This is a genomic window from Hasllibacter sp. MH4015 (genome assembly GCF_020177575.1).
Taxonomy (GTDB): Bacteria; Pseudomonadota; Alphaproteobacteria; order Rhodobacterales; family Rhodobacteraceae; genus Gymnodinialimonas.
Map to the genome: position 1 here is coordinate 1725273 of NZ_JAHTBK010000001.1, position 222697 is coordinate 1947969.

Here is a 222697-nt window from a genome sequence, read left to right on the forward strand (position 1 = left end):
CTGATCGGCGTCAACCCACGACGGCGCCTGCGCGCGTCATTGCATCGCGGCGCGACACGCCTCGGCGCGCGGGCCGCACAGGAACAGCGCCGCGTCGATCAGGTTGTCGTCGTAGTAGGCGCCATGGGCACTCCCCGTTTCGAAGGAGGCATAGCGCCCCGCCGGAACACCGGGAATATAGGGAAACCCCAGGCGATTGCGGGCGATCATGAGGCGCGAAAAGACCAATTCGTCGGTCTCGAGGTTCAGCGCCAGCGGCTCGGACGTCTCGTATACGCGGACGCTGCGCCGCGCGTGGGACAAAGCGTAGAATCCGTAGGTCCCGATCTCCTCGATCAGCGCGTCGCCGTCCCAATCGGTCAGGCCGTCCAGCACCACGTAATCTATGCGCTCCGGTGTGACCTCGACGGGCGTGGCCTGGGTGGGGAAGGACGACGGCACTCCATCTGGGAAGGTGAAGATGCGCCGCTGCGTGAAGTCGACCCGCGTGGCGTCGCCGGGGATGAAGGCAAGACTGCGATCATAGCCGAAATAGACCGCCTCCGCCCCGCTGTGGTTGAACAGCGCGTAGCACAGGACCGAACAATCGACGGGCGCATAGGGCCCCGACCCCATCACCAGAACCGTCCGCCCCGTCAGGTCGATCGGCGCGGCGTCGACATTCATGTTGCGCGCCGCCGTCAATTGCCGATCCAGGATGCGCTGATCGAACATCGGCGGCACGCTGACCGCCGCCAGCACGAGCACAAGGGCCAAGGCCCCCGCCCACGCGCGCCACCGCCACAACACATAGACCAGCCCCAGAGCCACCCAGAACAACACTGCGGCGAGGTTGACGAAAACGAACAGCACCACGGCGATTGCCGCGAAGATTGCGGCCTGCTTCAGAGGTGACATTCCGGCACCCTCGCGTTCAAAGGTAATCCGACCGGCTCAACCCGTATTTCGCCATCTTCTCGTTAAGCGTCCGGCGCGGCAGGCAAAGCTCATCCATCACGCTGGCGATGGAGCCGCGATGCCGCCGCATCGTGTTGTCGATCAACATCCGCTCGAATGCCTCGACATATTCCTTCAGGGGCTTGCCCTCCCCGATGGCCTGGGGCGCGATCTGGGTGTTGTCGGACATCAGCAGCGACGCGATGGAGCCGGAGCCCCGGCGTTGCTGCAAGATCGCGCGTTCCGCGATGTTGATAAGCTGGCGCACGTTGCCCGGCCACGGCGCTTGCAGCAATTGCGCGGCCTCCTGGGCCGTGACCTGCGGCGCGTCGGTGCCGTATTCCTCCGAAAACTGCTCCCCGAACCGGGTGAAGAGCGTCAGGATATCCTCGCCCCGCGCCCTGAGCGGCGGCAGGTCGATGCGCATCGCGGCCAGGCGGTAGAACAAATCGGGGCGCAGCGCCGCCTCGCAATTCTCGGGCTCGGGCGCGTTGCAGATGGCCACGATCCGCGTCTCCGCCGGCGTCCCCTGATCGTTGATGAAGGTCAGAAGCCGCGCCTGCAACGCCTGGCTCAATGCCTCCACATCCTCCAGCACCAATGTACCGCCGCGGGCCTGTTCCACCAGCGGCTTGTCCTGATCCTCGCCCACCGGCCCGAACAGCTTGGCCGACAGATCCTCCTCCTCGTGGGCCGCACAGCTCAGCACCACGAAATGCTTGCCCGCCCGTGGCCCCACCGCGTGTAGCGCATGCGCCACCAGCGTCTTGCCCGTCCCCGTCTCCCCGGTGATCAGCACGTGGCCGTCGGCCTGGCCGAGGTCGAGGATGTCCTCGCGCAACCGGTCCATCACCGGGCTCGACCCGATCAGCTTGCGCATCAGCACCGTGCCGTCGCTCAATTCCTTGCGAAGCGCCCGGTTGTCCAAGGTCAGGCGGCGCTGCTGCCCCGCCCGCTTGGCCAGATCCGTCATCCGGTCGGGGTTGAACGGCTTTTCAAGGAAATCGTAGGCCCCGATCCGCATCGCCTCCACCGCCATGGGCACGTCGCCATGCCCGGTAATCAGGATCACCGGAATGCCGCTATCGACGCCCATCAGCCGCTTGAGGAACGCCATCCCGTCCATCCCCGGCATCTTCACATCCGTCACCACCACGCCCGGAAAGTCCGAGCCGATGGCCTTCAGCGCATCCTCCGCGCTGGCATAGGTTTCGGTGTCAAACCCCGACAGGGCCAGCCATTGGCTGATCGACTGCCGCATATCCTGCTCATCATCCACAATCGCGATCTTCATGTCGCAGATCCTTTTACCGTCTCATTCCGCGGCTGCCGTCACATCGGCCTGTTCGCCAAGCGCCGGAAGCCGTATTTCGAACACCGCGCCGAAGGCCGCCGAATTGCGTGCCGTCAACCGTCCGCCAAGGTCGCCCACGATCCCGGAGGAGATCGCAAGGCCCAAGCCAACCCCTTCTCCGGGCCGCTTGGTGGTGTAGAATGGCTCGAACAAAGCCTCCAGATCGTCAATCCCCGAACCGGTGTCACGCACAGTCAGGACAACCTCGTCCCCTTGCACGATCATCAGGTCCAGTTCCCGTCGCTCCGCCCCCTTCATCGCGTCCAGCGCGTTGCGCAACAAGTTGATGATCACCTGCTCCAATCTCAACCGGTCCGCCATGACCATCGCGGGCTTGCGCGGTAGCGATTGCGTGATCTCCACCGTGTCGGTCCTCAGCTGTGGCTCCATCATGGTGAGAGCGCCCTTCAGCGCCTCGCGCATATCCACCGGTTCAAGCGCGTCTCCGCCCTTGCGGGCATAGGATTTCAGCTGTCGCGTGATCGCGCCCATCCGCTCGATCAGGTCGTCGATCCGCTGGAAACTCGACGCCGCTTCTTCCGTCCGTTTGCGCTGCAACAACAGCCGCGCCCCGGCGAGGTAGGTTTTCATCGCGGCCAGCGGCTGGTTGAGTTCGTGACTGACCGCCGCCGACATCTCGCCAAGGGCGGCCAGTTTCTGGCTTTGCTGAAGGCTCTGTTCAGCCTCCTCAAGGGTCCGTTCGACCTTCTGACGTTCGGCAATTTCCCGCTGTAGCCTGGAGTTCAGGCGGCGCAGTTCCGCCGATTCCCGTGCCAAAACAGCGCTTTGCATCCGCGCGCGTCGGCTCAATACGTAAAAACCGCCCGCCAGAAGCAGCGCGAATCCCATGATCTGAAGCGCCAGGACGGAATTCACCCGCTCCCTGACCGAGGCATAGGCGGTGTAGCTGACGATCCGCCATCCCCGGAACGGGATGCGCGTCTCCAGCCGGATCGTGGCATTGCCGAAGAAGTTCGGACCCGGATCGCCAAAGGCCCAGTCCCCCGCCCCTTCGAGCGCCCGCTGGATCGCGGAGGGCGGCGCGCGCAGCGCCATGGCCTCCGCCTCCGTCCTGCCGCGCCAGCGCGGTTCCGTGGACAGGATGATCTCGCCCTGGGAATTGGCCAGGAACACCGCCTCCGACGTGCCACGCCACCGGTCCACCAGGCGCGCAAGGTCGATCTCCACCAGGATCACGCCAAGCAGGCCATCGCCATTCTCGATCCGGCGCGAGAAGGTGAAATCGAAGCGCCCCGTCTCCGGCTCGTTGGAGGTGAAGACCGTGTCGGGGGACCGCGTGGCCTCAACAAAGAAAGGCTCCGTGTTGCGGCGTTCGGAAATGCGCGCGCGGTCCGTGGCCGCCACAACCCGCCCCTCGCGGTCCAAAAGCAGGATGGAGGCCGCGCCGATATCCTCCACGTAGGAAATCAGGTATTGCGACGTCGTGCCGTAATCGTTGGCCTCCAGCGACCGGATCAACGACGGGTCACGGCTCAGCAACAGCGGCACGACCTGGTGGCGCTGGATTTCCGAGATGACGGAGCCGGAATAGATCGCCAGCCGCAATTCCGCCCGGTTGCGCGTCGTTTCCGTGAACCGCTCGGTCAGCCAGATGTTGGAAATCCAGATCACCGCCACAGCGCCGCCCAGGAACACGACCATCAGCGCGCGCAGCAGCCAGGGGCGCCGGAACGGGCTGCGCCGGGGGGGAATGGGGCGATCTGCCAAACTCATGGGGTGAAGCCTAGGGCGCACCCGCCTTCCGCTCAAGCCGATTGCATCCGGTAAGCCACGCTCAGGCGGTTACCAGCGCCTCCGCAAGGCCCGCGAAAAGCGCGCTGCCGTCCTGCGTGGCGTGGCTCGGGTCAACCGCACGCTCGGGATGGGGCATCAGGCCGAGGATGCGGCGATTGGCGCTCAGCACGCCCGCGATATCCGCCCGCGACCCGTTGGGATTGTCGCCATAGGTGAACGCGATCCGGTCCTCCCCCCGCAGGGTCGCAAGACCGTCCTCGTCGATCTGGTAATTGCCGTCGTGATGGGCGATCGGGATCGCGATTGATCTACCATTGATATACCCTGACGTGAACGGGCTGTCGGTTGTCGCGACCTCCAGCACCTCCGTCCGGCAAACGAATTTCAGCCCCGCATTGCGCATCAGGACACCGGGCAGAAGCTGCGTTTCGCACAGGACTTGGAAGCCGTTGCAGATGCCCAGGACATGGCCGCCCCGCCCCGCAAACTCCGCCACCGCGCGCATGATCGGCGATTTCGCCGCGATGGCCCCGCAACGCAGGTAATCGCCGTAGGAAAAGCCGCCGGGAATGCCGACCACGTCGATCCCGTCCGGCAGGCCCGTGTCCTTGTGCCAGACCATCGACACCTCGAACCCCGCCGCGCGGAAACCCACGGCCAGGTCGCGGTCGCAGTTTGATCCGGGAAAGACAAGAACGGCGGCTTTCATGGCAAGGATCCTCTATCGGGTAAAATCGGTGATGACGGCCACGCCGGGTGGGGCCGCACGATCGAAAAGCGCAAGCTCCGCACTGGCATCGCCAAGGGCGACACGCCGTGCGATCAGCGGCGACAGGTCCAGTTCCGTCGCCTCCAGGAATGACAGAAGCGAAGGGTAGCGATGGGCGGGCATCCCGCGTGTCCCATAGATCGCGACCTGCCCGGAATAGACGGCATCCCACGGCAATTGCATGTTGGAATGCGCGCCCGCCGGCATACCGATCTGCACCATCCGGCCCATTTTCCGAAGAGATTTCAGGGCGTTGACGACCGTGGGTGCAATCCCCAGCGCCTCCACCGCGAGATCGACGCCGCCGCCCGTGGCCGCCCGCATCGCGCCTGCCGGATCGTCCGTGCTTGCGTCGACCACGACTTCCGCGCCCAACGCGCGCGCCAACTCCAGCTTCTCCGGCACCACATCAGCCAGTGCAACCCGCGCGCCCATCGCGCGGCCGAGCATCAGCGCCGCAAGGCCCACACCACCGCCGCCCCAGATGCCGAGCCATTCGCCGGGCGCCAGGTCCGCGCGCCCCGTCAGCCCATGCCACGCGGTCGTCACGCGACAGCCCAGAGCGGCAGCCAGCGCGGGGTCCATCCCCTCGGGCAGGGCCGTCAGGTTGGCATCGGCATGGGGCACCGCCACGGCCTCCGCATAGGCACCGTCATAGGTGAAGCCGGGCACGGCTTGCGTGGCACAGATCGTGGCATGGCCCGCGCGGCAATCGGCACAGCGCCCGCATGACAGGATGAACGGCGCGATGACACGGTCGCCCTTGCGCCACGTGCGCACGTCCGCGCCCACCTGGCGCACAATGCCGCAGAATTCGTGTCCCGGTATATGGGGCAGGCTCACATCGGGATCCGCGCCGGTCCAGGCATGCCAATCCGACCGGCAAATCCCGCAGGCCAGCACCTCCAGCACCACCCCATCGGACGGGCAAACCGGATCGGGCACCTCCGTCACGTCCAACGGCGCGCGCCAGTTGGTCAGGCGGGCGGCTTTCACCCCGCCATCTCCACCCGATAGCTCTCGATCACCGTGTTGGCGAGCAGCTTTTCGCACATCTCGGTCACGTCGGCCTCCGATGTGCCATCGGCCAGGTCCAGCTCGATCACCTTGCCCTGCCGCACGCCGTCCACGCCGTCGAAGCCCAAAGCGCCCAGTGCCGATTTCACCGCCTCCCCCTGCGGGTCAAGCACACCTTGTTTGAGCATCACGGTGACGGTCGCTTTCATGGCACGCGGCCCCCTCTTTCCTGTTTCAATACACCTAAAGTCCGATCGCCCGACGGGGCGGTGCGGCTTCAGTTGATCAATGTCGGTTTCGATACGCCCGACGGACCCTGCGGCATCACGCCGAGGCGGCGGGCAACTTCCGTATAGGCATCGGCCAGATCGCCGAGGTCGCGGCGGAAGACGTCCTTGTCGAGCTTGCGGTTTGTCTCCATGTCCCACAGGCGGCAGCTATCGGGGCTGATCTCGTCGGCCACGATCAGGCGCATGAAATCGCCGTCCCAGATGCGCCCGATCTCGATCTTGAAATCCACCAGCTTGATGCCGACCCCCAGCATCAGACCGCTGAGGAAATCGTTCACGCGCAGCGCGAGGCTCACCATATCGTCCAGATCCTGCTGCGCAGCCCACCCGAAGGCGATGATGTGTTCCTCGCTGACGATGGGATCTCCCAATTCGTCGTTCTTGAGGTAGAATTCCACGATCGGGCGCGGCATTGGTGTGCCCTCCTCGATCCCCAGCCGCTCGCAGATGGAACCTGCGGCGACGTTGCGCACGACCACTTCCAGCGGAATGATCTCCACCGCGCGGATCAGTTGCTCGCGCATGTTGAGCCGCTTGATGAAATGGTTCGGCACGCCGATGGCGCTCAACCCTTGCATGAAGAACTCGCTCAGGCGGTTGTTCAACACGCCCTTGCCGTCGATCACATCGCGCTTCTCGGCGTTGAACGCGGTCGCGTCGTCCTTGAAATATTGAACGAGCGTGCCCGGTTCGGGGCCTTCATACAGGATCTTGGCCTTGCCTTCATAAACCAGCTTGCGGCGTGCCATATGTGATGTCCCCGAAATTAAATGGGCGGCCACGGCAGCGGCCGCCGGTCGTTTCGCCTTGCCAATAGGCCATAGGGCGTCCTGTCGCAAGCGTAGGGCGGATGTGTCCGCTTGCGGCCCCTTCGCGCAGGGGTCTATGGTTGCGCAGAACACGTCACGACCATCCACGGAGCCGCTCCCATGTCCAGTTTCGACGACCGCGAAAACGCGTTTGAAAACAAGTTCGCCCACGACGCAGAGATGCAGTTCCGGGCCGAAGCCCGCCGCAACAAGCTCATGGGGCTTTGGGTGGCCGAAGCGCTGGGAAAATCCGGGGATGACGCCAACGCCTATGCCGCGGAGGTCGTGAAGGCCGATTTCGAGGAAGCGGGCCACGAGGATGTCATGCGCAAGGTGATGGGCGACCTGGACGGCAAGATCCCCGAAGCCGAGGTCCGCGCGAAATACGCGGAGCTTCTGACCGTGGCGAAGGCGCAGTTGATCGACGAGGTGTGACGCGCGCCCGGGGGGTGTGCCGAACCGGCGCGCCCGCATCCGTTGCAGGGGATGAGCCGCCAACATGAGGCCACCTCATGTAAATGATGCAAGTTTTGCGGCTTGCTCATAATGCCACGCCTTTCTAAGCCTCGCCCATGCGCGACGCCCCCGAAAGGACGCCCCAAGATGCCTGACGCCCTCCGTGATCTTCTGAGCACCCGCGACTGGCTTCTGGCCGACGGCGCGACGGGCACGACGCTGTTCAACATGGGGCTTCAATCGGGCGATGCGCCCGAATTGTGGAATGTCGATCACCCCGACCGCGTTCGCGCGCTTTACCAGGGGCCGGTCGATGCGGGTTCGGACCTGTTCTTGACCAATTCCTTCGGCGGCACCGCCGCGCGTCTCAAACTCCACGATGCCCAGTCGCGCGTGTTCGAGCTGAACCGCGCCGCCGCCGAGATCGGGCGCGAGGTCGCAGATGCGGCGGGCCGCCCTGTGATCGTCGCAGGCTCCGTCGGCCCCACGGGGGAGATCATGGCGCCGATGGGCGCGCTCACCCACGACATCGCGGTCGAGATGTTCCACGAACAGGCCGAGGGTCTGAAAGCGGGCGGCGCGGATGTGCTCTGGGTCGAGACCATCTCCGCGCCCGAGGAATACAGGGCCGCCGCCGAGGCCGCGAAGCTGGCCGACATGCCCTGGTGCGGCACGATGAGCTTCGACACCGCCGGGCGCACGATGATGGGTGTCACCTCCGCCGCGATGTCAACAATGGTGGAAAAGCTGGACCACAAGCCGATGGCGTTCGGGGCCAATTGCGGTGTCGGGGCGTCGGATCTGTTGCGCACGATCCTCGGGTTCCGGGCCTCGGGCACCGAACGGCCGCTGATCGCCAAGGGCAATGCGGGCATCCCGAAATACGTGGACGGCCATATCCACTATGACGGTACGCCCGAGTTGATGGTGCGCTACGCGGTGCTGGCGCGCGATGCGGGGGCAACGATCATCGGTGGCTGCTGCGGGACCACGCCGGAGCACCTGGCACAGATGCGCCGCGCGCTGGAAGGCACGCCGCGCGGTGCAACGCCGAGCCTTGAGCAGATCGCGGAGGCCCTGGGCGGGTTCTCATCCGAGGTGGACGGGACAGAGGCCGATGGCGGTGGCGGACCGGTCCGCGCGCGGCGCGGGCGCAGGCGTGCGCGGGCCTGACGCGGGCCACGCCACCTGCCAGACCGGCGAAGTGGTGACATTCCAGTACGGGCGCTCACGACTGGCGCTCGATCCCGTCCTCCGGCATCGCCATCCGTTCTCAGAACAGCGCCATCTGGTCCCCCTTTGCCAACGGCACTTCGAACAGATCCGTGCGGAGCGGCGGCAGTTTTTGGTCCAGCCCCGCTGCTCGGGCGGCGCGCTTGAAGCGCTGCTGCAAAAGGTTCGCCCAAATTCCCTCCCCCGTCATGCGTTTGCCCCAGGCCGCGTCGTAGGGCTTGCCGCCGTGCATGTCGCGCAGCTTCGACATCACCCGCTCCACCCGGTCGGGATAATGCTCCGCCAACCAGCTTTGCCACAGCTCCGACACTTCCAGCGGCAGGCGCAGGGGGATCATGGTGGCGGCCGCGGCCCCGGCATCGCGCGCCGCCGCGACGATGGCCTCGATCTCGTGATCGCTCAGCCCTGGCACGATGGGCGAGATCATCACCCGCACCGGCACACCCGCCGCCGCAAGCCGCTCCACCGCCCGCAACCGGCGGAGCGGGGTGGGCACCCTCGGCTCCATCTTGCGCGACAGATCCGCGTCAAGCGTCGTGACGGAGATCCCCACCGCCGCAAGCCCATCCCCGGCCATATCCCCCAGAATGTCGATGTCCCGCCCCACCAGCACACCCTTGGTGGCGATGCCCACCGGGTGGCGGAACGCCTGCAAAACCTCGAGGATACCGCGCATGATGCGACGCTCGGCCTCGATCGGCTGATAGGCGTCCGTGTTGGTGCCGATGGCGATGGTCGCACATCGGTAGGACGGGCGGCGCAATTCACGCTCCAACACCGTCGCCGCATCGGGGCGCGCAATCAGCCGGGTCTCGAAATCCAGGCCCGGCGACAGGCCCAGATAGGCATGGGTCGGCCGCGCAAAGCAGTAGATGCAGCCATGCTCACACCCGCGATAGGGGTTGATCGAACGGTCGAAGGGCACATCGGGGGACGTGTTGCGCGTGATGATGCTGCGCGGCACCTCCTCCGTCACTTCGGTGCGCAAGGGCGGCAATTCTTCTGCAAGATCCCAGCCGTCATCCACCGCTTCCCGCGCCACGGCCTCGAACCGGCCCGTCGCATTGGACAAAGCCGCGCGTCCTTTCGCTTTATGATGCCTGTTATCCATTGCACCAGAATGGAACAAAAACGGAACATCCGCAACCGAAGTCGCGCGCCCGCCGCCCCATGTCGCAAATCGCCAATCCGCCCGCGGGCAATTGCCTAGATAGTCTGAAAAAGCCCGGCGTCCCCGCCGGTTAGCAGGAGCATCCATCCATGTCCGACCAAGAAGACGACATCATCCTGTCCGAGCTGAGCGACGAGGACCTTGTCGCGCAGATGTTCGACGACCTCTACGATGGCCTCAAGGAGGAAATCGAGGAAGGCGTGAACATCTTGCTCGAACGCGGGTGGGAGCCCTACCGCATCCTGACCGAAGCGCTGGTGGGCGGCATGACCATCGTGGGCCACGATTTCCGCGACGGAATCCTCTTTGTGCCCGAGGTCCTGATGGCCGCCAACGCAATGAAGGGCGGCATGGCGATCCTAAAGCCGCTCCTGATCGAAACAGGCGCGCCGCGCGTGGGCAAGATGGTGATCGGCACCGTGAAGGGCGACATTCACGACATCGGCAAGAACCTCGTGTCGATGATGATGGAAGGCGCGGGCTTCGAGGTTGTGGACCTCGGCATCAACAACGCCGTGGAAAGCTATCTGGAGGCGCTGGAATCGGAAAAACCCGACATCCTTGGCATGTCCGCCCTTCTGACCACGACCATGCCTTACATGAAGGTCGTCATCGACACGATGAATGAGAAGGGCATCCGCGACGATTACATCGTGCTGGTGGGTGGCGCGCCGCTGAACGAGGAATTCGGCAAGGCCATCGGCGCTGACGCCTATTGCCGGGACGCCGCCGTGGCGGTGGAAACCGCCAAGGAATGGGTCGCGCGCAAGCACAACCAGATGGCCGCTGGCGCCTGAACCCCCGCGCCGCTCGGATTTCGCCCGCCCCCGCACCGTCGGGGCGCGGGCTTTTTCCCGGGCAATTCCATGCAGATCATCCTTACCACGGCGCGAGACGCGGGCCTCTTCGACCGCGTCCATAACGATGTGTGTGACGCATCACAAATGCCGGTCTGCTGACCAGCTTCCTGTCCGACCCGCGCCTTCACATGGTTGTGGCCACCGTCGAGGGACAGGTGATCGGCATGGTCACGGGCGTTCATTTTCACCACCCCGACAAGCCGCCGCAAATGTGGATCAACGAGCTTGGAATGGCCGGGCCGTTCGGACGCCAGGGCATCGCAACTGCGCTTGTCGACGCCCCGTCCGAGCACGCCCGCGATCTGGCCTGTACGGAGATCTGGGTCATCGCCGATCCCACCGACATGGCAGAGGCGTTCTACACGAGTCTTGGGTGGGCGCGGACCGATCAGCGGCTGGCCATGTTCACGCACGCCCTGTGATCCACCGCTCACCCCATTGCGCATCTGCGGATATGCGGCCCATGCTGCGCCCCATGGACCGACCGATCTGCCCTGCCCCATGATGCCGAACCGCGATCTGCTGCTGGTCTTTCTGGTGGTCCTGGCCTGGGGGTCCAACTTCACCGCCATGAAGCTAGTGCTGGAGGAGCTTCCGCCGCTCCTGTTCGTGGGCCTGCGCTTCGCGATCCTGATCCCTCTGATCGCGGTCTTCCCCCGGCCCGCCTCCTGGCGCGCGATCCTTGCCATCGGTGTGCTGGTCAATATGGGGCAATTCGCCTTCCTGTTCTCGGCCATGCGCGCGGATGTCACGGCGGGGCTGGCCTCCCTCATCTTGCAGAGCCAGGCGCCGCTGACGATCGTGCTGGCGGCGATTTTCTTTGGCGAGCGGGTCTCTGCAATCCAAATCGCAGGGGTCGCTCTGGCCTGCCTCGGGCTGGCGGGGTTCGGCGTGGCGGGCGGCGGCAATGTCACGCTGGTCGGGCTGGCGCTGGTCCTGTGCGGGGCGCTGTCCTGGGCGCTTGGCAACCTCGTCTTCCGACGCCTGCCCGGCGTGAACATGCCCGCGCTCTTCATCTGGGCCAGCCTCGTGCCGCCCTTGCCGATGCTTGGCCTGTCGCTGAGGTTCGAGGGGGCCGCGCCGTGGGCAACCATTGCGGATCTCAGCGTCACGGGTTGGATCGGAGTCATCTACGTTGCCGTGATCTCCACAATCATCGGCTACTCGATCTGGGGCGCGCTCTTGTCCCGACACCCGGCGGCGCTGGTCACGCCCTTCGCGCTCCTCATCCCAGTGGTGGGCATCGCCACGGCGGGCCTTGTCCTGGGTGAAGAGGTCAGCACCGCAGAAGCCCTTTCGGGCGGGATCATCTTGGCGGGCATCGCGCTCGCCGTCCTCGGCCCGCGTCTGCTGCGTCCGCGTTGATCCGCCGCGCTTGGCACGGGCGCATTCCGCACCACCTGTGTCAGTGACAGAGAACCGGAGCGGACATGATCGACCTCCGTGCAAAAATCCTGTTGGGCATCTTCGCCTTCGTCATCGTGGCCTCCGCGCTTACGATCTGGGTGGTTCTCGCGCTTGGCGGCGGGACGATCCCGGTCCTCGTGCCGCTGGTGCTGGCGGCGCTTCTGCTGCTCGTCACGCGCCGGATGACGCGCAGATAGCAAACGGGCCGCCCGGGATCGGACGGCCCTTCGTCTTTCGCGCGCCGGATCAGGCCGCCCGGCGTTCCAGGTGAACGATCGTCGCGGCGGCCACGACGCCGTAGATCACGTGGCCGGCCAGTGCGACCCAGGTAATCCGTGTGAAACCCAGGAAGGCCGGGTTGCCCGCCACCCAAGCGATGAAACCGATGGCGAAGACCCACAGGCCCACGCCGTAAAGCGCCGATGCGATACTCCAGTGCAGGCCGGGCATGACTTTCGCAAGGATCGGCCGCGCGATGAACAACCAGCCTACCGGGTAGGCGATGGCGCCCACGAGGAACAGGTGCATGACATTGCCCCATGCGCCCGAATTCGGCAGGCCGAGCGCGCCGAGAAAGCCGCGGGCAAGTCCGACCGGCGCCAGCCCGCCTAGGCCCAGAAGCGGCGCGATGGCCTTGCCCCAGAGATCGAAGGCCAGCGTCCCGGCCGCCCCGGCGATCAGAACCATGAGAACGGTGTTGACGGACAGGCCCGGAAGGGCTGCGGTGGAGGTGGAATTGGTGGATGCGATTGCCATTGTGTCGGGTCCCTTGTCTATGATGTCGGCGGCGGAGGTGCCGTTCGTCCTTGATGGCCCGACACTCGGCGGTGGCACCGCTCCGCTCAAGTGACGGCCCCGTGAGCGCACGGCCCCGTGAAAAGGTGTTTCAATGCACGTTGACGATGAAAACCTAGTCGAACGCGGCATGGATGCACGAAAATCCGGCGATATCCTGCTGCTGGCCTGCGGGGCACTGGCCCATGAAGTCCTTGCTTTAAAACGGATTAATGGCTGGGATCACCTTGATCTGCACTGCCTGCCCGCAAAACTCCACAACACGCCCGACGCGATCCCCGACGCGGTTGAGGCCGCCATTCGCGCACGTCGTGGTGCATATGCGCAGGTCTACGTCCTTTACGCCGATTGCGGCACCGGCGGTTTGTTACAGGCCCGCTGCGCGGAGCTTGGGGTGGAGATGCTCGAAGGCCCCCATTGTTACAGTTTTTTCGAGGGGAATCAGGCGTTCGCGGCACACGAAGAGATGACGGCCTTCTACCTCACCGACTTTCTGGTGAAGCAATTCGACGCCTTCGTGACCAAACCCCTCGGCCTCGACCGCTTTCCGGAATTGCGCGACATTTATTTCGGCAATTACGAAAAGCTCGTCTACCAGGCCCAGGTCGACGACCCCGCCCTGACCGAAAAAGCCCGCGCTCATGCCGAGGCGCTGGGGCTGGCCTTCGAGCGGCGATTCACGGGCTACGGCGATCTGGAGGTGGCGCTCAGGACCCTGTGAGGGGCCGGGCCGAATTGCACAGCGGATGGCGGCCTGGCGGAACGAAGCTGCCATCCGGAACTGCGGCAGTAAGGCGGGTCATTGCTCCTTGAGAACACCGGAGCGAATGACGGGAACAAGAAACGCAACAAGATAGAGCGTGTTCGGGATGAGGTTCAGCGCAAATCCGGTAACCACTGAAAGAATGCTGTCGATTACCATCCACGCCAGCACACCCGCCGTGATCCATAGCCACGTTTTCGCCGCTATCGGTTTGGGGAGGTGCCGCGTCGCTTCGGTTGCTCCGATCAGTGTCAGCGCCCACCCCATCGTCACCGGACCCATAACAGCCAGGGCAAATCTCAGATGCGGTGTCATCTCAACCATGATGCCACCGCTGAGCATCTCGAGAAGGAGAATAGTCGGCGCGCTAGTTGCTTCGATTGCCCCAAGCGTGATGATCAAGCCGAACCCACCGACCGAGATGCACCACAAAATCATCCAAACGCGCCAGATACCGTTCATTGCCTCAATCCTCGAAATTCTTGCCCTCAAGCGGCTTGCTGACCGTGTTCATACGGATTCGCGCCCGTCGGTGGTCGGCCAACAATGGTCCCGTCTATGTCGCGGTGCGGCGGTTCGGAAAAGGCTTTGAGGCCCGCTAGATCCTTTCGGTGCATCTCTCGCGTCCATTTCGTGAGGCCCGCGAACTTCCAGATCGCGTTGAACGGACGTGGCAGCTCATTGACGAAATGGGCCATCACCCGGGTGCGCGCGTCGCCTTCCGGGCAAAGTTCAAATGTCAGTTTCGGCCTATGCGGGGGACCGGGGCCCACAAGCGTCAGGACGATTTCCTCATTCTCCTTGAGATGCACGACTTCCTGATGCCCCACCCGTTTGCCTTTGGTGAAGAACAGTGTTTTGGCCCCAACCTCTCCATCGGGGCCCTCGACGGAGCAACTGGATTTCGTCTGCTTCGGCCAAGCCGACCACCGCATCAGGTGCTCTTGCAGGCGAATGTCATCATAGACGTCCTCAACCGGTGCATCGACCGATATCTCCTCGGTATACGCCACCCGCGTCGGCGCAAGCGCAGACAAAAGGGCCACCAGGGCGGCCAGCCCCAGCACGATGTAAAACGCGATTTCCATTTGGACCTGCACCTTCCTTGCATTCGAATTTCCCTCGGGCGATGATCTATATCAAGTAACTTGATTGTCAAGCTAAATGGAAGACGACCATGTCACCTCCCGATCCAACCACGCCACAAGACCTCGTTCTCGCGTGCCGCAGGCTGTACGCGAGCATCGACAGGCTCGACACGAAGGCGGCCACATCTGTCGGGGTCAGCCGGAACGATCTGCGCTGTCTGAACATGCTGGCGGACGCGCCCGTCAGACCAAGCAAGATCGCGGCGGAGCTTGGCTTGACCACCGGATCTGTCACGACCTTGCTGGACCGTCTGGAAAAGGCGAACCTCGCCCGGCGCGCGCGCGATCCGGATGACAGACGTGGGATCATCGTTCACCCGACACCCTACCTGTTCGAGACGCTCGGGCCGATCTACGCGAGTGTTGCAAAAGAAATTGCGCGGATCGCGGCGGGATATTCGGCTGAAGAACGACGATTGGCGGTCGCGCACCTCAACGATGCGTCGTCTGCATACGAACTCGCTGCATCCGGGGACGGTTCCTGACAGCTACGCACCCCGCGTATCGCATTCCGTAGAGCCCGTGCATTCACCCGATGTCGCGGCCGTAACGCGCGCCAAATCACGAAACACATTGCCGAGCGCCCGACCGCCTGCCCGTTTCGCCCGAAAACCCCGGTTTGCGTGCCACTGGCCGAAGGAGCAGCACCACTATCGCCGGGTTAACAAAACCTCAAAACAATTGCCTTTGTCGAGCGATTACAGCGCTATAACCCACGGTAGCAGGCGCGCTACCCCTCAATGATTGTCCCGCGGCAGGTCCTTTGCGATCCGCTGATAAGCCGTCGCCAGTTCCAGGCAGCCGCCATCGGCCAACTGCCCCACGTGACGCCGGTAAAGTTCCTGCCACGGCGTCTGGTGATGCAGCTCCGGCGGGCTCCAGGCCGCTTTCCGCGCCTCCCATACCGCCTCGTCGACCAGGGCGTTCAGCGTCCCCTCGTTCAGGTCCAGCCGCACCCGGTCCCCGGTTTGCAGATAGGCCAGCCCGCCGCCCACCACCGCCTCGGGGGAGGCGTTCAGGATCGACGGGCTTTCCGACGTACCCGATTGCCGTCCGTCCCCCACCGTCGGCAGGTGCTTGATCCCGTCGCGGATCAGCGCATCGGGCGGCTGCATGTTCACCACCTCCGCCGAGCCGGGATAGCCCACGCAGCCCACGCCCCGGATGAACAGAATGCATTCCTCATCCACAGCGAGGTCCGGATCGTTTACCCTGTCGTGATAATCCTCCGGCCCCTCGAACACGATCGCGCGCCCCTCGAACCTGTTGTCCTTCAGGAACCGCGCGCGGAAATCCTCGGAAATGACCGAGGTTTTCATCAACGCGCTGTCGAATAGGTTGCCGGACAGCACCGCAAACCCCGCCTCCTCCCGCATCGGATCGGCCACCGGCCGGATCACGTCCCGGTCGGCCGACCGTGTCGTGCCAAGCGCCTCGGACAATGGCTTGCCCGACGCCGTCAAGACAGACCCGTCCAGCAGCCCCTCCGCCATCAGCTCTCCCATCACGGCAGGCACACCGCCCGCCCGGAAGAAGCTCTCGCCCAGGTACTCGCCCGCCGGCTGCATGTTCACCAGAAGCGGCAGGGCATGCCCGATCTTCTCCCAATCGGTGACGTGCAGTTCCACACCCGCATGGCGCGCCAATGCCTGCAAATGCGGCGGCGCGTTCGTCGAGCCGCCAATGGCCGTATTGACCTTGATCGCATTCTCAAACGCCGCCCGCGTCAGGATGTCGGACGGCTTGAGGTCCTCTTCCACCATCTCTACCGCGCGGCGCCCCGTCAGATACGCCATCTCCATCCGTTCCCGAAACGGCGCCGGGATCGCGGCCGCACCGGGCAGGGTCATCCCCAGAGCCTCCGCCAAAGCGTTCATGGTCGAGGCTGTGCCCATCGTGTTGCAATGGCCAAGCGACGGCGAGGAGGCGCAGGCCAATTCCATGAACTCCGCGTAGTCGATCTCGCCCTTCGCCAAAAGCCGCCGCCCTTCCCAGATGCTCGTCCCCGACCCCGCGCGCTTGCCCCGGAACCAGCCGTCCAGCATCGGTCCGCCATTCAAGGCAATCGCGGGCAGGTCCACCGTCGCGGCTCCCATCAGCATCGCGGGCGTGGTCTTGTCGCAGCCCGTGGTCAGCACGACCCCGTCAATCGGGTAGCCGTGCAAAACCTCCACCAGCGACAGATATTGCAGGTTCCGATCCAGCGCCGCCGTGGGACGTTTGCCGGTCTCCTGGATCGGATGGACCGGGAACTCCAACGGGATGCCGCCCGCATCGCGGATGCCAGCCTTGATCCGGTCCATCAGAAACACGTGGATCTTGTTGCAGGGCACCAGATCACTGCCGGTCTGCGCGATCCCGATGATCGGCTTCTCCGCCTGCAACTCGCCCTTCGTGAAGGCCTGATTCTGATACCGCTCCAGATACAGCGCCGTCATGCCGGGATTGTTTGGATTATCGAACCATTCCTGGCTGCGATAGCGGCGATTGGCGCGTGTGTTGGACATGGGCTGGTTCCGAATATTGAAACTTGCGGCCGAATATTGAAACCTGTCTACCGCAGCGCCCGATCCGCCTCAAGCGCCCCCCGTCTTCCATGTGCCTCAAATATCCCCGCCGGAGGCATCCGACATCCGCCCCCGTCGACACCGTCGAGGCCCAAGCGCTGCCCGCGCCGACGCGGCCCTTGGGCCGCCCGGCGCGCCACGCCCAAAGGGCGACCGGAGGCTCCGCCTCCGCGTCGTCCGCGGGAGGACCCGGCAGGCGGACCGGGCCGACCAATCAGATCAGGGGGATCGCGTCCCGAACCAGCGGTGACAGATCGCTGTCGTCTTGCGCCGCCTGGGCCTTCAGCGCATCCCGCATCTCGGGCCCCCAGAAATCATTGAGATGCGCGGCCACCCGCTCCACCTGCCCGCCGCCCGGTTGGGTGGCGAAGAAGCTGGCGATCTGGTTGGCCATGCGGGTGAGTTTCTCAGGCTGCATCGGTCTGGCTCCGGTCGATACGGGTCGGGTGAGTGAAGGTCTCAAGCCGTCCGTCGCGGGCGAAGGCGGCAATGGTGAGGTTCGCGGCATCGGCCAGGCGCACGGCGTGGGCGGTCGGCGCGGAGACGGCGATCAGGATAGGACACTTGGCGAGGACGGTTTTCTGGACCATCTCGACCGAGATGCGGGAGGTGAGGATGACAGCGCCGCGGGACATGTCGCGGCCCATGCGCAGGCAGGTGCCGATCAGCTTGTCGAGCGCGTTGTGGCGACCCACGTCTTCGCGGGCGGCCACGATGCCCTGCCCCGGGATCAGGAAACCCGCGGCGTGGACCGCGTGGGTGAGGTCGTGGAGCGGTTGGTGCGCGCGAAGGGCGTCGGGGGCATTTGCCGCTTCGACCAGACCGACAGAGCCACCCTGCCCCAGCACCGGCAGATCGCGCAGCGCCTGTTCCAGCGAGTCGATGCCGCAGAGGCCGCAGCCGACCGGGCCCATCATCGCGCGGCGTCGGTCGCCCAGGGCGTCGGCGATGGCGTCCGGTACCCAGAGGCGCGCTTCGATACCGGCCTCGGTTTCGATGATCTCGACGGACTCTATCTGGCCAAATGTCGCGAAGCCTTCGGTAAAGGCGAAGCCCACGGCGAAGTCCTCAAGGTCGGCGGGCGAGCACATCATGACCGCCTGCGACGTGCCATTGACCGTGACGGCCACGGGCACCTCTTCGGGCAATGACCGCGCCACATCGCGCGCGCCATCGGCCCCAAGGGCCGAGGCGGATATGGAGCGGGTCGGTTTCACTCCGCCGCCGTCTGGATACGTCGCGCCATCGCGGCCTGCTGGTTGTATTCCCGCTGCCATTCGGTCGGCCCGTTCGAGAGGCCCACCTGCACCGCCGTCACCTTGTATTCCGGGCAATTCGTGGCCCAGTCGGAGAAGTCGGTGGTGATGACATTGGCCTGCGTGTCGGGGTGATGGAACGTCGTGTAGACGACCCCGGGAACCACCTTGTCGGTCAGCGTGGCGCGCAGGCTCGTCTCACCGGATCGGGAGGCCAGCTTGACCCAATCGCCTTCCTTCACGCCGCGCACTTCGGCGTCGTGGGGGTGGATTTCCAGCACATCCTCATCGTGCCAGATCGAGTTTTCCGTCCGCCGGGTCTGCGCGCCGACGTTGTATTGCGACAGGATGCGGCCCGTGGTCAGCAGAAGCGGGAAGCGTGGACCGGTGCGCTCGTCGGTGGGAATATATTCCGTCACGATGAAGCGCCCCTTGCCGCGCACGAAGCCATCGACATGCATGATGGGCGAGCCATCGGGGGCGGCGTCGTTACAGGGCCATTGGACGGAGCCGCGCTCCTCCAGCATCGCGTAATCGACATTGGCAAAGCCGGGCGTGGTCTCGGCGATCTCGTCCATGATTTGGCTGGGATGCGTGTAGTGCCAATCGGCCCCCATCGCCTTGGCGAGAAGCTGCGTCACTTCCCAATCAGCGTAACCATTCTTGGGCTTCATCACCTCCCGCACGCGATTGATGCGGCGTTCGGCATTGGTAAACGTCCCGTCCTTTTCCAGAAACGTCGATCCCGGCAGGAAGACATGGGCATAATTCGCCGTCTCGTTCAGGAACAGGTCATGCACAATGACGCATTCCATCGCCGCGAGGCCCGCGGCCACGTGGTGGGTATCGGGGTCGGATTGAAGAATGTCTTCGCCCTGGCAGTAGAGGCCCTTGAACGTGCCACCCACCGCCGCGTCGAGCATGTTCGGTATGCGCAGGCCCGGCTCCGGGTCGATCTCCACGCCCCACTTGCTTTCGAACAGCGCGCGCACCTCGTCGCCCTTCACGTGGCGGTAGCCCGGCAGTTCGTGCGGGAAGGAGCCCATGTCGCACGACCCCTGCACGTTGTTCTGACCGCGCAGCGGGTTCACCCCGACGCCCTCGCGCCCGATATTGCCGGTCATCATGGCAAGGTTGGCGATGCCCATGACGGTGGTGGAGCCTTGGGAATGCTCGGTCACGCCAAGGCCGTAGTAGATGGCCCCGTTGCCACCGGTCGCGTAAAGCCGCGCCGCCTTGCGCAGTTCCCCCGCCGGAACGCCCGTCAGCATCTCCGTCATCTCGGGCGAATGGCGCACGTCGCGGACGAATTCCATGTATTCTTCGAACTCGTCCCAATCACACCGGTCCCGGATGAATTGCTCATCGTAGAGCTTTTCGTCCACGATCACGTGGGCCAAAGCCGTCACAACGGCCACGTTGGTGCCCGGACGCAGCGGCAGGTGATGCGCAGCTTCGATATGGGCGGAGCGGACCACGTCCGTCTTGCGCGGGTCGATCACGATCAGCTTGGCGCCTGCGCGCACACGCTTCTTCAGGCGGCTGCCGAAGACCGGGTGCGCATCGGTGGGGTTGGCCCCGATGATGACGGCCACATCCACCTTCTCGACGCTATCGAAGTTCTGCGTCCCGGCGCTGGTGCCGAAGGTCTGCCCCAACCCATAGCCAGTGGGCGAATGACACACCCGCGCGCAGGTGTCGGTGTTGTTGTTCATGAAGACGCCCCGGGCAAGCTTTTGCACCAGGTAGGTTTCCTCGTTGGTGCAGCGGCTCGAGGTAATCACCCCGATGGACTTGCGCCCGTATTTTTCCTGCAAACCCCGCATACGATCGGCGGCGAAGCCGATGGCCTCCTCCCAGCTTACCTCTTTCCACGGCTCGTCGATGGAGTCGCGGATCATCGGGTTCAGGATACGGTCGGCATGGTTCGCGTAGCCGTAGGCAAATCGCCCCTTCACGCAGGAATGGCCGCGGTTCGCCTCACCATGCTTGTAGGGCGTCATGCGGACGAGTTCATCGCCGCTAAGCTCGGCCTTGAACGAACATCCCACGCCGCAATAGGCGCAGGTGGTCACGACGGAGCGTTCCGGGGTGCCCAATTCGATCACCGATTTTTCCTGGAGCGTCGCCGTCGGACAGGCCTGCACACAGGCACCGCAGGACACGCAATCGGAGGTCAGGAAATCGTTTGCGGGACCACCGGCGGACACACGGCTGTCAAAGCCCCGGCCTTCGATGGTCAGCGCGAAGGTGCCTTGGACCTCCTCGCAGGCACGGACGCAGCGGTTGCAGACGATGCATTTGGAGGGGTCGTAGGTGAAATAGGGATTGGAATCGTCCTTGGCGATCCATTCGGGGTTGGGCTGGTCGCCCTGGCGTTGTTCGAAATGATTGATGAGGCCCGCGCCGTCGGGGGCTTCAAAGCGCACATCCCGCAGTCCCACAGCGCCCGCCATGTCCTGCAATTCGCAATCCCCGTTGGCCGCACAGGTCAGACAGTCAAGCGGGTGGTCGGAGATATAAAGCTCCATCACACCCTTGCGGATCTTCTTCACCTTCTGGCTCTGCGTGCGCACAACCATGCCCTCGGCCACCGGTGTGGTGCAGGAGGCGGGCGTGCCGCGACGGCCTTCGATTTCCACCACACATAGGCGGCAGGAGCCGAACGCTTCGAGGTTGTCGGACGCACAGAGCTTGGGGATCTGCATGCCGATCTCGGCCGCCGCGCGCATGACGGAGGTGCCTTCGGGCACGGTCACTTCGAAGCCATCAACCGTCAGCGTGACAGGCGCGCCTTCGACGGCAGGGGTGCCCATGTCGCGGTCATCGAACATCTTGCGATCATTGGGGATGGTGAAATCCTTCATTGGGGCAGCGCTCCCTGTCTTCCATGTGCCAAAAATATCCCGGGGGGTGCGGGGGGCTGGCCCCCCGCTTTGGTCGACGACGCAGTCGGCGAAACACCGGTGTGATCTCCGCTCATTCCGCTGCCTCCCGCGTGACGGCGAATTCCTCGGGGAACTGCTCCAGCGCGCTCATCACCGGGTACGGCGTGAAGCCGCCCAAAGCGCAGAGCGAGCCGTCTTTCATCGTCTCGCACAGGTCCACCAACAACGGGATCGCCGTGGCGTCGCCCTGCCCGATCCGGTCGATGGTCTCGACCCCGCGCACGGCACCGATGCGGCAGGGCGTGCACTTCCCGCAGCTCTCGATCGCGCAGAACTCCATGGCGAAGCGGGCCATTCCAAGCATGTCGGCGGTGTCGTCGAAAATCACAACGCCCGCATGGCCGATCAGCCCACCTGCCCCGTCGAACGGCTCATAGGCGAAGGGCGTGTCGAATTTCTCGGGCGCGAAATAGGCCCCGAGCGGGCCACCGACCTGCACGGCCTTGACCGGGCGGCCGCTGGCGGTGCCGCCCGCGATGTCGTGGACGAGATCGCCGAGGGGCATGCCGAAAGCCGTCTCGAACAATCCGCCATGTTTGGCGTTGCCCGCGATCTGGATCGGCATCGTGCCCTTGGAGCGGCCAAGGCCGAAGCTGGCATAATGCGCCGCGCCCTTCTCGAAAATCACCGGGACGGTGGCGAGCGAGATGACGTTGTTGACCACGGTCGGGCGGCCCAGGAAGCCTTCGAGGGCCGGAAGCGGCGGCTTGGCCCGGACCACACCGCGCTTACCTTCCAGCGAGTTCAAAAGCGAGGTCTCCTCACCGCAGACATAGGCACCCGCGCCGACGCGGACCTCCATGTCAAACTCATGTGATGAATTAAGAACGCGCCCGAGAACGTTGTTTTGTCGTGCAATTTCGATGGCGGCGTTCATCACCTCGATGGCATCGGGATATTCCGAGCGCAGGTAGACATAGCCCTTCGTTGCGCCGACCCCGAGGCCTGCAATGACCATACCTTCGATCAGGCAGAACGGATCGCCCTCCATGATCATGCGGTCGGCGAAGGTGCCGCTGTCGCCCTCATCCGCATTGCAGACGATGTATTTTTGCGGGCCGTCCGCCTTGCGCACCGTTTCCCACTTGATGCCGGTGGGGAAGCCAGCGCCGCCGCGCCCGCGCAGGCCGGATTCGGTGACTTCGGCCACGATGTCGGCATCCAACATCTCGACGGCCCGGCGCAGGCCCGCGAGGCCGCCATGGGCCTCGTAATCCGCCAGTGAAAGCGGGTCGATCACGCCGCAGCGTTGAAAGGTCAGACGGTTTTGCCTGGCGTAAAACGGGATCTGCTCGACCGGACCAAGGCTCTCGGCGCTCCCATCAAGGATCGCGCCCACCATGCTTGGGTCTGTCGGGCCATAGCCAATCCGCACGCCATCGCGCTCCACCTCCACCAGGGGCTCCAGCCAGATCATGCCCCGGGAACCATTGCGGACAACCTCCGCCCCCGCCGCCTCGAACGCGGCCGCAACCGCATCTGCTCCCATCGCCTTTGCGGCCGCATCGCGGGGGACCCAGACCTTCATGACACCGTCCATGCGCCCTTTCATGGCGACACCTCCGCCACCAAAGCATCGGCCGTGACGCGACCGCGCACCTGGTCGTTGACCATCGCCGCAGGGCCGCAGGCACACAGACCCAGGCAATAGACCGGCTCCACCGTCACCCGCCCATCGGCGGAGGTTTCGTGCCAATCGAGGCCGAGCTTGCCCAGAACATCCTCGCCCACCACGTTTCCGCCGACCGCCTGGCACGCTTCCGCCCGGCAGATCTTCAGCACATGGCGGCCCGCCGGTTCGCGCCGGAAGTCGTGGTAGAACGAGATCACGCCATGCAACTCCGCCTCCGTGATGTTGAGGGCGTCGGCGATCGGCGCGCGCGCGGCATCGGGGATGTAGCCAAACGCCGCCTGCATCCCGTGCAGGATCGGCAGAAGCGGGCCTTCGCGGTGCACGTGAGACTGAATGATCGCGCTGATTTCCGCGGGATCATGCGGGGCGGCTGTGGTCGACATGGCTGGCTCCGGAACGTTCGTGCCGAAACTGCACCGGGATCATTCGAAATTCAATATCGCAATACCGTTGGTCGATTGAGATCTTGAATGAAAGGAATGCGACATCGCGCCGCCCGAACGCGACGCAATGCCTTGTAATTGCAGCAGGTTCACGCGTGGTCCTGCGCCATGAACCGGGTCTGCGCCATCAGCGCGGTCAGGACGGGCGTGTGCGGTTCGCGGTACGGCGCGACGAGGCCTACGATATGGTCCGTCCCGCCACCCGCGATTTCCCGTATGACGAGGTCCGGTTTGCCACCGCACAGGAAGTGCGCGATGTCGTGGGGCAAAACGGTGATCCAATCGCCCGTCTCCACATGGGCGGCAAGCACCAGGGTGGAGTTGCTTTCCACCTGCGCGTCGGGCGTCACGCCCGCCTCCATGAAATTCTCGTTGATGATGCGGCGGTTCTGCATGTTGGCCGTCAGAAGGCACAAACGCTCCCCGGCCAAATCCCCCCAATCCACCTTTTCTTGCAAGGCCAGTGGATGGTCCTTGTGAACCACGAGCGTATAGCGTTCGCGATACAACGGCTCGGTCGTGACACGCCCAAGCGGCTCATTGTCGAGGTAGGAAAGGCCGGCATCGGCCTCCAGATTTTCCAGCATCGACAGGATCTCCGTCGACGTGCGGCTGAGAATGGAGAAGCGGACATTGGGATGGGCTCGGGTGAAGCGCGCCGACAAATGCGCGGCCCAGGTGAGCGCCGTGGGGATCACCGCCAGCCGCACGATCCCGCTGAGCCCGTGGCGCGCGGTGCGCATTTCCTGCCGGAATGCGCGCGTGTCGCTGACCAGTTGCCGGGCCCAGACGAGGGCGCGCTGCCCTTCCGGCGTCAATCCCCCGAAGCGGGAGCCGCGGAAGATCAGCTGGACGCCCAACATCTCCTCCAACTGCTTGATCCCGGTGGACAATGTTGGCTGCGTCAGGCCAAGACTTTCGGCGGCCCGGCCGAAATGACCCTCCCGCGCGACGGCGATGAACATTTCCAGTTTGTTGATCATGGACCGGGTGTGCCGATGAAGCGGATGCATATCAATCGAAATTTTCAATCGTGCGGTGCCGCGGCACCCACAGCGATCCCGAAGCCATGCCCCATCGTAAGGGCGCATTCGTGCTATTTTATTCGTCTCTTCATCCTCCCATGCTATCTGCCCCCCACCGGCCACGGGTCAGAGCCCGCCGGATGATGCAGAAAGACGGGCAGGCATGACGCAGGCAGATATGGACCGCGCACGGGGCGGGATCGGACGATGGGCCATGGCCGTCCTCGCGCTTCTGGTGACGCTTCTGGCAGGCTACGGCGCACGCGATCTGCATGTGGATGCCGATGTCGTGGGCGCATTGGCGGGCAATTCCGAAGGATATCTGGCCTATGAGGCGTTTCAGGAGCGTTTTGCCCTGGGCCGCGCGGACGAGGCGGTGCTGATCCGCGCCGATGACCTGGCCGATCCCGCCGCGTTCGAGGCGTTGGAAAACCTGATCCTCGATTTGCAATTCGCACCGCCCGTGGCGGAGGTGGTGAGCCTGTTCACGCTGCCCGCAGAGGGCAGCACGACGCCGATGATCCTCGCCAACCCCGATGCGCCGCTGGTGGAGCGGTTCGCCGCGCTGCAACAGGCAGGGCCGGCGGCGGGTGCCTTGGTGTCGGAAGATCGGACGGCGGCCCTCCTCCACGTGATCGCGCGCAATGATGCGGCACCGGGCGACATTTATACAGAGTTGGAAGCGTTGAACGATCCGTCCTCCCCGATCTCCGCCATGGCCGTGGGTCAGGCGGCGGTGGAGCGGCAGATTTCCTTCGCGCTGATCCGCGATCAGGTTGTGGTGACACCGCTTGCCATCCTGATCTGCATGCTTGTGGGTGCATTGATCCTGCGCTCGATCCCCGCCGTGCTGGTCTGCGCCATCCCGTCGATCTGCGGCGTCGTGTGGTTCATGGGGATCCTGGGATGGAGCGGACAGGCGCTTGACCCATGGCTGGCCACCCTGCCGACGCTCGTGATGGTACTGGCCTTCGCCGACACGCTGCACCTTTTCTATGCCAGTCGCGACGCCGGCGGCGTACGGGCCGCGATACGGGAGGTTCTGCCCGCCGCCGCGATGACCACGTTGACCTCCGCGCTGGCGCTGGCGAGCTTTGCCATCGGCGGGACGGACGCGCTGATGGGGCTCGCGATCTGGGGGCCGGTATCCATGGTCTGTGCCTTCGCGGCAGTGGCGATCCTGTTCCCGCTTCTGGCTCGCCTGCTGATCCGGGAACGGACAACGCGGCCCGCGCAATTCACCGCGCTGCTTGGCCCCGCCCACGGCGCGCTGCGCCGGTATCGCCTTGTGGCGACGCTTGCCGCAATCAGCCTTGTCGCGCTCTTGCCCACGATCAACCAGGCGGAGCCGTCATTTTCGCTCTCCGAGCATATCCGCGACACCAGCCCCCTGGGTCAGGACATGGCGTTCATGGAAGCGGAGGGACTTGGCAGCGCCAGTCTGTTCGTGGAGATCGCCGATGCCGACGCCGAGCCGGGGTTGAGCGAAGCAGACGGCGCGCGGATCAACGCCGTGGCCGATGTCGTGTTGAGCGGAACCGGCAACGCAGGCACCGATGGGCCACCGCAGATCCCCGACCGGTTCCGCGCCGCCGATGGCCTGTCGATCGCCCTGCCCGTCCTGCTGCCGCTGGGGGCCGCGCCGGAGCAATTCGGGGCGGAGATCGACCGGCTGCGCGCCGAGCTTGACGCCGCCGACCTGACGGAGGTGACGCGCCTGTCGGGCCAATCCCTGCTGGCCCACGAGGTCGTGCCGGAAACCGTCGCGGCCATGCGGGCCTCCTTCTACCTCGCGCTGATCGCCATCGCGATCGTCGTGGCGATCTCCCAGCGTTCCGCGCTGCTGGCCGCACTCGCCACATTGATAAGCGCGATGCCGATGCTGGCGATCGAGGCCGTGCTGGTCCTGACGGGGCAAGGCATGACAATGACCGCCGCCTTCGCCCTGACCGTGGCGTTCGGGATCGCTGTGGACGACACAATCCACTACCTCAACCGCTGGCGACACAGCGACGGGGACGCGGCCACGCGATTGAACGCGGCCCTGGTGCAGGCCGGGCCGCCGATGATCGCCTCGACCCTCATCATGACGCTTGGTTTCGGGGCGACGATCTTCTCGGCCACGGCGAGCCTGCCGATCTTTGGCGCATTCGTGATCCTCGCCCTCTGGATGGCATTGCTGGCCGACCTAGGTTTCCTGCCATCCCTGATCCGCATGGTGACACGATGACCCGACCCACAATTCTTGCACTTGCCGCAATCCTTGCCTCGGCCCTGCCCGCGTCGGCGGATGTTCCGGATTGGCTTTCGGGGGAGTGGCGCACCGCCGCGCGCCTGACGGCACCGGACGGCGCGCGAATCCGCATCCGCTGCACCCTGGATGCTGCGTCGGCAAGCAGCGATTGGTCCGGCACCTTGGGATGCGCCACGGTACAGGGCCGGTTCGAGGGGCGCTGGCAGATCGCGACATCGGGGCCGTCCGCCACCGGGCGCGTGGTCTTTTCCGGGACCGAGGCGGCGGATTTGAGCGTTTCCGGCAGTGTCGGCGCTGACGCCATGTCCCTGCAATCGCCCGACGGTCAGGGCGTGAGCTTCCGTCCCGGCGCGGATGGCGCCCTTATCGTGGAGATGGACCGCCTTGGCCCGCAACGGCTGACCGGTGCGCTCACGTTCGAGACGCGCTAGCCCCGGTTTGCACGCCCGTGAACCGGCGCGTTAACCTTTGATTTCTTGCACCAATCCCCCCGGGGCATTACCGTCCGCGCCATCGGACCGCGCGTGGCAGGACCAATGCCGACGCGCCGCTCCACTGACCCGTGCGAGGGGATGATTATGGAAGATATACCGGCCCAGGACGGGACCGAAACGCTGTTCTTCGTGGGGATCGGCGCCTCCGCCGGCGGACTGGAGGCCGCGTCCTCCCTTGTCCAGAACCTGCCGACCGACGCCAATGCCGTCAATATCCTCGCGCAGCACATGTCGCCCACCCACAAGAGCCTTCTGACCTCCCTGATTGCGCGGGAAACGCCGCTTCCGGTGGAAGAACTGACGGACAAGACGAAACCGGTCCGCAACACGATCTTCATCACACCCCCCAATTCCGACGTCATCCTGGAGGATGGATTGCTGCGGCTGGTGGAGCCATCGGGCCATCCCGCCACACCCAAACCGTCCGCCGACCGGCTGTTCAAATCCTTGGCCGCGGAACAGGGGGAATATTGCGTGGGGATCGTGCTGTCGGGGACCGGCAGCGACGGAAGCTACGGCGTCCAAGCGATCCGCGAGGCCGGGGGGATCACCATCGCGGAGGATGCGGCGACGGCAAAATACGACGGTATGCCGGCCTCCGCCGCGGAGACGGGGTGCATCGACCTCACGCTTTCGCCCGAGCAGATCGGGCAACACCTGGAAAAGATCCTCGCGCGACCGCGGGATTTCGGCCAGCTGCGCCACCTGAACGAAAAGCCGACCAAACTGTCGAACCTGTTTCAGATCATCCTGGCGCGCACCGGGGTCGATTTCCGAGATTACAAGGACAACACCGTGACGCGGCGTATCAACCGCCGGATGGCCGCGCTCGATATCGAGGATTACGACGATTACGTCACCCATTGCCGGTCCTCCGCCGACGAGGTGGACGCGCTGTTTCGCGACCTGCTGATCTCCGTCACGCGCTTCTTCCGCGATCGCAACCAGTTCGAACAGCTGCGCCTGCAATTCGACCGCATGGTCAAGGGGCGCGATACCAACCAAATGCGCCTTTGGGTGGCGGGATGCGCGACGGGGGAGGAGGTCTATTCCGTCGCGATCCTGCTGGCAGAGGCGATGGGCGGGCTTGACCAGCTCAGCAAGTCGCGGGTGCAAATTTTCGCCACCGATATCGACGACCGCGCCATGGAAGTCGCGCGGCGCGGCACCTATCCGATCACGGCGGCCTCCGACATCCCATCGGCCTATCTGGACAAGTATTTCACCGTCCGCGGCGATCACATCGCCGTCGCCCCGGAATTGCGGGCCGTGACGCTCTTTTCGGTCCACAACATGTTCCAGGACCCGCCGTTCCTGAACCTCGACTTCGTTTCGCTGCGCAATGTCCTGATTTATTTCAACACGGCGCTGCAAAACCGGGTGCTGCACCGCATCCACTACGCGCTCAACCCCAACGGACTTCTGTTCATCGGCACGTCGGAATCCGTCGGAAACATGGAAAGCCTGTTTGAAAGCCGGTCAGGCACCGACAAGATATATGCCAAGCGCCGCATGGGCATGTCCAACGTGATCCGCCCCCAGATCACGACCCACGGGTCCGGGCGCTGGGGCGGGCACGGCAATCCGCGCCGTGCGGAAGAGGTGCAGACGCCGTCGGCCGAACGGGTGGACGATCTGCAATTTTCCGCGCTGGCCCGTGCGGTCGCCCCCAACGGCTTCATCCTGACCCGGGGCGGAGAGATCGTGCGTGTCTTCGGCGACATCTCCTCCTTCACGCAACTGACCGAGAACGCGCCACTCTGGGTGAGCATCCCCAACCTGCGCTCACCGCTGCGCGACGAGATCACGGGGCTTTTCACGACCGCGCTCAAGACGAAGAAGCGCCGCACGGGACGGTGGCATGACATGACGGGGCCGGACTTCGATCAGGCCCGTTCCGTCTGCTATCCGGTGGCCGCGCCCGACAAGGGCGAAGATCACGTGCTCGTCGCGCTGGAGACCCGGGTGAAGGAGAAGCCGACCGAGGCGTTGGAAACCATGAGCGAGGGGGATCGCAACGCCTATATCCGCCAGATGGAGCTTGAGGTTGCCCAGACGCGGGAAGCTCTGCAACAGACGGTGGAGGAGCTTCAGACCTCCAACGAGGAGCTGCAATCCATCAACGAAGAGATGCAGTCGACGAATGAGGAACTTCAGGCCACGAATGAGGAGCTGGAGACCTCGAACGAGGAACTGCAATCGACGAATGAGGAACTGATAACCGTCAACGAGGAATTGCAGGTCAATTCCATGGAACTTCAGCGGGTATCGGCGGAATTGTCGGCGACGCTCGATTCCGTACCCTTCCCGGTTCTCGTCATCGACCCGTCCCTGACCGTGCGCCGCGCGTCCAATGCCGCCCTTTCGGCCTTCCGGATCGGCGATCTGCCCGGCGCGGGCCTGCACCTGTCGGCCTGCAAGCTGCCCGAACGGATCGCCTCTCTTCCGCAATTGTGCAACGAGGTTTTCCGCTTTCGCGATGTCCGCACGATGACGGTCAGTGTCGGCGACAAGATCCACCGCCTGTCCGTCGCGCCCTTCCAGAACCAGGTCCACGATGTCACCGGCGTTGTCGTCACGATGGTGGAGGATTTCTCCTCCTCCGAAGCGATGGATTTCCTGCAACGGTTCGGCAATGTGGGCCATTGGCAGATCGACCTGAACACGGAGAAACTGTTCTGGTCCGACGAGGTTTTCCGCATCCATGGCATCGACCCCTCCGTCGGGGCGCCCGACATGGAGGGCGGGGTCGAATTCTACCACCCCGACGACCGACCCAAGGTTATCGAGGCGGTCCAGAAATGTGTTGATACCGGCGAGCCGTTCCGCTTCACCCTGAGGCTCGACCGCGCCGACGGCCGCCGGATCATGGTGGAGGCCGTGGGCAAGCGCATCGCCGATGAGGATGGCACGCCCCAGCGCGTGGTCGGCGTGTTCCGAAACGTGACGGACCTGATGACCACGCAATTGATCCTGCGCCAGATGGAGGAGTTGCAGGACGACCTTGGCCTCGCCTTCTACTCCATCGACATAAAGAACAACCTCCCCTACTGGAGCCCGAGCCTGTTCCGTCTGCTTGGCTATGACCCGCGTCTGAACGTGCCGTCCGTGCAGAACGCCATCGATATGTTTCACCACGACGATCAGCAGCGCGTGCAGGACATCCTTGACGGGGCGATGGGCTCCGGCGAGGCCTTCACGTTCGAAGCCCGCCTCGTGCGCCGGGACCGCACCATCGTCCATTGTCGCAGCAAGGGCCAGACAGCGCGCGATGACAACGGCGAAGCGACACATATTTTCGGGAGTTTCCAATTGCTTGACGATTGATCCTCAACTTTCGCGCCGCCATTAACCTCTTCTTAACGTCGGCGCGGATAAATTGAGACAAATCGACCACAGGAGTTTTGCTAATGGTGCCCCAGGCGCAGCAGAACCACGGGCTTTCGATCACCCTTGCAAAGACGGATGAAGATGGGCCCTGGGTGCCGCTGTCGGTCGCGATCGTCAGCCGGGATCTCCGTCATCGCATCACGTTTCGCCACGGACGCCCGATGGAAGAGGTGTTTCGCCCGGAATTGATCGACATGCTGGTGCCGGTCCTGTCGCGCTTCGACACGGACGCGGCCGTGTTCGCCAATCCCGAGGCGCAGATCCTGCTCCCCGGTCTGCGTCTGGAGCAATTGCGCGTCATCCACACGCCTGCGGAGGAGGGGCCGGCCCAGGCGCAGGTGCGTTTCGCGCGCGTCGCCGGCAATCCGCACCGCGCGCTCCGGATCGACGATGGCTGCGGCTATCCGGTCGATGGTATGGCGGCCCATGTCTATCAGGACGCTCTGAACTGGGTGCTGATGCCCGCCCTGAACCTCGCGACCCTTGCCGACGGACATGTCAGAACGGAAGATCAGAGGATCGCGGCGGAGGATAGCCTGGCGCGGCTGCGCGCATCGCGCGATCAGCTTCTGTTCCAGATCGAATTGGTCAAACGGGAATTGGGGCGGCTGGAACGGCGGGACTATGCCAACCTGCACAACGCCGCCTACGTGCAATCCGGCCAAACGCGGCCCCTTCTTGCGGCGGAGCCACCGCAGGAGAATTTTGCCACCACAAGGGTTCTGCGCGCATTGGAATGACGATCTTTCGGTCCGATCTCAGCCCGCGTCGTTCAGCAAGGCGCCGTGGTGCTGGATCACCTCCTCCGCCAGTTGGCTGGCGGCGGCCACGGCCTCAGCCGGGCTGTGGCCAGAAATCAGATGTCCGAGGAAGCCCGCATTGAAACTGTCGCCCGCGGCGGTGGTGTCGATGATCTGCGCCACCGTTCCGGGCTGGTGGGTTCCGGCGGTATCCGACACCGAGTAATGGATTGGACCGGCACCATTCTTCACCACGACGCTCTGGGCACCCGCCGACAGGTACCGCGCCATGGTGGCCTTCGGCTCCGCATCCCCGAACAGGCGCGCTTCCTCCGCGAAACTCGGCAAGATGATGTCGGAGCTGAGCGCGGCCTCCATGATCGCGCCGCGCATCTCGTCCGTGTCGGACCACAGCGCCTCGCGGATATTGGGGTCGAAGGCGACGATCGCACCCTCCGCCTGCACCTCTCCCATCACGTCGAACAGCAATTCGCGGTGGTCTTCGGGCAAGATCGCCAGGGTGATGCCGCTGAAATAGACGATATCGGCCCCGCGTAACCCGTCGAGCAGGCGCGCCTCGTCACTGGCCAACATGCGCGCGGCGGACGTTTCGCGCGCATATTCAAACGACCGCTCCCCATCCGTGACCTCGATCACGTATTGGCCCATTTCGCGGGACGGGTGGCGGGCGATGTGCCCCGTTCCGATCCCTGACGCCAGCGCGAAATCAAGAAAGGCGTCCGATGTCGCGTCCTCGCCCACTTGCGTGAGGTAGTCGATCTGCCAGTCGGGTTGTGCGCGGGCCAGGTACCAGGCCGTGTTGAACGTATCGCCGGAGAAACGGATGGCGGCGTCCGGCCCGTCGCCGCCCGGCCCACGCTCCACCATCGCTTCTCCGATGGATACAAGCCGCGTCATCGGGCGGGGCCCTGCCCTGGATCGCGGACCTTGGCCTCCGGATCATGCCGCATCTTCAACCGCCCCCCTGCAATCGTTGCGAAATCGCCTTTGGACGAAACTCGCCAAGATCACGCCGGACCGCAAGCCCACAAATCCCGATCGCTCAGACCAGCTCCGCGTCGGTCATGATTTCCACAAGCGCGGGGCCATCTACTGCCAGCGCCTCCGCTAGGGCGTGGTCCAGATCTGCGCTTTCGGTGACCTTGGTGCCATGCGCCCCGCACAGCCGGGCGAAGGCGGCGAAGGATGGATTGACGAGGGACGTTTCCCACACCGGCCATTCCCCCGCGCGCTGCTCCTTCGAGATCTTGCCAAGCTCATGGTTGTGCAGAAGAATATGGGTGATATCCATTCCGTACTTCACCGCCGTCGTCATCTCCATCGCGTATTGGCCGAAGCCGCCGTCGCCGGAGATGGAGATCACCTTGCGCCCGGCGAATTCCGCGAAATCCTGCGTCGCCGACCACGCGCCAAGGGCGGCGGGCAGGGAAAACCCAATGGAGCCGAGATAGCCCGACATCATCACGCGCTGCCCCTTCGTTTCGAAATAGCGGCCGAAGGAATAGGTGTTGTTGCCCACGTCCACACAGATCAGCGCATCTTCCGGGGCCAGCCGGGACAGGGCATCGAAGATGGCGACGGAATGGATACCGTTCGCGCCTTCCTCCCTCAGGCGGTTGGCCTTTTCCGTGCGCCACATGCTCCATCGCTCCGCTAAATCCGTGATCTGGTCCTCGGCATCCTCGGGGCGCGCGAGGTTGGGCGCAACGGCTTCGCAGAACGCCCCGATCTCGCCCCAGACGGGCAGCGTGACGGGGTGGAATTTCCCAAGCTGCATCCGTTCGAAATCCACCTGGATCGTGGGTTTTCCCCGGTCGATCCCGGTGTGGTTGGAGAACGACGCACCCAGCACGATCTGCAGATCGCATTCATTCATGAACCAACTGGCAATCGGCGTTCCGGACCGGCCCAGGACCCCCGCCGCGTTGGGATGGCTGTCGGGGATCAGGCCCTTGCCCTTGAAGGTCGTAACGACCGGCGCGCCAAGCGCCTCTGCCAAGGCGATGATCTGATCGCGCGCATCCCACGCACCGTGACCCATGATGATCATGGGCCGCTTTGCGCCCGCTATCAGGTCGAGCGCCGCGGCCACATCCGCGTCTGCGGGCTTGACCACCGGCCCGCCCATCCGGCCATCGGGTCCTCCGGCGGGTGCATCGCTTGGCATGGTCTGCACATCGTCCGGGAAGATCAGGTTCGCCACGTCCCGTTCGATCAGGGCGGTCTTCATGGCCAGCGAGACCAATTCGCTATGGTTGGACGTGGGCAGAACCGGCTGCGAAAAGCGGCTGACGGCCTGGAACGCGGATTTGAGGTCGATGTCCTGAAATGCGCCCGGCCCGAAAACCTGCGTCTGGACTTGTCCGGTCAGCGCCAGCACCGGGGCGCGGTCCACCTTGGCGTCCCACATGCCTGTCAGAAGGTTCGTGGCCCCCGGCCCCGCGATGGCAAGACACGCCGCCGGCTTACCCGTCAGCTTGCCATAGGCCGACGCCGCGAAGGCCGCCGCCCCTTCGTGCCGTATCCCGATATAGGACATCTCGCCGTCCGCCATGCGCCGCCGGATCGCGTCGGCAAGGCCGAGGTTGGAATGCCCCACCATCCCGAAGACGCGCTTGATGCCCCAATTGACCATCGTCTCCGCTATGGCGTCGGTGACGGTACGGGTGTGCTCGGGTTCCGGCTCCAGCCCAACGAAGACCTCTCCATCGCGGACCTCCACGGGATAGGTCTTCTGTCCCGTATCCTCGTGCCCGCCCGGGGGCGCGCCGGTCAGCGGGTCGAAATCCCAGCCATGCCACGGGCAGCGAATCCAGCATTTGTCATCGACGCCCCGCTCGATCGTACCTTCCCCAAGGGGACCGCCCTGGTGCGGGCAATGGTTGTCCATGGCGGCGAATTGGCCATCGAAATGCGACAGGCAAAGGTACGTCGTCCGCGCGGTGACGGTCTTCACCCGCCCCTCCGGCAAGTCGGCGACCTGACCCACGGAAATCCAGTCGAGCGTTTCGTCAGTCATGGTCATCATCCTTGGGTTGAGGGGTGAGGAGGTCGAAGATCTTCTGCAAGAGGGTCAGGCTCAGAAACAGGGCGACGACCCAGATTAGAAGCTCGAACGGGGCCGCATCGGTGCCCCTGAGCCAGCGGGCCAGAAGACCGCCCTGCGGTCGCAAAGCCTCGATCCCGAACAGCCCGTCACGGTCCCACCATCGGAAATTCCAGAAGCGCGAGATGTAGAAGAATACCAGCGCGACAAGGGCGGTCAGTGCAAGGAACAGAACCCGCCGGATCATTGGGCCAGAACCACATTTTCGGTGTCCACCGTGAAGACCAGGATGTCCCCGTGGCGTGCGACCTCGCCCTCCAACGTTACGTACAGACCGACATAATCCAGAAGCGCGGGGGGCAGCGTGTCGTCCCCTTCCCCGGCGATCAGGAGAAAGTCCTCCCCCTCCACCGGTTGCGTGGTCACGAAGACGGGCGGTACGCCGCCCAGAAGACAAAGGTTCGCGCAGGCCCGGTGGGCGATGCCACGCCCGGGATTCATCGCGCCAGCCTCACACTTTCCGTCACAGATTTCGCCCGTGATCTGCCACCGACCCAGCGGTTCCGGCGTGGGGATGTCGGGGATCACGCTCTGGTCGTCCGCGGCCCGGAAATTGTTTCCGCCATTGAGTTGCATCATGTCCAGATCGCCCCGTTCGATCAGGATACCGGTGGCCTGCACCAACTGCCCCTCCAACGCCGCGGCGCGGTCCACCGCCCCGTTCTTGCCCTGCCCCGACAGCATCAGCGTGTGGCCCACCGGGATCGCATCGGTGCCTTGGGTGACGTGCAGGATGGGCGACGGCGTCAGCTCCAGAACGCCCTGAACGGTCTGGGGGCCGTAGTCGAACCGGAACCGCCCGTCACCGGGATCATCCTGGGTCGACGCGATGGCAAAGCTAAGGAAGGCCGCCCCCGCGATCAGGATCAAGCAGGCCGCAAGAAAGAACATCCGCAAGCCCGGCGGCACCGGCAGATATCCCACGAAGAACGGATCACGGTCGCTCATGGCATCGCCTCCTGCTGCGGGACCGGGACGGGATCGGCGGGCGTTCCGGGCGGATTGGCGCGGGGATCGACAAGGACACGTCCGCCATCGACGCGCAGGTTGTAGGTCGGCACCTTTTCGGTGAACGGCGCGGGGGATCGGCCCGTGCGCACATCGTACTGGAACCCATGCCACGGACAGGTCACGAGGCAATCGAGGATCCGCCCCTCCCCCAAGGGTCCGTTCTGGTGGGCGCAAGCGTTGGAAATCGCGCTCAATTGTCCTTCGTGCCGGAACACGGCCACCCTGTCGCCCGATGGCAGGATCGCGATCCGCGCGCGCCCCTCCGCAATCTCGGACGCGGCGCAGACCGCCACCCAATCCACGCCATCGGCTACCGGGTCGCGCCCGCGCTCCTTCATGGCAGCGGCAAGGTGCAGGGCAACGACCACCAAGGCACCGGCGCTGAATATCAGCGCCATTGTGTCATTGTCCCGCGATTGGAACGCACCCAGCGCGACGTGGCCTACAACCGCCGCATAGGCCGGGTAGATCAGGAAATGCACCGCCTTCCACACCGGCGCGGTGAGGAATTTCAGCCAGAAATCATGGCTTGTCGCCGCAAGGATCAAGAGGCAGATCAGGGCGAATATCCCCAACGCCTCGAACGGGAAGCCAAGGATCTGGGCATAACTCGTGTTGGCGAACAGCACCGTTTCCCACCGGCTTGCGCCCTGGAAGAACGCAAAATACCAACCCAGGACGAAATAGGCGTGGGTCAGCGCCACCGCCGCCGTCATCACGCCAAAATGGCGCCGATTGTAGAGCAGGCCGAGGAAGCGTGCGTCCAGCCGTGCGAGCGGACCGATGCACAAGATGATGGTCAGCATCACGAAGGCGCAGGCCCCGAAGGCGCGGGCGTTGCGGATCGGCGGATTGATCGGGCGTTCGTGGTTCAGCGCGTCCGGCGCGACGTAGAGGAAGATCCACAGGAACACGACAATGCCCACCATGAGCGCCGCGTCATATCCCCATTTCGCACGGTTCCATTGGACGGGGACGTATTTGACGCTCACGGCTCAGCCCCCTGCGGCGCGTCAAGGCGCACGGGCACTGCGTCTGCGGGCCAAGTCTGGCGGATGGTGAAGCTGACGGCCAGGGTCAGCGCAATTACCAGACCCAACAACAGGGCCGCAACGCCGTGGGCGCGGCGCGGTGGGCTGTGCCGCGCTTCCGCATGGGCCATCCCCGTCTCCTCCCGCCACCAGCGCCACAGGACCAGCGGCCAGATCAGAAGGATCGCGGGGATCAGCAGGGGGCGAAAGGCGTATGCGCCGCGTGCGTCCTCATCAATCCGGTCCATGCCGATTGTGAGGAACAGCGCGGCCACAATTCCGCCGATCATGGCATAGGCCTGCACCAGCCAGATCAGCGTCGCCGCCACGCTCATGCTGCGCCGCCATAGGCGACACCGGACAGGTCGGCCATCTCGCGCTTCCACGTGGTCAGATCGCCCGCGTTGAATCCGCTCAGATGGTCATGGCCGCAGGCCCGCGCCATCACCTGCATCAGGGAAACGGAGGCGTCGAAGAAATTCGCCAGACGGTCCGCCGATTTCTCCACCACGATGCGACTGGCAAGGCTCGGGCGCTGGGTCGCGATGCCCACGGGGCAATTGTTGGTGTGGCAGGCGCGCATGGCGATGCAACCGATCGCCTGCATGGCGGAATTCGATACCGCGACCGCGTCCGCCCCCAATGCCATCGCCTTGATAAAATCCGCCGGCTTGCGCAGGCCCCCGGTGATGACGAGGCTGACATCGCGCCGCCCCAGCGTGTCGAGGTGCCGCCGCGCCCTGGCCAGGGCCGGGATCGTCGGGACGGAGATGTTGTCGCGAAACAGGACCGGCGCCGCACCCGTGCCGCCCCCGCGCCCGTCGAGGATGATGTAATCCACCCCGACCTCCAGGGCTGCGTCGATATCCTTCTCGATATGTTGCGCGCTCAGCTTGTAGCCGATGGGTATGCCGCCGGTCCGGTCGCGCACCTCCTCGGCGAAGGTCCGGATCTGCGCCGGTTCGGTCCATTCCGGAAAGCGCGCGGGCGAGATTGCGTCGTGCCCGGCCTCGATCCCGCGCACCTCGGCGATCTTGTCCTTGTTCTTCGCGCCCGGCAAATGGCCGCCGGTGCCGGTCTTGGCCCCTTGCCCGCCCTTGAAATGGAAGGCCTGCACGTCCGACAACTTGTCCCAATCAAACCCGAAGCGGGCGGAGGCGAGTTCATAGAAATAGCGCGAATTCGCGGCCTGCTCCTCCGGCAACATGCCGCCTTCGCCCGAACAGATGCCCGTCCCCGCCCGTTCGGCCCCCAGCGCCAGCGCGATCTTCGCGGGCTCCGACAGCGCCCCGAACGACATGTCGGAGACGAATAGCGGGATCTTCAGGCGCAGCGGTTTTCGGGCATTCGGCCCGATCACCACCTCCGTACCAACCGGATGGTTGTCCAGAAGGGGCGGCCTGTGCAATTGCGCCGTCAGGATCTGGATGTCATCCCATGTCGGCAGATCGTCGCGCGGCACACCCATGGAATCGAGCACGCCGTGATGGCCGACTTGCGACAGGCCCTCTCTCGCGTATCGCTGGATCAGGCCGTTATGGGGCTCTTCCGGCGTTCCGTGGGACGTGTCGGCGTAAAGGCCCAGATAGGCATCGCGGTCGAAGGGTTGCGGATTGTCCCGGGCCCAGGCCGCGATTTGGTCCTCATCAACCAGCACCTCATCGCCGTCGGTCCATGCGCCGAATTTCGGAAGTTTCTCCTCGTTGGCGTATTCCGACACCCCGGTATCAAGGCGGTAATCCCAATCATGCACCCCGCAGATCAGGTTCTTGCCGCGCACGAAACCGTCGGACATCAGCGCGCCGCGGTGCAGGCACCGTCCATAGAAGACGGAGATTTCGTCGTCGAAGCGCACCACAACCAGATCGACATCCGCGACAAGCGCGTATTGCGGCGTCCGGTCCGGCAAAGTGCTGAGCGTCGCCACCTTTATGGGTGTCATGGTCCTGTCCCTCCCTTGCACCTGCCCTGGATCGGCGGGCGCTGGAGCTTCATGGTGCACAACCCTGACGTGCAGGTCCACGCTTATCCGGGATCGGGCCTATCACCTTTTTGTCGGCGGCTGTGAGGATGCGGCATCGGATTGGCACGCCCGCCGGGATCCGGACGGCCACCGGGCGTGGTTGCCGCGTTGGCGCAAGCCACCTACCAGTCGATCCGCGCGCCGTCGCGGAAGAACCCGCCGGTTGGTCCATCATCGGGCAATGTCGCGGCCCAGACGACCCCGCGCGCGCCCTCGGGGATCGGTCGACCGCCGCCGCCCATATCCGTGGCGACCCAACCGGGGCAAACCGCGTTGACCAATACTTCGTCAGAGGCCAATTCAGCGGCAAGTTTCAGGGTCAACGCGTTAAGCGCCGCCTTCGACGTGCCGTACCCGGCAATTCCGCCATCCATGCCCGACAGCGCCCCCGCGCCGGAAGAGACATTGACGATCCGGCCCGAGGGGCTGGCCCGCAGAAGCGGGATCGCGTGCAGTGCGACGTCCCATGCCCCGAAGAAGTTGGTGTCAAAGGCCCGCCGTACCCTGGACAGGTCGGCGCGGCTGGCGGGCTGGTCGGTGTCGTAATCGACGCCCGCATTGTTCACCAGCACATCCAGTCCACCGCCCTGATCGCCGATCTCCGCCAGTGCGGCGCGGACGGAAGTGGGGTCCGACACGTCAAGCTGCACGGCACGCACCTGCCCCGCGATCCGGTCGGCGGCGGCACGCCCCGCACCCACATCGCGCGCGCCGAGCCAGATTTTCATGCCGTGATCTTCGGCCAGTTGCCGCGCCACCTCGGACCCGATGCCGCGATTGGCACCGGTCACGAGGGCTGTGGCGTTCTGTTTCATCTTCGCTCTCCCACTTCGCTTTTCAGGCGGCCTCGGCCGCATCATTCAGCATCACACTGCGCAAGGATGGCCCATTTCGCCATCTTCGCAAGGAGCGGCTGGTTACGGTCGCGGTCCGTCCGCCAAATATGTCCGCGACGAAATTAGGCGCGCCGCCCAAAATTGCCCATTCTCCCCGGTCGCAGTGAGTTCAAACCTCCGCACCGACGCGCCGCATCTGCGCGCCAACCGCCCGGGCAACGTGACACCATGCCCGGCGGAACTGATGCGGTCGCCATGGAAGCGCCGCAACCATGGCCTCTGGCAGCCTAAAGGCCGCTAATTCACGGGAAAACGGTACTGGCGAGCGTAGACAGAGCACCCGCACCATCGCGTTCAAGTAGCCCGAAGGGCGGTAGGCCAAACAAAAAATGGTGCCCCCACACGGCACCATACTATGGGTAAGGAAATCATCCCATCTAGTCTCAAACGATATCAGATATTCAACAAATATTGACCCTTTGTTGGTGTGGATCATTCCAATGAGTAGCACCTCATTGCACTTGGGTTCAGCCCATCGCATAAGATTTGGTAACCAAATGGCCGCATTGGTCACCATAGGAGACTACTTCAATGTCCAAGCTGACGCATGCCAGACTGAAGGCACTCGGAGAAGGTAAGCATGCTGACGGGAACGGGCTCTACTTTCGCCGTAGAACTGGCGCTCAAGACACTTGGTTGCTGCGCTATACCGATCCAGAAAAGGGTCGTCGCGCAGAGTTTGTGATCGGTCCAGCAGCGCACTTCACCTTGGCAGCGGCCCGGGTGGAAGCCGTAAAATTGAAGAAGTTGATCGCCGATGGTGTATCGCCTCAAAGCGAACGCGCTTCAAAAAAGGCTGCTCTGCAACGGGGAGTGCCCACGTTATCCCAAATCGCACCACTGGCATTTGAAGCTCGCAAGGCACAATTGCACAAGGATGGCGTTGCAGGGCGCTGGTATTCCCCTGTGCGAGACCATGTTCTACCCCGGCTCGGTCATCTTCGGGTCGATCAGCTTCATCAAACTGATATCCGGGATGCAATAGCGCCGATCTGGTCCGCCATGCCGACAACGGCGCGCAAGGCCATCGGACGGCTAAAGATCATTTTGGAACACGCGGCAGCAGAGGGCTATGACGTAAATCTGAACGCCGTTCCACTAGCAAAAATACTGTTGGGAAAGCAGAACATCCGCCCGAAAAGCCACGCCTCGTTACCGTGGCAGGAAATGCCGATGCTGTATCAGAGTTATGACGACGGCGTGGTCGACACCGCATTCAAATTCCTGGTCGTGACCGTTGTGCGCGTCAGCAATGTTACTCAAGCGCGCTGGGACGAAATCCAAGGCGATTTATGGGTTATCCCTGCGGAAAAAATGAAAGTGAAAGACAGGGGCGATCACATCGTGCCGCTTTCGCCAGAGGCTCAGGCTTTGCTGACACGCGCAAAGGATTTCGAGAACGGGTCGGGCTTTATCTTTCCGTCACCCGCAAACAAGAAACGGCCATATCTCAGCGAGAACACATTCGGTGCGTCGCTGAGGCGTAGGGGATTAAGGGTTACAGCACATGGGGCTCGCGCAACTTTTCGCGGCTGGGTCGTCGATAACGATGTTTGCTCAGAGCGGATTGCGGAAACGATTCTGCACCACAAAGTTGGGGACACGGCATCGAACGCGTACGTTCGCGGTACCTTTGTCGACAAACGGCGAAGTGTCATGGACCGATGGAGTTCGTTTCTGTCTCAAGACACAGATGCGGATGTCGTGCAGTTTGCGAGCAGGGCGTGATCGATACCCAACGAAAAATCGGAACAATCATTGGCGATGCTTTGGTTCGCCAATGCGTTAGCGATGGGCACGAGAAGAAGGCGAAAAAGCTCAGTCGCCTTCTGGACGAAGCGCAAGTAGCCGCCCTAGGCGATTGGATACAGCGCTGCCATCGTCGTGAAGCAGACTTTGCACTCGCGACCATGCAGCAGAAGGCCGAGCAACGCGTTAAGGCGCTGAAAGCGATTGACGCGATCCTCGCGGAGAACCCCGAGGTACTTGCCGACATCAATGAGCGGCACACTGAAAACCTAGCCGATACGATTGGAAGTGATCTGCGGGTGCAGGAGATGGTCGCATCGCACGCAAAGCTATTGCTGGACACGATGAAACCGTGGCGTCAGAACGCGCCAGCAATTGGGGTAGCAAACCAGATTGCACACCTATTTCGACAACTTGGCCTCAAGCCAAGCGCCGCGAAGCGCGGTCCAGACCCTTCATCGATCTTCGGTCAGTGCGTCAGCGACGTCTTTCTCGCGCTAGGCGAAAAGGCAAACTGGCGCCGTGCTGCGGAAGCCGCCGTGGAAACGGGCGAACAACACATGCGCGACCTGGATGAACTGATGTCGGTGTTTGCTTTCCTAAAGGCGTATTCCGCTGAAAACCAATGAACCCCAACTCGCTGCGGTCACTTTGATCGGGTTGGGGGTTAGATAGGCAAGCCGCTCCGCAATAGTTCTCAAACCGTCTCAAACGACGGAGGGAACAATGGATATTCAGCTCATTACCATCAGCGAGCTTTCGCAGAAGCTGGGTGGCCGCAGCAAGGCAAGCATCTATCGCGATGTGAACACGGGCAACCTGCCCCGCCCTGTGAAGTTGTCTGGCAGCGTCTATTGGGACCAGTCCCAAGTCGATGCGCACCTGAAATCCCTCATGGAGGCGCAGGCCACCAAGTAGGCCAATCTGTGACCCCGCGCACTAACTGCACGCGGGGCCGCTCTGGTGGACGGTACTGACAAGACGGTGGCACCAGCAGCGGAAGGCGTACCACGGGGCGGAACCCCACGCCAAGGGCAGTCCGAAAGGCCGAAGCCCGGTTCCCGGCACGCGATCCAGTGTCGAAAGTAGCGGCCAACTCCGAAGCACGGATCGTGTGACTTCGGGGGCCCTGTAGCGGCATCCTGGCTCCAACGAGCAAGTGCAAGATGAAAGGGCACGGGAACGACAGCCTAAGGCGCAAGCCAAGGGCTTGTCGTCCTATGCCTTCACAGCAAGCCTTCACCAAGGAGCAAACACTGGCACAACGTTAACCAAGTGCTCACAGGCACCACGTCAGCTACTTAGTACTAGGGATTGCCCTGCGCTTAAGTTGATCGCGCCCAGCGCCCATCCTATACCGAAAAAAAATTGGGACGATTTGCGCATGTTTGAGAACGCCTTCAACAACATCGACAAGGAAATGCGCAACGAACAGGGTTTGGCGTCCGAACTCGACTACGCTGAACAGACATCGTGGATTTTGTTTCTGAAATACCTCGATGACCTCGAGCAAACCCGTCAGGACGAAGCGGAACTGGAAGGCCGTGATTACACGCCCATCCTTTCTGCAGATTATCGTTGGCAGGTATGGGCCGCGCCCAAAGACGCAAACGGCAAACCGGACCATGACAGCGCCCTGACTGGCGACGATTTGATCGAATACGTCAATGGAACCCTGTTCCCTTACCTCAAGGCGTTCAGGGCATCCGCGCCCAGCGCTGACACTCTCGAATACAAGATCGGTGAGATCTTCTCGGAGATCATCAACAAATTCCGTTCCGGCTACACGCTGCGCGATGTTCTGGAGATTGTGGACAGCCTGTCCTTCAACACCCAAGCGCAAAAGCACGAATTGTCTGACCTCTATGAAAGCCGCATCAAGCGGATGGGCAATGCAGGGCGCAACGGCGGGGAATACTACACCCCTCGCCCGCTTATCCGCGCCATGATCAAAGTGGTCGGCCCCAAGATAGGAGAAACCATCTACGACGGCGCTGTGGGCTCTGCTGGCTTCCTGTGTGAAGCCTACGACTACCTGAACCACCCCGACATCACCGCCGCCGATTTTCGCACCCTGCAGGAACGCACCTTCTACGGGCAGGAAAAGAAATCCCTCGCCTACATCATCGGTATCATGAACATGATCCTGCACGGGATCGACACGCCCAACCTGATCCACGCCAACACGCTGAATGAGAACGTGATGGATATTCAGGAAAAGGACCGTCACGACGTGATCCTTGCTAACCCGCCCTTTGGCGGCGGCGAGCGCAAAGAGGTCCAGCAGAACTTCCCCATCAAGTCAGGGGAAACCGCCTATCTGTTCATGCAGCACTTCATCCGCAAGTTAAAGGCGGGTGGACGCGCGGCAGTGGTCATTAAGAACACGTTTCTGAGCAACACCGACAACGCGAGTGTTGAGCTGCGCCGTGAACTGATGGCGACCTGCAAACTGCACACGATCCTTGATTGCCCGCAGGGGACCTTTCAGGGCGCGGGTGTGAAAACCGTTGTCCTATTCTTTGAGAAAGGCAGCGCCACGCGGAACATTTGGTACTACCAGCTTGATCCGGGCCGCAGCCTTGGCAAGACGAACCCGCTGATTGACGCGGACCTTGCGGATTTTCTGGGCCAACAGGCCAGCTTTGCCGACAGCCTCCAAAGCTGGACCATTGCGCGGGACGATCTGGACGAGGACAACTGTGACCTCTCCGTCAAAAACCCCAACGCCCCAGAGGCCGCCCCCCTGCGCAGCCCGGAAGAGATCATCGCGGATATGCTGGAACGGGATTCGGAAACGGCGAAAATCTTGACGGATATTCGGGGGATGTTGTGAAGGACGCCAACGAGAACCAATGGAACCTGGAAAAGCTAGGCAATGTTTGCGCGCTAATCAAAAGGGGAATTGCACCAAAATACCTGGAAAGCGGCGGCGTCCAGGTGATAAATCAGAAGTGTATCCGAAATCACCAAATCGACTACGGCTTGGCGCGAAGAAACGACCCCAAGATCAAGCGAGTACCGCCTGAAAGGCTTATCCAAGTGGGTGATGTTTTGGTCAACTCCACTGGAACAGGGACTCTCGGAAGGGTTGCCCAGGTTCGGGAACAACCACCGGAACCAACGACCGTGGACACGCACGTGACTATTGTTCGCCCAGCGCGCGGCAGGTTTTTTCCAGAGTTCTTTGGATACATGATGATCGCTATCGAGGATGAGTTGATCGCTGGCGGACACGGTACAAGCGGTCAAACTGAACTCCCTCGCACGGACTTGGAGAGAAAGTACTCAGTCAGATTTCCGACGTCGCTCGAAGAACAACAGCGGATTGTTGCGGTTCTGGATGAGGCCTTGGAGGGTCTGGCCTGCGCCCGCGCCCACGCCGAAGCCAACCTCCAAAACGCACGGGAATTCTTCGATAACGCTCTGTTGGTTATGATGGCTGAGATCGACCAAGAGTCACCGCGTCTATCCCTTTCAGATGCTGCAAGAGATTTCGGACGAGGTCGTTCCCGTCACCGTCCCCGCAACGCCCCTTTTCTTTACGGTGGGCCTTATCCGTTTATTCAAACCGGCGATATTCGAAACGCTTCGGGAAGGTTGACGGAGTTTTCGCAGACATATTCCGATGAAGGGTTGTCTCAGAGCAAACTCTGGCCCGCAGGAACCGTTTGCATCACCATCGCAGCGAATATCGCGGAGACTGCTGTGATGAGTTTTGAAGGGTGTTTCCCTGATAGTGTCATAGGCATGGTGCCCGACCATCAAGTGACTTTCCCCGAATACGTCGAATACATGCTCAGGTTTTTTGCCGCTGATCTGAAGGCACAAGGCAAAGGAAGCGCTCAGGACAACATTAATCTTGCGACGTTCGAAAAGGCGACATTCCCTTTCCCGCCCATCGATCGACAGAGGAAGATAGTTTCAAAGCTCGATGGGCTGTGGTCTTCAAGTTCTGATCTCGTAACAGCATATTCGAACAAGATCGCCTATATCGACGACCTCCGCCAATCCCTGCTCCAAAAGGCCTTCGCAGGCGAACTCACCTAACCTCTTTACGCTTCAGGGAAATTCACTACCGTTGCGTAAATGGGCATCGAAAACGAAACCGAAGAAGACACCCGCGCCAATCGGATTGATCCCGAATTGATGAAAGCGGGTTGGTATGGCCCCGACGCCATCCCCGGTGCCCGCATCAATCGCGAAGAAATGCTCTGGCCCGGTCGCATCAATGTCGGCCAAACCCGCTCTGCCCCCAAACCCGCCGATTACGTGCTGCGCATGAACGACCACGTCATGGCGGTGATCGAGGCCAAGAAAGCCGCCAAAGGCCCCACCAGCGGGCGCGGACAGGCCGTGGACTACGCCAAACGCATCGACGCCCCCCTCGCTTATTCCACCAACGGCATCGGTTGGCACGAAGTCGATATGCGCACCGGAACGGAACGAGAAATCGAACCGTTCCCGACACCCCAAGACCTCTGGTCCCGCATCTTTCCCACCCAAAACCCGTGGCGCGAAACCTTCGGTCGCATCCCGTTCGAAACGGGTGGTGGCAAGTGGGAACCCCGCTACTACCAGGCTCGCGCCGTCAACGCCGCCCTCGACGCCATCGCCAATCGCCAGGACCGCATCCTGCTGACCCTTGCCACAGGCACCGGTAAAACCTCCATCGCATTCCAGATCGCATGGAAGCTGTTCGAAGCCCGCTGGAACCTCTCTTACGAGCCCACACGCCGCCCCAGAGTGCTGTTCCTCGCCGACCGTAACATCCTTGCCGATCAGGCCTACAACTCGTTCTCAGCCTTCCCTGCGGACGCCCTGTCGCGCATCTCGCCTGACGAAATCCGCAAGAAAGGCAAGATGCCCAAGAACGCGAGCATCTTCTTCACGATTTTCCAAACCTTCATGACCGAAGGCAAAGACGGCAAGGGCGAAGCCAACTTCTACGACTACGATCCCGATTTCTTCGACCTGATCATTGTCGATGAATGTCACAGAGGTGGTGCTAAGGACGAAAGCACATGGCGCGGCATATTGGAGTATTTCAAACCCGCCGTGCAGCTTGGCCTAACAGCGACACCCAAACGCAAACAGAATGCCGACACCTACTCCTACTTCGGGGAACCCGTTTACAGCTATTCTCTCAAGAACGGCATCGAGGACGGCTTCCTCACGCCGTTCAAGGTGCGCCAGATGGCAAGCACTCTCGATACCTACACCTACGACCGCACCGACGACGTGCTATCCGGCGAGATTGACGCCGAGAAGGAATACAAAGAAGGCGACTTCAACACGACGATCATCATCCCGGAACGCGAACGAAGCCGGATCGAAGAATTCATGGATCAAATCGATCAGCGGCAGAAGACGCTCGTATTCTGCGCGACCCAGCCGCATGCCGCCTTCGTTCGGGATTACATCAACCAGATCAAAACGAGCGACGACCCGCACTATTGCGAACGCGTAACCGCCGAAGATGGTGATTTGGGCGAACAACATCTACGTGAGTTTCAGGATAACGAGAAATCGGTCCCGACAATTCTGACCACGTCACGAAAGCTATCAACTGGCGTGGATGCAAGAAACGTCCGCAACATCGTGCTGATGCGCCCAGTAAAGTCCATGATCGAGTTTAAGCAGATCGTAGGACGCGGTACGCGCACCTTTGAAGGCAAAGACTTCTTCACGATCTATGATTTCGTGAAGGCCTACGAACACTTCAATGATCCAGAATGGGACGGTGATCCAATCGCCCCGGAAGATCCAAGCAAGCCAAAGCCGCCGCCAGAAGCGGAGGATACGCCTCCCAGCGACGATGAACCCTCACCGAACAATCCTTCTCCGGAGAAGGTCGTCGTTCGGTTGGCCGACGGGAAAGAGCGGCAGATAGCCTACATCGGAACAACGACATACTGGTCTCACGATGGCAAACCGATTTCAGAACAAGAGTTCATGGAACAACTGTTTGGTGATCTGGAGGGTCTAGTCGCCGATGAAGATGAGCTCAGAGCTGTGTGGAGCGACCCCGATACGCGCACTCGGTTCATGGGCCAACTGCGGGATCAAGGCTATGACACAGAGAAGTTGGATGAAATGCGGAGGCTTATTGACGCGCCAAACAGCGATGTTTTTGACGTCCTCGCTTACGTTCGTTTCTCTCTTGCACCATTGACGCGGTTCGATCGGGCCGAGCATGCCAAGCAAGACGGCATGGCCGGCTACGAACCTGAAATGAGAGACTTCCTAGAACATGTTTTAAGTTCATATGCGTCAAAGGGCGTTGAGGAACTGAACCTCAACAAAATCAGCGATTTCTTACGTTTGAAATATGGTGGAACGAGCGACGCCAAACAAATCCTAGGTACAGTGCCCGAAATTCGAGCAGCCTTTATTGGCATTCAAAGCCACCTCTATTCACAGTGACAGAACACCGCCCTGCGCAAATTTTCTTAATTTCGGAAGAATTCGCGTGTGAAGGTGCAACCGGTGTGTGCTGGGCAAACTTCGAAGATCGACCCACCCCCCCTTCGTACCGCGATGATCTAAGGTCGGCTCAGTCTTTCCGCGTATGGCAAGCGACGTAACACGTTTTTGGTGGCCAAATTGGTGACCAAAATTCACGAGGCCAACCCTAACCTATTGATTTTAATTGATTTGCAGCGAAGAAATGGTGCCCCCACACGGACTCGAACCGCCGACCTACTGATTACAAACCGACCCCAGCCCGTTACGCCACCTTACCCCACGCTACGCTAAATTACTGTATTTGCTGCGTTAATATTGACGCGCGCAACGCCACAGCCCTACCCCTTGCTCCACGATTTCCTATCGCTTGTGGCCACTATGCTTCCACACACAGGCGCACTCGGCGAGGTCTGGAGAATGCCAAAACTCACGAAACGCACCATTGATGCCCTCAAACCTGATGCGTTTTCCTACTTCGTATGGGACTCCGTTGTCGTCGGATTTGGCGTCCGTGTCATGCCATCCGGGACCAAGACGTTTCAGGTGCAATACAGAAAGGGACGGCGCACCCGGCGGTCTTCATTGGGACGGGTGGGCGTCGTCGCGTTGGACCAAGCCCGAGACCATGCACGCGAAATGCTCGGTCAAGTCGCGGGCGGTTACGATCCCGTTGAAGAGATCGCCCTGGCCCGCCTCGCCCCAACGGTTACCGACCTCTGCGACCGTTTCTTACAGGTGCATGTTGCAGTCCATGTGAAACCTTCCACCGCCCGCGATTACCGGTCCACCATTCGTCGAATGATCCGCCCGGCGATTGGTACATTTAAAGTGTCAGAGGTCATGCGCAAAGACATTGCCGATCTGCACTTCCGTCACCGGGCCACGCCGATCCAAGCCAACCGGATGCTCTCGGTCTTATCAAAGATGTTCAACATGGCCGAGATGTGGGGCCTGCGCCCCGACGGCACGAACCCTTGCAGACATGTGCCGAAGTACAAAGAGAACCGGCGCGAGAGGTTCCTGACCCAACAAGCACTTCAGACTCTTGGGGATGTGCTGACCCGTTGTGAACAAGAACAAATTGAAACGCCGCATGTCGTTGCAGCGTTCCGATTGCTTCTCTTGACCGGGTGCCGCTTGTCCGAAATACAGACCGCGCGTTGGGAGCATATCACCGACCGAGGCCTCGAGCTTCCCGACAGCAAAGTCGGTAAACGCTGCGTCCCCCTGCCCTACGCCGCCCGTGAGGTCTTAGCTTCCTTGCCCCGCACCAAAGGCCACCCATTCATTGTCGAAGGCAAGTGCGCAAATGCCCATATCACCGACTTGCAACACCCTTGGCGGCGCATTTGGAAGCTGGCAGACTTCGATGGCGTCCGGATACACGATCTGCGCCATACCTATGCCTCAATAGCGGTTTCTGGTGGGATGCCGATCCAGATGGTCGGACGGTTGCTGGGACACACACAAATGCAAACGACACTTCGCTACGCCCATCTTGCTGATGATCCGGTTCGGGCAGCGGCAGAAGAAAATGGCGCGGCAATAATCGCAAGTCTCGGAACTGTCGGGCGCCCGAAGATCGGGCACCTGAGGGTAGTCAAATGATCCTTAAACAGGTCAGCGATAAGTCTGCGTTTCTCCAGCTAGTCGGAATCTTGGCAGAGAAGGGTGTTGATGCCGAGAAACCAATCTGCGCGGAAACGTTCGAGACAATCGCGGTGAGATATGGCTTTTCTGAAGAACATCTTGAGGAAGCAAGGCTGGCAATTAATGTGGCGATCGCGTTTGCGGAAGTTGATGTCCGTATAGCTGCAATCAGCCTTACAAGGACAAGGGCAAAATTCGAAGCGGTGTGCAAGCACTCCCAAGCTTTGCAAGAAGCTTTAGACGACCTCAACGAAGAAGACTTGTTCTTGGCCGACCACGCGGCAGATTGCCAGGTTCTAGCAGCGGACGAGGAAATTGCACATTTCGCCGATAGTGCCCCTCTAAAGCCGGTAACTGCGCTTTCTGATGGAGAAGAAGGCTTCGTGTTACTTCGACCTGACGGCCAATCTCTACCACTGGAAGAGTTGTCAGCCGGTCTCAAAGACCTCCGTCAAGCAATGGAGATTTCGCTGAAGGTCGCTGGAAAGGGACGCAGGGGACGTACGAGAGACGCGAGTCTCGAAGGCCCTCTTATGGCAGCCTACCAGATTTACGTGAACCTCACAGACAAGCCATTTACCTTGCAGTGGCACTCTGACAACGCGCCCATTAGTGACGCTGCTTGCTTTTGCGTAGATATCGTGCGCGCGTTCGACACGTCGTCACCGGCAAGTAAGATTGTGTCTATGGCTGACGAAGTTCGGAAAAAGTCAATCAAAGTAAGCAACTCGCAAGAATTCGAAAAATTCCTAGCCCATTTTTCCAAGCGTTCTCGCTAGGCCCAATTGCGAAAGGCGTCGTAGCCAATCCTCATCGGACGCACCGGAGAGGACAAGATGGCGAAGATCGACACTACACAACCTGCCCCGCTTTTCCTGACTGAAGCTCAGGTTGCAGAACTAATCTGCCAATCAGTTCGCACGGTTCAGAAGTGGCGCGCCACGGGCCGTGGCCCCGACTTCTATAAGTTCGGCCAATCCGTGCGCTACAGCGTCGATGATGTCCGCGCTTGGATCGCAACGCAACGCGTCTCCAATCCAGAATCGCAACCCAACCGGCCTCGGTGAACCAGCCCGGGGCCGCGCGCCCCGCCGCTGTCAAGTGGCGGGCGGGGCGTGTGGCACCGGGCGGGCGCAGCCCGCCGAGGGGGGTCACTGTAGCACCCCCCTCTAGAAATACATGGAGAAGAAAATGAATAGAGTAGAAGACGAATTGATCGTCGTGCACGCAGGCTTTGATGGGTTGGACCTTGCGATAAGGACGAACACTCCCGAAAGCTTGGTCACCTTCCTCGAAGAGGGTAAAGCGGTGGCCCAGGAAATGCTGTCCGACATCTGGAGCACCTTCAATGGACGGATGATCCAAGTCGGCCAATCCGGCAAACGCGGTGGCTACGCGTACACCTTTAAGGTTGATGGGTTTGGTGCCACCTGGTTCGCAAAACGTCCGAAGGCGACTGACCCATGGGGCCTTTTTGTTTCTTTGGGGTCACGCGAACTCGCATTGCATGGCCTCGTAAAGACGCAGGCTCGTTTAGAGGAGATCTGTGCGGAACTCGGCTTTCGATCCCACCCAGATGGGGTCAGCATCAACCGTGCCGATTTTGCGGTCGATATCCTCGCTCCATCCTTCGAACCCAATCCCGACCACTTTGTTTTTCACTCCAGAATGAACCGAAAGGACCGAGCTCAATTTGAGGATCTAGAAACCAACGGGCATTCGGGTCGCATCACGTCGGTGACCATTGGCAAAATGCCAGGTCGTCAAGTGATACTGTACGACAAGCGCGAAGAGGTAATGAAGCGCCGTAAGAATGAATGGCCTGTGATCTGGAACGCAGCACTACGGGCCCAAGGCCTATCGCCCATTTCCTTGGCTGATCGTGAAAGCTCACAGGTCTGGCGCGCAGAATTCCGCCTCGGGAAGGAAGGCCTTCGACGCCGGCGCAACATCAGAAATTGGTCAGCATTCTACATGCATCTTCAGGAGGAAATGGATCGTTTAGCAACCGACATCCAACTTACCCGACCAACAACGGACTCGAATAGATCGAGGTGGCCCGCCCATGCATTTTGGGCAAGAGCGCAGCGAACACTGGCGAAGCAGCTGTTTGACCATGATGCAGAAGTACCGGCTCAGACGATTGCGGCGCTCGATCACGACCAGAAATGCACAGACCTTCTGAAAATGATCGCGGCGCTTTCAGTGACGCTGGCCTATCACGAGGGCAAATGCCCGGACACATTTCCACTCTTTTGTGCAGGTCTTACGCAGCGCATCCAAAGATTTATCGCGAACCACCCTCGCAGCTTAGTCAAACGGTTTGCGGAGGCCGCTAAGAAGCACGGAAGCCTGGCACACTAATCACAAATCCAAAATGCTGAAATGGCAAGATGCACAAGCGCTGTATACTGTATGTTGTGATATCCGATTTCTCCAGCACAACCTCTATTGGATGTCTTCACTACCTCTGCTATCAAAGGACTTCCGCAGTACTTTCTTGAGAACCGGACTTGAACCAAGACGACAGAAGACAAAGGTTTCCGGGTTCTTGGAGGCTGCACACAGATGACGCTCGGTTTGTCCGTTCGATCAGAGTGCAAGCATCGTCAATCAGACGTAGGATCGCCAAAAAGCCAATCAAAAAATCCATTGGTCTCAAAGGAAGTCGGCGAAAGGCGCAGAATCAAAAGATATTTGATCGGCAATCTAGGCTGCGCCATGCGCGAAAAGTTGCGAGAGCATATCTCAAGAAAAAAAGAGGCAACCGGGTCTTAACTCGTGATGAGGAGTCCATCACTTTCGTTGCTAGATCGTCGACTATTCTTGATCACCTGTCTCCTGGGAGGTCAGCAGCTTTCGAAACGTCAGCCATTCGGCGCAAGCGGAGGGTGGGCGACATTGCGGTCCAGCTCAAAGACATGTCGTTCACACACAATCCAAGAGAAACGATGAACCGCATCGGTCAACTTGTTGACAGGGAGCGTGACGCCTTTGGAATTTTCTTGGACTTCCACGACACTTATTGCTTGGACGTCGGCCCATACCTGCTTCTATCGCTGGTCAAGAAAGCCATGCCTCCAATGTTCCTGGGCGGCGAAATCTCTCGATCAATGAGCAAGGTGCTCAATGCGCTCGAACTTGACCAGGAGTTAGGCATCGCTGTTCCTGTAGGTGAGGAAATGCACAAGGACGTGTTCCCGTTCCCGGTGCATAGGCGGCGTACAGCTGGTACCTCAGATTCTGACACAAGGTATCTTGATGCTCAATCACATGAAAAAGTGGCACGAAACCTTCAAGCCGCCATCGATGAGTGGCTTGGCGTTACAGCTGGGCAGCAGTTGAATGCACGTGGGCGACGCAACGTCCTCAGACTGGTCACAGAGACGCTTGATAACGCCGAGAGGCACGGGGATCTCAGCGAGAATCCAGATGATGGCGACTGGATCGTGGCGGGTTTCATGGCTCGTCGGCAAGAAGATGATGGTCCGGAATACTATCGTTGCCATCTTGCGTTTCTCAGCGCAGGTACAACGATCAGCGAAACAATTAGCACAACTCCTGAGCCGACTCGGTCCAAGATGGCAGAGTATGTTCGCAAACACAGGCGAGCAGTTGGCAGCAAAAGTCTTTCAGCGGAGCACCTAAACACTGTGTTCGCACTTCAAGACGGAGTTACTCGTAGCGAGGTAGCTGCTCGGGAGAAACGCAACGGCACTGGTCTCCAGGACATCCTTGAGTTCTATAGCGATTTGGCCGCCGGGGGGGCAGAGCAAGCAGATGCGTCTTTGGCTATCGTCTCTGGCAGGACTTGCGTTCTGTGCAACAGCCCTTATATGCACGGAGTTAGGCAGGGTGGAGATGACTCCGAGCGAGAGTTGTGGTTTAATCCAGATAATTCGCAGGAACTTCCGCCGAGCAATCGGAATGTGATCGAGCTGGACCGATGCCTTAAGGGAACCTTAATCTCTATGGCGTTTACTCTTGACCTTGACTACCTGGAGAGGACTGTTGACCGTGCAAATTGATCTTTCCGAGATTGTCGGCAAAGGTGGCGTGGTGCTGGCCGGTATGGAGCGTGGCACCGCAGCCCGCGACCTTTTCACGTTGGACGCTCACGATGCGTCTGGCGAAGAAATTGTGGTGACCGCTCCAGAGAGCCTCGAGGCCATCTCTCCTTCCTTTGTTCAAGGATTCCTGGCTGGATCTCTTTCCAAGCTAGGAGAAGGTCGTCTACGCGAGAAGTACCGCTTCGAGTTAAACGAACTCCTTCAGGAGGATATTTCTGAAGGAATTCGGCGCCTGCTTATGAAACGAAAAATAGCCGGTCTAGACTGAGGTTGGGCACAGCTGAGTCACCCAGCGTTTGGGCCGATCCCGCGCTATATGTGGCAGTGGCTGCTCTGCTTGTTTCCGGTATTCAAGCGTTCCGCTCGGCACGAAGTGACACAAAAAACCGGCGCTCGGTGCAATTCATTGAAGTGATCTCCGTTCAGTTTGCCGACTGCGAAGCGTCTTTGGACTTGTTGGAGGCGAAACTTCGCAAGTCATTGGTACATCCAGAGATTTCAAGTGCCGAGATTTTGGAGTTTGCACTTCCTGCTGGTCGGAAAGCAAGTCGTGCTATGCGTTCGGTTTCCGAGATGCCTGCAGTTCAGCTCGACCTAATCGCTCAAACGCGCGTGGATGAGCTTGATGCTATTTGGCAAATGGCATCGGAAGACGAATTCTCAGAATCTACCCGCGCGCTCGCAATAAAAACGGCACTAAACATCGTAACGCGTGTTTCGGCCAACCTTTCTTCAGCCAAGAGTACGATCTTAGCGAAACATCTTTAGATCCGCATAAACTGTCGGTTCGCAGCAGCCGTGACATACAAGCAACAAAAAGGACACGTGGTCGTGCTTCCAAACCGCTTCCACGAGTCTCCAATTCCATGGAAATAGCCAGCTGGGATTTACGCAAACTACTGTTTTCAAAAGAAAAATGGTGCCCCCACACGGACTCGAACCGCGGACCTACTGATTACAAATCAGTTGCTCTACCAGCTGAGCTATAGGGGCGTCCGGCGGCGCTATACCAAGGAAGGACCCGTCGGGGCAACGGGAAAGCGGCGCGGATTTCGCATTATCTGCGGCGGCTCTCTGCCGGGTGCCCCTGCGCGGGGTTTGCACCGGTGCAGCGGCGCGGTATACGTCGCGCTGAACGGGGCAATGGGCAGAAATCCGGACATGCAGGTTGTCTTTCATCTCGGCGCGCCCTGCACCGATGGGGATCAACTGATCCAGTCGCTTCTCAAGAACCGTCTGCGCCTGGCACAGGCCGGGATCGCCGTACCGCCACCGAGCCGCTACCGGGCCGTCATCCGCGACACCGCCCGCGCGCTCAAGGGTCGCCCGGCGACGGAAGAGGTTCAGGACGCGCTTCTCGATGCCATCTTGGACGATGAGGAGGCCGACCGCCTGATCCTGTCGGACCCGCGCTTTGTCTGCATCAATCGCCTCGTCGTGCAGGGCGCGCAGATCTGGCCGATGATCGACCGCGCCACCACGCAATTGCGCGCCCTGTTCCCCGAGGCGGAGGTCGAATTCTGCATCGGCATGCGCGATCCCGCCTCGCTCATCCCCGCGCTTTTCAAGGCCTCCCGCTTCTCGGATTTCCGCGAATTCACCGACAACATGCAGCCCCATGCGGTGGCGTGGTCCGAGATGCTGCGCCGCCTGCAGGCCATTCACCCCGACGCGCGGATCGTTGTCTGGTGCAACGAGGATACGCCGCTCTTGTGGGGTGAGGTGATGCGGGAACTGGCGGGCGTCGGGCCGCAGGCCACGCTCGACGGCATCGACGACCTGGTCGAAGGCATCATGGAGAAGGAGGGTTTTGCCCGGATGCGCGCCTGGTTGATCCAGCACCCTCCGGAAACCGAAGGCCAGCGCCGCCGCGTCCTGGCCGCATTCCTCGAACGCTACGCGCTGGATGCGGAGATCGAGGAAGTGCTGAACCTGCCCGGCTGGGACGAGGGCCTGATCGCGGAGATGTCGCAAAGCTACGATGAGGATATGGACGTCATCGCCCGCATCCCCGGCGTCACCCTCCTATCGCCCTGACCCAAAACCGGGCCAGCCGCGCTCAATGCATGCCGAGCGCTTCCTTGTACATCTCCAGCACGGCCTCTTCCTCGGCGATATCGTCGGGCTCGCGCTTGCGCAGGGCGATGACCTTGCGGATCACCTTGGTGTCGTAGCCGCGTGATTTCGCCTCCGCCATGACCTCCTTCTGCTGGTCGGCGAGGTCCTTCTTCTCCACCTCCAACCGCTCGAAACGCTCGATGAATTGGCGCAGCTCGTCAGCGGTCACGCGATAGCTGTCGGGGCGGTCCTGGTTGTCGTCCATCACTTGGGCCTCATGCTCGAAAAATCCGGGTCAATTGGCCCCTGCGATACCGGGGCCACGCGCGGCCTGCAAGCCTTGCGCCACGGCGCGCGCCCGCTATGGTCGCGGCGCAGGCAGATGGGGAACGCTATGGGTTGGCTGGTTTGGACGGGGACGGCACTCGCGGGCATCGGGATCGCGATCCTGTGCTACTGCATCTACGCCGCGATGGCAGCGAAACGCGCGGGCCTCGACGATGCGGAGATCCGCGAGCGCCTGCAAAAGATCGTCGCGATCAACATGGGCGGACTTCTGGTGGCGGTGCTCGGCCTGATGTGCGTGATCCTTGGCGTGTTCCTCGGCTGATCCCGGCTGATTTGCCGCCTGCCGCCAAGGCCCGCTTTACTTTGCGTCTCCGTCGGCCATCGTGATCGGGGTCTGCCCCTGATCGCCGGAGTTCTCCCCATGCGCGCTGCCCTACCCCTTCTTCTTGCGGCCCTGTTCGTGCCGCTGCACGCCCTTGCCCAACAAACCGCGGATACCGTCGCGCCCGAAGCCGCAACCGCGACCGGCACGCTCGTCCTGTCGGACCGCGCCCAAGCGGCGCTCGATGCGCGCAATGCGGGCGACCCCGTCGTCGCACAGGACTGGATGGTCGTCGCCGCAAATCCCTTGGCGGTGGAGGCTGGTGCAGATGTGCTGGCCGCCGGTGGCACCGCCGCGGACGCCATGGTCGCGGTCCAGGCCGTGCTGGGTCTGGTGGAGCCGCAAAGCTCGGGCCTGGGCGGTGGAGCCTTCCTCGTCTGGTTTGATGCCGAAACCGGCGCGCTCACCACGCTCGACGGCCGTGAAACCGCGCCTCTTGCCGTCACGCCGACCCTGTTCCAGAACGATAGCGGTGAACCGCTTGGCTTCTGGGATGCGGTGGTTGGTGGGCTCTCCGTCGGCACGCCCGGCACGCCACGCCTGATGGAGGAGGCGCATCGCCGCTGGGGACAGGCCAATTGGGGCGATCTGCTGGATCCCGCCATCACGCTGGCCGAAGACGGCTTCAACGTCTCTCCCCGCCTTGCAGGGGCCATCGCCAACGACGCTGACCGGCTCGGCACCTTCCCGGCCACCGCCGCCTACTTCCTGCCCGACGGCGCGCCCCTGTCGGAAGGGGCGCTTTTGCAAAACGTGGCCTATGCCGAAACCCTGCGGGAGATGCAGCGCCGCGGCGCGGATGCCATCTACCATGGCCCCATCGCGGAAGGCATCGTCGCAACCGTGCGTGATGCGGAGGGCAATCCCGGCCTGCTCAGCCTGCGCGATCTCGCCGTCTACGAGGTGATCGAGCGTCCCGCCGTTTGCGCCGTCTATCGCGGCATGGATGTCTGCGGCATGGGCCCGCCCTCTTCCGGCGCGCTCACCGTGGGCCAAATCCTGGGCATCGTGGACAATTTCGCCCTCGACGATCCGACCAACGCCGATGAATGGCGCCTGATCGGCGATGCGTCCCGTCTCGCCTTCGCGGATCGTGGCCGCTATATGGCCGACAGCGATTACGTGCCCATGCCCACCGAAGGTCTGGTCGACCCGTCCTACCTGGAAGAACGCGCACAGCTCATCGAAGGCGACCGCCTCGATCCCGGCATGGCCCTGCCCGAGGTCGCCCCCGGCAATCCCGCCTGGGACCACGCGCAGCTTTGGGGCGACGATCAAAGCCTCGAATTCCCTTCAACCTCCCACATCTCCATCGTCGACAGCTACGGCAACGTGCTGAGCATGACGACGACAATCGAAAACGGCTTCGGTTCGCGCCTGATGGCGCCGGGTGGTTTCCTGCTCAACAACGAGCTGACCGATTTCAGCTTCCGCACCCATTCCGACGGCTTGCCCATCGCAAATAGGGTGGAGCCGGGCAAACGCCCCCGGTCGTCGATGTCGCCCACCATCGTGATGCAGGACGGCGCGCCGATCATGGCCATCGGATCACCGGGCGGCAGCCGCATCATCGGCTACGTCGCCACAACGCTCATCGCCCATTACGATTGGGGCCTCGACATCCAAGATGCCATCGCCCTGCCCCATGCGGTCAACCGCTTCGGCACCTACGACCTGGAAGAAGGCACCGAGGCGGAGGCGCTGGCCCCCGAGCTGGAGGCGATGGGATACGAGGTCAATATCCGCGGCCTGAATTCCGGCCTGCACGCCATTGCGATCACGCCTGACGGGTTGATGGGGGGCGCCGATCCCCGCCGCGAAGGCATCGCGCTGGGGCAATAGATCCCGCCCTCTTTGCTTCGAAAATACCTCGGGGGGGCGTGTGGCCCCCTCGGGGGCCACATGCGGGGGCAGCGCCCCCCGAAATACCAATGAGAATGCGGCGCAAGCTGCTCCGCTCGATCAGGGCGCGGGTGGCGTCTTCGTGCCGTCGTCATAGGCTTCCCAGCCTTCGCCCGCGAACACGTCCACCCCCAGTTGCGCCAGCACGTCCGGGAAATCGACCATCACGTAATTGTCGACGATCTTACCATCCACGACCTTCCAGAAATCCATGTAGCGGATGGTCACCCGCTTGCCGGTGGGGGCCACGCCCATGAAGGCGCCGGAATGCGTCGCCTCCTGCCGCCCGAAGGCCGCCGCCCATTCGCCCATGTAAAGCCGCGCCTCGTCCACGCAGGTCTTGTCGGAAAACGCGGCCTGGAACGGCTTTTGCCAATTGTCCTGAAACGCCCGCAGCCCGTCCTTGGTGCCGCACCCGCGATTGCCCATCCAGCGGAACCCTTCGGCGAAGAACTCCCCGATATCCGCGATGCGGTGGTCGTTGAGGCCATCGACCATCCCCTCGATCACGGCGCGGGTGGCGTCGGTCTTGCTCATGTCGGTGTCGCGCGTCAGCACGGCCTGTTCGGGGCGGCTTCCCTTCATCGCGGCTCTCCTCTCCTGTTTGGGTTCACGAAAAAGGACGCGCCCCGGTCAAGGTGACGCGCCCGTTTGGATGTCCTTCGACCCGGATCAGGCGATCCGCTGGCCCGTTTCGGCATCGAACAGATGGGTGATCCCGTCCGGCAGCGCGATGCCCACCGGCTCACCGATCTTGGCGCGGTAATCCTTGGGGGCCTTCACGGCCACCAGCGCACCACCGGCGCGCAGCGTGACCATGGTTGCGTCGCCCAGAAGTTCCATCGAATAGACCGGCGCGTTGATCGCACCCTGCCCGGCCCCCGTGACGGATGCATCCTCCGCCCGGAAGCCCAGTGTCACCTTACCCGCCGCCGCCGACAGGCCGCTCACCTCGACATTGTCGCCGCGGAACGTGCCGTCGGTCACTTCGCCTTCCATCAGGTTCATCGCGGGGGAACCGATGAAGCCCGCCACGAACGTATTTGCGGGATTGTCGTAGATATCCGTGGGGGTGCCCACCTGCTGCACGATGCCCGCCTTCATCACGACGACGCGGTCGGCCAGGGTCATCGCCTCGATCTGGTCGTGGGTCACGTAGATCGTCGTGACCTTCAACTCATGGCTGAGGTTCTTGATCTGCGCCCGGGTGCTGACCCGCAGCTTCGCATCAAGATTGGACAGCGGCTCGTCCATCAGGAACACCTGCGGCTCCCGCACAATCGCGCGGGCCAGTGCCACGCGCTGGCGTTGACCGCCCGACAGGGCAGCGGGCTTGCGGTGCATGAAGTCTTCCAACTCCACCATCGCGGCCGCACGGGCCACCCGCTCCTCGTGTTCGCTCTCGGGGACTTTGCGCACTTTGAGGGGGAAGCGGATGTTCTCCCATACCGTCATGTTCGGGTAGAGGCCGTAGCTCTGGAACACCATCGCCACGTCGCGGTCCTTGGGGTCAAGCGTCGTGACCTCCCGGTCGCCGATCCAGATTTCCCCGTCGGTGGGATCTTCCAGCCCCGCGATCATCCGCATGGTCGTGGTCTTGCCGCAGCCCGAAGGCCCAAGCAGCACCAAGAATTCCTGATCCGCGATATCGAGGTGGAAATCATCCACGCCGATGAAATTTCCCCAGCGCTTCGTGACGTGGTTCAACTTGATCTGTGCCATGGCGCGCGCCCCTTCCCCCGTGAGTGTCCTTGCGCCATCTAGACAGCCGCCCCGTCTTGACGCAAGGGTTTTGCATAGGATTGCAAAAATACCGGAAGACGGAGGTCCCATGCGGGATTTGCAGCAAGACGGCGCGATGGTGCGGGCGCACCTGGATGCGCTGGCCAAGGGTGCCCCGGTCGCGGATGCCTTCGCCCCGGACGCACAGGCGTGGTTGCCGCATCCCTGGCACGGGGCGCGCGGCCACGCGGCGTTGAGCGCCTTTTACGCCGCCCTGACCGACGCCCTGCCCGATGCCGAATGGCGGCCCGAGATCGTGCTCGCGGGCGAAAACCATCCCGATGCACGCACGCAAGAGACGCGCTACTCCCCCCTCGTGGGTGCGCTCGGCCATTGGCAGGGCACGTTCACCCGCCCGCTTCTGGGCATTCCGCCCACCGGCGGGGTCGTCCATCTTCGGATATGCGAGGTGCATCACCTCAACTCTGACGGGTGTATCGCGCACAGCTGGATTCTGCCCGACCTCATCGACCTGATGGACCAGGCCGGCTGCTATCCCCTGCCGCCCATGAAGGGGGCGCGCGGCATGTGGCCGGGCCCCAGGGGCGGGGGCGGCATCCGCAGCGGGCCCGTCGATGCGGCGGGCGGCGCGCGCGCCATGGCGCAGGTCCTCGACATGCACCAGGCGCTGGGGATCGGCGCCGACATCTCGAACGTCCCCATGCACCATTGGCATCCCGATTTCATGTATTACGCGGCCGCCGGTATCGGCATGTGCCGGGGCGTGGAAGGGTTTCGCCGCAACCATCAGGCGCCGTTCCGCTCCGCCCTGCCCGACCGCCGCTCCCGCGGGCATTTCGTACGCATCGCCGACGGGGATTTCGCCCTGACCGGCGGGCTGCTCTATGCGACCCATACCGGCGAATACCTGGGCATTCCCGCCACCGGGCGGGCCGTGTCGTTCATGGTGATGGATTTCTACCATTTCGACAGCGACGGCCTCATCGCGGAGAATTGGTTGCCCTTCGACATCCTCGGCCTCGCCCACCAATTGGGGGTCGACCTGTTGCCCGGCCCGTAACGCGCCCTTCCCCTCCGCCCGCGTTTGGGGCAGTTTGCCGCCAGTCCCGTCCCGCCAATCCGGAGCCCTCGCCCCATGGACCTTCGCCAGATCACCGACACCTATTCCGTCACCCCGCAAATCGCGCCCTCCGACGTGGCCGCGCTTGCCGCGATGGGTGTGAAGACCCTGATCTGCAACCGGCCCGACATGGAAAACCCGCCCGAATTGCAGGCCGCCGCGATCCAGGCCCAGGCGGAGGCCCATGGCATCGCGTATGTCTACAACCCGTTCCAGGGCCACACGATGACCCAGGACCACGTGGACGAACAGGCCGATGCAATCGAAGGCTCCGAAGGGCCGGTGGTGGCCTATTGCGCGTCGGGCAACCGGTCCACCGTGGTCTGGGGCTTCGGAGTCGCGGGCCAGGTCCCGGTGGACGAGATCGTGGCCATCGGCACCTCCCACGGCTATCCGTTCGATCAGCTGCGCCCGGCGCTGGAAGCCGCCGCCGCGCGCAACACCGCGTGACCGCAACATACCCGCGACACCCGCTCCGATGACGCGGTTTTCCCCGACCATGCAGGGCATCGTCCTGATGATCACCGCGATCTTCCTGTTCTCGGCGATGGATGCGATTGCCAAGGCCCTCATGGCGCGGTTCGACGTGATCCAGGTCGTCTGGGCGCGCTATGCGGGGCAGATGGTCGTGGTGGCGATCCTGCTTCTGCCACGCCTGCCCACCCTGATCCGGACGCGGCATATCGGGTTGCAGCTTCTGCGCTCGGCCTTCCTGTTCTCGGCCACGTGGTGCTTTTTCACGTCGCTTTCGTTCATCGACCTCGCGGCAGCCACGGCGGTGATGAATATCCACCCGGTGATCCTCACCCTCGGTGCGGCGCTGATCCTGCGCGAACGCCTTGGCCCGCGCCGCATCATCGCGATCCTCGTGGCGCTCCTCGGGGCGCTGATCATCATCCGCCCCGGGGCCGACGTGGTGTCTTGGTCGTCCCTCCTGCCGCTTCTGGCGGGGTTCTTTTATGCGTCCTACAGCCTGACCACCCGGTTCTTGGGGCGGGACGAGCCGATCCTGACCTCGTTCCTCTATACCGCCCTGATCGGCACCTGCGCGGCGACATTCCTGACCCTGCCCGCCTGGCAGGCCCCCGCCGCATCCGATTGGGCGGTCTTCCTTGGCCTCGGCATCGTGGGGGCGGCGGGGCAGTTCTGCCTGATCCGCGCGCTGACCGTGGCGGAGGCGGGCGCAGTGGCGCCCTTCGGTTATTCCGGGGTGATCTTTTCCACCTTCTGGGGACTGGTCGCATTCGGCGAGGTTCCCGATGCCACCATGCTGCTCGGCGCGCTTGTGATCGTGGGGGCCGGTGTCTATGTCTGGCACCGCGAAACCCGCCTCGACCCGTCCCCTGCCAGCGGAGCCTGAGCCATGTCACAGAACGGCAGACGCCCTTCCGACTGGATGGTGGACCGTCTGTGGCGCGCCCTGATCTGGCTGGCCCTGCGCCTGCCGCATCGGACCCGCGTTCGGGCCATGGGTTGGGTTTTCGCCCGTATCGTCGGCCCGCTTTCCGGTCGCAAGGCACAGGCATTGCAGAACCTCGCACTGGTCTGGCCCGACATGCCGCAGGCGGAAATGCAACGCATCACCGTGGCCGTCCTCGACAATGTGGGGCGCGTCGTGATGGAGAATTACGCGACCGAGGACCAGATGGCGCGCGCCGCCGATTGGACGCCGAGTGGCCCCGGTTGGGCGGCGGCGGAAGAAGCGCGCGCGGCCGGGCGCCCCGTCCTCTTCATTTCGGGCCATTACGGGAATTACCAGGCCGGGCGCGCGGCACTCAATACCCGCGGCTACCGGATGGGCGGCCTCTATCGTCCGCTCAACAACGACTATCTCAACGACCATTACATCGCCACGATCGAGAATGTGGGCGGCGGGGCCTTTACCAAGGACCGGCGCGGCATGTCGGGCTTCGTCCGGCACCTGAAATCAGGCGCGCAGGGCGCGATCCTGATCGACCAATACGTGTTCGAGGGGACGTTGATGGAGTTTCTCGGCCACCCCGCGCCAACCTCGCTGGCGGCGGCGGAAATGGCCCTGAAATTCGATGCGCTCCTGATCCCGATCTATTCCACGCGACTTGAAAACGGCCTTGATTTCGCGGTGGAGTTGGAGGAGCCGATCCCCCACACCGATGCCCGGACCATGACGCAGGCCCTTAACGACAGCCTTGCCGCGCGGATCCGCGCAAAGCCCGAGCAATGGTTCTGGGTCCACAACCGGTGGAAACCGGAGCAGGCGGCGTATTTCGCGCATCTGGCCGAGGGCACCGACCGCGCGACGCTCTGATCGTCAGTCGAGCCTTGCCGCGCCCAGGATCGCGCCGTGGCCATCGGCCTGCACGATCACCACGTGGGGCATGTCGCCGGTGGGCATCACCTGCGCCTCGAAGGGGGTGGCCCCGGACCAATCCGACACGACCTGCCAACTGCGCACGATATTGTGGTAATCGACCGTCAGCCCCGCATTCTCGCCGCGCGTGATCTCCACCACCTCGTGGGGTGAATAGGTGACGACCTGCACGACCATCTGTGGCGCGGTGCCGTCGCCGACCCAGACCGCCTGCACCTGCCACCCGTCGCCGGTGGGGGTCGCGTCGACGTCAACCGGGTCGGGCTGCGCCATATGGGCGGCGATCAGGTCCGCCACCTCCATCGCGCGCGTGCCGATCACGTGGTCGACGCCACCAATGACCATCTGTGGGGTGTAGACGACCGTCGATCCGGCCGCGTGGCCGTAATAATGCTGCCGCTCGGTCAGTTGCGGGGTGGCAAACGTGTCTTCCCAGCCGATGTAGTCCCAGTAATTCACGTGCAGCGCCAGGGCGATCACGTCCTCCCGTTCGGCCAACTGCCCCAGCAGATCATCGGCGGGCGGGCAGGACGAACAGCCCTGCGACGTGAACAGCTCCAACACCACCGGACCATCGGCCAGGGCCGGCGCGCCCACCCCAAGGCCCGCCCCGAAAGCGGCGATCAAAGCCAGTCTATTGCGCATGTGCCATCGTCCAAACATGTGTCCCTCGGGTGCCAGACCTAGTGCATCGTGCGGGCCAAGGCCAATCAAGCGTTTGCGAGGGGATGTGACAAGCCGACGGCATCGGCACGGGCAAATCCCCCCCTCACAACCAGCGGCGCGTCTCGGCCAGGTATCTCTGCGCCTCCGCCCCAAAGGCCGCGCGCAGGGCCGCTTCCTCGGGGCGCGCGAAGCGCCGCGTCAGGATCAACAGGAGCGCCGGCGGCAACAGGATCGGGCTCAACGCGCCCATCCACAGGACCTGCCCCGTCAGGATAAACACCATGCCAAGGTAGATCGGATTGCGGCTGACGGTGTAGGGGCCTTCCACGATCAGGGTGCCCGGGGTGTGATGGGGCTCGATCGTGGTCTTCTTCTTCCAGAACCAATAGGCGGCCCAGAAAATCAGGACGACACCCACCACGCCCATCGCCATACCCAGAACACTGACCAGCGCATCGCGCGCCTCGTAGAGCGGTACGAACCGGGCAAGGACCCAGGCCAACGCCATGAAGCCCACAAGCCATATCGGCGGAAGATCCGGAAACCCCTTCATCGCCCGCACTCTGGCCACAGGGGCCGCCTGCGCGCAACCCCGCTGGACGGACCAACGTGCCGCGTGATACCGCCCGGCCATGATCGCCCTGCCCCCCTTCTCCGCCGCGAAAACCTTGCGCCATTACTGGCTGGCCGATCACGGATTGCTGCGCACGGTCTGGACCAATTTCCACAAGCTCGATGACGACGTCTGGCGCCACAACCATCCCAGCCCCGCGCGGCTTGCGCAGTTACAGGCAATGGGCGCGCGATCCGTTCTGTCGCTGCGCGGCCACCATTCCCTGCCCGCCAAGATTGAGGCTGCCGCCTGCGCCGAGTTGGGGCTTGAGCTGCGCAGTGTGGAGATGCAGGCGACGCGCTTGTCCATCCCTTCGGTGTTCCTCGACATGCTCGACGCAATGCGCGAGCTGCCCAGACCCATGGTGATCCATTGCAAATCTGGGTCCGACCGGACGGGGCTGGCCTCTGCCATATACCTGCACGTCTTCCGTGACGTGCCGATGGATCAGGCCCGCGCACAACTGGCCCCGCGCTATGCCCACAATCCCTTTGGCCGGGCGCGCATCCTTTACCGCCTGCTCGATGCCTATAGCGCGGCCCATGACGCGACCGGGATCGGCTTCGAGGAATGGGTGCGCACGCAATACGACCCCGCCGCCCTCTCCGCCTGAACGAAAACGGGGCGCCCGAAGGCGCCCCGCGTCAGCGCATAAGTCCGATTATTCCGCCGCGATCGGCTGGTCTTCCCGGGCAAGATTGCGCAACACATAATGGAGCACGCCGCCGTTCTCGATATATTCGATCTCAACGCCCGTATCGATCCGGCATTTCAGCGTGATCTCCTTGGTGGAGCCGTCGCCCATCGTGATCGTGCAAGGTACTTCGGCCAAGGGCGTCACGCTGTCGAGCCCGTGGATCGACACCGTCTCATCCCCCTTCAGACCCAACGTCTTGCGTGTATCGCCATTGGTGAACTCGAAGGGGATCACGCCCATACCCACAAGGTTGCTCCGGTGAATGCGCTCGAAGCTCTCGGCGATCACCGCCTTCACGCCCAGAAGGTTCGTGCCCTTTGCCGCCCAGTCGCGGCTGGAGCCTGCGCCATACTGCTCGCCCCCGAAAATCACGAGCGGCGTGCCGTTTTCCATATGGGCCATGGCCGCGTCGAAGATCGACGTCTGCTCGCCGTCCGGTCCGAGCGTGTAGCCGCCCTCGGCCCCGTCCAGCATCTCGTTCTTGATGCGGATATTGGCGAAAGTCCCGCGCATCATCACCTCGTGGTTGCCCCGGCGGGAGCCGTAGGAGTTGAACTCCCGCACCGGCACCTGACGCTCCACCAGATACTGCCCGGCGGGATGCGATTCCTTGAACGATCCGGCCGGCGAGATGTGGTCGGTGGTAATCATGTCCCCCAGCAGGGCCAGCACCTTGGCCCCTTCGATATTCTCGATCTGCTTGGTGTCCATCGTCATGCCCTGGAAATAGGGCGGGTTCTGGATGTAGGTCGAGGTTGCGGGCCAGTCATAGGTCTCCTGCTGCGGTACCTCCACGCCCTGCCACTTCTCGTCGCCCTCGAAGACGGAGGCGTATTTCTCCTGGAAACTCTCGCGCGTGACCGTCTCTTCCACCAATTCCGCGATTTCCTGCGTGGTGGGCCAGATATCCTTCAGGAAGACGTCGTTGCCGTCCTTGTCCTGCCCCAGCGGATCTTTCGTGATATCGATATTCATGTCACCGGCCAGCGCATAGGCCACGACAAGCGGCGGCGAGGCGAGGTAGTTGGCGCGCACGTCGGGCGAAATGCGCCCCTCGAAGTTGCGGTTGCCCGACAGGACGGAGGTGGCGATGATGTCGCCTTTGTTGATCGCCTCTGACAGTTCCTTCTGGATCGGGCCGGAATTGCCGATGCAGGTCGTGCAGCCATAACCCACAAGGTTGAAGCCGATGGCGTCCAGATCGTCCTGCAACTCGGCGGCTTCCAGATAGGCCGACACCACCTGGGACCCCGGTGCCAGCGACGTCTTGACCCAGGGCTTCCGGGTCAGGCCCAGCGCGCGGGCTTTGCGGGCCACAAGACCCGCGCCGATCATCACGTAGGGGTTGGACGTATTGGTGCACGATGTGATCGAGGCGATGACGATCGTGCCGTCGTGGATCGTGTAATCCTCCCCCTCGACCTTCGCACGCTTGTGCTTGCCGATATCGCCGGGGATGTCGCGCGGGGCCTGGGCGCCGCCTTCCCCGTACCACTCGGCCTTCTCCTCCTGATCCGCCGACCATTCGGGACGCTGGCCGGAGATGTATTCACCGAACACCTTGGCCGCATCGGTCAGCGCCACGTAATCCTGTGGCCGCTTGGGGCCGGAGATTGCGGGCACGATGGTCCCCATGTCCAGGTGCAGCGTGTCGGTATAAACGGGCGCGTAGTCCGCGTCGCGCCAGAAGCCGTTTTCCTTGGCGTAGGCCTCGACCAGCGCGATGCGGTCCTCGTCGCGGCCCGTGGTGCGCAGGTAGCGAAGGGTCTCGCCATCGATGGGGAAGAAACCACAGGTCGCGCCGTATTCCGGCGCCATGTTGGCGATGGTCGCGCGGTCGGCCAGCGGCAGCGTGTCGAGGCCCTTGCCGTAGAATTCCACGAATTTGCCCACCACGCCACGCTCGCGCAGCATCTCCACGACCTTCAGCACAAGGTCCGTACCGGTCGTTCCTTCCATCATCTGGCCCGTCAGCTCGAAGCCGACGACTTCCGGGATCAGCATGGAGATCGGCTGGCCCAGCATCGCGGCCTCGGCCTCGATACCGCCCACGCCCCAGCCAAGAACCGCCGCGCCGTTGACCATCGTCGTGTGGCTGTCCGTGCCCACAAGCGTGTCGGGATACGCCACGTCTTCGCCATTCTGGTCCGTATCGGTCCAGACGGTCTGCGCCAGGTATTCCAGGTTCACCTGGTGGCAGATGCCGGTGCCGGGGGGGACGACGCGGAAATTGTTGAACGCGGTCTGGCCCCATTTCAGGAACGTGTACCGCTCCATGTTCCGCTCATATTCGCGGTCCACGTTCATCTGGAACGCGCGCGGGTTGCCGAACTCGTCGATCATGACGGAATGGTCGATGACCAGATCCACCGGGTTCAGCGGGTTGATCTTCTGCGGGTCGCCCCCCAGAGCCTTGATCCCGTCGCGCATCGCGGCGAGGTCCACCACCGCCGGTACGCCGGTGAAATCCTGCATCAGCACACGCGCCGGGCGATAGGCGATCTCGCGCGGGTTCTTGCCGCCCTGGGTCGCCCATTCGCTGAACGCCTTGATGTCATCCACCGAAACGGTCTTGCCGTCTTCGAACCGCAGCATGTTCTCCAGCACAACCTTCAGTGCCGCGGGCAGTTTGGAGAAATCCCCCAACCCCGCCTCTTCTGCGGCGGCAATGGAATAATAGGCGACCGACTGGTCCCCCACTTTCAGGGTCTTGCGGGTTTTCGAGGAATCGTGGCCAACGGTGATGGGCATGAAATGCGCCTCCTGCTCCGGGTCTAGCTGCGGAATGGGTCTGTCCGTATCTGACGTGCCATCCAATCGGCGGCCCATCAATGGAACAAAACGTCTCGCGGCTTCTGTATGCCATTGCATACCGATTTGGCAAGCCCTCCCCGTATCCCCGCGCCCGCCCCTTCCATGTGCCGAAAATATCCCGGGGGGCGTCGCCCTAGGGCGACGGGGGGCAGCGCCCCCTGCCCGGCCTGCGCCCGGTGCACGTTCGCCGGACGGTCACACGCGACGCGGGTCGCGCCATGCCGCCCCTTCCCCAACCAGGCCAAACCCGCTACCGCTTTGTGCCATGGCGCTCCGTGTCACTGATCTCGCCTGCGCGCGCGGGCCTGCGCAAGTCCTTGCGAATGTGTCCTTTTCCGTCGCGCCGGGGGAGGCTTTGATCCTGCGCGGCCCCAACGGTGCGGGCAAGACCACGCTCCTGCGCACGCTGGCGGGCCTGACCCCGCCGCTGTCGGGCAGCATCGAGCTTGCCGACAACGCCATCGCCTACGCCGCCCATGCGGACGGGTTGAAGGCGCAGTTGAGCGTGGTGGAGAACCTGCGCTTCTGGGCCGGTGTCTTCGGAACACGCGATATCGCCCCTGCCCTCACCGCCTTCGCCCTTGCCCCCCTCTCCGACCGGCCTGCGGGCGAGCTTTCGGCGGGGCAGAAGCGCCGGTTGTCGCTCGCGCGGCTCCTCGTCACCGGCCGCCCGATCTGGGCCCTGGATGAGCCGACCGTGTCGCTCGACGCCGAGAACACCGCCCGTTTCGCGCGCGCGGTCGACGCGCATCTCTCGGGCGGCGGCTCGGCCATCATCGCCACCCATATCGACCTCGGCCTGTCCGCGTCGCGCAGCCTCGACATCTCGCCCTTCGTGGCCAAGGGTCTCCCCGCCTCCGACCCGTTCGGGGAGGCGCTGTCGTGATCGGCCTCCTCAAACGCGACCTGGCGCTCGCCTTCCGCGCGGGCGGCGGGTTCGGCCTGTCGCTCGCCTTCTTCCTGATCTTCGCGGCGCTCGTCCCCTTCGGGATCGGCCCGGAAACGGGGCGCCTGGCGGAGATCGCGGCGGGCATCCTGTGGCTCGGCGCGCTGCTCGCGTGCCTTCTGTCGCTCGACCGGATCTTCCAGCTCGACTGGGAGGACGGCACCCTCGACCTGCTGGCGACATCCCCGTTGCCCTTGGAAGGCGTGGCCGCGCTCAAGGCCGCCGCCCATTGGATCACGACCGGTTTACCGCTGGTGGTCGCGGCACCCGCGCTCGGGCTTTTGCTCAACCTGCCTGCGCCCGCCTATCCCTGGCTCATCGCGTCCCTCCTTCTCGGCACGCCCGCGCTCAGCGCCATCGGGACGTTCGGCGCGGCCCTGACGGTGGGGGTGAAACGTGGCGGATTGCTGCTTTCCCTATTGGTTCTGCCCCTTTACGTCCCGACGCTCATCCTCGGCGCGCTGGCCGCCACGCGTGGGGCGCAGGGGCTCGATGCCTGGGCGCCGCTCCTGCTCGGTGCGGGGATCACGCTGGCCTGCATCGCGCTTCTGCCCTTTGCCGCCGCCGCCGCGCTCCGCGTCAATCTGCGCTAGCTTTGCGCCAGATCGTCCCATTGTGAGCCCCAATTTCCATGCCTAAGGTCCGCGCCATGTCGTCCTTCTGGGAATACGCGAACCCGCGCCGGTTCATGGCCACGTCCGCCGCGCTTCTGCCGTGGATCGCGGGCGTGGCCGCCCTGTGCCTGTCGGTCGGACTGATCTGGGGCTTTTTCTTCACCCCCAACGATTTCCGCCAGGGCTCTACCGTCAAGATCATCTATATCCACGTCCCCGCCGCCATCATGGCGATCAATGCGTGGCTGATGATGCTGGTGGCCTCGCTTATCTGGGTCATCCGCCGCCACCATGTCTCGGCCCTCGCGGCGAAAGCGGCGGCACCGGTGGGCATGGTGTTCACGCTGATCGCGCTTTTCACCGGGGCGGTCTGGGGGCAGCCGATGTGGGGCACGTGGTGGGAATGGGATCCGCGCCTGACATCGTTCCTGATCCTGTTCCTGTTCTACCTCGGCTATATGGCGCTGTGGGAGGCGATCGAAAATCCCGACCAGGCCGCCGACCTGACCTCCGTTCTTTGCCTCGTGGGGTCGGTCTTCGCCATCCTGTCCCGCTACGCGCTGTTGTTCTGGAACCAGGGCCTACACCAGGGCACGACGGTCAGCACCGTGGGCATCGGGGTGGAGGCGCAGGAAGGCGTGGCGGATGTCTTCGCCTACCCGCTTTTGGTGTCGCTGACGGGGTTCGGGTTCCTTTTCCTCGCGCTCGTCCTCTACCGCACCCGGACGGAGATCCGGGCGCGGCGGGTCAAGGCGCTGATCGCGCAGGAGCGGATGGCATGAACGTCGATCTGGGCCAATACGCGGCTGAAGTCCTGTCGGCCTATGCCGGTACGCTGGCACTTCTGGCACTCCTGCTGATCGGGTCGATCTGGAAAGCGCGCCGCGTCGCCAGACACCTGGCCGACGTGGAAGCACGCCGCGAACGCCCCGTCGTGGGTGCCGAGGATGCCCCGCGCAGCGCCGATCTGGCCATCGATGGCGGAGGGCGCAATCCATGAAGATCAATTGGCTCATGGTCCTGCCGCTGGCGATCACCGCGGGGTTCTTCGGGCTTGCCGGGTGGCAATTGTCGCTCAACCAGGACGGGCTGAGCACGGGCGTCGACACGCAATCCCTGCCCTCGGCCCAGCAGGGCAGCCCGGCCCCGCCCCTCGACCTGGCCCAGTTGCCCGGCACCCCGCTCCTCACCCGAGAGGCGCTGGAGGGCCAGGATCTCGTGATCCTAAATTTCTTCGCGTCGTGGTGCCCGCCTTGCAGGGCTGAACACCCGACTTTGACCGCCTTGGCGGAGGCCGGCGTGCCGCTTTACGGCGTGAATTACCGCGATCAGGAGGGGCAGGCCCTGTCCTTCCTTGAAGAGCTTGGCAATCCCTATGACCTGATCGGCACAGATGTCGCCGCCCGCAATGGCCGCGACTGGGGCGTCGTCGCCATGCCCGAAACCTTCTTCATCGACGGCGACGGCGTGGTGGTCTTGCATTTCCGCGGACCCATCGTGCGCCGATCCCTCGAAAATCAGGTTCGCCCGGCTCTGGAAGAAGCGGGCTATGCGCTTCCCGATCTGCCACCGTTGGACGCTGTGGAAACCAACTGAGCCGTCTTGGGCCGGTCGGTGTCGTTGCAACGCCCGAGACGTACGTTACCAATGTAGAAGGCATGGTAGTCCTGCACGTCCGCAGCCCCATCCTGCGCCGATCCCTCGACAATCAGGTTCGCCCGGCGATGGAGGCGGCAAACTATGCGCGTCCCGACCTTCCGCAATTGGATGCCTTGGAAATAAACCGAGCCCACTGGCTCCTGCCCCGATGGCCGCAGACCTGTCCGCAAATGGCGCAATACGACCCAACGCAGAACGATAACCCGAACAGCCGAATGCCCCGCCCTTATCCATCAAGTATCTTGGAGGAAGCTGTCAGCTCTTGGCCGCCGCCCTGAGCAAGCCATCCAATTGGTTCAGCCGTCCGGGTCCACGCCCGTCCCGCCATGGGGAAGCTGCATCCTTAACCGGTCTCACCACGCCACGCACCCGCCGCGTCTTGTTGCGTGTCAGGCCCAGCCAGGTCCGCGTTTCGTCGGCCCAAGTGCCGCGCCTCACGCCTTCCGCCTCAGTAGATATATCTGATCTGATCCGACCAGAACCGTTCGATCCGCTTCAGGGAATGGTTCAGGCGGTCCATGCCATCCGCGTTCAACACGCCCTGTTTCTCCAGCCCGTCCGCGTGGCGCTCGAACAGCTTTTCGACCGTATCGCGCACATCACGTCCCTTCTCCGTCAGGCGAACCCGGACGGAGCGGCGGTCGATCTCGCAGCGTTGGTGGTGCATGTAGCCCATGTCGACCAGCTTCTTGAGGTTGTAGCTGACATTGGAGCCTTGGTAGTAGCCGCGGGATTTCAGCTCCCCCGCCGTCACCTCGTTGTCGCCGATATTGAACAGGAGCAGCGCCTGGACCGCGTTGATATCCAGCACCCCCAGCCGTTCGAATTCGTCCTTGATGACATCCAGAAGCAGCCGATGCAGGCGCTCCACCATGGCAAGGGAATCGAGGTAACTCGCCTGGAACCCTGTCAGGGTGGTCGAGGCAAGGGGCGCATGCATACTCATGATTTAAGGCTCCGCAATCACTGCTTTGGGCAGAGATTCGGAGAAAAAGGGAAAAATTCCGTTAAACCCGGACTGGCCAGTGAAATCAGGCGCCGCGCCCCAGGGTGGGCGTCATGTCGGCGGCGATGCGCTCGATCATGGGGGCGAGGTTTTCGGGGGCCTGCCCCTGCCCGGACACCCATTGGTAAAGGTCGTGATCGGCCTCCGCCAGAACCGCCTCGAACGCGTCCAGGGTGGCATCGTCCGCCGCGTCCATGTTGCGGTCGGCCCACCCGCCCAGGATCAGGTCCATCTCCTTGATGCCCCGGTGCCAGGCCCGCATCCGCAGCCGTTTCAGCCGGATATCGCGCGGCTCGCTCATGCGTCGGTCATCACGCTGCGCAGGCGCTTTTCCAGCCGTCCCATCCGTTCGGCCAGCTGAGCCTGCTCCTGCCGCATCTGTCGCAAGTCGATCAGCACCTTCTCCAAATCCTCGTCGAGTGGCTCCTGCGCCTCGGGACCGTCAAGCCCTTCGCCCTGCCCGCTCAGCAGCCACATCATCGACACCCCCAGGATACCGGCCAGCTTGCCCAGCTTGTTGGCCCGTGGCTCCGCCTGGTCGTTCTCCCAGGCCCGGATCGTCTTGATCTTCACGCCCAGCCGTTTGGCCAGTTCCGCCTGCCCAAGCGACGCCGCCTCACGCGCGCCGGTCACGCGGTCGCCGAAGGTCGTGGTTTCGGCGTCGAACCAGCTGCTATCGGAACGCGACAGATCGCCCATGATGAATACTCCCGGATAAGGTTGAATGCGTGCGGCCGCCCCCGTAAGCAGACCGTGTTGAGCTATATATGCCCCGAATGGCGGGCGCCCACCACCCAAGGACGCGACACGATGCCCTTCCTTTCCGACACGCTTGCGCGCGTGAAGCCCTCTCCGACCATCGCCGTGTCGAACCTGGCGGCCGAGTTGAAGCGTCAGGGCAAGGATGTCATCGGCCTCGGCGCGGGGGAGCCGGACTTCGACACGCCCGACAACATCAAGGCCGCGGGCAAGGCCGCAATCGACGCGGGCCGCACGAAATACACCGCCGTCGATGGCATCCCGGAGCTGAAGGAGGCGATCACCGCGAAGTTCGCCCGCGACAACGGGCTCGATTACACCCCCGCGCAGGTCACGGTCGGCACCGGCGGCAAGCAGATCCTCTACAACGCCCTCATGGCCACCCTGAACCCGGGCGATGAGGTCATCATCCCCGCGCCCTACTGGGTCTCCTACCCCGACATGGTCCTGCTGGCGGGTGGGGCGCCTGTCTTCATCGAAGCCTCGCCCGAGGCCGCCTACAAGATTACGCCGGCGCAGTTGGACGCCGCGATCACGCCCAACACCAAGTGGTTCATCTTCAACTCGCCCTCCAACCCCACCGGCGCGGGCTATACGGCTGAGGAACTCAAGGGCCTGACCGATGTGTTGATGAAGCATCCCCACGTCTGGGTGATGACCGACGACATGTACGAACACCTCGTCTACGACGATTTCGAATTCGCGACCCCCGCGCAGGTCGAACCGGGCCTCTATGACCGCACGCTCACCTGCAACGGCGTCTCCAAGGCCTATGCCATGACTGGCTGGCGCATCGGCTACGCAGCGGGCCCCGAAGACCTCATCAAGGCCATGCGCAAGGTGCAGTCGCAATCCACGTCCAACCCCTGCTCCATCTCCCAATGGGCGGCGGTGGAGGCGCTGAACGGCCCGCAGGACTTTCTCGCGCCCAACAACGAGACATTCAAGCGCCGCCGCGATCTGGTTGTGTCAATGCTGTCGGAAATCGAGGGCATCACCTGCCCCGTCCCGGAAGGCGCATTCTACGTCTACCCGACCATCGAGGGCCTGATCGGCAAGACCTCCGCCGGGGGCACAAAGATCGACACGGACGAGACCTTCGCCACCGCGCTTCTGGAGGAAAAGGGCGTTGCCGTCGTCTTCGGCGGCGCCTTCGGGTTGAGCCCCGCCTTCCGGGTCAGCTACGCGACGAGCGACGAGAACCTAAAGGAAGCCTGCACCCGCATCCAGGATTTCTGCGCGTCCCTTACCTAAGCTCCGAATTCCCGCCCGGACCGGGGGGCGGGGTTCACCCTGCCGCCTAGGACACTTGCGCCTCGGTCCCGCACAACCGCTCCGCCGTGCCCTGCCCGCCATCGCGCAATGCGGCCCAGATGCCGGGCGCGCCGTCCAGCCAGACGCCGTCGACAATCGCCGTCCCTTCGTCGTTCACCTGCGCCAGATACCGCGACGTCACGATGCTCGCGCCGCCCGATATCTCGACGCCCTGCAGCGCCAAGGACCCGTCCGCGTCAAGCGTCCCGTGGAACCATTCACGCCCTGTATGTCCTCCGGAACTGCGCCAGTCGAAATAGCCCGACAGACCCATCCCCGTCTCGGTCGCGGACTGGTCGAGGAACACAAGCCTCGTGTCATGCCAGGTATATGCACCGTCATATCCGCAGACCGACCAGACCGCGCCGGTCAGATCCTGCGCAGCGGCCGGAAGCGCTCCGAAAAAAAGCACCGCCGCCGCTAGAAACACGTCTCTGAAAGCACTCAAGCGCGCCATATCCGTCCCTCCCGGCCTGGCCCGAGCCTCCCAAGTCAGGCGCGCAAGATCAAGCCTTCGTCGCCGGGCGCCCCCTATTCCACACGCGGGCGCGATCCACGCGCAGCCCCCAGATCATCACGCCCGAGATCACGCCGAACAGCACCCATTGCGGCATCGGCCAGATCGTTCCCAGGGCAACGATCCCGATGGCAAGAAACAGCGCAATGAACGCGGCGTTGACCGCAAGCAGCGTAACCACCAAGGCACGTCCGCCATTCCACGCGGTCCAGATCATCGCGCCGCCAAACACCACGAACAACGCCGTCAGCGCGTGCCACACCACGGCGGACACTGCACGTACCAGCGGGTCCAGCGCGCTGTCCTGCACCGGTGCGTTGACCTCCGGCCCGCCCACCAGCGCGTGGATCGCCGCCGTCGCCACGAACAATCCGCCCGCCACAAGGTACCCGATATTCGTCTTGTTGCGCTCCATGTCACACCCTCCGATTGATTCCATACGCTACCGTATGCAAGATTCCGTTGCGCCGAACAATACGGCAGCGTATGGTCTGCCGATGTCAAATCGCCTCACCCCCGAAGACTGGATCGCCGCGGGCTTTCGCGCCCTGTCCGAGACCGGGCCCCAGGCGTTGAAGGCCGAAGCCCTGGCCCGTCGCCTCAAGACGACCAAGGGCAGCTTCTACCATCATTTCAAGGACGTGCCCGCTTACCACGCCGCCATGCTGGCGCTCTGGCAGGACAAGGCTTTCACCGGCATCGTCGACGGATTGGCCGATATTCCGACGCCGCAGGCGCGGCTCCGGGCGCTTGCCCGTCTTGCCAATGACGGCGCACCGGATCGTTTCGGCGGCCTGCTGATCGAACCGGCCATCCGCGCCTGGTCCCTGCATGACGCAAATGTCGCCGACGCGGTGGCGGGCATCGACGCGAAGCGGATCGCCTATGTCGGGGATTTGCTGGAGGCGTGCGGACAGCCGCGCAGGCTGGCGATCCTGTTCTACGGGGCCTTCATCGGTCTCGACGACCTCCAGGCGCGGGGATGTGTGGGCACGGCCGGGGCGCTGACGGCACTTGTCGAACACATCCTGGCATCGCCTTCAAACCGTTAAGATACCCTTAAGAAAAATGTCATTTGCACAAATTTTCAATGATTTAACCTACCTTATCACGCGTGATAAGTTCGCCTCTCCCCGCTCTTCCCTTGCCGAGCCCCGCGGCACCCGATAGGCCGCTTTCATGCCCCGCGCGCGCCTGACCGACCATCTGATCCTAATCTTCGGCTGCACCGTGATGCTGGCACCGCTGGCGCTTCTGCTGTCGGTCGCGTTCGGCAACGGTCTCGGTCCCCTCCTGTCGCTCCTGTCGACGGAGGCCACCGGCAGCCGCCCGCCCTTGGGCGACATGTTGCGGACCACATTCGTGATCGCCGCGGGCGTAGCGCTTGTGAAAACCTTCGTCTCGATCCTCGCGGCCTACGCCCTCGTCTTCTTCCGCCCGCCGTTTGCGCGCGCCATCATGCCCCTGATCCTGCTGCCGCTCTTCCTGCCGATCGAATCCCGCATCATGCCCACGATCCTCGTGACCGATGCGCTGGGTGTTCTGAACACCTATACCGGGTTGATCCTGCCGGTCGTCGCCACCGGCCTCGGCACCCTGATCCTGCGCGCCCAGATGATGCAAATCCCCGCCGAGGTGATCGAGGCCGCCCGCCTCGACGGCGCGGGACCGGGGCGCGTGTTCCTCGATTTCGTGGTCCCGCTCAGCCTGCCGGTGATCGCGGCCCTCATGGCGTTCTTCTTCGTCCTAGGATGGAACCAGTATCTCTGGCCGCTCATCGCCTCCCCCTCGGCGCCGGAACGGGCCACCGTGGTCAGCGGCATCGCGCAATTGCGCATCGGCTCTCCGGCCTCCTTCGCGCTGGCCGCAATCGCGATGCTTCCGCCGCTCGTCGTGTTCATCATCGCGCAACGCTGGATCGTTCAGGGGCTGGCCCCGATGCGGGCCTGACGGGTCAACTCCTCTACGAGGATGTCCCAGACCACGCGAATCCTGCGCGATGTGCGTAACTCGCGATGGGTGACCAGCCACATATCGACCGGCAGCGTCGGCTCCTCCTGCAAGACCGGCACGATCCCGTCCGTGCGCCGCGCCACCTCGTCGGACATGATCCCGATGCCAAGGCCCGCGCGCACCATCTCCCACGCGGCGAAGATCGCACCGGAATAGAGCTTCACCGATCCCGGCGGCAGGGCGATGCCGCGCTTGGCCATCTCGTCGACCATCACTTGCGGCGCGCCGAACCCGATGAACGGCATATCGCGCGCCTCCGACATTCGGGTGGGCGCACCGTGGCGCGCAACGAAGCTTTCGCTGGCGTAGAACCGCGCGAAGCCATGGTTGATCTTGCGCGAAATCAGGTCCGGCTCGGGCGAGCTGACATGCCGGATCGCGATGTCGGCCTCACGCCTCAGCAGGTCCGAGATGTCGTTGGTCACGATCAGCTCCACCTCGATCTCCGGCACGTTGTCGGACAGCACCGCAAGGATATCGGGCATGATGTTGATCGCCATCATGTCCGACACGCTGATCGCCACGCGGCCCGCAACCTCCTCCGACCGGCTGGCGGCAATCAGGGAGATCCGCGCCGCCGCCTCCCCCATGGCGCGCACATCGGCCAGCATGTCCGCGCCCGACGGTGTCAGGACCAGGCCGCGCCCCGTCCGCTCGAACAGCGACACACCCAATGCGCGTTCCAGCGCCGTCACCTGCCGCCCGATCGTGGGTTGAGTGGTGCCAAGCGCGCGGGCGGCACCCGACAGGTTGCCCTCCTCCGCCGTCGCAAGGAAGGCGCGCACCTGGTTCCAGTCGAAGTCGATGGCGGACCAATTCAAAGCCATGCACAAATGCATATCATCTATTCCAAACTATGCAATTTTGTTTGCACGCCCGCCGCCGTAACGTGAGCCAATGCAGACCGGAGCCCAACGATGACCACCATGACTAGATCCAATGCCGCAAGCTTCTGGAACAAGGCCGCGCAGAAATACGCCAAGAGCAAGATCGGCGATGTTCCCGCCTATGAAGCCACGCTGGACCGGGTCCGCGCCCATCTGCGGCCCGAGGATCGGGTGCTGGAGATGGGGTGCGGCACCGCGTCGACCGCGATCCTGCTGGCACCCCATGCGGGCCATATCACCGCCTCCGATATCTCCACCGAAATGGTGGAGATCGGGCGCGCCAAGCTGTGGGAAGCGTCGATCCACAACGTCATGCCGGTTGCGGGCCGGATCGGGGAAGATGGACTTGACGGGATGTTCGATACGATCCTCGCCTTCAATCTCCTGCACCTGATCGAGGATCTGGACGGAGAACTGTCAAAGGTCGCGGCGCAATTACCCAAGGGCGGGCTTTTCATCAGCAAGACCCCGTGCCTTGGCAACGGGCGCACCTGGCTCAAGCCCGTGATCGCCGTGATGCAGGCGTTCGGCAAGGCGCCCTTCGTGCGCTTCATCACCACCGCAGAGGTTGAGCGCCGGATCCTCGCCGCCGGGTTCGAGATCGTGGAGACGGGGGATTATCCCGCCAAACCGCCCTCCCATTTCGTCGTGGCCCGTCGGATCTGAGCCCGCCGCTTGACGCCTGCCCCGTTTGACCGGATTGTCACCGACAAGCAGGCAGGTGTGGGCAATCCATGACGGAACTTCCCGAATATTACTTCCGGATCAGGGAAAACGGCGCCGCCGTCTTTCGTGTTTCGACGGAGAACCGGCAGCGCCGGATCGAGATGGACGAGATCGCGGTCGTCAACATTCGCAACGGCAACGTTAAACCCCATGGCGACCACATCCTGACCGAAGACGAGTCCGCCGTCATAGCGGATTGGATGGAGGAACGTCAGGCCGTCCTGGCCGACCGCGACATCGACGATATTCACCGCGCGGTCGATTACCTGAACCTTACGACCCACTGGGCGCAAAGCCGCGCCTCCGACGAGGATCTGGAGGACGTGACGGATCGCCTGCTGCTGGCGATGCATGACCTGCGCAGCGTGCTGGTGCGCAAGAAAGCCGACCGGATCATGGCCGCGGCCAAATCGGCGGAAGACGCCGCAGAGTGAAAGTGATGCTTTAACGTCGCCTTACAAGCTGTTGAAAATCAATTTGGAACCGTAAGTCTATATTCTGACTGTCCCGCCGTAGGCTGCACCATTTCGCGGCAATTTCCGGGGCCGTCCGTGGCCATCCAGACATGGCCCGGATCGGTCTGAAAACTGGTGCTTTCCCCGGCGGCGACGGCCCCCACATCGACGGCCTGGCCCGCAGGATCGAACCAGATCAACCCGCGATACGCATTGGTTTCATTAACGAAGGTCAGCACCATAGGCGCGCCGGTGTCGCGGGAACTGACACGCCCGAAATTGTCGCACGCCAGATATCCCGGCTGCGCATCTACGGGCGCGCTGGGACGGGTGCCGCTTTCGACCTCCAGCAGCCCGATATTGGCACAATCCGCCAGAAACGGCCCGATCGTGTTCGGCCCGTTGCCTGTCAGGGTGAAGCCGCCGCGCCCGCCCACGCGTTCCAGCGTCAGGGTCGCGTCGCCCGCAAGGGTCAGCCACGGCAGATCGGACGTCCCAAGCGCCAATTCGATGCCCGAGATGCCGACCTCCGCAAACGTGCCGATCACCGTGCCGTTGATATCCACGCTGCGCCCGTCGGGGATCGTGGCGCGCAAGGTGGCGGTGTCGCCGTCTGCCAGACCTTCGATATCCGCCGCGACCTGGACCACGACATAGGGGTCCTGAGCGCCGATCGCGCACTGGGCGCGGATCAGGATGTCATCGGTTTCCGGCACGCCGTAGGTCAGCTCAAGGATCGTGTCGAAGACATTTTCGTTCACCTCCGTATAGCGCGTCCAGACATGGCCGGAGATATCGGGGCCGACATCTTGCGCGGAGATGGATGTGGCACCGAAGGCGATGAGGCTCAGGGAGAGGACGGGAAGACGCATCGGGCAACGCTCCGGCAAATCGGGATGATGGGCGAGAACCGTCCCCCGCGCGGCGCGCCATTGCAAGGATTTCGTCAGACCCGCGCGAAGGTGGAGGTCAGGACCATGTTCTTGCGCGGCCCGGTCACGCGCCAACACGTGTCGAAACCCGCCCCGCGAAAGCGGTACGTGACGCGGTAGATGTCGGGCGGGCAATCATGCACTGCCTCCGCGCCATCTTGAGGCACCACATGAAACGGGCGGCCATCGTCGAAGAACACGTGCAGCGCGCCGTCAATCTCGGCCCAATGGTAGCGGCGCGTGGCCTTCATCGGTGCAGCCCCGCCATAGGTCAGGATGCCGTCCTCCGATTGCAGCAGGCCGTCACGTTCGGGCGTCCAGACCGAAACCCCCTCGAACCGCCCCGTCAGCCCCGCACGCTCATCCTCGATCACACGATTGACCCGCCAGCGCCCCTCCAGATCCGACAGGTTTATCATGGCTCCGAGAGGGTTCCGGGGAAGTCGTTGCCCCAATCATCCATGAAATTCACCGCGTCCCCATCGGCGGAGACGTCGTAGCAATCCCAGTCCGGGGCGGGCGGCCAGAGGCTGCAATAGCGATCCGCCTCCACCCGCCATTCGCCCCAGGACGGCTCCCCATGGGTGTAGAGCGTCCGGCCCGACGGGTAGAAACGTTGGGTGGCGCCGTTCTCGTAGGTCACGATGCGGTCGGTCAACAGCGCCGTGATACCCGCGCCGTCCAGGGTTTGCGCGCCGACCGCCCCCGCCACAAGCATCGCGATCCCCAGTGTCGCCCGTCCCCGCATCTGCTTGTCCCTCCGCGATCCGCGCCTTAACAGACACCCGACACGTCAGCGAAAGGCAAGCCCATGATCCCCCGCTATTCCCGTCCCGACATGGTCCAGATCTGGGAGCCGGCCACCAAGTTCCGCATCTGGTACGAGATCGAGGCCCATGCCTGCGACGCCATGGCCGATCTGGGCGTGATCCCGCGGGAGAATGCGGAGGCTGTGTGGAAAGCGAAGGATGTCACCTTCGACGTCGCCCGCATTGATGAGATCGAGGCTGTGACAAAGCACGATGTCATCGCCTTCCTGACCCACCTGGCGGAACATGTCGGCAGCGACGAGGCGCGGTTTGTGCACCAGGGTATGACATCCTCGGACGTGCTCGACACCTGCCTGAACGTGCAGTTGGTGCGTGCCGCCGACATTCTGATCGCCGATTTGGGGGAGCTTCTGGCCGCGCTCAAGCGCCGCGCGATGGAGCACAAGATGACCGTGCGCGTGGGCCGGTCCCACGGCATCCATGCCGAACCCACCACCATGGGACTGACCTTCGCGCGCTTTTACGCGGAGATGGACCGCAACCTCGCCCGCATGAAACTGGCGCGGGATGAAGTGGCGACCGGCGCGATTTCCGGCGCCGTGGGGACCTTCGCCAATATCGACCCTCGGGTGGAAGAGCATGTTTGCGCGCAACTGGGCCTGTCGCCGGAGCCGATTTCCACCCAAGTGATCCCCCGCGACCGCCACGCGATGTTCTTTGCCACCCTGGGCGTGATCGCCAGCAGTATTGAAAACGTCGCCACGGAAATCCGCCACATGCAGCGGACGGAGGTGCTGGAAGGGGCGGAATTCTTCTCCATCGGGCAAAAAGGTTCCTCCGCGATGCCCCACAAGAAAAACCCGGTTTTGACCGAAAACCTGACCGGTCTTGCCCGGCTGGTGCGCATGGCCGTCGTGCCGGCGATGGAGAATGTGGCGCTCTGGCATGAACGCGATATCTCTCACTCGTCCGTGGAACGCGCCATTGCGCCGGATGCGACCGTGACACTCGATTTCGCGCTGGCCCGGCTTACCGGTGTGATCGACAAGATGCTGATTTTTCCCGACAACATGCTCGACAACATGAACAAGTTCCCCGGCCTCGTGATGTCGCAAAGGGTTTTGCTTGCGCTCACGCAGGCCGGTGTCAGCCGAGAGGACGCCTACGCCATGGTGCAGCGCAATGCGCTCAAGGTGTGGGAGGAGCGGACCGATTTCCGCCAAGAGCTTCTGGACGATCCGGAGGTCGTCGCGGCCCTCGGCCAAGACGGGATCGAGGAGAAATTCGACCTCGGCTATCACACCAAGCATGTCGACACGATCTTCAAACGGGTCTTCGGCGAAGGTTAGGCGCGCCGCGCGATTTTGAGTTTACCGGAGATTGCGCTACCCTTGCACCTGCAACGAGGCCATTTCGGAGAAGACCATGACGATCAAGACCGTATTGACCGCCCTCGTCCTTATCTCGGCACCCGCGCTTGCATCGGCGCAGTGCATGTGGGGCGAGCATTCGACGCAGGAAGCCGCGATCAGCTGTGCCGAGGGCACGATCTGGGATGCGACCGCCATGGCCTGCGTGGCGACCGCGTCCAGTTGATCCCGGCCCGCTTTCGCGATCGCTAAAACTCTAGGCACTATTCGCGTTTACCCGGCGCGCGCCCTTACCTCCCCTTAACCCCGCGCGGGCATACCTGCCTGCGGGGAAAGGATTGGGTGAAGATGGGTGTGCGACAGGACATATTTTCCGATGGTGACGCGGTAACGCTGGAAGGGCGCGTGGCCCGTGACGCGCGCGTCACGGCGCGGGACGTGACACCGGCCCGCCTGACGTCCCGACAAAAGGCGGCGGTGATTGTGCGCCTCTTGCTGGGGCAAGGCGTCTCTCCCGGCGTGCGGAAACTGCCCGCGGATCACCAGATGCGGCTTGCCCGCGCAATCTCCGACCTCAAACATATCGACCGCGCCACTTTGTCGGAGGTTGTGCGCGACTTCACGCGGCAGATTGACAACCTCGCCCTCAGCTTCCCCGACACCCTGTCCGAGACGGTGGACCTCTTGGCTCCGCATCTTGCCGACGGGCCGCTCGACACCTTGCGGATGGAGGCGGAGATGGGCGATGACCCGTGGTCTCGCGTCTCGCGACAGGACATCGACCGCCTGCGACCCCTGTTGGAAAGCGAAAGCGCGGAGGTTTGCGCGGTACTTCTGTCCAAGCTCTCGGTCGCCAAGGCCGCCGCGCTGCTGGCCGATCTGCCGGAGGAACGGGCGCAGGTGCTGGCCCATACCGTTGCGCTGACCGAAACCGTCACGCCCGATTTGGTGGCGCGCATCGGCGGGCATCTGGCCCAGGTGCTCGACGCGCTGCCCGTCACGGCCTTCCAGGCCAGCGCCGCAGAACGGGTGGGCGCGATCCTCAATTCGACGCCCCAGGCCGCCCGCGACAAGATGCTGGAGGGGTTGGAGGGCCGCGATACCGTCTTCGCGGGCGAAGTGCGCAAATCCATCTTCGCCTTCATCCACATCCCGGCACGGGTTGATCCGGCAGACGTGCCCTTGGTCATCCGCAAGGTGGATGGCGACACGATGTCCCTTGCGCTGGCTGCGGGGCTGGTTGCCGCACCGATGAGCGTGGAGTTCATATTGGAGAATATCTCCAAGCGCCTTGCGGAACAGCTTCGCGATGAGGCGGAGACGCGCGGCACACCCAAGCCGGAGGATGGCGAAGTCGCCATGGCAGAGGTTGTAAGCGCCATCCGCGCCCTTGAGGCGGAGGGGGAAATCAAACTGCTCGCGCCCGAAGACTAACCTTTCCTCGCCGCGCCGCATCCAAGGCCCTATATTCCGGTCATGGTACTGGAATTCACCCCAAGCGGCATCTATTGCCCTGCCGCGGACGCCTATATCGACCCGTGGCGCCCGGTGCCGCGCGCGCTCATCACCCATGGCCATTCCGACCACGCCCGCCCGGGCCACGGCGCCTATCTGGCGACGGACGCGTCTGCCCCGGTGATGCGCCACCGCCTGGGCGATATCCGCATGGAGACGACCGGATACGGCGTGACACACCGGATTGGCGATGCGAATATCAGCTTCCACCCCGCGGGTCACGTGCCGGGCTCCGCCCAGATCCGGGTGGAAGTCGCGGGCGAGGTCTGGGTCGCGTCGGGCGATTACAAGACCATCAACGATGGCCTGTCGGAGCCGTTCGAGCCCATAAAGTGCCATGCGTTCATTACGGAAAGCACGTTCGGCCTGCCGATCTACGACTGGCCGGACCAGGCGGATCTGGCGCGCGACCTCAACGCTTGGTGGGCGGGTTGCGTGGCCGATGGCAAGCGTGCGGTGCTTGGCGTCTACGCCCTTGGCAAGGCGCAACGGATCATGCGGCTGCTCGACCCCTCCATCGGCCCGATCCTGACCCACGGCGCGGTGGAGGCGACGAACCGCGTGTTGCGCGCGCAGGGGATCGCCCTGCCCGACACGGTGCCGGTGGTCGAGGGTGTGGACGGAAAATCCCACCCCGACGCCATCGTCCTCGCCCCGCCCTCCGCGCTTGGCACGACATGGATGAAACGTTTCGGCACCGTGTCCACCGGATTTGCGTCGGGCTGGATGCGCCTGAGGGGCGTGCGCCGCCGCCGGGCCGCTGACCGCGGATTTGTCGTCAGCGACCACGCCGACTGGAAGGGCCTGAACTGGGCCATCGCACAGACCGGGGCGGAGCGGGTCTTCGTCACCCACGGCTATACCGCGCAATTCTCCCAATGGCTGCGTGAGCAGGGCTATGACGCGGGCATCGTGGAAACGGAATTCGGCGGAGAGGACCTCGATGAGGCGGAAGAGGTCGTGGCATGAATGACCTGACCGCGATCGACCGGTTCTTCGTATTCCAGGCGCGCACGCTGGAGCGGGCTGTCCTGCGCTTCGTCGCGCCCCAACGGGTTCTGCGTGTCCTTTTCGCGATCAGCACGCGGCTTGGCGGTAAACTGCCGCGCGGGATGATCCCGATCCGCGACCGCCACGATGGCCTGTGGTTCCGCCCGGACGGTGTCGACCGGAACGCGCCGGTCATTCTTTATATCCACGGAGGCGGCTTCACCATCGGCTCGCCCCGCACCCATGCGCCCCTGGTCGGCGCGCTGGCGAAGGCGACGGGCCTGCGCGCCTACGCGCCGCGCTACCGACTTGCCCCCGAACATCCCTTCCCCGCCGCGCGGGAGGATGTCATCGCCGCCTACGCGCGTCTGGTGGAGGATGGAACACCGCCGGTCGCCATCGCGGGCGACAGTGCCGGTGGCTGCCTTGCGCTGTCCGTGCTGCAGCATGCGCGCGACGCGGGCCTGCCGCTGCCCAAGGCGTGCTGCCTGATCGGCCCGGTCGCCGACCTGTCGGGTGATATCGAGGAGCGGTTTGCGGGGGCGACGAATGAGCTTCTTATCCCGCCGGAATGGCCGGCCCGGATCGAGAGCGTTTACCTTCCCGGTACTGATCCGACCGATCCCGATGTCTCCCCCTTGCACGGTGATCTGACCGGCTTGCCCCCAACCCTCATCCACGCGGCGGAGGGTGAGGCGCTGGCTCAGGACAGCGCCCGCATCGCGGAGGCGATGGATGACGCGACCCTCGACCTCTGGCCCGGCCTGATGCATGTCTGGCACCTCCATGCCGGTCTGATGCCCGCCGCGGACCGGGCCATCGCGCAGCTTGGCGACTTCATCGCGTCGCACAGATGAAGGATTTCGCCGCCCTCTTCACCGCGCTGGACCAGACCACCAAGACCAGCGTCAAGACCGCCGCGCTTGCCGAATATTTCGCGGCCGCGCCGGAAGACGACAAGATATGGACCATCGCGCTTCTGTCGGGCCGCCGCCCGCGCCGCGCGATCACCACGACAAAACTGCGCGAGTGGGCGGCGGAACGCGCCGGCATCCCGTTATGGCTGTTCGAAGCGTGCTACCCCGTGGTGGGCGATCTGTCGGAAACCATTGCGTTGGTCCTTCCCGCCCCCACGACCCGGATCGAGAAATCTCTGTCGGACTGGATCGCAACCCTGCGCGGGCTCGACAATGCGGAGGAGGAGACGCGCAAGGCGGCGATCCTGGACGCTTGGGATGGCCTGCCGCCCATCGAACGGTTCGTCTTCAACAAGCTCATCACCGGCGGATGGCGCATGGGGGTCAGCCAGAAGCTGATGACCCGCGCGCTTGCCAAGGCCACCGGCATCGAGGAGGCGGAGCTGACCCACCGGCTGATGGGCGATTGGTCGCCCGACAACGTGACGTGGGACAGCCTGATCGAGGCGCCCGACCCGACCGCCGACCTGTCCCGACCCTACCCGTTCTACCTCGCCTACCAGCTGGAAGGCGCGACCGAGGATCAGGGCGATGTCGCCGACTGGCTGGCGGAGCGGAAATGGGACGGCATCCGCGGCCAGCTGATCTTGCGAGGCGGCGAACGGTTCCTGTGGTCTCGGGGCGAAGACCTGATGACCGACCGCTTCCCGGAATTCGCGCAACTGATCGACTTCCTGCCCCCCGGCACCGTGATCGACGGAGAGGTTCTGGCCTATGACCGGGACGCGGAGGCGCCGTTGTCGTTCAACAAGCTGCAACCGCGGATCGGGCGCAAGACCGTGCCGAAAAAGCTGCTGGCAGACGCGCCATGCATCCTGATGGCCTATGACCTTCTGGAATGGCACGGCGTCGATATCCGCCAGACCCCCTTGATCGACCGCCGCACGATCCTTGCCGATGCTCTGTCCGATCTGTCCCCCGACCTTCCGATCCGCCTTTCCCCTCGGGTAGAGGGCGAGAGTTGGGAGGATCTGGCCGAGGCCCGCGCCATCAGTCGGGAGATCGGGGCGGAAGGGCTGATGCTGAAGCGCCTGTCTGCGCCCTATCTGGCGGGGCGCAAGAAGGGCGATTGGTGGAAATGGAAGGTCGATCCCCTGACCATCGACGCCGTGATGATCTATGCCCAAGCGGGATCAGGCCGTCGCGCAACGCTTTACACCGATTTCACCTTCGCTGTGTGGAACGGCAACGATCTGGTGCCCTTCACCAAGGCCTATTCCGGCCTGACCGATGCCGAGTTCCGCGAGATCACGGCCTGGGTCCGCAAGAACACAACCGACCGCTTCGGCCCCGTGCGCGCGGTCAAACCCCACCACGTCTTCGAGATCGCGTTCGAGGGCATCCAGGCCTCCCCCCGCCACAAATCCGGCGTCGCGCTGCGGTTTCCCCGCATGGCCCGCTGGCGCAAGGACAAACCCTTGCAGGAGGCGAACACGCTCGACGATCTGAACGCGATGCTGGCGGAGTACGGCTAGGTCCAGGAAAATTGCCGCGCGAGGGGATTCTCGCACGGCAGATGCTGCTGAAATTCATTGGCGTGGGATCAGCGGAAGCTGAAGGACGCGCTCCACGGGCCATATTGCTGGGAGGCGACGCCGTTGCGGAATGCGCCGGTATAGCTCTGCCGCCCGCCGCTCACGTCAATCGACACACGACCGCCGGAGCTTGCGGTGATCCGGCCCGCATGGACCGCCGCCGCGCAAATCGCGCTATCGGAGGTGTAGACGCCGTCGCCCCAGATCGTCGTCGTGACGCTACCGAGGGGCGGGCAGATGAAGGAATGGACCGAGCCCGCCTGCCCTGCGATCCCGAGGTCGATCAGGTTCGTATCCGCACCGATGACGCGGGCGGGTTGGACGAATTGCGCCCCCAGCACGCGGAAACTGCGCGGCCAGGACCCATAGCTGTGGGACGTGACGCCATTCCAGGTGGCCCCGGCGAAGGATGACAAACCCTGATTGATCTGGATCGTGACGCGCCCTCCATTGGCGAAATTGATGTGACCGGCATGGACGGCGGCGGTGCAGATGGAGCTGTCGGAGGTGTAATCCCCCGCGCCCCAGATCGTGTGGGCCGAGCCGCCCGGCGGGCAGACATGTGTGCGGGTTCCGCCGTGCGAATTCAGGTTCAGGCTGTCGGGTGAGACGGCCCAGGCACCGGTGGATTGGGCATGGCCACTGGGTTGCAACACGAGGCCGGTGGTTGCAAGACCAGCGGCCGTGCCGAAGGCAAGGCTGGCAAGGGTGACGGCGGACAGAAGAAGGGGCTTGAACATGGTTTTGGCTTTCAATGGGTGGCGTCCGGTCAGGACTGGATCAGAAGGGGTTTGGATTTCGAAGCACCGCGATCTCATGCGGAATATCCACGGACCCTACCCTCGCGTCCGGCACCCGCCACTGGGGGAGTTTCCCCATATTGCTGCGCCCTCCCGGCCCATGGCCCTGGACCTGCAATTCCGGTGGAAAAGATGCTATACTGCCGGTCCCCGAACCCCTGACACGGAGGATCCGGAAGATGCAGCACGCCGAGATGACGCAATACGCCCACGCGCTCTATCGCGCCCGTGGTGACAAGGCAGAGGTGGAGGCCGCGCAAAAAGCCCGTGACGCCAAGACCGAGACCGACGCCCGCAAATGGGAGCGGATACGCCTGCATATCAAGGAGCTACGGGGCGCGCGCCAGACCTGAGGCCGCGCCCGTTGAAAGGACCATCCGCACCCTGCCGGATGCGGATGGTCGAATGTGTCGCGCGCTTACTGGAACGTGTAGCTGCGCGGCCAGGTTGGGAAGTCGCTTGAGGTGATGCCGTTCCGGCTCGACCCCGAAAACGCCGCCTGCTCGCCCAGGATCAGAACGGTCACCGGCCCGCCCGTCGCCGACGAGATCAGGCCGCGATGCTGTGCGGCCACGCAGATCGGGCTGTCGGAGGAATAGAGGTCCGTACCCCAGATCGTGCCGAAACCGCCCGAATTCGGCGGACAGACGAAGCGATGCGTCGACCCGGGCGAGGTCGCGATGCCCAGGGAATCCGCGTTGGCCGACCAGTCGATTGCGGTGCCACCGGGGGCGCCGCCGCCAAGCAAAGTGGCCCCGGTGATCTGGAAGCTCAGGCCCCAAGAGCCGTAATCATTCGTCGTGATGCCGTTCTGGCTCGACCCCTGGTAGGATTGCTGACCGGGAACCGTGCGGTAGGTGACGACCGCGCCGGAGCCTTGCGGCAACCATCCGAAATGCTGCGCCGCGCCGCAGATGGAGCTGTCGGACGTGTAGGTGCCGGTGCCCCAGATCGGCCCCGGCGTGCCGCCCGGTTCACATTGCACCTGGCCGGTCTGTCCCACGGCACCCTGGCCGTCGGTATCGACACGCGCCGACCAATCCGCCGATGCAGGTCCCGCGAAGACCGCCGTCACGGCGAGTGCGGCGCTGAAAAGTCTCGAAAACATGAAATCGCCTTCCGTTAAACTAAGCACCCGATCCGACCGTGCGCCGACTGATCTTTGGTGGGCGACGGTCCCGATTTTGCCTCGGGCGCAGGTGTGTATTTCCCCGTACACAGCACATTGGCAGGCCGCGCGCGGTCAAGGCAAGGAAATTAACCTAAGGGAAACCGGGTGGTTGAGGGGCGACGTTCACGCAACGTCGCTGATCTGCACCGGGCGTCTGCCCGCGGACCATGCGGCCGCGGCCTCCCCGAAGGCCGCGAACAGGGGGCGGGAGACCGGGTCTTCCGCGGCGCGATATTCCGGGTGCCATTGCACCGACAGGGTGAAACCGGGCGCCTCGGCGATATAGGCGGCCTCCGCCGTGCCATCGGGCGCGTGACCGTCGATCACCACCCGCGCCCCCGCCCGCTTGATCCCCTGGCCGTGGAGCGTGTTGGTCATCACCTCCCGCGCGCCCATCAGCCGGTGAAACGGGCCGCCGTCGGAAAACGTCACCTTGTGGCGCAGGGCGAACTTCTCCTCGATCGTGCCATCGGGCGGCATCCGGTGGTTCATCCGCCCCGGCAGATCGCGGATTTCGGGGTAGAGCGATCCACCCATCGCCACGTTCACCTCCTGAAAGCCCCGACAAACCGCGAAAAAGGGCTGGCCGCGATCCACACAGGCGCGGATCAGGGGAAGGGCCACACCGTCGCGGTCCCTGTCCATCCCGCCATGGGCTTCGCTGTATGGTTCGCCGTATTCCTCCGGATGCACGTTGGGCCGTCCGCCGGTGAACAGAAACCCGTCACAAACCTCCAGCAGGTCGGCAAGATCCACGAAACGCGGATTGGACGGGATAATCATCGGCACCCCGTCGCAGACCTCCGCCACGGCTTCGCAATTCATCGTGCCAGCGGCCTGCGTCTCGTACTGATCGTTGATCAGGTGGTGATTGCCGATAATGCCGATAACAGGTCGCGCCATGGGAGTTCCAATATTGCAGATGAAACCTTATCTAACGGTCAAGGCGCTCAAGGAAAAGCCGCCTGCCCGCGCATTCGGCCCTTCATTTGCGCACATGGACAAGGATTGAGGCCGCTTTGATGATCTACACCTTCTCCGATCCCGCGTTTCTCGACGATCCGTCGGCGCAGCTTGCGCGGATGCGTGCGGACGGACCCGTGGTGAAGGTCCGGATACCGATTGTTGGCGCGATCTGGATGACCACAACCGATGAGGCCGCGCGCAAACTCCTGAAATCGCCCGAGATTTTTCGCCGCGATCCGGAGCCGATCACCGGCAAATCCCTCGCCCGCCAATTCTGGTGGATGCCATCCTCCATCAAGCCGATGCTGAACACGATGATCGTGCAGGACGACCCCGCCCACAAACGCCAGCGCCGCCTTGTCGAACTTGCCTTTGCCCGCGCCACGATCGAGGATCTGCGCCCCCGGATCGAGGGCATGGCCGACCGCCTGCTGGACGATTTGAGCGGCGATCCGGTCGATATCGTGCGCCAGTACACGCGCCGCCTGCCCTTTCTGGCGATCTGCGCGCTGCTCGGCATTCCCGACGCGGCCCATGACAGCCTGACCCGACGCATCGCCCCGCTCAGCCACGTGACCAACCCGCTCTCGGCGATCCGCGCCGTTCTCAGCTTGCGCGGCGTACACCGCGATTTTCGCGCGCTTTTCGCGGAGGCGCGGGCCGAACCGCCCGGCCCCGGCCTCATCTCCGCCCTCGTCCATACGGAGGAAGACGGCGACAGCCTGTCGGAAGATGAAATCCTGTCCCTGACCCTTTTGCTGTTCCTTGCGGGGCATGAGACGAGCGTTCACCTCATCAACAATGCGATCGTGGCGCTTTGCGAAGCGTCCGACCTGCGCGCGCATTTCAAGGCCCATCCCGAAACGCGCAACCTCATGATCGAGGAATTCGTGCGCCATGCCAGCCCGGTCATGGTGACGAAAGCGATGTTCGCAGCAGAAGACACCGACATCCTCGGCGCGCCCATCAAGAAGGGAGAGATGGTCACCGCCGGTCTGATCGCCGCCAATCACGACCCCGCCCGCGTCGACAACCCCGGCGCGTTCCAGCCGGAGCGGCGGCCCAACGCCCATCTGGGCTTCGGCTTCGGCCCCCATGTATGCCTCGGGATGCAACTGGCTCGGATCGAGACGGAGGTGGCGTTGGATCGCCTTGTGGCGCGCCATCCCGACCTGGCGCTGGCGCGGCCCGTCACATGGATGAAGCGCCCCGGCCTGCGCGGCCCCGCGTCGGTTCATCTGAACCTGGCGGGCTGACGATCAAAGCAGCTTGGCCGTCACCTCGATCTCGATCTTCATGCGCGGGTCCTGCAAACCGGCGACCAGCATCGTCGCGGCGGGTCGGGCCGATCCCAGCCAGGCGCGTGTCACCGGCCAGCACGGCTCCCACAGATCGGCATCGGGCAGGATATAGGTCACGCGCACCACGTCATCCATCCGCGCGCCCGCCTGCGACAGGGCCTTGTCGATGTTGCGGAAGGTCTGCTCCGCCTGGGCCGCCACATCCTCCGCAATCTCCATCGTCGCGTAGTCGAAGCCGGTGGTTCCGGCCACGAAAACCCAGCCGTCGGTGATCACGGCGCGCGAATACCCGATCTTTTCCTCGAATTCGGAGCCGGAGGAGATGTGCCGCCTCATGCCGCACCCTCGAACCCGGCCGCCTCAATGCCCGCCAGCGCGACCTCAGCATCGTTTTCCGATGTGTCCCCCGTCACGCCCATCGCACCGATCACGGCCCCGTCGTGTTTGACCAGAACGCCACCCGGCACGGGGATAAGCTGCCCGCCATAGGCCCCGTTGGCGGCAGCCATGAAATAGGCCTGCTCCTCCGCCCTTGTGCGCTGCGCGGTGCCGGGCATCCCCAACATGACCGCGCCGTGGGCCTTGCCGTGGGCGATCTGGAACCGGCCCGGCGGTGCGCCATCCTCCCGCTCGAAGGCGAGGACATGGCCACCCGCATCGACAACCACGACGGAAAGCGGTTTCAACCCCATCTCGCGGCCCTTTTCGCGGGCGGTGGCGATCATCAGACGGGCTTGGTCGAGGGTGATCATCGACGTCTCCTTGCATGTGGGGCTTCACCGGAAGCTTCCCCGCAAACCGCCCCACACGCAAGAACGGGGTGAAACTTTCCCCCCGCCCGCCCCGTGGCTACACTGCGCCTGACCCGAAGCAAGAACCGACACATCCACCCCATGACCGATGCCACCGCCCTGCCCCTTCGCCTGCCGCGCCCGCGCCTGCCCGCACGACGCACGATGCTCAAGGCGCTGCATTGGGGGATCGTGCCGTTTTTCATCTGGTTCATGTTCGCCGATCCCGATGTCCTGCGCCGGATGGGGCGGGGATGGTTTCAACTCCATTCGATCAACGGGCTGATCTTCGTCACACTCGCGCTGATCTGGACCGGGGATCATTTGCGCCGCGGCCTTGCCTCTCGCCCCGGTCCAAAACTGCCGCCCTGGGCGCGGCGGGTGCATCCGATCCTGCACAAGACCTTGATCTGGGGCCTGTTTCTCGTGGCGCTGACGGGGTTCGGGCTTGGCGCGACCTCTGCCGTACTCCTGCGCGCGGGGGGCTTTTTGCCGATCGCGCCGCCCCTCGACCTGCCGCAGGCCCACGCGATGGTGTCCTTCGTACATGTCTACCAGTTCTACGCACTGGCGGGCATCGTCGCGCTGCACGCCACGTTCCACATCTGGCGCCACGTCCATCTGCGCGACAACGCCCTGCGGATCATGGTGCCGCGCCTCCTTCACCGCTTTTTGTAGGGTTTTCCTTGCTTGCAGCCGCCGCCCGCTCGCGTTTGAGTGAGGACACCCCCTTCACCGCGCCCCGGCGGCGCATTCGCTTTTCCGGAAGACCCACCATGTCCGACACGTTTGACGCCCGCACCGAAACCGCCCGCCCCGAAGACGAACATCGCTTTCCCTGCTCCAATTGCGGATCGGACATGCGCTATGCCCCAAGCGAGGGGAAGCTGATCTGCGACCATTGCGGCAACGAGGAAGCGATCACGATCGAGGATGGCCCCTGGGGCGGCGGCGCGGAGCTGGTGGAGAACGATTTCGAGGCGGCCCTTCGCGGCCAGCTCGACAGTGCCGAGATCGAGGAGACGCGCGTCTCCCAATGCCCGTCCTGCGGCGCCCAAGTGCAGTTCGACGCCGACACCCATTCCCAGGATTGCCCGTTCTGCGCCACGCCCGTCGTGACCGATACCGGCACCCATCGCCACATCAAGCCCAAGGGCGTCCTGCCCTTCCAACTGGCCGAGCGGGAGGCCCATTCCGCCATGAACAAGTGGCTTGGCAGTTTGTGGTTCGCACCCAACGGCCTGAAGGAATACGCCCGCCAAGGGCGCACCCTCGATGGCATTTACGTGCCCTACTGGACCTATGACGCGGACACCAAGACCAGCTATCGCGGTCAGCGCGGGACGGCCTATTACGTCACCGTCAACGGCCCCGATGGCAAGCCGCGCCAGGAACGGCGCATCCGCTGGACCCGCACCCAGGGCCGTGTGGCGCGCTTCTTCGACGACATCCTGGTGCTCGCGTCCAAATCGCTGCCCAAGCGGTATACCGACGCGCTTGCCCCGTGGGACCTTTCCGCGCTTGCGCCCTACACGCCGGAATTCCTGTCGGGGTTCCGGGCCGAAGGTTATACCGTCGATCTGGAGGAAGGCATGGTGGAGGCGCGCCAGATCATGCACGCCCAGATCCAGCGCGACATCCGCCGCGACATCGGCGGCGACGCCCAGAAGATCGACCGGATGGACACCCATGTGGACGACGTGACCTTCAAGCATGTCCTGCTGCCGGTCTGGATCGCCGCCTACAAGTACCGGGGCAAATCCTACCGCTTCGTCGTCAATGCCCAGACCGGCAAGGTGCAGGGCGAACGCCCGTGGAGCGCGGGCAAGATCGCCCTTGCCGTCATCGCCGCCATCGTCGTGGGCGTCGCCGTCTTCTACGGCCTGGAAGTCATGGATCGCTGAGCCACCCGCGCCGCATATCGGGCTTCCCCCACCCCCGCGTTAACGCTAACAAAGGCGCGGACAGATAAGGGAGGTCCCCATGATCCTGTGCGCCGGCGAAGCCCTGATCGACATGCTGCCCCGCCAGACGGAGGGACACGAGGCCGCCTTCGCCCCATATCCCGGCGGCTCGGTCTTCAACACCGCCGTGGCGCTGTCGCGGCTGGGGACGCGGACCGAGTTCTTCACCGGCCTGTCCACCGATCTGTTCGGAGAACGCCTTTCCGGTGTGTTGATGGCCAATGGCGTTGGCCACGGCCTCGCCCATCGCTGCGACCGCCCCACAACGCTGGCCTTCGTTACGCTGACAGACGGACAGGCGAGCTATGCGTTCTACGACGAGAATACCGCCGGGCGGATGCTGACGGAAGCCGACCTGCCCGACATACCCGACGAAACGAAGGCGTGCTTTTTCGGTGGCATCTCCCTGGCGGTGGAGCCCTGCGCGGACGCCTACGCCACGCTCGCCGCCCGCGCCCATGCCCGCCATGTCACCATGCTCGACCCCAATATCCGCCCCTCCTTCATCGCGGATGAGGATCGGTTCCGGGCGCGGATGGATCACATGCTGGCCCATTCGGATATCGTGAAGGCCTCGGACGAGGATCTGCGCTGGCTCATGGGCGACGACGCGCTGCCAACGCTGGCGGAGGCTCTGCTGGACAAGGGCCCGTCGCTCATTTTCGTGACCCAGGGGGCCGATGGCGTGACGGCATTCCACCGGGGCGGATCGCTCCATATCGAAGCGCAGATGGTGCAGGTCGTCGATACCGTCGGCGCGGGCGACACCTTCAACGCGGGCGTTCTGGCGGGCCTGTCCGATGCCGGGGCCCTCGACAAGGACCTGCTCGCCCGGGGCCTGACCGACGACACGCTGCGCGACGCCATGACGCTTGGCGTCAAGGCCGCCGCGATCACCGTCACCCGCGCGGGCGCCAACCCGCCCCGCCGGGACGAGCTTGAATGAGGGCGCTCCTCCAGCGGGTCGCCCATGCCCATGTGGACGTGGACGGCGCCCGCATCGGGGCCTGTGGACCCGGACTCTTGATCCTTGTCTGTGCCATGCAGGGGGATACGGCGGACATTGCCGACCGGCTGGTGGCCAAGATCACCAAGCTGCGCATCTTCAAGGATGAGGCAGGCAAGATGAACCGCTCGCTTCTGGATGTGGGGGGCGCGGCGCTGGTCGTCAGCCAATTCACCCTGGCCGCCGACACAAGTCGCGGCAACCGCCCGGGCTTTTCCACTGCTGCCGCCCCCGCCGAGGGAGAGGCGCTTTACCTCCAGGTGGTGGAGCGTCTGCGGGAGGCGGGGGTGACGACCGCGACCGGCCAATTCGGCGCGGACATGCAGGTCGGCCTTGTGAATGACGGTCCCGTGACGATCTGGCTGGACACCGATACATAACGCTCAAAAAATGGGCATCCCTCCCCCAAACCCCTGAAAAAATGTATGAAAGGGCTGGCCCTTTCGCTCAAGCGTTCATCTGATAGGGTCATGCACTTGGAGGAGACATGACCGACGACACGCGATTTTTCGATGAGATGACGGGCGGGTCCGCCACCGCACGCGATCCCTATGCGCCCTATTCCGGCTGGTTCGAGGGTGAGGATCTTGGCGATCTGCGCCAGAAGTCGGCCCAGGCGGAGGCGTTTTTTCGCCGCACCGGCATCACCTTCAACGTCTATGGCCAGTCCGAGGCCGATGAACGGCTGATCCCATTCGACATCGTGCCGCGCATCATTTCCGGGCGTGAATGGGCCAAGCTGACGCGCGGCATCGAACAACGGGTCCGCGCGATCAACGCCTTTCTCTACGACATCTACCACCGGCAGGAGATCCTGCGCGCGGGCCGCGTGCCGCGCGAGCTGATCGACCGGAACGAGGCGTTCCTGCCCCAGATGATCGGGGTGGAACCCCCCGGCGGCGTCTACACCCATATCGTCGGCACCGATCTGGTGCGCACCGGCGAGGACGAGTTCTTCGTGTTGGAGGACAATGCCCGTACCCCGTCCGGCGTCAGTTACATGCTGGAAAACCGTGAAACCATGCTCCAGATGTTCCCGGAGCTGTTCAGCCGCGTCAAGGTCCAGCCGGTGCAGAATTACCCCGCCGACCTGCGCCGGTCGCTGGCCGCCTGCGCGCCACGCGCCTGCACGGGGTCGTGTACCGTCGCCGTGCTGACCCCCGGCATCCACAACTCCGCCTATTTCGAACATGCGTTTCTCGCCGAGCAGATGGGCGTGGAACTGGTGGAGGGGCACGACCTGCGCGTCGTGGATGGCCGCATCGCCATGCGCACGACGCGCGGCTACACACCGATCGACGTGCTCTACCGCCGGGTGGACGATGATTTCCTCGACCCGCTGAACTTCAACGCCGCATCCATGCTCGGCGTGCCGGGCATCATGGACATCTACCGCGCGGGCGGGATCACGATCGCCAATGCGCCGGGCACCGGCATCTCCGACGACAAGGCGATCTACAGCTACATGCCCGATATCGTGGAGTTCTACACCGGCGAGAAGGCGATCCTGCAAAACGTGCCGACCTGGCGCTGTTCGGAGCCGGACTCGCTCAAATACGTGCTCGACAACCTGTCCGACCTGGTGGTGAAGGAGGTCCATGGCTCCGGCGGCTACGGCATGCTGGTTGGCCCCGCCGCCTCCAAGAAGGAGGTGGAGGCGTTCCGCAAAAAGCTGGAGGCGCGCCCCTCCAACTACATCGCGCAGCCCACGCTGGCGCTCTCGACCTGTCCGATCCTGACGGCCAAGGGCCTTGCGCCACGCCATGTCGACCTGCGCCCCTTCGCGCTCATGTCGCCCGAGAAGATCACGCTGACGCCCGGCGGACTGACCCGCGTGGCGCTCAAGGAAGGGTCGCTGGTGGTGAACTCGTCACAGGGCGGCGGCACCAAGGACACTTGGGTGTTGGAGGAGTAGGGAGATGCTAGGCAAAACCGCAGGTGGCCTCTTTTGGCTGTTCCGTTACCTTGAACGCTCCGAAAACGCGGCGCGGCTGGTGGAAACCGGCTTTCGCATCGGGCTGACCCGGCCCGCGGGGGCGGACAACGAATGGCAGTCGGTGCTGCAAACCGCCGCCGTGGCCCAGGCCTATGCCGACCGCCACGGGGATGTGGTGGAGGCCAAGGCCATCGACTTCCTGCTGCGCGATCCGGACAACACGTCCTCCGTCCTCTCCTCGATCTCGGCCGCGCGGCAAAACGCGCGCCTGACCCGCACCCACCTGACCCGCGAAGTGTGGGAGGCGCTGAACGACGCCTACATGGCCCTGAAGGAGGTGCTGTCGCGCCCCGTGACACCCAAGCAGCTGCCGGAGGTGCTGGCCTCCATCCGACAGCATTGCGCCCAGGTGCGCGGAGCTATGCACGGCACGATGCTGCGCAACGATGCGTTCGATTTCTGCCGTCTTGGGACGTTTCTGGAACGCGCCGACAACACCGCGCGCATTCTCGACGTGAAATATTACGTCCTGCTGCCTTCCGTGACCCAGATCGGATCGTCGCTCGACAATGTCCAGTGGGAGACGATCCTGCGCTCCGTCGCGGGCCAACGTTCCTATCGCTGGCTGACCCAGGGCGAGGTGACGCCGAAGGGCATCGCGGAATTCCTGATCTTCGACCGCCGGATGCCGCGGTCGTTGGCCTTTTGCGTGATGAAGATCGCCTCCAACCTCTCGTATCTAGAGACCGCCTACGGCGCGCGGACCCCGGCCCATGACCATATCGACATGATGGCCGCCAAGCTCAGCCACCTGACGATCGAGGATGTGTTCGAAGACGGGTTGCACGAATTCCTGACATCGGTTCTGGGCGATCTCGGCACGCTCGGCGCACAGATCGACGCCGATTACCGGTTTCTGGGATAGGGGTGGCGCGATGCGTTTGAAGATCAACCACACAACGACCTACCGCTTCGATGCGCCGGTCACTTACGGGTTGCAGCAGTTGCGCCTGACACCCAAATCGCGGCGCGGGCAATCCATCTTGTCGTGGTCCATGCAGGTCGATGGCGGGCAGGTGCAGACGGAGTTTCAGGATCACAACCAGAACCACGCCTCCCTTGTCTCCTTCGATCCCAGCGCGTCGGAGATCCGGGTGATGTGTGCGGGCGAGGTCGAGACGGCGGACAATGCCGGGATACTCGGCAAGCATTCGGGCTTTGCGCCCCTGTGGTATTTCCAGCGCATGACCGATCTGACCCAGCCGGGCGACCGGGTGGCAGCGCTGATCGACGGGCTGCAAGAAGAGGTGTCTGACGATATCCCTCGCCTCCATGCGCTGTCGGGCCGGATCATCGGCGCCGTCCGCTATGAGATCGGCGCAACCGAAGCCGCCACGACCGCCGAGGATGCGATCGCGGGCGGTGCGGGCGTGTGCCAGGACCACGCCCATATCTTCATCGCCGCCGCCCGCGCGATGGGCCATCCCGCGCGCTATGTCTCGGGCTACCTGATGATGAACGACCGGGTGCACCAGGATGCGACCCATGCCTGGGCGGAGGCCCATGTGGACGGCGTGGGCTGGGTCGGCTTCGACGTCTCCAACGGCATCTCGCCGGACCCGCGTTACGTGCGTGTGGCCACCGGCCTCGATTACCGCGAAGCGGCCCCGATCGCGGGCCTGCATTACGGTGCGTCCGGAGAGGCGATGTCCGTCGACATCCAGGTCGCACAGCAGTAGACATCCCTTAACCGACCGGCGCTACATCTGGACCACGACCGGCGGATCCTGGGGATGAGAGACCATGACCTATTGCGTGGGAATGAAACTGAGCCGGGGCCTCGTGTTCATGTCGGACACGCGGACCAATGCCGGCGTCGACAACATTTCCGTTTTCAAGAAGATGTTCCTGTGGGAGGCCGAGGGCGAGCGGTCGATCACCCTGATGACCGCCGGGAACCTCGCCACGACCCAGGCCGTCGTCAGCCTGCTCAACGAACGCGCCCTGCCCGCCGACGAACGCGGCGCGCTGTCGATCATGGAAGCGCCGTCGATGTTCCAGGTCGCCAAGCTGGTGGGGGAAACCCTGCGCGAGGTGATCGCCGATCAAAGCGGTGTCGCGGGGCCCCAAGCCGATTCCCCCTTCGGGGCCAGCATCATCCTGGGCGGCCAGATCAAGGGCGGGGAGCCGCGGCTGTTCCTGATCTATCCCGAGGGCAATTTCGTCGAAGCCTGCGACGACACCCCGTTCTTCCAGATCGGGGAGACGAAATACGGCAAGCCGATCCTGGTGCGCGCGTATAATCCCGAGATGACGTTCGAGGCGGCGGTGAAGCTTCTGATGGTCAGCTTCGATTCGACCCTGAAGGCGAATTTGAGCGTGGGCATGCCGCTTGACCTGCACCTCTACCGGGCGGACACGCTGCGCCACGGCCCAAGACGCAGGATCGAGAGCGAGGATCCCTATTTCTCCCAGATCTCGTCGGGTTGGGGGGACAAGCTGCGCGACGCCTTCGACGCCTTGCCCGATTACACGCTGGAATGAGGGATTGCGCCGGGCGTGACGCCCGTCGCCGGGGGCCTCGCGCCCCTGCGGGGCGCTCGGCGTCGCGTGAAACGCCGATGTGAGTGGTGATAGGGTGAGTGCGGAGGGGGCGCTGCCCCCGCTCCTGCGGAGCCCCCCGAGGTATTTTTGAAGCAAAGAGGGCAGGCCCGTTGGGCGGTCAGCGCGTCACGTCGTGGTGGTAGAGCCAGTTGAAGCGGTTCGTTACGGCATGGGGCGCGAAGCGGGCGGCAAGGCGCAAGGCGGAATGGGCGGCAAACCGGTACGGGCCGGGGCGCAGGTGGTAATTGGCCGCGTTGTCGTTGGCTGCCTCCACGATGCGGGCGGTGCGCGGTTTGCGGATGGCCTGGTACCGGGTGAAAGCGGCCTCGATCGTGTCGTGATCGTTCAGGCAGCGCGCGAGGACAAAGGCGTCCTCCAGCGCCATATTGGCGCCTTGGGCGAGGAAGGGCAGCGTCGGATGGGCCGCATCGCCCAGAAGCGCGAGCGCCCCCCCGTGCCAGTGTTTCGCCACCGGATGGCGGGACAGGCCCCAGATGTTGGTCACCTCAACGTCGCCGAGCAAAGCCTTGATCTCCTGACAGAAATCCGTGAACGCGGCGCGCAGGTTCGCGGGATCGTCTGCGTGGTGCCACCCTTCGGCGGCGAAGCTGTCCCGCTCCTCCACCGCGACGATATTGGTGAGGGTTCCGTCGCGCAGGGGGTAGCGGACGAGGTGGCGACCGGGGCCCATGAAGACGTGGGCTTCCGGTGGAAGGTCGCGCGACGGGGCCAGGGCGCGCCACGCCACCTGTCCGGTGAAGAAGGGCCGCGACCTGGGATTGAGGGCGGCGCGGGCGGCGGAATGAAGGCCATCGGCGGCAAGGGTCAGGCCGTGATCTTCCCGGGCGCCATCGGCCAGGCGCAGGCGGGTGACATCGGCGTCGGGCGTGACCTCCTTGACCGCCGTACCCAGCCGGATACGCACGCCCGCCCCTTCACAGGCCGCGCGCAGGGTCTCAATCAGGTCGGCGCGGTGGACGAAATGGAACGGGCGGGACAAATCCATGGTGAAGACATCCGCGCCCTTGCGGAAATCGCGCAAGCGGACCCGCGTGGCGCGTGTGGCGCGCAGATCCTCGGCCACGCCCAAAGCCTGCAGCACCACGTAACCATTGGGGGAGATCTGCAGCCCCGCCCCCACTTCCGCGATCTCTTGCGCCTGTTCCAGCACGGTCACGGCGGCGCCGCGCCGGGCGCAGGCCAGGGCCGCCGCCAGCCCGCCGATCCCGCCGCCGATCACCGTAATCTCCTTGCCGATCAGCATCTTGCCTTACCTCGAACGAAAAAGGGCACCCGTCCCGGATGCCCCTGTTGCGCGCCATATGCAAAGCGATCAGTCGTCGCGGTGCACCTTTTCGCGGCGCTCGTGGCGTTCCTGCGCCTCAAGGCTCATCGTGGCGATGGGGCGGGCATCCAGCCGCTTGAGGCTGATCGGCTCCCCGGTCACTTCGCAATAGCCAAACTCGCCCTCTTCCACGCGGCGCAGGGCCTGGTCGATCTTGGCGATCAGCTTGCGCTGGCGGTCACGGGTGCGCAGTTCCAGCGCGCGGTCGGTTTCCTCGGAGGCCCGGTCCGCGACGTCGGGAATATTACGCGTGCCGTCTTGCAGCGTGGAGACGGTGGATCGGCTTTCGTCGAGAAGATCGTTCCGCCAGGCCAACAACTTGCGGCGGAAATACTCGACCTGTTTTTCGTTCATAAACGGTTCATCTTCGGCCGGACGGTAATCCTCAGCCAGAAAAATCTCTGCTTTCATATCGCTCCCCTCAGCGGGGCTGGTGTCGTTCATGGTGTCGTGCCCGTGCAAGTCCATGCAGCCCCATTGGCGGTCGATTACAACCTCCGCGGTGGCTTGTCACCTAGATACTGCGTGAGGTAGCTAGATTTCAAACGCAAAGATACGCTGCACTGCGGAGAAATGGTGAAAATGAGATTTGACGGCACCGCCGATTACGTGGCGACCGAGGATTTGACCGTGGCCGTGAACGCCGCCGTCACGCTGGAACGCCCGCTTCTGGTCAAGGGGGAACCCGGCACCGGCAAGACGGAACTGGCCCGCCAGGTCGCCGGTGCCCTGGGTCTGCCGATCATCGAGTGGCACATCAAATCCACCACCCGCGCGCAGCAAGGCCTGTACGAATACGATGCCGTCTCCCGCCTGCGCGACAGCCAGCTTGGCGAAGAACGCGTCCACGATGTCGCGAATTACATCCGCAAGGGAAAACTCTGGCAAGCCTTTGAACGCGAAGACAAATGTGTGCTCCTGATTGATGAGATCGACAAGGCCGATATCGAGTTTCCCAACGACCTTCTGCAAGAACTCGACCGGATGGAATTCTACGTCTACGAGACCGGGGAAACGGTGAAGGCCACGACGCGGCCCATCGTCATCATCACATCGAACAACGAAAAGGAGCTGCCCGACGCCTTCCTGCGGCGCTGCTTCTTCCACTATATCCGCTTCCCCGACATCGACACGATGCGCCGAATCGTCGATGTGCACCACCCCGGCATCAAGCCCGCCCTCCTGACCACCGCGCTGACCCAATTCTACGAGATCCGAGACCAGCAGGGGCTCAAGAAGAAGCCCTCCACGTCCGAGGTTCTGGACTGGCTCAAGCTGCTCCTGGCCGAGGATCTGGAGGCGGAGGATCTGCGCCGCGACGGGGCGAATGCCCTGCCGAAACTTCACGGTGCGCTCCTGAAGAACGAGCAGGATGTGGCGCTTTTCGAACGGTTGGCCTTCATGGCCAGGGCGCAACGGTAACCGGAATTCCGCGCACGACCCCTAGGCCGCTGCCCGAATCCTGCCATAATCTGTGGCGATGATCGGGGTGTGCGACCCCGGATTTGATTCAAGGCCAGTGTTACGTGTCACAACCCTTTGACATTCGCCCCCTCGGGCGGCGGGATCGTGCCGAATGGGGCGGGCTCTGGCGTGATTATCTGGCCTTCTACGGGGCGGAACGGCCAGATGCGCTCTATGATCTTACCTTCTCCCGATATCTTGATCCGGACCGTGCCGATATGGCCGCCTGGATGGCGTGGGAGGGCGAGCGTGCCCTGGGTCTTGTCCACACGATCGCCCATGCCCATGGCTGGCAGGAGGCGCCCGTGACCTACCTGCAAGACCTCTTCACGATCCCCGCCGCACGCGGCAAGGGGGTCGCCCGGGCGCTGATCGAAACGGTCTATGCCGACGCGGATGCCGCCGGGCGACCCTCCGTCTACTGGTTGACCCAGACCGGAAACACGACCGCGCGCGCCCTGTACGACCGGATTGCGCAACCCACTGACTTCATGAAATATTCCCGAGCCTGAGGCATTTGACTTGATCCGAATCCCCACCTTCGCGGCCCCTGCCCTCGCCCTGATCCTGGCGGCCTGTGCGCCCACAACCGGCACCGATGCGGTAGCCGAACGCGCCTCCGTGGTCGTGCCCAGTGATCTGCCCGCGATGAACACATTCGGTGCGGCCCGCGTCGCGGCGGCCTCCCGGTCGAACACGACCGTCGCGGCGGATTTCCTCGATCTCAGCTTCCAGATGGAATCGGGCCGCGTGATCGAGCGGTTGTCGCGGTTCGAGGGGCCGGTGACGGTGACCGTCGCCTCCGGCGCGCCCGCCTCGCTCAGCAATGACCTCGATATCCTCGTGCGAAGACTGCGCAACGAGGCCGGGATCGACATCACCCGCGTCAGCTCCGGCCCCGCCTCCATCACGATCGAAACGATGCCGCGCGCCCGCATGCAGCGCGTCGTGCCGCAAGCCGCCTGTTTCGTGGTGCCGCGTGTCAGTTCCTGGTCGGAATTCCGCCGCAACCGCGCCGGGCGCACGCTCGACTGGACCACGCTGGAGACCCGCGAACGGGTCGCGGTCTTCATCCCCTCCGACGTGGCACCCCAGGAAATCCGCGACTGCCTGCACGAGGAGATCGCGCAAGCCCTCGGCCCCCTCAACGACCTCTACCGCTTGCCCGATTCCGTCTTCAACGACGACAATTTCAACGCCGTTCTGACCGGCTTCGACATGCTGATCCTGCGCACCTATTACGATGACGCGCTGCGCTCGGGCATGACGCGGGCCGAAGTGGGGGCCGCCCTGCCCGCGATCCTCGCCCGCCTCAACCCAAGGGGTGGACAAGCGGCCGGCGCGCGAGGATCGGCGACGCCGCGCGCCTGGATCAGCGCCATTGAGACCGCGCTCGGCCCCGGCAGCGGCGATGCGGCGCGCATCACGGCCGCCGAACGTGCGGTGCGCATGGCGCGCAACAATGGCTGGAACGATTCACGGCTCGCCTTCGCCTATTTCGCGCTCGGCCGCCTGACGCTCAGCCGCGACGTCGAAACCTCGATCGAGGCATTCCAGGCGTCTGCCGGGATCTTCGAGCGGGTGGCCCCGGGCGGCATCCAGGCCGCCCACGTGGACATGCAACTGGCCGCTTTCGCCCTGTCCGCTGGCCGCGCGGAGGAGGCGTTGCGCCTGACCACGCGCGCACTTCCGGCGGCCACGGCGGCGCAAAACGCCTCCCTCCTGTCGACGCTCCTGATGATCCGGGCCGAGGCGCTGGAAGATACCGGGCGCGCGTCCGAGGCCCGATCCGTCCGGCTCGACAGCCTCGCCTGGGGGCGTTATGGCTTCGGCTCCAATGCCGCCGTCGGCGCGCGCCTGACCGAAGTGGCGGCGTTGTCGCCGGGGCGCTGACGCAACGCCGGATCGGGTCACCACATGCTGAATTTCATCGGGGCGGGTCTTGGCCTTTTCGTCGGTGCCGCCTTGGCGTGGCGGCGCGGCGGCAACCGGCTCGACATCGCGCAATGGGCAGCCGTTTTCACGCTGATCGGGTTCCTTGTGGGCACCATCGTGATGCTGATCGTCCCCGCCCCGGTCTGACGCGGCCCGCGTCTGCACCCGCGCTGAGGCCCATTTTGTCGCGCGGTTTCAACGCCTTGGTCCGACCACCCGACCCAGAACATCGCCCCCAAAACCCGTTCGACGCACGCGCCCATCCACGCTAGAACAGGCCCCATGTTCCTGCCGTTTTTCGAGACCCTCCGCGCCGCGCGCATCCCCGTCTCCCTCCGCGAATACCTCGCGTTTCTTGAAGGGGTGTCGGCGGGCCTCGTGACCTATGACGTGGACGGCTTCTACTACCTCGCGCGCACCGCGATGGTGAAGGACGAGCGCCACCTCGACCGCTTCGATCAGGCCTTCGCCCACGCGTTCGGCGGGTTGGAGGCGATCAGCGCCGAGGATGTGTTGGAGGCCACCGAAATCCCCCGCGAATGGCTCGAAAAACTGGCCGAAAAGCACCTGTCCGAGGAAGAACGGGCGGAGATCGAGGCGATGGGCGGGTTCGACAAGCTGATGGAAACCCTCCGCAAACGCCTCGCTGAACAGGAAAAACGCCACCAGGGCGGCAGCAAATGGATCGGCACGGCGGGAACATCCCCCTTCGGCGCCTATGGCTACAACCCCGAAGGCGTGCGGATCGGCCAACACGAAAGCCGCCACCGCCGCGCCGTGAAGGTCTGGGACAAGCGAGAGTTCAAGAACCTTGATGGCGATGTCGAATTGGGCACGCGCAACATCAAGGTGGCGCTGAAACGCCTGCGCCAATGGGCCCGCGACGGCGCGGCGGAAGAACTGGACCTCGACGGCACCATTCGCGCCACCGCGGAGCAGGGCTGGCTCGACGTGAAGACCCGGCCCGAACGGCGCAACGCGGTGAAGGTGATCCTGTTTCTCGACGTGGGCGGGTCCATGGACGATCACGTGAAGGTCGTCGAAGAACTCTTCTCCGCCGCCAAGGCCGAATTCAAGCACCTGGAATACTACTACTTCCACAATTGCCTGTATGAGGCCGTCTGGCGCGACAATCGCAGGCGCTGGTCCGAACAGATTCCGACCTTCGAGGTGATGAACACCTACGGCCCCGACTACAAATGCATCTTCGTGGGAGACGCGGCCATGTCGCCCTATGAGGTCGCCTTTCCCGGCGGCGCGAACGAGCATTGGAACGAGGAGGCGGGCAGCACCTGGCTGCAACGCGCCCGCACCCAATGGCCCGATCACCTGTGGATCAATCCCACCCCGGAAAAACACTGGCGCTATACCCAATCCACCCAGATGATTGCCGAGATTTTCGAAGGCCGCATGGTGCCGATGACGCTCGAAGGGCTGGATCGCGGCATGCGGGAGCTTGGCAAGTAACGCGCATACGCGGAGGGACAAGATGTCTGATGCCCCGATTGTGGAGATCGACCCCAAGGCGTTTTGGGCCGACCCCTACCCCACCTTCGCCCGGATGCGCGCGGAGACGCCCGTGGCCCATGTCCCGCAACTGGGCGCCACGCTCCTGACCCGGCGCGATGATGTCTTCCGGGAGGAGAAGCGGATCGACGTCTTCTCCTCCCACCAACCCGGCGGGCTGTTGCAGCAGGTCATGGGCGCCAACATGATGCGCAAGGACGGCGACGCCCATATGGCGGAACGGCGGGCGCTCTTCCCGGCGCTGTCACCCCGCACCGTGCGCGACGTGCTGGCCCCGCAATTTCGCGACATCGTGGCGGGCCACCTGGACCGGCTGCGCCCCCTTGGCCGCGCCGATCTGGTGCACGAATTCGCCATGCCGGTTGCCGCAGACGCGCTGCGAGTGATGACGGGGCTGACCAACATGGACTTCGCGGATGTCGACACGGCCAGCCAGGCGATGCTCGACGCCGCCGCCAATTACCAGGGCGATGCAGAGGTCGACGCCAAGGGTCACGCTTGGGCCGCGACGGTGTTGGAGAAGATCACGGAGCGTCTGCCGCAATTGCGCGCGCGGCCCGACCATTCCATCATCTCCGTCCTCGACCAGGCGGGCCTGTCGCTCGACGCCATCGCGGGCAATGTGCGCGTCATCATCGGCGGCGGCCAGAACGAGCCGCGCGATGCGATTGCGGGCGCGGTCTGGGCGCTTCTGACCCATCCGGACCAGCACGCGCTCATCTCCGACGGCCACGCCACCTATGCCGATGCCTTCGCGGAATATACCCGGCTCGTCGCCCCCATCGGGATGAGCCCGCGCCGCGTGGCAAAGCGCGACACGACCTGCGGCGTAACGTTCGAGGAAGGCGACCTGGTCTTCCTGATGTTCAGCTCCGCCTGCCGCGACGCCGCCCATTTCGACGCGCCCGATGCCTTCGATCTGACCCGCGACACCGGCCCCGCCATCCCCTTCGGCGCGGGTCCGCATTTCTGCGCGGGGGCCGCCGCCTCGAAAAGCCTGATCGCCGACCACGCCCTGCCGATGCTCTTCGCGGCCCTGCCCGGCCTGCGCCTGGACGGGGACGTGCCCTTCGGCGGATGGGCCTTTCGCGGCCCCCTCACCGTTCCCGTCGCCTGGGACGTTTGACGCATTGCCGGGACCGGGACGCGGCCCCATATAAAGTCCATGTTGAAACTGACCCCGATCCTTCTGGCGGTGGGCTACGGCCTCGTGATGTATCTCTTTTCGGCCTGGCGCACGAAACGGGACCTCGACGCACGCTCCACCGAATTGGCCGATCGCGACCTCAAGCGCATCACCGACCGCTTCGCCGAGGTGCTGGATGTGGAGCGGATCCGCGTCAACATCTACGAGGTCGACGCGGTCAATGGCCTGGCGGCGCCGGACGGGCGCATCTTCATCACACGCGGCTTCTACAACCGCTACCGGCAGGGTGAGGTCAGCGCGGAGGAATTGGCCAGCGTCATCGCCCACGAACTGGGCCATGTCGCGCTCGGCCATACGCGTCGGCGGATGATCGACTTTTCCGGTCAGAACGCCGTGCGCGCGGTTCTGGCGGGCGTGTTGGGGCGGATCATTCCCGGCATCGGCCCCTGGATCGGCGGCCTCGTCGCTTCGCTCCTCGCAGCGCGGCTGAGCCGGCAGGATGAATATGAGGCCGATGCCTATGCCTCGGCCCTGATGGTGTCGGCGGGCTTCGGTACGGCGGCGCAGAAATCGCTCTTCACCAAGCTGGAGAAGCTGGTGGGCCTGCCCGGCGGCGGGATGCCCGCCTGGCTGATGAGCCACCCCAAGACCGCCGACCGGATTTCGGCCATCGAGGCGATGGAAGCCCGCTGGCAGCGCGAATTGCCGCCGAGCTGAGCGTCAAGGGGGGCGCTGCCCCCACTTGCGCCCCAAGGGCCGCAAGCTCCCCCGAGGTATTTTCGAAGCAAAGAGGGGCGGGATCAGGTGCCGAGCGCCTTGCCCAGTCGCGGAAGCCGCGCGCGTTTGAGAAGCCCGCGCAGGGGCAGGCGTTCGCCCGACAGCCGCTCCGCCTCCACATGGGTCTGCCGAACCGCTTCCTCGACCGGAACGGGATCCGCCAGCCATGCCTCCATCAGGAACGCATCGGGATGGACCGCGCGGATGCTATGGGCGGAGACCTCGCCCGCCGGGAAATCACGCAGGTTCATCGTCACGATCACCTCCGCCTGCGCCGCGATGGCGGTGGCCAGCACATGGATATCCGCCGGGTCCGGCAGCCAGAGTGGCGCTTCCGCCCCGGGTGCGATCCTGGCCGACGGAAAGCGCGCCCCGACGGCGGCGGCCTCGGCCCGGGCGATCTGCGCATCCGCCGCCCCGCCATTCCGCGCGGCGGCACGGACCCATTCCTCCAACAGGCGCTCGGACCAGACGGGCGTGAAGACGCCGCGCGCGGCAGCGCCCAAAAGGATCTCCCGCATCACGGTGGGATAAAGGACGCAGGCGTCCAGCACCGCGATCATAGGCGGAAGACCAGCGCTTTGAGGTAGCCCGTGTCGCTCAGCGCCGGGTGAACCGGGTGGTCCGGCCCCGCAAATCCGGTGTGGATCAACCGCGGCTCTCGCCCCGCGCGCCCCAGGCCGCGCAGACACGCCATGCGGAATTTCGACAGGTCGGCGGCGTGGGAACAGGAGCAGAGGACCATATATCCCCCCTCCGCCACCAGGGGCGCGGCCAGCCGCGCGACCCGTTCATAGGCGCGCAACCCCTTGTCGAGCGCGGGTTTGGAGGGGGCAAAGGCGGGCGGATCGGCGATCACCAGGTCAAAGAGTGCCCCCTCGCCTGCCAGATCCTCCATCGCCGCGAAGGCGTCGCCCTGCCGCGTCGTGAACCGCGCCCCCGCGCCCATGGCCTCCGCCCCCTGCGCCGCGAGGTCCAAGGCGGGGCTGGAGGCATCAACGGCCAGGGCCGAGCGCGCGCCCCTTGCCAAGGCCGCCAGGGCGAAGCCGCCCACATGGGAGAACACGTCCAACACGCGGGCGTTTCTGGCCAGCCCCGCGGCGAAGGCGTGGTTCGGGCGCTGGTCGTAGAACAGCCCCGTCTTCTGCCCGCCCATCACGTCAGCCATGTAGGTGGCGCCGTTCATCGGAACCGGGATCGGGCCAACCGGGGCGGTGCCTTTCAGCACCGCCATCTCCTCGGGCAACTCCTCCAGCGCGCGGGCGCGCGATGTGCCGTTCTTGATCACGGTGGTGCAGCCGGTCAGGTCGGTCAGGATCGCGGTCAGATCGTCCAGCCGTTCCTCCAGCCAGATCGCATTGGGTTGCATCACCAGCGTCTCGCCGAACCGGTCGACGATCAGGCCGGGCAGGCCATCGCCCTCCGCATGGACAAGGCGATAGAACGGCGCGTCGTAAAGCGCCTCGCGCAGCGCAAAGGCACGGGACAGGCGCGCGCTCAGCCAGTCGGTGTCGATGCGCGTCGCCGGGTCGCGGTCCAGCAGGCGCAGGCCGATCCGTGCCGCCGGGGTCGCCACGCCCAGGCCAAGGGGCGCACGGTCCGCATCTTCCAGAACCGCCAGCGCGCCCGCCGGGATCGCGCGGGACCGGCGGTCCAGCACAAGGTCATCGGCCCAGGCCCAGGGATGGCCATGGCGGATGCGGCGGGCATCGGCCTTGGGTTTCAGGCGGAGAACGGGAAAAGGGGGCGCTGTCATGGCGCCCCCTCTACTGGGTTCGGGATCGGGTTGGAAGGCTTAGCGCGCCAGCGCCAGAAGCTCCGGGTTGGCGGCCGGGACGACCGGGCCGATGAACTCCGCCTGGACCCAATCGCGCAGGCGCTGGGTGATGCGCACCCGCTGGGTTTCGCCGCGCGCGTCGGCGGCCAGCGCCTCTTCGTTGTTGTAGGCATCGAATGTCACGTCGATGGCGCGCGGACCGGACAGGATCTGGCCCGTCTCAGCATGGGTGATCAACAGCTCGAACTCCACCTCGTGCTCACTGGGCAGGCGGCTGTAGCGCACGCGCTGGGTCTGGGCGTGGAAGCGGGTGACGGTCAGGGTCACGATCACGGGCGTGCCGCCCTGCACGGCCTCGAAGGCCGGTGCCAGGGCCTCGGTCATCAGGATATCGACCTGCTCGTGGCGGTCCCCAAGGGGATCTTCGCGCCACACGATGTCGGCGCGCGGCTTGATCGTGTTGGCCTCGGACACGGTCAGGGTGCGGGGCACGTCGACCTCGAAGGCGACCACGTCCCAATCCATGAACGCGACGTTCTCGATCACGGGGATGTCGTCGATGGACAGGTCACGGGACACGTCGGACGTGCCGACGCAGCCCGATACGGCCAGGGCGGCGCCAAGGACAAGGGCGGGGATGAAACGGGACGTCCGCATGTGATGTCTCCTCAATGCATGGACCGGGTCGGTCCGAATGGGTTTGCCAATTTTTTTATCGTTACGCGCCACGGTTCTGGGACCGCGACAGGGGAAATATGCTGGCAAAGGGGGGCGGAAAAACGCTCCATCCGCGCCCATTCCACGGTCATTGAAAGGAAAGATCGCGCCGGAAATGCGGCGCAATTGAGACGATGTTTACGGATCTGCCGGGCCGCGCGCGGCGTTAGTCGATGGCGCGAATGCCCGCGACCTGCGCCCGTGCGCCTTGCAGGATCCAGGCATGTTCCGAGGCGATGAAGAACGCGCCGAACCCGTATTGGCGCAGCTCCGCCGCCCGCTCCGCATGGGCCACGAAGGTCATGTAGGCCTTGCCGTGGCGCGATGCGGCCTTGCCCACATCGGCCATGGCCTGCATCAGCTCGTCGCTGGTCTGGTGGTCCTTGCCATAGGCCACCGACAGATCGGCAGGCCCCAGGAACAGCGCGTCGATCCCGTCGGTCGCGGCAATCGCATCCGCCGCCTCCACCGCTTCGGGATCTTCGATCTGGGCGATCACCAGCGTCTCCTCCCGGCTTTGCTGCAACAATTCCGGCATCGTGCGCGTGCCGAACCCCGCCCACCGGGTCGATCCGGCATAGCCGCGCCCGCCATGGCCGAACCGCGCCCACCGCGCCACGTCCGCGGCCACATCCGCGCCGGTGACATGGGGCACGACGATCCCGCAGGCGCCAAGGTCGAGGATATGGCCGATCAGGTCCGGCGCGGCCTTGGGCACCCGGGCCAGCACCGGGAAATCGGCGGCCCGCGCCACGGCCAGGCAGGCATTCACGTTGCCCATGTCAAACGGCGCGTGCTCGCAATCCAGGCACACGAAATCGAGGCCGGAGAGGATCAGCACCTCCAGCATGTCGACCGAAGGTGTCTTCATGAAGGTTCCCGCAAGCGGGGCATTGCTGGCGACACGGGCGCGGAAGGCGGCGATGGACATGGGGCGACGGGCCTTGTGCAGGGGAGTATCGGCCCGACCCTGCCGAGGCCGCGCGCGATTTGCAATGGCCCCGGCGCGCAGGGGCGGGCGGGCGCGCAGGCCCCGCCGCCCGCCTCAGCCCTGCGCGGCGGGCAGGGCTGCCCCGTCTGCGGCGACGCCGGGCCCCAGCATCTCCGGCAGCCCATTGTCCGGGGCGTCGATCCGCGTGGCGGGCAGATGCGCCTCCGCCGCTCCGGCCAGGCCGCTGATGTCAGAGGGCAGACCTTCATGCGCGGCAAGGTCGGGCGCGGCCAGGCTCTGCGGCGCGGGGATCTTCGCCTCCACCTTTCGCGGCTGCTTCACCACGGGACGCACGGCGCGGCGTCCGCCCCATTGCCCCAGCGCGCCGGTCACGAAGACATGGCCCCCCGGCCCTTCCAGCGACACCGCGGCAAGGTCGGATGCATCGAAGGGGATCAGGTCGCCCACCGCCATCCCGTCCACCTGTTTCAGGGGCAGGGTCGTGCGCATCAGGATCGCGTCCATGACCAGCGGCGCGGGGCGCAGGATATCGAGCATCCGGTCCCCCCAATCCCTTGGCTTCGCCGCCCGGGCGGAGGAATGTTGCGGCGTTCCGGCCCGGGCGATGGCCGGGTCCGCTGGCAGCAGCAGGAACAGCTTCCCCTTGCGCCCCTTGCCCATTGCCAGGTCCATCGACAGGCGGTGATAGGCCCGCTCGGGCAGCAACAGGTTCAACTGCGCGGGATCGGCGATACGGCTGCCATAGGCGATCCGCTCGGGCCAGTCCCGTCCGGCCACATCCCGGGTCTCCCGCGCGAAGGCGGCCAGCAGAAGGTCGATGAAATCGCGGCTCAACACCTCGTCGATCCGGGTGACGGGGCGGGCGGGATGGTCCGCCTCCTCCACCTTGCCGGTGGTCTGCACCTCGATCAGGGCATCGACCAGCCCGTGCGACAGCGCCACCAGCCCGCGCCGCCCCTCCGCATCCTCGCAGGCCGCCAGCAGCCCGGTTTCGGGCAGATGCTCCACCGCGGCGCTCAGGCCCGCATCCACGTCGACCGAGACCTCGCCCGGCTGCGCCTGCAACCCCTCGAACGGGATTGCCGCGCGCCGCACCGCGCGGGTCAGCGCCGTCTGCAAATCCGCGCTGGGATCGGCGCGGCCATGGCCCACGCCGCTATGGGCCGCGACAATGCGGGCCAGAACGGAAGGGGCTTTGGTCTCGGGCATCGGGTGGGCCTTCGGGCGCGTGGTCAGGGGAATCCTGCGCGTGTGATCGCACGAAAGCCCTTAACGTTCCCTTACGCCGCGCGCAGGGCACGGGCGGGCAGACGCACCCGGAACCGCGTCCCCTCACCGCCCCGCAGGTAACTCAGATCACCGTCAAGACGCGCCATCACCTCCCGGCTGATCGCCAGGCCAAGCCCCGCCCCCGGCGCCCCTTTCGCGGTGTCCAGCCGGGCGAATTTCTCGAAGATCAGCGTTTCCTGCCGGGCGGGAATGCCCTTGCCGTTATCGGCGAATTCCACCTCAATCCCCCCGTCGCCCGACGCGACGCGGATCGTCAGTTCGGGCATGGGCGCATCGCAATATTTCTGCGCGTTGGAGATCAGGTTGATGAAGACCTGCGCCAGGCGGTCGGCATCGGTCCACAGCACCACGTCCTCGGCTGCCGGGTCGCGGTTGATCGTGATCCCGCCGTCACTCTGCGCGCCCGCCGCATGGACCGCGCGGTCCAGCACATCGCCCAGGCGCACTTCGGTCATGTTCAGGGTCACGCGCCCGTTTTCCAGCACGCTGAGATCCAGCAGATCGTCCAGCAACCGGGTCAGGCGCAGGGATTCGTCGTGGATGATCCGGCTGAACCTGGCGCGTGCCGCGTCGTCCATCGGATCGGTCTGCATCAGGATTTCCGAGAACGACCGGATCGACGTCATCGGCGTGCGCAATTCGTGACTGATCTGGCTGAGGAAGGCGTCTTTCTGCACCGACAACTCCGTCAGTTTCCCGTTCGCCTCCCGCAAACGGCGGGCGGTCTGGGACAGCTCTTCCGACTTGGCCTCCAACTGGCTGGAATATTCCATGATCTGCGCCGTCTCGTCGGCCACGGCCAGCAGGTCGCGGACCGATACGCTGGCTGCGCCGGTGATCTGGGCCACCATCGCATGGGCCGTCGCCGCCCCGACGGAGCCTGCCAGTTCCCGCTCCAGCGTCTCAAGGAAATCAGCCGTCGCCTCCGGCAGGTCGCCGTCGCGGCCCTGCGCGCGGGCGGCGTTCTGGAACAGGCGTCCGGCACGCCCCGTGCCCATGATCCTTTGCGCCATGATAAGAAGATCATCCGCCGTCCCCGCCGTGCCGCGCCATCCCATTACGGCGCGCGAATGGTCGAACACGTTGACGAATTGCGCCCCCTGCAAGCGTTCCAGCGGGCTGGGAAAGCTGAACAGCGAGCCCAGGATGAACAAAAGCGTGTTGGCCCCGAGGCTCAGCACCATCGCCGTCAGAAGCGGGTCGGTCGCCTGCAATCCAAGCGGCGTCTCGGGGCTCAGCCAGGCCAGCCCGAACAGGCCATCGGACAGGACGCTCGGCATCAGCCCCCCGGTCTCCGCCACGTTGGGGATCAGCAACAGCCACGCCCAGATCATGAAGCCCGCCCCGATGCCAAGTGCCGCGCCCACCCGCGTCGCCCCGCGCCAGAAAATGCCGCCGACCAGCGCGGGCAGCACCTGTGCCACCCCGAGGAACGAGATCAGGCCGATGGAGGCCAAGGCCTCCGCCCCGCCCGAGGCGCGGTAATAGATCAGCCCCAGGAACAGGACGCCCGCGATGGACAGACGCCGCGCCGTCAGCGCCACGCGCCGCACATCGCCCGTCATCGGATCGTCATGGCGCGTCGCGCGCAGCCATAGCGGCATGACGATGTGGTTCGACACCATCGTCGACAGCGCCAGGGCCGCGACGATCACCATCGACGTGGCCGCGGAAAACCCGCCCAGAAAGACCAGCATCGCCAATCCCCCCTGCCCCTGGCTCAGCGGCACGGTCAGCACGTAGAGGTCCGGGTTGTCCCCCGCCCCCGCGTCGGCCAGCCCAAGGCCCGTCACGGCAATCGGCACCACGAACAGCGAGATCAGCATCATGTAGAGCGGGAAGGCCCACCCCGCCGTGGCCAGGTGCCGCTCGTCGGAGTTTTCCACCACCAGCACCTGGAACATGCGCGGCAGGCACAGGATCGCGGCACCCGCCAGCATCGTGACGCCAAGCCACCGCGCCCCGTTGAGCGGTTGGCGCGCAATCGCGCTTTCCTCGATCCGGGCCAGCATGTCCACGGGGCCATCGGCCAGCCCCCAGACCACGTAGACCCCCACCGCCAGGATCGCGGCCAGCTTCACGATGGCCTCGAACGCGATCGCGCTCACCAGACCCGGATGCCGCTCGTTGAGGTCGAGGGAGCGGGTGCCGAACACGATGGTGAAAAGCGCCATCCCCCCCGCGACCCAGATCGCGGTCTGCTCCGTGTCCGGCGCCCCCAAGGCGCCCGGCCGCGCGAAGACGGAAAACGACAGGCTGACCGATTGCAATTGCAGCGCGATATAGGGCGTCGTGCCCAGCACGCACAGGACCGTGACCAGCACCGCCAACCCGCCCGATTTCCCGTAGCGGCTGGAGATCATGTCGGCAATCGACGTGATCCTCTGCGCCCGCCCGATCCGCACCATCTTGCGCAACAGCCAGAACCAGCCGATGAACACCAGCGTCGGGCCCAGGTAGATCGTCATGTATTCCAACCCCGACCGCGCCGCCGATCCCACCGCGCCGTAAAAGGTCCACGCTGTGGCATAGATCGACAGGCTCAGCGTGTAGGTCAGCGGCGAATTCAGCCATTTCACCCCGCCCTGCCGCGCCGATTTCTCCACCAGGAAGGCGATGCCGAACAGGCCCATGACATACAGGACGCAGACCGCGACAAGGCCGTCGAAGCTCAGCATCTCACCTGGCCTCCGGCGGGGGTTCGGGGCCTTGTCCTTCCGTCTCTTCCGGGGCGGCACCGACAAGGGCGCGCGCCACAAGCGCCGTCAGGACGATCAGCACCAGCCAGATCGCGAAGTAATAGACGAGGCCATCGGCCATGTCGGGACCGGTCACGCCCGGCTCCGCCTCCGCCGCCGTGTCGCCGCCGCGGATGAAGATCGGCCCGAAGATCAGGATCAGCCCCAGGACCGGCAGCAACCTCGCCGCATCCTGCAAGCGGTTCTGCCGGTAGGTGCGGCGTTCCAGGAACAGGCGGCGGGCCACGGGCGGGCTAGCTCCCCTGCCCGCCGACCGCGCGTGGGCCAAGGCTCCGGGGCATCAAATCCCCCGCGATGCTCAACAATTCGGCGTTGGAGAACGGCTTGGTCAGAAACGCATCCGCCCCCAGCGCCATCGCCACTTCGCGGTCCTTGGCCTGCCCCTTCGCGGTCAGCATCAGCACCGGCAAATCCGCCGTGTCCCCGTCGCCGCGCAGGTCGCGCAGGATGTCGAGGCCGGACCGCCCGGGCAGCATCACGTCGAGGACCACCATGTCGGGGCGCACGCGGGCAATCTCTGCCACCGCATCCTCGCCCTTGCCGTGGCCCCGCACCTCCCACCCCTCTCGGCTGAGAATGAAACTGATCGCTTCGAGGATATTGCTCTCGTCCTCGATAATCAGGATGCAGCCCCGACGCGCCACGGCGTCGGTCTTGCGGATCTCGTTCATGGCCAGTCCTCCCCTCGGATGGCGCCTCCCATGCGCCCCAAGCCTGGTTTCTCGACGTTTGCACGGGCCACCCCATCCGCGCAATGGCTTCAACTGCAAAGGTCGGCGGCCGCGGCCCTATCTTCGCGCCGCGCAGTCCGTCCTCGGGCAGGTGCCGCATCCGGGGCCGATGGCGATGGGGGCCGGGCCCGGCTCTCCGGCCCCTTGCGGCATCACCAGCATCGTCGCCTCCATCAGCGGGGCGGCACCGAAGCCGACCTGCCCCACCGGCTGCGCCACCGCCCAGGCCCGGAACCGTGCGCCGCGCGGCGTCTCCAACGTCGTGGCCTCCGCCTGTCCCGGACGGCCCAGCGCGCGATAAAGCGGCCAGAGCGGACAGCCCGGCACCACCCGCGGGATCTGGAATCCGGCCAGCCGACGCCGCATCGTCACCGCGCCCGACGCATCGCAGATCACCAGCCCCCGCTCCGGCACGCCGCCCGCCCGGGGCAGGCTCGCCAGGCGGCGCAGGATCAGGGCGACATCCCCGCCGCCCCGCGCCACCAACGCCGCCGGATCGTAATCGGCCTGCCGCGCGGCGCGCGCGAAATCCTCCAGCGGCAGGCGGGCGGCATCCTCCGCATACCGTGTCAGCCGCACCTCCCCCAGGGCGCGGGCGGCGGACCGATCCATGCCGGCGGTTCGGTCCAGCACGCCCGCAATCGCCAGCGCCCCTTTCGCCTCCAGCTCCGGGAAATGGAAATCGGCGGCCTCGAACATCGCCTCGACCGTCTCGTCGGGGGCGCCCTCCCCCTTGGCCTGTCCCGGCGTCTCGAAGGTCGCCAGCAACCCCGTGGCCTGCACCGAAAGCCGCTCCGCCTCCTCGTGCAGGTTGCGGTGAAACCGTCCGCGCCAGGCCGGGTCCAGATCGCTTTCGCGCACCAGGATATCGGCGGTGGACCGGATCGCGGCGACGGACGACAGCACCTCGTGCATCGCCTCGGCCAGATCCGGGTCATGGCCAAGACGGTCGCGCAACGCCTCCACCTGCGCCTCCAGGTCCTGCGCCCTTCGTTCTTGCGCCGCGATCAGGTTGGTCCAGCCGGGAAAGCGCGCCGCCAATTCGTCGATTCGGTCCGTTTCCGCCCGCGCGCCCCCCTCCGCACGGGCCGCCGCGTCAAGGGTTTCGCTCACCGCCGCCGTGGCCCCCTCGCTCAGCACCGAGGGCGCGACGCCCAGCGCCTCGGCCAGCGCCAGAAGCAGCTTGCCGCCGATCTTGCGGTGATTGTGTTCGATCAGGTTGAGGTAGGAGGGCGATACACCCACGGCCTCGGCCAACGCGCCCTGTTTCAGGCCGCGGGCCAGGCGCCGCTCCCGGATGCGGCTGCCGGTCAGGTCGGATCGCGTGTTCTGTGCCATCTTTACTGACTTTTCCATGGCAAACAGGCGCTTGCAAGCCTGGCGTTGTCGCCGTCGCGTCCCGCTTGACCCACGCCATTCATTATATAACCATATGGTTATGATTCGTTCCGCCCCAACGGCCGACCCGACGCTCGACGCCGTGTTTCACGCGCTCGCCGATCCGACGCGCCGGGCAATCCTTGCGCGGCTGACGGCGGGGGAGGCCTCCGTGACCGACCTCGCGCAGCCCTTTGCCATCAGCCAGCCCGCCATCTCCAAACATCTGAAAGTGTTGGAGAATGCGGGCCTCATCGACCGCGCGGTGGACCGGCGACGCCGCCCCGCCCGGCTCAACGCCACACGCCTCAGCGCGGCTGTCGAATGGCTCATCACCTTCCGCGCCCATTGGGACACGCGGCTCGATACGCTCGACGATCTTCTGGTCGAGCTGCAATCCAACCCCGCTGAAAGGGACCCAGATGACTGATCTGCCCACCTATACTCTCACCCGCGCCTTCAAGGCCCCGCGCGATCTGGTTTGGCGCTGCTGGACCGATCCCGAATTGCTGGGGCGCTGGTACGGACCGGGGGTGGAGACGGTGATCCACCAACTCGCGCCCGAGGTCGGCGGGCTCTGGCTGCACGAGATGAAGATGGGGCCGAACTCCATGTATCAGCGCATGGAATATACCGAAGTCACCCCGCCGGAGCGGTTGGCGATGCTGATGTCCACGGCGGATGCCAATTGGGCCGCCGCGCCCCATCCGATGATGGAAAACTGGCCCCGGACGCTCCTGACGATCGTGACCTTCACCGAGGTTGCGGGCGGCACCGAGATGGTTTTGACCTGGACGCCCCACGGGGCGAGCGCGGCCGAAATTGCGGCCTTCGCCGCTGCCATGGACGGGCTCGATTCCGGCTGGGGCGCGGGGATGGAGATCATGGAGCAGATCCTGGCCGAGCTGACGGCCTAGGGGCGCATTCGCTACATTTGTCGGTATCTCGCCTGCGCAGATTCACCTGTCTGTAAGGAATTGCTGCAAATCTGACCGGTGATTTGGGGCCTCACACATGCTTCGTGTTCTGAGGAGAGCGAGAAATGGATATCACCACCACACCGCCGCGCGTGGAATTGGCGGTCCAGCCGACACAGGCGGAAACGCGCCTTGCCGCGCATGCCGTCACCGGACGTCCGGAAACGGCGAATCCCGTCACCGCACCGGACCGGCCAAGCCATCCCGCACCGATCAAGGGGCTGGGGATACCGCCGCTGGACATGTACCAGGTCGGCGACAACGACGACATTCCCCTGCCGCCCGAACCGCCGCGTCAATCCGTGGCCATGGTCCGGGTCGACCCGCCCGCGGGCGATGCCCGACCCGACGCGCCCGAGGCGGCGCCCGACAGGTCGGACAACAGGGCCGATCCATCGCCCAGGCCCTACGCATCCGCCGTGGCGGAGCCGGAAAATCCCACCGTGGACATCCGCCGCTAGCGCCTGCGCCCCCGAAGCCAGCGCCCCCGCCCACGAAACGAGCATCCGCGCCCACGAAAAAGGCCCCGCACGTTCACCGCACGGGGCCCATCCTCTCGCGCGGCCGGGCTTACTCCGCCAGCGCCGCGTCGGTGATGGCGTGGGTGAACGCCCCCTCCGGCGCGGCGGAGATCACGGGGTCCGACCCACCGGCCAGCAACGTGTCGACCGTGCGCTGATACGCCTCTTCATCCAGGCGGCCGTCGCCCCCTTCGACCAGCAGCGCAATTTCGCCCATCATCCGGGTCTGATGCTCCTCGGTCTGGGCGCCCGTCTCGTCGTAATCCAGCACGATCATCGCCGCCTCGTCGGGGTTCTCGACCGCCCATTGCCAACCGCGCATCGACGCGCGCACGAACCGTGCCATGCGATCGACGAAGTCCGGATCTTCCAGGTTCTCCTCCAGCGCCCAGATACCGTCCTCCAGCGTGGAGACGCCGTAATCCTCGTAGCGGAACGTCACCAGCTCTTCCGGCGTCACGCCCGCGTCGATCACCTGCCAATATTCGTTGTAGGTCATCGTCGACATGCAATCGGCCTGGCGCTGGATCAGCGGGTCCACGTTGAACCCGGCCTGGAGCAGCGTCACGCCGTCGTCTCCGCCTTCCACGCCGATGCCAAGCTGGCTCATCCAGCTCAGGAACGGGTATTCGTTGCCGAAGAACCAATGCGCGACCGTCGCGCCCGCCAGATCTTCCGGCGCCGTGATGCCGCTATCGGCCCAGCAGGTCAGCATCAGGCCCGACCGCACGAAGGGCTGCGCGATGTTGACGACCGGCAGGCCGCTTTCCCGCGCCGCCAGCGCGCTCGGCATCCAGTTCAGCATCACGTCCGCGCCGCCGCCTGCCAGGACCTGCGGCGGGGCGATGTCCGGCCCGCCGGGGATGATGTTCACGGCCAGGCCTTCCTCGTCGTAATAGCCGTTCTCAAGCGCCACGTAATAGCCCGCGAATTGCGCCTGCGTGACCCATTGCAGTTGCAGGTTCACCTCGTCCGCATGGCCATCCGCAGCGGCCACGCCGCCCGTCGCCAACAGCGCCGCCGCGCCCAATGTCAGTTTTCTCATTGATCTTCCCTCCAGGTTGGTTTTCGTTTTTCCCTTGGCCCCTCCGCCGCTTCTCGGGCGGGTCACGCCTTGCGTTGCGACGGGTGCCAGAATGTCAGTTGCTTCTCCAACAGGGCCATCAGACCATAGAAGCCCGATCCGGCCAAGGCGGCCACCGTAATCTCGGCCCAGACCACGTCCATGGCCAGCCGCCCCACCTCGATCTTGATGCGAAAGCCCATGCCCACGGTGGGGGAGCCGAAGAATTCAGCCACGATGGCCCCGATCAGCGCAAGGGTTGTGCAGATTTTCAACCCGTTGAACAGGAATGGCAGGGCCGTGGGCAGGCGCAGCTTCAAAAGGCTCTGCCAGTAACTCGCGGCATAGGTGTGCATCAGGTCGCGCTGCATCTGGTCGCTGGCCTTCAACCCCTGCACGGCGTTCACCAGCATCGGGAAGAACACCATCGCCACGACCACCGCCGCCTTGCTGGCCGGCCCGAAGCCGAACCACATCACGAAGATCGGGGCGGTGCCGACAATCGGCAGGGCGGCGATGAAATTGCCCACCGGCAGCATGCCTTTTTGCAAGAACACGGACCGGTCGATGGCCAATGCCGCCAGCACCGCCGCCCCGCACCCGATCACGTAGCCCACGAGCGCGCCTTTCAGGATCGTCTGCACGAAGTCGGCCCACAGGATATCGGTATTCGCCGCAAACGCCGCCGCGATGGCTGACGGCGCGGGCAGGATCACGGGGCTGATCCCGTAAAGCCGCACCGCCATTTCCCAAAGCGTTAACAGCGTTAACCCGAAGATCAGCGGCACCAGCAAGCGCGCGCCCGACGCCCCCGACCGCGAGAGAGCGACGTTGAGCAGCCAGGCCCCGAGCCAGACCCCGACCATCGCGGCCAGCCGCCAATCAAGCGCCGCAAGGATCACCACCACAAGCACGCCAAGGCCCGCACCAAGCCCGACGCGACGCATCATTATGGGCGCCGCCCCGCTCATGCGCTCAATCCCATCCGGCGCAGTGTCGCCCGCTCGATCAGTCCCAGCAACGCCACAAGGCAAGCCGCGCAGATCGCCGCCATAAACAGCGCCGACCAGATCTGGATCGTCTGGCCGTAATAGCTCCCCGTCAGCAACCTCGCCCCAAGCCCGAACCGTGCGCCCGTGGGCAATTCCGCCACGATGGTGCCCACCAATGCCGCCGCGATGGCGACCTTGAGCGACGCGAACAGGAACGGCACGGATGCCGGCAGGCGCAGCTTGAAAAGCGTCTCCGCGCGGCTTGCGGAATAGGTGCGCAGCAGGTCCAGATCCATCGCCCCGGGGCTGCGCAACCCCTTCACCATGCCCACCACGACCGGGAAGAACGACAGATAGGCCGAGATCAGGGATTTCGGCACAACACCGGTCAGCCCGACCGCGTTCAGCACCACAATGACAATAGGCGCGACCGCAAGGATCGGGATGGTCTGCGAGGCAATCGCCCAGGGCATCACGCTCAGATCCATCGCCCGGTTATGCACGATCCCGATGGCCAGAAGCAGCCCCGCCAAGGAGCCGATCACAAACCCCAGAAGCGTCGGCGCGAGCGTCTGATAGGCGTGGAAGAAAAGGCTCCGCGGGTTCGGCCGCATCTCGCCGCGCCGCTCGCGGAACATCTCTTCGCCCGCCGTGGTGTTCCACAACTCCACCGCCACCTGGTGCGGCGCGGGCAGTCGCGGGCGCTCCTGCGCCATCGTATCGGCAAAGACCTCCGAGGCTGACATCTCCACCCCCCGCCGTTCCGCCGTATCCAGCGTGATCGACCGGTTCATCAGGTAGGCGCCCGCATACCAGATCAGCACGATCACCCCCACGACCGTCAGCACCGGCAACACCGCCATGCTGATCCGCCGCATCGCCATGCAGAAGGCACAGGGCGGGGCCGCATCCTGTGTGGGGTCGACCGCCATACTCATGCCGCCGCCCACCGCATCAACACATCCGGTAGGCCCTCTTCATTGTCGCCGTCGGTGCGCGACACTTCCCGAAGCCCTTCACGCAGGTAGAAATCCCAGGCTCGCCGATTGGCCTGCATCACGTAAAGCACGAAGGTGCCGTGGGTCGCCTTGGCATGATCCAGCAGCGCCTTTCCAACGCCCCGGCCCGGCCGCCGCGCCATCAATGCCGTGACCTCGCGCGCATCGGCATCCCACGAATAGAACCCATCGACCGATGCACCGAACACCCATGTTTCGCGCGTCTCGAAAACGGGTCCGGTGTAGAACGCCAGCACAGCCTCCCGCGTGTGAAGATCGCGCGCCCAATCGCGGCTTGCGATCCAGTCGGCGGTCATTTCGGCACATACCACCATGTCCCCGGCCTCAGCGCGGCGGATGACGGGCGCGTCATTCATCATAGGCGTGCCCCTCGCGCAGCCCTTCGCGCACCCGGTGTGCCAGCGCCAGGAATTCCGGCGTGTCGCGGATATCCAAGGGTCGCTCGCGCGGCAGATCGCTCTCGATCACATCCGTGATCCGCCCCGGTCGCGGGCTCATCACGACGATCTTGGTGCTGAGGTAAACGGCTTCGGGGATCGAGTGCGTCACGAACCCGATCGTCTTCTCCGTCCGCGCCCAAAGCTTCAGCAATTCCTCGTTCAGCCGGTCCCGCACGATCTCATCCAACGCCCCGAACGGCTCGTCCATCAGCAGCAGATCGGCATCGAACGCCAGCGCCCGCGCGATGGAGGCGCGCTGCTGCATGCCCCCCGAAAGCTGCCATGGAAATTTCTTGCCAAATCCCTCCAAATCAACGAGTTGCAGGACGTGGCTCACGCGCTTTTCCTGATCGGCGGCTGAGAACCCCATGATCTCCAGCGGCAGCTTGATGTTCTTCTCAATCGTCCGCCACGGATAAAGCCCCGCCGCTTGAAACACATACCCATAAGCCCGCGCGCGGCGGGCCTCGTCGGGTGTCATTCCATTGACGGTGACCTGGCCGCCCGTGGGCTGCTCCAACGCTGCGATGACCCTCAAAAACGTCGTCTTCCCGCAGCCCGACGGCCCGATGAACGAAACGAAATCGCCCTTGTTGATGGTCAGATCCACGTCCTTCAGCGCATGGACCGGGCCGTCATTCGTCTGGAACGTGAGGTTCAGGGATTGGGCGGAGATGACCGGCGTGGCCACGCCTGGATTATGCTGCACGTTCAACACGTTACTCATAGGGCGGCCCCCGGCCGCGGGTGGGGGTAAAGCCCCCGCCCGGGGGGGCGGTCGGGGGCTGCCCGACGTGCCGCCGGGCTCACGTTCGAACCGAAAATCATGTCCCCTCCTCCGAATGTTTTACGGGCCGGTACTTCAGCAATACGAGCCAGCAAAACAGAACCGAGAAAGCGATCAACGGTAACGCGGAATATTGCCAGACATAGGAAAAAGAAAAGAAATCAGGAACATCTGGCGCGCCCAATTCCTCAAGGTCTGAGACCTCCAGCCGCCATGCAAACGAATGAATAATCAAAAAGCCTACGAGGCTCGCCGTTAAGGCCAAGAAAACCACTCCGACATTCTGCAGATGTCGTGATTTTTGGGTCGCCAGAGCAAGGGGATACCAGACAAGAAATGTCACGAGAGCTGTCACAACGATCAACGGGACCGCTCCGAAAATGACCGCAAAACCAATGGTCTGCACCAAGCTCCGCCATTCACGAACAGTCCAGTAATCCCACCGATAGTCGATGTGTGCGTGTGTCGCCGCTATCATCGTGGTGCAAACTCCGACCAAGGCCACATACGCAAACACCCGGCCAAAACTCACCCAATCCTCCACTCAAACCCCCGCCGGAATGTTCAGCGGATCGCGCTCAATCTTCCTCGGCGTGTTCAGCGCCTTCCACTTGCTCAGCGCCTGCGACGGGCTCGCCGCCGGGGGCCGCTTCACGAACCGCCCGCGCCCGGGCTGGGGCTGCGAGTTCTGCCCTGCCGCCCAGACCACATCCCCGCGGCTCAGCGTATAGCGGGGCGAGGCACTCACCTCCATCCCCTCGAACACATTGTAATCAAGGATACTTTTCGCCGTCGACGTCGAGATCGTCCGGCCAAGTTTCGGGTCCCAGACCACCACATCGGCGTCGCCGCCCACGTTGATCCCTCCCTTCATCGGGTAGATGTTCAGGATCTTCGCGATGTTGGACGACGTCACCGCCACGAATTCCTCCGGCGTCAGGCGGCCCGTCTCAACCCCGCGCGTCCAGAGCATCGCCATCCGCTCCTCGAGGCCTCCGGTCCCGTTCGGGATCATCGCAAAGTTATCGACACCCATGCGTTTCTGCTCATCGGTGAAGGCCGCGTGGTCTGTCGCGACCACCTGCAGCGACCCGGCGGCGAGGCCGTTCCACAGCCCATCCTGATGGTCCTTCGAGCGGAACGGCGGCGACATCACCCGGCGCGCGGCGTATTGCCAATCCTTGTTGAAATACTCGCTCTCATCCAGCGTCAGGTGCTGGATCAACGGCTCGCCGTAAACGCGCATCCCTTTCTGGCGGGCACGCCGGATCGCTTCGTGGGCCTGCTCGCAAGAGACATGCACAATATACAAAGGCGTTCCGGCTGCATCGGCGATCATGATCGCGCGGTTCGCGGCTTCGCCCTCGACCTCCGGGGGCCGCGAATAGGCATGCCCCTCCGGCCCAAAGACCCCTTCCTCAAGGTATTTCTGCTGAAGCTCCGCCACGATGTCCCCGTTCTCCGCATGGACCAGCGGCAGTGCACCAAGTTCGGCGCAGCGCTTGAAGGAGGCGAACATCTCGTCATCCTCGATCATCAGCGCGCCTTTATAGGCCATGAAGTGCTTGAACGTGTTGATGCCGCGTTCTTTAACGACGGCCTCCATCTCATTGAAAATGCTCTCGTTCCAGCCGGTGATCGCCATGTGGTACGAGATGTCGACGCAGATCTGGTCCTTCGACTTGCGGTCCCATTCGTCGATGGCGTTCAGGAGCGAGCCGTCCTCCCCGGGCAGGCAAAAATCGACGAGCATGGTGGTCCCGCCCGCCGCCGCGGCGAAAGTGCCGGTCTCGAACGTCTCCGCCGCGGTGGTACCCATGAAGGGCATCTCAAGGTGGGTGTGGGGGTCGATGCCCCCGGGGATCACATAGGCGTCGGAGGCGTCGATGACCTCGTCGCCGTTCAGGTTCTCGCCGATCTCGGCGATCTTTTCGCCTTTGATCAGCACATCCGCCTTCCATTGACGGTCCGCGGTCACGATCGTGCCGCCCTTGATCACCTTGCTCATGATATCCCCCAAATTTGCTCCGTTACGACTGCGCCACCACGCAGATCATGCGTTGCTCCCGCGTCAGAAGCGGGATGTACGTGCTTTCGACAGGGCCGCGATGCAGGTACCAGTAGCAGCCGTCGGGCTCCAACCGGGCGCTTGACGGGTCCTGACCCGGCGCGACGAGTGCCAGCACCTCATCGGGCAGTTCCTCCACCTGGCCCTCAGGCGTCGGCGTCACACAGCCCGCCAGGGCGAGCGACGCGCAGGCGGCCAGCCATACCTTTGAATTCATTCTACAATCTCCGCCGTTTCCACGACCGCATGGAACAGAACATCCGTGCCGGCCGTCGCCCATTCGGGGCTGATTTCCTCGGCCTCGTTATGGCTCAACCCGTCCACGCAGGGACACATCACCATCGCCGTCGGGGCCACATCATTGATCCAGCACGCATCGTGCCCTGCCCCCGATACGATATCCATGTGAGAATATCCAAGCCTCTCAGCCGCTTGGCGAATGGCCGTGACACATTTGTCATCGAAGGCGGGCGGGTCGAATTGGCCCACGATCTCGGCCTCGAAGCCCACACCGATGTCTTCACACAGCGCCGGCGCACGCTCCATCAGCTCGTCCACCATCGCGTTCAGCTTGTCGAGAAGGTGGGTCCGCATGTCGACAGTGAAGACGACCTTGCCCGGAATGATGTTGCGGGAATTGGGATAGACGTCGATATGCCCGATAGCACCCACCGCATTGGGCTGGTTCTTCATCGCGATCTCGTGGACAAGCTCGGTGATCAGCGCGAGGCCGCGGCCCGCATTCTTGCGCATATGCATCGGGGTGGAGCCGGTGTGGCTTTCCTTGCCCGTCACCGTGCATTCGATCCAGCGCAGGCCCTGCCCGTGGGTGACGACGCCGATATCCACGCCTTCCGCCTCCAGAATGGGGCCTTGCTCGATATGGAGCTCGAAGAAGGCGTGCATCTTGCGATCGCCGACCTTTTCCTCGCCTTTCCAGCCGATCCGTTCGAGTTCATCGCCGAACCGCTTTCCCTCCGCGTCGACGCGGTCATAGGCCCAGTCGAGCGCGTGTTTCCCTGCGAAAACCCCGCTGGCGAGCATTGCGGGCGCGTAGCGGGTGCCTTCCTCGTTCGTCCAGTTCGTGACCACGATGGGATGCTTTGTCCTGATGTCGAGGTCGTTCATCGTGCGGATGATCTCCAACCCGCCAAGCACGCCCAGAACGCCGTCGTATTTCCCGCCCGTGGGCTGGGTATCGAGATGGCTGCCCACGTAAACCGGCAGCGCATCCGGGTCCGTCCCCTCGCGCCGGGCGAACATGTTGCCAATCTCGTCGACCCCCATGGTGCAGCCCGCATCCTCGCACCAGCGCTGGAACAGGTGCCGGCCCTCGCTATCCTCATCGGTCAGCGTCTGGCGGTTGTTCCCGCCCGCGATGCCGGGGCCGATCTTGGCCATCTCCATCAGCGAGTCCCACAAACGCTCGCCGTTGATCTTCATGTTTTCGCCGGGGGCTGGCATGGGCTCGCTCCTATTTCAGTTCGGTCTCGATGAAGGCCATCGGCGCATCGCCGCCATTGATCACGTTATGCTCAACGCCCTGATCCCGGCGATAGACGCTGCCTGCGGGGATCGTGACCTCGCGGGTCTCCCCACCGGGCTCCTCCAGCCGCATCTGGCAATCGGTCAGCGTGGTGATCACGTAATCCATGCCGTGGACGTGCCAGCCGGTCTCATCCCCGGGCGCGAAATCGAACCGGGTGACGCGCACGCGGGCATCGTCGATCAGGGTTTCCGCCTTTGCTTCAGGCATCGGCTGGCCTCCGAGAAAATCTCTGTATCTTTGCGGCAGGCGCGTTCACAGCGGCCCAAGGGCCGCCGCGCCATCGACGGGCCGTCCCGCGGCCTGTCGATTTGGCTGATCTCGGTGACACGCATGGGCGTTGCCCGCACTTGGCCGGCATAAAGTGCGCTGAACCAACGTCGGGTCGACAGACCCCGGCCCGTCGACGGCAAGCCGCTCGTAACATCACTTCAACCCCTGCAACACGTCACGCAAGGTGCCATACAGCTGATCTATCTCGCCCTTCGAGATGATCAGCGGCGGCGACATGGCGATGATGTCGCCGGTCGTGCGGATCAGGACGCCCTTCTCGTAGCAATCGAGGAACGCCTGGAAGGCGCGCTTTGTGGGCTCCCCTGCAATCGGTTCCAACTCCACCGCGCCGATCAGGCCCATGTTGCGGATGTCGATCACATGGGGCAGGCCGCGCAGGGAATGCAGCCCCTCTTCCCAATAGGGCGCGAGGTCCGCCGCACGTTCGAACAACCCGTCTTCGCGATAGGTCTCCAGCGTCGCGAGACCGGCGGCCGACGCAATGGGATTGCCCGAATAGGTGTAGCCGTGGAACAGCTCGATCAGGTGCTCGGGCCCTTGCATGAAGGCATCGTGGATGCCTTTCGTGGCCAAGACCGCGCCCATCGGGATCACGCCGTTGGTCAGCCCCTTGGCGGTGGTGATGAGGTCCGGCATGACATTGAAATGCTCCGCCGCGAAACTGCTGCCAAGCCGCCCGAAGCCGGTAATCACCTCGTCGAAAATCAGCAAGATGCCGTGCTTCGTGCAGATCTCGCGCAGCCGTTCGAGGTACCCTTTGGGCGGCATCAGAACGCCGGTGGACCCGGCCATGGGCTCCACGATACAGGCCGCAATCGTCTCCGCCCCGTGGAGCGCCACGATCCGTTCCAGATCCTCGGCCAGATGCGCGCCGTGTTCGGGCTGGCCTCTGGTGAAGGCGTTCTCCGGCAGATGGGTGTGCGGCAGGTGATCCACCCCGGTCAGGAGCGAGCCGAAGACCTTGCGGTTGTTCACGATGCCACCGACGGAGATGCCGCCGAAATTCACCCCGTGATAGCCCCGCTCGCGCCCGATCAGGCGGGTCCGCGACCCCTGCCCGATGGCGCGCTGGTACGCGATAGCGATCTTGAGCGCCGTTTCCACCGACTCGCTGCCGGAATTGGTGTAAAAGACGTGCTCGAATGGCTCCGGCGCCATGTCGCGCAGCCGGTTGGCCAGCTCGAACGCCTTGGGATGGCCCATCTGGAAGGCGGGCGCATAGTCCAGCTCCGCCGCCTGTTTCTGGATCGCCTCCACGATCCGCGGCTGGTTGTGGCCGGCGTTGCAGCACCACAATCCGGCGGTACCGTCCAGCACGTCGCGGCCATCGGCGGTCTTGTAATGCATCTTGTCGGCGCCCACGAACATGCGCGGGGTCTGCTTGAATTGCCGGTTCGCGGTGAACGGCATCCAGAAGGCGCTCAAGTCATTGGGAACCGGGTTGCTGCGGTCAAGTGCCATGGCTCATCTCCCCCCGTCGCGTGGCGCGACGCAAAATCTTTTGACCAAATGGTCAAGGACACGCTAGCAAATGCCCTGTGCCAGTCAACGTAAACGATACCGCAGATTGCCCCTTTCGAATGCATCTGCCAAGGAAAGCCGCGAATGTGCCGCGACTTTGGGCAAGGAGAACGTGATGGCCGTGCCCAAACCCCGCACCCGCATCCAGGAAAAGAACCGCGCCCGCGTGTTGGAGGCGGCGTTGGAGGTGTTTTCCCGCCACGGTTTTCGCGGCGCAACCCTGGATGAGATCGCGCGGGAGGCGGGGCTGTCGAAGCCCAACCTGCTCTATTATTTCGCCTCGAAGGAGGAGATCCACGTCACGCTGCTTGAGGGGTTGGTGGATACCTGGCTCGACCCGCTGCGCGCGCTGGATGCCGATGGTGATCCGCAGGCGGAATTGCTGGCCTATGTACGACGCAAGTTGCAGATGAGCCGGGACCTGCCGCGCGAGTCGCGCCTGTTCGCGCAGGAAATCGTGCAGGGCGCGCCCCGGATGAAAGACGGGCTGTCGACGGATTTGAAGGCGTTGGTCGATGAAAAGGCCGAGGTGCTGCGTGGCTGGTCCAGCGCGGGGAAGCTGGCCCCGGTCGATCCGCATCACCTGATCTTCTCGATCTGGTCGCTGACCCAGCATTACGCTGATTTCGACGTGCAGGTCCGCGCGGTTCTGGGAGAGGGCCGGGAACCTATCGACGAGGCGGAGGTGTTCCTTGAGGCTTTGTTCCGGCGGGTTCTGGCGCCCTAGACGGCCCGTCGCCGATCCGCACCCGCCGGGACGGCGATGGCCTTACGCGCACTTCAAGCCTCGATCTTCGACACCGTGAAGGCTTCCAGATCCAACCCCTCGGCCTCCGCCCCATCGAAATCAATGTGAAGATGGTTGCCGTCCGGGTCCCAGACATTGACCTGGACCAGCGGCATGTCGGGCACTTGGACCACGCGGTGCGGTTCCCCGCCATCAGCCAACCGCTCCAGAAACCCGCGCAGACCTCTCGCCCGGAACGCCGCGTGTTCCAGTGCCAGGTCATCCGCCTTGGGCGACGCGGTCGCGACCTCCACCAGATGCACGACCGGGTGATCGCCCGCGTAAAGCCATGCCCCGGCAAAGGGAAAGGGCGGGCGATGTCCGTTCCGAAGCTTCAAATACTGGCCGTACCAAGCGATCATCGCTTCCATCTGGACGGTCTGAAGGTTCACGTGGTCGAGGCGCTCGATCATCTATCCGCCGCTCACTCCGCCGCTTCGACCCGGCCCGGATTATTGGGATGGGTGGTCCAGTTGGCATAATCCGGCTCCACCGGCTTGCCGGTGCGGGGGTCGACCTCTCCGGCGTCCATCTCGACCATCGTGATGCAATCCTCCACCGGGCAGACATTGACGCAGAGGTTGCAGGCCACGCATTCGGCGTCGATCACCTCGAACACGCGGTCGGCGGACATGGAAATCGCCTGATGCGACGTGTCTTCGCAGGCCGCATAGCAGCGCCCGCACTTGATGCAGGCATCCTGGTCGATCCGCGCCTTGGAGACGTAGTTGAGGTTCAGGTACTGCCAATCCGTCACGTTCGGCACCGCGCGGCCCACCAGGTCGTCGAGGCTCATCCCCTTCTCATCGAGATATTGCGACAGGCCCGAGATCATCTCCGACACGATTTTGAAGCCGTAGGTCATCGCCGCCGTGCAGACCTGCACGTTGCCCGCGCCGAGCGCCATGAATTCGGCCGCATCACGCCACGTCGTGATGCCCCCGATGCCGGAGATCGGCAGGCCGTGCGTCTCGGGATTGCGCGCGATTTCCGACACCATCGACATGGCAATCGGCTTCACCGCCGGGCCGCAATAGCCGCCATGGGAGCCTTTGCCGTCGATGGACGGCTCGGGTGACATCGTGTCGAGGTTCACGGATGTGATGGAATTGATCGTGTTGATGAGGCTGACCGCATCCGCCCCGCCACGATGCGCGGCTTCCGCCGGTTTGCGGATGTCGGTGATGTTGGGCGTCAGCTTCACGATGACGGGTTTGGAGTAGTATTGCTTGCACCAGCGAGTTACCATTTCGATGTATTCCGGCACCTGCCCCACGGCGGCGCCCATGCCACGCTCCGACATGCCGTGGGGGCAGCCGAAGTTCAGCTCGATCCCGTCCGCGCCGGTATCCTCCACCAGGGGCAGGATGGCTTTCCACGCCTCCTCCTCGCAAGGCACCATGATGGAGACGATCATCGCGCGGTCAGGATAATCCGCTTTCACACGCTTGATCTCTTCAAGGTTGGTGTAGAGGTCGCGGTCGGTAATCAGTTCGATATTGTTGAGGCCCAGAAGCCGCCGGTCCGCGCCGTAGATCGCGCCGTAGCGGGGTCCGTTCACGTTCACCACGGGCGGGCCTTCCGCGCCGAGGGTTTTCCACACGACCCCGCCCCACCCGGCCTCGAACGCGCGGCGGACGTTGTATTCCTTGTCCGTCGGCGGCGCGGAGGCGAGCCAGAAGGGGTTTGGCGAATGGATGCCGAGGAAGTTGGAGGTCAGGTCAGCCATGGTTTGTCTCCTCAGAATGCGCTCTGGTGGTCGGGGCAGAAATAGGACGTGCGCCCCCCCACGGTTTTCTTCGTGATGGTGCCGTCGCAGCGGGTGCAATCGTCGCCTGCCGCGCGGTGGTGGATCAGCCAGTCGCCCGGCAGCTTGGAATAATCCGCGCCGGTGTCGACCACGGCTTGCAGGATATCACGACTCGCCCGGTGCATGTCCGTGACTTTGCCGGTGGGCAGATCGCAGGCCCGCGTTTCGGGGTCGATACCGGTGCGGTAGAGCGTCTCGTCCGCCCAGAGATTGCCGATCCCGGCCAGCTTTTTCTGGCTCAGCAGGGCGGATTTCACCGCGCCCCGCGTCCCGCCCACGGCGCGCGCGAAGGCATTGTCGCCGATGGTCAGGGCGTCGGGGCCGAGGCCCTTGGCCGTGATGAAGGCCTCCACGTCCTCCACCAGTTCCACGTGGCCGAATTTGCGCGGATCGCGGAAATGCAGGCGGTGATTGCCTTCGAAGACGATCGTGAAGCGGATGTATTTGGCCTCCGCCTGCCCCGCCGTCATCACGCGGACGGAGCCGGCCATACCAAGATGGATATGGAGCCATGGCCCGTCGACGGAGCCCACGAAAATGTATTTCCCGTGTCGGTGGGTCCGGGTGAATTGCGTCCCGATCAGACGGTCCCGGTCGGGCTTGGAGGGCATGTCCATATGGCGCACCTCCCCCAACCGGATGTCGGTGATGGTGCGATGAAGCGCCCCGTCCTCGATCCGCTGGCGGGCGGCTTCTGCCTCGGGAAGCTCAGGCATCGCCGGACAGAGCCGCGTGGATATCCTCCGCCGCGTCGCGCCCCTCGGCCACGGCGGTCACGGTCAGGTCTTCGCCTCCGCTGGCGCAATCGCCGCCCGCCCAGACACCTTCCGCGCTGGTCCGGCCCGCGCCGGTCACGGCGATCTTGCCCCCGTCGAGGGTGAGCGCATCGGGTGCGCCGTTGAGCGTCTGGCCGATGGCCTTCAGCACCTGGTCGGCGGGAATATCGAACGTCTCTCCCGTACCGGTCAGGCTGCTTCCCTCGGCGCGGGTATATTCACACCGAAGCGCCTGTGCCGCGCCGTTGCCGAGCACTTCCACCGGCATGGCGTTGAAGATGAAGCGCACGCCCTTGGAGGCGGCAAGGTCCTGTTCGAACCGGCTGGCGGGCATGGAATCGCGACCCCGGCGATAGACCAGGGTGACGTTCTCCGCCCCCAGCAGCTTCGATTGCACGGCGGCGTCGATGGCCGTCATGCCACCGCCGATCACGACGATGTTTCGGCCCACGGGCAGCGCCGCCAGGTCATCGGCCTGGCGCAGGTTGGCGATGAAATCGACGGCGTCGACCACACCTTCGCGCCCTTCCCCCTCCGCCCGCAAAGCGTTCACGCCCGCCAGACCCATGCCAAGGAAAACAGCGTCGTAATCTGCGCGCAGCGTGTCGAGCGACAATTCCCGCCCGAGGGCCTTGTTGTAATGCACTTCGATGCCGCCGATTTTCAGCAGCCAATTCACCTCCGCCTCCGCGAAGCCATCGGTCGTCTTGTAATAGGCGATACCGTATTCGTTCAGGCCGCCCGCCTTGGGCCGCGCATCGAACAGGTCCACGCCGTGGCCATGCATTGCCAAACGGTGTGCGCAGGCCAGCCCGGCGGGGCCCGCACCGATCACGGCGATCCGTTTCCCCGTCGCCGGTGCCCGTTCGAACGGATGCACGCCGGAGGCCATCACCGTGTCGGTCGCATACCGCTGCAACTGGCCGATCAGCACCGGCTTGCCCTCGGCCGCCTCGCGCACGCAGGCCTCCTCGCACAGTGTCTCGGTCGGGCAAACCCGCGCGCACATGCCGCCAAGGATGTTCTGGTCGAAGATCGTCTGGGCCGCCGCCTCGGGCGTGCCGGTGGCGATCTGGCGGATGAAAAGCGGGATGTCGATGTCGGTCGGGCAGGCCGTGATGCAGGGTGCGTCGTGGCAGAAATAGCACCGGTCGGCGGCCACCAGCGCCTCATGCGCGTCCAGTGGTGCGTGCAGGTCGCTGAAATTCTCGGACAGGGCATCCGGCGCCAGACGTGCGGGCGCGATGCCGGGGGTGAAGGGGCTGTTGGTCAAGGCGGCCTCCCTTGCGAATGCTGGGGTCTTCGGTTGGGTTCAGGCTGGCACGGGTTCAAAAATTTATCAAATGGTAAAATTTCTGCCGGACCGGGTGGGCCGAAAGCCTTGCGGATGAAAGCATGTTTGCCGAAAATTTGGGCGATTGCGGGCTGCAATCGCGCAGACCAGCGCCCATATCGGGATGAACAGAGCGGCTTTTCCCCGGCGGAACCCTGCGGTATAGCGGCTCAACACGACCGTCCCGCAGGCGGGGCCAAGGACAACGATGGGGAGCATTATGGCTGAGAAACCGCATGATCAGGACGTGGCCTTCATCAAGGCTTTGGCGGAGGTGCTTCGGGAAAACGATTTGACCGAGTTGCACGTCAAGCGTGAATACGGCGAAAGCGATTGGTTGAATGTCCGCGTGGCCAAGCAGCAGCCCATGGCCGCGCAGCCCATGATGATGCAGGCCCCCGCGGCACCGGCCACGCCCGCACCGGCCGCTGCGCCCGCGGCCCCCACCTCCTCCCCCGCCGCGCAAGCCCCAGCCGTTAGCGAAGATCCGGCCCAGGCCCCGGGTGCCGTGACCTCGCCCATGGTCGGCACCGTCTATTTGCAGCCCGAACCCTCCGCGCCCGCCTTCGTCAGCGTGGGGGACAAGGTGGTTGAAGGTCAGACGCTTCTGATCGTCGAGGCGATGAAGACCATGAACCAGATCCCCGCCCCGCGCGCAGGCACGGTCAAGCGCATCGTCGTGGAAGACAAGGCACCCGTCGAATTCGGCGCGCCGTTGATGATCATCGAATAAGCAGCTTTTCCCGGGGGGCCCTGCCCATGTTCCGCAAGATCCTGATCGCCAATCGCGGCGAGATCGCGCTTCGTGTCATCCGCGCCGCCCGCGAGATGGGGGTGGAGACGGTGGCCGTGCATTCCACCGCCGACACCGATGCGATGCATGTGCGCATGGCTGACGAGTCGGTCTGCATCGGCCCGCCGCCCGGCACCGACAGCTATCTGTCGATGTCCGCGATCCTGTCGGCGTGCGAGATTTCCGGGGCCGAAGCCATCCACCCGGGATACGGGTTCCTGTCCGAGAACGCGAATTTCGTCCAGGCCGTGGAAGATCACGGGATCAAGTTCATCGGCCCGTCCGCCGAACATATCCGCACCATGGGCGACAAGATTACCGCCAAGGAGACGATGATAAAGCTTGGCGTGCCCTGCGTGCCGGGGTCGGAGGGCGGCGTGCCGGACCTCGCCGCCGCGCGCAAGATTGGGGAAGATTTCGGCTATCCCGTCATCGTCAAGGCCACCGCAGGCGGCGGCGGGCGCGGAATGAAACTGGCGAAATCGGCGGCGGAGATCGACACCGCGTTCGGCGCGGCCCGGTCCGAGGCCAAGGCCGCCTTCGGCAATGACGAGGTCTATATCGAAAAATACCTCGGCACGCCGCGCCATATCGAGGTGCAGGTGTTCGGCGACGGCAAGGGCAACGCCGTCCATCTGGGTGAGCGCGACTGTTCCCTGCAACGCCGCCACCAGAAGGTGTTCGAGGAGGCCCCCGGCCCCTCCATCACACCCGAATTGCGCGCGCAGATCGGGGAGACCTGCGCCAAGGCCGTGGCTGATCTGGGCTATGAGGGCGCGGGCACCATCGAGTTCTTGTACGAGAACGGCGAATTCTACTTCATCGAGATGAACACGCGCCTTCAGGTCGAACATCCGGTGACGGAGGCGATCATGGGCGTGGACCTCGTCCGCGAGCAAATCCGCGTGGCCGCCGGCCTGCCGATGTCGTTCAAGCAAGATGAGCTACAGGTCAACGGCCACGCCATCGAGGTGCGGATCAATGCGGAGAAGCTGCCCAACTTTTCCCCCTGCCCCGGCACGATCAGCCAGTATCACGCGCCCGGCGGGTTGGGTGTGCGGATGGACAGCGCGCTTTACGACGGCTACCGCATTCCGCCCTACTACGACTCGCTGATCGCCAAGCTGATCGTCCATGGCCGCGACCGGCCCGAGGCATTGGCGCGTCTGAACCGCGCGTTGGGGGAGCTGATCGTGGACGGTATCGATACCACCGTGCCGCTCTTCCGGGAACTGTTGCAGGCGGACGCGGTGCAGACCGGCGATTACACGATCCACTGGCTGGAAGGCTGGTTGGAAGAGAACCTGCAATAGCCCCATCGCGGGCGGCTCAGGCCGGTTGCCATAGTTCGATCGGATTGCCCTCGGGATCGTCGAGCCAGGCGAAGGTCCCGTTGGGATAGACCTCCGGGTCGCGCTTGACGGTGATCCCCGCGCTTTCCAACTGTGCGATCATCGCCTCCAGATCCGACACGCGGAAATTGACCATGAAGGGGCGCGGTGCGTCGGTCATCGGGCTGGTGAGCGTCGTGAAAGGCGCGAAAACCGTTTCACCCGCCTCTTGTGTCCAGGGCGGCGTGTCGTAATCGCCGGGGACAAGGTCGATGCCCAGGTGGTCGCGATACCATTTCGCGAGGGCGTCGGCGTCCTTGGCGACGAAGAACAGGCCCCCTATTCCGTCCACTTTTTGCATGGCGCATCCTCCCCCCCGTGCTGGTGGCCAATCGTGAAAGCTGCGCACAGGATGACAGGCGACTTGCGTTCGGAAAAGGGGCGCGGCGCGCATGGGATCGGGCCGGGGCCCTGCTTGGGCCCGGTGATCGTGCAGCGCATCTCGGGAGGGGAAGGTCGTCCGCCAGGGTCGGACGCGGATGCGGAACGGGTCCGCGCATCGTAAAGGTGGACGGCGCCGCCCGAAGGCGGACCGGCGCTGCTGCCCGCAGGGCGGACAGGCTGGGACATGTGCATGCGGTGCCCAGACATCCGGCGGTCCCGAAATCGGGGCCTTGCGGGGTGCAAGGCTGACATCCACCGGACCGGAAAGCCGATCACATCGAGGTCCGGACCAGAGCGGCCCGGGTTGGAATTCCAAGCGGGGACAAGACCATAGCGCCCCTAACATCCCGTTAACGCCGCCCGCCACGCGCGAAATAATTCCGCAAACGCCAAGTTTTCATGGGCTTTTCGATCCATCGGCCCTAACTGTCGCCCATGGCCCACGATATGCACCCTTCCCCGCGGCCCGCGCTCAGCCCAGAGTTGATGGTGCGGGCCTATGCGGCGGGCATCTTCCCGATGTCCGAGGGGGCCGAGGATACGGAGGTGTTCTGGGTCGACCCGCAACGCCGCGGCATCTTTCCGATCGACGGGTTCCACATATCCCGCTCGCTGCGCCGCAGGGTCCGGCGCGGGGGCTATAGCGTGCGCGTCAACTACGATTTTCCGGGCGTGATCGACGGCTGCGCGGACCGCGCGCCGACCTGGATCAATTCCACCCTGACCGAATGCTACATGGCGCTCTATTCCAGGGGCCTCGCCCATTCCGTGGAGATATGGGATGACGAGGGGCTGGCGGGCGGCGTGTTCGGCGTGGCGTTGGGTGCCGCATTTTTCGGCGAGAGCATGTTCTCACGCAGGACCGACGCCTCGAAGCTGGCGCTGGCGCATCTTGTGCAGCGGCTGCGCCTTGGTGGATTCGTCCTCTTCGACACTCAATTCGTGACCGACCATCTGCAAAGCCTGGGCGCCATCGAGGTTGCGCGGGCCGATTACCGGGCGAAACTGGCGACCGCTTTGATGTTGCCCGCCGATTTCCTGTCCCTGCCCGAGGATGCGCCGCTGGAGGTCTGACCCCTCAGGCCGCCGCGCAGCCCAGAACCCAGACATCGTAGCGCGCATGTTCCAACGCGTTGAGCGCGGGGGAGGAGGCGATCATCCAGCCCAGGAACAGTTGCTGCCCTTCAAGGTCCAGAACCTCCAGATGCGCATAGGCATCGCCGTCCGGATCGCCCGCCGGGAACCGGCATTCCGTCACCCGCACCGCGATGCGCCCGAACACCACCGTCTGACCGATGGCCAGTTCGATATCCGTGGGCTGCCCAAGCAACCGGTCGAGCGCGCGCAGCGACACGACGCTGCCTTGCTGCGTCGGGGGCTGGCTGATGGAGGTGACGGGGCCGGTGACGCCGGGAAAGCTCTCGAACGAGCCCTGGCTGCCACCATCGCCGAGGTTGAGCGTGATATCCCCGCCGCCGGTATCGGCAATCAGACCGCCATCTTCCGAGATCGTCAGCTCCGTGCTGCCATCGCCGGAATCGAGCTGGAAATCCTCGAACGTGTTGTCACCATCGAAATTATCGAATTGCTGCGCCGCGACGGGCGCGCAGATGGCCAGACACGCGGCCAGGCATATCGACCCGAGACGGCGCATCAGCTGCCTTCACTGCCGCCGAAGAACCGCAGCAAGAGCGTGATGAGGCTGACGGAGGATTGGGTGTCGAGGATCTCTCCCCCCTCCTCCAGATCGAACGGAGAGCCGCCGGGGATCACTTCGACGAACGAGCCGCCCAGAAGCCCTTCGGACGAGATCGCGATGGCGCTGTCATCGGGAAGGACCACGTCATTGGCCACGGCAAAGGTCGTCTCCGCCAGGAAGGTCGTCGGGTTCAGTTCCATCCCCGTCACGGTGCCGATGCGCACGCCCGCAAGGCGCACTTCGGTGCCAACTGCGATCCCCTCGGCGGAGCGGAACGCGGCGGTCAATTCGTAGCTGCCCGCCTCGGACGGGCCACCGGGGCCGGAGGCATAGACGAAAAAGCCGATCGCGGCGGCCAGGACAACGGCACCGGTGGCAATCTCGGGAAGGGAATAGTCAGTCTCGGCCATGGGAGTGCATAGCGTGGGCGTGACGGCGCGCCAAGGGGGGTGCTGCGCGCCCGCCCGTTTGCGGCACGATCACTCCGGGCTCCACGCCTCGTAATCGCGCCGATCCGCCGGTTCCGCCCGGCGCAGCGAGCCTGCGGGGGCATAGGCGGCCTGGGTGCCGGTCAGGTTCGGCAGATGCGGCTTTTCCCACGTCTTGTGAGGCAACGGCGTCTCCGACGGCGGCGTGTCCCAGGTGTGGTGCAGCCAGCCGTGCCAATCGGGATCGACGCGGGACGCCTCCGCCTCACCGTTGAAGATCACCCAGCGCTTCGTGTCGTCGGCATTGCGGTAGAATATGTTTCCGGCGGCATCCTCGCCCACCTTGTTGCCCTTGCGCGCGGTGAAGAGCTGGGTGCCGATGGTCTGTCCATCCCACCAGGTGAAGAGGCGTTTGAAGAAGCTGGCCATGGTTCGATCCGGGTCCGGTACTGGTCCCGCGTCTTGTGCCCGTTTGACCCGCCAAGGTCCAGTGCCATGCCGTCGCGCTTCGGGTGATTGTCGGCCCGGGGACAAGCCGCTTACGGCCCGCCGACATATCCGGGCCGACGTGACGGAACGGGTGTTCTTCAACGGTGGCGGGCGGCAGGACAGGTGGCCCTTGATGTGGCGGGGCGATTGCAGGGGGGCGGCGGCCTGTTCTATCAAGCGCGCAACCAATATCACGGGAGAGACCCTAAATGACCGATGGCCCCAGCTACGGCTTCGACACGCTCCAAATCCACGCAGGCGCGCGGCCCGACCCCGCAACCGGCGCGCGGCAGACGCCGATCTACCAGACCACGGCCTATGTGTTCCGCGATGCCAAACACGCGGCGGCTTTGTTCAACCTGCAAGAGGTGGGCTACATCTATTCCCGCCTGACCAACCCAACGGTCGCGGTGTTGCAGGAGCGGATTGCTACCCTGGAAGGCGGCGCGGGGGCGGTCTGCTGCTCCTCCGGTCACGCGGCGCAGATCATGGCGCTCTTCCCGATCATGGCGCCGGGGCGGAATGTGGTTGTCTCCACAAGGCTTTACGGCGGCACGGTCACGCAATTCTCCCAAACCATCAAGCGCTTTGGGTGGGAGGCGAAATTCGTCGATTTCGACGATCTGGACGCGGTGAAAGCGGCCATCGACGACGATACGCGCGCGATCTTCGGTGAAGCCATCGCCAACCCCGGCGGCTACATCATGGACGTGCGCGCGGTGGCCGATATTGCCGACGGGGCGGGCATTCCGCTGATTATCGACAATACAACCGCCACGCCCTACCTGCACCGCCCGATCGAGCATGGGGCCACGCTGGTCGTGCATTCCACCACCAAGTACCTGACCGGCAACGGCACCGTGACCGGCGGCTGCGTGGTCGATTCGGGCAAGTTCGATTGGGCCGCGTCGGACAAGTTCCCGTCGCTCAGCCAGCCCGAGCCCGCCTACCACGGCCTGAAATTTGCCGAGACCTTCGGCCCGCTGGCCTACACCTTCCACGGCATCGCCATCGGCCTGCGCGATCTGGGCATGACGATGAACCCGCAGGCTGCCCACTACACGCTGATGGGGATCGAGACGCTGAGCCTGCGGATGGAGCGGCACGTGGAGAACGCGGTGAAGATCGCCAAGTGGCTGGAAGCCGATGACCGCGTGGATTTCGTAACCTACGCGGGACTTGAATCGTCACCCTATTTCGAGCGTGTGAAGACGGTCTGCCCCAAGGGCGCGGGCGCCTTGTTCACCTTCGCGGTCAAGGGCGGGTACGAGGCCTGCGTGAAGCTGGTCGATTCGCTGGAGATTTTCAGCCACGTGGCCAATCTGGGCGACACACGCTCGCTGATCATCCATTCGGCCTCCACCACCCACCGGCAATTGACGCCGGAGCAGCAGGAAGCCGCCGGGGCCGCGCCGAACGTGGTGCGGGTCTCCATCGGGACGGAGGATGCCGACGATCTGATCGCCGATCTGGACCGGGCGCTGGCGGCGGCCACGGCCTGAGAACCGAATATTAACGCTGTTTGGGCCAGATTGGCCCCGGTGGCGGCCAAGGCGCATGGGGGGCGCGGTGGGACATGCCACCGCGCCCCTTCGCGTCGCCCCCTTTTGTGAGGCGTCCAAAAGATTTAGACTAAATCCTGCCGATGGGGCGCATCGGGCGTGCAGACTGGTTTGCCCTCCGGAAAAAGCCCTGTAAGAGGGGGCGATTGTGGCGCGACTGCCACGCCTTTGGACGAATGATCGAGGCCTGACTTGACGGTGAATATCGCACTCTTCCTGTCCGCGGACGGTATCGCGCTGGCGCATCGCCAGCCGGCCGGCCATTGGGCGATGATCGCGGAGGCGGATCTGTCCGGCGGCGACATCGGCGCGGCCCTGTCGACCCTGCGTGAAGCCGCGGTGGAGCGGGAAGGCGAGGAGTTCGAGGCGCTTCTGGTGCTGCCCGACGACCAGATCCTCTATACCTCCCTGACGGTGCCCACGGCGGACCCGGAACTGACGGTGTTCCGGATCGAGGACGGATTGGACGGCCTGACACCCTATTCCGTGACCGAGCTGCAATACGATTGGCGCGTGCTGGAGGAGGACCGCGTGAAGATCGCGGTTGTCGCGCGGGAGACGCTGGACGAGGCGCGCGGCTTCGCGGCGCAATACGGGTTCGTCGGTGCGGGCTTTGCCGCGATGCCGCCCACGGAACGCTTTCCCGGCGTGCCGCTCTTTGAGTTGAGCGACGCGGCGAAGGGCATGGATTTCTCCGCCGAGGGGATCGCGTTTGGTCCCGACACCTACGGGCAGCCCGAAGCGGAGGCGGCCGAACAGGTCGCGCCGGAGCCGGAGGAGCAATCAGACGCGCCGGACGGTGGCCTGAACGCCGAAGCGCCTGGGGTGATCCCGCCCGCCGTCGAGACCGAAAGCCTGCCGGACGAGGTTGCGCCGGAGGACGCCGCGCCTGAGGCGGAGGTGGAGCCCGCCGCTCCCGCCGACGCGCCCGGTGTTGTCGTTCCGCCGGTGGAGGAGCCGTCGGTAGAGGAGCCACCGCTGGAGCCGTTGCCCGCGGACGAGCCTTCCCTCTCCGAAGAGGTTTCACCCGACCCGGTTGATGCACCCGAAGAGCCGCCCTTCTCCGCCATGGAGGGGGAGAACCCGGCGCTGGCCGAGGCACTCAACATGGCCGCCGCAGCCGAAAGCGCGCCGGTGCAGCCGATTGCCGATCCGACCCAGGCCGGGCCGATCGAGCCGTTGCGGACGGAACCGGAAGCCGAGACGCCGCCGGACCCGATCGGCGATGCTGGCGATGACGATCCGGCCCTGCCGCCCGCCCCGTCCCCCGCCGCGCGGGAGGCCCGCCAGCGGGCCCGCGTGATCCGGGGGGAAGCCCCCGCCGCGAAGCCCGACAGCACCGCCGCCCCGGGCGGTCAATTCACCGCCCGCAAGAGCCGCGTCGACTCGCCCGCCGCCCCGCGCGGCAGCCTCGTTGGCCAACGGGAGGGTCGCCTTGGTCTGACCGGCGCATCTGTCAGTCCGGCAGGCGACACGCCGGACACACCGGAGGTGACGGAGGGTGCGGCGGCACAGATGCCCCGGCTTGCAGAACAGTTGCAGCGGGTGCGCGATGCCTCCAAGACACGGCCCAAACCCGCGAAAGTGGCCGATGCGCCGACCCGCCCGCGGGTGGAGATCGACCCGACGGCCGGTGGCAATCCCACCGGGTTGAGCGCAAGCCCCCGTCCCTCCCCCTTCGACACTCCACCCCCGGCGGCGGACACGCCGGATGCCGCCCCCAAACGCGGCCTTCTGGGCGGATTGCGCCGCTCGAAGCCGGAGGATCGGAAGGCCGACGCCGCCGCCCTGACGGCCCCGGCCCCCAGCGCAGATGTCCCCCTTGCGGCGCCGACGCAGCCGGAGGCGCGCGGCGGCCTTCTGCGCCGACGCCAGGCCGCACCTGTCACCGATGCGCCGGATGCGACCGATGGCGGAGACGGGGCGGCAGTCGAGGATGAGACCTTCACCTCGGGCCTTCTGGCCCGCAAGGCCACGCCCTCGGCCGGGCCGTCGTTCCGCACCGGGCTGATCCTGACCGTGATCCTGCTGCTGCTTTTGGCGATGGTGGCGATCTGGTCGGCGGTGTTCCTGCCCGACAGCCCGCTGGCGCGGCTTCTGAACGGTGGCGCGTCGGACGATCGGGTCGCCAGCGCGCCGGTCAATGGCGGGCAAGCGCCCGACGTCGTCACCTCCGCGCCCGTGATCGGAACGGCGGGGGGCGGGCAGCCGTCGCTCGCCGATGAAGCGGCGGCGGACGGCGTAGACCTCGACCTCGCCGCGCTCGACCCCGACGGGGCGGCCCCGCCCGGTGGAGACACGGGCGCCGCGGATGACAGCGCCCTGCCCGATATCGACGCGGATCTGGACCTGCCGCCCCTGCCCCCGATTGATCCGGGGCTAAACCCGTCCGTCGAGGAGGCAGAGGCGCTTTACGCGGAAGACGGGATCTGGGCCCGGTCCCCCGAGCGCCCGGACCTGCGGCCCTTCGATCTGCTTGACCAGACCTACACCGCCTCCATCGACCCGGAGGTGTCGGCGTTTGATGCCGTCGCCTTGCCCGATCCCGGCGTGAACCCGGGCGAATTGCTGCGCCGGTTCCCGCCGCCGCCGCCCTTCGGCACCGAGTTCGACCTGACCGCCGATGGTCAGGTGGCCCCGACCCCGGAGGGGGTCGTGACGCCCGAGGGCGCTTTTGTCATTTTGGGGACCCCGCCCGTGGTCGCCAGCCAGCGCCCGCGCGAAGTGGTGTCGGAGGCACCCGCCATCGACGTGGACGATGCGGTTCTGGCCGCCTTCCGCCCCGCCGCACGGCCCGCTGACCTGTCGGAGACACGGGAACGGCAGGTGCTCGGCGGCCTGACGGAGGAGGAATTGAGCGCCGTGCGCCCCTCCGCCCGCCCGCAATCACCCCAGGAAGCGGCGGCGGCGGCCTCTCTGTTTCCCGGCGACGGGCCGACCAATGCCGACGACCCGGACGCGGTCGACCCGGTGATCGCGGCGCTGTCGCAGGGCACCGATCTGGCCACGGCACGCTCGCTTCTGCCCGCGCAGCGCCCGTCCAACATCGCGCAGATCGTGGCAAGCGCCGACCGCAGCCCGCCCGAAGTGACCGAGGTGGCCGCCGTCGCCCCCTCCGCCGTGGCGCCCGGCCCGGACATCCCGTCCAACGCCGATGTCAGCCGCGCCGCGACCGAGCGCAACGCGATCCGCCTGCGCAATGTGAACCTGATCGGTGTGACCGGCACCGCGTCGGACCGGAGGGCGCTGGTGCGCCTGTCCTCTGGCCGGTTCGTGCGGGTGACGGTGGGCGACCGGCTCGACGGGGGCCGCGTGGCCGCCATCGGTGAGACGACGCTGCAATATACTCGCAATGGCCGGACCGTGACGCTCGAAATCCCCGGCTGAGGCCGACACGCACTCCATTCCCGATTTTTCCCGATCCGATCCCGATGCGCTCCCGTGCAGGTCCGAAGGCCAAGGCCTTCGATCTGCGCTTTGGGCGTGGCGCAGCGGGCGCGGCCAGGGCCGCGCGGCGCTGCGGAAGCGCCCGGGATGGAGAGGATCGCGCGGGTGGCGAACCGACCCTCCGGGGGAGGTATTTTCCGAAGCAAAGAAAGCGGGGTCAGAGCAGGAGTATCACCGCAAGGCCCAGGAAGGAGAAGAAGCCAACCACATCCGTCACCGTCGTCACGAACGCGCCCGAGGCGAGGGCCGGGTCGATGCGCAAACGGTCGAGGATGACCGGCACCAGGATGCCCGCAAGTCCCGCCACAAGCAGGTTGATGATCATCGCGGCCCCGATCACGACGCCCAAGAGCGGGGTTCCGAACCAGACAACGCCGACAATGCCCATCACGATGGCAAAGACCACGCCGTTGATGAGGCCCACCCCGGCCTCCCGCGTGATGACGCGGATCAAGTTGGAACTGGTGAGGTCCTTGGTGGCGATGGCGCGGACGGCCACGGTCAGGCTTTGGGTGCCCGCATTGCCGCCCATCGACGCCACGATGGGCATCAGGACCGCCAGCGCCACGATCTGCGCGATCGCCGCCTCGAACTGGGCAATGACGAGCGAGGCGAGGATCGAGGTGATGAGGTTCACGAAGAGCCAAGGGAAACGGCGCTTGGTGGTTTCCACCACGCTGTCCGACAGGCTCGATTCGTCGCCCACACCGGCGAGGCGGAGGATGTCTTCCTCGTGCTCCTCATCCAGAACGATCATGGCGTCGTCGATGGTGATGACCCCCACAAGCCGCCCGTCATCGTCCACGACGGGGGCGGAGATCAGGTGGTACTGGTTGAACGCATAGGCGACCTGATCCTCGGGCTGGCTGGCGGGGATGGGGCGAAAGCTGTCCTCGGTGATGTCGCTCAGCTTGACCTTGCGCACGGAGGACAAGAGCCGCCCCAGGGTCACGTAACCCGTTGGTTTCATGCGCGGGTCGGTCAGGATGATATGGTAGAATTCTTCGGGCAGATGGCCCGCCTGCCCGCGGATATGGTCGATCGTCTCGCCCACGCTCCAATGCTCGGGCACGGCCACGATCTCACGCTGCATGAGACGGCCGGCGGTTTCCTCGGGATAGGAGAGGGCCGCTTCGACGGCGGCGCGGTCGGCGGGTTCCAGCGCGTCGAGGATGGCTTCTTGCTGGTCTTCCTCCAGATCTTCCACGATGTCGACGACATCATCGCTGTCGAGTTCGCGCACCGCCTCCGCGATCACCTCATCGGGCAGGAGCGCCAGTACGTCTTCGCGCAGACCTTCGGAGAGTTCCGACAGAACCTCCCCGTCGATGCCCGAGGACCAGAGCGTCAGCCAGCCTTCGCGTTCCGGGGCGGAGACCTGTTCCAGAAGGTCGGCGATGTCGGCGGGGTGGAGCGGTTCCATCAACGCGTCGATGGTCTCCACATCCTGCGCTTCGACCGCCTGGCGGAGGGAGGCGCGCAGGGAATTGTCGAGCGCGTAGCTGTCACGCGCGTCGTCGCGGATGTCATCGGCGATCTGTTGTGGATCCACGACCATGGTACCCTCCCCGTCGGCGCGTGCCTTGCCCTCTAACATGGGGCGCGCCGAAGGGCTATCAATCGGGAAAGCATCGCGGGGGGGCGCCATGGCGGAACGACTGATTCTTGGGCAGGTCCTGGCGTTCGAAGGCGATCCGGGGGCGCTCGGGCTGGGGGCGGCACGCCACTGGACCCGTGGGGGTGTGCTGGTCCGGGACGGGCGGATCGCCGCCTTTGGCGACGGGGCGGATTTGCGTGGGCGCCATCCGGGGGCGGAGGTGACGGACCACAGGGATTGCCTGATCGTGCCGGGCTTCATCGACGCCCATGCCCATTATCCGCAGACCGGCATCATCGCGTCTTGGGGCAAGCGGCTGATCGACTGGCTGAACACCTATACGTTCCCCGAGGAGGCACGGTTCGGCGACGCGCATTACGCCGCGGAGGTTGCCGGGCGCTATCTGGACCTGATCCTGGCCAATGGCACCACCAGCGTGGCGAGTTTCGCCACGATCCATCCCGAAAGCGTGGACGCGTTTTTCGAGGCAGCGCGAGAGCGGGGGATGCGGGTCTTTGCGGGCAAGACCTGCATGGATCGCAACGCCCCGGAGGACCTGCGCGACACGGCGCAATCGGCCTATGACGACAGCCGCGCGCTGTTGGAAACGTGGCACGGGGTGGACCGCCTGTCCTACGTCATCACACCGCGCTTTTCGCCGACCTCCACGCCGGAGCAATTGCAGGCCCTTGGCGCGTTATGGGCGGAGCATCCCGATTGCCTGATGCAGACCCATCTGAGCGAACAGGTCGATGAGATCGCGTGGGTGAAGGACCTCTATCCCGCGGCGCGCGATTACCTTGATACTTACGAGGCGCACGGCTTGTTGGGGGCGAACGGGCTTTATGGCCACGCGATCCACCTGGAGCCGAGAGAGGTGGATCGTCTGGCGGAGGTTGGTGCGGCAGTGGTGCATTGCCCGACCTCCAACACGTTCATCGGGTCGGGCCTGTTCGACATGGGGCTGGCGGAGCGGATGCGCGTGGGTCTGGCGACGGATACCGGCGGCGGGTCGAGCTTTTCGATGTTGCGGTCGATGGCGGCGGCCTACGAGATCGGGCAATTGCGGGGGCGCGTACTTCATCCGGCGGAGCTGCTGTGGCGGGCCACCGGAGGGTCGGCGGAGGCGTTGGGGATGGCGGACCGGATCGGGCGGATCGCGGAGGGGATGGAGGCCGATCTCTGCGTGCTCGATCTCTGCTCCACCCCCGCCATCGCGCAGCGCGCGGCGCGCGCGGAGGATGTGTGGGAGGCGCTGTTCCCCACGATCATGATGGGCGATGACCGCGCGGTGGCGCAGGTTTACGTGGCGGGTCAGGCCGTCTGAGGCGCGAGGTTCATTGCCGCCTCCGGGACCACGCCCTTGACCCGCGTGATCGTGCCCTGGGCGACGCAGCACAACGTCTCCTCCCCGTCGCGGAAGGATGAGATGCGGGCCTGGACCACGGCCTGCCGCGCGCTCATCCCCAGGACCTTGCCATCGACCAGAAGGCGCGTGCCCCTGGCGGGCGCCACGAAATTGATCTTGAATTCCGATGTCACCACGTCCGATCCCATCGCCATACCGCCCGCAAAAGCCAGCGCCATATCCGCCAGCGCGCTGAGCACACCGCCATGGACGATGCCGTGCTGCTGCAAATGCGCCTGCGTCACGTCGAGGGCGAAGACCACGCCGTCGGAGGACGCTTCGAGCAATTCCGTTCCCAATTGCCTGGAGAACGGTTGAAGCGACAGGACGTGTTGAGCGAAATCATGGGGGGTCATCGGCGCACCTGCATGTCGGACGGGATCAGCCTGCCTGCAAGCGGACCCGCGCCCAAAGGGAAACGTTGCGTCACTTTGGCAGACCGATGCGGGCGCAAGCGCGCTATCGTGACCGGGACAACATTTGAGCCGAAACGGAGGACGCTGCATTGGCCCATTCCCCGACGATCATTCCCTATCTGAGCTACGCGGACGGCGTGGCGGGCATCGAATTCCTGGAACGCGCGTTCGGGTTCCGTCGCAATTTCGCGCAGATGGCCGACGACGGCACTTTGCTCCATGCGGAAATGGCATTTGGCGACGGGGTGATCCTGGTCGGCACGGCAGATCTGCCCAAGGGCTCGCCCGGGATCTACGTGGTGGTGGAAGACGTCGCCGCCCACCACGCCCGCGCGATGGAGGCGGGCGCGACGCTGGTGTTCGGGCCGGAGACGACGGAATGGGGGACGGAGCGGTACCGCGTCACAGATCCCGAGGGGCACGAATGGAGTTTCGGCACCTATGCCCCGTCGACGGAGCCGCCGGCCTGGGGCTGAGCGCGCGGGTCAGACGGCGCTTTCGACGGCGCCCACGATGTCGTCCACGACATCTTTCATCAGCGCTTCATCCTCCGCCTCGGCCATGACGCGGATCAGCGGTTCCGTCCCCGATTTGCGGATCAGGAGGCGGCCGGTGCCGTCGAGCCGCGCCTCCCCCTCCTTGATGGCGGCCTGCACTTCGGGCGTCTCCAACGGGGTGGAGCCGTCGCCGTAGCGCACGTTCTTGAGGAGTTGCGGCACCTTCTCGAAATTCTGGGACAGGGCGCTGGCGCGTTTGCCGGTGCGCACCATTTCGGCCAGGAATTGCAGGCCCGCGATCAGCCCGTCGCCGGTGGTGGCGTAATCCGTCATCACGATATGGCCCGACTGCTCCCCGCCCAGGTTCAGCCCGTGCTCTCGCATCGCCTCCACCACGTTGCGATCACCGACGGCGGTGCGGTGCAGCACGATCTGGCGGTCGGCGAGGTAGCGTTCGAGGCCGAGGTTGGACATCACGGTGGCAGCGAGCGTGTGGCCCTTCAGCCGCCCTTCCTCCGCCCACCTGTTCGCGAAGAGCGCCATGATCTGATCGCCGTCGGCCACCTGCCCGCGTTCGTCGATCAGGATCACGCGGTCCGCGTCGCCATCAAGGCAGATGCCCACATCCGCGCCCATGTCCCGGATCAGCTTCGCCGCAGCCTCGGGCTTGGTGGAGCCGCATCCATCGTTGATATTCAGGCCGTTGGGCTCCACGCCCATGGGAATGACATCGGCGCCAAGTTCCCAAAGCACCTCCGGTGCGGCGCGATACGCGGCCCCGTTGGCGCAGTCGATCACGACCTTCAAGCCGTCGAGGCGCAGATCGGAGGGGAAGGTGGATTTCACCCGCTCCAGATACCGCGCGCGGCCATCGTCGATGCGCTTGGCCCGCCCGATGCGGTCGGGGCGCGCGGGCTCCACGCCGTTGAGCGCCATCTCCTCGATCGCGGCCTCGGCCGCGTCATCGAGCTTGAAGCCATCGGGACCGAACAGTTTGATCCCGTTGTCCACGGCCGGGTTGTGGCTGGCGGAGATCATCACCCCCAGATCGGCGCGCATCGACGGTGTCAGCAGGCCCACGGCGGGGGTCGGCACCGGCCCCAGAAGCAGCACGTTCATGCCCGTGGATGTCAGCCCGGCAGTCAGCGCGTTTTCGATCATGTAGCCGGAAAGCCGCGTGTCCTTTCCGATCACCACCCGGTGCCCGGCGGAGCCGTCGCGGCGGAAATGCCGCCCCGCCGCAGCACCCAGGCGCAAAGCCATATCGGCGGTCATCGGATACGTGTTCGCGGTGCCTCGCACGCCATCGGTGCCGAAGAGTTTGCGGGTCATGCTCGGGTCGTCCTCATCACGTCGGGGCCGCGCCATTTCGGCTGGCGGTCCACAGGTCCAGCGCCTGCTTGTGCATCTCTATATCATGAACGCGCAGAATCTGAATGCCCTGCCCTGCCGCCCATAGGCCAACACCCGCCGATCCCGGCCCGCGCCGATCCGCCCGCGCCTCGCCCGAGATCTGGCCGATGAACCCTTTGCGCGAGACACCCAGAAGCACCGGACAGCCAAGCCCGTGAAACAGGGAAAGGCGTTGGATCAAGGCAAGGTTCTGCGCCTGTGTCTTGCCGAAGCCGATGCCGGGATCGACCACGATGCGGTCCCGAGACACCCCGGCGTCGGTCGCCTTGGCAACGGCGCGCGCGAGCCCGTCGAACACGTCCAGCAGGACATCTCCGTAGGCAGTGTCCGCCTGCGCCTGCATCGTCTGGGGCGTGGCGATGGAATGCATGAGGACAAGCGGCGCGCCCCGGTCGGCAGCCAATGCCGCAAGGTCGGGATCGAAGCGCAGGCCCGAGACGTCGTTGATAATCGCTGCCCCGGCCTCCAATCCCGCGCGGGCCACGGCGGATTTCCGGGTGTCGAGGCTGATTATCGGCGGCGCGCTGCGCGCCATCAGGGCGGCGATGACCGGGACGATTCGGGCGATTTCTTCTTCGACGGCCACATCTTCCGCGCCCGGACGGGTCGATTCGCCGCCAATGTCGATCAGGTCGGCCCCGGCCGCGCGCATCGCGTCGGCGCGCGCCACGGCCTCGTCGACATCCGCGTGAACACCGCCATCCGAAAAGCTGTCCGGGGTCACGTTCAGGATCCCCATCAGGCGCATCCGGTCCATCGACATCCCGCAAATCGGCGCGCGGGGCGCGGTCAGGGCCGTGCACCAGTCATCGGGTACGTCCGCCGCGGGCACAATTTTCGCATTCCCGTCGCGCGTGATCCGTTCCGCATGGGTGAACCACGCCGTCCCCCCGGCCAGGGGGCAGGCCCCGTCCGGGCGCACCGGGTCGATCTGGGGAATGGGGCGGTAGTAGATGGTCATGGCGCCGCGTAGCGCGGCTTGGGTCGGTGACGCAAGGCTTGCGCATCACGTCGCACTTTGTCCTCGCATTGGTCCGGTTCCGGGTTATCTCAGTCCCATGGATGACGCGCAGACCTTCCAGACCATGCGCTTGAGCGGCGTACCGCCCCGCCCCGGGGCGCTGCCGATTTACGACGCCCTGTTCGACGGTGCGGGGGAAAGCAACCTCGACCGGGATATCCAGGATTGGCGCCGGCATCAGATCGCGCCGTGGACGCTGCGCCATGCGGGGCAATGCGTGGGGGTCGGCGGCTTCCGGCTCGGCTTCGGGGAGGATGGGCTTGAAATCGTGTTCCGCTTCCTGCCCGCCTTCTGGGGGCAGGGCCTGGCGAGCGAATTCCTCACCTCCGCGCTCGATCACGCGCGACGGCACCTGAAAGAGGATCGCTTCTTCGGCTACGTTCCGGCCGGGCAGATCGCGGCGCGGCGTGTGCTGGAAAAGGCGGGGTTCAAGGATGCCGGTGCGCGTGCGGACGACAGCGTGTTGATGCGCTGCTAGTCCAGCTCTGCCGCGGCGGGCATGGCATCGGCGGCAAAGGTGTGGGGCGCATCGGGCGACCCATCACCGAACCGGATCAGCCTTAGCGCCTCGAACCCGTCGGCGAGCCAGCGGGCCAGTGCAACCGGATCGGTTACGGATGCGTCCGGGCCATCGACGGCATCCAGCACCAGCTTTGAGGGCGCCCAGACGCTGATCTGGCCGTTCTTCATGGCCCAATCAAGTTCCGTCCGGCTGTCGACCACGACGCAGCGCGGATCACGTGCGGCCAGAACCCAGGCCGATTGCTCGATCGCCAGGAGCGCGATACGTCGCTGCGGCATCGGGTGGACGGCCTGCGGGATCGGCAGATCGGGCGGCCCGACGCACAGGATCAGCGGTGCCTTCATCCCCTCCAACCGGTCGAGCAGGTCGGAGAGGTCGGGGCGCGCGATGGCGTCGTTGGACAGGTAGACGACGACGGGATGGGGGGCGGCCTCAGCCAGCAGGCGCAGGCGTCGACGGCCCTTGGGCGGCTCGCGAACGATCTCCACCCCCAACGTGAAGGGGCCGCGATCCAGCTTGCCGATCCGCACGAAAACACGGGCGGCCAGCGGATGTTCGATGATCGCGTCGGCGATACGGGCGGCCAGCGTTTCCAACAGGTCCATGCGTTCAGCGGCGAGGGCGGCGTCGATCGCCTCCACGATGGTGTCATAGCTGAGGATCTGGTCCACATCGTCCACCGCGCTCTCGGCGCGGGTCTCCACCTCCACCACCACGTCGAAGCGGATTTTCTGCGTCACCCCACGCTCGGCCTGGAATGCCCCGATCTCCACCTCCCGCACATGGTCGGTCATGGAAATCCGGTCGCGCGGCGCGCCGTCGGCGGTCGCCTTTGCGCGTTCCGCGGGATGGGCGAAGGCGTTGGAAATGTCATCACTCATCGGCGTGGCCCCTGTTGCGTCACGACTGGACGTAGCACGGGCAGCGCAGGGCCGCAGGGGTTCGTCGCGTCCTTCGTCAGGTCAATTGCGACAGGCTCAATATTGCTGGCGGTAGAATGCGTGGATGCCGATGGAGGCGGTCCGCGGATAGATGCGCGACCAGTTCGGGCTGACCCAATCGGCGTGATAGTGGGTGGCCCCCGCCGTCAGATCGCGCGGGCCGCCATCCATCATGATCCGCGCGATATGGCCCAGGCGGTGCCACGCGCCGGTATCTGCAATCTCCTCCGGACGGCCATCGCAGGTATAGGTAAACTGGCAAGCGAATTGCCGACCCGTCCCCTGGTTGATGACCCCGCAGATCGTGTCGGGGTAATTGGCATGGTCGACGCGGTTCAGGATCACCTCCGCCACCGCATATTGCCCCTCGATCGGTTCGCCGCGCGCCTCGAAGTAAAGCGCCTCGGTCAGGCAGCGCCACTGGGCATTGCCGCGCGGCGGGTTTAGGGCGTCCAACGCCGCGCCCGAAAGGATGCGGGGGTCGTCGGCGTTTCGGGCCGCGGGCGCGAAAGGCGACGCGATGCGCCGGATGCGCCGCTCGCTCAACCCCGAAAGCGACGCGGCCTCCATCCCCATCAACTGATCCAGCACGCCCGACAGGCCCGAGGCCGATGCCGACGTGCTGAGCGTCACATCCAGTTCCGAAATGTTCTGTGCCGATGCGCCTGCCCCGGCGCACAAAGCAATTAGGCCCGCGCCAAGCGCGGCCCAGAGGCGGTCCATCATCTGCGTCACCCTTCCAGGGATTATGGCCGAACCCATTCTGCTCGTGGATTCTGGCCCCTTGTTGTTGGCGGCGGTGTTAACGCAGTTCGTGAAATCGGCAAAATCTGCCCTTAATCTTGCGGAAAGTGGTTAACACCCAACAAGATTTTGCGACGGATACCGTTAAAGTGATGGATCAGCGTCCTCGGGCAACGCTTTGTCTTTGATGGATATTTGCGCAGCGGCCAGTTTGGCGACCGGCACCCGGAACGGCGAGACGGAGACGTAGTTGAAGCCCGCCTTGCGGCAAAACGCGATGGCATCGGGATGCCCGCCATGCTCCCCGCAGAGCGCGAGTGTCAGGTCCGGGCGCACCGCGCGGCCGCGTTCGGCCCCAAGAAGCAGCAATTCCCCCACCCCGTCTATATCCATTTCCCGGAACGGGTCCTCTGCGAAGACACCCTGTTGCACATAAGCCGACATGAAGCGCCCGGCATCGTCGCGGCTGAGCCCGTAGGTCATCTGGGTCAAGTCGTTGGTTCCAAAGGACAAAAACGCAGAGCTTTCAGCGATTTCCCCGGCCCGCAGGGCGGCGCGTGGCGTCTCCACCATCACGCCGAGGCGGTAGGTGAAGTCCTGCCCGGACTTGGCCGCGACCTCCGCCGCGATGGCGTCGACGCGCGCCTTGACCAGCTCCACCTCCTTCTTGGCGGAGACGAGGGGGATCATGATCTCGGGCTCGATCGGGGCGCCCTTCTTGGTCACCTTGATCGTCGCCTCGAAGATCGCGCGGGCCTGCATTTCGTAGATCTCGGGGATCGTCACGCCAAGCCGAACCCCGCGCAGACCCAGCATGGGGTTGTATTCCTGAAGGCTCTCGACCCGCGAGGCCACGCGACTGACCGGCAGATCCAGTGCATCGGCCAGCGCGCGAATACCTTCGCGGTCGGTGGGCAGGAATTCGTGCAAGGGCGGATCAAACAGGCGGATGGTGACCGTCTGACCCTTCATCAGCTTGAATAACTCAATGAAATCAGCGCGCTGCATGGGCAGCAGGCGATCCAGGGCGGCCTGCCGATCCGGCGCGTTCTCGGCAAAGATCATCTCTCGCATCACCGTCATGCGGTTCGCGTCAAAGAACATATGCTCCGTCCGGCACAGGCCGATGCCATCCACGCCAAAGCGCTGCGCCATGGCGGCATCCTCGGGCGTGTCGGCATTGGCGCGGATGCCGATATCGCGCGCCTCGTCGGACCAATCCATCAAGGTGGCAAAGGCACCGCCAAGCGCCGGTTCCACCATCTCGGTGCGGCCGGCCAGAACTTCCCCCAACGTGCCGTCGATGGTGATGACATCGCCTTCGTGGAACACCTTGCGGCCCGGCACGGTCAGGGTTTTCTTGCGCATATCCAGTTGCAGGCGGGTCGCCCCGGCCACGCAGGGCAGACCGAGGCCGCGCGCGATGACGGCGGCGTGGGAGGTCGCCCCACCGCGTTCGGTCAGGATCGCCTGGGCCGCGTGCATTCCGCGAATATCCTCGGGGCTGGTTTCGCGGCGCACGAGGATGCACGGCTCCCCCTGGGCGGCCATGGCCTGGGCGGTGGCGGCGGTGAAGGCGATGCGCCCCGATGCGGCACCGGGGGCCGCGGGCACGCCGGAGGTCAGCACGTCACGTTCCGCATCGGCGCTGATCTGGCGGTGCAGAAGGCCGTTGAGCGTGAAGGGCGGGATGCGTGTCAGCGCCTCTTCGCGGGGGATCACCTTGTCCTCGGCCAGCGCCACGGCAATCGCGACTTCCGCCCGGGCAGAGCGGGGCGCGCGTACAGCGTCGAGAATGAATAACTCACCGTCCATCAAGGTAAATTCCGTCTGCATCTCCTCCCGCAGGCGGGTGCGCATGAGGGCCGCGGCGTCGCGCAGGGCCTGCACGACCTCGGGCGCGGCATCCTCCAGGGCGGGGCCGCGATCGTCCGTCTCGATGTATTGCGCCGCCCCTTCGGTCAGCGCCTGCCGTCCCTGGCCGCGCGGCAGGTACCGGCCCGTGACCTGCGCCTCCCCGGTTTCGGAGGAGACGAATTGAACCACGCCCGCGCCGGACACCCCGCGGGCCGGACCAAGCGCCATTTTCTGCACCACGAGGCCGAGGCCCGCGTCGGCAGGCGCGCCCTGGGCCTGGCGGAGAAGGCGTGCCGTCGTCCCCTCCCACGCGCGGGCCATGGCGCGCAGAACTTCGGCCAGTTGCGTCGCGCTGTCCTGGGGAAACGGCTCATCCATCTCGGATTCGTAGGCGTCCTTGGCCAGGCGGGGTGTGATCGGCCCCTCGAAAGCGTCCGCGTCGAGGCGATGCACCTCCACGGCGTAGGTCCGGATGAAGGCGGTGTAGGCGGCGTTGGCCACGTCCGGCCCGTGGGTTTCGGACAGATGTTCGGCCACGTTGTCCGACATGCCGATATTCAGGATCGTCCCCGGCCCGCCCCAATCCGGCGTTTCCGAGGAGGACCGGACGGACAGAAGCGTGTTTTCCCCGAAAAGACCGACCAGAGCCTCCAGATCCGGCATCCGGCCATCGGCAATCGCGCGCACCGTATCGAAGCTGAGCGCGGCGGTCTGCGGCACGGGCAGATCGAGGCGGATCAACCGTTGCAGGCATTTCGCACGGTTGCCATGCCGCGTCTTGCGGACATCGGCATTGGCCGTGATCTCGGTGAAATCGGGCGTGGTGAGCATCGGCTCGCCTCCGGTTGGAACGTGGGCACACGATACATCCCAATGGCGATGTGTCTACATGTGCAGACGGCGTGCCTGTCCAAACGGGTGATTTTCGCCGCAACTGCAAAGAAAAGTGATCGCTGCAGCGCGGCGAGAATGGTTAACGACGCTAATTGTCGATTCGCGACAGGTCCGCGACGGACCCGCAGGTCTGGGTGATGTCGTGGAGCAGGTTGAGGCGATTGCGCCGCAGGATATCGCTGTCGGCGTTGACCTGAACGGCCTCGAAAAACGCGTCGATGGGCGCGCGCAGCTTAGCCATTTCGGACATGGCAGAGGTGAAATCCTCCGCCTCCAGCGCCGGTTGGATGGCGGCATTGGCATTGTCGAGCGCGGCGAAGAGCGCCTGTTCCTCGGGCGTCTCAGCGAATTTTACGTCCGCGCCGTAGCGGTATTCGACGCCGTCCTTCGCTTCGGCCTGGGAGAGGATATTGGCGGAGCGCTTGTAGCCTTGGATCAGGTTCTCGCCATCGGGCGTGTCGAGGAAGGCCTGGAGCGCGCGGGCGCGTTTGACCAAGAGGTCCAGTACGTCATCGCTGGCTCCGCCCAGGCAAGCATCGATCACATCGTGCCGAACGCCCTCAGCACGCAAGAGAACCTTCAGGCGATCGTGGATGAATGCGATCAGATCACAGGTCAGATCGACCGTTGTTTGATGATCTTTGCCGTGGCCCTTGGAAACAGCGGCAATCGCAACGGACTGGAGTGGGAATTGGTGCCCATTCTCCACGATAAGGCGAATAACCCCCAACGCCGCCCTCCGCAGCGCAAACGGGTCCTTCGACCCCGTCGGCTTTTCGTCAATCGCCCAGAACCCCGTCAGCAGGTCCAGCTTGTCGGCCAGTGCCACCGCGACCGACAAAGGCGCGGTGGGGACGTCGTCGGTGGGTCCCAGGGGCGCGTAATGCTCCTCTGCCACGGCGGCGATGGCGGGGTCGAGGCCCGCTTCCAACGCGTAGTACTTGCCCATAACCCCTTGAAGTTCGGGGAATTCGAAGACCATCTCGGACGACAGATCGGCCTTGGCGATCCGCGCTGCCGTCTCGGCCGCTATGGGGTCCGCGCCGACCATGGGGGCGATCTCGCGGGCGAGGGCGGCGATGCGGTCCACCCGCTCGGCCTGGCTGCCCAAGCGCCGCTCGAAGGTCACGCTTTTCAGCGCCTCCTGCCAGTCGCCCATACCAGCGCGCGCAATGCGCAGATCGTTGTCCCAGAAGAACTTCGCATCCGCCAGACGGGCGGACAGCACCTTGGCGTTGCCCGCGATGATCGTGGCGCCCTGATCGGCGGTCTCCCGATTGGCGACGGTGATGAAGCGTTCGATCCGGCCCGTGGCGGGGTTGCGGACGGAAAAGAACTTCTGGTGCTCCCGCATGGAGGTTTGCAAGACTTCCGCAGGCAGGCCCAGAAAATCCTCCCCGATCTCCCCCATCAGGACGACGGGCCATTCGACCAGCCCCGCGACCTCGGCCAGAAGTCCTTTGTCTTCAACGACTTCGAGCCCTGCGGCGAAGGCCATGTTGGTGGCGTCGTGCCAGATCGCCTCGGCACGCGCCTCAGCTGACAAGACGACCTTCGCGGCGCGCAGCTTGGCCTCGTAATCCTCGAACGACGACACGGCGAAGCGGCCCGGGGCCATGAAGCGATGCCCCTCGGTCGTGTTGCCGGACGCGATGCCGTCCACATCGAAGGGGACAACCTCGGCCCCGTCCTCACGGGTCAAGATGCACAGGATGGAGTGGAGCGGACGCACCCAACGCAAGCTGCCCGCGCCCCAGCGCATTGATTTGGGCCAAGGGAAATTGCGGATCACGCCGGGGATGAGATCGGCAATGATGTCGGCAGCGGGGCGGCCTTCGGTCGTCACCTTGGCGTAGTAAAACGTGCCTTTCTTGTCCTCCCGCTCCTCCAGATCCTCACGCGCCACCCCTGCCCCACGCAGGAACCCGTCCAACGCCTTGTCTGGCGCGCCAACCTTGGGGCCGCGACGCTCCTCCGTCGTGGTGGGGGAGGCCTCGTTCAGGCCTTCGACGGTCAGGGTAAGGCGGCGGGGCGTGGCGAAGGCCCCGGCGGAGGCGTAGGTCAGTCCGGCTTCCACCAACCCATCGGTGACAAGCCGCTTGAGGTCGTCGGCGGCCTTTCCCTGCATCCGGGCGGGGATTTCTTCGGAGAACAGCTCAAGAAGAAGGTCGGGCATCGGCTCAGATCCAGTCGAGGTTTACGCGTGTGGGGGGATAGGCCGCACTGAGGGTGCCGCGCAAGGCGGCAAATCGGGGGCGGAGTGCGGGAAATTTCTTTTCGTGGGTCTCGGCCACGGTCAGGCGGATGTGATCGAACAGCGATCGGGCGTGGAGATGTTCCAGTAGGTCCAGCTCCGCCCCCTCGATATCGAGCTTGAGAAAGGCGATCTGGCCGTGGGTGTCGATCAGGTCATCCAGGATGTCCGGCAGGGAGAGGACGGGAACGTCGATGCCTGTCTCCTCGTCGATGTTGAACCCGCCGGGGATCAGCGTGCTCTTGACCGATGCGTTGCCGGGATTGTCGTCGAAATTCGCCGCCCGCATCAGGCGCGCCGTTCCGGCGGTCACACCAACGGCGGCGTGGTGCAGCGTGACATTCGGGTGATCCCCCAAGCGGTCGGTCAGGCGGGCGAAAGCGTAAGGGTCGGGTTCAAAGCAAAGGACAGTGGCCCCGGTCCTGGCCAGCGGCTCGGCCACCGCACCCACATTGGCCCCGCAATCCAGCACGATGTCGCCGGGGCGCAGCAGGGCCAGGATGCCGTCCATCACGCCACGCGCGTATTGTTTCTTGAGGCGGCGCCAGTGGCGGCGCTGGAAGGCGGTGTAATCCTGTTGCAGCGCGTCGAATTCGGCCTGATTGACCATCTATTCCAGCGTCTCATTCAACTGGTGCCACGCAAAACCCCGGCCATCGGGAAAAATCGCCACCACGCGGTCCACGCCGCGTTCGATATTGCGCTGACCAAGGAGGGCGGTGGCATCGCCTGCCTCGATCGCCGCCCCGATGAAGGTGGCATCGAAGCAATCGAACCAGGCGGGCGTGGTGAGCGGTGTGGCATCCTCATACGGCATGGCTTCGGCGATCAGGGCCGCCACCCGCTCAGGCTCCACCCGGAAACAGGCCCGGAACCGCAGGGGGGAGCTGTCGGCGTCGATCCCCTCCGCCCCCGCGATTTCCAGGGCTGTCAGGGTGCCATCGGGGCGTTGCAGCTCGATCGTCACCTCATCGAGCGGGACGTAATAGGCGCGCGTGTTGGCGTACCACATGCCGATCCCGAAGAGGATCGTGACCACGAGGATCACCAGAACCGTGGCGCGCCCGGAGGTCATGCGGCATCCGCCCCGCCGGCCCCTGTCTGCACGAAGGCATCGGCGCACATCTTGGTGAGCGCCCGGACCCGCCCGATATAGGCCTGCCGTTCGGTGACGGAGATCACGCCGCGCGCATCCAGAAGGTTGAACAGGTGCGAGGCCTTGATCGCCTGGTCATAGGCCGGATGCACCATGATGATGTGCTTGCCGGTCTTGGGGTCGATCGCGGGTCGGTCCAGCAATTGCTTGCACTCCGCCTCCGCATCTTCGAAATGCCTGAGGAGGGTTTCGGTGGTTGCAGCATCGAAGTTGTGGCGGGAATATTCCTCCTCCGTCTGGCGGAAGACATCGCCGTAACTGAGCGCGATGGGCGCGTCGGGGTCGTTGTAGGGCATGTCCATGACATGGTCGATTTCGAGCACGTACATGGCCAGCCGTTCGAGGCCATAGGTCAGCTCCCCCGAGACCGGGTGGCAATCATGGCCGCCAACCTGCTGGAAGTAGGTGAATTGGCTGACTTCCATGCCGTCGCACCAGACCTCCCACCCCAGTCCCCAGGCGCCGAGGGTGGGGCTTTCCCAATCATCCTCTACGAAGCGGATATCGTGGATGTCGGTGTCGATGCCGATGGCCCTCAGGGAGCCGAGATAGAGGTCCTGAAGGTCCGGCGGGGAGGGTTTGATGATGACCTGGTATTGGTAGTAGTGCTGCAAGCGGTTCGGGTTCTCGCCGTAGCGCCCGTCGGTTGGGCGGCGCGAGGGCTGCACGTAGGCCGCGGCCCACGGGTTGGAGCCGAGGGAGCGCAGGGTCGTGGCCGGGTGAAACGTGCCCGCGCCGACCTCCATATCGTAGGGTTGCATCACCGCGCAGCCCTTTTCGGCCCAGTAGGCCTGAAGACGCAGGATAATCTCCTGGAAGGAACGGGGTTTGATCAGGTCGGCCATGGCGGGCCCTCCGGGGTCGAGCGCGTTTCGCGCCTGAGTAGACGGGGGCGCGGCAAGGGTCAACGCGGGCGCGCGCCATTGGATTTGGCACATCTGCGCCACGGATGGCGAAAATCGATACGCAAACGGGGTGCAATCGAACGAATCCAAGGGTAAACCCGCCCGTGGAGCGCCGGTTTCCCGCAATTTCGGGCGGTCAAGGCGCAATCGAAGATTAGCGAACGACAGGGTTTTGTGAACATCATGGTGATGCAGTATTTGCGCAGCGCGCTTGCGCTTGCTTTCCTTGCGGTGGCGACACTGGGGATTACGGGAACCGCCGAGGCGCAGGAGCGTGTGTGGGTCCAGATCGAGGCGCATCCGAACCTCGCCACCGCCGAGGCCCGCGTGCGCGCCTATTCGCAACTGGTGCAAAACGTGAACGGCTTCCGCGCGACGACGGGTCTTTATGCTGTGGCCCTTGGTCCCTACGACCCGGCGACCGGTCAACAGGTGCTGCGCGAGCTTCTGGGTCAGGGCCTGATCCCGCGCGACAGTTTCCTTGAGGACGGCGACCTTTACGCCACGCAATTCTTCCCCGTCGGCACCAACACGCTGCAAGGCGGCGGCGTGGCCGAGGTCGATGAAACGGCATCGGAAACCGCAACGGAAGTGGCGGAGGAAGCACCGCAGCTCGTGGAAATCCCCGACGAGACGGTGCAGCAGGCCCGCCAGTCTGAAGCGCAGCTGACGCGCGAGGAACGCGACGCGCTGCAAATCGCGCTGCAATGGTTCGGGTTCTATACCGGCGGCATCGACGGCGCGTTCGGCCCCGGCACGCGCGGGTCCATGCAGGCCTACCAGGAAAGCCGCGGGATGGAGCCCACGGGCATCCTGACCACGCGCCAGCGCGCGCAATTGCTGAGCGAGTATCAGGGCGAATTGGCCGCGTTGGGGATGCAGAACGTGCTGGACCAGCGGGCGGGCATCCAGATCGACCTGCCGATGGCGATGGTCGAATTCGGGTCCTACAACTTCCCCTTCGCGCAATATGAAGAGCGCAACGACAGCGGTGTGCGGGTGATGCTGATCAGCCAGCCCGGCGATCGCGCGACACTCTTCGGTCTGTACGAGATCATGCAGACGCTCGACATCGTGCCCTTGGAAGGCGCCCGCGAGCGCGGGAGTGACAGCTTCGTTCTGACCGGGCAATCGGCCAGCCTGCGTTCCCACACCGAGGCGCGCCTCGTGGGTGGGGCCGTGAAGGGATTCACCTTGATCTGGGAGCCGTCGGCGGATGAGCAGATGGCCCGCGTGCTGCCGATGATGCAGGCAAGCTTCGCGGCCGTGGACGGAACGCTCGATCCGGCCGCCGTGCCGGAGGGGCTGGACGAGTCGGTCGACATGGTGTCGGGGCTGACCGTGCGCCGTCCCGATCTGGTCCGCACAGGCTTCTTCCTCGATGGGCAGGGTACGGTTCTGACCACGACGGAAGTGGTGGGTCAGTGCGAACAGATCCTGATCGACAATGCCTATGAGGCGGAGGTCGCGTTCCGCGATGACGCGCTTGGCGTGGCCGTCCTGCGCCCGTCCCAGGCGCTTGCTCCGCTTGGCTTTGCCCGCCTCTCCGCCAATCCCGGTCGCCTGCGCTCCGACATCGCAGTTGCCGGGTATCCGTTCGGCGGAGCCCTTTCCGCGGCATCGACCACCTTCGGCAGCCTCGCGGATCTGCGCGGAGTGAACGGCGAGGAAAGCGTGCAGCGCCTGGATGTGGCCACGGCCGAGACCGAGGCCGGCGGCCCGGTCATGGACCTGACGGGCAATGTGATCGGCATGGTTCTGCCCGGCACGGTCGAGGGGCGGCAATTGCCGAACGAAGTGACACTGGCACTGCGCGCGGACCAATTGATCGCGATCCTTGAAGGTGCGGGCGTTGTCGTCACCCAGGCGGAGCCTGCGGGCGCATTGAATCGCGAGAACCTGAGCCGGGAAGCCGCCGACATGACGGTTCGGATCAGCTGCTGGAACTAAACCCCGTTCAGGGGACGCTAGGAAAAGGCCGGGCAGCGACTCCCGGCCTTTTCGCGGTTTCAGGGGACCCGATCCGGGGACGGACCGACGACGAGGACAAGCGATCGCCGATCGGGATCAGGCCCGGCAGGAAGGTATTGGGACAGGATTTCGGCGGTGGGACGGAGCGGCCAAGCACCCCTTCCCCCACCCGGGCGTGCGACCCGCCTCCCTGACCGGGTCGCCGACCGTTTGCGGATCACATTGCGGGCAGAAGAACGGCGTCGATCACGTGGATCACGCCGTTCGATTGGTCCACATCGGCCACCGTGACGGTCGCGACGCGGCCCTGTTCATCGGTCAGGGTGATCATCTCGCCATCCATTTCAGCCGTCAGGGTGCAGCCGCCCAGGGTCTCCACCGGATGCGCACCGCCGTCGTCGGCGATCATGCCACCGATGGCGTCCGAAAACGCCTCTGCGCCGACAACATGGCAGGTCAGGATCGTGGTCAGTTGGTCGAGGTTTTCCTCCATCAGGAGCGTATCGACGGTGCCATCGGGCAGGGCCGCGAACGCCTCATCGGTGGGCGCGAAGACGGTGAACGGACCCTCGCCGGACAGGGTCTCCACAAGACCGGCAGCCGACACGGCGGCGACGAGCGTGGTGTGGATCGGGGAGTTCATCGCATTCTCGACGATGTTAAGCTCTGCCAGCATATCCGCGCCGCCGACCTGCGGGTTGGCGTGGCCATCGGCAAAGGCAGCCCCGGCCAGAAGCGTGGCGGCGGCAAGGGTCGTGGTGAAACGTGTGGTCGTCATGTGATGACATCCTCTTGGTTGATGAACCGGGTCTGACCCGGAGACAAGAGAAGCCACGGCGGCGACGCGCCCAGGGTTTCAACAAATTCGGATTTTCTTGCGCGTTCTTGGCCAAAGCCGTGAAACAGCGGGGCGTTTGCGAGCTACAGTGACACCACGCCGCCCGCGGCCAGAACCGCGCCCGTGGGTGCGCCGGTGGGGGAGCCGCCGGGCGGCTCGTCACTGACGGCGATGACCAGATCGGCGATCAGCGGGCGCAACGCTTCGGGCAGGACCAGATCCGCACGTCCGTCGGGCCCCAGAAGGCCGAGGGAGACCGGCGCATTGTCCCCGAGAATGGCCCAGACTTCCTGCGCCCGACCCTCCGCCGCGATGCCGTCCACGCGGTTGATGGTCAAGGTGGTGAGGTCCGGCCCCACGAGGGCAAGGAAGCTCTGCTCACTGTCGGCGGGCAGGAGTTGGACGGCGAAGCGGTCCGGCTGGGTCGGTGCAGTGGGGACCAGAAGCAGCAGCGCGAGCACGGCGGACGCCGCGATACCGGCCAGGCCAAGGCCGCGCCAGAAGGCGATCCGGTGCCACAACCCGCCGGGCTGCGCGCCCTGGCCCGTCGCCCCGAAAAGTGCGGCGTCAATCCGTGCCTTGGCGCGGACGGGGGGCGGAACCGGCGTCACTTCAGTCTCGGCCATGGCGGCGAAATGCGCCTCCCAGGCCGTGACCTCGGCACGCAGGGCGGGGTCTGCCGCCAACCGGGTCTCGAACGCGGCGCGCGCCTCGGGCTCCAGCAGGCCAAGCGCGTATTCCGCCGCCTCCGCATCCCGGTCCGGGTCGATATCCGCGCCGCCGCTCATCGCGCCAAACACTCCTTGAGACTGATCAGGCTGCGCCGCAGCCAGGTTTTCATTGTATTGAGCGGCACTGAATGACGCTCCGCCAGATCCTGGTAGGACTGGCCGTCAAGGTAGACACCGCGCACCGCATCGGCGCGGTCGGGCGCCAGCTCCTCCAGGCAGGCCACGATCCGGCGCGCCTCATCCCCCGCGACCGCCGATTGCTCCGGCGTCGGGCCGGGGGCCGCGAGGTCGTAGATCCTGTCCACATCCTGTGTCACCGGCCCGCGGGCACGCAATCGGTCAATGGCGCTGTTGCGCGCAATGGTGATCAGCCATGACATCGGGCTGTGCCCCGTCACGGCATATCGGTCCGCCTTGTTCCAGATCTTCACATAGACCTCTTGCAACACCTCTTCCGCCGCCGCCCTGTCCTTCAGAACACGGCAAATCACCCCGAATAGTTTCGCCGAGGTCGCGGCATAGAGTGCGGAAAACGCGGCCCGGTCGCGCACCTGCACGCGGGCCATCAGGTCTTCAAGCTCTGCCAAGGGGTCCATCGTGGCACAAGATCATGGGCGACGGCCGGTTTCCAGTCACATTTCCGCCGGTCGCCAAGCCCCCTTTCCCTTGCAGCGCACCGAGATATGTTGCATCCCGACGCGACGCGAATTTCCGACGAATTTGAGGGCACCATGGCCGACGGCAGCTTGAACCACGACGCAAAGCCAACCGAGGAATTTTCGGTCCGTGATGTCTTCGGCATCGACACGGACATGAAGATCAAGGGCTTTGCCGAGCCGACCGACCGCGTGCCCGAGATTGACCCGACCTACAAATTCGACCCCGACACGACCCTCGCGATCCTGGCGGGCTTCGGCCATAACCGCCGTGTGATGGTGCAGGGTTATCACGGCACCGGCAAGTCGACCCATATCGAACAGGTCGGTGCACGGCTGAACTGGCCGACGGTGCGCGTGAACCTCGACAGCCATATCTCCCGGATCGACCTGATCGGCAAGGACGCGATCAAGCTGCGCGACGGCAAACAGGTCACGGAATTCCACGAAGGTATCCTGCCCTGGGCGCTGCGCAACCCCGTGGCCATCGTCTTCGACGAATACGATGCGGGCCGCGCGGATGTGATGTTCGTGATCCAGCGCGTGCTGGAACATGACGGCAAGCTGACCCTGATGGATCAAAACGAGATCATCACCCCGAACCCGAATTTCCGCCTGTTCGCCACCGCCAACACTGTTGGTCTGGGGGATACGACCGGCCTTTACCACGGCACCCAGCAGATCAACCAGGCGCAGATGGACCGGTGGAGCCTTGTGGCGACGCTGAACTACCTGTCCCACGATGCCGAGGTGAACATCGTTCTAGCCAAGAACCCGCATTACAATACCGAAGGCGGCCGCAGGACGATGAACCAGATGGTCACCGTGGCCGACCTGACCCGGACTGCCTTCATGAACGGCGAGCTGTCGACCGTCATGTCGCCACGGACCGTCATCAACTGGGCGCAGAACGCGGAAATCTTCCGCGACGTCGGCTATGCGTTCCGGGTGTCGTTCCTCAACAAATGCGACGAGTTGGAGCGGCAGACCGTGGCAGAATTCTACCAGCGCTGCTTTGACGAGGAATTGCCCGAAAGTGCCGCCTCGATGAGCCTTGGCTGAGGGCAGCACACCGCCGCCCCTTCCGGGGGAGCGGACGCCAGCGGGCAAAGCGCCGCGCGGGCGGGTGGGCCTTTGGCCGCTGGCCGCTTTGGTCGTGATCGGGGGGCTGGCCGGCCTGCCCCTCCTGACCGCCGATTTCCAAGTCGATCCGGCCTATGCGCTTGGCTATGTGGTGGGGACGATCGCGACCGCGATGCTGTTCGGGCTGCTGGGGTTGCTGGTCCGGCGGCGACCGGGCCTGTGGTTCTTCATCATCTCCGTTGGCGTCTATCTTCTATCGCAGCTCGGGCAATACACGGCATCGCTGGTATGATCGGACGGGGGAAAAGCGCGCGCTTGCTTGCCGTCACCGTTTTCCTTTGCCTGCCTGCCACGACGACCTTTGCACAACCCTATGAGCGCCCCGCCGAAAGCCTGGAAGAATTGCGCATCGACATCGCCTGGTACGGGGCGGCGTGTTTGCTTCGCGGAGAGGTGGAGGAGACGATGGACGGCCCCGTCACACGCGAAAGCCTCGCGGAGGAGACGGGCGTCGACCTGGACCTGATCACCGGATGGATCGAGGCACGCGCGCCGGAAAACAGCATTGCCGTGGACGTTCTTTTGCGTGGGGGAGAGCCGCTTCGCGATCCGCCTGAGCCGTTCCTGACGATCCTGCGCCAGAGGCAAGCGGATTGTCAGAACCTGATCCGCAGCCGGCGCGTTCTGGAGGCGGCGATCGACCGGGGCGCTCTGCCGGAGCGCTCGGCCTCTTCTGCGCCGACGCCCTTGCGCGCGGAACTCGACCCCCACCCGTTCGACGCAGAGCGCAGGCAGCGTTTGGAGCGCGCCATCCTTTCCGTGGAAGACGTTTTGGCGGCCGGTGATTACGCCGATGATATCGAGGCGCTTTTGCGCGCAATCGCGGGGCGACCCGACCTGATGCTCGGCGATCTTCGCGGCATAGACGACCCCGATGGGGCAAGGCGGATCGCAACCGGTCTGCTTCTGCCCAATCCGCAACACGTGACGGACCTCTCGGTCGCAGAGGTGCAGGACGTGATTACCAGGCTGGAGGCCGCGCCCCAGGGACCCTTCGCCGCCTATTACGCGGGCCTTGTGATGAGCAACCTGGAGGTTTTGGGACAAGGAACGCCCTATTCCGGGGAGCGGATCGAAGGATCGGACATCTTTGTTTTTCGCAACGAGAACAGCACGTTGACCTGCCGTCCCATCGACGGCAGCGTTGCGATCATCTGTGACCCGGCGGATTGACCGGCCCATGGGGGTGCGTCGGTGCCGTTTTCCCCTCGACTGCCGGGGCTGTCATCTGGCCTAATGGGAACGCCATGAGATATGCCGCCGTCGCCCTGCCCCTTCTTGCGCTCTGCGCCTGTCAGCCAAGCTATTCCCCCGGCCAGACCGTCACCCTTGCGGGCGGAGAGGTCTGCCGCGTCGTGGGGGCGGAGGCCGATGGCACATTGCTGGATTGCCCGATGCGTGGGCAGATCGTGGCCGACATCCGGGCACCGGATCTGAACGCGCAATTGAACCAGGAAATCGCGCCCGGCGTCGCGCTGAGTGATCTTCCCGGGGTGCCGAACATCCCCACGATTCCGCAGACGGCGGCAGAGGCGGAGTGCCGCGCCGGTCAGTACGCCGAGAGCCGCGTCCGCGGGGCCGCGGAAGGGGCGGTGCTGGGGGCCGTGGGCTTGCCCGGCAACACGCTTGGCATCTGGCGCCGCAGCCAGGAGATCGCGCGCCGGATCGAAGGCCGCCCGGCCCCGGAAGCGCCCCCCGATCCCTGCGCCGGGCTGTAGCGCGCCGGAGCCGCACATTGACCCGCCCCGCGGCCCGGTCCATCGTCGCGCCATGACGCATCCCACGCCCGACCCGACGCCAGACGCAATCGCCGCCGCCGCCCCCCTGATCGCGCCGCATATCCGCGCCACGCCGATCCTGTCCTTGCCAAAGGACACGATGGGGGCCGCGCCCGTCACGCTGAAACTGGAACACACGCAAGTCACTGGCTCCTTCAAAGTGCGCGGCGCGTTCTTCAACATGCTGACCCGCGAAGTTCCCGATGTGGGCGTCGTCGCGGCATCGGGCGGGAACCATGGCGCGGCAGTTGCCCATGCGGCCAGCACGTTGGGCCATGCCAGCCGCATCTTCGTGCCCAGGCTGATCGCCAAGGACGAAAAGCTGCGCCGGATGCGGGATTTCGGTGCGGAGGTGGTGCTGACCGATGGCTCCGTCGCCGATTGCATGGCCGAATATGCCGCCTTCGCCGAGAAAACCGGCGCCTTGTCCGTGCATCCCTACGACACGATCCCGACGCTGACGGGCCAAGGCACCCTGGCGCGCGAGATCGAGGCGCAGATGGACGGCGTAGATACGATCATCGTGTCCACTGGCGGCGGCGGGCTGATCGGCGGCGTCGCGGCCTGGTGCCGGGATCGGATCAAGGTCGTCTCGGTGGAGACGGAGACGACAAACACGCTCGAACGCTCCCTGCGCGAGGGGCCGGAGATCGACGCAAGCCCAAGCGGAATCGCCGCGGGATCGCTCGGCGGGCCACGGCTGGGTGTGCAATCCTACGAGGTGATCCGTCATTTCGTGGATGAAGCGATTCTCGTGGACGATGACGCCACCTTCGCCGCGGCCCGGATGTTGTGGGAGACAACGCGCCTGATCGGGGAGCCGGGCGCCGCCGTGGCCATGGCCGCCCTGACGTCTGGCGCCTATGTGCCCGCGCCGGACGAACGGGTCTGCGTCGTGATTTGCGGCGGCAACGAAGTGCCGGGATGGTTCGCACCATGAGGGGGATCTTCGCCGCGCTCCTCCTGCTGTCCGTGCCCGCAACGGCGCAGACCGAGGCATTGGACGCCGATCTTCTACCGGTTTTCGATGCCGTCGATCACGTCGACAACCTGCCGGACCTGCTGAACTGCGCGGGGCTTTACAGGTCGCTGGCCTTCGTTCTGGAGACGGACGAGACGAGCGAACTCGCGCAGGGCTTCCGGGACCGTGAAGGCTACATGGCGGGTGTCGGCGGCATGTTATGGGTCGCCGCCGAAGTCCCGGAGGGCGGCGATACGGAGGGCGTGTTCGACGTGTTGCTGCCGCCTATCGACGCTGCGACGGAAATCTATCTCCTCCACATGGACGCGACAGCCGCGGCCACGGATGCGCCGTTTGACGAGGCGATATTCGGGCGGCTCGATTTCTGCAATGCGATCTTCGAGGCGTTGCAGGAACCCGCGGGCTGACACGATTTTTCAACAATCGTGATTTGGGTGCGCCGGAACCCGGTGCTACCCTTTCCGAGCGAGGGCCGGGCGCATCCATGATCCAGCCCCAGACACGTCTTGAAGGGGAATATCATGCGACACGACCGGCTTCTGGCCGCGGCGTTTGCCGTGGCCGTCTCGACCCCCATGGCGGGGGCCTCTCCACTCAATTGGCCCGATGACGGCGGGCAGGACCTGGCGCTCCATTGCGGGGCGGTCTTGCAGGCTTACGGACATGCCTACGAATTCGCGGCGGACCTTGCGGGGCGCGACGATGCCCTGCCCATTGCGGGACTGCCCGTCCCGTTGATCCTGGAAGCGGGCGGCGACGCGCGTCTGCCCGACATCGCCGCGCGGGCTGAGGGGTTCTTGCCCCACGCCGAAAGCGTGGCACGGACCAGCTTCTATCCGCATCTGGTGGGCGACGGCACGCCATATCTTGCCGATGACGGGCGGGAATTGGTGATGGCCGTTCAGGTCTGCGCGGACCGCTTCGGGTTGGGCTGAAGAACTGGATCGGGGCGGGCCTCTGGAGGAGACTTCGCTTCTTTATTGAAGGGATTGTGCTGATGCTGCTGCGCGCCGTCACGTTCTGTCTGGGCCTCCTCGTCCCATCGCTTTCGGGCCCCGCCCTCGCCCAGGAGCTGAGCGAGGGCGAAGCGTCGGTGTTGCCCCGTGTCATCGACACGTTATGCGTCGACCTCGTGGAAGCGCTGAACGGGTGCGAGACCGCCTTGCTTCTGACATCGGAGGTGGAGCCCGATACCGCCGATCTCATCATCATCTCCGACCGGCGCGCCTTCGATGAGCAACGGGTTCTGGCGGTCGTGCGCGACGTGGCTTTCAACGGGCCGATGTTCGGCATGTCGCCGTCCTTGGAAGGGGCCGCAAACGGCGCGCTTCGCCTGTTGGAAGAACAGATCGGCGTGGGGCGCAGCCCGTGGACACAGGCGCTCACTATCCTCCATGACGGCGATGGCTTCATCGTCGCCGGGCGCAGCTTTTCCACCTATGACCGCGCGATGGGGGGCGGGTTCGGGTGCAACGTCGATTTCCGCACCGGGGAATGGAACATCCTGGCCGACCGGCCCGATCCCGAAACCGATCAGACGATCTACGAGGCCGATGAAAGCGGGCGGATCGCGCCGCAGCACATCGCCCTTGCGGATTGGACATGGACGATGGCCTTGCCGCAACCCTGCACGGACGCGGCTGAGGCGTGGTGGGCCGCCGAACCGCAATAGGCGCGCGCTCCCCTTGCCCTCCCCCGCCGGTCGGTCCACATAGATTGCCATGAGCAAGTTCAATCCGTCAGACAATCCTGCCGATCCGTTCAAGAAGGCGCTGGCCGAAGCGACCCGCGTGATGGCCGACGATCCGGACCTGGCCGTCACCTATACCGTCGATCCGCCGGGTCTGTCGGGCGACAGCGTGCGCCTGCCACAGGTCAGCCGTCGCATGACCCGTGACGAGGTTCTGCTTGCGCGCGGCACCGCAGATGCGCTGGCCCTGCGTCACAAGTACCACGATACCGGCACGGCCGCGCGCTACGCGCCGCAAGGTGCCATGGCCCGCGACCTGATGGACGCGATGGAAACCGCCCGGTGCGAGGCGATGGGCGCGCGCGACATGCCGGGCACGGCGGGCAACATAGACGCCAAGATCGGGCATGAGGCCCGGCGCAAGGGCTATGGCGAAGTGCGCGACCGAGCCGATGTGGCGCTGGCTACGGCGGCGGGCTACCTGATCCGTCATCTGGCAACCGGCCGGGATATGCCGGCTGAGGCGGGCAATGTCATGGAGCTGTGGCGCGGCTTCATCGAAGATCGCTGCGACGGCACGCTGGAAGACTTGCAGAATGTCCTGAACGACCAGACCCGGTTCGCCAAGTTCGCGCGCCAGCTGATCGACGATCTGGGTTACGGCGACCAACTGGGCGACGACCCCGACGATATCGACGATCAGGCCGATGAGGATGCGGGCGAGGATCAGGAAGAGGATCAGCCCGACAGCACCGGCGAGGACGACAACGACGAGGAGGAGGCCGAGGCCTCCCCCGAGCGGTCGCAGGAGGAGCAGCAAGATGCCTCCCAGGCGCAGGTCGAGATGGACGACAACGGCGACATGGAGGAGGCCGAAGAGCAGGAGCTGCCCGACGGCGAAGCCCCCCTTGAGCCGCCGCCCCCCGCCCCGCATTCCGAGGCCGATCCCGACTATGTCGTCTTCTCCACCGAGAATGACGAGGAGATCCTGGCCGAGGACTTGGCTGAGGCGCAGGAACTTGAACGCCTGCGCGCCTATCTCGATCAGCAATTGGAGCCCCTGAAAGGGGCCGTGTCGCGGCTGGCCAACAAGTTGCAGCGCCGCTTGCAGGCGCAGCAGAACCGGTCATGGGAATTCGACCGGGAGGAGGGCATCCTCGACGCCGGACGCCTGGCGCGCGTGGTGGCCAACCCGACCACGCCGCTGAGCTTCAAGGTCGAGCATGACACCGAGTTCCGGGACACGGTCGTGACACTGCTGCTGGACAATTCCGGTTCCATGCGCGGGCGGCCAATCTCCATTGCCGCGATCTGCGCCGATGTTCTGGCGCGCACGCTGGAACGCTGCGGTGTAAAGGTGGAAATCCTGGGCTTCACCACGCGGGCCTGGAAAGGCGGCAAGGCGCGGGAGGAATGGCTGGGACAAGGTCGCCCGCAACAGCCCGGGCGCCTGAACGATCTGCGCCACATCGTCTACAAACCCGCCGACGCGCCGTGGCGACGGGTGCGCGACAATCTGGGCCTGATGATGAAAGAGGGCCTTCTGAAGGAAAACATCGACGGCGAGGCGCTGGAATGGGCGCATCGGCGGATGGTGAACCGGCACGAGGCGCGCAAGATCCTGATGGTGATCTCCGACGGTGCGCCGGTGGACGACAGCACGCTGAGCGTGAACCCGGCCAATTACCTTGAAAAACACCTGCGTGATGTGATCGCAATGGTGGAGAAGCGCCGTGCGGTCGAGCTGTTGGCCATCGGGATCGGCCACGACGTGACCCGTTACTACGAGCGCGCGGTCACGATCACGGATGCGGAGCAGCTTGCCGGTGCGATCACCGAGCAATTGGCGAGCCTGTTCGACACCGACCCAAGGGCACGGGCGCGCGTGATGGGTATGAAACGCGCCAGCTGAGGGATTGCGCCGTGCAGGAGCACGTCGCCGGGCGCGAATTTCCCTGAAGTGAAATTCGCGCATCCGTAGCTTGTGGCGGCGCAGACCATGGGCGTTGTCCGGGCAGTCGGTGTCGGGCAGCCTTCGGCGAAGGTATTTTGAAAGCAAAGATGGCCCGAGGCGCGCCAGGGGACCAGGCAATATGGGGAAGACGATGTTCCAGACATTCACGGCAAGCACACGGCCCGAAGATGGAATAGGGCGGCTGGCGGCATTGCGCGATCACCTGGGTGCCGAAGGTCTGTCCGGCTTCCTCGTGCCGCGCGCGGATGCGCATCAGGGGGAATACGTGGCCCCGTGCGATGCGCGGCTGGCCTGGCTGACGGGGTTCACCGGATCGGCTGGATTCGCGGCGATCCTGCCGGAGGTGGCGGGGGTGTTCGTGGACGGGCGCTACCGCGTGCAGGTCAAGGCGCAGATCGCGGATGTGTTCACCCCGGTGGATTGGCCGGAGGTCAAGCTTGAGGATTGGCTGATCGAAGCGCTGCCTGGCGGTGGCGTGGTCGGATTCGATCCGTGGTTGCATACCGGCGCAGAGGTGGCGCGGCTGGAGGCGGCACTGGGTCCCCACCAGATCACCCTGCGCCCGGTCGACAATGCCGTGGACGCGATCTGGACCGACCGGCCCGGGCGGCCCGACGCGCCCGCCCTGTCCTATCCGGAGGCGCGCGCGGGCCGGTCGAGTGCCGAAAAACGCGCCGATGTGGCGGATTTGTTGCAAAAGGACGGTCAGGCGGCGGCGGTGCTGAGCCTGCCGGATTCGATCAATTGGCTCCTGAACATTCGCGGCGGTGATCTGTCCCATCTGCCAGTCGTGCAGGCCTTCGCAATCATCGGTGCCGACGCGTCGGTGCAAGTCTTCTCCGACCCCGCGAAATTCGCCGATTTAGACCTCGATGACGGGGTAAGTGTACGCAATTGGGCGGAGTTTGCTGCAGCGCTCGCCACCCTATCCGGTCCAGTGCGTGTGGATGCCACGACGGCCCCTGTGGCGGTGTCGCACATCCTGTCAGACGCGGGGATCGAAATCGACAAGGCCCCCGATCCCTGCTTGTTGCCCAAGGCGCGGAAATCGGCGGAAGAGATCGCGGGCACGACGGAAGCGCATCTGCGCGACGGCGTGGCCATGGCGCGCTTCCTGCATTGGTTCGAGGAGGCCGCACCCGGGGGCAATCTGACGGAAATCGACGTGGCCAGGCGATTGGAGGCGTTCCGGGCCGAAACCGGCGCGCTCAAGGATATCTCCTTCGACACGATCGCGGGCGCGGGGCCGAACGGGGCGATCGTGCATTACCGTGTGACGGAGGACACGAATGCGCGCGTCGAGCCGGGGCAATTGTTCCTGATCGACAGCGGCGCGCAATACGAGGACGGGACGACGGATATCACGCGGACCCTGCCCGTGGGCGATGTCGGCGCGGAGGAGCGGGAATGCTTCACCCTTGTGCTCAAGGGCATGATCGCCATCCACCGCGCGCGTTTCCCCCGTGGTGTTGCGGGCGCGCATCTGGATGCGCTGGCGCGCGCGCCCCTGTGGGCCACCGGACGCGACTATGATCACGGCACGGGCCACGGCGTGGGCGTTTATCTCAGCGTGCATGAGGGGCCGCAACGTCTGGCGCGGAGCGGGACCGTGCCACTGGAACCGGGCATGATCCTGTCCAATGAGCCCGGCTATTACCGGGAAGGTGCCTTCGGCATCCGGATCGAGAACCTGGTTCACGTGGTGGAGGCCCCGGAGGGTGCCGATCCGCACCGCGATATGCTGGCTTTCGAGACCCTGACATTCGCGCCCATCGACCGCCGTTTGATTGCGCCCGAAATGCTGGGGCCGGAGGAGCGGGCATGGCTCAACGCCTATCACGGGGAGGTGCGATCCAAGATCGAACCGCGCCTGCGCGCGCAGGGCCACGGGGCGACGGCCGATTGGCTGAACGCCGCGTGTACCGAGATCTGAGCACGGTCCCGCGCGCAAGACATCTGACATCAACCTGACACATCCCTTGTGCACATCAGGGCCAAGGGGATACACAACGCATTCACCGGAAATGGGGGAACAAGCACATGGCCGACCATATCAAGATCCGCAAGGCATCCGGGACCTGGGTGGTTCGCGCAAGCGGTGCGGTTCTGGGCGAAAGTACCAATGCGCTGGAACTGGCCGAAGGGTCCTATCCCCCCGTTATCTATTTCCCCCGCGACGATATCGCCATGTCGTTCCTTGAGCGGACCGACAGCACGACGCGCTGCCCCCACAAGGGCACGGCAACCTATTTCACGGTCTCCGGCCCCGATGGGGACATCGTCGACGCGGCCTGGAGCTACGAGGAGCCGTTCGATCAGGTGTCAGAGATCGCGGGGCATCTGGCATTCTATGCCGACCGTGTCGCGGTGGAGAAGCTCTGATCCGGCGCTTCAACCGCCCATCGCGGGGTGATTGCGCAACAGGTGCGTGAGCCGCCCGCCATTCAGCACGTCCTGTAGCCAGAGATAGGCCTGATTGGCGGCGGCTCCATCCTCCCCCCAATCGCTGCGGAGGGATATGGTGATGGACCCGGCGCCCGCGCTGAATTCCGGATCGCTGGGTGGTTCGTTGAGCGCGAGGATCGGCCAGGCGTCCGACAGGCTTGCGGCCACGGCCTCCACGTCTGTCCGTTCGGGGAGGTGCAGGACCAACGCGGCCCCTTCGCTTTCACGGTTGGCGTAATCGGCCAATGCAAATCCTTCGATCGGTCCACGCTCCGCCCCCGGGATCGGCAGATCCGCCCCGTTGCGCAGCCAGCACCGCACTGAGACGAGCCCGCCGAGATTGCCCACGCGGCGAAGCCCGTTGATTACCGATTGCGCATCGGCGCGGGAGGACAGGCGATCACCGGATGGCGACAGGACAAGATCAAGCGCATCCCAGCCGGTCGCCCAGATCGCGCGGTCGCCCAGGAACGTCATGCGCATGGGCAGCCCGTCCTCTCCGCCGAAGGGGTTGGCGGGATCGACGCGGGCCGGATCGCCGCGCAAGTCCGCCTCCCCCTGCCACATCACGGGCGCGCCGCCGCGTTCCTCCTCGGTGAAGCCGCGCACGAAAAGCGCGCCGCGCAGGCGCATTTCGCTGTCGGGGAAGATGTCCATCGCGCCGATGCGAACATCACCTTGCGCGACCTCCCACGTATTCACCCAATCGCCGGGGTTCAGGCCCACGGCGGCCCGGATGGCCTCGTCCGGGGTGGCGGCAATCACGGCCTGCTGCAAGGGCGGGGCGGAGCGGAGGGCTGCAAACCGGTTGGGCGTGTTCGGGTTCACCCCGGCCTGCGCCCCGCGCACCGCGATCCAGCGCACGGCGTCGCCGTTGCCGAAGCCCGCGATAATGGCCCCCTCCCCGCCGTCCAGCGCGGCAACCGGCACATTCGAGAGGATCGTCTGCAACCGATCGGCGGCCCCTTGGGCCATAGAGGGACCGGCCATCAGGCCCAGGCACACGCTCAGGAGAAGTCCACGAAACATCATGTCTTAACCATGCGCGATGGCGGGCGGCGGGCGCAAAGAAAAACTCTGTTTCGGGTGCGGGAACATGGCCGCGCTCTTGCAGGCTTCAGGAATGTTCTTCCGCCGCCGTCGCCGCAAGTGCCCGGTTATAGGCCTTGAGCGCGTCGACGTGGAACAGCGCCCCTTCCAGCGCCGGTGGTCCGCCACGGGGCGAAAGCTGCACCACCGGCACGTAGTCGAGGCCCGTGCGCTCGAAGATCGGCAGGGCGCTTTCCAGCGTGGCTTGGGTATCGGTGAAAATCCCCTGCTCGATCAGCGTCAGCATGACCTCTTCGGGGGCGGAATTCTCGTGGCTCATGGGGCGCATGACCTTGCCGACCCGGAACATCGACAACAGGTATGCCTGCGGCCCGGCGGCAAGGTGGATGTTGCGCCGCTCCAGCTGGGTCAGGAAGAACGAGCGGTCCACCAGTTTGGAGGACACGGCGGTGGACATCGACACCGCAACCATCACCGCCAACCCGGTCTGCCAATCCCCGGTCAATTCGAACACGATCAGCGTGGTGGAAATCGGGGCGCCCAGAACCGCCGCTGCGACGGCGCCCATACCCGCCAGCGCGTAAAGCGTCTCAGATCCCGAGACATCGGGGAATATGCCCGTCGCCACCAGCCCGAAGGCCAGGCCTAAAATCGCGCCGATCATCAGCGACGGGGAGAAGACACCGCCGCCCATCCGCCCCGCAATCGTGATCGCCGCCGCGATGGCCTTGAGGATGGCAAGAACCACTGCCTCCCACAGCAGCATTTCCCCCGTCAGGGCGGCTGACGTCGTCTCATACCCGACCCCGATGATATGGGGGAACCAGATCGCGATGCCGCCGAGCATCAGCCCGGCCACCGCAGGGCGCAGCCAGCGCGGCAGGTTGATCCGTTTCTGGATCGCGGTGCCCACATCCTCGGCCCAGAACGTGCCACGCATGAACAGGACCGCGATCAACCCGCTGAGGATGCCAAGGATCAGGAAGGCGGGCAGTTCGACATAGAAGCGCAGCATCCCTTCATCACCCAACATGAACTCCGTCACGCCGCCGAATTCCAGTCGGTTGATGACGGTCCCCGCCGCCGACGCGATCACGATGGGCGCGAAGGCATGGACCGCGAAGTGGCGCAGCACGACCTCCAGCGCGAAGATCGCCCCGGCGATGGGGGCATTGAACGAGGCGCTGACGGCAGCGGCCACGGCACAGCCCAGAAGGTCGCGCCCGGTGATCCCGTCCGCCTTGATCCAGTTGGAGATGCGGGTGGAAATCACGGCGGCTAGGTGGACGACCGGCCCCTCCCGGCCCGAAGATCCACCCGAACCGAGGGTGATCAGCGATGCGGCGGCGGAGGCCAAGCCCTCCCGCTCCTCCACCCGGCCTTCGTTGAGCGCCGCGCCCTCGATCACATCGGCCACGGACCGCACCCGCGCATCGGGCGTGAAGTGATGCAAGATCGCGCCCACGACAAGGCCCCCGCCCACGGGAATGATCAGGATCACCCACCACGGCAGGCTTTCGGCGAAGGAATGCAGCATCCGCACATCCTCCACCCCATAGAGCGTTTCCTGCAGCCAGGAGATCCCCTTGCGGAACAGCAGGGCCGTGAACCCGGCGGCGATCCCGATGAAAAGCGCAATGAGCCAGAATTGAAACTGGCTCGGCCCTTTTTCGAGGAGGAGAGACCAGATCCCGCGCGCGCCCATATGGGCGCGATGCGCCTGGGCTTTGAGGTATCCACGGGGGGTCTCGGCCACGATGGGCTCACTTTCCTGCGCGGGTCAGCGGATCAATGGCGGAAGAGAATGTACCGCGCCGTCCCTCTTCCCCTGACACGTTGACTGAAATTGGTAGAGAAACGCCAAGGCTTTGGAAACCCTGGGAGAGTTCAATTCAGTGTTTCCAAGGGTTTCAGCGGACGCGGGTGGCGTGATGGCCGCAATGTCAGGCGACGGGAACCGCGCCTTTCAGCAATTCACGCGCCGCGTCGCGGGCCGCATCGGTGATCGTATCGCCCGCCACCATGCGCGCGACCTCGTCCACGCGCTCCTCCGCCGAAAGCGGCATGACCCGGCTGAAGGTCGCGCCCTTCTCCACCGATTTCGCCACGCGCCAATGGTGCGCGCCAAGGGCCGCGACTTGGGGCGAATGGGTGACGACGAGGACCTGCCCCCCTTCGGCCAGCCGCTGCAAGCGCCTTCCGACCGCATCTGCCGTGGCCCCGCCGACGCCCCGGTCGATCTCATCGAAGATCATCGTCAGCCCCGCCGCGTCGGCGGTCAGGCAGACCTTGAGCGCCAGGAGAAACCGGCTGAGTTCCCCGCCCGAGGCGATGCGGTTGAGCGGCCCGGCAGGCGCGCCGGGGTTCGTGGCCACGGTGAAGGTAATCGCGTCCAACCCGTCGGGGCCCGCGGCGGCCTCCTCCCGCCGGGTCTCGAACACGGCGCGCTCCATCTTCAGGGGGGCCAGTTCCGCAGCCATGGCGCGGTCCAGCTTCGCGGCGGCTTTGATGCGCGCCTCGGTCAGCTTGGCGGCCACCGCATCATAGGCCGCCTGCGCCCGGTCACGGTCCGCCCGCAGATCGGCGATCTCCGCTTCTCCGCCATCCAGCGCCGCCAACCGCGTGCCGAGCTTTTCGGACAGATCCGCGAGGTCGTCGGCGAGGATATTGTGCTTCCGGGCCAAGCCACGCAAGGCGAACAGGCGTTCTTCGACCATCTCCAGCTCTGCGGGGTTGAATTCCAGCCGTTCCGCGAAGCTGGCGACACCGGCCTGCGCTTCTCCCAATTCCACCATGGCGCGTTCCAAAGCGGCGAGCGGGCGTTCCAGCCGCCCCTCCGCATGTTCCACCACCCCGTCGAGCCACCGGCTGGCATCGGACATCGCGCCTTCGGCCCCGTTGAGACCGAGGGCCGCGATGGCCTGCGCCACATCCTCGCGCATCTTCTCCGCGCCCTGCATCAGGCGGCGCTTGGCGTCCAGTTCGGCCTCTTCACCCGCCTGGGGGGCGAGCTTGTCCAATTCCGCCACTGCGTGCCTGAGGAAATCCTCCTCCTCCCGCATCTCCGCCAGTCGCGCTTCGGCGGCGTCCAGCGCCTTGATTGCCGCCGCGCGGTCCTTCCACGCCGCTTGCACCTTGGCCCGCTGGCCGTGCAATCCGCCGAAATCGTCGAGCATCGCGCGGTGGTTCTTCGGGTCAAGAAGCCCGCGATCATCCTGCTGCCCGTGCAGCTCCACCAGCACGTCCGACAGCGCGCGCAGCACCTCACCCGAGACGCGCCGATCATTGATCCACGCGGTCTTGCGCCCTTCGGTCGTGTTGATGCGGCGCAGGATCAATTCACCGTCGAAGGGAATTCCGGCGCCTTCCAGAACGGCAATTGCGGGATGGTCGCCGGACAGATCGAATTCCGCGACCACCTCGCCCTGCTCCGCCCCCGCGCGGACCAGATCGGCCCGTCCGCGCCATCCAAGGACGAAGCCGAGGGAATCCAGCAAGATGCTCTTGCCCGCCCCCGTCTCTCCGGTCAGCACGTTGAGGCCGGGCTGGAACGCCAATTCCAGCCGGTCGATGATAAGCATGTCGCGGATATCTAGGTGGCGCAGCATGGATCAGCCCGTCGGGTGGGGGGACCCCACCGCTTGCACATTACAGCCAGTCGCCCCGGACCGTCTGCTGCCAGACCTCACGCAACCAATTCTCGCCACGGGCCTCTAGCGACAGGCCCTGCCCGGTCAATTGCCGGAAGGCATCGTCATAGAAGGGTGAGGACTGGAAGTTGTATCCGAGGATCGCGCCCGCCGTCTGCGCCTCATCTGTCAGGCCGAGGGCGAGATACGCCTCCACCAGACGCAAAAGCGCCTCCGGCGTGTGGGAGGTTGTCTGAAACTCCTCCACGACGACGCGGAAACGGTTGATGGCGGAGGTGTAATGCTCGCGGCGCAGATAATAGCGACCCACTTCCATTTCCTTGCCCGCCAGATGGTCGAAGGCCAGGTCGAAGCGCAGGATCGCATCCTGGGTATATTCGCTGTCGGGGTAGCGTTCGATCACCACGCGCAGGGCCTGCAACGCCTGATAGGTTACACCCTGGTCGCGGCCGACCTGGTCGATCTGGTCATAGTAGCTGAGCGCCAGAAGGTATTGGGCATAGGCCGCATCTTCATTGCCGGGATAGAAATCGAGGTAGCGTTGCGCGGCCACCCGCGCAGCCTCGTAATCGCCATCCTCGTGGTAGGAGAATGCGGCCATGATAAGCGCGCGTTCGGCCCATGCGGAATAGGGGTGCAGGCGCTCGACCTCGATGAACAATTCGGCGGCGTCGTCGGCCTCCCCACGTTCCAGCGCCGCTTCGGCCTGCTGATAGATCGTTTCCGCGTCCAGCTGTTCAAGAGGGATGTTGTTGCCGCGCCCGGCAAAAAAGCCGCCGCCACCGAACAAACCACCACCGCCGCCGCCTCCGAACAGGCCCCCGCCACCACCGCATCCCGCCAGGACAAGCGTAAGTGCCAGCGCGGCACCGGTGATACGGAAACGGGGATGCGTCATTCGAATGGCCTCAAACCCAGACTGTTCGGCCCCTTCGGGCCTGTGCTCATCCCGGGTCTAGCACATTCCTTTTGCGGGCAAAATCCCTCAACCGCCCATTGGGTGCGATGGGGTGAATTAACGCAGATCACGGATGTGTCAGGCCACGTGAGCCAGATCGGCGGATTTCACGCCGACACCGGGCAGGCGCGCGGCCTGATCGTCGGTGCATTCCACCAGGCGCACCGCGCCCGGCGTCGCGAACAGCGCCCGCAGAAGCTGGTTCGTGACCATGTGGCCCGCGCGATATCCCGTGTAGAGGCCGAGGATCGGCGCACCGGCCAGGGCCAGGTCCCCGAGTGCATCCAGCATCTTGTGGCGCACGGCCTCATCGGCGTGGCGAAAGCCGCCGGGGCTCAACACATCGTCGCCATCCACCACGACCGCGTTGTCATAGGTGCCGCCCAAGGCGAGGCCCGCTTCGTGCATCATTTCGACGTCGGAGCGGCGGCAGAAGGTGCGGCTGTCGCACAATTCGCGCACGAAATGTCCGTTGGCCAGCCGTTCGACCCGGCGCTGACGGCCAATCGCGGCGTCGTCGAAGTCGATCGTGTAATCCATTTCCAGACCCGCGGCGGGGCTCAACTCTGCCCAGGCATCGCCATCTTCCACGCGGACTGTTTCAAGGATTTCAAAGGCATGGATCGGGGCCGATTGCCGTTGGATGCCCGCGTCCACGATGCCACGCACAAAGGGTGCGGCGGAGCCATCGAGGATCGGAAGCTCCGGCCCGTCCACTTCCACCAGGGCATTGTGGATACCGCAGCCGACAAGGGCTGCCATGATATGTTCGACGGTCGACACTTGGGTGCCGTCTTCAGCCACCAACTTGGTGCAGAGGCGGCTTTGCGGGACCAGATCGTAGCGGGCGGGGATCATCGCGGCATCGTCCAGATCCGAGCGGCGGAACCAGATCCCGACATTGGCCGATTGTGGAAGCAGGCTGACGCGCACCGGGCGGCCCGAATGCAGGCCCACGCCTACGAAATCAACCTGTTTTCGGATCGTTGCCTGCATCTGCTTGCCCGTATTCCTGTCCACTGTCCCGCGTCACCCATTGAGAAAGGACGATCTGCCGGGGTCCGCGCATCCCGCACCCGAACTGGGTTAAGGAAGATTTACCGCGTGATATGGGGGTACCGGGGCGGGCCGCTAGGGGCAACTCAACCTTTATGACGTGCTGCAACAATGGCTTGTGGGGTCGGCGGGAAGTTGCCGAAATGTTGTGGATAAGCCTGTAACACGCTGGGAACGCAAAGAAAAAGGCCGGTCCAAGACCGGCCCTTTCCGCAATATCGTGACCTGGATTCAGTTGGCCTGACGGCGCAGGAAGGCGGGAATTTCAATCCGCTCCTGGTCCGGATCGACAATGCCGTCATCCATGGATTGCGGCGCGGGCGCCGGTGCAGCACCCATCGTCGGCTGACGACGCTCGACCGGGGCCGGGCCGTCCTCGGCGCTGCCGGTCATGCGGTTGATCAGGGAATTGATGCCAAAGCCGCGCTTGGGCTGCCCTTGATCCGCTCCACCACCCAGGGGCGCCGCGGCGCGCGGGGCCTGGGGCTGCGGGGCGGCTTGCGGGGCATCGCGCTGGATCGCTGCGCGCAGGCGGGCAAGCGCCTCGGGCGTGGGCGATCCGGTCGCGGCGGGTTTCGGCGCGACATAGCCCTGTTGCACATCCGGGCCGCCCACGATTTGCGCACGGGTCGGGGCCGGCGCGGCTTCAACGGACGGGGCAGGCGCGGGGGCCGGTTGATAGGCCGGCGCCGGAACCTCGTCCTCGGCGCTCTGATCCTCGGCCACCTCGGGTGTCGGGTCGAACGTCTCGAACAACGACGGCTCGGGCGCGGCTTCGGCGGCAACCTCTTCGGTTGCTTCCGCTTCGGTCGCGGCGTCCGCGTCCTGGGCCGCTACGATGGCGGCGGAGGCGTGGAACTGGCGCGCGGGCTGCGGCGTCTCAGCCTGCTCGACCGCGTCGATCCCGGTAGCCACGACGCTGACACGCATCATGCCTTCCATGTTGGTGTCGAGCGTGGAGCCGACAATGATATTGGCTTCCGGGTCCACTTCCTCGCGGATGCGGTTGGCCGCTTCGTCCAGCTCGAAGAGGGTCAGATCGTAACCGCCGGTCACGTTGATCAGAACGCCACGCGCGCCTTTGAGGCTGATTTCGTCCAGAAGCGGGTTGGCGATGGCCTTCTCGGCTGCGGCAAGGGCGCGGTTTTCGCCCTCTCCCTCGCCGGTGCCCATCATGGCTTTGCCCATCTCGTTCATCACGGCGCGAACATCCGCGAAGTCGAGGTTGATGAGGCCCGGACGCACCATCAGGTCGGTCACACCCTTCACGCCCTGATACAGAACGTCATCAGCCATGGAGAAGGCCTCGGTGAAGGTCGTCTTCTCGTTGGCCAGCCGGAACAGGTTCTGGTTGGGGATGATGATGAGCGTATCGACGACCTTTTGCAGGGCTTCGATCCCCTCATCGGCCTGGCGCATCCGCTTGGCGCCCTCGAACTGGAAGGGTTTGGTGACGACACCGACCGTCAGAACACCCAATTCGCGGGCGGCCTGCGCGATGATCGGGGCCGCGCCGGTGCCGGTGCCGCCGCCCATACCGGCGGTGATGAACGCCATATGCGCACCCGCCAGGTGATCAACGATGTCTTCAATGGATTCTTCGGCCGCCGAGGCGCCAACTGCGGGCCGGGCCCCTGCGCCGAGACCTTCGGTCACGCGCGCGCCCATCTGGATGCGGCTGTGGGCGGTGGACTGGGCCAGCGCCTGGGCGTCGGTATTGGCCACAACGAACTCGCAGCCATCAAGCTGCTGGTCGATCATGTTGTTGACGGCATTGCCGCCCGCGCCGCCGACGCCGAATACGGTGATGCGCGGCTTCAGCTCGGGCTGCGCTTCGGGCATGGTAAGATTGAGAGTCATGGATACTGTCCGCCTGTTTCTGTCCTGGCCCCCAATCTTGTGCGTCGGGTCGCCGTTCTGCCTCATTTATTGGGGGGCAGACTACCGACTCGTCCCCCCGGCGTCACGCAGAAAATCCCGCGGATGCGCGAAATGTGGCCACTTTGTGGCAAAAACACCGGCGATGTAGCGGGGAAACCCCAGATGAAGGGGTTACCAGTTGTCCTTGAACCATTTCGCGGCCCGGCGAAGGGACCGCGCAGGCAGACGGTCGGCGGGCAAATCGAAGTCCCACCATTCGTCCTGCGGGCTGGCCGCGAACAGCGCGAGGCCCACACAGGCCGAGAATGCGGAGCCATAGGCCGTCTGCGGCAGGCCCGCGACCCGCATGGGCCGCCCAAGGCGCACCTGGTTGCCGAGAATGCGGCTCGCCAACCCGTCAAGGCCCGGAATCTGTGATCCGCCACCGGTCAGGACGATGCGCTGGGAGGGCAGATGCTCGAACCCGGCCGCGTCCAGACGTGCGCGCACTTCCTCAAGGATTTCCTCGACCCGGGGGCGCATGACCCCGATCAACTCCGCCCGGCTGACGGTGCGGCGGTCGTGGTGCCAATCGCCGGTATCGCCTTCCAGCTCGATAATCTCCCGATCATCAAGACCCGTGGCCATCAAGCCACCGAATTTCGTCTTGATCCGCTCCGCATTGTCCATGGGGATCTGCAAGCCCTGGCTGATGTCGCGTGTCACATGGGCGCCGCCCATCCGCACGGTATCGGCAAAGATCATGTGCTTCTTCATGAAGATCGACAGCGATGTGGCCCCGGCCCCCATGTCGATACAGGCCGCCCCGAGTTCCTGTTCGTCTTCGACAAGGCTCGACATGCCCGCGACATACGGCGCACAGGCAAGGCCGGCCAGTTCCAGATCACACCGCTTAACGCAATGCAGCAGGGTCTCGATCGCGCGGCCATCGGCCGTCAGAAGGTGCATGTCCACCGACAGGCGGTTGCCCACATGCCCCCTGGGGTCGGCAAGCCCGGTGCGATTGTCGAGCGAGAAGTTCACCGGCTGCGCGTGCAGCACCTCGCGGCCTGGCCCGATATCGGGCATGTCGCAGACCGACAGGACGCGACCGATATCGTGATCCTCCACATTGCCCGTCTGCAACTCCACATCACCTGTCAGGCCATAGGACCGGGGCCGCGCGCCGGACAGGGACACGATGACGTGGTCGACGCGGGCATTGGCCATCTTCTGGGCGGCCTGCACGGCGGTGCGGATCGCGCGCTCGGTTTCCTGGACGGTGTCGATCTCTCCGAATTTCACACCGCGCGAGCGCGTCGTGGCGGCGCCGATCACGCGGAAGGCGGATTGACCGGCCATGCCGCCGATCCCTTCATCCTCAACCTGCGCGCCGTCGAACCGCAGCACGAGGCACGCCACCTTGAACGTGCCGATATCCAGAACCGCGATCACACCACGGCGCATCGCCTCTTGCCGCTTGGCCCGCATGGCCCTCTGAGATTGGTAAAGCAACGTCATCCGCGCCGATCCCCATTCGTCCCTTCGGCTGCGATCGTTCTGATGCGCCGCAGCTCCGTCATTGCCCCATCCGTCAACCGCACGGTCAAGCGACCGGGGTTGCGCATGTCCACGATTGTCACGTCCCGCTCTAGGATCTCGCCCACGTCATGGAGCGCGAGGATCCGGTCAAGCGCCGCACGCGATCCCGCCTCGGGAAGCTGAATGCGGGTGCCGTTGGTCAATACCACGTCCCACCGCCGTTCACCCACGCGGACCAGCCCATGCACCCGGTCGCCCAGGGGCTCCGCCGCGTCGATCAGCGCCAGCGCCTCAGGCACGGCAAGGTTTGCGCCCTCGCCGCCAAGAAGCGGCAGGGGACCGGGCAGATCGCGGGTGCCGAAGCCCGCGATGAAGATACCGTCGTGATCCACGATGCTCAGCCCCTCATGGGTCAGCCAAAGGGCGGCGGGCAGGCGTTCGTCGATGCGCACCGCAAGATAGCCGCCCGATTGCACACGCAAATCGGCGGACCGGACGGAGGGCAATGCCTCCAACCGCCCGCGCAATTCGTCGAGGTCCAGATCGAAGGAGGAGATCGGCAAATCCAGCGCCAGCGCCGCGCGGACCTCTTCCGTCACCTGTTCCCCTGCCCCGTCGATGCCAAGCACGTTGACGCGGAATTCCGGACGGTTCTCGATCTCGCGCCTAATTTCGTAGGCGGCCTCGAACAGGCCGTCGATCCGGTCCTCGTCGCTGAGGTACCAGGACACGGCAGCGAACAGGACGAAAAGCGGAATGCCGATATTGAGTGCCTTGCGGAAGATCGGTGTCAGCCACAGGCGCTGCACCCGGTAGCTGAGCCGCGACGGCGCGGGATCGGCGCGCACGGCCTGCGGCTGCGGGTTGGTCGGGCGGCGGGCGACTAGCGATCGCATGAGGCATCCTCCACAAGCCAGCGGCACAGCTTGCCGAACGGCATCCCCGTCGCTTCGGCCTGTTCGGGCGTCAGCGAAGTCGGCGTCATGCCGGGTTGGGTGTTGGTTTCCAGAATGACCAGGCCGTCCATGCCGCGCCCCTCGTCCCAGCGGAAATCGGTGCGGCTGACGCCCTTGCAGCCAAGCGCGGTATGGGCGCGCATCGCCATGTCCATGCAGGCATCGAAGATGTCCTGCGGCACGTCGGCGGGCACGACATGGCGCGATCCGCCGGGCTTGTACTTGGCGTCGTAATCATACCAGCCGTCCGTCAGGATATCGGTCACGGTCAGCGCGCCGGGATCATCCGGGCCATCGCCCAGAACCGTCGTCGTCAACTCGCGGCCCGGCGCGTAGGTCTCAACCATCACCTCGTCGGGCATGTCGTCGGACAATTTGGGCGGGCCGTTCGCGGCCTCGTTGACCAGGTAGACACCGACCGATGAGCCTTCGTTGTTGGGCTTGACCACGTAGGGCGGCTGCATCACGTGCTCGGCGCGCACCCGGTCGCGCGGGGCCAGAACGCTTTCAACCACGGGAAGGCCCGCGCGGCGGAACACATCCTTGGATCGCGCCTTGTCCATCGCGAGTGCAGAGGCGAGCACACCGGAATGGGTGTAGGGCAGACGCATCCATTCCAGTATGCCCTGCACACAGCCGTCTTCACCCCAGCGTCCGTGGAGCGCGTTGAAGACAACGTCGGGTTGGATGTCGGACAGGCGCGCGTACAGATCGGAGGCCGCATCGACCTCGATCACATCAAAACCTTCTCCGCGCAACGCCTCGGCGCACTCTCTGCCAGTGCTCAGTGACACCTCGCGTTCGGCCGAGGGGCCACCCATCAAGACGACAACACGGGATGGGAGGCTGCTCAACCCTGCCACCGATACTGTCCTCAACCTGTCCTGCGGATACGTGCCCGCCGGATCGATTTTGCCGGAAATTTGCCCCGGCCCTTGCTTTTATGGGATGCGGTCGGGCGCACCCACCCGCATGATTTCCCACTGTAATTCTATGCCTTGGGTTTCGTACACCCTTTTTCTGACCTCTTCCCCCAATCCCTCCAAATCTGCGGCAGATGCGCCACCCTTGTTAATGAGGAAGTTGGAATGCATTTCGGACATCTGCGCGCCGCCGCGCGTGGCCCCGCGCATGCCCGCGGCGTCGATCACCTTCCACGCCTTGAGGTCGTGGACATCATCCGCCCGCCCGGTGGAACTGTAGCCCGCCGGATTGCGGAAGGTGGACCCGGCGGTCAGCTCTTTCGTGGGTTGGGTCGCGTCGCGTTTGGCCAGTTGTTCCTCCATCCGCGCGTGCAGATCGTCGGGTGCGCCGGGGCGACCGTCCAAATGCGCGGCGACCACCACGCATCCGTCAGGAAGGTCCGTCTGACGGTATCCGAAGCCGACCTGCGACGCATCGAACGTCTCGCGGATACCATCGCGGAGCACGACCTCGATCTCCACGACATAGTCGGCCATGTAACTGCCATAACACCCGGCATTCATCCGCACCGCGCCGCCGATCGAGCCGGGGATCGTCCGCAGAAACGTCAGGTCCACGCCCGCATCCGCGGCTTTCACCGCGACATGCTTGTCCAAGGCCGCGGCCCCGGCGGAGACATGGGTGCCGTCGATGATGATCTCCCGAAATCCGCGCCCGAGCTTGATCACGACGCCGGGCAGACCCCCGTCGCGCACGATCAGGTTGGACCCGACGCCAAGCGGGAAGACCGGAATGGCGGGGTCCAGCGCGGAAAGAAACTCGGAAAGGTCCTCCACATCCGCCGGCTCGAACAACCACTCCGCCGGGCCGCCCACACGCAGCCATGTCAGGCCGGACAGGTCGCGGTTCGCAGTCAGGCGACCGCGCGGTTTGGGCAATTCGTCGATCACGTCGCACCCCGCCGGGACAGGAAGACGCGCACACCGGCGCCGATCACGCTGGAGACGACGACACACATCGAGAATGGAATGAGAATTCCGTAAAGCACCAACGGCGATTGCAAGGCCCCGCGCCCCGTGTCGGTATCAAGAAACATCGCGTACCCCATCGTCGCACCGGCGCATGCCACCCAAAGCGCGAAGATCGTCCAGGCCGGCCCCACGCGCGCCGTCACGTAGCCCGCGAGGATGCCGCCGATCGCGGCGAAGGCAACGATCACGATCAACAGGTTCACGGCTGGCCCTCGTTCTCACCCGCGTCGACCGACATCGCCCGGCGCATCCTTTGGCCCGCTCGGATCAGCGGCCAACGCAGCAGCGACATACCGCCAAGCAAGATGACAATGCCCCAAAACGGCCCCGCCTGATACGTGACCCACCCCAGAAGCGGTATGCCCGTGGCAATCAGGGTCCAGGCGGCAGGGATGTGGAAGCGGCGCGGCCCCATGGCAATAAGGCAGGCCAGAAGCGCCCAGACACAGGCAAGGATCAGCGAGCCGGGCATCAGGACGCCCTCCCCATTGCGCGGTTCCAGAAATACCTCAGCGGGTTGCGGAACATGGAGCCTATGGCGAACACGATGACGGCGATCCAGAACCAGCCATGGGAATAGCCCACGAAGATCGTCAGGGGGACTGACGCGACCAGCAACGCGATCCCCGGCGGGAATTGCATCCGGTAGGGCAGCATGGCCGTGATTGCGGACGCAAGCACCCAAAGGCAGGCGAGGGTCAGGGCAAGGCTCATCCGCCCACCACCTTCTTGTCGAGATCGGCTAGGCGCGCGGGCAATCCGTTGGCCCAGGCGGAAATCGTACCGGCGCCAAGGCACACGACCATATCACCCGGACGCGCCTGTTCGCGGACCAGTCGTTCCAGATCATCCTCGTCCAGCAGCGCGCGCGCGTGGCGATGACCGTGGCGGATCATACCCGCGACCAGATCGTCGCGTGATGCGCCCTCTATCGGATCTTCTCCGGCGGCATAGACATCGCCGATGGCCACCACGTCCGCCTCGTTGAAGCAGGCGCAGAAATCTTCGAACAGGCTGGCAAGGCGCGAATAACGGTGCGGCTGATGCACGGCGATCACGCGGCCCTCGCTGGCCTGGCGCGCGGCCTTCAGCACGGCGGCGATTTCAACGGGATGGTGGCCGTAATCGTCGATGATCGTGATGCCACCCACTTCGCCCACCTTGGTGAATCGGCGGTTGACCCCCTTGAAGCCATCCAGCGCCTCCCGGATCTCCTCACCCTTCATGCCCAGATGCCGCGCCACGGCGACGGCGGCCAAGGCGTTGGAGACGTTGTGGTCCCCGGGCATCGGCAAATGGCAGCCCTCGATCACCATCTCGTCGGCGGCCAGCGCGATATCGAAATGTGCGGCCCCGCCCTTGTAATGCAGGTTGATCGCACGGACGTCAGCTTGCGCGTTGAAGCCATATGTCACCACGCGGCGATCCGTGATCCGGCCCACCAGCGCCTGGACTTCGGGGTGATCGGTGCAACAGACGGCCAGGCCGTAGAACGGAATGTTCGACACGAAATCGAGGAAGCCCTGGCGCAAATTCTCGATGCTGCCCCAATGCTCCATATGCTCCGGGTCGATATTGGTGACGATGGCGATGGTCGCGGGCAGACGGTTGAAGGTGCCGTCGCTTTCATCGGCCTCCACCACCATCCATTCGCCCTTGCCCATCCGCGCGTTGGATCCGTAGGCGTGGATGATCCCGCCATTGATGACCGTGGGGTCAAGCCCGCCATGGTCCAGCAAGGTTGCCACCATCGTGGTCGTCGTGGTCTTTCCGTGGGTCCCGCCGATGGCGACGTTGGAGCGCATGCGCATCAGCTCCGCCAGCATCTCCGCCCGGCGCACGACCGGCAGGCCCCTCAGCCGTGCCGCGTCCAGTTCCGGATTGCCCGGCTTGATGGCCGAAGAGATGACGACCACGTCTGCGCCTTCCAGATTCTCCGCCTTTTGACCGATGAAAATCCGCGCGCCAAGGGAGGCGAGCCGTTCGGTGATCTTGGAGGGCTTCAGGTCAGACCCCTGCACCTGGTAGCCGTGATTCAACAGCACCTCGGCAATGCCGGACATGCCGATGCCGCCGATCCCGACGAAGTGGATGGGGCCCAGTTGGGTCGGCAATTTGGTGACGGCGGCGGCATTCATGGGATCATTCGGCTCCTGCTAGGGTTTCGACCAGCGCCACCAGACGCTCCGTCGCGTCGGGCACGGCGACCGACAGCATGGCTTGCGACATGCGGGTGGCGGCTTCGGGTTGGGTCAGAACGGTTTCGATACAGGTGGCAAGGCTTTGCGGAGTGAGCTGACTTTCCGGCATCATGATCGCACCGCCCGCATCCACGGGGCCGCGCGCATTGGCCGTCTGCTCGTCCCGGACGGCCGCGGCCAACGGCACGATGATCATGGGCCGCCCGATCACGGCACCGTCGGCGACGGAGGACGCCCCGCCCCGCGCGATAACCAGCTGCGCCTCCGCCAGCTTTTCCGGCATGTCGTTGATGAAGGGCGTGACCTCAGCCCGTAGGCCCATCTCGTCGTAGGCCTGCGTCACCCGTTCCACGTCCTCCTTGCGGGCCTGTTGCGTGACGCGCAGCCGGTCGCGCAACGGCTCCGGCAACAGGGCGATGGCGGCAGGCACGTTATCCGACAGGATGCGCGCCCCTTGGGAGCCGCCGAAAACCACAAGGCTCATCGGCCAATCGCCCGGCGGCGTGTAGGTTGCGGCCGCCCGCTCAAGGATGGCGGCGCGGACCGGGTTGCCCGTGTGCTGTCCTTTCACGCCTGCCGGCAATTCCGTGGGCCACGTGCCGCAGGCCACCGCGTCGACACGCTTGGCGAAGGCGCGGTTTACCCGGCCCAGAACCCCGTTTTGTTCGTGCAGCATCCGCGGACGGCGCAAAATCCACGCCGCCGCCATGGCCGGGATCGTCGGGTATCCGCCGAACCCCACGACGATATCGGGCTTTTCGCGCATCATGCGCGTGGTGGCGGTGAAGACCCCGCCCAGGATGCGGAACGGCACGGCCAGTCTTGCCAGCAGGCCGCCGCGTGTGAACGTCGCGCTGCTCACCTGCCGGATCTCGACCGCGTGGGAGAACCCGCCGGTGTAGCGCGCGCCCCTTGGATCGGTCGACAGCGTCACGCGCCAGCCCTTGCGCAACATCGCCTCGCTCAGCGCCTGGGCGGGGAACATGTGCCCGCCCGTGCCGCCTGCCGCGATGATGATGTGGGGCTGCGTCATGTCCTACCTTTGACGGCTCAACAAATGGTCCGCGATGTCGCCCTGCGGGCGGGTGCGGGTGAACACCAAAAGCATACCGACCGCAATCCCCGTCGCAATGAGCGAGGAGCCACCGTAGCTCACGAATGGCAACGTCATGCCCTTGGCGGGCAGAAGCCGCACGGCCACGCCCATGTTGATGAAGGCCTGCAACGCCAGAAGACTGACCAGCCCCGTCCCCGCCAACCGCGCGAACGGATCGCGCTCCTTCATCAGGCGGAAATAGCTGCGCAAGGCAATGGTCAGGTAAAGCGCGATGATCGTGGCCACCAGGACCAGCCCGTATTCCTCTGCCGCGACGGCGATGATGAAGTCGGTATGGGCGTCCGGCAGCGTCCATTTGACGGAGCCTTCGCCGAGCCCGGTGCCGAACAGCCCGCCTTCGCGGATCGCGTCGGTGGCATAGCCAAGCTGGGTGTTGGGCGCGACCTCGTCACTCAGGAACCCGTCGATACGGCGCGCGAAGTGCTCGGACCCGTTGTAGGCCAGCACCCCGCCGAACGCGACGACGGCCAGAAGGACCATCAGGATCAGCATGGGCGCACCGGCCACGAAATAGATGACCGACCACGCGAAGATCACCAGCGCCGCCTGCCCGAAATCCGGCTGCATTGCGAGGAAACCCACGATCACCAGCGTCACGAACAGCGACACCGATTTGCCCGGCGGCCCCGCCACTTCTTGGCTGGCGGCCATCATCCAGGCGGTGAAAACAACGAAGACGGGTTTGAGAAATTCCGACGGCTGCAAGGACGCGAAGCCCAGCGAATACCAACGCGTCGCCCCCTGCCCGTAATCCGTGCCGAAAAACGGCAAGAGCGCCACGGCGGCCACGGCAACGAAGAAGCCCAAGACCCCCCAGCGCCGCACCGATGTCGGCGTCATCATCGACACCAGCACCATCACGCTCAACGCGATGCCCCCGAAAAAGGCTTGCCGGATCACGTAGTGGAAGGGTTCGTGCCCATTGCGTTCCGCCAGCGGTGGGGAGGCCGCGAAACCCAGAAGGATGCCGATGGCGAACAGCGCCAGAATGCACCCCAACGTCACCCGATCGACCGAACTCCACCACCGCGGGATCACCGCGTCGCCCGAATGCACTACGACCGTGCCGTGCGCCATTTCCGTCATGAATACGCCTGCCTTGCCCGAACGACGGTTGCCCGCCGCGTCTCTGCTCATGCCCGGATTGTCCCGGGTCTATCACGCAAGGATAGCGCGAAAAAGCGCACGCGGCTAGGGAAAAGGGGCAAGCTGACCGGCCGCGACGCCCGGTTCCCCGGGCGCATTCAAGGCAGGACGCATCCCGATCCTAACCGCCCAGGTAGGCGTAGTAGTGGAATTGGCATGTTCCGGGGGCACCGGGCGTGCAGGAAATCGCGTTCACCGTCTGCACGTATTGCACCACGATCGTGGCCGCGCCGTTGTAGGTATAACCTTCGATATGGTGGCGCGTGATCAGGCCCGGCGCGTCGTGAAAGACGCGCACCTCACCGTCGGGCATGACGGCTTCGAAACAGGTCCCTTGCGTGGCCCAGGTGCCAGCATGCTCCGCGCATGGCCCGGCGCGGTCGGTCACGTGCAACACGATCTGCTCGACGGAGAGGACGGTTTCCACGTTCGGGATGCTCATCATCGGTATCTGCGCCGGGGTCGGCGGATCTTCCGCGTGGACTTGGGTGGTCAGGGCCAGCGACAGGGCAAGAAGCGAAAAGAACTTGGTCATCTGTGGTCTCCTTTCAGGAGGAAAATGAATTGCCCGGGCTGGAAAAGGGGAAGCAAGGCGCCCGGTATGGCATTGAAATGTCACGGGGCGGGGGCGCTTCGCTATGGGGAAGTATCCCCATTATCGACGGCTCGAGTTCGCCGACAGGAACGACAGCGGCGCGCAACCGGCGCGGCACCGAATGACAACGCGATTGGTCGCCCCTCCGGAACCCGCGACCCCGCGCCATCACTCCTCGATCTGGAAGTAATCGGTCATGCGGCAGGCTTCGCCGAGGCCAAGGCAGCTGACGGTGTTGATCGCACTCCGCACCTCGATCTCGACCATGGGGGCCGTTGCGAAGGAGAATCCGTGGACGCTGTCATCCTCCAGCCCGAGCGGCCCGACAAACCCGTCAGGGAAGAGGTAGTGCAGACAATCCACCTCCTCGCGTCGCCCATCCCCGCGCGAGATATGGCGGCAGGTGTGGATCTGTGGCGAGGCACCAAGCGTGACCCGTTCGACGATCTGGTCACGACCATACCGCGCCGGGCTGTAAGTACCCGGTTGCAGCGCCATCTGGAATTCGCGGCCCGTGAGCGCGGACGCCTCGCCCGGACCATAGAGGGTCGGCTGCGCCACCGCACGCTCGGCCGCGCGCGACAGCAAATCCTCGAACGGCGTCTGCGCCTGGAGGGACGTGGTGGCGAAAAGGGGGATGGCCGCGGCAACGGCGAGGGCGACAAGCTTCTTGGTCATAATGGGCCTCCTTTATGGAGGATTGAAACGGCACCATGCAGCCGAGGATGGAAGGGGAGGCGCTTGGATTGCCACTCTCATGACCGGTTTCAGGCGTCCCTGACATGAGGGCAAACCCCCATATTGCGGCTTGCCCCATTTGCCCCTCCGAAACGGCGAATTGACCTCCCCGCGCCGCCCGCATGGCCTTGCACAACGCAATCCGGCCCGGCACCTTGCCGCCCATGACGCAGACGTCCTCCTTGCCCCGTGCCTTGCGCGCCAATGCCCTGGCCTCTCTCGTGACGGGGCTTGCGGGCCTGCTCATGGCCGCGCCGCTTGCACAAACCATCGGCCTGATGCCGGGGACGAGCTACCAAGTCATCGGCGGCGCCTTGGTCCTGCACACACTGGGTCTGCTGTGGGTCACGGGCCGCAGGACCATTATCTGGTGGACACGCCTCAACATCGCGGGCCTTGTCGCCTATGTGCTTCTACTGATCGCCCTGCTGGTCTTCGGCCCCGTCGCAACGCCGCTTGGCTACACGCTTCTGGCCGCCGATGCATTGCTGGTTGCCACTCTCGGCCTCTGGCAATTCCGCTCGCTTAGCGTCTAAGCGCTTCCACTTGGGCTATGAAATCCGCGCCGCGGGCCTCGAAACTGTCATATTGGTCGAAGCTGGCCGCCGCCGGTGCAAGCAGAACCGTATCGCCCGGCTCCGCCTCCGCGGCGGCGCGGGCCACGGCGGTTTCCATGTTGCCGCAGATTTCCACCGGGACGTCCCCTAGGTGCAGCGCGAACGCCTCCGCCTCCCTCCCGATAACGTAGGCCTTGAGGACGCCCCCGGCCGCGTCTTGCAGACCACCGAAACCGCCATCCTTCTCCAAGCCGCCGCAGATCCAGCGGATGCGCTTGAACGCCCCGAGCGCCTTGATCGCGGCATCCACGTTGGTGGCCTTGCTGTCATTGACATAGGCCACCCCCCCGATTTCCGCCACGCGCTGCGAACGGTGGGGCAAACCCTCGAAGGTATGAAACGCCGCCTCGATCACCCGGGGCGCAAGCCCCAGCGCCCGGCACGCCCCATAGGCGCAGGCCGCGTTCTGGTGGTTGTGGGCCCCGGGCAAACCGGGAATGTCGCGCAGGTCGATCGAGGCCACCTGCCGCGTCTTGCGCATTTCGCTAAGCCAGCCCTTCCGGGTGACAAGGTCCCATCCCGGCCCGCTCAGCTTGTGGGATGCCACGCGGATCAGGCGTCCGTCACCCGGCCCCTCGATCATCTGCCCGGCCAGGTATTGCCCCTCCACCTCGTCCACGCCGATCACCGCCCGCTCCGGCCCGCCTTCGGAGAAGAGCCGCCGCTTGGCCGCGAAATATCCGCCCATCCCGCCATGTCGGTCCAGATGATCCGGCGACAGGTTCGTGAAGACCGCGATATCGGGGGTCAGGGCGCGGGCCAGTTCCGTCTGGTAGGATGACAGTTCCAGCACCACCACCTCGCCATCCACCGGCGGCTCAATATCCAGAACCCCGCGCCCGATATTGCCCGCCAATTGGCACGGCACCCCCGCCTGCCTCAGGATATGGGCAATCAGCGCGGCACTCGTCGACTTGCCGTTCGAGCCGGTCACGGCCACCACGCGGGGCGGCGTGTCGTGCAAGGCCCAATCCCCCTGCCCCAGCGAGCGGAAGAACAATCCGATATCGTTGTCCACCGGCACGCCGGCCGCGTAAGCCGCCGCGATCGCGCGATGCGGCGTGGGGTAGAGATGCGGGATACCCGGCGATGTCACGAGGCAGGCAATCCCCTCGAACCCATCGGCGCGCATCGGGTCGTGCAGCGCAAAGCCTTCTGCCTGCGCCCGCGCCCGCGCGCCCTCCCCGTCGTCCCAGCACAGGGGCTCGGCTCCCCCCGCCTTCAACGCGCGGGCCGCCGCCAGCCCGGATCGCCCCAGACCCAGCACCAATACCTTCTGTCCCTCGAAACCCATAACCGGGATCATCGCGCGCGCCCTGCCTTCTTTGCTTCAAAAATACCTAAACCCGACCCGGCCCCAAGCGCCAGAGCCCGAAGAACGGGCGCGCCATCCGCCCCACGCGCCAAATCATGTATCGAATGACGCCAAGGGCGTCTCCATTCAACAACCGGCGCGGCGCTCAGCGCAATTTCAGCGTCGCCAATCCGATGAGCGCGAGGATCAGGGAGATGATCCAGAAGCGGATCACGATCTGTGGCTCCGCCCATCCCTGCTTTTCGAAATGGTGGTGGATCGGTGCCATCAGGAACACGCGCTTGCCGGTCGCCTTGAAATAGAGGACCTGCACGATCACGCTGACCGCTTCGGCCACGAACAACCCGCCCACGATCGCAAGAACGATCTCGTGCTTGGTGGAGACCGCGATCGCCCCCAGCGCCCCGCCCAGCGCCAGCGATCCGGTATCGCCCATGAACACGGCCGCAGGTGGCGCGTTGTACCACAGGAAGCCCAGGCCCCCTCCGATCAGGCCCGCGCAGAAGATCAGCAATTCCCCCGTTCCCGGCACGTAATGGACGTCAAGGTAATCGGTGAAATCGACCCGGCCCACCGCGTAGGCGATCGCCCCCAGCGTGCCCGCCGCGATCATCACCGGCATGATCGCCAGGCCGTCCAGCCCATCGGTCAGGTTCACGGCATTGGCGGAGCCGACGATCACGATCATCACGAAGGGAATATAGACCCAGCCGAAATTCAGCAAAACGTCCTTGAAGACCGGCACCGCCAGCTGGTTCGACAGCTCCTCGGGGTGCAACTCCGCGGCGATCAAGGCGGCCCCCAGCGCGATGGCGAACCCCGCCGCCAGCCGCACCTTTCCCGAGACGCCCGCGCTCGTGTTACGGCTCACCTTTGCCCAGTCATCTGCAAACCCGATCAACCCGAAACAGACGGTCACGCCAAGCACCAGCCAGACATAGCCATTGTCCAGCCGCGCCCACATCACCGTCGAGAGGGTCAGCGCGGCAAGGATCAAGAGACCGCCCATCGTGGGTGTGCCCGCCTTGGTTTCCAGGTGATGCTCCGGCCCGTCTTCGCGGATCGGCTGGCCATTGGCGTATTTGCGGCGCAGCGCGTTGATCAGCGGGCGGCCGAAGATGAAGCCGAAGATCAGCGCCGTGAAAAAGGCCCCGCCGGCCCGGAACGTGATGTAGCGAAACAGATTGAAGACATCGCCACCGTCCGACAGCTCACTCAGCCAATACAACATATAGCGGTATCCTCACGCTTTATCCTCAACGGATTGCCCCAGTTTCCGCAGAGCGTCAACCACAAGGGAAATGCGGGAGCCCTTGGAGCCTTTGATGAGCACCACGTCGCCGGGGCGCAGGGTTCGGGGCAGCTCCTTGCACATCTGCGCCGCCGTCTCGGTATGGAGGCCGCGTTTCGCGCCCGGCAGGGCCAGGTGCAAGTGTTCCATCAACGTGCCGCTGGTATGAACCAGGTCGATAGCCGCCACAGTCTCCAGATCGGCCACATCGGCATGCATCGCCTCCGCCTCATGCCCCAGTTCCAGCATGTCGCCCAGAACCGCGATACGCCGCCCGCCGCGAACGGGCTTTATGGCGGCCAGAACCTCCAACCCCGCGCTGAGCGACGCCGGGTTTGCGTTGAAGGCGTCGTCGATGATCTCGATGGCGATATCGTCGGTGCGGCTGAGTTGAATGCGCTCCCTCTGGCCGCGTCCTTCGACCGGCTGCCATTGCGACAGGGCCATGGACGCCATCGTCGGATCGGCGCCCGCGGCCGCCACGGCGCACAGGATCGCCACGGCATTGCTGGCGTAATGGCGCCCCGCGACCGATAGCTTGGCAAGCCGCGCGCCGTCTGCGGTGGCGATGCGCATCACGGTGCTGTCTTCGGTCAGAAGAACATCGGCAAGGCGCAGATCGGCCTCCCCATCCTCCCCGAAGGTCACGACCTCCTGCGCGTGTTTCCGCGCGGCCTCCAGAAGGATGTCCTTTGTTTCCACATCCATCGGCACGACGGCCACGCCCCCCGGCTCCAACCCCTCGAAGATGGAGGCTTTTTCCGCCGCGATCCCCTCGATCACGCCGAAGGCTTCCAGATGGGCGGGCGCGATGGTGGTGATCAGCGCCACATGGGGCCGGGCCATGCGGGTCAGGGGTGCGATTTCCCCGGGATTGCTCATCGCGATCTCGATCACGGCGTAGTCGGTATCCGGGGGCATCCGCGCCAGGGTCAGCGGCACGCCCCAATGGTTGTTGTAGGAGGCGACGGCGGCGTGGATCTTGCCCTGCCCCCGCAACGCGCTTTTCAGCATCTCCTTCGCGGTGGTCTTGCCCACCGAGCCGGTGATCGCGATCACGTGCGCATCGGTGCGCGCACGGGCGGCCTTGCCGAGATCTTCCAGGGCGACCAGCACGTCCTTTACCACGAGGCATTTCTCCGCCTCCACGCCATCGGGCACGCGGGCCACAAGCGCCGCCGCCGCGCCCTTTGCGAAGGCCTGGGCCACGAAGTCGTGTCCGTCCCGCTCCGCTGCCAGCGCGACGAACAGATCACCCGGTTGCAGCGTGCGGGTGTCAATGGACACCCCGTCGGCCAGCCATGTGCCCGTGACGCCGCCGGTCGCGGCCGTCGCATCTTCTGAGGTCCACAAGTTCATATGGCCCCCTCCAGCGCCGCCACCGCGACGGAGGCCTGCTCGACATCGTCGAACGGATAGACGACATCGCCCACTTCCTGCCCGGTCTCGTGTCCCTTGCCCGCGATCAGCAGTGCGTCACCGGGTTCCAGCATATCGACGCCGCGCAAAATCGCCTCCGCCCGGTCGCCGATCTCCGTCGCCTCGGGACATCCCTCCAAAACGGCCCGGCGGATGGTCGCCGGGTCCTCGGATCGAGGATTATCGTCTGTCACTATTGCAACATCACTCCACAGTTTTGCCGCTTCCCCCATCAATGGACGCTTTCCCGTGTCCCTGTCGCCACCTGCCCCGAAAACAACGATCAAACGGCCCAATACATGCGGCCGCAGCGCCTTCAGGGCCACTTCGAGGCTGTCCGGCGTATGTGAATAATCAACATAAATGGGTGCGCCGTGGTGTCGCCGTGCAGCCAGCTGCATCCGTCCCCGGACACCCTGCATCCTGGGCAGAACCGCGAACACCGCGTCGGGATCTTCCCCCCCCGCGATCGCCAAGCCTGCCGCCGTCAGGACATTCATCGCCTGGAAGCCACCGATCAGGTCCAGCCGCGCCTGCCGTGCCGCGCCTTGCCAGCGGAACAGCACGTCCTGGCCCGTCTCGTCGATCCGTCGCCCCGTGATCTTGAGCGCGGCCTCGGTGTATTGCGCGACACCCAAGACCTCGATCCCGCGCCCGTCGCAAGCGTCCGCGACGCGCGGGCCGTGGGGGTCGTCCAGGTTCACGACGGCCACGCCGTCCTCCGGCAACAGCCCCGTGAAAAGCCGCAGCTTGGCGTCGAAATACGCCTCCATCGTGCCGTGATAATCAAGGTGATCCTGGGTGAGGTTGGTGAACGCCGCCGCAGCCAACCGCACCCCAACCATGCGTTTCTGGTCCAACCCGTGGGACGACGCCTCCATCGCGGCATGGGTCACGCCCGCCGCTTCCATGTCTGCAAGCACGCGGTGCAATGTCACGGCGTCCGGCGTGGTATGCAGGCCGGGCGCTTCAAAGGCACCTTCGACCCCGGTTGTACCGACATTGACCGCCGGGCGGCCCAAAGCCTCCCAGATCTGGCGGGTGAAGCTGGCGACCGAGGTTTTGCCATTGGTCCCCGTCACCGCCACCATCGTCTCGGGCTGTGACCCGAAGAACAGGGCCGCAGCATGGGCCAAGGCGTCGGCGGCATCCTCCACCACCACAAGCGCCGCATCCGACGCTGCCAGTTCCTTGGCCGCAATCTCCGCGCCGGTGCGATCGGTCAAGATGGCCACCGCGCCCATGCGCAAGGCATATTGGATGAATTCGCCGCCATGGACCCGGGTGCCGGGCAAGGCCGCAAACAGCGTGCCCTTCTCCACCTTCCGGCTGTCGAGCGCCAGCGCCCTGACCGCAACATCGCCACCCGATTTGGGGGTCAGGCCCAGATCGGAAAGTCGTCTCTCAGCCATCGCGGCACCTCTCAGTTCGAGGAGTTGGATAGCTGCAAACCGAGGGGGTGTTCAACGTCTGGCCGCAGACCCAGAAGCGGTGCGGTGCGGCGGATGATCTCCGCGGCCACGGGCACGGCGGTCCAACCGGCGGTGCGGCGCGGCTGCGGCCCGCTCAATTCGGCCGCCTCCTGCAAGGTCACGATCAGCACATATTGCGGGTCATTCATCGGGAAGGCGCTGGCAAAGGTATTGAGGTTGCGATCCTCGTAATATCCCCCCTGCGGGCGCGGCAGATCGGCGGTGCCGGTCTTGCCACCTATGTAATAGCCGTCAACTTCCCCGAAGGATGCGGTGCCATCCGTCACGACCGAGCGGAGCAAGGCGCGCATCGCGTCGCTTGTCGCCTCGGAAATGATGCGCAGCCCGTCTTGCGGGTCTTCCCGGCGCACCAGCGTCGGCTCGATCTCCGTTCCGCCATTGACCATCGTGGAATAGGCCGAAGCCAGATGCAGCGGCGAGGTGGAGATGCCGTGGCCGTAGGAAATCGTCATCGTGGCCAACTCCCCCCAGCGCGGCGGCAGAAGCGGGCGGCCCGATGCGGCCTCCACCAACTCAACTGGTGTGGGTTCCAGAAGGCCCAATTCCGCCAGGAAGCTGCGCTGCCGCTCACCGCCGATCGTTCGCGCGATCCGGGCGGTGCCGATATTCGACGAGTGGATCAGCACGTCGGCCACCGATTGCTCCGGGCCATAATTGGAGAAGTCGCGGATTGCGAAACCGGCCATGCGCAACGGTCCGGTCGTGTCGATCATGTCATAGACGGAATAAAGGTTCAGTTCCAACGCCTGCGCAATCGTGAAGGTCTTGAAAACGCTTCCCAATTCATAAACGCCCTGCACCGCGCGGTTGAAGAGCGGGCTGTCGGCCTGATCGCCTTCCAGAAGCGGACGCGGACGTGCATTGGGGTCGAAATCCGGCAGGCTCGCCATGGAGATGACTTCACCGGTATGCACATCCATCAAGACCGCCGCTGCACCCCGCGCATTCATCAGCGCCATGCCACCGGCCAGCACTTCCTCCACCGCGGCCTGAACCGACAGATCAAGCGACAGCATCAACGGATCGACGCGGGACGGGTCGCGCAGCTCCGCGTCGAATTGCGCCTCCACCCCCGCGATGCCGATCACTTCGGCCGCGTTCACCGCTTCTTCGCCAAAGCTCGCGCCGCCCAGGATGTGCGACGCGATGGAGCCATTGGGATAAAGGCGCATCTCGCGCGGGCCGAACAGAAGACCGGGGGAGCCGATGTCGTGGACCTGCTGTTCCTGCTCGGGCGAGATATAGCGGCGCAACCAGATGAACCGCGCGCCCGACGTGAACCTGCGATAGAGGTCCTCGGCATCCATTTCCGGGAAGATCTCCGCCAGACCTTCGGCGGCCTGACGCGGGTAGATGATGTCGTGGGGGTGGGCGTAAAGCGCGTTCGTTGCGAAATTCGTGGCTAGGATGCGCCCGTGGCGGTCGGTGATGTCCGCGCGCGTATTCAGGATCGTGGGACCCTGGCTGAGGGTGCGCGGCTCCGTCGGCTCGGACGTGGCAAGGGCCGCCATCCGCGTGCCGACTGCACCGAAGGCCAGAACGAAGCAAAGCGCGACCAACAAAAGCCGGCTTTCGGCGCGCACGCGCATCCGGTCACGCTGTGCCTCGTGGCGCAAGCGCAGGTTTTCTTTCTCGACGTTGTCGGGGTTTTCGCCGCGACGGCGGGCGTCGAGGATGCGGGTCAGCGGGCGAAGCGGAATGCGAAGGCTCATAGGGGCTCGATCTCCTCATCCACAGTGATCTGTCCGACCGAGGAATTGTTTTGCAACATCTCCGGGGCCAGCGGCTCCGGCTCGGGCGCAGGGAATGGGATCTGCGCCACATCTCCGAACTGGTCCGGCGCAAGCGGCAAGAGCCCCAGCCGCTCGAAGTTGAACAACGCCAATTCACGCAAACGGTCGGGACGGTTGAGATACGCCCATTCCGCGCGCAGAACGCTCAGGCGCTCGTGCTCCGCCGCGATCTGGCGTTGCAGTCGGTCGACATCGCGGTCCGCCATCTGGGTCTGGATCGTCTGGTGATAGGCCCAGTACCCAAGGCCAATGACAAGGATTGCGGCGATCAGGGTGGTGAATCGCATCTCAATGCACCTCCACGCGGGGCAGCCCGAGGCGAGCAGTGTCAATGGCCTCCGCCGGGGCATCGGTACGGGTCGCGATGCGCAACTTGGCGGAGCGGGCGCGCGGGTTGCGCGCGATTTCTTCTGCGTCAGGCGCGATGGCCTTGCGTGGGGTCAGCGTGAAGGCGGGCGTCTTTTCCGCCGCCTCCGGTGCATAGCGCGATCCGCCGCCCCCGGTGCTGGACCGTTCGGCCATGAACCGTTTCACGATGCGGTCCTCGGAGGAATGGAACGTGACAACGGCGAGCTTGCCGCCCGGACGCAAGGCGCGCTCAGCGGCCATCAGACCTTCGGCCAGTTGCCCGAATTCATCGTTCACCGCTATGCGGATCGCCTGGAACGACCGTGTCGCGGGGTGGCTTTGGCCGGGCTTCTTGCGCGGCAGGCATCCTTCAATGATACCAGCCAGTTGCAGGGTGGAGTTGATGCGGTTCTTCGCTCGCTCCGCCACGATCGCCTTGGCAATCCGGCGCGCCGCACGCTCTTCCGCGTAATGATAGAGGATGTCCGCCAGAAGCGCCTCGGGCGCGTCGTTCACAAGGTCCTCGGCGCTCACACCGGCCTGCCCCATCCGCATATCCAGCGGCCCGTCGCGCATGAAGGAAAAGCCGCGCTCGGCCAAGTCCAGCTGCATGGAGGACACGCCCAGATCCAGCGTCACACCATCCAGTGGCTGACCGGCCAGAGCATCGAGTTCGGAAAACGTGCCTTCGACCAGCCGCAGCCGGTCGTCATACTCACCGGCCCAGGCAGCGGCCATTTCAAACGCCAAAGGATCGCGATCCACCCCAATCACCAGATCCGCCCCCCTATCCAGCAAGCCACGGGCGTATCCACCAGCGCCGAAGGTCCCGTCCAACCAGACGCCAGAAACCGGCGCGACCTCCGCGAGGATCGAGGTCAAGAGTACGGGGACATGCGGGGCGTCTGTCGCGTCTGTCATTCGGCATCGTCACGCACCGGGGCGGGTTTCGCATTGGCAAGCGAGACCGGATTGAAGAATTCCTTGCCCTTGCCCAATTTGTCGAGCATCGCGGCCAGCTTGTCCTTGGACGCCTCGCTGTCGGCGGGTTTGAGGATATGGAACTTGGTGCCCTTGCCCTGGAACACGGCCTCCCCGTCCAACGCCAGCTTCTCGCGCGCGGGGCCGGGAAGAACGAACCGGCCCGCATCGTCGACAACGATTTCATCGCACAGGGAATAGAACAGGATTTCAAGGACTTCGCGCTCCGCCTCGCCCTCGGGCATGGCCTGGATTTTCGCGTCGAGATTGTCGTATGCGTCGCCCGACAGGCATTCCACGTAATCATAGGCGGGGTTGCCATAGGCGATATAGAGGCGCGGCGCGTCACCGGGGCCGCAGGCGGCATCGGCGGATTGCAACGCGCGACGGAACTTGGCCGGGAGCGACACCCGGCCCTTCCCGTCAACCTTGACGGTGCTTGTTCCTGTAAAGCGCGCATCCACGTGCGTGTTGCCTCATGTCCCGGGCGCGCCTTGGCGCCCTAATGCTCCAGGCGCGTTTCGCGCCACATTTTGGCCAAAGTTCGGCCGTATTTCGCCCCCCTGAAAATGGAAACGGCGGTTGAGGAAGCTGCCACTCCTCAACCGCCGCCCTCGTCCCATTTCTGGGGTGTCCGACTGCGCAAACTACCTGGGGGGATGTCTGCTCGCCTGCGCGCCGGATCTCTGCGTCTCGGCGAATGAGATGCCTGTATGAACCTGCCTTTTTGTTTTTGTTGGTTCAGGTCTTTGCGACCCGTTGTTGTTGTCTCGTTGCCGATGACCTCTTGTCTCATGGGACATTCTCCCAATCAATACCTTTTTTCACCACTTTGCCCCAATACGTTGATTCTGACCCCATGCAAACACAGCATCTTGTGTCTGAGACCGGGCAGATTGAGGCTCATCTAGTGGGGTGGTGGCGGATCGTCCCACAATATGGGGTCCACCGACCGTCAGGGAAGAAAGTGGGGCGCGGTGGAAGATTTTTCCCAAATCCACCCAGCCCTTTCCCCAGGGTCACCTTTTGTTCTGGTTTTTCGGGAACGAATCACCCTGACGGCGCACGATCCCAGCGAAGCGCGATCCCGGATTCAGGCCATTCCACCGTCGATGAATCGCTTGGCGAGGCTCGCATATGCCTCCGCCATCGGGCCGTCGCCTGCGGCAACCGGTGTTCCGGCATCCCCGGCGATGCGCGTCTCAAGGTCGATGGGTAGCGCACCCAGGAACGGCAGGTCCAACCGCTCCGCCTCTGCCCGCACACCGCCTTCCCCGAAGATATGCGCCTCATGGCCGCATTTCGGGCAATGGTAGCTGGCCATGTTCTCGATCAGGCCCAGGATCGGCGTCTTGAGCGTCTCGAACATGTTGAGCGCCTTGCGCGCGTCCAGAAGCGCCACGTCCTGCGGCGTGCTTACCACGATCGCCCCGGTCACTTCGGACCGCTGGCACAAGGTCATCGCCACATCACCCGTGCCCGGCGGCAGATCGACCAGCAGCACGTCCAGCTCGCCCCATTCCACCTGGGTCAGCATCTGCTGCAATGCGCCCATCAGCATCGGGCCGCGCCAGACCACCGCCTTCTCCTCCGGCAGCATGAAGCCGATGGACATCAGCGTCACGCCATGGCCGTGGAGCGGAATGATCGTCTTCCCGTCGGGGGAGGCGGGGCGCTTGTTCACACCCATCATCCGCGGCACGCTTGGGCCATAGATATCGGCGTCCAGCAGCCCCACGCGGCGGCCAAGTCGCGCCAGCGCAACGGCGAGGTTGGTGGAGACGGTGGACTTGCCCACGCCCCCCTTGCCCGAGCCGATCCCGATGATCCGCTGTACGCCCTTGGGGCGCATCGGCCCCTCCTGCTGTTTCATATGGCCGCCCACCTTCAGGCTCGGCGGCTCCTGCGCAGGGGCCGCCTGCGGTGGGACCTTGGCAGGGCCATGGGCCGTCAGGGCCACGGTCGCGCTCGCCACGCCGTCCAACCGCTCGACGAGCGCCTGCGCCGCGTCGCGCACGGGTCCCATGGCTTGCGCGGCCTCGGGCGTCGGAGCTTCCAGGATGAAACTCACGCGGTCGCCCTGGACTTGCACCGCCCGGACCATGTCCCGGCTGACCACGTCGCCGCCATCGGGCAGGGACAGGGCGCGCAAGGCTTGCAGGATCGTCTCGCGGGTCTGGGACATGGGTGGCGGCCTTCGGGTCAGGGGGCGTTTCCCGTCACATAGGACGGTTTTCCGCCCGCTGCACCCCTATTGCGACAGAAACGATGGCCAGCGCGCCCGCGCATCCCGCCCCGATCAGCGCGGGACCGATCCCGGTGATATCCGCCACCAATCCAAGGCCGAAGGCACCGATGGCGACGGTTCCGAAACCCACCATGATCCATAGGCTCATCACGCGGCCCCGCAATTCATCGGGCAGATCGGTCTGGATCGCGGCCTGGAGGCTCACCCCGCACCAGGTGGAGGTTAGGCCAGCCAGGGCCGTTGCCGCCAGCGCAAGGGGCCAGGTCGGCGCCGCCCCCATCGCGATCACCGCCCCCTGCCCGGCCAAGGCCGCGGCCCAGACCGCCAGCGGGATGCGCGCCCCCACCGCGCCCACGCCCGCAGCCTTCAGGACCGCCGAGACAAGCGCCCCGGCGCCTGCCGCCGCCGTCAGGAAGCCCAAGCCCGCCGCCCCGCGTCCGAACCCGCCATCGGCCAGGACCGGCAGCACCTCCAACGCGCCGCGGGTCGAGGTGGCGAAGATCAACGTGATCAGAAGCGCGCGCCGGATCAGCGGCGTCGCGGCGGCATGGGCAAAGCCCTGCACCAGATCCCGCCAGAACGGTGCGGCGTCACGCGGCGGCAGGTTGCGCGGTCGCAGGGCCGGCAAAACTGCCAGCATCGGCAAATAGCACAGCGCCGCGATCCACAGGGCCGTCGACCCGCCCGCCGTGGCGATGATCCAGCCCGCGAAAACCGGGGCCACCAACCGCGCGATATTGAAATTGAGCGCGGTGGCCGAGATGACGTGCTGCACCATCTCCTTGTCCACCAGCCTAGGGCCAAGGGACATGCGCAAGGGATGATGCGCGGCCGAGATCAGGCCGATCACCGCAGCCGCGACGCCAAGCCCAAATGCGCCCACGTCACGGGCGACAAATGCCATGATCGCCAGCGTCAGGGCCATGGACAGGTTCGTCACCAAAGCGCCCCGGCGAATGTCGATCCGGTCGGCCATCACCCCGAATAGCGGGCCGAACAGGATCGTGGGCAACAGGCTCAACCCCGCGACGATGCCCACCACACCCGCCGATCCCGTCCGTTCCCAGGCCAGCCACGACAAGGTGACGCGCTGGATCCAGATCGCCTGGACCGCGAAGAACACGCCGGTGAAAAACAGCCGGAACTGCCGGTCGGCAAAGGCGCCACCGGCGATCAACACATGGTTAACCCAAGGGAATGTAACGGAAATGTGTTATGCGTTCGCTGCATAGCAGCATTTCCGCAATGGCGATTGTGCATGTGCAGCATTCCCCTATCTTCAATGTCAACGGGCCGGCAAGAATGCCAATGCCCAACACAATGGACGGCCGCTTGAACAGGTCAACGCGCTGTCCAAACCGTTCGATGAGGATGATATGGCATACGTAGCAGGCAACCGCACTTCCACCGTTTCTTTCGGCACCCGGATCACCGAGATGGGTGCCCATGCGGTCGAGGCGTACAGGAATTGGCGCGTTTATCGCAACACGCTCAACGAGCTGAGCGACATGAGCGCGCGGGAGATGGCCGATCTGGGCATCAACCCCACCATGATCCGGCGCATCGCGCTGGAAGCGGCTTACGGCAAGACCGCCTGAGCCACATCAGAGATACCGAACCTCACTCCTCCCTTCGAGGTTCGGGTCAGCGGGCTGCACCAAACCCTCCCTTCGGTCGCACCCGCTTCGACATACGGCCGCTCAAGGCCGACCCCATCGGTCCCGTTCCTCCCAATTGGGGCCGTGACGACCGGCGCTCCTCCTTCTCCTCCCTTAGGAGGACGCCACCTGGATGCTCTCTCTCCTCCCATTGGGAGCATCTGATTTTCGGCGGTGATGGTCCTCTCCTCCCTTGGACCGTCACCGCTTTTTTCTTTTCCGGATGTCAGGCGCGCAGGTCTTTGGGCGATCCCATGACCACGAAGGTCGTGATCGTGGCAACCTGCGGCAGCGCGCCCAGAATATCGGTATGAAAGCGTTTATAGGCGATCAGGTCCGCCACCTCGACCCGGAGCAGATATTCCACGGTGCCAGTAATGTTGTGGCACTCGCGCACCTCCTCTGCGGCGGCCACAGCCTGTTCGAACGCCTCCTGCGCGCCCTTGGTGTGCAGTCCGAGGCCCACGGTGATGTAGGCGACGAACCCGATACCCAGCTTGCCCGGGTCAAGCACCGCGCGGTAGCCACGGATCACACCCGTCGCCTCCAGCGCCTGCACACGCCGCAAAGTGGCCGAGGGGGACAAGGCCACCTTCTCCGCCAGGTCGAGGTTCGAGATCCGGCCGTCCCGCGCCAGCACACGCAATATCTGCCGGTCTTTGTCGTCCATATTCGCCATTAGTTGCAAACCTTCGCACGAAACACGGCACTTCGCAATTTCATTGCCTCACATCCCGCCTAATGTTGCGCAATGACCTTCGAACTCCTCTCCGCACTCGTGCTTTTCGCCTTCGCCTCCTCGATCACGCCGGGGCCGAACAACATCATGCTCATGGCGTCGGGTGCGAATTTCGGACTGCGGCGGACGCTGCCGCACATGTTCGGCGTCTCCATCGGCCATTCCGCGATGACCCTGATCCTTGGCCTCGGGCTGGTGCAGGTGTTCGACCTGATCCCGTGGCTGCGAATGGCACTGACCCTGGTATCGGTGGCCTATCTTCTTTGGCTGGCTTGGAAGGTGGCGAATGCCGCGCCACCCGCCGACGCGCCCGAGGATGCGCGGCCCCTGACCTTCCTGCAAGCCGCCTGTTTCCAATGGGTCAATCCCAAGGCGATCTACATGTCGATCTATGCCCAGACCACCTTCGCCCCGCCCGATGGCGGGTGGCTGGGGGCCGTTGCGGTGGCCGTGATCTTCGGCATGGTCAACATCCCCTCTGTCGCGACATGGGCTTGGGGCGGGGTGCAGGTGCGGCGCTGGCTCGACGGGCCGGGGCGCTTGCGCGCATTCAACTGGACCATGGCGGGCCTGCTGGTCCTGTCTCTTTACCCGCTGGTGGCCAGCGGCTTCAGCCCGGATTGATCGACACGCCGCCCGCAAACAGCGGGATCAACGCGATCGGGTCCCGGTCCGCCTGCTCCACCCCGCCATAGAAGACGTGTTGCAGCAATTGGCCCTCGACCAAAGGGTCATAGGTGTACCTGAAACACGCATCGGGAGTGGAGCCTTCGCGGAACGTCTCAACCAGACCCGGCAATTCCGCATCCGGGCGGCTGTTCAAGCCCGACAGGCTGAACGGGAACCGATACCCCTCCGCCTCTCGCGCGGACAATAGACCTTGAGTCTCGTGGTCGATGCACAGCGCGTCGCCGTCCCACTCGATCCGGAATTCCAGTACGGACATCGGCTCGTCCCACGTGGCGCTCGCCGATTGCAGCACCGTGTGATCGTCGTTGAACTCGGTATAGAGCTCCGCCCAAGCACAGGAAAAGCGCGGCGACGGATAATAGCAAAACACCGATTCCCGCATATGCGTCTCCAACTGGTCGCGGGTCAGGAAACCGTCGGATTGGGCAACGGCGGGCCATGCAAGCAACGCAGCGGCGGAATACAGGATGCCAACGTGGCGAAACGGCATGGCGGACCTCTTTGGTTTGGAAAATGCGGACCAGCCCTGACCCTAGGCGATGGTCGGCAAAAGTCGATAGCGGGAATACCCGCGCTTTTCGCCTCCGAAGGCGTGGGTGAGCGCGGTGGGGAGCATCGCGGACCACTGCGCCGTCAGTGTATGAATCCCGGAGATGAGAAGCGCCTAGGGCACCGCCGTGGGACACGAAAAACAGCACACCGCACCGCAGAAGTCGTCACGATATAGGCGACCGGCCTCAAAACGGCACGTCACCGCTTTCACCCGCCGCCACAAGGAACCGGCCCACGACGTGTTTGCTGCCCGCCTTGTCGAACTCGATGGCCAGCTTGTCGCCCTCAACCGACATCACTTCGCCATAGCCGAATTTCTGGTGAAACACCCGGTCGCCGATGGAAAAGGCGCTGACGGCCTCTGCGTCGATGGTCATGGTCTTGGCCTCGGACGGCTGGCGCAGGCTTCGCTGGCCCTGGTTGGCCTGCAAGCGCCGCCAGCCCGGGGAATTGTAGACATCGGCCCGCGCCGCGCGGTCGTGCAGGTTGCTGCCCGCCATGCTCTGCTCGACCGGGCTGGCGCTGGCCGCCATCCCTCCCTGGTGGCCGTAGAGGCCGGGCGGCGTCAGGACCTCCACATGTTCCTCGGGCAATTCGTCGATGAAGCGGCTGGGCATCTGGCTTTGCCATTGGCCGTAGACGCGGCGGTTTCCGGCGAAGGAAATGGTGCAGACCTCTTCCGCCCGCGTGATGCCGACATAAGCCAGCCTCCGTTCTTCTTCGAGGCCGGTCAGGCCGCTCTCGTCCATGCTGCGCTGGGAGGGAAACAAGCCATCCTCCCAGCCCGGTAAGAAGATCGCGGGAAATTCCAGGCCCTTGGCCGCGTGCAGCGTCATCAGGGTGACTTTCGGCTCCGCATCATCGGATTCATTGTCCATGATAAGCGAGACATGTTCGAGAAACCCTTGCAGGTTCTCGAAGCTTTCCAGCGCCTTGACCAGTTCCTTGAGGTTCTCCAGCCGCCCCGGCGCCTCCGGCGTCTTGTCGTTTTGCCAATGGGCGGTGTAGCCGGATTCATCGAGGATAATCTCGGCCAGTTCAATATGGTTAATCCCATCAGGTGCACCCTCGACCAAGTGCTCGAACTCTCCGGCATTTGGCCCGTCGTCCTCTATCAGGTCACCGTCAATTGGGATCCTTTGAAAAGTAGGGCGCATCAATTGCCGCCAGCGCGCGATACCCTCGACCAGCTCACCCAGCGCTTTGCCGCCTTTCCCGCCAATGGCCTGCGCTCGCACGCACAGCCGCGCACCCTCCAGGAGGCTGACCCCGTTGGACCGCGCCATGCGGAAAATCGTCTGCTGCGCCTTGTCGCCGAGGCCCCGCTTGGGCGTATTCACGATCCGCTCGAAGGCCAGATCGTCGTCGGGTGATACGACGATCCGGAAATAGGCCATCGCGTCCCGGATCTCCATCCGCTCGTAAAAGCGCGGGCCGCCGATCACGCGGTAAGGCAGGCCGATGGTCAGGAACCGGTCCTCGAACGCGCGCATCTGGTGCGACGCGCGCACGAGGATCGCGATGGAGTTCGGGCCGATCGGGTCCATGCCTCGCGTGCCCTGGCCCATCGCCTCGATCTCTTCGCCGACCCAGCGGGCCTCCTCGTCCCCGTCCCAATGGCCGATCAGGCGGACCTTTTCGCCGTCTTCCCCGTCGGTCCAAAGCGTTTTTCCCAGTCGGCCCTTGTTGCCTGCGATCACACCGGACGCCGCCGCCAGAATATGCCCGGTGGAGCGGTAATTCTGCTCCAGCCGCACGACCTTCGCGCCGGGAAAATCCTTCTCGAACCGCAGGATGTTGCCCACCTCCGCGCCGCGCCAGCCGTAGATCGACTGGTCATCGTCACCCACACAACAGATGTTCTTGTGGCCCGCCGCCAGAAGCCGCAGCCACAGATATTGGGCGACGTTCGTGTCCTGATACTCATCCACGAGGATGTAGCGGAACCAGCGCTGGTATTGCGCCAGAAGGTCCTCGTTTTCCTGGAAGATGCGGATCATGTGCAGCAACAGATCGCCGAAATCGCACGCGTTCAGCTCCCTCAGGCGCTGCTGGTATTGCGCGTAAAGCTCCACGCCAAGGTGATTGAACGCGCCGTGATCCGCCGACGGCACCTTGTCGGGCAGAAGCGCGCGGTTCTTCCAGCCGTCGATGATCGAGCCCAGCGCGCGGGCGGGCCAGCGTTTTTCGTCAATGTCGGCGGCGATAATGAGTTGCTTGAGCAGCCGGTTCTGATCGTCGGTATCGAGGATGGTGAAGTTCGATTTCAGGTCCACGAGTTCCGCATGACGCCGCAAGAGCTTCACACAGATCGCATGGAACGTACCCAGCCACGGCATCCCTTCGGCCGGTTGGCCCAGCAGCTGGCCGACCCGGTTCTTCATCTCCCGCGCGGCCTTGTTGGTGAAGGTCACGGCCAGGATCTCGTTCGGGCGCGCGGTGCCGGTGGATAGCAGATGCGCGATCCGCGCGGTCAGGGCGCGGGTCTTGCCGGTGCCCGCACCCGCCAGCATCAGGACCGGACCTTCCAATTGCATGACCGCCTCGATCTGCGCGGGGTTCAGGCCATCCATATAGGGGGTCGCCCCACCGGGACGGGCGGCCATGGCGCGGGCGGCAAGCGACGAGGTCGCCGCCGCCTCGAACGCATCGGAATCGTCGTAACTGCTCATGGGCGCAAGAATAGGGTTTGTTGGCGCAAAGGGGAAGGTTTGTTCGCAGATTGTTCCGCTTGCGCGAATTGCGCCGTCGGACCGGGGCGCTGCCCCGGACCCCGAGGTATTTGGGAAGCAAAGAGGGGCGGGCGCAATTATCGTCGAATTTGATTGAGTTGCAGCCCCGGGGGCGGTTTTGTGCCGGGATGGATTTGCATGCACGCTACCCGGCCCTTCAGGACCTCAAGGCGCGCGCCCGGCGGCGCATCCCCCATTTCGTGTGGGAATACCTCGATAGCGCCACGGGGGCCGAAGCGACGGCGCGGCGCAATCGCGCGGCGCTCGACACGGTGCTGATGCGGCCCGCCGCTTTGCGGGGGGAGATTGTGCCGGATCTCGCCACGATCTTGCTCGGGCGCAACTATCCCGTCCCGTTCGGCATCGCACCCGTGGGCATGTCCGGGCTGATCTGGCCCGAGGCAGAGGTGCTCCTTGCCCGCCACGCCGCCGCCGCCGGCATTCCCTATTGCCTTTCGACCGTGGCGACGGTGGTGCCGGAGCGGATCGGCCCTGACGTCGGCGATCAGGGATGGTTCCAGATGTATCCGCCCAAGGCGCCCGAGATACGCGACGACATGCTCGCGCGCGCCAAGGCGGCTGGCTTTCACACGCTCGTGCTGACCGTTGACGTTCCCGCGGCCTCCCGCCGGGAACGCCAGATCCGGGGCGGGCTTGTGCAACCGCCCCGCCTGACCCCGCGCCTGCTGGCCCAGGTTGCGCGCTGCCCGGCCTGGGCCGCGGGCATCAGCGCGGGCGGCATGCCCCGAATGCGCCTGATGGACAGCTATGCCGCAGACCTGGCGAGGGGCCCCCTGCCCTCCACCGCCCATGTCGGCTACCTCCTGCGGGCCGCGCCGGATTGGGACTACGTCGCGACCTTGCGCGATCTCTGGGACGGGGCATTCATCCTCAAGGGCGTGATGGAGCCGGAGGTTGCGGGCCGCGCCGAAAGCCTCGGCGTCGATGCTATCTGGGTGTCGAACCATGCGGGTCGGCAATTCGACGGCGCACCGGGTGCGCTTGCGATCCTGCCCGAGATCCGCACCGCCACGTCCCTTCCGCTGATCTTCGACAGTGGCGTCGAGGGCGGGCTGGACGTGCTGCGCGCTCTGGCGATGGGTGCGGATTTCGTGATGATGGGGCGCGCGTGGCATTACGCGTTGGGCGCGTTGGGGCGCGACGGCCCGGCCCATTGGCACGATATCCTTGTCAAGGACATGGTGGCCAACATGGGCCAGATCGGGGCGCGAAACCTCTCCGACCTTTCCGCGCGCCTTATCCGCCCGCGGACAGGGCCAGCGTCCGATCCCTGAGCATCCGGGAATGTTGGGACATCACCAGCCTGAGCGCCGTGTTCACATGGACCACGCGGAACGCCACGTCTGCACGCGCCGCCGTCACCTCCAGCTCCCACTGATGCGTGTCCTCCACCCCGTCGCGGTCGATCACGATCACCATCGGCTCAAGGCCCCGCAAGACCGCGCCCGACACGGCCTGAACGATGCTGTCGCGCGCGCTGGCGGTATTGTCGAACCCCACTTCGATATAGTGGGTGTCGGTGATGCAATCGGCCCGGATGTAGCCCGCATCATCGACCAGCCGTATATCCGTGCGCACCTCATCCGTACCGCCGAACATGGCGGTGCAGATCGCGGCGGCGAGGAAAGGTTCGGCAAATCCGGTCATGGGCAATCGTTAACAAATCGTTAACGCGGCTGCCAGTGCAGCGTGCCGGACCGGTTAACGGGCGGGTGCGATGTCGGAGATACAAGCGCACCCGTCGCGATCGCAACTTGCCCTTCCGTAACGTGCCGCTTACCAATGCTGCAACTGCGAAAGGACACGCGACCGGTTCTACCGCATCACTGCGTGAGGGTGGTCTTGGCGCCCTACCGCTTCGCTACTTGAGGGCAGTCTTTCCGCCCTACCGCTTCGCTACTTGAGGGACGTGCACCCATGGCCGAATTCCAGAAAATCCTCGTTGCAAACCGTGGCGAGATTGCCATTCGCGTGATGCGCGCCGCCAACGAATTGGGCAAACGCACGGTCGCGGTTTATGCCGAGGAAGACAAACTCTCGCTGCACCGCTTCAAGGCCGATGAAGCCTACAAGATCGGTGAGGGTCTGGGGCCGGTTGCGGCCTATCTGAGCATCGAGGAAATCATCCGCGTCGCCAAGCAATGCGGCGCCGATGCGATCCATCCGGGCTACGGCCTGCTGTCGGAAAATCCCGAATTTGTCGATGCCTGCGCGGCGAACGGCATCACTTTCATCGGCCCCAGGGCCGAGACGATGCGCGCATTGGGCGACAAGGCCTCCGCGCGGCGCGTGGCGATCGAGGCGGGCGTGCCGGTCATCCCCGCCACCGAAGTCCTGGGCGACGACATGGCCGCCATCAAGAAGGAAGCGGCCGAGATCGGCTATCCCCTGATGCTCAAAGCGTCCTGGGGCGGCGGCGGGCGCGGCATGCGGCCCATCGCGTCGGAAGACGAGCTGGAGGAAAAGGTGCTGGAAGGCCGACGCGAGGCCGAAGCGGCCTTCGGCAACGGTGAAGGGTATCTCGAAAAGATGATCCTCCGCGCCCGCCACGTCGAAGTGCAGATCCTCGGCGATAGCCACGGCAATATCTACCACCTCTACGAACGCGATTGCTCCGTCCAGCGCCGCAACCAGAAGGTCGTGGAACGCGCCCCTGCTCCGTACCTAACCGACATGCAGCGCAATGAGATTTGCCTTCTGGGCAAGAAGATCTGCGAGCATGTGAACTACGAATGCGCGGGCACTGTCGAATTCCTGATGGATATGGAGACGGGCAATTTCTATTTCATCGAAGTGAACCCCCGCGTGCAGGTCGAACACACCGTGACCGAGGAAGTCACCGGCATCGACATCGTGCGCGCCCAGATCCTGATTGCAGAGGGCAAGATGCTCGCCGCCGCCACCGGCGTGGCCTCACAATATGACGTCAAGCTCGACGGCCACGCGATCCAGTGCCGCGTCACCACCGAAGACCCCGCCAACAACTTCATTCCCGATTATGGCCGCATCACCGCATATCGTGGGGCCACGGGCATGGGCATCCGCCTCGACGGCGGCACGGCCTATTCTGGTGCTGTCATCACCCGCTACTACGACTCCCTCCTTGAAAAAGTCACAGCCTGGGCCCCCACCCCCGACGCCGCCATCGCCCGTATGGACCGGGCGCTCCGTGAATTCCGTATTCGGGGCGTATCCACCAACATCGCCTTCGTGGAAAACCTGCTCAAGCACCCGACCTTCCTCAACTACCAATACCACACCAAGTTCATTGACGAGACGCCGGAGCTGTTCGATTTCCGCCCCCGCCGCGACCGCGCGACGAAAATCCTGCGCTACGTCGCAGACATCACCGTCAATGGGCACCCGGAAACCCAAGGCCGCCCCATGCCGCCGGCCGACATCAAACCTGCCCGCCCACCAAAGGTCTCCTATGACGCGCCGCCTCCGGGCACGCGCAATCTGCTGGACGACAAGGGGCCGGAGGCCGTCGCCAAGTGGATGAAGGCGCAGAAACAACTGCTGATCACCGACACCACCATGCGCGACGGGCATCAATCGCTTCTCGCCACGCGGATGCGCTCGCTCGACATGATCAAGGTGGCCCCCGCCTACGCCCACAACCTCTCCGGCCTCTTCTCCGTCGAATGCTGGGGCGGGGCCACCTTTGACGTGGCCTACCGCTTCTTGCAGGAATGCCCGTGGCAGCGCCTGCGCGACATTCGCGCGAAGATGCCCAACATCATGACGCAGATGCTGCTGCGCGCGTCCAACGGTGTGGGCTACACCAACTACCCCGACAACGTCGTGCAGGGCTTCGTCAAACAAGCCGCCGAGAGCGGCGTCGACGTCTTCCGCGTCTTCGACAGCCTCAACTGGGTGGAGAACATGCGTGTCGCCATGGACGCGGTGGGTGAGACCGGCAAGATCGTCGAAGGCACGATCTGCTACACCGGCAACATCCTCGACCCCGACCGCGCCAAGTATGACGTGAAATACTACGTCGATATGGCGAAGGAGCTTGAGAAGGCCGGCGCCCACGTCCTCGGCCTCAAGGACATGGCAGGCCTCCTGCGCCCCGCCGCAGCCGAGGTGCTGATCCCCGCTCTGAAAGACGCTGTCGACCTGCCCATCCACTTCCACACCCATGACACGGCCGGGTCCGCCTGCGGCACCATCCTGCGCGCATCCGAGGCGGGCGTGGACGCCGTCGATTGCGCCATGGATGCGCTCAGCGGCAATACATCCCAGGCCACCCTCGGCACCATCGTCGAAAGCCTGCGCTTCACCGAACGCGACACCGGGCTCGACATCGGCGCGATCCGTCAGATCTCCGACTATTGGGAGGCCGTCCGCGCCCATTACGCCGCATTCGAGTCCGGCATGCAGGCCCCAGCATCTGAGGTCTACCTCCATGAAATGCCCGGCGGCCAGTTCACCAACCTCAAGGCGCAGGCCCGCTCCATGGGCCTCGAAGAACGCTGGCACGAAGTGGCGCAGATGTACGCCGATGTGAACCAGATGTTCGGCGATATCGTGAAGGTCACGCCCTCCTCGAAGGTCGTCGGCGACATGGCCCTGATGATGGTGTCCCAGGGCCTCGACCGCGCGCAGGTCGAAGACCCTAACACCGAGGTCTCCTTCCCGGATTCCGTCATCGGAATGCTGCGCGGCGATCTGGGCCAGCCCCCCAACGGCTTCCCCAAGGCCATCGTGAAAAAGGCCCTCAAGGGCGAGAAGCCGAACCTTGAACGCCCCGGCAAACACCTCGACGCGGTCGACATGGAAGCCACCCGCGCACAATTGGCCGAGGAACTGGGGGTTGAGATCGACGACGAGGATCTCAACGGCTACCTCATGTACCCCAAGGTTTTCACCGACTACGCCACCCGCCACGCCGAATACGGCCCCGTCCGCACCCTGCCCACGAAAACCTTCTTCTACGGCATGGACCAGGGCGAAGAGATCGAGGCCGAGATCGACCCCGGCGTCACTCTTGTGATCCGTCTGGTGGCCGTGGGCGAAACCAATGACGAAGGCGAGGTCCGCGTGTTCTTCGAACTCAACGGCCAACCCCGCACCATCCGTGTCCCCAACCGGCTGGTCGCGTCCGCCACTGCCAAACGCCCCAAGGCCGAGGCCGGGAATGCCAACCACATCGGCGCGCCGATGCCCGGTGTCGTGGCTTCCGTCGGCGTGCAACCGGGCCAAAAGGTCGCCGCAGGCACGCTTCTGCTGACCATCGAGGCGATGAAGATGGAGACGGGCCTCCACGCCGAGAAGGATGCCACGATCAAGGCGGTCCACGTCACCCCGGGCGGCCAGATCGACGCGAAGGACCTGCTGGTGGAGTTGGAATAAGCCGATGGAGACCCAAACCTATCTTGCCTTTCTTGCCTTGGTCGCGGTTGTGCTGGTCACGCCCGGCCCGTCCGTCACACTCAGCCTCGTGCATGGCGCAAAATTTGGCGCTGGCCGCGCGGGGCTGACGGCGTTGGGCGACATCTCGGCAAACATGATCCAGATGATTGCCGCCGTCGCAGGACTTGGCCTCATCCTGTCGCAATCGGCGATCCTGTTCTCTATCATCAAGATCGCTGGCGTGGCCTACCTGGCCTGGCTTGGCCTGTCGATGATCCGGCGCTCGTTCAAGAACGCGACGCGCTCCCACAACTTGCCCGCCACGCGCGGCTTGACCCCTCTCGGCCAACTTCGTCAAGGCTTCATCGTGGCTGGCACCTCCCCCAAAGCGATCTTGTTTTACGGGGCCCTTTTCCCCCAATTCATCGACCCTACGATGGATGTCCTGCCGCAATTCCTGCTTCTAGCAGCCACCTGCGCCTTCCTCGATTTCTGCATCATCTGGGCCTATGGCGCACTGGCCGCCCTCGGCGCCGAGCGGATGCAAGGCGACACAGCCACCCGTTGGATCGACCGTCTCGGCGGCACGGCCATGCTCGCCGCAGCCGGACATATCGCACGGATGGAACGCTAGGGGTGTTCTCTACACCCGTCCTCGGCTTCCCGCTTCCCGCAGCTCTAAGCCTCCTCGCGGCCATTCCGCTAGCAGCGCAGACCCTCTGTCAAACCTCACCATCCACCCTATCGCTCTACGACCCCATCCCGGCCCGCGAGAGCTTCCCGATCCTGACCCGCAATACCTTCGCTACAGACGGCACCGCCCCCGAGCATCTCGATGTCGCCGTCCTTCTGCCGGGCCACCTCACCCCCGATTGCCCCACCGGCTCCATCGAGCCGATGCGCGGCGTCCGCGCCCTGGGTGACGGGCGATACGAAGGCACCGTGGTCCACAATTCCATGTCCTTCCACAGTCACCTCTTTGGTGAGACGTTCACTTTCACCACGGATGACGTCTGGGATTGGCAGCTTCTAGCCACAGACGATGGAGGCCGCCTCTACGGCGCCTTTCGCCTGCGCAATTCCGCGCGCCTGGCGGTGGATGGCGGAGCCATATATCTGCAACTTGTGCCTGACATCATGCCGCCCGACTGGAATTGAGATCACGGGCTCAATTTCCTAATATTTCCTTAACGAAAACGTCTTTATGGATTGTTTTCTGATACTTAACCCACCTTATCAACCGTGATAACCTGCCATTCCCGCCCCCTTGCCCCACAGCGCCCCTTGGGCCACCCTCCCCCATATGGGAGAGCATTTCGACAAGGCCCTGATCTTCACTGATCTGCATATCGTGTCCGAGGGCGAGACGATCATCGGCCTCGACCCGCTGGCGCGTTTTTCCGAAGGCCTTGCCCACGCCCTCGACCGCCATCCTGACGCGCAGCACCTGATCCTGCTTGGCGATCTGACACATACCGGGGCGCAGGCGGAATATGACCGGCTGATCCCCGTCCTTGCCGATTGCCCCGTTCCGATCACCGTTACGATGGGCAATCACGACACCCGCGCAATCCTCGGCGCGGCCTTCCCCGGCGCCCTGAATGCGGATGGTTTTGCCCAGACCGCGCTCGACCTTGGTCCGCTGCGCCTCCTGGTCCTCGACACCCACGACGATGACGGGCAGGCCCCGTTGGAGCATGACGGCTGGTTATGCAAGACGCGGCTGGCCTGGCTGGATGCGGAACTGGCCCGCGCGGCACGGGACGGCCGCGACGTGGTGGTCTTCACCCACCATCCCCCCTGCCCCGTCGGCTTCTGGGCGATGGATGCCATCGGTCTGGCCAATGCGGACGCCCTTCTCGACCGCCTGCACGCCGCACCCCATGTGAAGCACCTGATCTGCGGCCATATCCACCGCACGATCCACGCCAGCGCGGGCGGGTTGCCCGTGACGATCCTCAAGAGCCCGTGCCACCAGAACCCCATGATTTTGGGCCAGGGCACCTTCGCGGATTCGGTGGATGAGCCCGGGGCCTATGGCATCCTGTTGGCGCTCGACGACACAATCGTTGTCCATACCGAGGATTTCGCGCTCTCCTCGGGCAAGGTGCAACGCTACAAATGACTTCGGGCAATATGCGCTGTCGCCCGAAGCCACAATCATCGACCCTATTGCAACGGCGCGCCGCCGACCTGGCGATCGTAGAAGAACAACCGATAGTCCCCCGGCGCCCCTGAACCGAGGAAGAAAAGCGTCAGGTCGATGGTCGGTCCCGCCTCGTCCCCGTCCCAATTCGCGGAATTGGAGTAATTGTTACGCAGGCTATCCCCCACGCTGCGCCCGATCGGCAGAAGCGGCAGGCCCTCGGGACCGACCAGACCGAACGCGGTGTTGCGGAAGAAGACCTGGTTTTCGCCCACTTCGTTGTTTTGGCGCAGGTTTGCCGACGGCACGACCTCCACCTCCACGCGCACGATGTTGGTACCCTCCATCGCGGTGATGCGGCCCATGACCTCCTCCCGACTCAACCGATCTTCGGTGGTCAGCTCGGACGTGGTGGAGATCGCGTTGATCTTGATGTCGTAGAAGCTCGCCGCACTGGGCATCTCGCTGAGCGGCTGGTTCAGGTCGATGGGGATCTGGATCGCGGAGGCCCCTTCGCCGATGGTCAGCGTCGCCTCCGTCGCTCCGGCGGGCACGAGGAACATCGCGTCATAATAGGCGCCCGCCGTTTCCTCGGGGAAGTCCCTGGGGCGTCGCGCGCTGAGGGAGGGCGCGCCGCGTTCGATCTCGGGCAGGGAATCGACCCGGCCCCACGCTTGCCGCGCATCGGTTTCGGTGGCCAGTTGCAGGCCGATATCACCGGCTCGGATGCTGACGCGATCCAGATCGTCATTCCACGCGACCGTGAAATCGAGGTTGATGTAGATGAAATCGTGGTCACTGCCGCTTTCGTAGATATGCGTCGCACAGCAGGGGGAGGCCATGTCGGTGTCAATGTTGGGCAATGTATCGAACCGCGTCACGCTCATCGCGGCAAGGGTCAGCGCCTCGGTCTGAGCGAACGCGGGGGCCGACAACACGGCAAGGGTCAGGCCAGTGCCCAGTGTATTCAATAATTTCATAAAACTCGTCTCCAGATGTTGAAGGGGAATGTTGGAACATTGCGGGAGCGCCGGTCAATCCTCGTGCGCATGCATCGTCCGGCCGGCCAAGAATTTAGGGAATAGGCAGAGGACAACGACGAAAATCCTCCTCTTGCAGTGGATGCGCATGGCGCGGCCGAACCCATCTTGGGCGGCGGTGTTCGCACACACTCTGCCGTGAACGAGGGGGACCCGGAAAGGCGGGAATTTCCCCCTTGCGCGGCGCGCGAAGTCTTTATAGATAGCCCGAACATCAGGAACGCGGGTGTAGCTCAGGGGTAGAGCATAACCTTGCCAAGGTTAGGGTCGTGAGTTCGAATCTCATCACCCGCTCCAGATGTCCCGATCGGGAAATGTCAGGGTCGCCATTTCGGCGGCCCTTCGTCGTTTTGCGCCCCGTCCCGCACGGCAACACCTTCGCCCCGTTACAACGCGCGCCCCATTCCGCCCCTTCCCAGCGCCCGACCCGATGCCTATAACCGCCGCCGACGACAGGAGTTTTGCGCATGCGCACCGCCCAGATCACCCGCAAGACCGCGGAAACGGACATCTCGGTCGAGATCAATCTCGACGGGACCGGACGCTATGAAAACGCGACCGGTATCGGCTTTTTCGACCACATGCTGGACCAGTTGGCCCGCCACGGCCTAATCGACATGACTGTATCCTGCGCGGGCGATCTGCACATCGACGACCACCATAGCGTGGAGGATGTGGGCATCGCCCTTGGTCAGGCGCTGACCCAGGCAATAGGCGACAAGCGCGGTATCCGGCGCTATGGGGAATGCCACCTGCCGATGGATGACGCCCTCGTCCGCGCGGCGCTGGATTTGAGCGGCCGTCCCTACCTGGTTTGGGACGTCGAGATGCCTACTGCCAAGATCGGCACATTCGACACCGAATTGGTACGGGAGTTCTTTCAGGCGCTCGCGACCCACGGCGGCATCACGCTGCATGTCACGGCACTCGCCGGCATCAACTCCCACCACATTGCGGAGGCTGCGTTCAAGGCCGTGGCGCGCGCCCTGCGCGATGCATTGGAGACAGATTCGCGCAAGGATGATGCGATCCCGTCGACCAAGGGCAGCCTCTAGGGGCGTCCCCGTTTCCGGCGAAGGGCGGCACCATGACCATCGTTTTGATCGACTACGACGCGGGCAACCTGCACTCCGCCGAAAAGGCGTTGCAGCGCATGGCGGCGGAGGGTGATGCGGGCGATCTGATCGTCACCGCCGACCCCGAAACCGTGGCCCGCGCCGATCGGATCGTGTTGCCCGGCGACGGTGCCTTTCCGGCGTGCCGACGCGGCCTGCAAGCCATCGACGGGCTGGAAGACGCGATCCTGCACGCGGTCGAGGATAAGGGGAGACCGTTCCTCGGCATCTGCGTGGGGATGCAGATGATGGCGCGCCTGGGACTGGAATACGAAGAGGTCGCTGGCTTCGGCTGGATCGACGGCGTGGTGGACCGGATCGCACCCGACGACCCGGCGCTGAAGATCCCGCACATGGGGTGGAACGACCTCAAGATCGACGTGCAGCACCCTGTTCTGGAAGGAATTTCGTCAGGGGACCACGCCTATTTCGTGCATTCCTACGCCATGCGCGTCTCGACCCCCGCGCACCGCCTCGCCCATGTCGCGTATGGCGGCGACGTCACGGCGATCGTGGGGCGCGACACTATGATCGGAACGCAATTCCACCCGGAAAAGAGCCAATCCGCGGGCCTGCGCCTGATCGCGAATTTCCTGGCCTGGCGACCCTGATCCCGGACGGGATGCCGATGCTTAAACCGGCTATTGGCGACCTGTCGTTTTGGGCAGGGCGCTGCCGCCACAGCTCCTCAAAACGACGTACGGGGCCGCTTTTGCGGTTCCAATTTCTCCGCGACCCGGTAGCCTTCACGTATTCGTGAGCACGTATATTCGAAGGAGTTCCACCTTGATCCGTCTGCTTGTCGCCGTTTTCGCCCTGATCGGGCTTGCGGCCTGTACCCCCACCACCACGGTGGTCGGTGCCAACACCTATTCCAGCGCCAGCTGTTTCACCGGCCCCCATGTGCTTGATCTGGACGTGCGCGTTCCCGCCTCCTACGGCCCGGTCAGCGAGCTGCGCCAATTGGCCAACGGTCCGCGTGGACTGGAATTCACCTGCAACCTCGTGGGTTATGGATACCCCGTGCAGGATACCGATTACCCGATTTACCTCGGCGAAGTTTACGGCGGCACGGCTGGCCTGTGCGTGAGTGCCGTGACCACGAACCGGGGCCGCGTTTTGTCTTGCGCCACCGCCGATCAGGTCCGCGCTGCCATCAATGCGCCGCTTGGAAGTCCGGGCGCCACGATCCGCCTGACAAGATGGCAATCCTATCCATCCAGTTGACACGACACGTAAAGGGGCGGCCCACGGGCCGCCCTTTCATTGAGTGGATCGACGGATTTACTGGACCCGTACCCAGGTTTGGCGCGCGCAGATCAGGCCACCGGCAACGCAGCCGCGCAGGGTGATCTGGTTGCCGTTCAGGTTCATGCGACCGATATAGATGCGGTCGTTGGATGGCCGCCAGACGGAGCCCTCATATTCCCCACCGCCGGTCGGAACCATATCGATCACGATCTGACGTCCGATATTCGGGCTCTGATACTGACCCGACGAATCGTAGGTTCGGGTGATCGTGCCGCACACCGCGTTGCCGCAGGGCGAAATCGTCACGTGGGCGTAGGCACCGTCATCCACTTCGGTCTGCCAGACTCCTTCCGCCGGATCGGCGAGGGCCGCACCGGCCATGGCCATCAACGCGGCAGCGGCGGCCAGAATTGTCTTTTTCATGTCCTTGATCTCCCTTGTCTCCTCTGACCGGGATCATTTCGTGCGCACCTTCCTGTGGCAAGCGTGACGTTGCGACCCTATGGTCGCGTGGGCGCGCCGATGTCGGTCAGCATGGAGCCGTCCCGCCCATCGGCGCGCGCCAAGGGCTAGCGCTGGATATTGTCATCCATCCAGGCATTCACATCCGGGCCGCCAACGGCCGCCAATTGCGTTTCTCCACCCCCAAACCACAGGACAACGGGACCGTACGGGGTTTTCTCCAGCGGACCACCCGGCCCGTTATCAAGCGGACCACCGGGCCCGAAATCGTCTTCGTTGATGGGCAGCATGAAGCCGTCGCCATCCGGGCCCTTGCCGGTGAGGCGTCGCCAAAAGCGTTTCAGCCAGCCGACCTTCTTCTGCTCCCCTTCCCCATTTCCCTTGGACCCAGACACGTCTTCCAATGCCGTCGTATCCCCATCGGTACTCGTGGCGTCTTCGGCGTTGGGCAGTTTTCCGTTCTCAAGGTCGTTTAACGCCTTGCGCATGGCCTTTCTGCCTTTGGTCGTCGACATATCGTAGTTCAGGACCACCACGGCAGACTCGTCTGTCCCTGAGTTCACGGAAATGAAAATCTGACCACTCATTTGTGAATCGCCGCCCTCCGTTGTCCAGGTTTTGGCGTGGTAGGAGGTCTCGCCCTTGGTGCCCTCATTGGGCGAATGCCACTGGGTTTGCTTGTCGCCGCCGTCGAGATCAGACGCATCGTGCTCATTCGGCGTCCCGGCCCATTCGCCAGCGCCGGAATTGCTACCGTTTGAGCTGTCAGTCGGGGTGTTCGGAGTATCAGACAAGAATTCTTCCTTTCATAAAATGGATTAACCTCAACATCTTGCGAGTGATCCTGTTACACGCCAAGCGTTTTTTGATGACGTACCGTCTTGCACCCGCACTGCGCATGGGGGAAAAGCCGCGCCGCAGCCAAGCCGACAGGAATGCACAATGATCCTCTACCCCGCCATCGACCTGAAAGACGGCAATGCCGTGCGCCTTGTGCGTGGAGAGATGTCGGAGGCGACGGTCTTCAACACCGATCCCGCCGCACAGGCGCGCGCATTTCAGGATGCGGGATGTGAGTGGCTCCATCTGGTGGACCTGAACGGCGCATTTGCCGGTGCCCCGGTGAATGGCGCGGCGGTGGAGGCGATC

226 protein-coding genes, 2 tRNA genes and 1 pseudogene (1 of these 229 running past the window's edge) are annotated in these 222697 nt (G+C 64.6%); 103 read left to right on the forward strand and 126 right to left on the reverse strand.

Annotated features, from left to right (window positions below; all coding sequences use genetic code 11):
- Positions 1 to 36 precede the first annotated feature (36 nt).
- From KUW62_RS08905 to purC, 7 genes are all read right to left on the reverse strand, one after another.
- On the reverse strand, positions 37 to 897 hold the full coding sequence (locus tag KUW62_RS08905; protein WP_224815131.1) for a hypothetical protein: 861 nt from the start codon (positions 895 to 897) through the stop codon (positions 37 to 39).
- A gap of 16 nt (positions 898 to 913) precedes the next feature.
- Positions 914 to 2230 carry a sigma-54 dependent transcriptional regulator gene (locus KUW62_RS08910; protein ID WP_224815132.1) on the reverse strand — a complete coding sequence of 439 codons (1317 nt, stop codon included), beginning with the start codon at positions 2228 to 2230 and terminating at the stop codon, positions 914 to 916.
- A gap of 21 nt (positions 2231 to 2251) precedes the next feature.
- Positions 2252 to 4024 (reverse strand): ATP-binding protein, encoded by a 1773-nt coding sequence (locus KUW62_RS08915; protein WP_224815133.1) that lies wholly within the window; start codon positions 4022 to 4024, stop codon positions 2252 to 2254.
- Positions 4025 to 4085: 61 nt separating this feature from the next.
- Entirely contained in the window at positions 4086 to 4754 is a 669-nt protein-coding gene (gene purQ / locus KUW62_RS08920) for a phosphoribosylformylglycinamidine synthase subunit PurQ (protein WP_224815134.1), read from the reverse strand.
- Positions 4755 to 4766: 12 nt separating this feature from the next.
- Positions 4767 to 5810, reverse strand: coding sequence for an alcohol dehydrogenase catalytic domain-containing protein (locus KUW62_RS08925; protein WP_224815135.1), 1044 nt, complete (start codon positions 5808 to 5810; stop codon positions 4767 to 4769).
- Positions 5807 to 6040, reverse strand: a complete 234-nt coding sequence (gene purS / locus KUW62_RS08930) for a phosphoribosylformylglycinamidine synthase subunit PurS (protein ID WP_224815136.1) — start codon at positions 6038 to 6040, stop codon at positions 5807 to 5809. The genes KUW62_RS08925 and purS overlap by 4 nt, the downstream gene beginning before the upstream one ends.
- A 68-nt stretch (positions 6041 to 6108) precedes the next feature.
- Positions 6109 to 6870, reverse strand: a complete 762-nt coding sequence (gene purC / locus KUW62_RS08935) for a phosphoribosylaminoimidazolesuccinocarboxamide synthase (RefSeq protein WP_224815137.1) — start codon at positions 6868 to 6870, stop codon at positions 6109 to 6111.
- 180 nt (positions 6871 to 7050) lie between these two features.
- Here purC and KUW62_RS08940 point away from each other — a divergent pair, with 180 nt between their 5' ends.
- Both KUW62_RS08940 and bmt read left to right on the forward strand, forming a co-directional pair.
- Positions 7051 to 7365, forward strand: a complete 315-nt coding sequence (locus tag KUW62_RS08940) for a DUF1476 domain-containing protein (RefSeq protein ID WP_224815138.1) — start codon at positions 7051 to 7053, stop codon at positions 7363 to 7365.
- A 168-nt stretch (positions 7366 to 7533) separates the two neighbouring features.
- Complete coding sequence (gene bmt / locus KUW62_RS08945; protein WP_224815139.1) at positions 7534 to 8559, forward strand: betaine--homocysteine S-methyltransferase; 1026 nt, start codon at positions 7534 to 7536, stop codon at positions 8557 to 8559.
- A gap of 100 nt (positions 8560 to 8659) precedes the next feature.
- On the opposite strand, the gene KUW62_RS08950 is transcribed toward bmt, so the two are convergent.
- The gene (locus tag KUW62_RS08950; RefSeq protein ID WP_224815140.1) at positions 8660 to 9730 is read right to left on the reverse strand and encodes a PA0069 family radical SAM protein; all 1071 of its coding nucleotides are present in this window, start codon (positions 9728 to 9730) and stop codon (positions 8660 to 8662) included.
- 149 nt (positions 9731 to 9879) lie between these two features.
- On the opposite strand from KUW62_RS08950, the gene KUW62_RS08955 reads away from it, so the two are divergent.
- The 4 genes from KUW62_RS08955 to KUW62_RS08970 all read left to right on the forward strand — a co-directional run bounded on the left by KUW62_RS08955 (position 9880) and on the right by KUW62_RS08970 (position 12254).
- Positions 9880 to 10587, forward strand: coding sequence for a B12-binding domain-containing protein (locus KUW62_RS08955; RefSeq protein ID WP_224815141.1), 708 nt, complete (start codon positions 9880 to 9882; stop codon positions 10585 to 10587).
- A gap of 170 nt (positions 10588 to 10757) precedes the next feature.
- On the forward strand, positions 10758 to 11072 hold the full coding sequence (locus tag KUW62_RS08960; protein WP_224817078.1) for a GNAT family N-acetyltransferase: 315 nt from the start codon (positions 10758 to 10760) through the stop codon (positions 11070 to 11072).
- An 82-nt stretch (positions 11073 to 11154) separates the two neighbouring features.
- Positions 11155 to 12015, forward strand: coding sequence for an EamA family transporter (locus KUW62_RS08965; RefSeq protein ID WP_224815142.1), 861 nt, complete (start codon positions 11155 to 11157; stop codon positions 12013 to 12015).
- 65 nt (positions 12016 to 12080) lie between these two features.
- Entirely contained in the window at positions 12081 to 12254 is a 174-nt protein-coding gene (locus tag KUW62_RS08970) for a hypothetical protein (protein WP_224815143.1), read from the forward strand.
- 49 nt (positions 12255 to 12303) lie between these two features.
- On the opposite strand, the gene KUW62_RS08975 is transcribed toward KUW62_RS08970, so the two are convergent.
- Complete coding sequence (locus tag KUW62_RS08975; protein WP_224815144.1) at positions 12304 to 12813, reverse strand: hypothetical protein; 510 nt, start codon at positions 12811 to 12813, stop codon at positions 12304 to 12306.
- 133 nt (positions 12814 to 12946) lie between these two features.
- Between KUW62_RS08975 and KUW62_RS08980 the strand changes: the two genes are divergently transcribed.
- Positions 12947 to 13573 (forward strand): DUF1638 domain-containing protein, encoded by a 627-nt coding sequence (locus KUW62_RS08980; protein WP_224815145.1) that lies wholly within the window; start codon positions 12947 to 12949, stop codon positions 13571 to 13573.
- A 78-nt stretch (positions 13574 to 13651) separates the two neighbouring features.
- On the opposite strand, the gene KUW62_RS08985 is transcribed toward KUW62_RS08980, so the two are convergent.
- Together KUW62_RS08985 and KUW62_RS08990 are read right to left on the reverse strand one after the other, a co-directional pair.
- Positions 13652 to 14077: a hypothetical protein gene (locus tag KUW62_RS08985; RefSeq protein ID WP_224815146.1), complete on the reverse strand. Its 426-nt coding sequence runs from the start codon at positions 14075 to 14077 to the stop codon at positions 13652 to 13654.
- Positions 14078 to 14103: 26 nt separating this feature from the next.
- Entirely contained in the window at positions 14104 to 14703 is a 600-nt protein-coding gene (locus KUW62_RS08990; RefSeq protein WP_224815147.1) for an SRPBCC family protein, read from the reverse strand.
- An 89-nt stretch (positions 14704 to 14792) separates the two neighbouring features.
- Here KUW62_RS08990 and KUW62_RS08995 point away from each other — a divergent pair, with 89 nt between their 5' ends.
- Positions 14793 to 15248, forward strand: coding sequence for a MarR family winged helix-turn-helix transcriptional regulator (locus KUW62_RS08995; protein WP_224815148.1), 456 nt, complete (start codon positions 14793 to 14795; stop codon positions 15246 to 15248).
- A 252-nt stretch (positions 15249 to 15500) separates the two neighbouring features.
- Here KUW62_RS08995 and KUW62_RS09000 read toward each other — a convergent pair whose 3' ends face one another.
- From KUW62_RS09000 to KUW62_RS09030, 7 genes are all read right to left on the reverse strand, one after another.
- Positions 15501 to 17270 carry an IlvD/Edd family dehydratase gene (locus KUW62_RS09000; protein ID WP_224815149.1) on the reverse strand — a complete coding sequence of 590 codons (1770 nt, stop codon included), beginning with the start codon at positions 17268 to 17270 and terminating at the stop codon, positions 15501 to 15503.
- A gap of 274 nt (positions 17271 to 17544) precedes the next feature.
- Complete coding sequence (locus KUW62_RS09005; RefSeq protein WP_224815150.1) at positions 17545 to 17748, reverse strand: formate dehydrogenase subunit delta; 204 nt, start codon at positions 17746 to 17748, stop codon at positions 17545 to 17547.
- A complete protein-coding gene (gene fdhD / locus KUW62_RS09010; protein ID WP_224815151.1) occupies positions 17738 to 18547 on the reverse strand; it encodes a formate dehydrogenase accessory sulfurtransferase FdhD in 810 nt (269 codons plus the stop codon). The genes KUW62_RS09005 and fdhD overlap by 11 nt, the downstream gene beginning before the upstream one ends.
- A complete protein-coding gene (fdhF, locus tag KUW62_RS09015) occupies positions 18544 to 21453 on the reverse strand; it encodes a formate dehydrogenase subunit alpha (RefSeq protein ID WP_224815152.1) in 2910 nt (969 codons plus the stop codon). The genes fdhD and fdhF overlap by 4 nt, the downstream gene beginning before the upstream one ends.
- 112 nt (positions 21454 to 21565) lie before the next feature.
- Positions 21566 to 23062, reverse strand: a complete 1497-nt coding sequence (locus KUW62_RS09020) for an NADH-ubiquinone oxidoreductase-F iron-sulfur binding region domain-containing protein (RefSeq protein WP_224817079.1) — start codon at positions 23060 to 23062, stop codon at positions 21566 to 21568.
- Between the two features lie 20 nt (positions 23063 to 23082).
- Entirely contained in the window at positions 23083 to 23550 is a 468-nt protein-coding gene (locus KUW62_RS09025) for a formate dehydrogenase subunit gamma (RefSeq protein ID WP_224815153.1), read from the reverse strand.
- A gap of 149 nt (positions 23551 to 23699) precedes the next feature.
- The gene (locus KUW62_RS09030; protein WP_224815154.1) at positions 23700 to 24593 is read right to left on the reverse strand and encodes a LysR family transcriptional regulator; all 894 of its coding nucleotides are present in this window, start codon (positions 24591 to 24593) and stop codon (positions 23700 to 23702) included.
- Positions 24594 to 24798: 205 nt separating this feature from the next.
- On the opposite strand from KUW62_RS09030, the gene KUW62_RS09035 reads away from it, so the two are divergent.
- The 4 genes from KUW62_RS09035 (at position 24799) to KUW62_RS09050 (ending at position 31513) form a co-directional block, all read left to right on the forward strand.
- Positions 24799 to 26865, forward strand: coding sequence for an RND family transporter (locus KUW62_RS09035; protein ID WP_224815155.1), 2067 nt, complete (start codon positions 24799 to 24801; stop codon positions 26863 to 26865).
- Entirely contained in the window at positions 26862 to 27320 is a 459-nt protein-coding gene (locus KUW62_RS09040) for a hypothetical protein (protein ID WP_224815156.1), read from the forward strand. The genes KUW62_RS09035 and KUW62_RS09040 overlap by 4 nt, the downstream gene beginning before the upstream one ends.
- A gap of 141 nt (positions 27321 to 27461) precedes the next feature.
- Positions 27462 to 30710: a chemotaxis protein CheB gene (locus KUW62_RS09045; RefSeq protein WP_224815157.1), complete on the forward strand. Its 3249-nt coding sequence runs from the start codon at positions 27462 to 27464 to the stop codon at positions 30708 to 30710.
- Between the two features lie 83 nt (positions 30711 to 30793).
- On the forward strand, positions 30794 to 31513 hold the full coding sequence (locus tag KUW62_RS09050; protein ID WP_224815158.1) for a hypothetical protein: 720 nt from the start codon (positions 30794 to 30796) through the stop codon (positions 31511 to 31513).
- 18 nt (positions 31514 to 31531) lie between these two features.
- Here KUW62_RS09050 and KUW62_RS09055 read toward each other — a convergent pair whose 3' ends face one another.
- The 8 genes from KUW62_RS09055 to KUW62_RS09090 form a co-directional block, all read right to left on the reverse strand.
- Positions 31532 to 32431: a sugar kinase gene (locus tag KUW62_RS09055; protein WP_224815159.1), complete on the reverse strand. Its 900-nt coding sequence runs from the start codon at positions 32429 to 32431 to the stop codon at positions 31532 to 31534.
- A 145-nt stretch (positions 32432 to 32576) separates the two neighbouring features.
- Positions 32577 to 34553: a thiamine pyrophosphate-binding protein gene (locus KUW62_RS09060; RefSeq protein WP_224815160.1), complete on the reverse strand. Its 1977-nt coding sequence runs from the start codon at positions 34551 to 34553 to the stop codon at positions 32577 to 32579.
- Complete coding sequence (locus KUW62_RS09065) at positions 34546 to 34827, reverse strand: hypothetical protein (RefSeq protein WP_224815161.1); 282 nt, start codon at positions 34825 to 34827, stop codon at positions 34546 to 34548. Before KUW62_RS09065 ends, KUW62_RS09060 begins: the two co-directional genes overlap by 8 nt.
- Positions 34824 to 35588 carry a hypothetical protein gene (locus KUW62_RS09070; protein ID WP_224815162.1) on the reverse strand — a complete coding sequence of 255 codons (765 nt, stop codon included), beginning with the start codon at positions 35586 to 35588 and terminating at the stop codon, positions 34824 to 34826. The genes KUW62_RS09065 and KUW62_RS09070 overlap by 4 nt, the downstream gene beginning before the upstream one ends.
- Entirely contained in the window at positions 35585 to 36643 is a 1059-nt protein-coding gene (locus KUW62_RS09075; RefSeq protein ID WP_224815163.1) for a Rieske 2Fe-2S domain-containing protein, read from the reverse strand. Before KUW62_RS09075 ends, KUW62_RS09070 begins: the two co-directional genes overlap by 4 nt.
- The gene (locus tag KUW62_RS09080) at positions 36640 to 37017 is read right to left on the reverse strand and encodes a hypothetical protein (RefSeq protein ID WP_224815164.1); all 378 of its coding nucleotides are present in this window, start codon (positions 37015 to 37017) and stop codon (positions 36640 to 36642) included. Before KUW62_RS09080 ends, KUW62_RS09075 begins: the two co-directional genes overlap by 4 nt.
- The gene (locus KUW62_RS09085; protein WP_224815165.1) at positions 37014 to 38624 is read right to left on the reverse strand and encodes a glutamate synthase-related protein; all 1611 of its coding nucleotides are present in this window, start codon (positions 38622 to 38624) and stop codon (positions 37014 to 37016) included. The genes KUW62_RS09080 and KUW62_RS09085 overlap by 4 nt, the downstream gene beginning before the upstream one ends.
- A 203-nt stretch (positions 38625 to 38827) precedes the next feature.
- Positions 38828 to 39520, reverse strand: a complete 693-nt coding sequence (locus tag KUW62_RS09090; RefSeq protein WP_224815166.1) for an SDR family oxidoreductase — start codon at positions 39518 to 39520, stop codon at positions 38828 to 38830.
- A 612-nt stretch (positions 39521 to 40132) separates the two neighbouring features.
- Between KUW62_RS09090 and KUW62_RS09095 the strand changes: the two genes are divergently transcribed.
- The 13 genes from KUW62_RS09095 to KUW62_RS09155 all read left to right on the forward strand — a co-directional run bounded on the left by KUW62_RS09095 (position 40133) and on the right by KUW62_RS09155 (position 54306).
- The gene (locus KUW62_RS09095; protein ID WP_224815167.1) at positions 40133 to 41329 is read left to right on the forward strand and encodes an integrase arm-type DNA-binding domain-containing protein; all 1197 of its coding nucleotides are present in this window, start codon (positions 40133 to 40135) and stop codon (positions 41327 to 41329) included.
- Positions 41326 to 41979: a hypothetical protein gene (locus KUW62_RS09100; protein ID WP_224815168.1), complete on the forward strand. Its 654-nt coding sequence runs from the start codon at positions 41326 to 41328 to the stop codon at positions 41977 to 41979. The genes KUW62_RS09095 and KUW62_RS09100 overlap by 4 nt, the downstream gene beginning before the upstream one ends.
- Before the next feature lie 97 nt (positions 41980 to 42076).
- Entirely contained in the window at positions 42077 to 42268 is a 192-nt protein-coding gene (locus KUW62_RS09105; protein WP_224815169.1) for an AlpA family transcriptional regulator, read from the forward strand.
- Positions 42269 to 42680: 412 nt separating this feature from the next.
- The gene (locus tag KUW62_RS09110; RefSeq protein WP_224815170.1) at positions 42681 to 44186 is read left to right on the forward strand and encodes an N-6 DNA methylase; all 1506 of its coding nucleotides are present in this window, start codon (positions 42681 to 42683) and stop codon (positions 44184 to 44186) included.
- Entirely contained in the window at positions 44183 to 45400 is a 1218-nt protein-coding gene (locus KUW62_RS19100) for a restriction endonuclease subunit S (RefSeq protein ID WP_224815171.1), read from the forward strand. Before KUW62_RS09110 ends, KUW62_RS19100 begins: the two co-directional genes overlap by 4 nt.
- A 39-nt stretch (positions 45401 to 45439) precedes the next feature.
- Positions 45440 to 47776, forward strand: a complete 2337-nt coding sequence (gene hsdR, locus KUW62_RS09120; RefSeq protein WP_224815172.1) for an EcoAI/FtnUII family type I restriction enzme subunit R — start codon at positions 45440 to 45442, stop codon at positions 47774 to 47776.
- A 459-nt stretch (positions 47777 to 48235) separates the two neighbouring features.
- Complete coding sequence (locus KUW62_RS09125; protein ID WP_224815173.1) at positions 48236 to 49426, forward strand: site-specific integrase; 1191 nt, start codon at positions 48236 to 48238, stop codon at positions 49424 to 49426.
- Positions 49423 to 50247, forward strand: coding sequence for a hypothetical protein (locus tag KUW62_RS09130; protein ID WP_224815174.1), 825 nt, complete (start codon positions 49423 to 49425; stop codon positions 50245 to 50247). The genes KUW62_RS09125 and KUW62_RS09130 overlap by 4 nt, the downstream gene beginning before the upstream one ends.
- A 57-nt stretch (positions 50248 to 50304) precedes the next feature.
- On the forward strand, positions 50305 to 50535 hold the full coding sequence (locus tag KUW62_RS09135) for an AlpA family transcriptional regulator (protein ID WP_224815175.1): 231 nt from the start codon (positions 50305 to 50307) through the stop codon (positions 50533 to 50535).
- Between the two features lie 124 nt (positions 50536 to 50659).
- Positions 50660 to 51832, forward strand: a complete 1173-nt coding sequence (locus KUW62_RS09140; RefSeq protein WP_224815176.1) for a hypothetical protein — start codon at positions 50660 to 50662, stop codon at positions 51830 to 51832.
- Between the two features lie 557 nt (positions 51833 to 52389).
- Positions 52390 to 53496, forward strand: a complete 1107-nt coding sequence (locus tag KUW62_RS09145) for a hypothetical protein (protein ID WP_224815177.1) — start codon at positions 52390 to 52392, stop codon at positions 53494 to 53496.
- Positions 53486 to 53806 (forward strand): hypothetical protein, encoded by a 321-nt coding sequence (locus KUW62_RS09150; protein ID WP_224815178.1) that lies wholly within the window; start codon positions 53486 to 53488, stop codon positions 53804 to 53806. The genes KUW62_RS09145 and KUW62_RS09150 overlap by 11 nt, the downstream gene beginning before the upstream one ends.
- A gap of 56 nt (positions 53807 to 53862) precedes the next feature.
- On the forward strand, positions 53863 to 54306 hold the full coding sequence (locus KUW62_RS09155) for a hypothetical protein (RefSeq protein WP_224815179.1): 444 nt from the start codon (positions 53863 to 53865) through the stop codon (positions 54304 to 54306).
- 149 nt (positions 54307 to 54455) lie between these two features.
- Here KUW62_RS09155 and KUW62_RS09160 read toward each other — a convergent pair.
- Positions 54456 to 54531, reverse strand: a tRNA-Thr gene (locus KUW62_RS09160).
- Positions 54532 to 54699: 168 nt separating this feature from the next.
- Here KUW62_RS09160 and KUW62_RS09165 point away from each other — a divergent pair.
- Entirely contained in the window at positions 54700 to 55575 is an 876-nt protein-coding gene (locus tag KUW62_RS09165; RefSeq protein ID WP_224815180.1) for a hypothetical protein, read from the forward strand.
- A gap of 22 nt (positions 55576 to 55597) precedes the next feature.
- On the opposite strand, the gene KUW62_RS09170 is transcribed toward KUW62_RS09165, so the two are convergent.
- The gene (locus KUW62_RS09170) at positions 55598 to 55861 is read right to left on the reverse strand and encodes a DUF2312 domain-containing protein (RefSeq protein ID WP_224815181.1); all 264 of its coding nucleotides are present in this window, start codon (positions 55859 to 55861) and stop codon (positions 55598 to 55600) included.
- A 129-nt stretch (positions 55862 to 55990) separates the two neighbouring features.
- On the opposite strand from KUW62_RS09170, the gene KUW62_RS09175 reads away from it, so the two are divergent.
- Together KUW62_RS09175 and ggt are read left to right on the forward strand one after the other, a co-directional pair.
- Positions 55991 to 56206 carry a hypothetical protein gene (locus tag KUW62_RS09175; RefSeq protein WP_224815182.1) on the forward strand — a complete coding sequence of 72 codons (216 nt, stop codon included), beginning with the start codon at positions 55991 to 55993 and terminating at the stop codon, positions 56204 to 56206.
- Positions 56207 to 56305: 99 nt separating this feature from the next.
- Positions 56306 to 58108: a gamma-glutamyltransferase gene (gene ggt, locus KUW62_RS09180; protein ID WP_224815183.1), complete on the forward strand. Its 1803-nt coding sequence runs from the start codon at positions 56306 to 56308 to the stop codon at positions 58106 to 58108.
- Positions 58109 to 58228: 120 nt separating this feature from the next.
- On the opposite strand, the gene KUW62_RS09185 is transcribed toward ggt, so the two are convergent.
- Both KUW62_RS09185 and KUW62_RS09190 read right to left on the reverse strand, forming a co-directional pair.
- Positions 58229 to 58753: an ester cyclase gene (locus KUW62_RS09185; RefSeq protein ID WP_224815184.1), complete on the reverse strand. Its 525-nt coding sequence runs from the start codon at positions 58751 to 58753 to the stop codon at positions 58229 to 58231.
- A gap of 87 nt (positions 58754 to 58840) precedes the next feature.
- Positions 58841 to 59890 carry an ABC transporter ATP-binding protein gene (locus KUW62_RS09190; RefSeq protein ID WP_224815185.1) on the reverse strand — a complete coding sequence of 350 codons (1050 nt, stop codon included), beginning with the start codon at positions 59888 to 59890 and terminating at the stop codon, positions 58841 to 58843.
- Positions 59891 to 59999: 109 nt separating this feature from the next.
- Here KUW62_RS09190 and KUW62_RS09195 point away from each other — a divergent pair, with 109 nt between their 5' ends.
- From KUW62_RS09195 to KUW62_RS09210, 4 genes are all read left to right on the forward strand, one after another.
- A complete protein-coding gene (locus tag KUW62_RS09195; protein WP_224815186.1) occupies positions 60000 to 60971 on the forward strand; it encodes an ester cyclase in 972 nt (323 codons plus the stop codon).
- A gap of 75 nt (positions 60972 to 61046) precedes the next feature.
- On the forward strand, positions 61047 to 61481 hold the full coding sequence (locus KUW62_RS09200; protein ID WP_224815187.1) for a TIGR01244 family sulfur transferase: 435 nt from the start codon (positions 61047 to 61049) through the stop codon (positions 61479 to 61481).
- A 28-nt stretch (positions 61482 to 61509) separates the two neighbouring features.
- A complete protein-coding gene (locus tag KUW62_RS09205) occupies positions 61510 to 62391 on the forward strand; it encodes a DMT family transporter (protein WP_224815188.1) in 882 nt (293 codons plus the stop codon).
- A 3-nt stretch (positions 62392 to 62394) separates the two neighbouring features.
- On the forward strand, positions 62395 to 63318 hold the full coding sequence (locus tag KUW62_RS09210; RefSeq protein WP_224815189.1) for a lysophospholipid acyltransferase family protein: 924 nt from the start codon (positions 62395 to 62397) through the stop codon (positions 63316 to 63318).
- 3 nt (positions 63319 to 63321) lie between these two features.
- On the opposite strand, the gene KUW62_RS09215 is transcribed toward KUW62_RS09210, so the two are convergent.
- A complete protein-coding gene (locus tag KUW62_RS09215) occupies positions 63322 to 64026 on the reverse strand; it encodes a thioredoxin family protein (RefSeq protein ID WP_224815190.1) in 705 nt (234 codons plus the stop codon).
- 124 nt (positions 64027 to 64150) lie between these two features.
- On the reverse strand, positions 64151 to 64600 hold the full coding sequence (locus tag KUW62_RS09220; RefSeq protein WP_224815191.1) for an isoprenylcysteine carboxylmethyltransferase family protein: 450 nt from the start codon (positions 64598 to 64600) through the stop codon (positions 64151 to 64153).
- 79 nt (positions 64601 to 64679) lie between these two features.
- Between KUW62_RS09220 and KUW62_RS09225 the strand changes: the two genes are divergently transcribed.
- The gene (locus KUW62_RS09225; protein ID WP_224815192.1) at positions 64680 to 65273 is read left to right on the forward strand and encodes a tyrosine-protein phosphatase; all 594 of its coding nucleotides are present in this window, start codon (positions 64680 to 64682) and stop codon (positions 65271 to 65273) included.
- 48 nt (positions 65274 to 65321) lie between these two features.
- Here KUW62_RS09225 and acnA read toward each other — a convergent pair whose 3' ends face one another.
- Complete coding sequence (gene acnA / locus KUW62_RS09230) at positions 65322 to 68108, reverse strand: aconitate hydratase AcnA (protein ID WP_224815193.1); 2787 nt, start codon at positions 68106 to 68108, stop codon at positions 65322 to 65324.
- Between the two features lie 328 nt (positions 68109 to 68436).
- On the opposite strand from acnA, the gene ccmA reads away from it, so the two are divergent.
- From ccmA to KUW62_RS09255, 5 genes are read left to right on the forward strand one after another with little or no spacing between them, the layout of a single operon-like run.
- Positions 68437 to 69057, forward strand: coding sequence for a heme ABC exporter ATP-binding protein CcmA (gene ccmA, locus KUW62_RS09235; RefSeq protein WP_224815194.1), 621 nt, complete (start codon positions 68437 to 68439; stop codon positions 69055 to 69057).
- Positions 69054 to 69710: a heme exporter protein CcmB gene (ccmB, locus tag KUW62_RS09240; protein WP_224815195.1), complete on the forward strand. Its 657-nt coding sequence runs from the start codon at positions 69054 to 69056 to the stop codon at positions 69708 to 69710. The genes ccmA and ccmB overlap by 4 nt, the downstream gene beginning before the upstream one ends.
- A 38-nt stretch (positions 69711 to 69748) precedes the next feature.
- Entirely contained in the window at positions 69749 to 70513 is a 765-nt protein-coding gene (locus tag KUW62_RS09245; RefSeq protein ID WP_224815196.1) for a heme ABC transporter permease, read from the forward strand.
- Positions 70510 to 70731: a heme exporter protein CcmD gene (ccmD, locus tag KUW62_RS09250; protein WP_224815197.1), complete on the forward strand. Its 222-nt coding sequence runs from the start codon at positions 70510 to 70512 to the stop codon at positions 70729 to 70731. The genes KUW62_RS09245 and ccmD overlap by 4 nt, the downstream gene beginning before the upstream one ends.
- Entirely contained in the window at positions 70728 to 71327 is a 600-nt protein-coding gene (locus tag KUW62_RS09255) for a DsbE family thiol:disulfide interchange protein (RefSeq protein ID WP_224815198.1), read from the forward strand. Before ccmD ends, KUW62_RS09255 begins: the two co-directional genes overlap by 4 nt.
- A gap of 511 nt (positions 71328 to 71838) precedes the next feature.
- Here KUW62_RS09255 and KUW62_RS09260 read toward each other — a convergent pair.
- The 3 genes from KUW62_RS09260 to KUW62_RS09270 form a co-directional block, all read right to left on the reverse strand.
- Positions 71839 to 72336 carry a MarR family winged helix-turn-helix transcriptional regulator gene (locus KUW62_RS09260; protein ID WP_224815199.1) on the reverse strand — a complete coding sequence of 166 codons (498 nt, stop codon included), beginning with the start codon at positions 72334 to 72336 and terminating at the stop codon, positions 71839 to 71841.
- Positions 72337 to 72421: 85 nt separating this feature from the next.
- The gene (locus KUW62_RS09265; protein WP_224815200.1) at positions 72422 to 72697 is read right to left on the reverse strand and encodes a succinate dehydrogenase assembly factor 2; all 276 of its coding nucleotides are present in this window, start codon (positions 72695 to 72697) and stop codon (positions 72422 to 72424) included.
- Positions 72694 to 73095: a helix-turn-helix domain-containing protein gene (locus tag KUW62_RS09270; RefSeq protein WP_224815201.1), complete on the reverse strand. Its 402-nt coding sequence runs from the start codon at positions 73093 to 73095 to the stop codon at positions 72694 to 72696. Before KUW62_RS09270 ends, KUW62_RS09265 begins: the two co-directional genes overlap by 4 nt.
- A 111-nt stretch (positions 73096 to 73206) precedes the next feature.
- Here KUW62_RS09270 and KUW62_RS09275 point away from each other — a divergent pair, with 111 nt between their 5' ends.
- Positions 73207 to 74409, forward strand: a complete 1203-nt coding sequence (locus tag KUW62_RS09275) for a pyridoxal phosphate-dependent aminotransferase (RefSeq protein ID WP_224815202.1) — start codon at positions 73207 to 73209, stop codon at positions 74407 to 74409.
- 46 nt (positions 74410 to 74455) lie between these two features.
- Here KUW62_RS09275 and KUW62_RS09280 read toward each other — a convergent pair whose 3' ends face one another.
- Together KUW62_RS09280 and KUW62_RS09285 are read right to left on the reverse strand one after the other, a co-directional pair.
- Positions 74456 to 74917 (reverse strand): hypothetical protein, encoded by a 462-nt coding sequence (locus tag KUW62_RS09280; RefSeq protein WP_224815203.1) that lies wholly within the window; start codon positions 74915 to 74917, stop codon positions 74456 to 74458.
- Between the two features lie 58 nt (positions 74918 to 74975).
- On the reverse strand, positions 74976 to 75401 hold the full coding sequence (locus KUW62_RS09285; protein ID WP_224815204.1) for a hypothetical protein: 426 nt from the start codon (positions 75399 to 75401) through the stop codon (positions 74976 to 74978).
- Positions 75402 to 75483: 82 nt separating this feature from the next.
- Between KUW62_RS09285 and KUW62_RS09290 the strand changes: the two genes are divergently transcribed.
- Positions 75484 to 76038 carry a TetR/AcrR family transcriptional regulator gene (locus KUW62_RS09290; RefSeq protein WP_224815205.1) on the forward strand — a complete coding sequence of 185 codons (555 nt, stop codon included), beginning with the start codon at positions 75484 to 75486 and terminating at the stop codon, positions 76036 to 76038.
- A 127-nt stretch (positions 76039 to 76165) separates the two neighbouring features.
- On the forward strand, positions 76166 to 76936 hold the full coding sequence (locus KUW62_RS09295) for a carbohydrate ABC transporter permease (RefSeq protein ID WP_224815206.1): 771 nt from the start codon (positions 76166 to 76168) through the stop codon (positions 76934 to 76936).
- Here KUW62_RS09295 and KUW62_RS09300 read toward each other — a convergent pair.
- Entirely contained in the window at positions 76909 to 77826 is a 918-nt protein-coding gene (locus KUW62_RS09300; protein WP_224815207.1) for a LysR family transcriptional regulator, read from the reverse strand. The genes KUW62_RS09295 and KUW62_RS09300 overlap by 28 nt on opposite strands.
- Before the next feature lie 90 nt (positions 77827 to 77916).
- Here KUW62_RS09300 and KUW62_RS09305 point away from each other — a divergent pair, with 90 nt between their 5' ends.
- Together KUW62_RS09305 and KUW62_RS09310 are read left to right on the forward strand one after the other, a co-directional pair.
- Complete coding sequence (locus KUW62_RS09305) at positions 77917 to 78552, forward strand: class I SAM-dependent methyltransferase (RefSeq protein ID WP_370632875.1); 636 nt, start codon at positions 77917 to 77919, stop codon at positions 78550 to 78552.
- A gap of 68 nt (positions 78553 to 78620) precedes the next feature.
- Positions 78621 to 79046, forward strand: coding sequence for a hypothetical protein (locus KUW62_RS09310; RefSeq protein WP_224815208.1), 426 nt, complete (start codon positions 78621 to 78623; stop codon positions 79044 to 79046).
- 38 nt (positions 79047 to 79084) lie between these two features.
- On the opposite strand, the gene KUW62_RS09315 is transcribed toward KUW62_RS09310, so the two are convergent.
- The 3 genes from KUW62_RS09315 to KUW62_RS09325 all read right to left on the reverse strand — a co-directional run bounded on the left by KUW62_RS09315 (position 79085) and on the right by KUW62_RS09325 (position 80747).
- The gene (locus KUW62_RS09315; RefSeq protein WP_224815209.1) at positions 79085 to 79939 is read right to left on the reverse strand and encodes a hypothetical protein; all 855 of its coding nucleotides are present in this window, start codon (positions 79937 to 79939) and stop codon (positions 79085 to 79087) included.
- Positions 79940 to 80013: 74 nt separating this feature from the next.
- Positions 80014 to 80418: a DUF6314 family protein gene (locus KUW62_RS09320; protein ID WP_224815210.1), complete on the reverse strand. Its 405-nt coding sequence runs from the start codon at positions 80416 to 80418 to the stop codon at positions 80014 to 80016.
- Positions 80415 to 80747: a hypothetical protein gene (locus tag KUW62_RS09325; protein ID WP_224815211.1), complete on the reverse strand. Its 333-nt coding sequence runs from the start codon at positions 80745 to 80747 to the stop codon at positions 80415 to 80417. The genes KUW62_RS09320 and KUW62_RS09325 overlap by 4 nt, the downstream gene beginning before the upstream one ends.
- A 63-nt stretch (positions 80748 to 80810) precedes the next feature.
- Here KUW62_RS09325 and purB point away from each other — a divergent pair, with 63 nt between their 5' ends.
- The 6 genes from purB to KUW62_RS09355 all read left to right on the forward strand — a co-directional run bounded on the left by purB (position 80811) and on the right by KUW62_RS09355 (position 87096).
- On the forward strand, positions 80811 to 82118 hold the full coding sequence (purB, locus tag KUW62_RS09330; RefSeq protein ID WP_224815212.1) for an adenylosuccinate lyase: 1308 nt from the start codon (positions 80811 to 80813) through the stop codon (positions 82116 to 82118).
- Positions 82119 to 82194: 76 nt separating this feature from the next.
- The gene (locus KUW62_RS09335) at positions 82195 to 82365 is read left to right on the forward strand and encodes an adenylosuccinate lyase (protein WP_224815213.1); all 171 of its coding nucleotides are present in this window, start codon (positions 82195 to 82197) and stop codon (positions 82363 to 82365) included.
- Between the two features lie 122 nt (positions 82366 to 82487).
- The gene (locus tag KUW62_RS09340) at positions 82488 to 83573 is read left to right on the forward strand and encodes a FliG C-terminal domain-containing protein (protein WP_224815214.1); all 1086 of its coding nucleotides are present in this window, start codon (positions 82488 to 82490) and stop codon (positions 83571 to 83573) included.
- A 42-nt stretch (positions 83574 to 83615) separates the two neighbouring features.
- On the forward strand, positions 83616 to 84623 hold the full coding sequence (locus KUW62_RS09345) for a ligase-associated DNA damage response exonuclease (protein ID WP_224815215.1): 1008 nt from the start codon (positions 83616 to 83618) through the stop codon (positions 84621 to 84623).
- Entirely contained in the window at positions 84620 to 85501 is an 882-nt protein-coding gene (locus KUW62_RS09350) for an alpha/beta hydrolase (protein WP_224815216.1), read from the forward strand. Before KUW62_RS09345 ends, KUW62_RS09350 begins: the two co-directional genes overlap by 4 nt.
- Positions 85498 to 87096, forward strand: a complete 1599-nt coding sequence (locus KUW62_RS09355) for an ATP-dependent DNA ligase (protein WP_224815217.1) — start codon at positions 85498 to 85500, stop codon at positions 87094 to 87096. The genes KUW62_RS09350 and KUW62_RS09355 overlap by 4 nt, the downstream gene beginning before the upstream one ends.
- Positions 87097 to 87164: 68 nt before the next feature.
- On the opposite strand, the gene KUW62_RS09360 is transcribed toward KUW62_RS09355, so the two are convergent.
- Complete coding sequence (locus KUW62_RS09360) at positions 87165 to 87896, reverse strand: LCCL domain-containing protein (protein ID WP_224815218.1); 732 nt, start codon at positions 87894 to 87896, stop codon at positions 87165 to 87167.
- 239 nt (positions 87897 to 88135) lie between these two features.
- Between KUW62_RS09360 and KUW62_RS09365 the strand changes: the two genes are divergently transcribed.
- A complete protein-coding gene (locus KUW62_RS09365) occupies positions 88136 to 88309 on the forward strand; it encodes a hypothetical protein (protein WP_224815219.1) in 174 nt (57 codons plus the stop codon).
- A gap of 65 nt (positions 88310 to 88374) precedes the next feature.
- Here the strand turns inward: KUW62_RS09365 and KUW62_RS09370 are convergent, their stop codons facing one another.
- Positions 88375 to 89064 carry an LCCL domain-containing protein gene (locus KUW62_RS09370; protein ID WP_224815220.1) on the reverse strand — a complete coding sequence of 230 codons (690 nt, stop codon included), beginning with the start codon at positions 89062 to 89064 and terminating at the stop codon, positions 88375 to 88377.
- 186 nt (positions 89065 to 89250) lie between these two features.
- Positions 89251 to 90030, reverse strand: a complete 780-nt coding sequence (locus KUW62_RS09375; RefSeq protein ID WP_224815221.1) for a gamma-glutamyl-gamma-aminobutyrate hydrolase family protein — start codon at positions 90028 to 90030, stop codon at positions 89251 to 89253.
- A 119-nt stretch (positions 90031 to 90149) separates the two neighbouring features.
- Here KUW62_RS09375 and KUW62_RS09380 point away from each other — a divergent pair, with 119 nt between their 5' ends.
- Entirely contained in the window at positions 90150 to 91349 is a 1200-nt protein-coding gene (locus KUW62_RS09380; RefSeq protein ID WP_224815222.1) for a cytochrome P450, read from the forward strand.
- Positions 91350 to 91352: 3 nt separating this feature from the next.
- On the opposite strand, the gene KUW62_RS09385 is transcribed toward KUW62_RS09380, so the two are convergent.
- Both KUW62_RS09385 and KUW62_RS09390 read right to left on the reverse strand, forming a co-directional pair.
- Positions 91353 to 91730 carry a RidA family protein gene (locus KUW62_RS09385; RefSeq protein ID WP_224815223.1) on the reverse strand — a complete coding sequence of 126 codons (378 nt, stop codon included), beginning with the start codon at positions 91728 to 91730 and terminating at the stop codon, positions 91353 to 91355.
- Positions 91727 to 92146 (reverse strand): heme-binding protein, encoded by a 420-nt coding sequence (locus KUW62_RS09390; protein ID WP_224815224.1) that lies wholly within the window; start codon positions 92144 to 92146, stop codon positions 91727 to 91729. Before KUW62_RS09390 ends, KUW62_RS09385 begins: the two co-directional genes overlap by 4 nt.
- 141 nt (positions 92147 to 92287) lie before the next feature.
- On the opposite strand from KUW62_RS09390, the gene KUW62_RS09395 reads away from it, so the two are divergent.
- The 8 genes from KUW62_RS09395 (at position 92288) to KUW62_RS09430 (ending at position 99635) form a co-directional block, all read left to right on the forward strand.
- Complete coding sequence (locus tag KUW62_RS09395) at positions 92288 to 92863, forward strand: cytochrome b/b6 domain-containing protein (RefSeq protein ID WP_224815225.1); 576 nt, start codon at positions 92288 to 92290, stop codon at positions 92861 to 92863.
- A 98-nt stretch (positions 92864 to 92961) separates the two neighbouring features.
- Positions 92962 to 94089: a TFIIB-type zinc finger domain-containing protein gene (locus tag KUW62_RS09400; RefSeq protein ID WP_224815226.1), complete on the forward strand. Its 1128-nt coding sequence runs from the start codon at positions 92962 to 92964 to the stop codon at positions 94087 to 94089.
- 79 nt (positions 94090 to 94168) lie between these two features.
- Complete coding sequence (locus KUW62_RS09405; RefSeq protein ID WP_224815227.1) at positions 94169 to 95095, forward strand: carbohydrate kinase; 927 nt, start codon at positions 94169 to 94171, stop codon at positions 95093 to 95095.
- Entirely contained in the window at positions 95092 to 95535 is a 444-nt protein-coding gene (gene dtd, locus KUW62_RS09410; RefSeq protein WP_224815228.1) for a D-aminoacyl-tRNA deacylase, read from the forward strand. The genes KUW62_RS09405 and dtd overlap by 4 nt, the downstream gene beginning before the upstream one ends.
- 107 nt (positions 95536 to 95642) lie before the next feature.
- On the forward strand, positions 95643 to 97070 hold the full coding sequence (locus tag KUW62_RS09415; RefSeq protein WP_224815229.1) for a circularly permuted type 2 ATP-grasp protein: 1428 nt from the start codon (positions 95643 to 95645) through the stop codon (positions 97068 to 97070).
- A 4-nt stretch (positions 97071 to 97074) separates the two neighbouring features.
- Positions 97075 to 98016 carry an alpha-E domain-containing protein gene (locus KUW62_RS09420; protein WP_224815230.1) on the forward strand — a complete coding sequence of 314 codons (942 nt, stop codon included), beginning with the start codon at positions 97075 to 97077 and terminating at the stop codon, positions 98014 to 98016.
- Positions 98017 to 98026: 10 nt separating this feature from the next.
- Positions 98027 to 98830 (forward strand): transglutaminase family protein, encoded by an 804-nt coding sequence (locus tag KUW62_RS09425; protein WP_224815231.1) that lies wholly within the window; start codon positions 98027 to 98029, stop codon positions 98828 to 98830.
- Positions 98831 to 98894: 64 nt separating this feature from the next.
- Positions 98895 to 99635 (forward strand): proteasome-type protease, encoded by a 741-nt coding sequence (locus KUW62_RS09430; RefSeq protein WP_224815232.1) that lies wholly within the window; start codon positions 98895 to 98897, stop codon positions 99633 to 99635.
- A 178-nt stretch (positions 99636 to 99813) separates the two neighbouring features.
- Here KUW62_RS09430 and KUW62_RS09435 read toward each other — a convergent pair whose 3' ends face one another.
- Both KUW62_RS09435 and dksA read right to left on the reverse strand, forming a co-directional pair.
- Positions 99814 to 100959, reverse strand: a complete 1146-nt coding sequence (locus tag KUW62_RS09435; protein ID WP_224815233.1) for an FAD-dependent monooxygenase — start codon at positions 100957 to 100959, stop codon at positions 99814 to 99816.
- A 69-nt stretch (positions 100960 to 101028) separates the two neighbouring features.
- Entirely contained in the window at positions 101029 to 101484 is a 456-nt protein-coding gene (gene dksA, locus KUW62_RS09440; RefSeq protein WP_224815234.1) for an RNA polymerase-binding protein DksA, read from the reverse strand.
- Positions 101485 to 101622: 138 nt separating this feature from the next.
- Between dksA and KUW62_RS09445 the strand changes: the two genes are divergently transcribed.
- The 7 genes from KUW62_RS09445 to KUW62_RS09475 all read left to right on the forward strand — a co-directional run bounded on the left by KUW62_RS09445 (position 101623) and on the right by KUW62_RS09475 (position 107830).
- The gene (locus KUW62_RS09445) at positions 101623 to 102462 is read left to right on the forward strand and encodes a MoxR family ATPase (protein WP_224817081.1); all 840 of its coding nucleotides are present in this window, start codon (positions 101623 to 101625) and stop codon (positions 102460 to 102462) included.
- 104 nt (positions 102463 to 102566) lie between these two features.
- Complete coding sequence (locus tag KUW62_RS09450; protein ID WP_224815235.1) at positions 102567 to 103016, forward strand: GNAT family N-acetyltransferase; 450 nt, start codon at positions 102567 to 102569, stop codon at positions 103014 to 103016.
- A 10-nt stretch (positions 103017 to 103026) separates the two neighbouring features.
- A complete protein-coding gene (locus KUW62_RS09455; protein ID WP_224815236.1) occupies positions 103027 to 104397 on the forward strand; it encodes a DUF2927 domain-containing protein in 1371 nt (456 codons plus the stop codon).
- Positions 104398 to 104421: 24 nt separating this feature from the next.
- A complete protein-coding gene (locus KUW62_RS09460) occupies positions 104422 to 104586 on the forward strand; it encodes a hypothetical protein (RefSeq protein WP_224815237.1) in 165 nt (54 codons plus the stop codon).
- A gap of 135 nt (positions 104587 to 104721) precedes the next feature.
- A complete protein-coding gene (locus KUW62_RS09465; protein WP_224815238.1) occupies positions 104722 to 105906 on the forward strand; it encodes a VWA domain-containing protein in 1185 nt (394 codons plus the stop codon).
- A 22-nt stretch (positions 105907 to 105928) separates the two neighbouring features.
- Entirely contained in the window at positions 105929 to 107092 is a 1164-nt protein-coding gene (locus KUW62_RS09470; protein WP_224815239.1) for a cytochrome P450, read from the forward strand.
- Positions 107093 to 107131: 39 nt separating this feature from the next.
- Positions 107132 to 107830, forward strand: coding sequence for a M48 family metallopeptidase (locus KUW62_RS09475; RefSeq protein ID WP_224815240.1), 699 nt, complete (start codon positions 107132 to 107134; stop codon positions 107828 to 107830).
- 83 nt (positions 107831 to 107913) lie between these two features.
- Here the strand turns inward: KUW62_RS09475 and KUW62_RS09480 are convergent, their stop codons facing one another.
- From KUW62_RS09480 to KUW62_RS09520, 9 genes are all read right to left on the reverse strand, one after another.
- The gene (locus tag KUW62_RS09480) at positions 107914 to 108453 is read right to left on the reverse strand and encodes an RSP_2648 family PIN domain-containing protein (protein ID WP_224815241.1); all 540 of its coding nucleotides are present in this window, start codon (positions 108451 to 108453) and stop codon (positions 107914 to 107916) included.
- Positions 108450 to 109646 (reverse strand): RSP_2647 family RNA methyltransferase, encoded by a 1197-nt coding sequence (locus KUW62_RS09485; RefSeq protein ID WP_224815242.1) that lies wholly within the window; start codon positions 109644 to 109646, stop codon positions 108450 to 108452. The genes KUW62_RS09480 and KUW62_RS09485 overlap by 4 nt, the downstream gene beginning before the upstream one ends.
- 39 nt (positions 109647 to 109685) lie before the next feature.
- A complete protein-coding gene (locus KUW62_RS09490; RefSeq protein ID WP_224815243.1) occupies positions 109686 to 110324 on the reverse strand; it encodes a DUF6778 family protein in 639 nt (212 codons plus the stop codon).
- A gap of 226 nt (positions 110325 to 110550) precedes the next feature.
- Positions 110551 to 111315, reverse strand: a complete 765-nt coding sequence (locus tag KUW62_RS09495) for an HpcH/HpaI aldolase/citrate lyase family protein (RefSeq protein ID WP_224815244.1) — start codon at positions 111313 to 111315, stop codon at positions 110551 to 110553.
- 114 nt (positions 111316 to 111429) lie between these two features.
- The gene (locus KUW62_RS09500; protein ID WP_224815245.1) at positions 111430 to 112545 is read right to left on the reverse strand and encodes a FliM/FliN family flagellar motor switch protein; all 1116 of its coding nucleotides are present in this window, start codon (positions 112543 to 112545) and stop codon (positions 111430 to 111432) included.
- Positions 112546 to 112616: 71 nt separating this feature from the next.
- Entirely contained in the window at positions 112617 to 115304 is a 2688-nt protein-coding gene (locus KUW62_RS09505; protein WP_224815246.1) for a sensor histidine kinase, read from the reverse strand.
- 1 nt (position 115305) lies between these two features.
- On the reverse strand, positions 115306 to 115611 hold the full coding sequence (locus KUW62_RS09510) for a hypothetical protein (protein WP_224815247.1): 306 nt from the start codon (positions 115609 to 115611) through the stop codon (positions 115306 to 115308).
- A 7-nt stretch (positions 115612 to 115618) separates the two neighbouring features.
- Positions 115619 to 116056 (reverse strand): response regulator transcription factor, encoded by a 438-nt coding sequence (locus tag KUW62_RS09515; RefSeq protein ID WP_224815248.1) that lies wholly within the window; start codon positions 116054 to 116056, stop codon positions 115619 to 115621.
- Positions 116057 to 116173: 117 nt separating this feature from the next.
- Positions 116174 to 117454, reverse strand: a complete 1281-nt coding sequence (locus tag KUW62_RS09520) for a helix-turn-helix transcriptional regulator (protein WP_224815249.1) — start codon at positions 117452 to 117454, stop codon at positions 116174 to 116176.
- A gap of 100 nt (positions 117455 to 117554) precedes the next feature.
- On the opposite strand from KUW62_RS09520, the gene KUW62_RS09525 reads away from it, so the two are divergent.
- From KUW62_RS09525 to KUW62_RS09535, 3 genes are all read left to right on the forward strand, one after another.
- Positions 117555 to 117923, forward strand: coding sequence for a helix-turn-helix transcriptional regulator (locus KUW62_RS09525; protein WP_224815250.1), 369 nt, complete (start codon positions 117555 to 117557; stop codon positions 117921 to 117923).
- Complete coding sequence (locus KUW62_RS09530; protein WP_224815251.1) at positions 117916 to 118410, forward strand: SRPBCC domain-containing protein; 495 nt, start codon at positions 117916 to 117918, stop codon at positions 118408 to 118410. The genes KUW62_RS09525 and KUW62_RS09530 overlap by 8 nt, the downstream gene beginning before the upstream one ends.
- Before the next feature lie 125 nt (positions 118411 to 118535).
- Positions 118536 to 118931, forward strand: a complete 396-nt coding sequence (locus tag KUW62_RS09535; protein ID WP_224815252.1) for a hypothetical protein — start codon at positions 118536 to 118538, stop codon at positions 118929 to 118931.
- Positions 118932 to 119040: 109 nt separating this feature from the next.
- On the opposite strand, the gene KUW62_RS09540 is transcribed toward KUW62_RS09535, so the two are convergent.
- The 11 genes from KUW62_RS09540 to KUW62_RS09590 form a co-directional block, all read right to left on the reverse strand.
- Positions 119041 to 120036 (reverse strand): ABC transporter substrate-binding protein, encoded by a 996-nt coding sequence (locus tag KUW62_RS09540; RefSeq protein ID WP_224815253.1) that lies wholly within the window; start codon positions 120034 to 120036, stop codon positions 119041 to 119043.
- 62 nt (positions 120037 to 120098) lie between these two features.
- On the reverse strand, positions 120099 to 121004 hold the full coding sequence (locus KUW62_RS09545; protein WP_370632878.1) for an ABC transporter permease: 906 nt from the start codon (positions 121002 to 121004) through the stop codon (positions 120099 to 120101).
- A gap of 17 nt (positions 121005 to 121021) precedes the next feature.
- Complete coding sequence (locus KUW62_RS09550) at positions 121022 to 121909, reverse strand: ABC transporter permease (RefSeq protein WP_370632921.1); 888 nt, start codon at positions 121907 to 121909, stop codon at positions 121022 to 121024.
- Between the two features lie 71 nt (positions 121910 to 121980).
- The gene (locus KUW62_RS09555; RefSeq protein ID WP_224815254.1) at positions 121981 to 122421 is read right to left on the reverse strand and encodes a GNAT family N-acetyltransferase; all 441 of its coding nucleotides are present in this window, start codon (positions 122419 to 122421) and stop codon (positions 121981 to 121983) included.
- On the reverse strand, positions 122414 to 123232 hold the full coding sequence (locus KUW62_RS09560; RefSeq protein WP_224815255.1) for an ABC transporter ATP-binding protein: 819 nt from the start codon (positions 123230 to 123232) through the stop codon (positions 122414 to 122416). Before KUW62_RS09560 ends, KUW62_RS09555 begins: the two co-directional genes overlap by 8 nt.
- Before the next feature lie 97 nt (positions 123233 to 123329).
- Complete coding sequence (locus tag KUW62_RS09565; RefSeq protein ID WP_224815256.1) at positions 123330 to 123836, reverse strand: conjugal transfer protein TraG N-terminal domain-containing protein; 507 nt, start codon at positions 123834 to 123836, stop codon at positions 123330 to 123332.
- Positions 123837 to 125300, reverse strand: a complete 1464-nt coding sequence (hydA, locus tag KUW62_RS09570; RefSeq protein ID WP_224815257.1) for a dihydropyrimidinase — start codon at positions 125298 to 125300, stop codon at positions 123837 to 123839. It abuts the gene before it with no gap.
- Positions 125301 to 125322: 22 nt separating this feature from the next.
- Positions 125323 to 125577, reverse strand: a complete 255-nt coding sequence (locus KUW62_RS09575) for a hypothetical protein (RefSeq protein ID WP_224815258.1) — start codon at positions 125575 to 125577, stop codon at positions 125323 to 125325.
- Entirely contained in the window at positions 125574 to 126824 is a 1251-nt protein-coding gene (locus KUW62_RS09580; protein WP_224815259.1) for a Zn-dependent hydrolase, read from the reverse strand. The genes KUW62_RS09575 and KUW62_RS09580 overlap by 4 nt, the downstream gene beginning before the upstream one ends.
- A 10-nt stretch (positions 126825 to 126834) precedes the next feature.
- On the reverse strand, positions 126835 to 127116 hold the full coding sequence (locus tag KUW62_RS09585; protein ID WP_224815260.1) for a cupin domain-containing protein: 282 nt from the start codon (positions 127114 to 127116) through the stop codon (positions 126835 to 126837).
- A gap of 216 nt (positions 127117 to 127332) precedes the next feature.
- A complete protein-coding gene (locus tag KUW62_RS09590; protein ID WP_224815261.1) occupies positions 127333 to 128661 on the reverse strand; it encodes an aspartate aminotransferase family protein in 1329 nt (442 codons plus the stop codon).
- 175 nt (positions 128662 to 128836) lie between these two features.
- Between KUW62_RS09590 and KUW62_RS09595 the strand changes: the two genes are divergently transcribed.
- Complete coding sequence (locus tag KUW62_RS09595; RefSeq protein ID WP_224815262.1) at positions 128837 to 129448, forward strand: TetR family transcriptional regulator C-terminal domain-containing protein; 612 nt, start codon at positions 128837 to 128839, stop codon at positions 129446 to 129448.
- Positions 129449 to 129501: 53 nt separating this feature from the next.
- On the opposite strand, the gene KUW62_RS09600 is transcribed toward KUW62_RS09595, so the two are convergent.
- The 4 genes from KUW62_RS09600 to KUW62_RS09615 are packed head-to-tail and all read right to left on the reverse strand — an operon-like array spanning position 129502 to position 133367.
- The gene (locus KUW62_RS09600) at positions 129502 to 129921 is read right to left on the reverse strand and encodes a VOC family protein (protein WP_224815263.1); all 420 of its coding nucleotides are present in this window, start codon (positions 129919 to 129921) and stop codon (positions 129502 to 129504) included.
- 11 nt (positions 129922 to 129932) lie between these two features.
- Complete coding sequence (gene preA / locus KUW62_RS09605; RefSeq protein WP_224815264.1) at positions 129933 to 131237, reverse strand: NAD-dependent dihydropyrimidine dehydrogenase subunit PreA; 1305 nt, start codon at positions 131235 to 131237, stop codon at positions 129933 to 129935.
- Positions 131238 to 131248: 11 nt separating this feature from the next.
- Entirely contained in the window at positions 131249 to 132034 is a 786-nt protein-coding gene (locus KUW62_RS09610; RefSeq protein ID WP_224815265.1) for an Fpg/Nei family DNA glycosylase, read from the reverse strand.
- Positions 132027 to 133367, reverse strand: coding sequence for an NAD(P)-dependent oxidoreductase (locus KUW62_RS09615; protein WP_224815266.1), 1341 nt, complete (start codon positions 133365 to 133367; stop codon positions 132027 to 132029). Before KUW62_RS09615 ends, KUW62_RS09610 begins: the two co-directional genes overlap by 8 nt.
- Before the next feature lie 280 nt (positions 133368 to 133647).
- Here KUW62_RS09615 and accB point away from each other — a divergent pair, with 280 nt between their 5' ends.
- Both accB and accC read left to right on the forward strand, forming a co-directional pair.
- Entirely contained in the window at positions 133648 to 134160 is a 513-nt protein-coding gene (gene accB / locus KUW62_RS09620) for an acetyl-CoA carboxylase biotin carboxyl carrier protein (RefSeq protein ID WP_224815267.1), read from the forward strand.
- A 26-nt stretch (positions 134161 to 134186) separates the two neighbouring features.
- Positions 134187 to 135533 carry an acetyl-CoA carboxylase biotin carboxylase subunit gene (gene accC, locus KUW62_RS09625; RefSeq protein ID WP_224815268.1) on the forward strand — a complete coding sequence of 449 codons (1347 nt, stop codon included), beginning with the start codon at positions 134187 to 134189 and terminating at the stop codon, positions 135531 to 135533.
- A gap of 16 nt (positions 135534 to 135549) precedes the next feature.
- Here accC and KUW62_RS09630 read toward each other — a convergent pair whose 3' ends face one another.
- The gene (locus tag KUW62_RS09630) at positions 135550 to 135912 is read right to left on the reverse strand and encodes a VOC family protein (RefSeq protein ID WP_224815269.1); all 363 of its coding nucleotides are present in this window, start codon (positions 135910 to 135912) and stop codon (positions 135550 to 135552) included.
- A gap of 518 nt (positions 135913 to 136430) precedes the next feature.
- Between KUW62_RS09630 and aat the strand changes: the two genes are divergently transcribed.
- Positions 136431 to 137069: a leucyl/phenylalanyl-tRNA--protein transferase gene (gene aat, locus KUW62_RS09635; RefSeq protein WP_224815270.1), complete on the forward strand. Its 639-nt coding sequence runs from the start codon at positions 136431 to 136433 to the stop codon at positions 137067 to 137069.
- 4 nt (positions 137070 to 137073) lie between these two features.
- Here aat and KUW62_RS09640 read toward each other — a convergent pair whose 3' ends face one another.
- The 3 genes and pseudogenes from KUW62_RS09640 to KUW62_RS09650 all read right to left on the reverse strand — a co-directional run.
- The gene (locus tag KUW62_RS09640) at positions 137074 to 137649 is read right to left on the reverse strand and encodes a DUF2155 domain-containing protein (RefSeq protein ID WP_224815271.1); all 576 of its coding nucleotides are present in this window, start codon (positions 137647 to 137649) and stop codon (positions 137074 to 137076) included.
- Complete coding sequence (locus tag KUW62_RS09645; protein ID WP_224815272.1) at positions 137649 to 138104, reverse strand: outer membrane lipid asymmetry maintenance protein MlaD; 456 nt, start codon at positions 138102 to 138104, stop codon at positions 137649 to 137651. The genes KUW62_RS09640 and KUW62_RS09645 overlap by 1 nt, the downstream gene beginning before the upstream one ends.
- Before the next feature lie 132 nt (positions 138105 to 138236).
- Positions 138237 to 138551: pseudogene (locus tag KUW62_RS09650) on the reverse strand (NADH:ubiquinone oxidoreductase subunit NDUFA12); the annotation flags it as partial.
- 269 nt (positions 138552 to 138820) lie between these two features.
- Here KUW62_RS09650 and KUW62_RS09655 point away from each other — a divergent pair.
- Positions 138821 to 140113 carry an O-acetylhomoserine aminocarboxypropyltransferase/cysteine synthase family protein gene (locus KUW62_RS09655; RefSeq protein WP_224815274.1) on the forward strand — a complete coding sequence of 431 codons (1293 nt, stop codon included), beginning with the start codon at positions 138821 to 138823 and terminating at the stop codon, positions 140111 to 140113.
- A 258-nt stretch (positions 140114 to 140371) separates the two neighbouring features.
- Positions 140372 to 143560, forward strand: coding sequence for a hypothetical protein (locus KUW62_RS09660; RefSeq protein ID WP_224815275.1), 3189 nt, complete (start codon positions 140372 to 140374; stop codon positions 143558 to 143560).
- A gap of 217 nt (positions 143561 to 143777) precedes the next feature.
- Here KUW62_RS09660 and mgtE read toward each other — a convergent pair whose 3' ends face one another.
- Complete coding sequence (gene mgtE / locus KUW62_RS09665) at positions 143778 to 145178, reverse strand: magnesium transporter (protein ID WP_224815276.1); 1401 nt, start codon at positions 145176 to 145178, stop codon at positions 143778 to 143780.
- A gap of 88 nt (positions 145179 to 145266) precedes the next feature.
- Between mgtE and guaD the strand changes: the two genes are divergently transcribed.
- Positions 145267 to 146544 (forward strand): guanine deaminase, encoded by a 1278-nt coding sequence (guaD, locus tag KUW62_RS09670; RefSeq protein WP_224815277.1) that lies wholly within the window; start codon positions 145267 to 145269, stop codon positions 146542 to 146544.
- On the opposite strand, the gene KUW62_RS09675 is transcribed toward guaD, so the two are convergent.
- Entirely contained in the window at positions 146532 to 146981 is a 450-nt protein-coding gene (locus KUW62_RS09675; protein ID WP_224815278.1) for a PaaI family thioesterase, read from the reverse strand. The two genes, guaD and KUW62_RS09675, sit on opposite strands and share 13 nt — an antisense overlap.
- Positions 146982 to 147130: 149 nt before the next feature.
- Here KUW62_RS09675 and KUW62_RS09680 point away from each other — a divergent pair, with 149 nt between their 5' ends.
- The gene (locus tag KUW62_RS09680) at positions 147131 to 147517 is read left to right on the forward strand and encodes a VOC family protein (protein WP_224815279.1); all 387 of its coding nucleotides are present in this window, start codon (positions 147131 to 147133) and stop codon (positions 147515 to 147517) included.
- A gap of 9 nt (positions 147518 to 147526) precedes the next feature.
- Here KUW62_RS09680 and glmM read toward each other — a convergent pair whose 3' ends face one another.
- Both glmM and folP read right to left on the reverse strand, forming a co-directional pair.
- A complete protein-coding gene (glmM, locus tag KUW62_RS09685; protein WP_224815280.1) occupies positions 147527 to 148870 on the reverse strand; it encodes a phosphoglucosamine mutase in 1344 nt (447 codons plus the stop codon).
- Positions 148871 to 148886: 16 nt separating this feature from the next.
- The gene (folP, locus tag KUW62_RS09690) at positions 148887 to 149912 is read right to left on the reverse strand and encodes a dihydropteroate synthase (protein ID WP_224815281.1); all 1026 of its coding nucleotides are present in this window, start codon (positions 149910 to 149912) and stop codon (positions 148887 to 148889) included.
- Positions 149913 to 150009: 97 nt separating this feature from the next.
- Between folP and KUW62_RS09695 the strand changes: the two genes are divergently transcribed.
- Positions 150010 to 150450 (forward strand): GNAT family N-acetyltransferase, encoded by a 441-nt coding sequence (locus KUW62_RS09695; protein WP_224815282.1) that lies wholly within the window; start codon positions 150010 to 150012, stop codon positions 150448 to 150450.
- Here KUW62_RS09695 and KUW62_RS09700 read toward each other — a convergent pair.
- The 7 genes from KUW62_RS09700 to KUW62_RS09730 all read right to left on the reverse strand — a co-directional run bounded on the left by KUW62_RS09700 (position 150447) and on the right by KUW62_RS09730 (position 159186).
- Entirely contained in the window at positions 150447 to 151376 is a 930-nt protein-coding gene (locus KUW62_RS09700) for a dihydroneopterin aldolase (protein WP_224815283.1), read from the reverse strand. The genes KUW62_RS09695 and KUW62_RS09700 overlap by 4 nt on opposite strands.
- A 96-nt stretch (positions 151377 to 151472) precedes the next feature.
- Entirely contained in the window at positions 151473 to 152162 is a 690-nt protein-coding gene (locus KUW62_RS09705) for a cell wall hydrolase (protein WP_224815284.1), read from the reverse strand.
- 162 nt (positions 152163 to 152324) lie between these two features.
- Positions 152325 to 154868 (reverse strand): putative PEP-binding protein, encoded by a 2544-nt coding sequence (locus tag KUW62_RS09710; RefSeq protein WP_224815285.1) that lies wholly within the window; start codon positions 154866 to 154868, stop codon positions 152325 to 152327.
- Positions 154869 to 155019: 151 nt separating this feature from the next.
- On the reverse strand, positions 155020 to 157107 hold the full coding sequence (gene glyS / locus KUW62_RS09715) for a glycine--tRNA ligase subunit beta (RefSeq protein ID WP_224815286.1): 2088 nt from the start codon (positions 157105 to 157107) through the stop codon (positions 155020 to 155022).
- A 4-nt stretch (positions 157108 to 157111) separates the two neighbouring features.
- Complete coding sequence (locus KUW62_RS09720; protein WP_224815287.1) at positions 157112 to 157795, reverse strand: FkbM family methyltransferase; 684 nt, start codon at positions 157793 to 157795, stop codon at positions 157112 to 157114.
- Complete coding sequence (locus tag KUW62_RS09725) at positions 157796 to 158260, reverse strand: DUF6446 family protein (protein ID WP_224815288.1); 465 nt, start codon at positions 158258 to 158260, stop codon at positions 157796 to 157798.
- Positions 158257 to 159186: a glycine--tRNA ligase subunit alpha gene (locus KUW62_RS09730; protein ID WP_224815289.1), complete on the reverse strand. Its 930-nt coding sequence runs from the start codon at positions 159184 to 159186 to the stop codon at positions 158257 to 158259. The genes KUW62_RS09725 and KUW62_RS09730 overlap by 4 nt, the downstream gene beginning before the upstream one ends.
- Before the next feature lie 249 nt (positions 159187 to 159435).
- Between KUW62_RS09730 and KUW62_RS09735 the strand changes: the two genes are divergently transcribed.
- Entirely contained in the window at positions 159436 to 161196 is a 1761-nt protein-coding gene (locus KUW62_RS09735; protein WP_224815290.1) for a serine protease, read from the forward strand.
- Positions 161197 to 161434: 238 nt separating this feature from the next.
- Here the strand turns inward: KUW62_RS09735 and KUW62_RS09740 are convergent, their stop codons facing one another.
- The 3 genes from KUW62_RS09740 to KUW62_RS09750 all read right to left on the reverse strand — a co-directional run bounded on the left by KUW62_RS09740 (position 161435) and on the right by KUW62_RS09750 (position 163382).
- On the reverse strand, positions 161435 to 161995 hold the full coding sequence (locus KUW62_RS09740; RefSeq protein ID WP_224815291.1) for a fasciclin domain-containing protein: 561 nt from the start codon (positions 161993 to 161995) through the stop codon (positions 161435 to 161437).
- A 143-nt stretch (positions 161996 to 162138) separates the two neighbouring features.
- A complete protein-coding gene (locus tag KUW62_RS09745; RefSeq protein ID WP_224815292.1) occupies positions 162139 to 162843 on the reverse strand; it encodes an anti-sigma factor domain-containing protein in 705 nt (234 codons plus the stop codon).
- Positions 162840 to 163382 (reverse strand): sigma-70 family RNA polymerase sigma factor, encoded by a 543-nt coding sequence (locus KUW62_RS09750; protein WP_224815293.1) that lies wholly within the window; start codon positions 163380 to 163382, stop codon positions 162840 to 162842. The genes KUW62_RS09745 and KUW62_RS09750 overlap by 4 nt, the downstream gene beginning before the upstream one ends.
- A gap of 135 nt (positions 163383 to 163517) precedes the next feature.
- Between KUW62_RS09750 and cobS the strand changes: the two genes are divergently transcribed.
- The 11 genes from cobS (at position 163518) to KUW62_RS09805 (ending at position 173392) form a co-directional block, all read left to right on the forward strand.
- Positions 163518 to 164504 carry a cobaltochelatase subunit CobS gene (cobS, locus tag KUW62_RS09755; RefSeq protein WP_224817084.1) on the forward strand — a complete coding sequence of 329 codons (987 nt, stop codon included), beginning with the start codon at positions 163518 to 163520 and terminating at the stop codon, positions 164502 to 164504.
- Complete coding sequence (locus KUW62_RS09760; RefSeq protein ID WP_224815294.1) at positions 164497 to 164817, forward strand: hypothetical protein; 321 nt, start codon at positions 164497 to 164499, stop codon at positions 164815 to 164817. The genes cobS and KUW62_RS09760 overlap by 8 nt, the downstream gene beginning before the upstream one ends.
- A gap of 23 nt (positions 164818 to 164840) precedes the next feature.
- Positions 164841 to 165758 carry a hypothetical protein gene (locus KUW62_RS09765; protein ID WP_224815295.1) on the forward strand — a complete coding sequence of 306 codons (918 nt, stop codon included), beginning with the start codon at positions 164841 to 164843 and terminating at the stop codon, positions 165756 to 165758.
- A 74-nt stretch (positions 165759 to 165832) separates the two neighbouring features.
- A complete protein-coding gene (locus KUW62_RS09770) occupies positions 165833 to 166303 on the forward strand; it encodes a hypothetical protein (protein ID WP_224815296.1) in 471 nt (156 codons plus the stop codon).
- Between the two features lie 52 nt (positions 166304 to 166355).
- Positions 166356 to 167303, forward strand: coding sequence for a threonine/serine dehydratase (locus KUW62_RS09775; RefSeq protein ID WP_224815297.1), 948 nt, complete (start codon positions 166356 to 166358; stop codon positions 167301 to 167303).
- On the forward strand, positions 167300 to 167752 hold the full coding sequence (locus KUW62_RS09780; protein WP_224815298.1) for a hypothetical protein: 453 nt from the start codon (positions 167300 to 167302) through the stop codon (positions 167750 to 167752). The genes KUW62_RS09775 and KUW62_RS09780 overlap by 4 nt, the downstream gene beginning before the upstream one ends.
- Before the next feature lie 114 nt (positions 167753 to 167866).
- Positions 167867 to 168280 carry a hypothetical protein gene (locus tag KUW62_RS09785; protein ID WP_224815299.1) on the forward strand — a complete coding sequence of 138 codons (414 nt, stop codon included), beginning with the start codon at positions 167867 to 167869 and terminating at the stop codon, positions 168278 to 168280.
- A 62-nt stretch (positions 168281 to 168342) separates the two neighbouring features.
- Positions 168343 to 169017, forward strand: coding sequence for a hypothetical protein (locus KUW62_RS09790; protein ID WP_224815300.1), 675 nt, complete (start codon positions 168343 to 168345; stop codon positions 169015 to 169017).
- Positions 169018 to 169066: 49 nt separating this feature from the next.
- The gene (gene cobT / locus KUW62_RS09795; RefSeq protein ID WP_224815301.1) at positions 169067 to 170947 is read left to right on the forward strand and encodes a cobaltochelatase subunit CobT; all 1881 of its coding nucleotides are present in this window, start codon (positions 169067 to 169069) and stop codon (positions 170945 to 170947) included.
- Positions 170948 to 171140: 193 nt separating this feature from the next.
- Complete coding sequence (locus KUW62_RS09800; protein ID WP_224815302.1) at positions 171141 to 172943, forward strand: aminopeptidase P family protein; 1803 nt, start codon at positions 171141 to 171143, stop codon at positions 172941 to 172943.
- Between the two features lie 107 nt (positions 172944 to 173050).
- Complete coding sequence (locus KUW62_RS09805) at positions 173051 to 173392, forward strand: DUF427 domain-containing protein (RefSeq protein WP_224815303.1); 342 nt, start codon at positions 173051 to 173053, stop codon at positions 173390 to 173392.
- A gap of 9 nt (positions 173393 to 173401) precedes the next feature.
- Here the strand turns inward: KUW62_RS09805 and KUW62_RS09810 are convergent, their stop codons facing one another.
- The 18 genes from KUW62_RS09810 to KUW62_RS09895 form a co-directional block, all read right to left on the reverse strand.
- Positions 173402 to 174487: a hypothetical protein gene (locus KUW62_RS09810; RefSeq protein ID WP_224815304.1), complete on the reverse strand. Its 1086-nt coding sequence runs from the start codon at positions 174485 to 174487 to the stop codon at positions 173402 to 173404.
- A gap of 85 nt (positions 174488 to 174572) precedes the next feature.
- Positions 174573 to 176261 (reverse strand): chloride channel protein, encoded by a 1689-nt coding sequence (locus KUW62_RS09815; RefSeq protein WP_370632879.1) that lies wholly within the window; start codon positions 176259 to 176261, stop codon positions 174573 to 174575.
- Between the two features lie 187 nt (positions 176262 to 176448).
- Positions 176449 to 178113, reverse strand: coding sequence for a DNA repair protein RecN (recN, locus tag KUW62_RS09820; RefSeq protein ID WP_224815305.1), 1665 nt, complete (start codon positions 178111 to 178113; stop codon positions 176449 to 176451).
- A 40-nt stretch (positions 178114 to 178153) separates the two neighbouring features.
- Entirely contained in the window at positions 178154 to 179053 is a 900-nt protein-coding gene (locus tag KUW62_RS09825) for an outer membrane protein assembly factor BamD (RefSeq protein ID WP_224815306.1), read from the reverse strand.
- Positions 179054 to 179191: 138 nt separating this feature from the next.
- Positions 179192 to 180109 carry a UDP-3-O-acyl-N-acetylglucosamine deacetylase gene (gene lpxC / locus KUW62_RS09830; protein ID WP_224815307.1) on the reverse strand — a complete coding sequence of 306 codons (918 nt, stop codon included), beginning with the start codon at positions 180107 to 180109 and terminating at the stop codon, positions 179192 to 179194.
- 291 nt (positions 180110 to 180400) lie between these two features.
- The gene (gene ftsZ, locus KUW62_RS09835) at positions 180401 to 182029 is read right to left on the reverse strand and encodes a cell division protein FtsZ (RefSeq protein WP_224815308.1); all 1629 of its coding nucleotides are present in this window, start codon (positions 182027 to 182029) and stop codon (positions 180401 to 180403) included.
- A gap of 192 nt (positions 182030 to 182221) precedes the next feature.
- Entirely contained in the window at positions 182222 to 183550 is a 1329-nt protein-coding gene (gene ftsA, locus KUW62_RS09840) for a cell division protein FtsA (RefSeq protein ID WP_224815309.1), read from the reverse strand.
- Positions 183547 to 184467 carry a cell division protein FtsQ/DivIB gene (locus tag KUW62_RS09845; protein ID WP_224815310.1) on the reverse strand — a complete coding sequence of 307 codons (921 nt, stop codon included), beginning with the start codon at positions 184465 to 184467 and terminating at the stop codon, positions 183547 to 183549. The genes ftsA and KUW62_RS09845 overlap by 4 nt, the downstream gene beginning before the upstream one ends.
- Positions 184455 to 185390: a D-alanine--D-alanine ligase gene (locus KUW62_RS09850; RefSeq protein ID WP_224815311.1), complete on the reverse strand. Its 936-nt coding sequence runs from the start codon at positions 185388 to 185390 to the stop codon at positions 184455 to 184457. The genes KUW62_RS09845 and KUW62_RS09850 overlap by 13 nt, the downstream gene beginning before the upstream one ends.
- A 78-nt stretch (positions 185391 to 185468) precedes the next feature.
- Complete coding sequence (gene murB / locus KUW62_RS09855; protein WP_224817086.1) at positions 185469 to 186398, reverse strand: UDP-N-acetylmuramate dehydrogenase; 930 nt, start codon at positions 186396 to 186398, stop codon at positions 185469 to 185471.
- On the reverse strand, positions 186398 to 186685 hold the full coding sequence (locus KUW62_RS09860; RefSeq protein WP_224815312.1) for a hypothetical protein: 288 nt from the start codon (positions 186683 to 186685) through the stop codon (positions 186398 to 186400). Before KUW62_RS09860 ends, murB begins: the two co-directional genes overlap by 1 nt.
- Positions 186682 to 186954, reverse strand: coding sequence for a DUF2484 family protein (locus KUW62_RS09865; RefSeq protein WP_224815313.1), 273 nt, complete (start codon positions 186952 to 186954; stop codon positions 186682 to 186684). The genes KUW62_RS09860 and KUW62_RS09865 overlap by 4 nt, the downstream gene beginning before the upstream one ends.
- Positions 186954 to 187196, reverse strand: coding sequence for a DUF2484 family protein (locus tag KUW62_RS09870; protein WP_224815314.1), 243 nt, complete (start codon positions 187194 to 187196; stop codon positions 186954 to 186956). Before KUW62_RS09870 ends, KUW62_RS09865 begins: the two co-directional genes overlap by 1 nt.
- Positions 187193 to 188620 (reverse strand): UDP-N-acetylmuramate--L-alanine ligase, encoded by a 1428-nt coding sequence (gene murC, locus KUW62_RS09875; RefSeq protein WP_224815315.1) that lies wholly within the window; start codon positions 188618 to 188620, stop codon positions 187193 to 187195. The genes KUW62_RS09870 and murC overlap by 4 nt, the downstream gene beginning before the upstream one ends.
- Positions 188621 to 188624: 4 nt before the next feature.
- Positions 188625 to 189716 carry a UDP-N-acetylglucosamine--N-acetylmuramyl-(pentapeptide) pyrophosphoryl-undecaprenol N-acetylglucosamine transferase gene (locus KUW62_RS09880; RefSeq protein ID WP_224815316.1) on the reverse strand — a complete coding sequence of 364 codons (1092 nt, stop codon included), beginning with the start codon at positions 189714 to 189716 and terminating at the stop codon, positions 188625 to 188627.
- A 3-nt stretch (positions 189717 to 189719) separates the two neighbouring features.
- The gene (gene ftsW / locus KUW62_RS09885; RefSeq protein WP_224817087.1) at positions 189720 to 190886 is read right to left on the reverse strand and encodes a putative lipid II flippase FtsW; all 1167 of its coding nucleotides are present in this window, start codon (positions 190884 to 190886) and stop codon (positions 189720 to 189722) included.
- A 181-nt stretch (positions 190887 to 191067) separates the two neighbouring features.
- On the reverse strand, positions 191068 to 191481 hold the full coding sequence (locus tag KUW62_RS09890; RefSeq protein ID WP_224815317.1) for a hypothetical protein: 414 nt from the start codon (positions 191479 to 191481) through the stop codon (positions 191068 to 191070).
- Positions 191482 to 191709: 228 nt separating this feature from the next.
- Positions 191710 to 192219: a hypothetical protein gene (locus KUW62_RS09895; protein WP_224815318.1), complete on the reverse strand. Its 510-nt coding sequence runs from the start codon at positions 192217 to 192219 to the stop codon at positions 191710 to 191712.
- 224 nt (positions 192220 to 192443) lie between these two features.
- Between KUW62_RS09895 and KUW62_RS09900 the strand changes: the two genes are divergently transcribed.
- Positions 192444 to 192815, forward strand: a complete 372-nt coding sequence (locus KUW62_RS09900) for a hypothetical protein (protein WP_224815319.1) — start codon at positions 192444 to 192446, stop codon at positions 192813 to 192815.
- Here the strand turns inward: KUW62_RS09900 and murD are convergent.
- The 10 genes from murD to KUW62_RS09950 form a co-directional block, all read right to left on the reverse strand.
- On the reverse strand, positions 192805 to 194202 hold the full coding sequence (gene murD, locus KUW62_RS09905) for a UDP-N-acetylmuramoyl-L-alanine--D-glutamate ligase (RefSeq protein WP_224815320.1): 1398 nt from the start codon (positions 194200 to 194202) through the stop codon (positions 192805 to 192807). The two genes, KUW62_RS09900 and murD, sit on opposite strands and share 11 nt — an antisense overlap.
- A 154-nt stretch (positions 194203 to 194356) precedes the next feature.
- Complete coding sequence (mraY, locus tag KUW62_RS09910) at positions 194357 to 195442, reverse strand: phospho-N-acetylmuramoyl-pentapeptide-transferase (protein ID WP_224815321.1); 1086 nt, start codon at positions 195440 to 195442, stop codon at positions 194357 to 194359.
- Between the two features lie 12 nt (positions 195443 to 195454).
- Complete coding sequence (gene murF, locus KUW62_RS09915; protein ID WP_224815322.1) at positions 195455 to 196861, reverse strand: UDP-N-acetylmuramoyl-tripeptide--D-alanyl-D-alanine ligase; 1407 nt, start codon at positions 196859 to 196861, stop codon at positions 195455 to 195457.
- The gene (locus tag KUW62_RS09920) at positions 196858 to 198333 is read right to left on the reverse strand and encodes a UDP-N-acetylmuramoyl-L-alanyl-D-glutamate--2,6-diaminopimelate ligase (RefSeq protein WP_224815323.1); all 1476 of its coding nucleotides are present in this window, start codon (positions 198331 to 198333) and stop codon (positions 196858 to 196860) included. The genes murF and KUW62_RS09920 overlap by 4 nt, the downstream gene beginning before the upstream one ends.
- A gap of 11 nt (positions 198334 to 198344) precedes the next feature.
- Entirely contained in the window at positions 198345 to 200126 is a 1782-nt protein-coding gene (locus KUW62_RS09925) for a penicillin-binding protein 2 (protein ID WP_224815324.1), read from the reverse strand.
- Positions 200123 to 200494 (reverse strand): cell division protein FtsL, encoded by a 372-nt coding sequence (locus KUW62_RS09930; RefSeq protein WP_224815325.1) that lies wholly within the window; start codon positions 200492 to 200494, stop codon positions 200123 to 200125. The genes KUW62_RS09925 and KUW62_RS09930 overlap by 4 nt, the downstream gene beginning before the upstream one ends.
- A 1-nt stretch (position 200495) precedes the next feature.
- Positions 200496 to 201476 carry a 16S rRNA (cytosine(1402)-N(4))-methyltransferase RsmH gene (gene rsmH / locus KUW62_RS09935; RefSeq protein ID WP_224815326.1) on the reverse strand — a complete coding sequence of 327 codons (981 nt, stop codon included), beginning with the start codon at positions 201474 to 201476 and terminating at the stop codon, positions 200496 to 200498.
- Positions 201473 to 202000: a cell division/cell wall cluster transcriptional repressor MraZ gene (locus KUW62_RS09940; protein WP_224815327.1), complete on the reverse strand. Its 528-nt coding sequence runs from the start codon at positions 201998 to 202000 to the stop codon at positions 201473 to 201475. The genes rsmH and KUW62_RS09940 overlap by 4 nt, the downstream gene beginning before the upstream one ends.
- Positions 202001 to 202629: 629 nt before the next feature.
- Complete coding sequence (locus KUW62_RS09945) at positions 202630 to 203721, reverse strand: Mrp/NBP35 family ATP-binding protein (protein WP_224815328.1); 1092 nt, start codon at positions 203719 to 203721, stop codon at positions 202630 to 202632.
- A gap of 34 nt (positions 203722 to 203755) precedes the next feature.
- Entirely contained in the window at positions 203756 to 204964 is a 1209-nt protein-coding gene (locus KUW62_RS09950) for an MFS transporter (RefSeq protein ID WP_224815329.1), read from the reverse strand.
- Positions 204965 to 205160: 196 nt separating this feature from the next.
- Here KUW62_RS09950 and KUW62_RS09955 point away from each other — a divergent pair, with 196 nt between their 5' ends.
- Positions 205161 to 205382, forward strand: coding sequence for a DUF1127 domain-containing protein (locus tag KUW62_RS09955; RefSeq protein WP_224815330.1), 222 nt, complete (start codon positions 205161 to 205163; stop codon positions 205380 to 205382).
- 286 nt (positions 205383 to 205668) lie between these two features.
- Here the strand turns inward: KUW62_RS09955 and KUW62_RS09960 are convergent, their stop codons facing one another.
- Positions 205669 to 206121 carry an Lrp/AsnC family transcriptional regulator gene (locus KUW62_RS09960; protein WP_224815331.1) on the reverse strand — a complete coding sequence of 151 codons (453 nt, stop codon included), beginning with the start codon at positions 206119 to 206121 and terminating at the stop codon, positions 205669 to 205671.
- 72 nt (positions 206122 to 206193) lie between these two features.
- Here KUW62_RS09960 and KUW62_RS09965 point away from each other — a divergent pair, with 72 nt between their 5' ends.
- The gene (locus KUW62_RS09965; protein WP_224815332.1) at positions 206194 to 206805 is read left to right on the forward strand and encodes a LysE family translocator; all 612 of its coding nucleotides are present in this window, start codon (positions 206194 to 206196) and stop codon (positions 206803 to 206805) included.
- Here the strand turns inward: KUW62_RS09965 and KUW62_RS09970 are convergent.
- Both KUW62_RS09970 and KUW62_RS09975 read right to left on the reverse strand, forming a co-directional pair.
- A complete protein-coding gene (locus tag KUW62_RS09970; protein ID WP_224815333.1) occupies positions 206792 to 207361 on the reverse strand; it encodes a hypothetical protein in 570 nt (189 codons plus the stop codon). The genes KUW62_RS09965 and KUW62_RS09970 overlap by 14 nt on opposite strands.
- A gap of 247 nt (positions 207362 to 207608) precedes the next feature.
- A complete protein-coding gene (locus KUW62_RS09975) occupies positions 207609 to 210095 on the reverse strand; it encodes an ATP-dependent helicase (protein WP_224815334.1) in 2487 nt (828 codons plus the stop codon).
- A gap of 188 nt (positions 210096 to 210283) precedes the next feature.
- Here KUW62_RS09975 and KUW62_RS09980 point away from each other — a divergent pair, with 188 nt between their 5' ends.
- Entirely contained in the window at positions 210284 to 211450 is a 1167-nt protein-coding gene (locus tag KUW62_RS09980) for an alpha-hydroxy acid oxidase (RefSeq protein WP_224815335.1), read from the forward strand.
- On the opposite strand, the gene KUW62_RS09985 is transcribed toward KUW62_RS09980, so the two are convergent.
- On the reverse strand, positions 211413 to 211823 hold the full coding sequence (locus KUW62_RS09985) for a hypothetical protein (protein ID WP_224815336.1): 411 nt from the start codon (positions 211821 to 211823) through the stop codon (positions 211413 to 211415). The two genes, KUW62_RS09980 and KUW62_RS09985, sit on opposite strands and share 38 nt — an antisense overlap.
- Positions 211824 to 212093: 270 nt before the next feature.
- On the opposite strand from KUW62_RS09985, the gene KUW62_RS09990 reads away from it, so the two are divergent.
- The 4 genes from KUW62_RS09990 to KUW62_RS10005 all read left to right on the forward strand — a co-directional run bounded on the left by KUW62_RS09990 (position 212094) and on the right by KUW62_RS10005 (position 217659).
- Entirely contained in the window at positions 212094 to 215534 is a 3441-nt protein-coding gene (locus tag KUW62_RS09990; RefSeq protein ID WP_224815337.1) for a pyruvate carboxylase, read from the forward strand.
- Between the two features lie 4 nt (positions 215535 to 215538).
- Positions 215539 to 216168 (forward strand): LysE family translocator, encoded by a 630-nt coding sequence (locus KUW62_RS09995; RefSeq protein WP_224815338.1) that lies wholly within the window; start codon positions 215539 to 215541, stop codon positions 216166 to 216168.
- Positions 216169 to 216170: 2 nt separating this feature from the next.
- The gene (locus tag KUW62_RS10000) at positions 216171 to 216692 is read left to right on the forward strand and encodes a hypothetical protein (RefSeq protein WP_224815339.1); all 522 of its coding nucleotides are present in this window, start codon (positions 216171 to 216173) and stop codon (positions 216690 to 216692) included.
- Positions 216693 to 216837: 145 nt separating this feature from the next.
- Positions 216838 to 217659 (forward strand): metallophosphoesterase, encoded by an 822-nt coding sequence (locus KUW62_RS10005; protein WP_224815340.1) that lies wholly within the window; start codon positions 216838 to 216840, stop codon positions 217657 to 217659.
- A gap of 44 nt (positions 217660 to 217703) precedes the next feature.
- On the opposite strand, the gene KUW62_RS10010 is transcribed toward KUW62_RS10005, so the two are convergent.
- Entirely contained in the window at positions 217704 to 218660 is a 957-nt protein-coding gene (locus KUW62_RS10010; protein ID WP_224815341.1) for a hypothetical protein, read from the reverse strand.
- Positions 218661 to 218942: 282 nt separating this feature from the next.
- Between KUW62_RS10010 and KUW62_RS10015 the strand changes: the two genes are divergently transcribed.
- From KUW62_RS10015 to KUW62_RS10030, 4 genes are all read left to right on the forward strand, one after another.
- Positions 218943 to 219017, forward strand: a tRNA-Gly gene (locus KUW62_RS10015).
- A 170-nt stretch (positions 219018 to 219187) separates the two neighbouring features.
- Positions 219188 to 219775, forward strand: coding sequence for an imidazoleglycerol-phosphate dehydratase HisB (hisB, locus tag KUW62_RS10020; RefSeq protein ID WP_224815342.1), 588 nt, complete (start codon positions 219188 to 219190; stop codon positions 219773 to 219775).
- A gap of 32 nt (positions 219776 to 219807) precedes the next feature.
- Positions 219808 to 220446, forward strand: a complete 639-nt coding sequence (hisH, locus tag KUW62_RS10025) for an imidazole glycerol phosphate synthase subunit HisH (RefSeq protein ID WP_224815343.1) — start codon at positions 219808 to 219810, stop codon at positions 220444 to 220446.
- Positions 220447 to 220621: 175 nt separating this feature from the next.
- Entirely contained in the window at positions 220622 to 221062 is a 441-nt protein-coding gene (locus KUW62_RS10030) for a hypothetical protein (RefSeq protein WP_224815344.1), read from the forward strand.
- 57 nt (positions 221063 to 221119) lie between these two features.
- Here KUW62_RS10030 and KUW62_RS10035 read toward each other — a convergent pair whose 3' ends face one another.
- Positions 221120 to 221509, reverse strand: coding sequence for a DUF2147 domain-containing protein (locus tag KUW62_RS10035; protein WP_224815345.1), 390 nt, complete (start codon positions 221507 to 221509; stop codon positions 221120 to 221122).
- Between the two features lie 146 nt (positions 221510 to 221655).
- A complete protein-coding gene (locus KUW62_RS10040; RefSeq protein ID WP_224815346.1) occupies positions 221656 to 222342 on the reverse strand; it encodes a hypothetical protein in 687 nt (228 codons plus the stop codon).
- A 148-nt stretch (positions 222343 to 222490) separates the two neighbouring features.
- Between KUW62_RS10040 and hisA the strand changes: the two genes are divergently transcribed.
- Positions 222491 to 222697, forward strand: the 5' end (the start) of a protein-coding gene (gene hisA, locus KUW62_RS10045) for a 1-(5-phosphoribosyl)-5-[(5-phosphoribosylamino)methylideneamino]imidazole-4-carboxamide isomerase (protein WP_224815347.1). The gene runs 510 nt beyond the window's last position; 207 of the gene's 717 nt are visible here — the first part of the coding sequence; the start codon lies at positions 222491 to 222493; the stop codon falls past the right edge of the window.

What these genes read in the sequence shown, in the direction of transcription:
- KUW62_RS09805 (WP_224815303.1), top strand. Translation starts at nt 173,051, where the DNA reads ATGGCCGACCATATCAAGATCCGCAAGGCATCCGGGACCTGGGTGGTT.
- purB (WP_224815212.1), top strand. Translation starts at nt 80,811, where the DNA reads ATGATCCCCCGCTATTCCCGTCCCGACATGGTCCAGATCTGGGAGCCG.
- KUW62_RS09285 (WP_224815204.1), bottom strand. Translation starts at nt 75,401, where the DNA reads ATGGAGCGCAACAAGACGAATATCGGGTACCTTGTGGCGGGCGGATTG.
- purC (WP_224815137.1), bottom strand. Translation starts at nt 6,870, where the DNA reads ATGGCACGCCGCAAGCTGGTTTATGAAGGCAAGGCCAAGATCCTGTAT.
- KUW62_RS08975 (WP_224815144.1), bottom strand. Translation starts at nt 12,813, where the DNA reads ATGGCAATCGCATCCACCAATTCCACCTCCACCGCAGCCCTTCCGGGC.
- accC (WP_224815268.1), top strand. Translation starts at nt 134,187, where the DNA reads ATGTTCCGCAAGATCCTGATCGCCAATCGCGGCGAGATCGCGCTTCGT.
- KUW62_RS09210 (WP_224815189.1), top strand. Translation starts at nt 62,395, where the DNA reads ATGTCACAGAACGGCAGACGCCCTTCCGACTGGATGGTGGACCGTCTG.
- KUW62_RS08980 (WP_224815145.1), top strand. Translation starts at nt 12,947, where the DNA reads ATGCACGTTGACGATGAAAACCTAGTCGAACGCGGCATGGATGCACGA.
- KUW62_RS09485 (WP_224815242.1), bottom strand. Translation starts at nt 109,646, where the DNA reads ATGACAGCGCCCCCTTTTCCCGTTCTCCGCCTGAAACCCAAGGCCGAT.
- KUW62_RS09325 (WP_224815211.1), bottom strand. Translation starts at nt 80,747, where the DNA reads ATGCGGGGACGGGCGACACTGGGGATCGCGATGCTTGTGGCGGGGGCG.
- KUW62_RS09710 (WP_224815285.1), bottom strand. Translation starts at nt 154,868, where the DNA reads ATGCTCACCACGCCCGATTTCACCGAGATCACGGCCAATGCCGATGTC.
- KUW62_RS09050 (WP_224815158.1), top strand. Translation starts at nt 30,794, where the DNA reads ATGGTGCCCCAGGCGCAGCAGAACCACGGGCTTTCGATCACCCTTGCA.
- KUW62_RS09630 (WP_224815269.1), bottom strand. Translation starts at nt 135,912, where the DNA reads ATGCAAAAAGTGGACGGAATAGGGGGCCTGTTCTTCGTCGCCAAGGAC.
- glmM (WP_224815280.1), bottom strand. Translation starts at nt 148,870, where the DNA reads ATGACCCGCAAACTCTTCGGCACCGATGGCGTGCGAGGCACCGCGAAC.
- KUW62_RS10005 (WP_224815340.1), top strand. Translation starts at nt 216,838, where the DNA reads ATGGGAGAGCATTTCGACAAGGCCCTGATCTTCACTGATCTGCATATC.
- KUW62_RS09405 (WP_224815227.1), top strand. Translation starts at nt 94,169, where the DNA reads ATGATCCTGTGCGCCGGCGAAGCCCTGATCGACATGCTGCCCCGCCAG.
- KUW62_RS09725 (WP_224815288.1), bottom strand. Translation starts at nt 158,260, where the DNA reads ATGACCTCCGGGCGCGCCACGGTTCTGGTGATCCTCGTGGTCACGATC.
- KUW62_RS09560 (WP_224815255.1), bottom strand. Translation starts at nt 123,232, where the DNA reads ATGAGTAACGTGTTGAACGTGCAGCATAATCCAGGCGTGGCCACGCCG.
- KUW62_RS09520 (WP_224815249.1), bottom strand. Translation starts at nt 117,454, where the DNA reads ATGGCACAGAACACGCGATCCGACCTGACCGGCAGCCGCATCCGGGAG.
- KUW62_RS09415 (WP_224815229.1), top strand. Translation starts at nt 95,643, where the DNA reads ATGACCGACGACACGCGATTTTTCGATGAGATGACGGGCGGGTCCGCC.
- recN (WP_224815305.1), bottom strand. Translation starts at nt 178,113, where the DNA reads ATGCTGCGCCACCTAGATATCCGCGACATGCTTATCATCGACCGGCTG.
- KUW62_RS09105 (WP_224815169.1), top strand. Translation starts at nt 42,077, where the DNA reads ATGGATATTCAGCTCATTACCATCAGCGAGCTTTCGCAGAAGCTGGGT.
- KUW62_RS08970 (WP_224815143.1), top strand. Translation starts at nt 12,081, where the DNA reads ATGATCGACCTCCGTGCAAAAATCCTGTTGGGCATCTTCGCCTTCGTC.
- KUW62_RS09825 (WP_224815306.1), bottom strand. Translation starts at nt 179,053, where the DNA reads ATGACGCATCCCCGTTTCCGTATCACCGGTGCCGCGCTGGCACTTACG.
- ggt (WP_224815183.1), top strand. Translation starts at nt 56,306, where the DNA reads ATGCGCGCTGCCCTACCCCTTCTTCTTGCGGCCCTGTTCGTGCCGCTG.
- KUW62_RS09465 (WP_224815238.1), top strand. Translation starts at nt 104,722, where the DNA reads ATGTTCCTGCCGTTTTTCGAGACCCTCCGCGCCGCGCGCATCCCCGTC.
- KUW62_RS09890 (WP_224815317.1), bottom strand. Translation starts at nt 191,481, where the DNA reads ATGACCAAGTTCTTTTCGCTTCTTGCCCTGTCGCTGGCCCTGACCACC.
- KUW62_RS09745 (WP_224815292.1), bottom strand. Translation starts at nt 162,843, where the DNA reads ATGAGCGGCGGCGCGGATATCGACCCGGACCGGGATGCGGAGGCGGCG.
- KUW62_RS09925 (WP_224815324.1), bottom strand. Translation starts at nt 200,126, where the DNA reads ATGAGCCTTCGCATTCCGCTTCGCCCGCTGACCCGCATCCTCGACGCC.
- KUW62_RS09090 (WP_224815166.1), bottom strand. Translation starts at nt 39,520, where the DNA reads ATGAAACAGAACGCCACAGCCCTCGTGACCGGTGCCAATCGCGGCATC.
- KUW62_RS09600 (WP_224815263.1), bottom strand. Translation starts at nt 129,921, where the DNA reads ATGATCGAGCGCCTCGACCACGTGAACCTTCAGACCGTCCAGATGGAA.
- KUW62_RS09175 (WP_224815182.1), top strand. Translation starts at nt 55,991, where the DNA reads ATGGGTTGGCTGGTTTGGACGGGGACGGCACTCGCGGGCATCGGGATC.
- KUW62_RS09295 (WP_224815206.1), top strand. Translation starts at nt 76,166, where the DNA reads ATGCCCCGCGCGCGCCTGACCGACCATCTGATCCTAATCTTCGGCTGC.
- KUW62_RS09225 (WP_224815192.1), top strand. Translation starts at nt 64,680, where the DNA reads ATGATCGCCCTGCCCCCCTTCTCCGCCGCGAAAACCTTGCGCCATTAC.
- KUW62_RS09125 (WP_224815173.1), top strand. Translation starts at nt 48,236, where the DNA reads ATGCCAAAACTCACGAAACGCACCATTGATGCCCTCAAACCTGATGCG.
- hisB (WP_224815342.1), top strand. Translation starts at nt 219,188, where the DNA reads ATGCGCACCGCCCAGATCACCCGCAAGACCGCGGAAACGGACATCTCG.
- KUW62_RS09475 (WP_224815240.1), top strand. Translation starts at nt 107,132, where the DNA reads ATGTTGAAACTGACCCCGATCCTTCTGGCGGTGGGCTACGGCCTCGTG.
- KUW62_RS09395 (WP_224815225.1), top strand. Translation starts at nt 92,288, where the DNA reads ATGACCGATGCCACCGCCCTGCCCCTTCGCCTGCCGCGCCCGCGCCTG.
- KUW62_RS09425 (WP_224815231.1), top strand. Translation starts at nt 98,027, where the DNA reads ATGCGTTTGAAGATCAACCACACAACGACCTACCGCTTCGATGCGCCG.
- KUW62_RS08915 (WP_224815133.1), bottom strand. Translation starts at nt 4,024, where the DNA reads ATGAGTTTGGCAGATCGCCCCATTCCCCCCCGGCGCAGCCCGTTCCGG.
- KUW62_RS09005 (WP_224815150.1), bottom strand. Translation starts at nt 17,748, where the DNA reads ATGCAGCCTGAGAAACTCACCCGCATGGCCAACCAGATCGCCAGCTTC.
- KUW62_RS09355 (WP_224815217.1), top strand. Translation starts at nt 85,498, where the DNA reads ATGAAGGATTTCGCCGCCCTCTTCACCGCGCTGGACCAGACCACCAAG.
- KUW62_RS09530 (WP_224815251.1), top strand. Translation starts at nt 117,916, where the DNA reads ATGACTGATCTGCCCACCTATACTCTCACCCGCGCCTTCAAGGCCCCG.
- KUW62_RS09385 (WP_224815223.1), bottom strand. Translation starts at nt 91,730, where the DNA reads ATGAGGCGGCACATCTCCTCCGGCTCCGAATTCGAGGAAAAGATCGGG.
- KUW62_RS09770 (WP_224815296.1), top strand. Translation starts at nt 165,833, where the DNA reads ATGAGATATGCCGCCGTCGCCCTGCCCCTTCTTGCGCTCTGCGCCTGT.
- KUW62_RS09300 (WP_224815207.1), bottom strand. Translation starts at nt 77,826, where the DNA reads ATGGCTTTGAATTGGTCCGCCATCGACTTCGACTGGAACCAGGTGCGC.
- KUW62_RS09260 (WP_224815199.1), bottom strand. Translation starts at nt 72,336, where the DNA reads ATGAGTATGCATGCGCCCCTTGCCTCGACCACCCTGACAGGGTTCCAG.
- KUW62_RS09340 (WP_224815214.1), top strand. Translation starts at nt 82,488, where the DNA reads ATGGGTGTGCGACAGGACATATTTTCCGATGGTGACGCGGTAACGCTG.
- mraY (WP_224815321.1), bottom strand. Translation starts at nt 195,442, where the DNA reads ATGTTGTATTGGCTGAGTGAGCTGTCGGACGGTGGCGATGTCTTCAAT.
- KUW62_RS09030 (WP_224815154.1), bottom strand. Translation starts at nt 24,593, where the DNA reads ATGATCAACAAACTGGAAATGTTCATCGCCGTCGCGCGGGAGGGTCAT.
- KUW62_RS09970 (WP_224815333.1), bottom strand. Translation starts at nt 207,361, where the DNA reads ATGCCGTTTCGCCACGTTGGCATCCTGTATTCCGCCGCTGCGTTGCTT.
- KUW62_RS09310 (WP_224815208.1), top strand. Translation starts at nt 78,621, where the DNA reads ATGACGGAACTTCCCGAATATTACTTCCGGATCAGGGAAAACGGCGCC.
- KUW62_RS09575 (WP_224815258.1), bottom strand. Translation starts at nt 125,577, where the DNA reads ATGAATTCAAAGGTATGGCTGGCCGCCTGCGCGTCGCTCGCCCTGGCG.
- KUW62_RS09070 (WP_224815162.1), bottom strand. Translation starts at nt 35,588, where the DNA reads ATGAGCGACCGTGATCCGTTCTTCGTGGGATATCTGCCGGTGCCGCCG.
- folP (WP_224815281.1), bottom strand. Translation starts at nt 149,912, where the DNA reads ATGACCATCTACTACCGCCCCATTCCCCAGATCGACCCGGTGCGCCCG.
- KUW62_RS09140 (WP_224815176.1), top strand. Translation starts at nt 50,660, where the DNA reads ATGAATAGAGTAGAAGACGAATTGATCGTCGTGCACGCAGGCTTTGAT.
- KUW62_RS09955 (WP_224815330.1), top strand. Translation starts at nt 205,161, where the DNA reads ATGGCATACGTAGCAGGCAACCGCACTTCCACCGTTTCTTTCGGCACC.
- KUW62_RS09975 (WP_224815334.1), bottom strand. Translation starts at nt 210,095, where the DNA reads ATGAGCAGTTACGACGATTCCGATGCGTTCGAGGCGGCGGCGACCTCG.
- KUW62_RS09695 (WP_224815282.1), top strand. Translation starts at nt 150,010, where the DNA reads ATGGATGACGCGCAGACCTTCCAGACCATGCGCTTGAGCGGCGTACCG.
- KUW62_RS09750 (WP_224815293.1), bottom strand. Translation starts at nt 163,382, where the DNA reads ATGGACCCCTTGGCAGAGCTTGAAGACCTGATGGCCCGCGTGCAGGTG.
- KUW62_RS10035 (WP_224815345.1), bottom strand. Translation starts at nt 221,509, where the DNA reads ATGAAAAAGACAATTCTGGCCGCCGCTGCCGCGTTGATGGCCATGGCC.
- dtd (WP_224815228.1), top strand. Translation starts at nt 95,092, where the DNA reads ATGAGGGCGCTCCTCCAGCGGGTCGCCCATGCCCATGTGGACGTGGAC.
- KUW62_RS09655 (WP_224815274.1), top strand. Translation starts at nt 138,821, where the DNA reads ATGACCGATGGCCCCAGCTACGGCTTCGACACGCTCCAAATCCACGCA.
- KUW62_RS09645 (WP_224815272.1), bottom strand. Translation starts at nt 138,104, where the DNA reads ATGGCCGAGACTGACTATTCCCTTCCCGAGATTGCCACCGGTGCCGTT.
- KUW62_RS09345 (WP_224815215.1), top strand. Translation starts at nt 83,616, where the DNA reads ATGGTACTGGAATTCACCCCAAGCGGCATCTATTGCCCTGCCGCGGAC.
- murF (WP_224815322.1), bottom strand. Translation starts at nt 196,861, where the DNA reads ATGAACTTGTGGACCTCAGAAGATGCGACGGCCGCGACCGGCGGCGTC.
- KUW62_RS09185 (WP_224815184.1), bottom strand. Translation starts at nt 58,753, where the DNA reads ATGAAGGGAAGCCGCCCCGAACAGGCCGTGCTGACGCGCGACACCGAC.
- KUW62_RS09470 (WP_224815239.1), top strand. Translation starts at nt 105,929, where the DNA reads ATGTCTGATGCCCCGATTGTGGAGATCGACCCCAAGGCGTTTTGGGCC.
- KUW62_RS08905 (WP_224815131.1), bottom strand. Translation starts at nt 897, where the DNA reads ATGTCACCTCTGAAGCAGGCCGCAATCTTCGCGGCAATCGCCGTGGTG.
- KUW62_RS09205 (WP_224815188.1), top strand. Translation starts at nt 61,510, where the DNA reads ATGACGCGGTTTTCCCCGACCATGCAGGGCATCGTCCTGATGATCACC.
- cobT (WP_224815301.1), top strand. Translation starts at nt 169,067, where the DNA reads ATGAGCAAGTTCAATCCGTCAGACAATCCTGCCGATCCGTTCAAGAAG.
- KUW62_RS09080 (WP_224815164.1), bottom strand. Translation starts at nt 37,017, where the DNA reads ATGAGCGTGGCGGCGACGCTGATCTGGCTGGTGCAGGCCTATGCCATG.
- KUW62_RS09435 (WP_224815233.1), bottom strand. Translation starts at nt 100,959, where the DNA reads ATGCTGATCGGCAAGGAGATTACGGTGATCGGCGGCGGGATCGGCGGG.
- KUW62_RS09585 (WP_224815260.1), bottom strand. Translation starts at nt 127,116, where the DNA reads ATGCCTGAAGCAAAGGCGGAAACCCTGATCGACGATGCCCGCGTGCGC.
- KUW62_RS09255 (WP_224815198.1), top strand. Translation starts at nt 70,728, where the DNA reads ATGAAGATCAATTGGCTCATGGTCCTGCCGCTGGCGATCACCGCGGGG.
- KUW62_RS09220 (WP_224815191.1), bottom strand. Translation starts at nt 64,600, where the DNA reads ATGAAGGGGTTTCCGGATCTTCCGCCGATATGGCTTGTGGGCTTCATG.
- KUW62_RS09320 (WP_224815210.1), bottom strand. Translation starts at nt 80,418, where the DNA reads ATGATAAACCTGTCGGATCTGGAGGGGCGCTGGCGGGTCAATCGTGTG.
- KUW62_RS09790 (WP_224815300.1), top strand. Translation starts at nt 168,343, where the DNA reads ATGCTGCTGCGCGCCGTCACGTTCTGTCTGGGCCTCCTCGTCCCATCG.
- KUW62_RS09360 (WP_224815218.1), bottom strand. Translation starts at nt 87,896, where the DNA reads ATGTTCAAGCCCCTTCTTCTGTCCGCCGTCACCCTTGCCAGCCTTGCC.
- KUW62_RS08995 (WP_224815148.1), top strand. Translation starts at nt 14,793, where the DNA reads ATGTCACCTCCCGATCCAACCACGCCACAAGACCTCGTTCTCGCGTGC.
- KUW62_RS09315 (WP_224815209.1), bottom strand. Translation starts at nt 79,939, where the DNA reads ATGCGTCTTCCCGTCCTCTCCCTGAGCCTCATCGCCTTCGGTGCCACA.
- KUW62_RS09930 (WP_224815325.1), bottom strand. Translation starts at nt 200,494, where the DNA reads ATGCGATTCACCACCCTGATCGCCGCAATCCTTGTCATTGGCCTTGGG.
- KUW62_RS08965 (WP_224815142.1), top strand. Translation starts at nt 11,155, where the DNA reads ATGCCGAACCGCGATCTGCTGCTGGTCTTTCTGGTGGTCCTGGCCTGG.
- KUW62_RS09525 (WP_224815250.1), top strand. Translation starts at nt 117,555, where the DNA reads ATGATTCGTTCCGCCCCAACGGCCGACCCGACGCTCGACGCCGTGTTT.
- KUW62_RS09640 (WP_224815271.1), bottom strand. Translation starts at nt 137,649, where the DNA reads ATGCGCCGTCTCGGGTCGATATGCCTGGCCGCGTGTCTGGCCATCTGC.
- KUW62_RS09880 (WP_224815316.1), bottom strand. Translation starts at nt 189,716, where the DNA reads ATGACGCAGCCCCACATCATCATCGCGGCAGGCGGCACGGGCGGGCAC.
- KUW62_RS09945 (WP_224815328.1), bottom strand. Translation starts at nt 203,721, where the DNA reads ATGTCCCAGACCCGCGAGACGATCCTGCAAGCCTTGCGCGCCCTGTCC.
- KUW62_RS09025 (WP_224815153.1), bottom strand. Translation starts at nt 23,550, where the DNA reads ATGTCGACCACAGCCGCCCCGCATGATCCCGCGGAAATCAGCGCGATC.
- KUW62_RS09020 (WP_224817079.1), bottom strand. Translation starts at nt 23,062, where the DNA reads ATGAAGGTCTGGGTCCCCCGCGATGCGGCCGCAAAGGCGATGGGAGCA.
- KUW62_RS09900 (WP_224815319.1), top strand. Translation starts at nt 192,444, where the DNA reads ATGACGCAGACGTCCTCCTTGCCCCGTGCCTTGCGCGCCAATGCCCTG.
- bmt (WP_224815139.1), top strand. Translation starts at nt 7,534, where the DNA reads ATGCCTGACGCCCTCCGTGATCTTCTGAGCACCCGCGACTGGCTTCTG.
- KUW62_RS09275 (WP_224815202.1), top strand. Translation starts at nt 73,207, where the DNA reads ATGCCCTTCCTTTCCGACACGCTTGCGCGCGTGAAGCCCTCTCCGACC.
- cobS (WP_224817084.1), top strand. Translation starts at nt 163,518, where the DNA reads ATGGCCGACGGCAGCTTGAACCACGACGCAAAGCCAACCGAGGAATTT.
- KUW62_RS09595 (WP_224815262.1), top strand. Translation starts at nt 128,837, where the DNA reads ATGGCCGTGCCCAAACCCCGCACCCGCATCCAGGAAAAGAACCGCGCC.
- KUW62_RS09800 (WP_224815302.1), top strand. Translation starts at nt 171,141, where the DNA reads ATGTTCCAGACATTCACGGCAAGCACACGGCCCGAAGATGGAATAGGG.
- KUW62_RS08985 (WP_224815146.1), bottom strand. Translation starts at nt 14,077, where the DNA reads ATGAACGGTATCTGGCGCGTTTGGATGATTTTGTGGTGCATCTCGGTC.
- KUW62_RS09505 (WP_224815246.1), bottom strand. Translation starts at nt 115,304, where the DNA reads ATGCTGAGCTTCGACGGCCTTGTCGCGGTCTGCGTCCTGTATGTCATG.
- KUW62_RS09445 (WP_224817081.1), top strand. Translation starts at nt 101,623, where the DNA reads ATGAGATTTGACGGCACCGCCGATTACGTGGCGACCGAGGATTTGACC.
- KUW62_RS09195 (WP_224815186.1), top strand. Translation starts at nt 60,000, where the DNA reads ATGCGGGATTTGCAGCAAGACGGCGCGATGGTGCGGGCGCACCTGGAT.
- KUW62_RS08955 (WP_224815141.1), top strand. Translation starts at nt 9,880, where the DNA reads ATGTCCGACCAAGAAGACGACATCATCCTGTCCGAGCTGAGCGACGAG.
- KUW62_RS09490 (WP_224815243.1), bottom strand. Translation starts at nt 110,324, where the DNA reads ATGCGGACGTCCCGTTTCATCCCCGCCCTTGTCCTTGGCGCCGCCCTG.
- KUW62_RS09580 (WP_224815259.1), bottom strand. Translation starts at nt 126,824, where the DNA reads ATGCCAGCCCCCGGCGAAAACATGAAGATCAACGGCGAGCGTTTGTGG.
- KUW62_RS09780 (WP_224815298.1), top strand. Translation starts at nt 167,300, where the DNA reads ATGAGGGGGATCTTCGCCGCGCTCCTCCTGCTGTCCGTGCCCGCAACG.
- purS (WP_224815136.1), bottom strand. Translation starts at nt 6,040, where the DNA reads ATGAAAGCGACCGTCACCGTGATGCTCAAACAAGGTGTGCTTGACCCG.
- KUW62_RS09065 (WP_224815161.1), bottom strand. Translation starts at nt 34,827, where the DNA reads ATGATCCGGCGGGTTCTGTTCCTTGCACTGACCGCCCTTGTCGCGCTG.
- KUW62_RS09810 (WP_224815304.1), bottom strand. Translation starts at nt 174,487, where the DNA reads ATGATGTTTCGTGGACTTCTCCTGAGCGTGTGCCTGGGCCTGATGGCC.
- KUW62_RS09720 (WP_224815287.1), bottom strand. Translation starts at nt 157,795, where the DNA reads ATGGTCAATCAGGCCGAATTCGACGCGCTGCAACAGGATTACACCGCC.
- KUW62_RS09540 (WP_224815253.1), bottom strand. Translation starts at nt 120,036, where the DNA reads ATGAGAAAACTGACATTGGGCGCGGCGGCGCTGTTGGCGACGGGCGGC.
- KUW62_RS09200 (WP_224815187.1), top strand. Translation starts at nt 61,047, where the DNA reads ATGGACCTTCGCCAGATCACCGACACCTATTCCGTCACCCCGCAAATC.
- KUW62_RS09895 (WP_224815318.1), bottom strand. Translation starts at nt 192,219, where the DNA reads ATGACCAAGAAGCTTGTCGCCCTCGCCGTTGCCGCGGCCATCCCCCTT.
- KUW62_RS09705 (WP_224815284.1), bottom strand. Translation starts at nt 152,162, where the DNA reads ATGATGGACCGCCTCTGGGCCGCGCTTGGCGCGGGCCTAATTGCTTTG.
- KUW62_RS08910 (WP_224815132.1), bottom strand. Translation starts at nt 2,230, where the DNA reads ATGAAGATCGCGATTGTGGATGATGAGCAGGATATGCGGCAGTCGATC.
- KUW62_RS10010 (WP_224815341.1), bottom strand. Translation starts at nt 218,660, where the DNA reads ATGAAATTATTGAATACACTGGGCACTGGCCTGACCCTTGCCGTGTTG.
- hydA (WP_224815257.1), bottom strand. Translation starts at nt 125,300, where the DNA reads ATGAGCAAGGTGATCAAGGGCGGCACGATCGTGACCGCGGACCGTCAA.
- KUW62_RS09610 (WP_224815265.1), bottom strand. Translation starts at nt 132,034, where the DNA reads ATGCCTGAGCTTCCCGAGGCAGAAGCCGCCCGCCAGCGGATCGAGGAC.
- KUW62_RS09085 (WP_224815165.1), bottom strand. Translation starts at nt 38,624, where the DNA reads ATGACACCCATAAAGGTGGCGACGCTCAGCACTTTGCCGGACCGGACG.
- KUW62_RS09270 (WP_224815201.1), bottom strand. Translation starts at nt 73,095, where the DNA reads ATGGGCGATCTGTCGCGTTCCGATAGCAGCTGGTTCGACGCCGAAACC.
- KUW62_RS09730 (WP_224815289.1), bottom strand. Translation starts at nt 159,186, where the DNA reads ATGGCCGACCTGATCAAACCCCGTTCCTTCCAGGAGATTATCCTGCGT.
- KUW62_RS09495 (WP_224815244.1), bottom strand. Translation starts at nt 111,315, where the DNA reads ATGTCCATCGCCGCCTTCCGCGCCCGTGTCGCCAGCAATGCCCCGCTT.
- preA (WP_224815264.1), bottom strand. Translation starts at nt 131,237, where the DNA reads ATGGCTGACCTGACCTCCAACTTCCTCGGCATCCATTCGCCAAACCCC.
- KUW62_RS09775 (WP_224815297.1), top strand. Translation starts at nt 166,356, where the DNA reads ATGACGCATCCCACGCCCGACCCGACGCCAGACGCAATCGCCGCCGCC.
- KUW62_RS09535 (WP_224815252.1), top strand. Translation starts at nt 118,536, where the DNA reads ATGGATATCACCACCACACCGCCGCGCGTGGAATTGGCGGTCCAGCCG.
- ccmD (WP_224815197.1), top strand. Translation starts at nt 70,510, where the DNA reads ATGAACGTCGATCTGGGCCAATACGCGGCTGAAGTCCTGTCGGCCTAT.
- ftsW (WP_224817087.1), bottom strand. Translation starts at nt 190,886, where the DNA reads ATGACGGAAATGGCGCACGGCACGGTCGTAGTGCATTCGGGCGACGCG.
- KUW62_RS09980 (WP_224815335.1), top strand. Translation starts at nt 210,284, where the DNA reads ATGGATTTGCATGCACGCTACCCGGCCCTTCAGGACCTCAAGGCGCGC.
- KUW62_RS09130 (WP_224815174.1), top strand. Translation starts at nt 49,423, where the DNA reads ATGATCCTTAAACAGGTCAGCGATAAGTCTGCGTTTCTCCAGCTAGTC.
- KUW62_RS09165 (WP_224815180.1), top strand. Translation starts at nt 54,700, where the DNA reads ATGCAGGTTGTCTTTCATCTCGGCGCGCCCTGCACCGATGGGGATCAA.
- KUW62_RS09135 (WP_224815175.1), top strand. Translation starts at nt 50,305, where the DNA reads ATGGCGAAGATCGACACTACACAACCTGCCCCGCTTTTCCTGACTGAA.
- KUW62_RS09305 (WP_370632875.1), top strand. Translation starts at nt 77,917, where the DNA reads ATGACCACCATGACTAGATCCAATGCCGCAAGCTTCTGGAACAAGGCC.
- lpxC (WP_224815307.1), bottom strand. Translation starts at nt 180,109, where the DNA reads ATGCAGGCAACGATCCGAAAACAGGTTGATTTCGTAGGCGTGGGCCTG.
- KUW62_RS09420 (WP_224815230.1), top strand. Translation starts at nt 97,075, where the DNA reads ATGCTAGGCAAAACCGCAGGTGGCCTCTTTTGGCTGTTCCGTTACCTT.
- KUW62_RS09985 (WP_224815336.1), bottom strand. Translation starts at nt 211,823, where the DNA reads ATGACCGGATTTGCCGAACCTTTCCTCGCCGCCGCGATCTGCACCGCC.
- KUW62_RS09500 (WP_224815245.1), bottom strand. Translation starts at nt 112,545, where the DNA reads ATGCCCGAGACCAAAGCCCCTTCCGTTCTGGCCCGCATTGTCGCGGCC.
- KUW62_RS09145 (WP_224815177.1), top strand. Translation starts at nt 52,390, where the DNA reads ATGTCGTTCACACACAATCCAAGAGAAACGATGAACCGCATCGGTCAA.
- KUW62_RS08940 (WP_224815138.1), top strand. Translation starts at nt 7,051, where the DNA reads ATGTCCAGTTTCGACGACCGCGAAAACGCGTTTGAAAACAAGTTCGCC.
- KUW62_RS09550 (WP_370632921.1), bottom strand. Translation starts at nt 121,909, where the DNA reads ATGGCGGTGTTGCCGGTGCTGACGGTCGTGGGGGTGATCGTGCTGATC.
- aat (WP_224815270.1), top strand. Translation starts at nt 136,431, where the DNA reads ATGGCCCACGATATGCACCCTTCCCCGCGGCCCGCGCTCAGCCCAGAG.
- guaD (WP_224815277.1), top strand. Translation starts at nt 145,267, where the DNA reads ATGGCGGAACGACTGATTCTTGGGCAGGTCCTGGCGTTCGAAGGCGAT.
- KUW62_RS09095 (WP_224815167.1), top strand. Translation starts at nt 40,133, where the DNA reads ATGTCCAAGCTGACGCATGCCAGACTGAAGGCACTCGGAGAAGGTAAG.
- KUW62_RS09040 (WP_224815156.1), top strand. Translation starts at nt 26,862, where the DNA reads ATGACCCGACCCACAATTCTTGCACTTGCCGCAATCCTTGCCTCGGCC.
- KUW62_RS09365 (WP_224815219.1), top strand. Translation starts at nt 88,136, where the DNA reads ATGCAGCACGCCGAGATGACGCAATACGCCCACGCGCTCTATCGCGCC.
- glyS (WP_224815286.1), bottom strand. Translation starts at nt 157,107, where the DNA reads ATGCCCGACCTTCTTCTTGAGCTGTTCTCCGAAGAAATCCCCGCCCGG.
- KUW62_RS09965 (WP_224815332.1), top strand. Translation starts at nt 206,194, where the DNA reads ATGACCTTCGAACTCCTCTCCGCACTCGTGCTTTTCGCCTTCGCCTCC.
- KUW62_RS09735 (WP_224815290.1), top strand. Translation starts at nt 159,436, where the DNA reads ATGCAGTATTTGCGCAGCGCGCTTGCGCTTGCTTTCCTTGCGGTGGCG.
- KUW62_RS09000 (WP_224815149.1), bottom strand. Translation starts at nt 17,270, where the DNA reads ATGTCCAACACACGCGCCAATCGCCGCTATCGCAGCCAGGAATGGTTC.
- KUW62_RS09045 (WP_224815157.1), top strand. Translation starts at nt 27,462, where the DNA reads ATGATTATGGAAGATATACCGGCCCAGGACGGGACCGAAACGCTGTTC.
- ftsA (WP_224815309.1), bottom strand. Translation starts at nt 183,550, where the DNA reads ATGACGTTGCTTTACCAATCTCAGAGGGCCATGCGGGCCAAGCGGCAA.
- KUW62_RS09515 (WP_224815248.1), bottom strand. Translation starts at nt 116,056, where the DNA reads ATGAACGAGATCCGCAAGACCGACGCCGTGGCGCGTCGGGGCTGCATC.
- fdhF (WP_224815152.1), bottom strand. Translation starts at nt 21,453, where the DNA reads ATGAAGGATTTCACCATCCCCAATGATCGCAAGATGTTCGATGACCGC.
- KUW62_RS09055 (WP_224815159.1), bottom strand. Translation starts at nt 32,431, where the DNA reads ATGACGCGGCTTGTATCCATCGGAGAAGCGATGGTGGAGCGTGGGCCG.
- KUW62_RS09335 (WP_224815213.1), top strand. Translation starts at nt 82,195, where the DNA reads ATGACGATCAAGACCGTATTGACCGCCCTCGTCCTTATCTCGGCACCC.
- KUW62_RS09060 (WP_224815160.1), bottom strand. Translation starts at nt 34,553, where the DNA reads ATGACTGACGAAACGCTCGACTGGATTTCCGTGGGTCAGGTCGCCGAC.
- KUW62_RS09995 (WP_224815338.1), top strand. Translation starts at nt 215,539, where the DNA reads ATGGAGACCCAAACCTATCTTGCCTTTCTTGCCTTGGTCGCGGTTGTG.
- KUW62_RS09480 (WP_224815241.1), bottom strand. Translation starts at nt 108,453, where the DNA reads ATGATCGCGGTGCTGGACGCCTGCGTCCTTTATCCCACCGTGATGCGG.
- dksA (WP_224815234.1), bottom strand. Translation starts at nt 101,484, where the DNA reads ATGAACGACACCAGCCCCGCTGAGGGGAGCGATATGAAAGCAGAGATT.
- KUW62_RS09170 (WP_224815181.1), bottom strand. Translation starts at nt 55,861, where the DNA reads ATGGACGACAACCAGGACCGCCCCGACAGCTATCGCGTGACCGCTGAC.
- KUW62_RS09215 (WP_224815190.1), bottom strand. Translation starts at nt 64,026, where the DNA reads ATGCGCAATAGACTGGCTTTGATCGCCGCTTTCGGGGCGGGCCTTGGG.
- rsmH (WP_224815326.1), bottom strand. Translation starts at nt 201,476, where the DNA reads ATGACAGACGCGACAGACGCCCCGCATGTCCCCGTACTCTTGACCTCG.
- KUW62_RS09350 (WP_224815216.1), top strand. Translation starts at nt 84,620, where the DNA reads ATGAATGACCTGACCGCGATCGACCGGTTCTTCGTATTCCAGGCGCGC.
- purQ (WP_224815134.1), bottom strand. Translation starts at nt 4,754, where the DNA reads ATGAAAGCCGCCGTTCTTGTCTTTCCCGGATCAAACTGCGACCGCGAC.
- mgtE (WP_224815276.1), bottom strand. Translation starts at nt 145,178, where the DNA reads ATGGTCGTGGATCCACAACAGATCGCCGATGACATCCGCGACGACGCG.
- KUW62_RS09430 (WP_224815232.1), top strand. Translation starts at nt 98,895, where the DNA reads ATGACCTATTGCGTGGGAATGAAACTGAGCCGGGGCCTCGTGTTCATG.
- KUW62_RS09990 (WP_224815337.1), top strand. Translation starts at nt 212,094, where the DNA reads ATGGCCGAATTCCAGAAAATCCTCGTTGCAAACCGTGGCGAGATTGCC.
- hisH (WP_224815343.1), top strand. Translation starts at nt 219,808, where the DNA reads ATGACCATCGTTTTGATCGACTACGACGCGGGCAACCTGCACTCCGCC.
- KUW62_RS09785 (WP_224815299.1), top strand. Translation starts at nt 167,867, where the DNA reads ATGCGACACGACCGGCTTCTGGCCGCGGCGTTTGCCGTGGCCGTCTCG.
- murC (WP_224815315.1), bottom strand. Translation starts at nt 188,620, where the DNA reads ATGAATGCCGCCGCCGTCACCAAATTGCCGACCCAACTGGGCCCCATC.
- KUW62_RS09245 (WP_224815196.1), top strand. Translation starts at nt 69,749, where the DNA reads ATGCCTAAGGTCCGCGCCATGTCGTCCTTCTGGGAATACGCGAACCCG.
- KUW62_RS09035 (WP_224815155.1), top strand. Translation starts at nt 24,799, where the DNA reads ATGACGCAGGCAGATATGGACCGCGCACGGGGCGGGATCGGACGATGG.
- KUW62_RS08950 (WP_224815140.1), bottom strand. Translation starts at nt 9,730, where the DNA reads ATGGATAACAGGCATCATAAAGCGAAAGGACGCGCGGCTTTGTCCAAT.
- murD (WP_224815320.1), bottom strand. Translation starts at nt 194,202, where the DNA reads ATGATCCCGGTTATGGGTTTCGAGGGACAGAAGGTATTGGTGCTGGGT.
- KUW62_RS09400 (WP_224815226.1), top strand. Translation starts at nt 92,962, where the DNA reads ATGTCCGACACGTTTGACGCCCGCACCGAAACCGCCCGCCCCGAAGAC.
- KUW62_RS09460 (WP_224815237.1), top strand. Translation starts at nt 104,422, where the DNA reads ATGCTGAATTTCATCGGGGCGGGTCTTGGCCTTTTCGTCGGTGCCGCC.
- KUW62_RS09390 (WP_224815224.1), bottom strand. Translation starts at nt 92,146, where the DNA reads ATGATCACCCTCGACCAAGCCCGTCTGATGATCGCCACCGCCCGCGAA.
- KUW62_RS09865 (WP_224815313.1), bottom strand. Translation starts at nt 186,954, where the DNA reads ATGCCCGGCTCGCTGATCCTTGCCTGTGTCTGGGCGCTTCTGGCCTGC.
- KUW62_RS09920 (WP_224815323.1), bottom strand. Translation starts at nt 198,333, where the DNA reads ATGGCTGAGAGACGACTTTCCGATCTGGGCCTGACCCCCAAATCGGGT.
- KUW62_RS09675 (WP_224815278.1), bottom strand. Translation starts at nt 146,981, where the DNA reads ATGACCCCCCATGATTTCGCTCAACACGTCCTGTCGCTTCAACCGTTC.
- KUW62_RS09700 (WP_224815283.1), bottom strand. Translation starts at nt 151,376, where the DNA reads ATGAGTGATGACATTTCCAACGCCTTCGCCCATCCCGCGGAACGCGCA.
- accB (WP_224815267.1), top strand. Translation starts at nt 133,648, where the DNA reads ATGGCTGAGAAACCGCATGATCAGGACGTGGCCTTCATCAAGGCTTTG.
- KUW62_RS09380 (WP_224815222.1), top strand. Translation starts at nt 90,150, where the DNA reads ATGATCTACACCTTCTCCGATCCCGCGTTTCTCGACGATCCGTCGGCG.
- KUW62_RS09265 (WP_224815200.1), bottom strand. Translation starts at nt 72,697, where the DNA reads ATGAGCGAGCCGCGCGATATCCGGCTGAAACGGCTGCGGATGCGGGCC.
- KUW62_RS09590 (WP_224815261.1), bottom strand. Translation starts at nt 128,661, where the DNA reads ATGGCACTTGACCGCAGCAACCCGGTTCCCAATGACTTGAGCGCCTTC.
- KUW62_RS09370 (WP_224815220.1), bottom strand. Translation starts at nt 89,064, where the DNA reads ATGTTTTCGAGACTTTTCAGCGCCGCACTCGCCGTGACGGCGGTCTTC.
- KUW62_RS09290 (WP_224815205.1), top strand. Translation starts at nt 75,484, where the DNA reads ATGTCAAATCGCCTCACCCCCGAAGACTGGATCGCCGCGGGCTTTCGC.
- KUW62_RS09375 (WP_224815221.1), bottom strand. Translation starts at nt 90,030, where the DNA reads ATGGCGCGACCTGTTATCGGCATTATCGGCAATCACCACCTGATCAAC.
- KUW62_RS09870 (WP_224815314.1), bottom strand. Translation starts at nt 187,196, where the DNA reads ATGAGCCTTGCCCTGACCCTCGCCTGCCTTTGGGTGCTTGCGTCCGCA.
- hsdR (WP_224815172.1), top strand. Translation starts at nt 45,440, where the DNA reads ATGGGCATCGAAAACGAAACCGAAGAAGACACCCGCGCCAATCGGATT.
- KUW62_RS09740 (WP_224815291.1), bottom strand. Translation starts at nt 161,995, where the DNA reads ATGACGACCACACGTTTCACCACGACCCTTGCCGCCGCCACGCTTCTG.
- acnA (WP_224815193.1), bottom strand. Translation starts at nt 68,108, where the DNA reads ATGCCCATCACCGTTGGCCACGATTCCTCGAAAACCCGCAAGACCCTG.
- KUW62_RS09545 (WP_370632878.1), bottom strand. Translation starts at nt 121,004, where the DNA reads ATGATGCGTCGCGTCGGGCTTGGTGCGGGCCTTGGCGTGCTTGTGGTG.
- KUW62_RS08990 (WP_224815147.1), bottom strand. Translation starts at nt 14,703, where the DNA reads ATGGAAATCGCGTTTTACATCGTGCTGGGGCTGGCCGCCCTGGTGGCC.
- KUW62_RS09190 (WP_224815185.1), bottom strand. Translation starts at nt 59,890, where the DNA reads ATGGCACAGATCAAGTTGAACCACGTCACGAAGCGCTGGGGAAATTTC.
- ccmA (WP_224815194.1), top strand. Translation starts at nt 68,437, where the DNA reads ATGGCGCTCCGTGTCACTGATCTCGCCTGCGCGCGCGGGCCTGCGCAA.
- ftsZ (WP_224815308.1), bottom strand. Translation starts at nt 182,029, where the DNA reads ATGACTCTCAATCTTACCATGCCCGAAGCGCAGCCCGAGCTGAAGCCG.
- KUW62_RS09960 (WP_224815331.1), bottom strand. Translation starts at nt 206,121, where the DNA reads ATGGCGAATATGGACGACAAAGACCGGCAGATATTGCGTGTGCTGGCG.
- KUW62_RS09555 (WP_224815254.1), bottom strand. Translation starts at nt 122,421, where the DNA reads ATGAATGACGCGCCCGTCATCCGCCGCGCTGAGGCCGGGGACATGGTG.
- KUW62_RS09845 (WP_224815310.1), bottom strand. Translation starts at nt 184,467, where the DNA reads ATGCGATCGCTAGTCGCCCGCCGCCCGACCAACCCGCAGCCGCAGGCC.